Genomic DNA, 230,686 nt, shown 5'->3' on the forward strand with positions numbered 1-230,686 from the left:
TCAGGCGCCGGCCATCCATTTCGCCAGACCGTGCCGCCCGCTGACGCCAAGCTTGGCCGTCGCGCGTTTGAGGTAGGTCTCGACGGAGCTGTTCTTCACCCGAAGCCGCTCGGCCAGTTGCGGCACGGTGCCGCCGGTCAGCAGGCCCAGGCAGACTTCCTTTTCCCGCACCGACAGGTTGATTTCGCTGAGGGTCAGGCGCTCCTCGAACACCTGCTGCAACGGCGCCTGGTCCTGATCGGCCACGGGCGGTCGCGGGTGTCGGGCGATGGTCTGCCGGCTGAGCTGGGCGTGGCGCTCGATCAGCGGCAGCAGGGTGTCGGACAGGCTCTTGAGGAACGACAGCTCCGGCAGGGAAAACACCCGTTGCGTTTGCGGACGGTAGAACGAAATGACGCAGCGGCGGTTGGAGTTGCGCGACACCAGATTGCATTGATGGACACCCAAATGCGGGTGGCGGTGCTGGAGCGAGGCTTTGAGCTGGATCAGCAGCGAGTCGTTCATCTCGATCATTTTCTGCAGCAACGGATGGTCGTCCGGCCGCTGCAGGGGATCCGGGGGCGGGAACGTCTGCGGCTGGCCGGCACTGCCCAGCGCCTTGACCTCGACCACGCTGGCCTGGCGCTCGTCCAGCGTCCATTCGCTCAGGTCGACCCGGTTGACCGGCACCAGGGTATCGACCAACTGGAACAGGTTGGTGGCGAACCGTTCGTCGCCGGTGCTGGCGATCAGTTCACCCAGTTGCCAGTAGAAATGCGGGTTTTCCGTGTTGCGGATACTGCCGGTCAGATTCATATCTTTGTCATCCTTGTCGTCACGCCTTTACCGAATCGTCTGCCGTGCACACGCCCCTGCAAGTCCCGTTTCTCCTTGAGCCGGGATTTAAGCCTATGGGTTTGTCTTGCGTCTGTAAGGGAAAGCGGGGACACAAATTGCCATCTTTTCTGAATTGGTGCGCCCACGTTTCCTACGCGAAATCGGCCCCGAAAATCGCCCCGGTGACTGAACGGTTAATCACGGGGGCAGTAAATCGGGGGAGTCGGCGAGATTGACCGGCAGAGCGGGATCCAGAGCGGGCCGCAGGTATGGCAATTGTCCTACAAGACTTTCAGCCATTCCTTTCGGAACGTGAGGCGAGGTAGCTGAGTCCTCCTCGCTGCCCGGCGTGAACGGCAGACGCGGCGCCCGGCCCGGGTGTCCGGGTTTCACGTGTCATGCCGGTTCCGGGGCCGATGCTTGAATACCGGCACAATCACATGAGAAGGATCTTATGAACTCATTTGCTGCCGATGCGGCGGACGGACTGTCCGCGACCGCCGAAACCTTTGCGCTGACCGCCGCCCAGAGTGACATCTGGCTCGATCAACTGCGTCAGGGCGATTCGCCGCTGTACAACATCGGCGGCTATGTCGACCTGAGCGGCCCGCTGGAGCCTGAGCTGATGCAGGCGGCGCTCGAACGCCTGGTGGCCCGCCACGACGCCGTGCGCACCGTGCTGCTGCCGGGGGCGGGCGAGCAGGGCATGCCGCTGCAGCGCTTTGCGCGGTCGCTGCCGGCGCCGATGCCGCTGCATGACTTCTCCAGCCATCCCGACCCTGAAGCGGCGGCGCGGGCGTTGATCCAGGAACGCATCGAGCAGCCCTTCACGCTGGACGGCGGGCCGCTGTTCCGCTTCCTGCTGATACGGCTCGACCGTCAGCGGCACTGGCTGTCGATCCTGGCCCACCACCTGATCACCGACGGCTGGGGGTTCGGCGAGATGCTCAAGTCGCTGGACGAGATCTACAACGCACTGGCAAGCGGCGACCAGCCACCCCGGGAGGCGCCGTCCTACGTCGACTTCATCCTTGATGATGCGCGCTACCACGGCAGTGCGCGGTACGAGCAAGACCGTGCCTATTGGCTGGACAAGTACCGCCACGTGCCCGAGCGCCTGTTGCTGCCCCGTCATCAAGAACGCCACGGGCCGGCCGCGGCGCCGAGCCGGATCTTTTCCCAGCCGTTCCCGGTCAGCCTGCACGAGCGCATGAAACAGGTGGCGCGGGAATTCGGCGCGTCGGCCTTCCATGTGCTGCTGGCGGCGATGCACGTCTATTTCAGCCGCACCGCCCAGCGCGACGAATGGGTGGTGGGGGTGCCGCTGCTCAACCGCTCCGGCGCCCGCTTCAAGTCCACCCTCGGCCTGTTCACCCAGGTCAGCGCGGTGCGCATGGGCTTCGGCCGCGAGCTGTCGTTCAGTCAGTTGATCGTGGCGATCCGCGATGAGCTGAAACAGGACTTCCGCCATCAGCGCTTTCCCCTCAGCGAAATGAACCGGGCGCTGGGCCTGCTGCGTGAGGACCGCTCGCAGCTGTTCGAGCTGACGGTCTCCTATGAGCAGGACATCCACGAGTACCGCTACGGCGAGGCCCGAGGGGAGGTGGTCAAGGTCTCGAACCACGAGGAAGGCACGCCGCTGTCGGTTCATTTGCTCAGCAACCGCAGCAACGAAAAGGACAGCCTGTACCTGGTGTACAACGAAGCCTATTTCGATGCCGACGACATCAAGGCCCTGGCCGAGCGCCTGCTGTGGGTGCTGGAGCAAGGGCTGGAGGACGCCGGCCTGGCGGTGGCCGATTTCAGCCTGGGCACCCCGGCCGAAGCGGCGTTGCTGCAGCGCTGGAACAATACCCGCACCGACTTCCGGCAGGGCCAGCCCGTGCACCGGCGCTTCGAGGCGCAGGCGGCGCAGCGCCCGCAGGCCCTGGCGGCCATCCATGAAGGCAGGCCGATGACCTACGCCGATCTCGACGGGCAGGCCAATGGCTTGGCGCACCACTTGATCGGCCTCGGCGTGCGTCCCGACGACCGGGTGGCGGTGGTGGCCCGGCGCGGGCTGGACACCCTGGTGGGCCTGTTGGCCATCCTCAAGGCGGGCGCCGGGTATGTGCCGGTGGATCCGGCGCACCCGGCCGAACGCTTGCGCTACCTGCTGGAGGACAGCGCCCCCGTGGCGGTGCTGACCCAGAGCGATCTGCGCGAACGCCTGCCGAGCGGGGCCGTGCCGGTGATCGAACTCGACCGGCGCCGCTGGCCGATGAATCCGGCCAGGCCCGAGGTGCCGGCGCTCACCGACCGGCACCTGGCCTACGTGATCTACACCTCCGGCTCCACCGGCCTGCCCAAGGGCGTGATGGTCGAGCACCGCACGCTGTCGAACCTGATCGACTGGCATTGCGAGGCCTTCGGCGTGCGCGCCGGCAGCCATGCGTCGAGCCTGGCCGGGTTCGGTTTCGATGCCATGGCCTGGGAGGTCTGGCCGGCGCTGTGCGTGGGCGCGACCCTGCACCTGGCTCCGGTGCAGGAGGAGGGCGAAGACATCGATGCGCTGCTGGCCTGGTGGCGCGCGCAACCTTTGGATGTGAGTTTCCTGCCGACGCCGGTCGCCGAATATGCGTTCAGCCGCCAGCTCGGCCACCCGACCTTGCGCACGCTGCTGATCGGCGGCGACCGCCTGCGCCGGTTCGACCGCGAGCAGACGTTCGAGGTGATCAACAACTACGGCCCGACCGAAGCCACGGTGGTCGCCACCTCCGGGCGGGTCGTGGCGGGGCAGGCGCTGCACATCGGCAAACCGATCGCCAACGGCACCGTGCACGTGCTCGACGAACAGCAGCGCCCGGTGCCGGTCGGCGTCGCCGGAGAACTGTATGTCGGCGGCGCGGGCGTCGCCCGTGGCTACCTGAACCGGCCCGAACTCACGGCCGAACGTTTCCTCGACAACCCGTTCGCCGACGGGCGGATGTACCGCACCGGCGACCTCGCCCGCTGGCGCAACGACGGCACCCTCGAATACCTGGGGCGCAACGACGATCAGGTCAAGTTGCGCGGCGTGCGCATCGAGCCCGGCGAGATCGAGGCGGCGCTGCTCAGCCACGACGCCGTGCGCGAGGCCGTGGTGCAGGTGCGCGACGGCCAGTTGCTGGCCTGGTTCACCGAGGGCCGGGCGCTGGACATCCGCGAGCTGCACGAACACCTCAAGGCCCGTCTGCCGGGCACGCTGCTGCCGGGGGCCTATGTGCGTCTGGAGGCGCTGCCGCTGACCGCCAACGGCAAGCTGGACCGCAAGGCCTTGCCGGACCCGGGGCCGGAGGCCCAGGTTCGCCGTGAATACGAAGCGCCGTCGGGCGAGGTGGAAACCTTGCTCGCGCAGCTGTGGGCCGAGGTGCTGCAAGTGGAGCGGGTGGGGCGCCACGACCACTTCTTCGAATTGGGCGGGCACTCGCTGTTGGCGGTGGGGCTGATCGAACGCATGCGCCAGGCCGGCCTGAGCAGCGACGTACGCGTGCTGTTCGGCCAACCGACCCTGGCGGCCCTGGCCGCGGCGGTGGGCAGCGGCCGCGAGGTCGAGGTGCCGCCCAACCGCATTGAGCCTGGCTGCACGCACCTCACGCCGGACCTGCTGACGCTGGTGCGGCTGGACCAGGCGGCCCTCGACAGGATCGTCGCCACGGTGCCGGGCGGCGCGGCCAACGTGCAGGACATCTACCCGCTGGCGCCGTTGCAGGAAGGCATCCTCTATCACCACATCACGGCGCAGCAGGGCGATCCGTACCTGCTGCAATCGTGGCTGGCGTTCGATGACGCTGAACGCCTCGACGCCTTCGCGCAGGCGCTGCGCCGGGTCATGGCGCGCCACGACATCCTGCGCACGGCGGTGCTTTGGGAAGGGCTGGACGCTGCGGTGCAGGTGGTGTGGCGCAGCGCTGAGCTGCCGGTGGAGGAAGTGTTCACGGATCCGGCACAGGGCGACGTCCTGGCGCAGTTGCACGAGCGCTTCGATGCCCGCCGTTACCGTCTCGACATCAGCCAGGCGCCCTTGGTCCGCCTGGTCTACGCACAGGATCCGGCCCATGGGCGGATCGTCGCGACCCTGCTGTTCCATCACCTGGCCATGGACCACATCGCGCTGGAGGTGATGCGCGAAGAAATGCAGGCCAGCCTGCTGGGCCTGAGCGAGCCTACGGCGCCGGCGGTGCCGTACCGCAACTATGTGGCCCAGACCCGGTTGGGCGTCAGCGAGGAAGAGCACGAAGCGTTCTTCCGCGAGATGCTCGGCGACATCGACGAGCCGACGCTGCCCTTCGGATTGCAGAACGTGCAGGGCGACGGACGCGGCATCGAAGAGGCCCGGCGGCCGTTGCCGGCGGACTTGGACCTTCGCCTGCGCGCGCAGGCCCGGCAACTGGGCGTGAGCGTGGCGAGCCTGCTGCACCTGACGTGGGCGCGGGTGTTGGCGGCGACCTCCGGGCAGGAGCGGGTGGTGTTCGGCACCGTGCTGATGGGCCGGATGCAGGGCGGCGAGGGCGCCGACCGGGCGCTGGGGGTGTTCATCAACTCGCTGCCGTTGCGGGTGGACGTGGACCTGGGCGTGCGCGCCGCCGTGCAGGCGACCCATGCCCGGCTGACGGCGCTGCTGGGGCATGAGCATGCGTCGCTGGCGCTGGCCCAGCGCTGCAGCGGGGTGGCGTCGCCGTCGCCGCTGTTCAGTGCGCTGCTCAACTACCGGCACACGGACGAGCGCACGCAAGACGCGTCTGCCGTTCAGGCGTGGCAGGGCATCGAGACCCTGGCCAACGAAGAGCGCACCAACTACCCGATGACCCTCAGCGTCGATGACCTGGGCGACGGCATGCGCTTGACCACCCGTGCCGTGGCGGGCATCGGCGCGCAGCGGATCGGCGGTTACGTGCAGACCGCATTGACGGCGCTGGTCGAGGCCCTGGAGCAGAGCCCGCAACTGGCCGTGAACCGACTGTCGGTGTTGCCGCCGGCAGAGCTCGAGCAACTGCTGGTCGGGCTCAATGCCACGGAAGTGGATTGTCCGCTCGAACAGCCCGCCCATGTCCTGTTCGAGGCGCAGGTGCGGCGCAAACCAGAGGCCGTCGCGTTGCAGTTCGAAGGGCAGTCACTCACCTACCGCGAGCTCAACGAACGGGCCAACCGCCTCGCCCATCACCTGCGCGGGCAGGGCGTGCAGCCGGACGCGCGGGTGGCGATCTGCGTCGAGCGCAGCCTGGAACTGGTGATCGGCCTGCTCGCCATTCTCAAGGCCGGCGGCGCCTACGTGCCGCTGGATCCGGACTACCCGCTGGAGCGCCTGCACTACATGCTGCAGGACAGCGAACCGGTGGCGCTGCTGGTGCACGGGGCAACCCGGCAACTGCTCGGCGAGCCCGGCGTGCCGCTGATCGAGATCGACCGCGGCGACTGGCAGGACGCGCCGGCCGGCGACCTGGCGGTGCCGGGCCTGAGTGCGTCGAACCTGGCGTACATGATCTACACCTCTGGCTCCACCGGTACGCCGAAGGGGGTGATGGTCGAGCACCGCAGTCTGTGCAACATGGTGCACTGGGGCTCGCGGATCAGCCCGCCGACGGAGCAGGGCGCGCTGTTGCAGAAGGCGCCGTTCAGCTTCGACAGTTCGGTGTGGGAGATCTTCTGGCCGCTGTGCGCAGGCCTGCGCCTGGTGCTGGCGCGGCCCGACGGCAACCGCGATTCGGCCTATGTGACGCAGGCGATCCGCGAGCAGGGCATCACCGTGGTCAAGTTCGTGCCGGCGTTGCTGCAGCAGTTCATCGAACAGGACGACGTCAGCCAGTGCACCCGCCTCACCGACGTGCTCAACGGCGGCGGGGAACTGACCGCCGCGCTGGCCCGCGCCGTGCGCCGACGCCTGCCGTGGGTACGCCTGCACAACGTATACGGCCCGACCGAAACCACGGTGGACAGCACCGGCTGGACACTGGAGCCCCACGAGCCGCTGCCGGAGGGCGCGATCCCCATCGGCAAGGCCTTGAGCAACACCCGTCTGTACGTCCTCGATGCCCACGACCAACCGGTGCCGATGGGCGTCAGCGGCCAGTTGCACATCGGCGGCGTCGGCGTTGCGCGGGGCTACCTGGGGCTTGCGCAGATGCAGGCCGAGCGCTTCATCGACAGCCCGTTCGTGCCGGGGGACCGGCTCTACCGCACCGGCGACCTGGTGCGCTACCGCGCAGACGGCCAACTGGAATTCCTCGGGCGCAACGACTTCCAGATCAAGCTGCGCGGCCTGCGTCTGGAACCGGGCGAGATCGAGGCGCGGCTGACCGAACACCCGGCGGTGCGCGAAGCGGTGGTGACGGTGCGCGACGAGCGGCTGGTGGCGTACTTCACCGTGCGCGAGGGTTTCGCGGCGCCGGCCATCGAGGCCTTGCGCGCCCATGTGCTGGAGCGTCTGCCCGAGTTCATGGCGCCGGGGGCCTATGTGAGGCTGGACGCCTTGCCCCTGACCCCCAACGACAAGGTCGACCGCAAGGCCTTGCCCGCACCGGGGGCGGAAGCGGTGCTCAGCCGCCGCTACGAAGCGCCGCAGGGCGAGGTGGAGATCCGCCTGGCGCAGATCTGGGCCGAGGTGCTCGGGTTGGAGCAGGTCGGGCGCGACGACCACTTCTTCGAGCTCGGCGGCCATTCGCTGCTGGCGGTGAGCCTGGTGGCGCGCATGCGCCAGGCCGGGCTGCACGTGGACGCGCGCACGCTGTTCAGCCAGCCGACACTGGCGGCCCTGGCGGCGCACACCCAAGGCCAGGCCCGGCAGGTGGACATCCCGCAGACCACCATCCCGGTGCTCGACCGCAAACGGCGGCTCTGACCTGAACCAGTGGCAAGGGAGCCCTTGGTGAGGAACCGGTGGTGAGCGCAACTGTGGCGAGGGAGCTTGCTCCCGCTGGGGCGCGCAGCGGCCCTTTCTGTGCGTCTTGAGCGCGCAGGGGCCTGCTTCGCCGTCCAGCGGGAGCGAGCTCCCTCGCCACAGGGGATTGTCCCCGCTTCCCATGTCAGCCCCACGGGGCCCGATGTTTTAGCTTTTCCAGGCTGTGCGCAGCGGGCACGGACTCGATGCTGCGCGCTTCTTTTCCCGAAATTACAGCAGGTTACCTCATGCAATTCAGTGAACTGATGGCTGTTATCTCCACCCATGCGATCCGCCTTCAACAGGACGATGAAGATCTGGTCATTCTGGGCAACGACGACGCGCTGGACGATGCGTTGTGGGACAGCCTCGCCGAACACAAGGCGCAATTGCTGGAGCTGGTCGCCCGCCACGGCGGCGACTGGCAGAGCCCGGCGCTGCGCATCACCCCGGACATGCTGCCGCTGGCGAAACTGGATCAGGACACCCTCGACCGCCTCGTCGCCGCCGTGCCGGGCGGGGCGGCCAACGTGCAGGACATCTACCCGCTGGCGCCGTTGCAGCAGGGCCTGCTCTACCTGCACCTGTCGGCGGCCGAGGGCGATCCCTACGTGTCCCAGGCGCGGTTCACCTTTGACGGCCGCGAGCGGCTGGAGGCGTTCGCCGACGCGTTGCGTTGGGTGATCGGCCGCCACGACATCCTGCGCACCTCCTTCGTCTGGGAGCGCCTGGACGAACCGCTGCAAGTGGTGTGGCGCGAGGCGCCGCTGGTCTGCGAAGAAGTCCCGCTTGACGGCCACGGGGACGTGCTGACGCAACTGCTGGCGCGGCACGACCCGCGGCATTTTCGCCTCGACCTGCGACAGGCGCCGCTGCTGCGGCTGGCGTTCGCCGAAGATCCGGCCAACGGCCGGGTGGTGGCCCTGCTGCTGTTCCACCACATGATCATGGATCACGTCGCCCTCGACGTGGTGCGCCGGGAAATCCAGGCGCACCTGCTCGGCCGCGGCGAAGAGGTTGCGGCGGCGGTGCCGTTTCGCAACCACCTGGCCAAGGCCCGTCTGGAGGCGGACGAGGCGGCGCAGGAGGCCTTCTTCCGCGACATGCTCGCCGACATCGACGAGCCGACGCTGCCGGGCGGCCTGCACGACGTGCAAGGTGACGGCCAGGGCATCGAAGAGGCCTGGCGCATGCTCGACGGCGGCTTGAGCCTGCGCCTGCGCGGGCAGGCGCGGCAACTGGGGGTGAGCGTGGCGAGCCTGACGCACCTGGCGCTGGCGCGGGTGCTGGGGCAGTTGTCCGGGCGCACGGCGGTGGTGTTCGGCACCGTGTTGCTGGGGCGGATGGAGGCGGGCGACGGTGTCGAACAGGCCCTGGGCATGTTCATCAATACCTTGCCGCTGCGGGTGGATGTCGGCGACGGCAGCGTGCGCGACGGCGTGCTGGCGACCCACCGGCGCCTGACCGCGCTGCTCGCCCATGAGCAGGCCCCACTGGCGCTGGCCCAGCGTTGCAGCGCCGTGGCGGTGCCGACGCCGCTGTTCAGCGCCATGCTCAACTACCGCCACAGCAGCGCCGAAGAGGTGGCCGAGGTGATCGACCTGGCGCCGGGCGTGCAGGTGCTGGGCGCCCGCGAGCGCACCAACTACCCGCTGACCGTCAACATCGACGATCTGGGTTTGGACCTGCGCATCACCGCGCTGGCCGACGAGGCCCTGGGCGCCGAGCGCATCGCCGGCTACCTGCACACGGCGCTGGAGAGCCTGGCCGATGCCTTGCAGGAGCGCCCGCAGGCGCCGCTGCACAGCCTGAACATCCTGCCGGCCGCCGAGCGCGAATACCTGCTGCACGGCGTCAACGCGCCGTTGCGCACGTTCCCCGACACGCCCCTGATCCACCAGCAGTTCGAAGCCCACGCGCAGGGCCGGCCCCAGGCCGTGGCGCTGCTGTCCGAAGGCAAGACCTACAGCTACGGCGGGCTCAACCGCCAGGCCAACCGGGTGGCCCACCGTCTGCTGGCCATGGGCATCCGCCCGGACGACCGGGTGGCGATCTGCGTCGAACGCGGCCCGCAGATGATCGTCGGCCTGTTGGCGGTGCTCAAGGCCGGCGCCGGTTATGTGCCCATCGATCCCGCCTATCCGCTGGAGCGGATCGCCTTCACCCTCAAAGACAGCGCGCCCATGGCGGTGCTGATGCAGGCCGGGACACGGGACCGGCTGGGGGCAACCACGGCGCCGAGGGTCGACCTCGACGACCACGACCTGCAGGCCGAACCGGACTTCGACCCGCAGATCCCGGAGCTGACGCCGGCGCACCTGGCCTACGTGATCTACACCTCCGGCTCCACCGGCCAGCCCAAAGGGGTGATGGTCGAGCACCGCAACGTGGCCCGGCTGTTTTCGGCGACCCACGACTGGTTCCAGTTCAACCCGAAGGACGTCTGGGCGCTGTTCCATTCCTTTGCCTTCGACTTTTCGGTGTGGGAGATCTGGGGCGCGCTGGCGTTCGGCGGGCAGTTGCTGGTGGTGCCGCAGCGCATCAGCCGTTCGCCGGACGAGTGCTACGCGCTGTTGTGCCGCACCGGCGTCACCGTGCTCAACCAGACGCCCAGCGCGTTCCGCCAGCTGATCGCGGCCCAGGGCCGCAGCCCGTTGCAGCATTCCCTGCGCGAGGTGATCTTCGGCGGCGAGGCGCTGGAGCCCGGCTCGCTCAAGCCCTGGTACGCGCGGGTCGGCAACGCCGGCACCCGGCTGGTGAACATGTACGGCATCACCGAGACCACGGTGCACGTGACCTATCGACCGCTGGAGGCGGGGGACGCCCGATCGGTCGGCGCCAGCCCGATCGGCGTGCGCATCCCCGACCTGCAACTGTATGTGCTCGACGCCCGCGGCGAACCGCTGCCGGTGGGTGTGGCCGGTGAGCTGTACGTCGGCGGCGCCGGGGTGGCCCGCGGCTACCTGAACCGCGCGACCCTCACGGCCGAACGCTTCATCGCCGACCCCTTCAGCCACCGCGCCGAGGCCCGCCTGTACAAGACCGGCGACCTGGCGCGCCGGGCGGCGGACGGCAGCCTCGAATACCTGGGACGCAACGACGACCAGGTGAAGATCCGCGGTTTCCGCATCGAACTGGGCGAGATCGAAGCGCGCCTGGCCGAGTGCGAAGGGGTGCGCGAAGCGGTGGTGATCGCCCGCGAAGACAACCCCGGCGAGCCACGCCTGGTGGCGTACTGGCTGGCCGAAGAGGGCTTTGAGCCGAGCGCGGCGCAACTGCGCGACCGCCTGCTGCTGTCGCTGGCCGACTACATGGTGCCGAGCGCGTTCGTGCGGCTCGACGCCTTCCCGCTGACCGCCAACGGCAAACTGGACCGCAAGGCGCTGCCGCAGCCCGACGGCGATGCCTTCGCCCGTCGTGGCTTCGAAGCGCCGGTCGGCGAAACGGAGACCCGCATCGCCGCGATCTGGCAGGCGGTGCTGGGGCTGGACTCGGTCGGCCGGCATGACAACTTCTTCGAGCTGGGCGGCCATTCATTGCTGGCGGTCAAGCTGATCGAACGCATGCGCCAGCAGGACCTGCACTGCGACGTGCGCGTGCTGTTCGGCCAGCCGAGCGTGGCCGCGCTGGCGGCGACCCTGGGCGCGGCGCAGACGGTCAGCGTGCCGGCCAACCGCATCGAACCTGGCTGCACCCGCATCACCCCGGACCTGCTGCCGCTGGCCACGCTGGACCAGGCGGCCATCGACCGCATCGTCGAGACCGTGCCCGGCGGCGTCGCCAACGTGCAGGACATCTATGCCCTGGCCCCGTTGCAGGCCGGGATTCTCTACCACCACCTGGCCACCGTCGAGGGCGACCCGTACGTGCTCCAGGCGCAGTTCGCCTTCGATACGCTGACCCAGGTCAAGGCGTTCGTGCGGGCCTTGAACAGCGTCATCGCCCGTCACGACATCCTGCGCACCAGCGTGGTCCGCGAAGGCCTCGAGGAGCCGGTGCAAGTGGTCTGGCGCGAGGCGCCGCTGGCGTTGGAGCGGGTCGATGTCGATCCGCTGGAAGGCGATGTCCTGCGCCAGATGCAGGCGCGCTTCGATCCGCGCCGCTATCGCCTGGATCTCGAGCACGCGCCGCTGATGCGTTTCGCCTACACCCAGGACCCGCAACGCAACCGCTGGGTCGGCATCTTGCTGCTGCATCACATCGTGCTCGACCACACCGCCCTGGAGGTGCTGGTGGCGGAGATGGGCGACGCCCTCAACGACCGCGCCGCCCAAGGGCCGGCGGCGGTGCAGTACCGCAACTACGTGGCGCAGGCCCGGCTTGGCGCGGGGGCCGAGGCCCATGAGGCGTTCTTCCGCGAGATGCTCGGCGACATCGAGGAGCCGACCGTGGCGTTCGGCCTGCATGACGTGCTCGGCGACGGCAGCACCGTCATCGAAAGCGAGATGGCCCTGGACGACAGCCTCGTCGGACGTCTGCGCGGACAGGCCCGACGGCTCGGCATCAGCCTGGCGAGCCTGGTGCACCAGGGCTGGGGCCAGGTGCTGGCGCAGATGTCCGGCCGCGACGACGTGGTGTTCGGCACCGTGCTGCTTGGGCGGATGCAGGGCGGCGAGGGCGCCGACCGGGCGCTGGGCATGTTCATCAACACCTTGCCGCTGCGGGTCGGCGCCGGGTCGGTGCCGGTGGAAGAGGGCGTGCGCGCCACCCATCAACGGCTGGCGCAGCTGCTCGGCCATGAACAGGCCTCGCTGGCCCAGGCCCTGCGTTGCAGCGGCGTGCCTGGCTCGTCGCCGCTGTTCAGCACCTTGCTCAACTACCGTCACAGCGCGCCGCAGGCGCCGGCGCTGGACTGGGACGGCATCCACGTCCTCAGCTCCCGCGAGCGCAGCAACTACCCGCTGGCGGTCAACGTCGACGACTTCGGCCAAGGGCTGCGCCTGACGGTGCAGGCCGTGCCGCGGGTGGATGGGGCGCGGGTCTGCCACTTGCTGCAGACGGCCCTGCTGGGGCTGGCCGACGCACTGGAGCACGACCCGGCCAGGCCGCTGCATCAGGTGTCGGTGCTGTCGCCGGGCGAACGCCAGCGGCTGCTGGTGGGCTTCAACCTGACCGGCCGCGAATACCCGTGCAGGCAGACCGTCCACCGCCTGTTCGAAGCCCAGGCCGCGCTGCGTCAGGACGCGCTGGCGGCGGTGCAGGGCGATGCGCAGTTGAGCTACCGCGAGCTCAACCAGCGCGCCAACCGGCTCGCCCACTACCTGATCGAACTGGGCGTGCAGCCGGGCCACAGCGTGGCGACGCTGCTGCCCCGCTCGCTGGACCTGTTGGTGGCGCAACTGGCGATCGGCAAATGCGCGGCGGTGTACGTGCCGCTGGACATCAACGCCCCGGCCGAGCGCCAGGCGTTCATGGCGCAGGACAGCCGGGCCGTCATGCTGCTGACCCGCACCGACGAGGCCGCCGAATACGCCCCGTGGCGCCTCGACCTCGACACCCTGGCGCTGGACCATCACCCGGTGCACAACCCGGAGCTGCGCCAGTCGTCCGAATCGGTGGCGTACATCATGTACACCTCCGGCTCCACCGGCACCCCCAAAGGCGTGCTGGTGCCGCACCGCGCTGTCGCGCGGCTGGTGATCAACAACGGCTATGCCGATTTCAATGCCGAAGACCGGGTGGCGTTCGCCTCCAACCCGGCGTTCGACGCCAGCACCATGGACGTCTGGGGCGCGCTGCTCAACGGCGGCCAGGTGGTGGTGATCGACCACCGTACCTTGCTTGATCCGCAGGCGTTCGGCCGGGCGCTGACGGCGTCCGGCGTGACGGTGCTGTTCGTCACCACCGCGCTGTTCAACCAGTACGTGCAACTGATCCCGCAGGCGCTCAAAGGCTTGCGCATCCTGCTGTGCGGCGGCGAGCGCGGCGATCCGGCAGCGTTCCGCCGTCTGCGGGCCGAGGCGCCGGACCTGCGCATCGTGCATTGCTACGGGCCGACCGAAACCACCACTTACGCGACCACCTTCGAGGTACGCGACGTGGCGGCGGACGCCGAGAGCGTGTCCATCGGCGGGCCGATCTCCAACACCCAGGTGTACGTGCTCGACGCCCGGCAACAGCCGGTGCCTTGCGGTGCGACCGGTGAGCTGTACATCGGCGGGGACGGCGTGGCGCTGGGTTACCTGAACCGGCCGGACCTGACCGCCGAGAAATTCCTCAAGGATCCGTTCAGCAACCGGCCCGGTGCGTTGCTCTACCGCACCGGCGACCTCGCACGCTGGATGGCGCCGGGTCAACTGGAGTGCCTGGGGCGCAACGACGACCAGGTGAAGGTGCGCGGCTTCCGCATCGAACTGGGCGAAATCGAGACCCGGCTCGCCGCCTGCGCCGGCGTCAGCGAAGCCGTGGTGCGGGTGCGCGAGGCCGAACCTGGCGACAAGCGCCTGGTGGCCTGGTTCACCGCGCACGACAACGATTCGCCGCCGACCGCCGCCGAGCTGAGCGCCGCCCTGCAAGGCCACCTGCCGGACTACATGATCCCGTCCGCCTTCGTGCGGGTGGACGCCTGGCCGCTGACCGCCAACGGCAAGCTGGACCGCAAGGCCTTGCCGGCGCCGGACCGGGCGGCGCTGATCAGCCGTGGTTTCGAAGCGCCGCAGGGGGAGGTCGAAACCGCCCTGGCGCAGATCTGGGCGAGCTTGCTCAAGGTCGAGCGCGTCGGTCGGCACGACCATTTCTTTGAACTGGGCGGCCACTCGCTGCTGGCGGTCAGCCTGATCGAACGCATGCGCCGGATCGGCCTGAGCACCGACGTGCGCGCCCTGTTCAGCCAGCCGACCCTGGCGGCGCTGGCCGCCTCCGTCGGCAGCGGACGCGAGATCGACGTGCCGGCCAACCGCATTCCCGACGGCTGCACGCACATCTCCCCGGACATGCTCACACTGACCGACCTGGATCAGGCCGCCATCGACCGCATCGTCGCCACGGTGCCGTTCGGCGCCGCCAACGTCCAGGACATCTACCCGCTGGCGCCGCTGCAAGAGGGCATCCTGTATCACCACCTCAGCGCCGAAGAGGGCGACCCGTACCTGCTGCAATCGCGCATGGCCTTCGACAGCGTCGAGCGCCTGCATGCCTTCGCCGCCACGTTGCAGAAGGTCATCGCCCGTCACGACATCCTGCGCACCAGCGTGGTCTGGGAAGGCTTGCCGAGCCCGCAGCAAGTGGTCTGGCGCCATGCCGACCTGGCGTTGCAGCACGTGGCGCTGGCGCCTGCGGACGGCGACATCCTCCAACAGCTGCACCAACGCTTCGACGCCCGCCGTCACCGCTTCGACCTGAGCCGCGCGCCGCTGCTGCGCATGGTCTACGCCGAGGATCCGGCGCAGCGACGGGTGGTGGCGATCGTGCTGTTCCATCACTTGATCCTCGACCACACCGCCATGGAGGTGGTGGGCCAGGAAATGCGCGCGTTCATGTTCGGCCGCGCCGACGCACTGGCCGCGCCGACGCCGTACCGCAACTATGTGGCACAGGCGCGGTTGGGCGCGGGCCAACAGGAACATGAGGCGTTCTTCCGCGACATGCTCGGCGACATCGACGAGCCGACGCTGCCCTTCGGCCTGCACGACGTGCAGGGCGACGGACGCGACATCGAGGAAGCCCAGAAACCGCTGGACGACGGCCTGAGCCTTCGCCTGCGCGGTCAGGCACGGCAACTGGGCGTCAGCGCCGCGAGCCTGATGCACCTGGCCTGGGCGCAAGTCGTGGGCGTGCTGGCCAATCGGCGCGACGTGGTGTTCGGCACCGTGCTGATGGGCCGGATGCAAGGCGGCGAGGGCGCCGACCGGACGCTGGGGGTGTTCATCAACACCTTGCCGTTGCGGGTCGATGTCGGCCAAGGCGTGCGCGACGGGGTCAAGGCCGTGCATGCCCGGCTCACCGCGCTGCTCGGCCATGAGCATGCCTCGCTGGCCCTGGCCCAGCGTTGCAGCGGCGTGCCGGGCTCGTCGCCGCTGTTCAGCGCACTGCTCAACTACCGTTACAGCGCGGCCGAACACCAGGCCCGTGACGGCGAAGGGATCTGGGAGGGCGTGCAGCTGCTGGGCGGCGAAGAGCGCAGCAACTACCCGCTGACCCTGAGCGTCGATGACCGGGGCGAAGGGTTCGCCCTCGCGGTGCTGGCGGCGGGCGGGATCGGCGCGCAGCGCATCTGCGCCTACATGCACACGGCGCTGGAGCGCCTGGTCGAAGCGCTGGAACAGTCGCCGGAGGTGGCGCTGAACCGTCTGCCGATCCTCTCGACCGACGAGCAGGCGAGCCTGCTGGAAGGCTTCAACCCGCCGGTGACGGCCTATCCCCGGGGCGCGACGATCCATGCCCTGGTGGAGGCCCAGGCCGAGCGCAACCCGCAGGCGCCTGCGGTCATCCAGGGCGCGGAACAACTGACCTACGCTCAGCTCAACCGCCGCGCCAACCGCCTGGCCCATCACCTGCTCGGCCTCGGCGTGCGGCCGGACGACCGCATCGCGATCTGCGTGAACCGCAGCCCGGACATGCTGGTGGGGCTGCTGGCGATCCTCAAGGCCGGCGCCGGTTATGTGCCGGTGGATCCGGCGTACCCGGCCGAGCGCATCGCCTACCTGTTGCAGGACAGCGCCCCGGTGGCGGTGCTGGCGCAGACATCGACCCTGCACCTGACCGGCGCACTGCCGGTGGTGAACCTGGACGCCGGTGACTGGCAAGTGCAGCCGGACCGCAATCCGCAGGTGCCGACCCTGACCCCGGCGCACCTGGCCTACGTGATCTACACCTCAGGCTCCACCGGCCAGCCCAAGGGCGTGATGGTCGAGCACTCGACCCTGGAGAACCTCGTGCACTGGCACGCCGAAGCCTTCGACCTGCACGCCGGCAGCCACACCGCCAGCGTCGCCGGGTTCGGCTTCGACGCCATGGCCTGGGAAGTCTGGCCGGCGCTGTGCATGGGCGCGACCCTGCACCTGCCGCCGGCCGCGGTCGGCAACGAGCACCTGGACGAACTGCTCGACTGGTGGCGCGCGCAGCCGTTGCAGGTGAGCTTTCTGCCGACGCCGGTGGCCGAGTACGCCTTCAGCCGCGAACTGCAGCACCCGACCTTGCGCACCTTGCTGATCGGCGGCGACCGGCTGCGTCAGTTCAACCGCGAGCAGACTTTCGCGGTGGTCAACAACTACGGCCCGACCGAAGCCACGGTGGTCGCCACCTCCGGGCCGGTCGAGGCGGGCGGCGCGTTGCACATCGGCAAGCCGATGGCCAACGCCCGGATCTACCTGCTGGATGAGCAGCAGCGTCCGGTGCCGGTCGGCGTGGCCGGCGAGCTGTACGTGGCCGGCGCCGGGGTGGCGCGGGGTTACCTGAACCGGGCGCCACTGACGGCCGAACGGTTCCTCGACGACCCGTTCAGCGATGAGCCCCAGGCGCGCATGTACCGCACCGGCGACCTCGCGCGCTGGCGGCCCGACGGCAATATCGAGTACCTGGGCCGCAACGACGATCAGGTGAAACTGCGCGGCGTGCGGGTCGAGCTGGGCGAAATCGAAGCGGCGCTGGCCCGCCATCCGGCGGTGCAGGAGGCCGTGGCGCTGGTGCGCGACGGGCAATTGCTGGCGTGGTTCACCGCCCAGGCAGCGGTCGGCATCGACGAGCTGCGCAGCCATCTGCACAGCCTGTTGCCGCAGGCGCTGGTGCCGGCGGCCTACGTGCGGCTCGACGCCTTGCCGCTGACCGCCAACGGCAAACTGGACCGCAGGGCCTTGCCCGAGCCGGGGCCGGACGCCTGGCTGAGCCGTGGCTACGAAGCGCCGCAGGGCCCGGTCGAGACCGCGCTGGCGCAGATCTGGGCGGACGTGCTGAAAGTGGAGCAGGTCGGCCGCCACGACCACTTCTTCGAACTGGGCGGGCATTCGCTGCTGGCGGTGAGCCTGATCGAGCGCATGCGTCAGATCGGCCTGAGCACCGATGTGCGCGTGCTGTTCAGCCAGCCGACCCTGGCGGCGCTGGCCGCTGCGGTGGGCAGCGGGCGCGAAGTGGACGTGCCGCCCAACCGCATTGCGGACGGTTGCACCCGCATCACTCCGGACCTTCTGACCCTGATCGAACTGGATCAGGACAGCATCGACCGGGTGGTGGCCACGGTGCCGGGCGGTGCGGCCAACGTGCAGGACATTTACCCGCTGGCGCCGTTGCAGGAGGGGATTCTCTACCACCACCTGAGCGCCGTGGAGGGCGACCCGTACCTGCTGCAATCGCGGTTGGCGTTCGACAGCCCGGCGCGGCTGGCGACCTTCGCCGCGGCGCTCGATCAAGTCATCGCACGGCACGACATCCTGCGCACCGGCGTGGTCTGGCAGGGGCTGGCGACGCCGGTGCAGGTGGTCTGGCGCCATGCCGCGCTGTCGCTCGAAGCGGTGACGGTGGATCCGGCGCAGGGGGACGTGGCCGGGCAGTTGCAGGCGCGGTTCGATGCGCGGCAGGTGCGGCTGGACATCAGTCAGGCGCCGATGATGCGGCTGGTGCATGTGCAGGATCCGGCCAACGGCCGGGTGGTGGCCACGCTGCTGTTCCACCACATCAAAATGGACCACACGGCCATGGACACGGTGCGCCAGGAAATCCAGGCCATCATGCAGGGCGACGACCGCGTGCCCGTGGCTTCGGTGCCGTATCGCAACTATGTGGCCCAGACCCGTTTAGGCACCCGCGAGCAGGAGCACGAAGCGTTCTTCCGTGACCTGCTCGGCGATGTCGACGAGCCGACGCTGCCGTTTGGCTTGCTGGATGTGCAGGGGGGCGGGCATGACCTCGAAGAGGTCCGCCAGATGTTGCCTTCGGCGCTGTCCCTGCGTCTGCGCAGCCAGGCGCGACTCGCGGGGGTGAGCGCGGCCAGCCTGTTCCACCTGGCGTGGGCACGGGTGCTGGGCGCCGCGTCCGGCCAGGATCGGGTGGTGTTCGGTACCGTGCTGCTGGGCCGGATGCAGGCCGGCGCTGGCGCCGACCGTGCGCTGGGGATGTTCATCAATACCCTGCCGTTGCGGGTGGATCTGGGCGAGACCGGCGTGCGCATCGGCGTCAAGACAACCCATGAACGGCTGACGGCGCTGTTGGGGCATGAGCATGCCTCGTTGGCCCTGGCCCAGCGTTGCAGCGGCGTGCCGGTGCCGTCACCGTTGTTCAGCGCGATCCTCAACTACCGTCACAGCGAAAACGACGAGCCGCAACAGGCGGTGCGCCAGGCTTGGGAGGGCATCGAGACCCTCGCCAGTGAAGGGCGCACCAACTATCCGTTGTCGCTGAATGCCGATGACCTGGGCCGCGACTTCAGAATCACGGCGATGGCCCCGGTTCGCATCGGCGCCGCGAAGGTGTGCGGCTACATGCAACAGGCGCTGACGGCGCTGGTCGACGCCTTGGAGCAGTCACCGCAGCAACCGTTGAACCGGCTGGCGGTGCTGCCGGACGAGGAGCGCCGCCAGGTGCTGCACGGCCTCAACGCCGCCGAGATCGGCCACGACCTGGAGCAGACCGTCCACGCGCTGTTCGAGGCCCGGGCGCAACGTTCGCCGCTGGCCGTGGCGGTGCAGTGCGGCGGGCAGCGCCTGAGCTACGCCGAGCTGGACGGGCAGGCCAACCGCCTGGCCCGTCACCTGCAAGGCCTGGGCGTCGGGCCGGACTCGCGTGTGGCGATCTGCGTCGAGCGCGGGCCGGACATGGTGGTCGGGCTGCTGGCGATCCTCAAGGCCGGCGGTGCCTATGTGCCGCTGGATCCGGGCTACCCGGCCGAGCGCCTGGCCTACATGCTCAAGGACAGCGCAGCGGTGGCCGTGCTGATGCACGGCGCCACCCGCGCCCTGCTGGAGGGCACCGGGGTGGCGCAGATCGACCTCGACCGCTGCACCTGGCAGGCCAACCCGGACACGGCCCCGCCGGTGTCGGGCCTGAGCCCGTCGAACCTGGCCTACGTGATCTACACCTCCGGCACCACCGGGCGGCCGAAAGGCGTGATGGTCGAACACCGCAGCCTGGTCAACCTGGTGCGCTGGAGCGCCCGGCACTGCCCGCAGGCGGCGGACGGCGCCCTGTTGCAGAAGACGCCGTACAGTTTCGACGCGTCGGTGTGGGAGCTTTTCTGGCCGCTGACCGCCGGCCTGCGGCTGGTGCTGGCCGGTCCGGACGACCACCGCGACCCGGCCGAACTCGTGCGTCTGGTCATCGAGCAGCGCATCAGCGTGATCCAGTTCGTGCCGGCGCTGCTGCAGCAATTCATCGAGCTTGAGCAGGCCGGCCAGTGCACCCGTCTCACCGATGTGTTCTGCGGCGGCGGGGAACTGACCGCCGCGCTGGTGCGCAAGGTGCGCGAGCGTCTGCCGCAAGTGCGGCTGCACAACGTCTACGGCCCGACCGAAGCCACGGTGGATGCGACGGTGTGGACGCTGGATCCGTCCGCTGCGGTTGCGCAGCACGCGCCGCCCATCGGCCGCGCCGTGGACAACACGCTGCTGTACGTCCTGGATTCCGGGCAACAGCCGGTGCCGCTGGGTGTGGCGGGCGAGCTGTACATCGGCGGGGTGCAGGTGGCCCGGGGTTACATGGGCCGATCGGACCTGACCGGCGAGCGTTTCCTCAAGGATCCGTTCAGCGGCCGGCCGGGCGCCCGGATGTACCGCACCGGCGACATCGTCCGGTACGGGGCCGACGGCCAGCTTGAGTACCTGGGGCGCAACGACGATCAAGTGAAACTGCGCGGGCTGCGCATCGAACCGGGCGAAATCCAGGCGTGCCTGGAGCAGGCCGACGGCGTGCGCGAGGCGGTGGTGCTGATCCGCGAAGAGGCGTCCGCAGACAAGCGGCTGGTGGCCTACTGCACCGGCGAGCGGCAAGACGCCGCGAGCCTGCGCAGCCATCTGCTGGCGCGTTTGCCGGACTACATGGTGCCGACCGCGTTCGTGCACCTGGAGGCGTTGCCGCTGAGCCCCAACGGCAAGCTTGACCGCCGGGCGCTGCCGGCACCGGACGAGTCCTCGGTCATCACCCGCGAATACGAAGCCCCGCAGGGTGAAACGGAAATCATCCTCGCGCGGCTGTGGGCCGAACTGCTCAAGGTGGAGCGGATCGGCCGGCACGACCATTTCTTCGAATTGGGCGGGCACTCGCTGCTGGCGGTCAGTCTGATCGGCCGGTTGCGACAAGAAGGCATGGAAGCCGACGTCAGGGCGCTGTTCGAACACCCGACCCTGGCCGGTTACGCGGCAACTACGGAAAGAATGGAGATCGTTCTGTGAACCTGATCGAACTGTTGGCGACACTCAAAGCGAAAGACATCCAATTGGCGGTCACGGACGACCAACTGCGGGTGCAAGGCAACAAACAGGCCCTGAGCGATCCGGCGGTGCTGGCGCTGCTGCGTGAGCACAAAGCTGCGCTGATCGAACTGATCAAGGCCGGCGGTTATGCGGCCGCCAAGCACGGCCAGGTGGAGGTGCCGGCCAACGGCATCGTCCCCGGCACCACCCGCATCACCCCGGTGATGGTCACCCTGGCGGAACTGAGCCAGGACACCCTCGACCACCTCGTCGCCGAGGTACCGGGCGGCGCCGAAAACGTGCAGGACATCTACCCCCTGGCGCCGCTGCAGGAGGGCATCCTGTTTCACCACGCCAGCGGCGGCGAAGGCGACCCTTACGTGATGCAGGCGCAATTCGCGTTCACCGACATGCAGCGTTTCCAGGCGTTCGCCCAGGCCTTGCAGACCGTGATCAACCGCCATGACATCCTGCGTACCGCCGTGGTCTGGGAAGGCCTGGATGCGCCGCTGCAAGTGGTGTGGCGCCGGGCGCACCTGCCGCTGGAAGAGTTCGTGCCGCAGGACGGCGAAGCCGACGCGCTGGCGCAACTGAACGCGCATTTCGACCCGCGGCACTTCCGCCTGGACGTCAGCCGGGCGCCGATGCTGCGTCTGGCCTATGCCAAAGACCCCGCCGGGCAACGCATCATCGCCACGCTGCTGTACCACCACATGGCGATGGACCACTCGGCGCTGGAGGTGGTGAGCCACGAGATGCGCGAGTGCCTCTCGGGGCAGGGCGCACGGCTGGGGCGGCCGGTGCCGTTTCGCAACTACGTGGCCCAGGCGCGGCTGGGCATCAGCGAAGCGGAACATGAGGCGTTCTTTCGCGACATGCTCGGCGACATCGACGAACCGACGCTGCCGTTCGGCTTGCAGGACGTGCAGGGCGACGGTCAAGGCATCGCCGAGCTGGGCATGCCGGTGGAGGCGGAGCTGGGGCAGCGCCTGCGCACGCAGGCGCGGCAACTCGGCGTGAGTGCGGCGAGCCTGTTCCACCTGGCTTGGGCGCAGGTGCTGGCCACGCTCACCGGCAAGCCGTCGGTGGTGTTCGGCACGGTGTTGATGGGGCGTCTGCAAGGCGCCGAAGCCATTGACCGGGCCCTGGGGATCTTCATCAACACGCTGCCGGTGCGGCTGGACATCGACGGGCAGGGCGTGCGCGCCGCCGTCCAGGCGACCCACGTGCGCCTCACCACCCTGATGCGCCACGAACACGCGCCGTTGGCGCTGGCCCAGCGGTGCAGCCAGGTGGCCGCGCCGACGCCATTGTTCAGCGCGTTGTTCAACTACCGCCACAGCCATGGCGCAGCGGCTGCGCACGCTCAGGCGCAGACGGCCTGGGAAGGCATCACCAACCTGCATGCCGAGGAACGCAGCAACTATCCGCTGACGCTCAGCGTCGACGATTTCGGCGACGCCTTCCGCCTGACGCTGCTGGCCTCCACGCAGCTCGATCCGCAGCGGGTCTGCGGTTACATGCATTGCGCCGTGGAAGGCCTTGTCCAGGCATTGGAGCAGACGCCGGATCTACCCGTCCATGAACTGTCGGTGCTGCCAACGGCCGAGCGTGAGCAAGTGCTGTTCGGCTTCAACGCCACCGCCGCCGACTATCCGCAAGGCCTCACCACCCCGCAACGCTTCGAGGCCCAGGCCGAACAACGGCCCGACGCCGTGGCCGCCGCGTTCCTCGGCGAGCAACTGACCTACGCCGACCTCAACCGTCGGGCCAACGCCCTGGCCCGGCACCTGACCGGGCTGGGCGTGCACCCTGACGACCGCGTGGCCATCGTCGCCCGCCGTGGGCTGGACACCCTGGTCGGCCTGGTGGCGATCCTCAAGGCCGGCGCCGGCTACGTGCCGGTGGATCCGGCGCACCCGGCCGAGCGCCTGGAGTACCTGCTCGGCGACAGCGCCCCGGTGGCCGTGCTGACCCAGAGCGGTTTGCGCCCACGCCTGCCGGCGCTGGACGTGCCGGTGCTCGACCTCGACCTCGCGCAATGGCCGGCGGACGACGCCGGCAACCCGCAGGTGCCGGGCCTCACCCCGGAACACCTGGCCTACGTGATCTACACCTCCGGCTCCACCGGCCTGCCGAAAGGCGTGATGGTCGAGCACAAGACGCTGGGCAACCTGATCGACTGGCACTGCGCGGCGTTCGACCTGTGCGCCGGGCGCCACACCTCGAGCCTGGCCGGGTTCGGTTTCGACGCCATGGCCTGGGAGGTCTGGCCGGCGCTGTGCGCAGGGGCGACCCTGCACCTGGCGCCGGTCCATGAGGGCACCGAGGACATCGACGCGCTGCTCGGCTGGTGGCGCGAGCAGCCGCTGGACGTGAGCTTCCTGCCGACCCCGGTGGCCGAGTACGCCTTCGGCCAGAATATCGGGCACCCGACCCTGCGCACGCTGCTGATCGGCGGCGACCGCCTGCGCCAGTTCGGCCGCAGCCAGACCTTCGACGTGGTCAACAACTACGGCCCGACCGAGGCCACGGTGGTCGCCACCTCGGGCCTGATCGAGGCGGGGCAGACCTTGCACATCGGCCGCCCGGTGGCCAACGCCACGGTGTACCTGCTGGACGAGCAGCAGCGCCCGGTGCCGATCGGCGTGACCGGCGAACTGTACGTCGGCGGCGCCGGCGTCGCCCGGGGCTACCTCAACCGGCCGGAACTGACCGAAGAACGCTTCCTGCAAGACCCGTTCAACCCCGGCCGCATGTACCGCACCGGCGACCTGGCGCGCTGGCGCGAAGACGGGGCCATCGAGTACCTGGGCCGCAACGACGACCAGGTGAAGATCCGCGGCGTGCGCATCGAACTGGGCGAGATCGAGAACCGCCTCAACCACCTGCCGGGCATCCAGGAGGCGGTGCTGCTGGCCCGCGAGGACGAGCCCGGCCAGGTGCGGCTGGTGGCGTACTTCACCGCGCAGAGCGGGGTCGAGCCGCTGGAGGTCGGCGAACTGCGTGCGCACCTGCTGACCCAGTTGCCGGAATACATGGTGCCGTCCGCGTTCGTCCGGCTCGACGTCTTGCCGCTGACCGCCAACGGCAAGCTCGACCGCAGGGCCCTGCCGAAACCTGAGCGCAGCGCGCTGTTCACCCGCGAGTACGAGGCGCCGCAGGGCGAGCTGGAACAAGCGCTGGCGCAGGTGTGGGCCGAGGTGCTGCAAGTGGAAAGGGTGGGGCGCCGCGACCACTTCTTCGAACTGGGCGGGCACTCGCTGCTGGCGATGCGCATGGTGTCCCAGGTGCGCCAGCGCCTGGGCGTCGAGCTGGCGTTGGGCGACCTGTTCGCCAACGCCGAACTGGCGGCGGTGGCCGAGGTGCTGTCCCGTTCGGGCCGCAGCACCTTGCCGGGCATCGTGCCGGCGCCGCGCGACCAGGCGCTGCCGCTGTCGTTCGCCCAGCAGCGGCTGTGGTTCCTGTCGCAGATGGAAGGGGCCAACACCGCCTACAACATCCCGATTGCCTTGCGCCTGCGTGGGCGCCTCGACGCAGACGCACTGCAACGCTCGCTGGCGCGGATTGTCGCCCGTCACGAAACCCTGCGCAGCCGCTTCGCCCAGTTCAATGACGAGGCCCAGGTGCTGATCGCCCCGGTGGACAGCGGCTTGCCGTTGCAGGCTGAAGACCTGCGCCGGCACCCGCAGGCCGAAGCCGCGTTGCTGGCGTTGATCGAGGGCGAAGCGTCGGCCCCGTTCGACCTGGAGGACGATCCGCTGATCCGCGGACGGCTGGTGCGCATGGCCGACGATCACCACGTCTTGCTGCTGACCTTGCACCACATCGTCACCGACGGCTGGTCCATGGGCGTGCTGACCCGCGAGCTGATGGCGCTGTACCAGGCCTTCAGCCACGGCGAGCCCGATCCGCTGCCGCCGCTGGCCTTGCAGTACACCGACTACGCCGTGTGGCAGCGCCGCTGGCTCAGCGGCGAAGTGCTGCAACGCCAGAGCGACTACTGGCGCCAGACCCTGAGCGGTGCGCCGGCCTTGCTCGCGCTGCCCACCGACCGGCCGCGCCCGGTGCAGCAGGACTATGCCGGCCGCCAGATCGAAATCACTCTGGATGAACGCCTGACCGCCGGCCTCAACGCGTTGTGCCAGCGCCACGGCGTGACCCTGTACATGGCCCTGACGGGCGCGTGGGCGATGCTGATGGCGCGCCTGTCCGGCCAGACGGACGTGGTGATCGGCTCGCCGGTGGCCAACCGTGGCCGGGCCGAGATCGAAGGCCTGATCGGCATGTTCGTCAACACCCTGGCGCTGCGCATCGACACCTCGGGCGAGCTGAGCGCCGAGGCGCTGCTGGCCCAGGTCAAGGCCCGCACGCTGGAAGCCCAGGCCCACCAGGACCTGCCGTTCGAGCAAGTGGTGGACATCGTCAAGCCGCAACGCAGCCTGGCCCACAGCCCGCTGTTCCAGACCCTGTTCAGCTGGGAAAGCCGTCAAGGCGAACGCCTGATCCTGGACGACCTGGCGCTCGAAGGCGTCGCCGAGCCCAGCCATTTCGCCAAGTTCGACCTGTCGCTGACCCTGCGTGAGGCGCAAGGCGAGCTTCGCGGCACGCTGGAGTACGCCACGGCGTTGTTCGACGAAGCGACGGTCGTGCGTTACTTCGGTTACCTGCAGCGGCTGCTGCAAGCGATGGCCAGCGATGACCACGCGGTGCTGGAGCAGGTGCCGATGCTCGCGGAAGACGAGCGGCAGGCGCTGCTGTTCGATCTCAACGCCACCGACGTCGACTACGACCTGCAACAGACGATCCATGGCCTGTTCGAGGCCCAGGCCTTGCGCACGCCGCAGGCCGTGGCGGTCAAGAGCGGCGACCGCTCCCTGGGCTACGCCGAGCTTAACCGCCAGGCCAACCGCCTGGCCCGTCACCTGCGTGGCTTGGGCGTGGGCCCCGATGCACGGGTGGGGATCTGCGTCGAGCGCAGCCCGGAGATGGTGGTGGGCTTGCTGGCGATCCTCAAGGCCGGCGGCGGCTACGTGCCGCTGGATCCGGCGTACCCGGCGGAACGCCTGGCCTACATGCTGGCCGACAGCGCGCCGCTGGCGGTGCTGGTGCACGGCGCGACCCGCAGTGTGCTCGGCGAATCCGCCGCACAGGTGGTCGACCTGGACCGGTCGGTCTGGGAATCGCAACCGCAAGACAACCTGCCGGCGCAGGGCCTGACCCCGCAGCACATGGCCTACGTGATCTACACCTCCGGCTCCACCGGCCAGCCCAAGGGCGTGATCAACGAGCACTCCGGTGTGGTCAACCGCCTGCTGTGGATGCAGGACGCTTACCGCCTGAGCGCCGAAGACACGGTGCTGCAAAAGACCCCGTTCAGCTTCGACGTGTCGGTGTGGGAGTTTTTCTGGCCGCTGATGACCGGGGCGCGGCTGGTCATGGCCCGGCCCGAGGGCCACAAGGATCCGCAGTACCTGAGCGACATCATCGCGGCGGAGCGCGTCACCACGCTGCACTTCGTGCCGTCGATGCTCGATGTGTTCCTCGCCCATGGCGACACCGCCCGCTGCGCCGGCCTGCGTCAGGTGATGTGCAGCGGCGAGGCGCTGCCGGGCAGCCTGGTGCGGCGCTTCAAGCAACAGTTGCCGGGCATCGGCCTGCACAACCTGTACGGCCCGACCGAAGCGGCGGTGGACGTCACCGCGTGGGACTGCGCGGGGCCCCTCGAGACCACGCCGGACAACACCCCCATCGGCAAACCGATCGCCAACACCCGGATGTACATCCTCGACGGGCAACGGCAACCGGTGCCGCTGGGCGTGGTCGGCGAGCTGTACATCGGCGGCGTGCAGGTGGCGCGGGGTTACCTCAACCGTGCGCAGCTCAGCGCCGAGCGGTTCCTGGAGGATCCGTTCCGGCCGCAGGGGCGGATGTACCGCACCGGCGACGTCGCCCGCTGGCTGGCCGACGGCAACATCGAATACCTGGGCCGCAACGACGACCAGGTGAAGATCCGCGGCCTGCGCATCGAGCTGGGCGAGATCCAGTCGCGCCTGACCGCCCTGGACGGCGTGCAGGAAGCGGCGGTGCTGGCCCGCGAGGACGTGCCGGGGGACAAGCGGCTGGTGGCGTACTACACCGGCGCACAACAGTCGGTGGAGGACCTGCGCACACGGCTGCTCGAACACCTGCCGGATTACATGGTGCCGGCGCTGTTCGTGCACCTGGCCGTCTGGCCGCTGAGCCCCAACGGCAAGCTTGACCGCAAGGCGCTGCCGGCGCCGGATCAGGCTGCGGCGAGCGTGCGCAAGTACGAGGCTCCGGTCGGCGAGACGGAAATCACCCTCGCGCAATTGTGGTCCGAGCTGCTCAACGTCGAGCGGGTCGGGCGTCACGACCATTTCTTTGAACTGGGCGGGCACTCGCTGCTGGCGGTCAATCTGGTCGCCCGCATGCGTCGCGCCGGCCTGACGGCGGACGTGCGCGTGCTGTTCAACCAGCCGACCCTCGCCGCCCTGGCGGCCGCCGTCGGCGGGGCGCCGGAAGCCGAAGTGCCGGCCAACCGCATCGCGCCGGACTGTCGGCGGATCACCCCTGAGCTGCTGCCGCTGGTTGCGCTCGACCAGGCCGATATCGACCGCATCGTCGCCGGCATCCCTGGCGGCGCGGCCAACGTGCAGGACCTCTACCCGCTGGCGCCGCTGCAGGCCGGGATCCTGTTCCATCACCTGACGGCCACCGAGGGCGATCCGTACGTGCTGCAGGCGCAGTTCGCCTTCGCCGACGAGCAGCGTCTGAACGTGTTCGCCGAGGCCTTGCAGCATGTGATCGACCGTCACGACATCCTGCGCACGTCGTTCTTCTACGAAGGGCTGGACGAGCCGGTGCAGGTGGTCTGGCGCCAGGCGTCGCTGGTGAGCGAAACGCTGGATCTTGCGGCCGGGGCGGGGGACGCGCTGACGCAACTGCGCGCGCGGTTCGATGTCCGGCATTACCGCATGGCCGTGGATCAGGCACCGCTGCTGCGCCTGGTGCACGCCTGGGACGCGGACAACCGGCGCGTGGTGGCGCTGCTGCTGTTCCATCACCTGGTGATGGACCACGTGGCGCTTGAGGTGCTGCAGCACGAGATGCAAGCCGTGTTGCTCGGTCACGAACAGCGCTTGGCGGAACCGGTGCCGTACCGCAACCATGTGGCCCGCACGCGTTCGGGCCTCGACGACCGGGCGCACGAGGCGTTCTTCCGGGCGATGCTCGGCGATGTCGAGGAAGCGACCGTGCCCTATGGCCGCCATGTCGCGCAGGGCGGCGAGACGGCGCGGGCGCACCTGACGCTGGACAATCCGCTCAGCCGCACGCTGCGGCGCCAGGCCCGGCGCCTGGGCATCAGCGTCGCCAGCCTGATGCACCTGGCCTGGGCCCAGGTGCTGGGGCAACTGGCGGGCCGCGACGACGTGGTGTTCGGCACCGTCCTGCTCGGCCGCCTGCACGGCGGCGAGGGCGTCGAGCGCTCGCCGGGGGTGTTCATCAATACCTTGCCGCTGCGCATCGGCCTGACCGGGCAAACCGTGAAGGCCGCCGCGCTGGCCGTCCAGCAACGTTTGAACCAACTGCTTGAGCATGAGCACGTGCAACTGGCGCTGGTGCAGCATTGCAGCGCCATGGCGCCGGGCACGCCGCTGTTCGGCACGTTGCTCAATTACCGCCACAGCGCAGCGCAAGGTTCGGCCTCGGCCGAAACGGAGCACGCCTGGAAGGGCATGCGATTGCTGGAGGCCGAGGAACACACCAACTATCCCGTGACCCTCAGCGTCGATGACTTGGGCGAGGACTTCAGCCTGACGGCGTTGACCGGGGCGGGGATCGAGGCCCGGCGGATCTGCGGATACATGCACGGCGCGCTGGAGCGTCTGGCGCTTGCGTTGGAGCAGTCTGCAGACCTGCCGATCAATCAACTGACGATCCTGACGGCGGCGGAAAGCAAGCAAGTGCTGCACGGCTTCAACGCCACCGCCGCCGACTATCCGCAAGGCCTCACCACCCCGCAACGCTTCGAGGCCCAGGCCGAACAGCGGCCCGACGCCGTGGCCGCCGCGTTCCTCGGCGAGCAGCTGACCTACGCCGACCTCAACCGCCGGGCCAACGCCCTGGCCCGGCACCTGACCGGGCTGGGCGTGCGCCCCGACGACCGCGTGGCCATCGTCGCCCGCCGCGGGCTGGACACCCTGGTCGGCCTGGTGGCGATCCTCAAGGCCGGCGCCGGCTACGTGCCGGTGGATCCGGCGCACCCGGCCGAGCGCCTGGAGTACCTGCTCGGCGACAGCGCCCCGGTGGCCGTGCTGACCCAGAGCGGTTTGCGCCCACGCCTGCCGGCGCTGGACGTGCCGGTGCTCGACCTCGACCTCGCGCAATGGCCGGCGGGCGACGCCGGCAACCCGCAGGTGCCGGGCTTCACCCCGGAACACTTGGCCTACGTGATCTACACCTCCGGCTCCACCGGCCTGCCGAAAGGCGTGATGGTCGAGCACAAGACGCTGGGCAACCTGATCGACTGGCACTGCGCGGCGTTCGACCTGTGCGCCGGGCGCCACACCTCGAGCCTGGCCGGGTTCGGTTTCGACGCCATGGCCTGGGAGGTCTGGCCGGCGCTGTGCGCAGGGGCGACCCTGCACCTGGCGCCGGTCCACGACGGCGCCGAGGACATCGACGCGCTGCTCGGCTGGTGGCGCGAGCAGCCGCTGGACGTCAGCTTCCTGCCGACCCCGGTGGCCGAGTACGCCTTCGGCCAGAACATCGGTCACCCGACCCTGCGCACGCTGCTGATCGGCGGCGACCGCCTGCGCCAGTTCGGCCGCAGCCAGACCTTCGACGTGGTCAACAACTACGGCCCGACCGAGGCCACGGTGGTCGCCACCTCGGGCCTGATCGAGGCGGGGCAGACCTTGCACATCGGCCGCCCGGTGGCCAACGCCACGGTGTACCTGCTGGACGAGCAGCAGCGCCCGGTGCCGATCGGCGTGGCCGGCGAACTGTACGTCGGCGGCGCCGGCGTCGCCCGGGGCTACCTCAACCGGCCGGAGCTGACCGAAGAACGCTTCCTGCAAGACCCGTTCAACCCCGGCCGCATGTACCGCACCGGCGACCTGGCGCGCTGGCGCGAAGACGGGGCCATCGAGTACCTGGGCCGCAACGACGACCAGGTGAAGATCCGCGGCGTGCGCATCGAACTGGGCGAGATCGAGAACCGCCTCAACCACCTGCCGGGCATCCAGGAGGCGGTGCTGCTGGCCCGCGAGGACGAGCCCGGCCAGGTGCGGCTGGTGGCGTACTTCACCGCGCAGAGCGGGGTCGAGCCGCTGGAGGTCGGCGAACTGCGTGCGCACCTGCTGACCCAGTTGCCGGAATACATGGTGCCGTCGGCGTTCGTCCGGCTCGACGCCTTGCCGCTGACCGCCAACGGCAAGCTCGACCGCAGGGCCCTGCCGAAACCTGAGCGCAGCGCGCTGTTCACCCGCGAGTACGAGGCGCCGCAGGGCGAGCTGGAACAAGCGCTGGCGCAGGTGTGGGCCGAGGTGCTGCAAGTGGAAAGGGTGGGGCGCCGCGACCACTTCTTCGAACTGGGCGGGCACTCGCTGCTGGCGATGCGCATGGTGTCCCAGGTGCGCCAGCGCCTGGGCGTCGAGCTGGTGTTGGGCGACCTGTTCGCCAACGCCGAACTGGCGGCGGTGGTCGAGGTGCTGTCCCGTTCGGGCCGCAGCACCTTGCCGGACATCGTGCCGGCGCCGCGCGACCAGGCGCTGCCGCTGTCGTTCGCCCAGCAGCGGCTGTGGTTCCTGTCGCAAATGGAAGGGGCCAACACCGCCTACAACATCCCGATTGCCTTGCGCCTGCGCGGGCGCCTCGACGGAGAGGCTCTGCAACGCTCGCTGGCGCGGATTGTCGCCCGTCACGAAACCCTGCGCAGCCGCTTTACCGCAGTGAACGACGAGGCGCAGGTACTGATCGCAGCGGACAGCGAAGGTCTGGCGCTGCCGACCGTGGACTTGCGCAACGCTCCGCCAGAGGCCTTGCAAACGCTGATCGGCCGTGAGGCCTCTGCACCGTTCGATCTGCAGACGGGCCCGTTGATCCGTGGGCAGTTTGTGCAGTTGGCGGATGACCATCATGTGCTGCTGGTGACCGTGCACCACATCGTCGCTGACGGCTGGTCCATGGGCGTGCTGACCCGCGAGCTGACGGCGCTGTACCAGGCCTTCAGCCATGGCGGGCCCGATCCTTTGCCGCCGCTGGCCTTGCAGTACACCGACTACGCCGTGTGGCAGCGCCGCTGGCTCAGCGGCGAAGTGCTGCAACGCCAGAGCGACTACTGGCAGCAGGCATTGGCCGGTGCGCCAACACTGCTTTCGCTGCCCACCGACCGTCCGCGTCCGGCCCGTCAGGCGTATGCCGGCGGCAGCGTCGAGGTGATCCTCGACGCGCCCCTGAGCGCCGGGCTCAAGGCCTTGAGCCAACGTCACGGCGTGACCCTGTACATGGTGATGATGAGCGCCTGGGCGATGCTGCTCGGTCGGCTGTCCGGCCAGACGGACGTGGTGATCGGCTCGCCGGTGGCCAACCGTGGCCGGGCCGAGATCGAAGGGCTGATCGGCATGTTCGTCAACACCTTGGCCCTGCGCATCGACACTTCGGGCGAGGTGAGCGCCGATGCGCTGCTGGCCCAGGTCAAGGCCCGCACGCTGGAAGCCCAGGCCCACCAGGACCTGCCGTTCGAGCAAGTGGTGGACATCGTCAAGCCGGAGCGCAGCCTGGCCCACAGCCCGTTGTTCCAGACCCTGCTCGGCTGGGACAGCAGCGTGGCGCCGGACCTGGCGCTGGGCGAGTTGACGCTGGAAGGCCTGGCCGGTCAGAACCCGGTCGCCAAGTTTGACCTGTCGCTGACCTTGGGCGAGGCCCGGGGCTCGATCTGCGGTTCGCTCGAATACGCCACGGCGCTGTTCGACGAGGCGACCGTGCAGCGCTTTGTCGGCTACTTCCGACAACTGCTGCGGGCCATGGCCGGCAACGATCAGGCGATCCTTGAGCGGGTGGAGATCCTGTCTGAGGACGAACGACGGACACTGCTGGCCGACTTCAACGCCACCGATGCAGCCGTCGCGGCGGATGAGACCGTTCATGGCCGCTTCGAGGCGCAGGCATTGCGCACACCGCATGCGGTGGCCGTGCAGAGCGGTGATCAGGCGTTGAGCTACGCCGAGCTGAACCGCCAGGCCAACCGTCTGGCCCGCCACTTGCGCGGGTTGGGCGTGGGCCCGGATGCGCGGGTGGGGATCTGCGTCGAGCGCAGCCCCGAGCTGCTGGTCGGCCTGCTGGCGATCCTCAAGGCCGGCGGCGCCTATGTGCCGCTGGATCCGGCGTACCCGGCGGAACGCCTGGCCTACATGCTGGCGGACAGCGCGCCGGCGGCGGTGCTGGTGCACGGTGCGACCCGCACGCTGCTCGGGGACGTCGCCGCACCGGTGGTCGATCTGGACAAGGCGGATTGGCAATCGCAGCCTTCGGACAACCTGCCGGCCGAAGGCCTGACCCCGCAACACCTGGCCTACGTGATCTACACCTCTGGCACCACCGGCACGCCGAAAGGCGTGATGGTCGAGCACCGCAGCCTGAGCAACCTGCTGCACTGGAGCGCGCAGCTGTGTCCGCAGGGCGAAGGCCATGCGCTGCTGCAGAAGACTCCGTTCAGCTTCGACGCCTCGGTCTGGGAGCTGTTCTGGCCGCTGACCGCCGGGATGCGTCTGGTGCTGGCCAGCCCCGACGGGCACCGCGATCCGGCGTACCTGGTGCAGGTGATCCGCGAGCAACGGGTCGGCGTGGTGCAGTTCGTGCCGGTGCTGCTGCAGCAGTTCCTCGACGTGGAACAGGTCGGTCAGTGCGCCAGCCTCACCGACATCGTCTGCGGGGGCGGCGAGCTGACCGAAGCGTTGGTGCGCAGCGTGCGCGAGCGCTTGCCGCAGGTGCGGCTGCACAACGTCTACGGCCCGACCGAGGCCACGGTGGACAGCACGGTGTGGACGCTGGAGCCCGGCGCCGCGCTGCCGGAAGGCGCACCGCCGATCGGCAAACCGGTCAGCAACACCCGCGTCTACCTTCTCGATGCCCATGGCCAACCGGTGCCGCGCGGTTCGGTCGGCGAACTGTGCATCGGCGGCGTGCAGGTCGCCCGGGGCTACTTCAACCGTGCGGACCTGACGGCGGAACGTTTCCTCAAGGATCCGTTCAGCGAGCGGGACGACGCACGGATCTACCGCTCCGGCGACCTGGCCCGTCATCGGGCCGACGGCACCATCGAGTACCTGGGCCGCAACGACGACCAGGTGAAGATCCGTGGCCTGCGCATCGAGCTCGGCGAAATCCAGGCCTGCCTGCTGCAAGCCGAAGGCGTGCGCGAGGCGGTGGTGCTGGCCCGTGAAGACGCGCCGGGGGATGTGCGGCTGGTCGCGTACTACACCGCCCGCGAACACGCGCCTGCCATCGAGAGCCTGCATGCGCACCTGCACGCCCGGCTGCCGGCCTACATGGTGCCGTCGGCCTGGGTGCGGCTCGACGCCTGGCCGTTGAGCCCCAACGGCAAGGTCGACCGCAGCGCGCTGCCGGCGCCGGACCAGGCGTCGGTGATCGTGCGCGAGTACGAAGCCCCGGTCGGCGAGGTGGAAGTCACCCTCGCGCGGTTGTGGTCCGAACTGCTCAACGTCGAGCGGGTGGGGCGCCACGACCACTTCTTCGAACTGGGCGGCCACTCGCTGCTGGCGGTCAACCTGGCGGCGCGCATGCGCCGTGCCGGGCTGGCGGTGGATGTGCATGCGCTGTTCAGTCAGCCGACCCTCGCCGCACTGGCCGCCGCCGTGAGCCGCGCGCCGGAGGTCGAGGTGCCGGCCAACCGCATCGCACCGGACTGCCGGCGGATCACCCCTGAGCTGCTGCCGCTGGTTGCGCTGGACCAGGCCGCCATTGACCGCATCGTCGCCAGCATTCCGGGCGGTGCGGCCAACGTGCAGGACCTCTACCCGCTGGCGCCGTTGCAGGCCGGGATCCTGTTCCATCACCTGTCGGCGACCCAGGGCGATCCGTACGTGCTGCAGGCGCAGTTCGCGTTTGCCGACGAGCAGCGCCTGAATACGTTCGTCGAGGCCTTGCAACGGGTGATCGAGCGTCACGACATCCTGCGCACGTCGCTGTTCCACGACGGGCTGGACGAACCGGTGCAGGTGGTCTGGCGCCGGGCGCCGCTGGTGAGCGAGGCGCTGACGCTGGACATCGGCGGCGGTGACGCGCTGGAGCAACTGCGCGCCCGCTTCGATGTCGGGCACTACCGCATGGCCGTCGATCAGGCGCCGCTGATGCGGGTGGTGCATGCCTGGGACGCGGACAACCGGCGCGTGGTGGCGTTGCTGCTGTTCCATCACCTGGTGATGGACCATGTGGCGCTTGAAGTGCTGCAGCACGAGATGAACGCCGTGCTGCTCGACCAGGTGGAGCAACTGCCGGCGCCGGTGCCGTACCGCAACCATGTGGCCCAGACCCGTCTGGGGGTGGGCGAGCAGGAGCACGTGGCGTTCTTCAGCGAAATGCTCGGCGATGTCGACGAGCCGACCGTGCCGTTCGGCCAGGGCACGGCAGACGACCTCTGCACCGGCCATTCGCAACAGTTGCTGGACCGCGACCTAAGCCGCCGGGTCAGAACCCAGGCCAGGCAACTGGGCGTCAGCGCCGCGAGCCTGATGCACCTGGCGTGGGCCCAAGTGCTGGGGCAACTGTCGGGCCGCGACGACGTGGTGTTCGGCACGGTCCTGCTGGGGCGGCTGAACGGCGGCGAAGGGGTCGAGCGGGCGCTGGGGGTGTTCATCAACACCCTGCCGCTGCGGGTCGACATGAGCGGGCAGACCGTGAAGGGCGGGGTGTTGGCCGTCCATGAGAGGCTCAATCGCCTGTTGCGCCACGAACAAGCGTCATTGGCGCTGGCGCAGCGGTGCAGCGGCATCGCTTCCGGGGCGCCGCTGTTCAATGCGTTGCTCAATTACCGTCACAGCGGTGCGGCGCTCGCGCCGTCCGCCGAAGCCGGTGCCGCGTGGGAAGGCATGCAACTGCTCAATGCCGAGGAGCACAGCAGCTACCGCCTGAGCCTGAGCGTCGATGACCTGGGCGAGGACTTCAGCCTGACGGCCCTGACGGCTGCCGGGATCGAAGCCGAGCGGATCTGCCGGTACATGCTCCAGGCGGTGGGCAACCTGGTGCAGGCGCTGGAACAGACGCCGCAACTGCAACTGGGCCGGCTTTCGATCCTGCCGGACGCCGAGCGCACGCGCTTGCTGTCGGAGTTCAACGACACGTTCCGCAAATACCCGGCGGCCCTGACCGTACACCGCTTGTTCGAGTGGCAGGTCGAGGAACACCCGCACGCCGTGGCGGCGGTTCACGGCGCGGCGTCGGTGACTTACGCCGAGCTGAACCGGCGGGCCAACCGCCTGGCCCACCACCTGATCGAGCAGGGCGTGGAGCCGGGCGACAACGTGGCGCTCCTGCTTCCGCGTTCGCTCGACCTGCTGGCGGCGCAACTGGCGATCAGCAAATGCGCGGCGGCCTATGTGCCGCTGGACATCAACGCCCCGGCCGAACGCCAGGCGTTCATGGTGCAAGACTGCGAAGCGATGCTGCTGTTGACCTTCAGCGGTGAGGAGGCCGACCACCCGGTGCACCGGATCGACCTGGACACCCTGGCGCTCGACGGGCAACCGACGCACGACCCGAACCTGCCGCAGTCGTCCGAGTCGCTGGCGTACATCATGTACACCTCCGGCTCCACCGGCGCGCCGAAAGGCGTGATGGTGCCGCACCGGGCCATCGGCCGGTTGGCGATCAACAACGGCTACGCCGACTTCAACCCGCAGGACCGGGTGGCGTTCGCCTCCAACCCGGCGTTTGACGCCAGCACCATGGACGTCTGGGGTGCGCTGCTCAACGGCGGCCGGGTGGTGGTGATCGACCACCGCACGCTGCTCGATCCGACGCTGTTCGGCCGTGAGCTGGCCGCCAGCGGGGTGACGGTGCTGTTCGTCACCACCGCGCTGTTCAACCAGTACGTGCAACTGATCCCGCGGGCACTCAAGGGCCTGCGCATCCTGCTGTGCGGCGGCGAGCGCGGCGACCCGGCGGCGTTCCGTCGCCTGCGGGCCGAGGCGCCGGACCTGCGCATCGTGCATTGCTACGGCCCGACCGAAACCACCACCTACGCGACGACCTTCGAGGTGCAGGAGGTGGCGACCGACGCCGAGAGCGTGTCCATCGGCGGCCCGATCTCCAACACCCAGGTGTACGTCCTCGATGCGCGGCAGCAGCCGGTGCCTTTCGGCGTGACCGGCGAGCTGTACATCGGCGGGCAGGGCGTGGCGATGGGTTACCTGAACCGGCCCGACCTGACGGCCGAGAAGTTCCTCAAGGATCCGTTCTGCGACCACCCGGGCGCCTTGCTCTACCGCACCGGCGACCTCGCGCGCTGGATCGCGCCGGGCCAACTGGAATGCCTGGGGCGCAACGACGATCAGGTGAAGGTGCGCGGCTTCCGCATCGAGCTGGGGGAAATCGAAAACCGTCTGCTCGGTTGCGCCGGGCTCAAGGAAGCGGTGGTGCTGGCCCGTCGTGACGGCCAGGAACCGCTGCGGCTGGTGGCGTACTACTCGGCCGATGACGAGTCCGTGGACAGCGCCGGCCTGCGTGCGCAGTTGCAGGCGCGGCTGCCGGACTACATGGTGCCGTCGGCCTGGGTGCGTCTCGACGCCTTGCCGCTGAACAACAACGGCAAGGTCGACCGCAAGGCCTTGCCGGCCCCCGAACAGGACGCGCTGCTGACCCGCGCCTACGAGGCGCCGGCCACGGCGCTGGAACAGACCCTGGCGCAGGTGTGGGCCGAGGTGCTGCAAGTGGAGCGGGTGGGGCGCCACGACCACTTCTTCGAACTGGGCGGGCATTCGCTGCTGGCGATGCGCATGGTGTCCCAGGTGCGCCAGCGGCTGGGCGTGGAACTGGCGTTGGGCGACTTGTTCGCCAACGCCGAACTCGCCGCGGTGGCAGAAGTGCTGTCCCGTTCGGGCCGCAGCACATTGCCGGACATCGTGCCGGCGCCGCGTGACCAGGCGCTGCCGCTGTCGTTCGCCCAGCAGCGGCTGTGGTTCCTGGCGCAGATGGAAGGGGGCAACACGGCCTACAACGTCCCGGCTGCCCTGCGCCTGCGCGGGCGGCTCGACGAAGGGGCCCTGCAACGGGCGCTCACCCGGATCGTCGCCCGCCACGAGACGCTGCGCAGCCGCTTCGCGGCCGTCAACGACGGGCCTCAAGTGCTGATCATGCCGGACGACAGCGGCCTGGTGCTGCAGGTCGAGGACCTGCGGCACGTCGAGCGGCCTGAACACGTTCTGCAGGTGCGGATCGAGAGAGAGGCGCGCGAGCCGTTCAACCTGCAGGACGATCCGTTGATCCGCGGACGGCTGCTGCGCATGGCGGACGATCACCATGTGCTGCTGTTGACGATGCACCACATCATCTCCGACGGCTGGTCCATGGGGGTGCTGACCCGCGAACTGACGGCGCTGTACCAGGCCTTCAGCCGGGGCGCGGCCGACCCGTTGCCGCCGCTGGCGCTGCAATACAGCGATTACGCGGTGTGGCAACGGCGTTGGCTCAGCGGCGAGGTGCTGCAGCGCCAGAGCGACTACTGGCAGCAAGCCCTGGCCGGTGCGCCGACCCTGCTGACCCTGCCCACCGACCGACCGCGCCCGGCCCGTCAGGACCATGCCGGCGGCAGTGTGGAGGTCTGGCTCGACGCCGGGTTGAGCGCCGGGCTCAAGGCGCTGTGCCAGCGCCACGGCGTGACGCCGTACATGGCGATGATGGCCACCTGGGCAGTGCTGATGACCCGGCTTTCGGGCCAGTCCGAGGTGGTGGTGGGGTCGCCGGTGGCCAACCGCATCCGGGCCGAGATCGAAGGCCTGATAGGCATGTTCGTCAACACCCTGGCGCTGCGCATCGACACCTCCGGCGGCCTGAGCGGCGCTGCGCTGCTGGCGCGGGTCAAGGCGTGCACGCTGGAGGCCCAGGCCCATCAGGACCTGCCGTTCGAGCAGGTGGTGGAGATCAGCCGGCCGGTGCGCAGCCTGTCGCACAGCCCGCTGTTCCAGACCTTGCTGGGCTGGGACAGCAGCGTGGCGCCGGCCTTGGCGCTGGGCGGGCTGACCCTCGAAGGCATTGCCGAGCCGAGCCGCTTCGTGAAGTTCGACCTGTCGATGCGGCTGGGCGAGACGCCGGACGGCGTCCGCGGTTCGTTGACCTACGCCACGGCGCTGTTCGACGAAGCGACGGTGCAACGCTTTGTCGGCTACTTCAAGCGGCTGTTGCAGGCCATGGTCGAGAATGACCAGGCCGTGCTGGATCGGGTGGACCTGTTGGCGCCGCAGGAACGGCAGCGCGTGCTGGGCGAATTCAACGCCACCGAAACCGCTTATGACCTGGAGCAGACCGTCCATGAGCTGTTCCAGGCGCAGGTGTCGCGCGCGCCGGATGCGGTGGCGGTCGCGGCGGGGCCGCAGCGGCTGACCTACGCCGAGCTCAATGCGCAGGCCAACCGCCTCGCTCATCACCTGCGCAGCCAAGGCGTGCAGCCGGATGCGCGGGTGGCGATCTGCGTCGAGCGCGGGCTGGACCTGGTGGTGGGCCTGCTGGCCATCCTCAAGGCCGGCGGCGCCTATGTGCCGCTGGATCCGGCGTACCCGGCGGATCGTCTGGCCTACATGCTCAAGGACAGCGCGCCTGTCGCCGTGCTGGTGCACCAGGCCACCCGGCCGCTGTTCGACGGGGCCGACAGCCTGCTGATCGACTTCGACCGCTGCACCTGGCAGGACGCCCCGGCCCATGACGTTCCGGTGCCGGGCCTGAGCGCCGGCCACCTGGCCTACATGATCTACACCTCTGGCTCCACCGGTACGCCGAAGGGGGTCATGCTGCAACACCGGGGCCTGTGCAACCTGGTGCACTGGGGCTCGCGGATCTGCCCGCCGACGGCGTCCGCCGCGCTGCTGCAAAAGGCACCGTTCAGTTTCGACGGTTCGGTGTGGGAGTTCTTCTGGCCCCTCACCAGCGGTGTGCGGCTGGAGCTCGCGCGGCCCGACGGCCACCGGGATCCGGCCTATCTGGCGCAGGTGATCCGTGAGCGGCAGATCACCGTGGTCAAGTTCGTGCCGGCGCTGCTGCAGCAGTTCCTCGAACTGGAGGAGGCCGGCCGGTGCACCTGCCTCACCGACGTGTTCTGCGGCGGCGGGGAGCTGACCGCCGCGCTGGCCCGTGCGGTGCGCCAGCGCCTGCCGTGGGTGCGCTTGCACAACGTCTACGGGCCGACCGAGGCGACGGTCGACAGCACGGCCTGGACGCTGGAGCCGGAGCAGCCGGTGCCGGATTCGGAGCTGCCGATCGGCAAGGCCATCTGCAACACCCGCCTGTATGTCCTCGATGCCAACGACTTGCCGGTGCCGACGGGTGTCAGCGGTCAGCTGCACATCGGCGGGGTGGGGGTCGCGCGGGGCTACATGAACCTGCCGCAGCTGCAGGCCGAACGGTTCATCGACAGCCCGTTCGTGGCCGGCGACCGCCTGTACCGCACGGGGGACCTGGTGCGCTACCGCACCGACGGCAACCTGGAGTTCCTGGGGCGCAACGACTTCCAGGTCAAGCTGCACGGCCTGCGTCTTGAGCTGGGCGAAATCGAAGCGCGGCTGATCGAACACCCGGCGCTGCGAACGGCAGTGGTGCTGAAGCGCGACGAGCGGCTGGTGGCCTATTTCACCCTGCGCACCGGCAGCGAAATGCCCACCGCAGAGGCGCTGCGGGCGCACATCACGCAGCGGCTGCCGGAGTACATGGCACCGGGGGCCTTTGTGCCGCTGGACGCCTTGCCGCTGTCGCCCAACGGCAAGGTCGACCGCCAGGCCCTGCCGGCGCCGGATGCCGACGTGCTGCGCGACCGTCCTTACGTCGCGCCGGAGGGCGAGACCGAACAGGCGGTGGCGCAGATCTGGGCCGAGCTGCTCGACATCGGCCGGGTCGGCCGCCACGACAACTTCTTCGAACTGGGCGGTCATTCGCTGCTGGCGATCCGTCTGATCAATCAGATGAAACGGGCCGGCCTGGAAGTGACGTTGGCCGAGCTGTTCCAGTCCCCGACCGTCGAAGCGGTGTGCGCGCGGCTTGCCGGGCGCGAGGCGGGCGAGCAACAGCCGGACGGCCTGATCGTGGTGCGTCCCGGCGACCGGGGCACGCCGCTGTTCCTGGTGCACGAGTTCAGCGGCCGGGAGATGTACTTCCCGGCGCTGGCCTTGCACATCGGCGGCGACTTCCCGGTCTACGGCCTGCCCGGCGTCACCCTGGGCCAACCGCAGCTGCGCACGCTGGAGTGCATGGCGGCGAGGATGATCGGCATCATGCGCTCGGTTCAGCCCCATGGGCCGTACCGCCTGGCCGGTTGGTCGTTCGGCGGGCTGCTGTCGTACGAAATCGCCCAGCAATTGATCGGCATGGACGAGCCGGTGGCCTTTGTCGGCCTGATCGACACCTACGCACCGCACCCCGCCCACCAGGACAAGTCGCGCTGGACCGGCGAACACCTGGACAAGCACCAGTTGCTGCAACACTGCCGGGCGTTCTCCCTGGACCGCGGGGAGGAGGGCGAAGCGGCGCTCGCGCAAGTGGCGTTGCTGGAGGCCGAGATCGAACGGCTCGACTTCAATGAGCTGTTCGCGCGCTGCCGCGATCAGCAGTTGCCGGACCCTGAGCTTTCGGCGGCCGGGGTCACCGATGCCTGGCACTACTTCGACCGTGAGGCGGCCCATGGGCAGGCGCTGGCGCATTACCGGGTCAGCCCGGCCAGCCAGACCGTGCACCTGTTCCGGGCGCAGGACTTGATGCCCGGCCAGGAACAGCCCGACCCGCTGCGCGGCTGGGGCGGACATGTGCCGCAAAACCTGCTGCGCTGCATCGACGTGCCCGGCGATCACCGCACCCTGATGAAACCGCCCCTCGTCCAGGCGATGGGGCATGCCCTCACTCAGGCGCTGGAGGCGGCGGCCGCGCCGGAACCGGCCAGCTATCAGCCGTTGCTCACTGTCCAGAGCGGCCATCCCGGTCACGCGCCGATCTTCTGCGTGCCGGGGGCGGGGGACAACGTCATCGGTTTCGTCCACCTCACCGAGGCGCTGGGGCCGGAGTGGCCGATCTTCGGTCTCCAGCCCCGTGGCCTGGACGGCGTGACGGTGCCGCACAGCCGGGTCGAGGCGGCCGCCGCGTTCTATGTGCAGGCCCTCGGGCAGTTGTACCCGCAGGGGCCGGTGCACCTGATCGGCCACTCGTTCGGCGGCTGGGTGGCGTACGCCATGGCGGCGCTGTTGCAGGCCCAGGGGCGTGAGGTGGCGTCCCTGAGCCTGATCGACAGCGAATCCCCCGGCGGCAACGGCGTGGCGGGCAAGCCGTACACCGCCACGGCGGCGTTGCAGCGGCTGATCGAGTCGCTGCAGCTGGCCAGCGGCAAGTCCCTGGGCATCGACCCGCCGGCCTTCGCCGAGGCCGACGGCGACACCCAGATGCGCCTGTTGCATGCGGGCATGGTGCGCGCCGCAATCCTGTCCGAGCGTTCCTCGCCCCAGGCCATGGACGGCCCGGTGCGCACCTTCGCCACGGCGCTGCGCACGGTCTACCGGCCGGCGCTGGCCTACACCGGGCCGGTGCGCCTGGCGCTGGTGGACGACCCGACGCTGGACGCGGCGGGCAACCAGCGCGAGCAGGCGGCGATGGTCGAGGGCTGGCGGCGGCAGACCACGGACCTGGCGGTGTGGTACGGGCCGGGCAACCACTTCACGATCCTCAAGGCGCCCAACGTCTTCAGTCTCGCGGCGTGGTGGCATGACGGGCTGACCGTGCCGGCGGGGCAGGTGCTGTCCTGAGCGGTGTTTCTCCAACCGGGCCCGGTCACCGACCGGGCCCAATCCTGAACGGAATTGTGGTCATTTATGGAACAGTCGAAGTTGCGCAAAGTCGGTCTGGCAGTGGCGCTGACGCTGGTGGCCGGGCTGGTGTTCTACACGGTGCAGGCACCGGCCGAGGCGCCGCAGTACCTGACCGCCACGGTGGAACGCGGTGACATTGAAAACGCGGTGCTGGCCACCGGTCTGCTGGAGGGCATCCGCCAGGTGGACGTCGGCGCCCAGGTCTCGGGGCAACTGAAGTCGCTCAAGGTCAAGGTCGGCGACAAGGTGAAGAAGGGCCAGTGGCTGGCGGAGATCGATCCGCTGGTGCTGCAGAACACCCTGCGCCAGGCCCTCGTCGACGAAGAGAACCTGCAGGCCCAGCGCCGGGCGACCCAGGCCCAGCTCAAGCAGACCAAGGCGATCTACGAGCGCTACCGGGATCTGCAGGACGACGCGTCGATCTCGCGGCAGGACTTCGAGACCGCGCAGTCGAACTACGAAGTGCAGGCGGCCAACCTGCTGGCGCTGGAGGCGCAGATCAAGAGCGCGCACATCCAGATCGACACCGCCAAGGTCAACCTGGCCTACACCCGGATCGTCGCGCCCATCGACGGCGACGTGGTGGGCATCGTCACCCAGGAAGGCCAGACCGTGATCGCCAGCCAGTTGGCGCCGGTGCTGCTGAAACTGGCGGATCTGGACACCATGACGGTCAAGGCCCAGGTGTCGGAGGCCGACGTCATTCACATCGCGCCGGGGCAGGAGGTGTACTTCACCATCCTCGGCGAGGACAAGCGCTATTACGGCAAGCTGCGCGGCACCGAGCCTGCGCCGCAGAACTTCCTCGAAACCCCGCCGGCCGGCACGCCGAAGCAGAGCACGGCGGTGTTCTACAACGCCCTGTTCGACGTGCCCAACCCCGACCACCGCCTGCGCATCGCCATGACCGCCCAGGTACGGGTGGTGCTCGACACCGCCAAGTCGGTGCTGACCGTGCCGGTGGCGGCGCTGGGGCCGCGCAACGCCGACGGCAGCTTCCCGGTGCGGGTGCTGGACGCCAAGGGCCATGCCCAGGCGCGCAACGTGCAGACCGGCATCAACAACAACGTCAAGGTGCAGATCAACCAGGGCCTGACCGAAGGCGACCGGGTGGTGATCGGCGATCCGGTGACCCGCACGGCAGGGGCGTGAGCATGACCGAACCGTTGCTGCAACTGAGCGGCATCCGCCGCAGCTTCACCGCCGGCGACCGTGAGTTCCTGGCGCTGAACGACATCAGCCTGACCATCGAGGCCGGGGAAATGGTCGCGATCATCGGCGCCTCGGGCTCCGGCAAATCGACCCTGATGAACCTGCTCGGCTGCCTCGACTACGCCACCGCCGGCAGCTACAAGATCAACGGCCAGGAAACCCGCGACCTGGACAACCAGGCCCTGGCCGAACTGCGCCGCGACCATTTCGGCTTCATCTTCCAGCGCTACCACCTGCTGCCGCACCTGAGCGCGGTGCACAACGTCGAGATGCCGGCGATCTACGCCGGCACCCCGGAACCGCAACGCCACGCCCGGGCCAAGGAACTGCTGGCGCGGCTGGGGCTGGACGGCCATCTCACCCACCGGCCCAGCCAGCTCTCCGGCGGCCAGCAGCAGCGGGTGAGCATCGCCCGGGCGTTGATGAACGGCGGCGAAGTGATCCTCGCCGACGAACCCACCGGCGCCCTCGACACCGCCAGCGGCAAGGAAGTGATGCGCATCCTGCTTGAGCTGCACGCCGCCGGGCACACGGTGATCCTGGTGACCCACGACCCGAAGGTCGCGGCCAACGCCGAGCGGATCATCGAAGTCAGCGACGGCGAGATCCTCAGCGACCGGCGCAACGAACGTGCCCCCGATGCGCTGCCCAACGACACCGCCGCCGCGCCCAGGCCCAACGCCACAAGGCGCCTGGTGGCGAGCCTGGGGCTGTTCAAGGAAGCGTTCAACATGGCCTGGGTCGCGCTGGTCTCGCACCGCATGCGCACGTTGCTGACCATGCTCGGCATCGTCATCGGCATCACCTCGGTGGTGTCGATCTCGGCCATCGGCGAGGGCGCCAAGCGCTACGTGCTCAACGACATCCAGGCCATCGGCAGCAACACCATCGACATCTACCCCGGCGCCAGTTTCGGCGACAGCCGCTCAGGCGCCATCGAAACCCTGGTGCCCGCCGACGTGACCGCGCTGAACGGCTTGTACTACGTCGACAGCGCCACTCCGGTGGTGGGGCGCAACCAGTTGCTGCGCTACCGCAACATCGACGTCGATGCCCAAGTCAACGGCGTCAGCCACCAGTACTTCCAGGTGCGCGGGATCAAGATGGAGGCGGGCATCCCGTTCAGCGACAGCGATGCCCGGCGCCAGGCGCAGATGGTGGTGATCGACTACAACACCCGCCACCGGCTGTTCGGCGAAGGCGTCGATCCGCTGGGGCAGGTGATCCTGATCGGCAACCTGCCGTGCACGGTGATCGGCGTGGCGGCGGAGAACCGCAACCTGTTCGCCAGCAAGACCCTCAACGTGTGGGTGCCGTACGAAACCGCCGCCGGGCGCCTGCTGGGCCAGCGTTACCTGGACAGCATCAGCGTGCGCATCAAGGACGGCCAGCCGAGCAAAGTGGTGGAAGACAACGTCACCAAACTGATGCTGCAGCGCCACGGCACCAAGGACTTCTTCACCAACAACCTCGACAGCGTCATGCAGACCGTGGAGAAGACCAGCCGCTCGCTGGCCTTGCTGCTGTCGCTGATCGCGGTGATTTCCCTGGTGGTGGGCGGCATCGGCGTGATGAACATCATGCTGGTGTCGGTCACCGAGCGCACCCGCGAGATCGGCATCCGCATGGCCGTCGGCGCCCGGCAGTCGGACATCCGCCAGCAGTTTTTGGTGGAGGCGGTGATGGTCTGCCTGCTCGGCGGCGCCGTCGGCATCGCCTTGAGCTACGCCATCGGTCACCTGTTCTCGGTGTTCATCAAGGAATGGGAAATGGTGTTCTCGCCGCTGGCGGTGCTCACCGCCGTGGTGTGTTCGAGCCTGATCGGCATCGTTTTCGGCTTCGTCCCGGCGCGCAACGCGTCCAGGCTCGACCCGATCGAGGCGCTGGCCCGGGACTGAGCGGGCGCCCATGAAAAAACCGCCCTCCGTTGCCGGGGGGCGGTTGGGCGATGGTCAGCGATCCTTCCAGGCGATCCAGCCCTTGAAGGTGAACCCCGCGTAGAACAGCTCGGTGCCGTGAAAGCCGGCTTCCTTGAGCAGCGCTTCATCCGCTTCGGGCGACAGCACCGGCAGTTGCGCGGCAATGGCGCTGATCGCGCGTTCGGCGTCGGCCGCCGGCACGCCGGAGTCCACGGCGTAGGCGGCATAGCGCTTGAGCCAGCGGGCCTTGTCGGCCGGGGCTTGGGGGAAGCTGTGATGGGCGACGATCAGCGGCGCGCCGGGGGCCAGTCGCCGATGGATCTCGCGCAGGGTGCGCAAGCGTTCTTCGGCCGGGATGAAATGCAGGGTGAGCAGGCAGGTGGCGGCGTCGAACGGGCCGGGTGGAGCGCTGTCGATGTAGCCTTCGTGCAAAAGCGCCCGGTCGGCGAGCGGGCCCAGGGTGGCCTGCGCCAGTTTGAGCATCTCGGCGGACGGGTCGACGCCGACGAACCGCCACAGGGGCTGGCGGTCGGCGAACTTCTTCAGCTCAAGGCCACCGCCGGCGCCGAGCACCAGAACGTTTGCGGCACCGGGCAGGTGTTCAGCCAGCAGCAGCGTGGCCATGCGTTGCAGGGATTCGAAGCCGGGCACCAGGCGCACCGGTCCTTCGGCGTAACGGGCAACGGCTTCGGGGTCTGAAAACCACGTCATGACAGCTCCGGTCGACAGGGGAAACCCCTGACCCTACCGGGCTGCCGTGACGCTGGCAATCCTGCGTGTCACGCGGCGTCGGTGGCGCGCTCCTCCGGCGAGTACATCCAGCGCATCAGCGAGTGCCGGCCGCTGATGCCCAGCTTGATCGCGGCGCGCTTGAGGTAGCTCTCCACGGTGTTGACCTTCAGTTGCAGCTGCTCGGCCAGCTCCGGCGCCGTGCGCCCGGCGAGCAGGCCGACGCACACCTCCGTTTCGCGGTTGGACAGGCGCAGGCCCAGGAGCCGCACGCGGTCGTGGAAGCGTTGGCGCAGGGTGTCCAGGCCTTGCTGCACGATTTCAGGCGAAGGTTGCAGGTGTTCGGCGGGTGGCTGCAGGGCCGTGATGTGTTTCTCCACCATCGGCAGCAGCACCGGCGAGATGTCCTGCAACAGGCTGCGCTCCTGGGCGGAGAAGCGCTGCGACGGGCAGCGGTACACCGAGATCACGTAGCGGTAGCCGTCCTTGCGCCGGGTCAGGTGCAGCTGCGACGCGTCGGAGATGGTGGCCGGCCCGCATTCCGCCGCCCGGTCGGCCGGTGCGACCGTGCTCAGCTCGGAAAACACCGTCTCGGCCAGCAGGGCGGGGTTCTTCACCGCTTCCGGCTCGTTGCGGGCCGCCGAACGGCCCACCGGCTCCACGCGCATCTGCCGGATGTGCATGGCATCCACCGCCAGTTGCGTGCGGATCAGGTCATGCAGCATCCGCGGAAAGTGGCGGCTGCCGGTGCTGGCGATGACCTTGCCGATGTGGGGGAACAGATGTGAGTTCATATGGTTCATCCATGAGTGGCTATGGGGTACTCGTTTCCGACACACCGGATGCCAACTCCGTGGCCGGTGACTGCGCGTCGGAAATTGGATCCTATCCTAATACAACGATTCAGCGACGGTTTAATGAAGGGGCTATTAGCTAATAACCGCGCAAGGTTCGCCGGTCATTCGCGCACGGGGATGGACAGCGTCGCCCGCAGGCCGCGATCAGGCAGGTTGGCCAGTTCGATCCGCCCGCCCAGGCGGGTGGCGATGGCGTTGACGATGGTCAGGCCCAATCCGGCGCCCTGGGCGTTTCCGCGGCTGTAGAACCGTTCGAACAGGCGTTCGCGATCCGCCTCGTCGATCCCCGGCCCTTGATCCTCGACGCTCAGGTGACAGAAACCGTCGAACCGGGCCAGCCCCACGGTGATCACGCCGTTTTCCGGCGAGAAATTGGCCGCGTTGGTGATCAGGTTGCTCAGGGCGATATCGATGGCGGCCGCATCGGCCCGCACCCGGAACGGCCGGTCATCGGCGTCGAAGGCCAGTTCCAGGTGCTTGCTCAGCAGCCAGGGGGTGAGTTGCACCAGGGTGTTGCGCACGGTTTCGTTCAGGTCGATGCGCTGCAGGGCCGGTGCATTGGCCTTGGGGTCTAGGCGGGCCATGGTCAGCAACTGGTTGACCAGTCGGCTGGTGCGGTCGACGCCGGCGATCAGGAACGCCAGGGACTCGCGCCGCTCCTGTTCGGTGCCGGCCTCCAGCAGGTTTTGCGCGTGCACGCGCAACACTGCCAATGGCGTGCGCATCTCATGGGCGGCATCGGCGATGAACCGACGTTCGCGGCCCAGCACTTCCTGAAGCTGCGCGAGCATCCGGTTCAGGGCGGCCTGCATCGGTTCCAGCTCGCTGGGCAACGGCGTCAGCCGCAACGGTTCGAAGGAGCCGCTGTCGCGGGCGCGCAGGGTGGCGGCCATGTTCGCCAACGGCTTGAGGCCCCAACCGATGGCCAGCCAGATCATCGCGGCCAGGACCAGGCTGCCGATCACATTCGGCCACAGGGTGTGGCGGACGATGCGGTCGACCAGGTCGGCGCGCACGTCGCCGCGCTCGCCCACCCAGATGCGTAAACCGTTTTGCTGGTCTTCCAGGACGAAGGCCCTCCAGTGCTGCTCCTTCAGGTCTGCCACGTCGCTGAAGCCGGGAGCGCTCGGCGGCGCGGTGAACGACGGCGCGCTGGCGGTGTGCACCAGCACCTCGCCCTTGCTGTTCCACACCTGAAAGGCCAGCTTGCGTTCGTAAGGATGGCCGTCGCCCCGCGGTACCGCTTCCGCCAGCGCCGCGTTGAAGGCGCGGTAGAGGTCGGTCTGTTCGCGCTCCGCCAACGGCATGCGCATCACGCCTTGCAGCAGGCGGGCGTTCTGCGCCAGTTGCGCGTCGTAGATCTCGGCGATCTCGTGGTTGCTGTCGTGCAGGTTGAACACGCTGAGCACCGCCAGCCCGAAGAGCATCAGGCCGATGATGAGCGTCAGGGTGCGGCGCCGGATCGAGGTCAACGGCGCTCCTCCACCAGGTAGCCGACGCCGCGGATGGTGCGGATCAGGTCGGTGGAGAATTTTTTGCGCAGGTGGTGGATGTGCACTTCCAGGGTGTTGCTTTCGGCTTCCTCGCTCCAGCCGTAGAGCAACTGTGTGAGGTGATCGCGGGTCATCACCCGGCCCGGCGGCGACAGCAGTTCGTGCAGCAGTTGGTACTCCTTGGGCGTGAGCACCACCGGCTCGCCCTGGTAGGTGACTTGCTGGGTGCCGGGATTGAGACTGATGCCGGCATGTTCGATCAGCATCTGCGCCCGTCCGGCGCTGCGCCGAAGCAGGGCGCGCAGGCGAGCCTTGAGCTCGGCCAGGTCGAAGGGCTTGACCAGGTAGTCGTCGGCGCCGGCGTCCAGCCCGGCGATCCGGTCTTCGGTGGCGTCGCGGGCGGTGAGGATCAGCACCGGCAGCGTCGAGCCGCCGCCGCGCAGGCGGCGCAGCACCTCCAGACCGTCCATGCGCGGCAGGCCCAGGTCCAGCACCGCCAGGTCAAAGGTTTCGCTGAGCAAGGCGTGCAGGGCGCTGCTGCCGTCCTTGATCCAGTCGACCGTGTAGCCTTCGCGCCCCAGCGCCTGGTGGATGCCCTCGCCGAGGGCCGCGTCGTCTTCGATCAGCAGTAGGCGCACACCGGTTCCTCAGTCGAGTTTCTTGTTGATGTCCGCCAGCAGCGCGGCGATCTCTTTGCGGCGGCCGCTGTCCGCGCTCTCCCGGCCGGGGCGGGGCGCCGCCTGCTGGGCCTTGAGCAGTGCGGCCCTGGCTTCAGCGTAGCGTTTCTGACGGTAGAGGTGATCGCCCCAAAAGTACAGGCTGTCGATGCCGTCGGGGTTGAGCTGCAAGGCTTGCTTGAGCAGTTGTTCGGCCTTGTCACTGTCGCCGAAGCCGATCGGCCAGCCCGGCACCCGGTCGTACAGCGCGGCGAGGCTGGTGTAGGCCGAGCCTTGCAGTGCCTTGGGGTTCAGGGTCAGGGACTTCTCCAGGTCGGCCTTGGCGTCCTTGGCCTTGCCCAAGGCGCCGAGTCCACCCTGGGCGCCGGCCCAACTGCTGGTGACGATGCCTTTCCAGATCCAGGCCTCGGCGACGGTGGGGCGTTCGGCGGTGAAGGCCGTTGCCTGGGCGGCCAGTTGTTCGAACTCGGCGGCGCGCTGCTTCTCCGGTGTCTCGTATTGGATGTGCGCCCAGCCCTGCTGAATGGCGTTCAGGCGTTGCTGGTCGGCGGCGTCCAGTGCCCAGGCGCTTTGGCCGAGCGTGCCCAGCAACAGACAGGCGATGAGTCTTTTCATGGTTTTGGCGCCTCGTTCCGGTTCTTGTCGCTCAGATGTCGGATCAACGGCAAGTGCTTGCGCAGGCCGCGGTCCACCAGATTGGGCAGCAGGCTGTTCAGGCGCACGAAAAAGCGCTCGGGCCACCCCAGGTAGAGGTCGCGGCGGTCGCCGGCGATGGCGTGGATCACGGCTGACGCGACGGCTTGCGGTGCATCGACGTTGGCCTTGAGCGCATTGTTCAAGGCTTGCGCGGCGGCGCTGTTCATCGACGTGCGGGTGGCGCGCGGTGCGACATAGAGGACGTTGACCCGGGTGTCCGCCAGCTCGCGGCGTAACGCTTCGGAGAAGCCGCGCAAGGCGAACTTGGTGGCGCAGTAGCTGGCGTAGCCGGGATAGCCGATCGAGCCGTAGGTCGAACCGACGTTGACCACCATGGCGCTCTCGGCCTGCTTGAGCAGCGGCACCAAGAGTTTGGTCAGGCAGATCGGCGCCGTGACGTTCACCGCCATCATCGCGTTGATCTCGCTGTCATCGAGCTGCTCCAGCATGGCGAAGTGATTGACCCCGGCGGCGTTGATCAGCAGGTTGACGCCGCCGATGGCTTCGGCGGCGACCAGCACCTTGCGGCGGTCGCCCAGGAACGTCAGGTCGGCGGCAACCCAGGACAGCGTATCGGGGTAGCGCTGGAGCAATGGTGCCAGGGCCTCGTGGTGGCGGGCGACGGCCAGCACCCGGGCACCGGCCCGGCACAGGGCGTCGGCGATGGCCAGGCCGATGCCGCCGCTGGCGCCGGTCAGCACCACGCGGGCTTCACGCAGTTGCATGATCGGCCTCCTCACCGCGGGGCAAGCCGCGGAACATGTCGGCGTAGAGCCGGTAGACGACAGTCGAGGCGTGGATCACCGCTGCCTGGTCGGCCGGATCGTCCAGCCGGTTCATCAGCCGGCGGTAGGTCTGCATGTGCTCGACGTCGAGCGAGCCGTGGGAACTGAGGTAGCTGAACGCCGTCTCCGGCAGCGCCAGGCGTTCGCGGATGCTGCCCGCCGCATGGGTCGCCAGGGCGATGCTGGTGCCTTCCAGCACGTTGACCATGCCGAACAGGCCCACCGGGTTGCCCCGGGCGATCAGGTCGTAGAGGAAGCTGACCATCAGCTCGATGGGCAGCGACGGCTGCCCGTCGCGCACCGCATCGCGGTCGCCGCCGCACGCGGCGATGTCATCGAGCACCCATTGCTCGTGGCCGTACTCGTCTTCGATGTATTCGCACACCGCCTTGCGCAGCCATTCCAGGCGTGCCGGCAGGCGCGCGCCGCACGCCATCATCAGCGGCACGGTGTGGCGGACGTGGTAATAGGCCTGGGCGAGGAACGCCCGATAGCTCTCCAGGGTGACCTGGCCTTGCAGCGCGTCGACGATGACCGGCAGGTTGAACAGCGCGTGGCGTTCCTGCTGCGTGGCTTCTTGCAGGGTGTCGAAAAAACTCATGATGCGGAGTCCTCGGAAAGGGCAGGTTCGGTGAGCAGGCCGCGGTACTGCGCGACGATCGCGTCGCGGCGCGGGCGGCCGTTGGCGGTGAGCAGGCCGTTGGCCGGTGTGAAGGGTTGTGTCAGGCGCGTCCAGCGGTGCACCTGGGCGTAGTCGGGCAACGCCTCGTTGGCGGCGGCGACGGCGGCCGCCAACTGCGCATCCGTGCAATCCGGGCGGTGCGGCCAGAGCAGGGCATGGTTGTGCGCCAAGGCCTCGCCGTACACGAAGGCCTGGGCGATGTGCTGGCGCTGGGTCAGCTCAGACTCGACCCACTCCGGATTGACGTTGCGGCCGAAACTGGTGATGAACTGATGCTTCTTGCGGCCCTTGAGGTAGAGAAAACCTTCGGGGTCGAACTCGCCGAGGTCGCCGCTGGGCCACCACTCGCCGCTGTGCGGCGGTTCGCCCAGGTAGCCGAGCAGGGTCGAGCCCTTGATCAGCACCTCGCCGTCCTCGGCCAGCCGCACCTCGACGTGGGGCAGGGGCTGGCCGACGCTGCCCGGCCGCCGTGCGCCGGGCCGGTTGAGGCAAACCACCGAAGCGCACTCGGACAGGCCGTAGCCTTCGTAGACCGGCAGGCCGACCCGTTGCGCCCGGTGCAGCAGGTCCTGGGAGACCCGCGCGCCGCCGACCGCGGCAAAGCGCAGCGATTGCGGATTGAAGGCTTTCTGTTCGGCGGCGCCGACCAGCAGCAACAGCAACTGCGGCACCAGGATCAGGCTCTCGGGCGCCCGGCCGGCCAGGCAGCCGAGCAACGCCGACAGGTCGACGCCGCTGGCGCCGCGGATGCCCAGGGTCTGCTGGCTCGGCAGGCTCAGCGTCGCCCCGGCGTACAGTGCGGCGTAGCTGCCCAGGTTCTCCAGCAGGATCGCCAGCGGCAGTAACGTCAGGTGATGGCGCGGTAGCGTGAGGGCGCTGGCTTGTTCCAGCTCCCGCGCCACCCGCAGCAGGCTGTCGGCGCTCAGGCACACGCCTTTGGGGGTGCCGGACGTGCCGGACGTGAATGTGAGCTTGGCGGTGCGGGCGGGCAGGCGGCCGGGGCCTTCGAACGAGCGGCGCCAGAACTCGCCGTTCTTCGTGTAACCGGCGGCGGTCAGCTCAGCGGCCAGTTCCGGCTCGGCGATCACCCGTTCGGCCTGGCTTTGCGCCAGGCAATGGGCCCTTTGCGTCGGGCTGAAAAACGGCGGCAGGGTCACGCAGGCCAGGCCTTCGAACAGGACCGCCAAGTCCCAGAGCATCGCCTCGACCCCGTTGTCCAGCGCCAGGGCGACGACCTTCACCTGTTCGTCGCGCAGGCGCTGCTGGCGGTACAGCACTTCGGCGTACAGCGTCGTGTAGTTGATTTTCTGGGTGTCGCCCCACAGCGCCAGGCTGTTGTCGTTGCGCCCGGCGTGGGCGCGCAGGGTTTCCTGGAATCGTTGCCGTTCAAGCGACATGGCAGGCTCCTTCGACAGAGGTCGGCAATCCCAGCCGGCTGAACAGTCCGATGTTGCGCAAATGGATGAAGCCGGCGCGGATGTTGCCGACGTGCACCCAGGGCTTGCTTTCGTAGTAGCTGCCCCACTGGTGGCGATCGTCGCCCAGGCGCTGCGGGTCGGCGGCGCACAGCGTCACCGGTTTGAGCCCGAGGCGGTGGAAGCTGTTGACCAGGCCCACGTTGCCGGTGAAGGTCACCCATTCCAGGCCGCCCATGGCCAACAGGTACGTGATGGCGATGATGCTCATGCGGGCGCTGCCGGTGTCGCTGGCGGCGAGGTTGCCGACTTCGACGATGGCGGTGCGCTCCACCGCCCGGTCGGCCGCCGCGCTGATCAATGGCTCGATCGGTTCGTCCAGGTAACGTTCAAGGAACAGCGGCTCAAGGTTCGCACGGCGCACGCCGGCGACGGCGCACAGGTCGCCGGCGCCGTCATGCATGCCGAACAGCTGCGGCATGAAGTGACGGATGTCGGCGCCGTGGACCTTGCGGAATCGATGTTGGATGAACGTTTCGAATATGGCCCGCTCAGGGTCGCCGGGCAGGGCGCCCGACAGGCGCATCTGCGCTGTCGCGTCCTGGCCGAAGTGCAGTGGCAAGGGGATGTTCCAGTCGGAGCCGGGCATGGGGCAGGCGCCTCCCTCAATGGGTTCGGGGGAAGTATCCGAACCATTTCTTAACGAAGTCTGAAGGTGAAAAGACCGGGAGGAGGACGGGCATCTTCAGGTTGGCTTAAGACTTCGCGGGCAGGGTGTCGCCGTCGGTTCGCCGGCAATCGGATCGAGTCGCTCACACAATCAGGAGGTCCCTCATGGCCCGCGACACCGGCGTCAACCGTTACGGAAAACTGTCGATCACCTTGCACTGGCTCATGCTGGCGCTGTTCGTCGGGGTATACGCTTGCATCGAACTCAAAGGCTTCATGCCCCGCGGCAGTGCAGCGCGGGGGGGGCTGATGGGGCTGCATGGCGCATTCGGCGCCAGCATCTTCGTCTTGGTGTGGTTGCGCCTGTTCGGACGCCTGACCCCGCGTCCGCCGATCACCCCGGCGCCGCCGGCCTGGCAGACCGGCGTGTCGCACCTCATGCACCTGGCGCTGTACGTGCTGATGATCGCCACCCCGGTGTTGGCGTGGCTGATGCTCGCCGCCGGCGACAAGCCTTTTCCCTATTTCGGTTTTCACCTTCCGGCGCCCGTGGCCGTCGACCCGGACCTGGCCAAGCAGCTAAAGCATTGGCATGAGCTGCTGGGCAGCGCCGGCTACTGGCTGATCGGTCTGCATGCGGCGGCCGGCCTGTTCCACCACTATTGGGTGGGCGACGACACCCTCGACCGCATGCTCGGCGGGCGTGACCGCACCTGATTTGCCGGGACCTCGGGCTCAGGCGGTCTGCGGAGCGATCACCTGATCTGGCTCAGCGTCGGCGTCGGTGGATCCCGAATGGCGTCCGATTGACGCAAGTCAAGCAAGGGCAGGGGAGGTGGGGCAATCTGAAGGCCTTCGGTTGTCTTGCGGGTATCACCCATCTGAAGGGAGATTGGTATGAGTCAGTATCAAAGGTTGCTATTGATCACTAATCCGCTCCTGCGCCAGTCGTCGGGGCTGAACCATGCTGCAGCACTGGCCAAGGCCAGTGGCGCCGGCCTCCACATCCTGGCGCTGATGCCGTCGCTCAAGGGCCTGTCTGTGCTCGAAGAGGGCAACCGCGCGCAAGCGCGTGAGCGTTTCCTTCAGGAGCACCGGCAGATGTTCGACGCGCAGGTGGACAACCTGCGCAGTCGCCAGATCGAGGTGACGTCGCAGGTGGTCTGGGCGCAGGACCTGGAGCGCGACATTCTCCAGCACGTCGCCGAGTACCGGCCCGACCTGCTGATCAAGGAAATCGAACAGGTATCGCCCTTCAAGCGAGCGTTTTTCACGCCGTTGGACTGGCACCTGCTGCGCCACTGCCCCGTGCCGGTCTACCTGGTGGGCGGCAACGGCTACGTGCTGCCGCGCAAAGTGGTCGCGGCGGTCGAGGTCACGGACAGCGAGTCCGCCGACAGCGATCTGAACGAGCGGATCATCCGTCAGGCCAACGCCCTGGCCATCCAGTGCGACGCCGAGCTGCACCTGGTGAGCGCCTGCGACCTGTCGGCGGCCTACCTGGCGGACATGGGCGGCTTGCCCCTGGCCCATCTCACCCGAGCCATGCGCGATGACATGCAAAAGGCATTTCTGCATCTGGCCGGGCGATTCGGCGTGCCGTCCGAGTACCGTCACTTCATCGACGGGCACCCGGTCAACGTGCTGAGCGGATTCGCCGAAGAACGGCATGCCGATGTCATCGTGATGGGCAGGGTGCAGCCCAGCGGCCTGAGCAAACTGCTGGGCAGCACCACCGAGCACATTCTCTACCAGGTGCCTTGCTGCGTCCTGGCGGTGTGACTGCGCAGCGCCAGCCACGGGCCTCTCATCGGCCTGTAGGCTGGCTTCAACGGCCACTGCATGTCGGTGCGCGCCGTTTCGGCGTGGCCGACAGGATGGGGCGGGGCGCTGGCCGCTGCGAGGGTGTTTAAGCCGTCTTGTTTAAAGACACCCACGGTTACTTCCCCAAGGCTACGACGCCTTGCGCCGTTGCCTACGCCTGCGTCAGAATCCGCCGGCTTGTGCGTCTGGGGGGCGGGTCTTATCGTTTTCGGGTCACTGAAGAGCAGTGATCGGGTTTGGTAGCCCGGCTTACCTGTCGCATCGCAAAAGCCGTATGCAGGGACTTTTCGTCCTCTGTTTTATGGTGGCCATGCGTAGGGCGTTTTCGGACGCGCCGGGTATCCAGGTGACCGGTCTACCAACCTGCGTATGGCCACCACCCTTCGTTTGGTAGCGAAGCTGATGGCTCCATTTTTCACTCTGGAGATTCATCTATGTTCAAGCCAACACCGAATCCACCCGTCACCGATCCGGCATCCCCCTACGAATCCATCGATTCGCGAAAACTCAACGAAGCCGCCGAACGCGCCCTCGACCACTACCTCAACCCTCCGTCCCCCCTGTTGGGCCACCGTCAGGCGCCCGAGCCGATGTACCTGGCCAACCCGGTCTACGACACCGAATCCCTGTTGGCCAACGCCAGCGAATCCCTCGGCTCGGCCGGCGCCATGCTCAACAACTTCGCCGCCGTGCTGGAGCCCATCCACCGCAAGACCGCCGTCGGCATCGCGCAACTGGTGATGCTGGGGGAGGTGGCGGTGAATCAGGCGTTGGATAACGTCGAGCCCAAGACGTAAGGGCCAAACCTCTGCGGCGGGCCGATGAGGGCTGGCCGCTGAGCGGACGACTCGCCGAGGGCGCGCGTCCTCCCTTCGCGGGAGTGGGGCTGCGCCCCGGTTGCTTTCGGCGGCCAGATCAGGATAACTGTGGCGCTGAACTGCCTTGAGGGGGATACGCGATGTTCGATCCGGCATCTATCGTGACGTACGTGGCCGTGGTGATCGGCCTGTTCTTGATTCCCGGCCCCGCCGTGCTGTTGGTCATCACGCGCACCCTCCAGGGCGGACGCAAAGTGGGGATCGCCACCGGGCTGGGCGTCGCCTCCGGCGACCTGGTTCATACGCTGAGCGCGGCACTGGGGCTGTCGGCCATTCTCATGACGTCGGCGCTGGCCTTCAACGTGGTGAAGATCGTCGGCGCCTGCTACCTGATCTACCTGGGCGTGTGCGCCTTTCTGGCCAAGCCGGGCGCTGCCGCACAGGCAAAACTTCCCGCCGTGACCCCGGGGCAGGCCTATTTCCAGGCCGTCGGCGCCGAAGTGCTGAACCCGAAAACCGCGATTTTCTTCCTCGCGTTCCTGCCGCAGTTCATTCACCCGGAATCGGGTTCGTCGTTGAGCCAGTTCGCCGTGTTGGGCCTGATCTTTTCAGGGCTCAGCGCGATCTACACCAGCCTGATTTCCGTCAGCATCCGCCCGTTGGGCCGGTGCATCAAAGGCCTTTCGAAGTTGCGGCGCTGGGAAGGGAAAATCATCGGGACGCTGTTTGTCGGGCTGGGGGTCAAGATCGCCTTGCAGCAACGCTAGCGCAGCGAACCGCCCCAAACGGTCAAACTGGCGCGGCGCCGTCCTGCGCAGCATCGGCCGCTGCCGGACTGGCCTCGGCCGCCATCTTCAACCGGTCCGCCTTGCAGATGTACTTGGGCTTGCTCTTGGGCGCCAGTTTGGCGCTGGCCTTTTTCGCGTGGGCCTTGAGCAGTTGATTGATCTTTTTGCGACGGTTCATTTTTCCACTCTCTTCAGACGACGGCTGCTTCGCACAACCGCGCGGCCATTTCATCAAATCGCCCGGCAACCTTCAAATGCGATTGCGTCCGGTCGCCGCAAAGGCTTGTCGTTGACGGGCCGGTTTTGTCGGGTGCAGCCCCAAAAGATCTTGCTCTATACAGATTGCGACATCGCCGGTAGCGATGCATCGATCACCATCTGTTCGAACTGACGGGTCAGCTTCTGAAACCTCGGAGCATCGCAGGCCGAGCAAAGGAAAGGCATTCTCCGCCCCGTGAACATGGCCGTCGGGCCATTGCACGTCGCGCAACCGATATGTGTTGTGACGTAGGCCTTCAGAGGTTCGAGTAGTTGCCCGTTCAGCCGGCTGGCGAGAAAGGCGACCTGAGTGCGATCAAACTGATTGGTCAAGCTCAAATGGCGAAGGTGGGTGCAGCGGGCAAGGCCAGTGATATCGTCGTCGCAAAGCTTCAGGTTCGCCAGCGACAGCTTGGTGAGTTTGGGAAGGCGTAACAGCGGTTCGAGGGTGTCTAGGTGCAGCGGTGTCGATCCGCCCCACAAGGTGCCGGTCAGGCGCAGTTCAGTCAGTTCGCTCAAGGCTTCGATCCCGTCGAGCCGATGCAGTCCCACGCACTCTTCGACGGTGAGGTGCGTCAGGCCTTTCATTTGGAAGACAGGCTCCAGCGATTCAATTTTCTTCGCCCGTTCCAACTTCAATCGGCGCGTGTTTTTTAACCCGGCGATTCCCTCAAGTGATGTCAGCTTCAGGAGGTGGAGTTGAAGTTCGACGGCGTTGCAATGGGACAGCACGATGGGCCATGTTTTGTCTGAAACGTTGTAAAGCTTCAGCTCATCGGCTTGCGCAAGCTCTTGTTCGGAGAACGGCTGATCCAGTCTCAACATCATGTTTTACGTTCTCCGCAGTCGGTCCGTGAGGCGAGGTATCAGGCGGGGAGGCTATCGGCCGCAAGCGCACCTGTCCAGCGAGCGCACAGGGTCGGTTGCTGGCACGGGCGCGGCGGGTGATGTTTGCGCCTTGTCGTTGTTCGGAGTCACCGTTAACCTGCGCGCTTTTTCACTCAGGGAACGAACAGATGCGAGAGCGCAAGGCAGCCCGGTTATTGGTCATCAATCCTGCTCTGGAGGTTCTGCTGTTCAAGTTCTGCCACCATGACGATGCCTTGGCCGGCACCAGCCACTGGGCAACGCCGGGCGGCGGCCTGGAGGAGGGCGAGACGTTTCACGCCGCGGCCATCCGTGAGCTGCGCGAGGAAACAGGCATTCACGTCAACGAAGTGGCCGGCCCCGTGGCGGAGCGCAGGGTGTCGCTGCTGTTGCCGAGCGGGGAGCCTGTGTTGGCGGTGGAGCAATACTTTGTCGTGCATGTTCCGGACAACGGCCTCTGCCGTTCGGAATGGACCGAGCATGAGAAGAAGGTCATGGCTGAGCCTCGTTGGTGGTCGGCCCGGGAACTGAGAAACACGCAGGAAACGGTCTGGCCGGAGAATCTGGTGCAGATGTTGGCGGAAGCGAGTTCAGGCTTCGAAAACCGATCCGTTACCTCCATTTGATCGCAGCTTTGCGGCGCTCGCTGCCAGTCGTGATGGGCTGGCCTCGGTCAGACGCGTTCCAGGATGAATCGCTGCGTTCGCATCGCTTGGCCATCAACGGCTCCTGCCGTTGATGGCTGCGATTGACCCGTTTCAAAAGTGTTTTGTGCAGAACCTAAAACTTATGGGGCGATGGGGTCGACAGTGATTTTGAACTGATTAACACATGCCAGGTTATCCGAGAAGAAAGTCACCTCCGTCGTTCCACCTCCGACAACATCACATTTCTGGATATTGACCGTAGATAGGTCAGGCCCGCCCATCCACCAGTTATTGCTGCTGCTTTTATGCCCTTGAGCAATTAACACATTCTTGCAAATCACTGTCTTGCTATTGGCGCCAATAGTGAAATCCCCTTTTACTGCAAAATTCAGTTTGTCGGGATATGTACTGGTGCTTAGGCAAGCGAGCGTTCCTCCGCCCCCTACTTGCTGCCTGAACCAATCGGCTACTTCGGTCGAACCGCTCCGGCCAGCCTTGACGACTACCTTGCCCTCGTTGGGCCTGGAAATACTTGATGTAACGCCACTATAGGGCTGTCCGTTCGTGATTTTATAAGCGGTTGCGCGAAACTCGAAGCTTGTCAGGCCGGGGATTGAGAACAACACCTCATTATCATGCTCTGTTGCTGCATAGGCTGCTGATCCAGACAAAAGCAGGGCAATCAACGTGGTCTTAACAAAAGCTGACTTGATCATTTAGTTTTCTCCATGTGCAAGACAGTAGAACCACTCGTTGATGTTTCTATCGTCATTGCCAATGGAGCAGAATTGCCATGCAAATGTGTTTCATACGGCCCTGATGGCGCGGGAACGTATTGGTTGTTGCGCAGTAGAGGTAAGTTTTGGATTGCTTGATGCATCATGATTCTGTCCTTGAAGTTCATGCGTTATTGATCCGTACCGCTCGTTGACGATAGACGCGGACTGTTGGCGTTGCAAAAAATATCCATGGCGATGTCATTTTTTTACAAAGCGCCAATTGTTAGTTTGAGAAGAAATAAGCAAGCCAAGAAGGATTTGCGGTATCCCTTACTCGTCGCAGGAACCCAACGGCTCAACAATTACATGAGTTGTTTCAGCCACTAGGGTCTGTGTGAAAAGTCTTGAGACGAAGGTCAGGCAAGGCGAAAACAGCCGAGGAAGCGGAGTTTACGGGTTGTAAATGAGCATTCCGAGGCTGTTTTCAACGCAGCATCACCGAGTATCAAGGCTTTTCACACTGGGCCTAGACCGGTGCGGGCGCTGTGACGCCACCCATTAGAGGAATGGGCAAGCAAAACTGACCGTTTCCCCGCATCCGGATGCAGTGGATCGACAGGGTTCCACGCTACCTGGCTTTTGAAATGACGCCAGTCATGTACTCATGCAAATCGCGAAAGTCATTCACGCTCCAGGCATGGGGCGCAATCTTTACGCCGTTCTCCCGCAGGGTCTTTGGGATCAAGTCTCCGTTGGGGCGAAGAATGACCGATGACACGATCACGCCCGGATACTCGTTGAGCCGTTTCTTGAAGGCAGGAGTCGTCAGGTCCGGTGTCGGAGGATTGCTTCGCTTGGCCAACGGCCCGGTGCCTTTGATGTCCGGTCCATGGCACACGGCGCATCGCTGGGCATAGAGGTTCTTGCCGTTGAGGGTGTCGGCGAGGGAAGGGGTGGTTTGGAAGAGTGTTGAACTTGCCAGCAGCGCGATGAGCGTTCTTTTCATTTTCATCTATCGAGAGTGATGGGGATGCGTTGGCGCAGTCGCTGTCACGTTTACTGGCGGATCATTGAGATCGCAATCCGTTGCATGAGGACGTCCTGTCGCACAGAGCCTGGGGATTGTGCAGGGTCTTGAAGTGGAGTTGAAGACCGTGAACGCGCAATGGCTATAACCGCCGGCTCGCTCATGTTGACTCGGTCTAAAAAGTCCAAAAGCCGCCAAGTACGCTTGCACTAGAGTGTTTGGGACGCTGGGCATCGTTGTGCGTTTTTCAGGGAGTTGAGGCGGGATCCGCCGGCATTTTCAGGGAGAGATTCGAGTCATGCCATTCGTTATGACCGACCCGATCGACCAAGGCAACGGCCCGTTTTGCGGGGCAGCCTGTGCCGTGTATGTGCTGCACTGGCTGAGGGATTTGGGTTTGACCGAAGGCGTGGCGGACGGGGTCAGCGCCGATGTGGACGCGGAAGTCACGCACGCAATGACCTATACCCGTACGGTCGATTGCACTAACTTCCTGGGCAGCACCCCCGCCAACATCGCCACCTACCTGAAAACGCATGAGCCCACCGTCAGCATTTATGCACCGACGGAGATCATCACCAATTGGTCCGTGCGCCCCTGGTACGCCGGGCTGCGCATGGGGCTGCAGACGTGCAGCAGCGTCAACTGGTCGTGCGGCTGCACCTGCGCGATGCCGGGCGGCGTGCTGGGTGATGACTATCTGATCATCAGCCTGATCAGCAAATCGTGGACGGTGCCTTTCTTCAGCTTCGATTTCTACAACGGCCACTTCGTCGTGCGCATCAGCGATACCCAGTTGATGGATCCCAATGGCTATATCCGGGACACTGCCACGTATCTGTCGGGCGGGTATCTGAGCCGTGGGTGGGCATCCGTGGGGCTTGATCTGCATATCTATAAAAATCGGGTGACGGCAACCACACCGCTCCTTGTTTGACCTTGCTCTCAGGCCCCATTACGTGTCCGGGGCTAAGCGACCGACCGCGCGCGCCGCGTCAAAACGGCCAAGGCCACCGCCACGATGAAGAGCGCCGGCACGTCACCCGCCAGGTGCCCCATTTGCTCAGGCTGGGTGACTGCCTGAACGGTCATGATGCCTGCGTGCACGGCGCTGGACCACACGGTGAACCCGATCAGGCTCAGGTGGGCCAACGGATCACGCGCGGCCAGGATCAAGAACACGCCGAGCGTGGCGTAGAGGCCGACGATCATCAGCGGGTAGTCCGAGTGACCGGTGTGCCAGGCCCAGCCGGACGGCCAGAACACCATGAGCGGGTAGAGGGCGAGGCAGGCGAGGCCAGCCAGAACCAACACGATGCGTAAGTACCTGAGGCAATCGACTGCGGTCATGGCGGGCTCCTCTTTGGGCCTGACGCTCAATTGACTCCAAGCATAGTCCACCTCACCTTCGCGAAAACCGCTCCATCAACCCCGGATAATCCCCCACCTCCGGAAACCCCTCAAAGCTGACAGACGCCCCCGTGCCCGTCCACGGCAACTTCTCCGACACCCACGTCTCCATGAACGGCGCATAGTCCTGCGGCTTGTCCAGCAGGCTGCTGCGCACACCGACAAACGCTTCGTTCTGCGCAGGACGGGTGAACAGCCAGGTCAGGCAGTGCGGACAGAAGTAATGGCGGGTCGGGCCGTGGAGGCCGCCGATGACCGGGGTGCCTTGGGTGACGGCAAAGCGTTCGGCGGGGAACAGGGCGGTCAGGGAGAACGCGCTGGCGGACATTTTCTGGCAGCCGGTGCAATGGCAGGCGCTGGTCATGACCGGTCGGCCTGATGCCTGGAACGTCACTTGCCCGCACCGGCAACTGCCGGTGGCGCAGGGGGTCGGGTCGGTCATGGGCATGTCTCCTTTTTTCAGGGGTTGGAGGCCGGTTGGCCGGCAGTGCTCAACGCGGCGGCGAACGCTTCGGGTGTCGGGCTTTCGGGCCAGGCAGGGATCCCGGCGGGCAGGTTCAGCCATGGCTGTTTGTGCTGGATCCAGATGTGCGCCACCGGGCTCAGGGCGGCGCGTTCATGGAGCGTGCCGGCACGCAGCACCCACAGGCCCGGCGCGGCTGAGGTGGTGTTGTAGATCCGCGTGTGGCAGGTCGCGCACAGGTGATGGCGTGAGCGCACGCCTTGGTCTTCGTAGGCGTATTCGGTGAGGGGGCCTTCGAGGGTGAAGGCGTCGGCGGGCAGCAAGGCGTGCAGCGCAAAGCTGCTGCCGCTCCAGGCCTGGCAGTGTTGGCAGTGGCAGGCGTAGACCGCGAGTGGCAGGTCGGTTGTGGAGCGGTAAGTGACGGCGCCGCAGCGGCATCCACCGGCAAGTGTCATGGATCAGGTCTCGTGTCAGTGCGATTTGAGGGGTCGGGTACAGCATGCGCGAGTTTAGGATTGATTAGAATTGATCAAACTTGCCCAGCCGCTCATAGGAAATGTATGAACGCCCCTCAGCTCCAATGGGAAACCCAGCGCGTCTTCCTGGCCGTCCTGCGCACCGGCAGCCTGTCCGCCGCCGCCCGTGCGCTGGGCATCGCCCAGGCCACCGCGCGGCGGCGCATCGATGCGCTGGAACAGAGCGTGGGGATGAGCCTGTTCGTCCGTTCGCCGGCGGGGCTGATGCCCACCGACACCGCCCGCGAACTGATCGGCCATGCCGAATCCATGGCGATGGCGGCCGAGGCCTTTACCCGCGCCGCGTCCGCGCAGGCCAGCGTGCCGGGCGGCACGGTGCGGGTCACCAGCAGCCAGTTGCTCGGCGTGGAAGTGCTGCCGCCCATGCTGCGCGAGATCCGCACGGCCCAGCCGCAATTGACGGTTGAACTCAGCGTGTCGAACCGCCTGGAAGACCTGGCCCTGCAGGAGGCCGATGTGGCGGTGCGCATCCGGCGCCCGACGGAGGCGGCCGTCGTCGCCCGCCATGTGGGGGACTTGCGCATCGGTCTGTACGCCACGGCGGAGCTGCTCGGGCAAAAGGGCGCGCCCCGCAGCGCGGACGCGTTGAGCGAATACCCGTTGATCGGCCCCGACCGCAACCTGACGGAAGCGGCGTTTCTGCAGCAGCAGGGCTTTCTCTGCGCCCCGGCGCACACGGTGTTGCGCACGGACAATCACCTGGCCCAGTTTGCGGCGCTCAGGGCCGGGCTGGGCATCGGCGTCTGTTCCAGCCAGTTGGCGCGACGGCACGGGCTGGTGCGGGTGTTGCCGCAGTCGGTGGATTTTCGGGTGGACATCTGGATGGCCATGCACCACGACCTGCGGCGGGTTCGCCGCATCGCGCTGGTGTTCGATGCGTTGGCGCAGTCGATGTCACGTTTTCTGGCGGATCACTGACCGGCGGCCTGCCTGGTGTTCTGCACCGGCAGTTGCGGTTTTGTTTCGGCACTGGTCATGTCGACGATTTTTACCGTGTAGACCTCGGTCAGGAAAAAGTAAAAAAACACGATGGAGATGATAAGAACCGCCAGTCCGACGACCGAAGACGTGACCTTGATCTTGCTGGCCTCGATTTCAATCGTGGACTCGCCCCCCAGGTCCTTGATGCTGGACGCGCGCCACAGTTGCACGCCCGAAAAGATGATGCCTGAGATGACAACCGTGACCACCAGCCAAAGCAGTCGCTCAGACGCTGAACGTTGCCACCTGAACTGATCGATGTAGATGTCCGTCTTGTCCGACAGGTAGCTGTAGTACTTCTTTGTGTATTCGACCTGTGCCTTGTTGGCTTCCGTGTCGCGAATGGCCAGTTCTTTACGCAGATCGATGATTTCGTCCCTCATTTTCTTGATGATGGTTTGCTCGGTCGTCGGCGCTGTCGCCGGTACTGCGACGGGGTCCTCCGCGCTCACGGCGCCGCTCGGCAGAACAATGGCCAAGGTAAGCAACAAGAACGTCAGGGCCTTGTTCCGCATGCTGCTCTCCTTGCTCAGTTGCAGTCGCTTTGGTCGGTGCCGATCGGGCAGTTGCCGCTGTTCATGGGCGAATAGGATTGGTCGTCACAGACGCCATTGTGCGCTTGGGCGCAAGTATTCCCTACCTGGACGGGGGCTAGTTCATCAGGCGGGGTGGGGGCGGGTGCCTGCGATGAACATTCCGTGGTGCAGCCATTGGCGTCGCATACCTGTGTGCAGTCCTCTGCCAGCGCCAGGTCGCCAAGAAACATACTGACACTGCCCGAAAGTATTAATGCGTAAATACTCGTTTTCATCGGCATGTACTCATTGGAAGTTGTGCCTTGAGCAAGCGCGTGAATATTGTCTGTGAACGTCAGCGAGGGGGGGCGGTTGACGTGAGTCTAGTGGAACTTCAACAAATTTCTGGGGCGTGGCAAAAAAGGCGTTTAATCGTTATGCCCCCAACGTTCGGAGCCGACGCAGGTCTCTATGCGCACCTGCGTCGGGTTATGGCAACGGACGCGGTCGCTCCTATCGCAATGGCACATAAACATCCGTCTGCCACTGCGCCTGCGGCACGTCCGTCCCCACGCTCAAATACTCGAAATACAACGGCGCATCACGCAGTTCCTCACCGCTGCCCGGCAGCCAGTCGCGGTAGACCGGGTAGATGGTTTCGCCCACGTGATCGGTGGCGCCCACGTGCCGCACCACCGCGCAGCGGCCGGCGGGGATGACGAGTTCGCGCACGCCGATGTCGTTCGGCGCCACGGCTTCGTGGATTTCGCCGCAGATGTCGAAGCGGAAATCTTCCGGCGCAATGGTGTCGGGGTTGCCGTAGGGGATGCCGAAGGTGCGGCTCGACGCCACCGGCGACTGGCCGCTCTGCTGGCGCCACTGGATGAAGCGCTGCACGCTTGCGTTGAGCTGGCTTGGCGCGCCGCGGTGTTCGAGGGCGGCGACGCGGATCCGGGGGCATTCGACGATGTTGACTTGCATGGCGATGTTCCTTGAAAAGTGAGGGATGGCGAAGACCGCGTGCCAGTGCTTCCAGTCCGGCGCCTTGGCGAAGGCGGCGGGCGAGTTGCCGAACGCCCGCCGGAACGCCCTGGAAAACGCTTCGGGGCTTTCGAACCCGGCGTCGAACGCGGCCTCCAGCACCGTGTGGCCGGGACGGGCGGTCAGGTTGTGCGCGGCCCGGCGCAGGCGCATCAGTTGCACATAGCGCGAGACAGGCACACCGGTGAACGCCGAGAACTGCCGGTGGAAGTGGAACTCGGAGAAGTTCGCCACCCGGCTCAGCGCCTTCACCGACAAGTCGCCTTCGAGGTTGGCGTCGATGTAGGCGAGCACGGCGTTGAAGCGTTTCGTGTAGGCGGTCAGGGTCGGCGTGTCTGCCACGGGCAAGGCTCCTGGGTTGCGGTCGGCCCTAGCATCGGCGAGGGCGGGGCTCGTGCGCCTAGCCGCGTTTGCTCAACGCGGGGTTCCGTCCGGCGACCGAATGACATTCGCACAAGACTTCCGGCGCAAAAGCCGGATAATGGCGGCCAATTCGTACAGCCCGCTATTCTGGTAACCCCGCATGGAAATCAAGGTCAACTTTCTCGACAACCTTCGGCTTGAAGCCAAGTTCGACGACTTCACGGTGATCGCCGATCAGCCCATCCGCTACAAGGGCGACGGTTCGGCCCCGGGGCCGTTCGACTACTTCCTGGCGTCGTCGGCGTTGTGCGCGGCCTACTTCGTGAAGCTGTATTGCGAGACCCGCAATATTCCCACCGAAAACATCCGCCTGTCGCAGAACAACATCGTTGACCCGGAGAACCGCTACAACCAGATCTTCAAGATCCAGGTCGAGCTGCCGGCGGACATCAGCGCCAAGGACCGTCAGGGCATCCTGCGCTCCATCGACCGCTGCACCGTGAAGAAGGTGGTGCAGACCGGCCCCGAATTCGTGATCGAGGAAGTGGAAAACCTCGACGCCGACGCCCAGGCGCTGCTGATGCCGAGTGCGGGCTCGGGCGAGGGCACGTACATCATGGGCAAGGACCTGCCGCTGGAGCAGACCATCGCCAACATGTCGGGCATTCTGGCCGACCTCGGCATGAAGATCGAGATCGCCTCGTGGCGCAACATCGTGCCCAACGTGTGGTCGCTGCACATCCGCGACGCGCAGTCGCCGATGTGCTTCACCAACGGCAAGGGCGCGACCAAGGAAGGCGCGCTGGCCTCGGCGCTGGGCGAGTTCATCGAGCGGCTCAACTGCAACTTCTTCTACAACGACCAGTTCTGGGGCGAAGAGATCGCCAATGCGCCGTTCGTGCATTACCCGGACGAGCGCTGGTTCAAGCCGGGTCCGAAAGACGAGCTGCCGAGCGAGATCCTCGACGATTATTGCCTGGAGTTCTACAACCCGGATGGCGAGCTGCGCGGCTCGCACCTGTACGACACCAACTCCGGCAACACCCAGCGCGGCATCTGCTCGCTGCCGTTCGTGCGCCAGTCCGACGGCGAAACGGTGTACTTCCCGTCCAACCTGATCGAAAACCTGTACCTGAGCAACGGCATGAGCGCCGGCAACACCCTGGTGGAGGCGCAGGTGCAGTGTCTGTCGGAGATCTTCGAACGGGCGGTGAAACGCGAAATCCTGGAGAACGAACTGGCGCTGCCGGACGTGCCGCAAGAGGTGCTGGCCAAGTACCCCGGCATCGTCGCGGGCATCGAAGGGCTTGAGGCCCAGGGCTTCCCGGTGCTGGTGAAGGATGCGTCGCTGGGCGGCGAGTTCCCGGTGATGTGCGTCACCCTGATGAACCCGCGCACCGGCGGCGTGTTCGCCTCGTTCGGCGCCCACCCGAGCTTCGAGGTGGCGCTGGAGCGCAGCTTGACCGAACTGCTGCAGGGCCGCAGCTTCGAAGGCCTGAACGACCTGCCGGCGCCGACCTTCGAAAGCCATGCGCTGACCGAGCCGAACAACTTCGTCGAGCACTTCATCGACTCCAGCGGCGTGGTGTCGTGGCGCTTCTTCAGCGCCAGGGCCGATCACGAATTCGTCGAGTGGGACTTCTCCGGCCACGGCGAAGACTCCAACGCCCAGGAAGCCGCGACGTTGTTCGGCATCCTCGAAGACCTGGGCAAAGAGGTGTACATGGCGGTGTACGACCACCTCGGCGCACAAGCCTGCCGGATCCTGGTGCCGGACTACTCGGAGATCTACCCGGTGGAGGACCTGATCTGGGACAACACCAACAAGGCCCTGCTGTTCCGCGAAGACATCCTCAACCTGCACAGCCTCGACAACCGCAGCCTGCGGGTGCTGGGCAAGCGTCTGGACAACAGCGAGCTGGACGACTACACCGACATCACCACCCTGATCGGCATCGAGTTCGACGACAACACGGTGTGGGGCCAGTTGACGATCCTGGAGCTCAAGCTGCTGATCCACCTGGCCTTGCAGCGTTTCGAGCAGGCCAAGGAACTGGTGGAAGCCTTCCTGCAGTACAACGACAACACCGTCGAGCGCGGGCTGTTCTACCAGGCGCTGAACGCGGTGCTGGAAGTGCATCTGGACGACGAGCTGGAACTGGCCGACTACGAGACCAACCTGCGCCGGATGTTCGGCAACGAGCGGATGGACGCGGTGATCGGCTCGGTGGACGGCAGCGTGCGTTTCTATGGCTTGACGCCGACGAGCATGAAGCTCGAAGGGCTCGACCGCCACCTGCGGCTGATCGACAGCTACAAGAAGCTGCACGCGGCCCGGGCGGCGGTGGCGGGCGTGTCTCGCTGACCGCGGCCACAAAAAAAGCACCTTCGGGTGCTTTTTTTGTGGGTGAGTGTTTCAGTCTTGCCCGTGGTGGCGGCGGGTCTTTCCGACGACGCTTTGGATATCGAAGTCGCCCGTAACGCGCACGGTCTGGTCATTTTTGTCCATGAAGTCTGCCGCCAACGTGCCCTGGGCATGTCCGCTTGCCGGAAGCGAGGTGAGGGTGAGGGTGCCGGCCACCGCCGGGAAAATGCCCTCGAGCGACCTGAAGTAGCTGACCCGGACATCCGGATTGTTCTTCAGTTCATGAGTGCCGGTGTTCACGTGTTCCTTGATGATCAGCGCGATGTTGGATTTCGACGGCGGCAGCTCCGTAGCTTTCTCCATGCGGCCCACGACTTCCCAGTAACGGGAAGGATCGATCGGCGGCTCCTTGAGCTCGATGCTCACTTCATCGGCGCGGAAATCACCCCAAGCGCTGGTGGCCGTGAACGTGCCGCGACCGGTTGCATCGCCGACGCCGTCGGTGATGCCCGTCAGGTCGAAACTGCCTTCGCTGATGTTGATGAGGGTCTCGCCGAGCTTCGCCTGGAACTGAAAACTGCCTTTCATCCGCTGCGCTTGGGCGTCAAAGCTGAGGAGCATGACGCCCGAACGCGAGTTCAGAATGTCTGCGTGCGATGCTGAAAACCGGCTATAGGTGCCGCGTCCTTGCTCTGGCGATACGGGGTCGGCCACCAATGTGAGCGTCACCGGCTCACCGGTGTCCGCGATGCTCTTGGGCACCCGGAAATCAAGGTAGTGGTAGTCGCCATTGGGCATGTCCTGGCGGGCCTGCAAGTGATACCAGTCGCCGACCAGACGCAGGGCAAAATCGTTGTCGCCGACAAAGGTTTCGTTCCAGTAGCTGATTGACGCTTTCATCGAATTGTTCATTGCCGCGCTCCCTGGCTTTCGGGCCGGTGGTGTCCACTGTTGGGTCAGTGAGCCGGTAACGTAGCAACAGAACGGCAAGCGGATAACTGTCAGAGTTGACAGGTGTGCCGTCCCTGAGACGGGCAGCCGGTCAGGGGGCGCCCGCCGAACACCAGCGGTTGCGGCCTTGCTGCTTGGCCTGGTACAGGCAGGTGTCCGCGGCCTTGAGCAAGGTGGCAGGCATGACGTCGTCGGTGACCGGATGAGCGGTGGCGATCCCGGCGCTGGCGGTGACGTAGCCCAGCGGATGCCCGCTGTGCGCAAGCTGCAGCGAGCGGATGGCCTGCAGGATCTGCCCGGCCACCTCGGCGGCCCCGGCGCCGTCGGTGTTGGGCAGGAGCACGGTGAACTCTTCGCCGCCGTAACGCACGGCCAGGTCGCCGGGGCGTTTCACCGCCTGCCGGATCGCCTGCCCGACGGCGTGCAGGCAATCGTCGCCGGCGGCGTGGCCGTAGCGGTCGTTGTAGCGCTTGAAGTGGTCGACATCGAGCATGATCAGCGACAGCGCCGAGCCCTGGCGGCGGGCCAGGCGGATCTCGTCGGCCAGCGCCGCGTCCAGCCGGCGGCGGTTGCCCAGGCCGGTGAGGCTGTCGGTCAGCGCCATGTCGCGCATGGTCTGGTGGGCTTGGCGGATCTCGCGCTCCATGGCCATGCGCTGGCGCAACTGGTTCAGCACGATGAGCCCGAACGTGGACAGCACCAGAATCAGGAACACCAGCACCAGGCCGTTCTTGAGCAGGTCCCGGCGCCAGGGCGCGATGATCGAGTCCCGGGACAGGCCGGCCTCCACCACCAACGGGTAGGTGGTCAGGGCACGGTAGCCGTACAGGCGCTCGGTGTCGTCGACCACGGCCTTGATCTGCGCCGTGCCGGTGTTGGCGCTGGGCAGGTAAGTCTTGAAGATCTCGCTGCCGGCCAGGCTCTTGCCCACCACCTGGGCGATGAACGGGCGCCGCACGAGGATGGTGCCGTCGCGCAGGGCCAGCACCAGCGCACCCTTGTCGTCGATCCGGAAGTCGCCGTAGTAGTCGACGAAATAGCTGACTTTCACCGTCCCCAGCAGCACGCCGGCGAACGAGCCGTCGGGGTTGTTCAGGCGACGCGAGATGGGAATGATCAGGTCGTGAGTGGAGCGGCTTTCCACCACCTGGCCGATGCGCACCTGCCGGTCCTCGTGGGTGCGGTGGTACTGGAAGTAGTCGCGGTCAGCGTTGTTGGCCATCTCCGGCGTGACCTCTTTGTCGGTCACGATCCATTGCCCGTCCGGGCCGTAGATGAACAGGCCGTGCAGCTGCGGCATGATTTTCGACTGCTGCACCAAGAGGTTGTGGATGCGCTTGACGTCCATGTTCTGCAGGCCGTCGCCCTCGACCCGTTCGCACAGCCCGGCGGTGAGCACGTCGACCTGGCGGATGGTGTCTTCGGCGTGCTGGGCGGTGGCCCGGGCCAGGTTGGTCACCGAGTCGCGGGCAGAGGCGAACGCCGCCCGGTAGTCGCGCCAGGTGCGCCAGCTCTCGACCGCCACAAAGGCAATGACCACCACCAGCATGAAGCTGACGGTCAGGCGCAGGGTCGATCCGGCTTTGGCGTGGCGGGAAGGGGGCGGTGTGGCGTGGTCTGTTGTCAGCTCTGGCCGGTCGCGTCCGAGCATCAACATCTCCTTGGGGCATTCTGGACATAGTGCAGGCGGCCATTATGACAAGGATCGGCGCCAAGGTCGGGCCGCTCTTGCGGTTGTCGGTGGATTGTCTTGTTTGAGTTGACGGTGAAACGCGTTTCAGCCGATTTATCACCTGACGGTGACTCATTAATCTGTGCCCATCTTGAACGCAACGCACTTCAACAATGAAAAAGGAGATCCACCCATGACCGCATTCACCTACAACCGCCTCAACAAAGACGACGCCATCGTACTGCTGGTGGATCATCAGACCGGCCTGATTTCGCTGGTGCAGGACTTCTCGCCGAACGAGTTCAAGAACAACGTGCTGGCCCTGGCTGACCTGGCCAGGTTCTTCGACCTGCCGACCGTGCTCACCACCAGCTTCGAGCAGGGCCCCAACGGCCCGCTGGTGCCGGAACTCAAAGAGATGTTCCCCGACGCGCCGTACATCGCCCGTCCTGGCCAGATCAACGCCTGGGACAACGAAGACTTCGTCAAGGCAATCAAGGCCACCGGCCGCAAGCAGATCATCATCGCCGGCGTGGTGACCGATGTGTGCGTGGCGTTCCCGACCCTGTCGGCGCTGGCCGAAGGCTTTGAAGTGTTCGTGGTGACCGATGCCTCCGGCACCTTCAACACCACGGTGCAGCAAGCGGCCTGGGCCCGCATGTCGGCGGCCGGCGCGCAACTGATGAACTGGTTCTCGGTGGCTTGCGAGCTGCACCGCGACTGGCGCAACGACATCGAAGGGCTGGGCAACCTGCTGTCCCAGCGCATCCCGAACTACCGCAACCTGATGAACAGCTACGCGGCGCTGTCGGCGCGTCAGGGTTGATCGAATTCGACCACTGAAACAAAAGGCCTGCTTGTGAAAGCAGGCCTTTTGTCGTTTCAGAACCGGCTCAACCGGTACGGCGCCAGATCCGGCAGTTGCCCGCCCTGAGCCGTCAGCGGTGACGCCATCCGCGCCACCAGTTCCGCCGTCACCGCCGCCTGGGTCAGGCCCAGGTGTTGGTGGCCGAACGCGAGCAGCACTTTGCCGTCGCAGGCCCGGTCGATGACCGGCAATGAGTCCGGCAGCGAGGGGCGAAAGCCCATCCAGGGGGTGGCGGCGTCGGCATTCAGCGGGGTGCGGAACAGGCCGTCGCTCAAGCGGTGCAACTGCCAGGCGCGGGCCATGGTCGGCGGGCGCGCAAGGCCTGCGAACTCGACGGTGCCGGCCAGCCGCAAGCCTTCGGCCATCGGCGTCATGATGAACTTGCGCTCCAGCGAGGTCACCGGGAAGGGCAGGCGCTCGTGTTCCTGCGGCAGCATCAGGTGGTAGCCGCGTTCGGTGTCCAGCGGCACCCGTTGACCGGTCAATGCAGCGGTGAGCGGTGCCGAGTGGGCGCCGCAGGCGATCAGCACGCGGCGGGCGTGCAGCGCTCCGGCGTCGGTCGTCAGCGCGACGCCCTGGCCGTTCAACCGGCCGCCTTGCACTTGCCGCGTCAGGAACTGCACGCCGCTGGATGCCGCGGCATCGACCAGTTCGCGCACGACCCGGTAAGGGTCGAGAAAGTGTCCGGTGGCGGGAAAGAACAGCCCGCCCTGAATGTGCGGGCTGAGCTGCGGCGCGACGTCCTGCACCGCACCGGCCTGCCAAAAGTCCACCGGCACCTGTTGCTGGCGCATGCGTGCCTGAAGCGCCTCGATGGCCGCACGGGACTCGGGCCGTTCGAACACCAGCAGCGAGCCGTCCACCTTCAGCAGGTCGGGCCGCCGGATGTCACCGAGCAGCCGGTGCCAGGCCCCGAGCGAGTGTTCATTGAGCGTGCGCAAACCCGCCACGGTGTGGCGAAACGGCGCCGGGCGCAGGTTCAGCAGCAGGCGGGTGAACCAGGGCAGGGCCCGGGGCAGGTATTTCCAGTCCAGGCGCAGCGGCCCCATGGGATCCATGAGCATGGCCGGCAGGCGCTTGAGGATCGACAGGTCGGCGATCGGGAACACTTGCTCGGTCGCCAGGTGCCCGGCGTTGCCGAACGAGGCGCCGTGGCCGGGGGCCTGCCGGTCGATCACCACCACCCGCAGGCCTTGCCGCGCCAGGCGCAGCGCACAGGCCACGCCGATGATGCCGGCGCCGACCACGGCGATGTCGTGCGTGTCGTCGGTCATGGCCTAGGCTTCCCTTTGACCGTCGATCAGCCGGCGCAGACCCAGCGGATTGGCCTGGCGCAGCGCTTGCGGCAACAGCGCGTCCGGGAAGTCCTGGTAGCAGACCGGGCGCAGGAAACGCTGGATCGCCGCCGTGCCCACCGACGTGCTGCGCGGGTCGGAGGTGGCCGGGAACGGGCCGCCGTGCACCATCGCGTCGCAGACTTCGACGCCGGTGGGCCAGCCGTTGACCAGCAAGCGTCCGGCCTTGCGCTCCAACGTCGGCAGCAGGGCGCGGGCCTGTTCCAGATCGCCGTCGTCCAGGTGCAGGGTGGCGGTGAGTTGGCCTTCCAGGTGCTCGGTGACCTGGCGGATTTCGTCGAAATCCTCGCATTGCACGACCAGCGAAGCGGCGCCGAACGCTTCGGCCTGCAAGCGGCGGTCGGCGAGGAAGTCGACGGCGTCGGTCACGAACAGGTGCGCCTGACACTGGTTCGGCCCGGTGGCACGCTGGCCGACGGCGGCGATGCGGGCCAGGGCGTTTTCGGCCAGGGCGTTCACGCTGGACTCAAACGCACTGAAGATGCCCGGCGTGAGCATGGTCTGGGCTGCGCTGTGTTGCAGGTGCTCGGCGGCGTCGGCCACGAAGGCGTCCAGCGCCGGCCCCTTGAAGGCGATCACCAGGCCGGGGTTGGTGCAGAACTGGCCGGCGCCCAAGGTCAGTGACGCGACGAAACCCCGGGCCAGGGCCTCACCCCGGTTGCGCAGCGCCACCGGGAACAGCAGCACCGGGTTGATCGAACTCATTTCCGCGTACACCGGGATCGGTTCCGGGCGCGCCTGGGCGGCCTGGCACAGGGCGAGCCCGCCGCTGCGCGAGCCGGTGAAGCCGACGGCCTTGATGCGCGGGTCGCTGACCAGCGCGATGCCGACCTCACGGCCTGAGCCGTAGAGCAGCGAAAACACCCCCTCCGGCAATCCGCAGGCCTTCACCGCACGGGCCACGGCGCGGCCGACCAGTTCGCTGGTGCCGGGGTGGGCGCCGTGGGCCTTGACGACCACCGGGCAGCCCGCCGCCAGCGCCGATGCGGTGTCCCCGCCGGCCACGGAGAACGCCAGCGGGAAATTGCTCGCGCCGAACACCGCCACCGGGCCCACCGGCACCTGGCGCTGGCGCAGGTCGGCGCGGGGCAGGGGCTGGCGTTGCGGTTGCGCGGGGTCGATGCGCACGTCCAGCCATTCGCCGGCCCGCACCGTGCGGGCGAACAGGCGCAATTGGTGGCAGGTGCGGCCGCGTTCGCCCAGCAGGCGCGGGCGCGGCAGGCCGGTTTCGGCCATGGCGCGGTCGATCAGCGCGTCGCCGAGCGCTTCGATCTCCTGGGCGATGGTGTCGAGAAATCCGGCGCGCTGTTCAACGGATGTTTCGCGGTACGGATCGAACGCGGCCTCGGCCAAGGCGCAGGTCTGTCCGACCTGCCCGGCGTCGCCGCCGAAGTAGGCCGGCTCCAGCGCGGCGTCGGTGGCCGGGTCGATCCCTCGGATCGCCTCGCGGTGGCCGGTGATGGCGTGTTGGCCGATCAGCAGTTTGCCCGTCAGGGTCATGGCATGTTCCTGGTCAAGAGAATGAGACCCGCCGCAGCTGCCTGCGGCGGGTGGGCGTGCAGTGCAGGTCAGGCGAGGTTCTGCTCCGCCGACCAGTTTTCGTACCAGTGGCGGAACAGCGCGTACTGGTTTTCCGCGTAGCGGCGCTGGGCGTCGGTGAGCGCGTCGGTCTCGTTGAAGTGCAGGGTGTATGCCTTGTCGCCGTTGAGCACCATCAGGTGTTTGTAATACAGCACCAGGTCGGTGCCCTCGTCGAAGGACGACAGCACCGCCAGCGCCGACTCCAGCTCACGGGCCTGGCGGCGGGCCTTGGCGTCGCCCTTGGCCGCTTGCTTGCTCAGGGCCACCAGTTGCAGCACTTCGCGGGGCAGGGCGTTGCCGATGCCGGTGATGGCGCCGGTGGCGTTGCAGTTGACGAAGCCGTGCACCACCTGGGTGTCGACGCCGACCATGAGGGTCACGTCGTCATCCTTCGAGGTGATGTGTTCGGCGGCGTAGCGCAGGTCGGCGGCACCGCCGAACTCCTTGAAGCCGATCAGGTTCGGGTGCTCGCGGCGCAGTTCGAAGAACAGGTCGGCGCGGGTGGCGAAGCCGTAGTAGGGGCTGTTGTAGATCACCGCCGGCAGGTTCGGCGCGGCGTTGAGGATGGCGGCGAAGTGGGCCTTCTGCGCGGTCGCCGAGGCGCCCCGGGACAGCACGCGGGGAATCACCATCAGGCCCTGGGCGCCGACTTTGGCGGCGTGGGCAGCGTGGGACACGGCTTCGCGGGTGTTCACCGCACCGGTGCCGACGATGGTCGGGATGCCGGCGGCCACCAGGCGCGCCACGCCTTCCTGACGCTCGGCTTCGGTCAGCAGCGGCCAGTCGCCCATGGAGCCGCAGTACACGACCGCGCTCATGCCGATGTCGATCAGCTCGCGCCCCTTGGCCACCAGCGCGTCGAAGTCCGGTTTGCGCTGCGGGGTGCACGGGGTCATCAGGGCGGGCATGCAGCCGGTGAAAATGTTGTCGCTCATGGTCGTTCTCCAGGGTTCAGTGATTCGGGTCGGGTTGAAAAGCGGCGCGGCGGCTCAGATGCCCCACGCGAACGGATCGTTTTCGTCGATCAGCAGGGTGCTGTCGGCGGTCATGTGGGCGCGGCCGGTGATGGCGGGGCGGATGCGTTCGCCTTCCCACTCGTAGCGGCCCTCGAAGCGGCTGCCGGTGACGCTCGCCTGCACCCAGCGCTGGCCGGGCTCGAGCTTGCCGTCGGCGGCCAGGCACGCCAGCTTGGCGCTGGTGCCGGTGCCGCAGGGCGAGCGGTCGTAGGCCTTGCCGGGGCACATGACGAAGTTGCGGCTGTCGGCCTGGGCGTCGGCGGCGAACAGTTCGACATGGTCGATCAGCGCGCCGTCCTCGCCGTGGATGCCCTGGGCCTCGAGGGCCTTGAGCATCGCCCAGGTGAACTCGGTGAGGGCTTCGGCGTTGTCCAGGGTCAGCGTCTGCCCGTGCTCGGAGACGAGGAAGAACCAGTTGCCGCCCCAGGCGATGTCGCCGAAGAAACGGCCGTGGCCCGGCACGTCCACGGGCACCTGCTGGCGGTGGCGGTAGGCGGGCACGTTGTACAGGGTCACCGCGCCGTCCTCGTGCAGGAACGCGCTGACCGGGCCCACCGGCGTGTCGATCTTGTGCACGCCGGGCGCGATCAGGCCCAGGTGCTCAAGCGATGCGACCAGGCCGATGGTGCCGTGGCCGCACATGCCCAGGTAACCGGCGTTGTTGAAGAAGATCACGCCGCAGGTGGCGTCCGGCGACACCGGTTCGCAGTACAGAGCGCCGACCAGCACGTCGTTGCCGCGGGGCTCCAGCAGGCAGGCGCGGCGCCATTGGTCGTGATGCTGGCGCAGGGCGTCGCGCTTTTCGGCCATGGTGCGGCCGGGCAGTTCGGGGAAGCCTTTCATCACCAGGCGCGTGGGTTCGCCGCCGGTGTGCGAATCGATGACGTGTACTCGTTTCATGGACGTGTCCCGTTGAGTGGTTTCAGTAGGCGGCGGCAGTGCGCGGCTTGGCGGTGGCGTGGTCGCAGGCGGCTTCGCTTTCGTCGTCCTCGGACTCCAGTTGCAGCAGGTGCGCCGGCACGCCGGTCGCCGCGCCCCAGTAGTAGATGCCGGTGGCGCAGGCGGCCACGACGAGGGTGTCGAACGGGTGGGCGAGCAGGCCCAGGCCGCCGAAGGTGCCGAGTTTCGACAGCACCAGGGTCACGGCGTAGAACGCGATCAGCCACGCCGAGGAGCGCACTTGCCGCGCCAGGCTCAGGTGGGCGGTGGGCACGAACCGGCCGCACAGCAGGTACACGACGAACATCAGGATCTGCAGGCCGAGCAGCCAGGACACGGTGCTCCAGCCCGACCAGTAGACGATCAGCGCAGCGATGATGAACGACACCGGTCCCAGCACGCCCATGCGCTTGACCCGGAACGGGCGCGGCAGGTCCGGCGCGTTGCGGCGCAGCGCCGCCACGGACACCGGCGCCACGGCATAGCTGAGCACCAGGGCGGCGGACACCACGTTGATCAGCGCTTCCCACGACGGGAACGGCAACGTCCAGAACACCGACAGGCCGAAGGTCAGCCACAGGGCCGGGCGCGGGATCCCGGACTGGGCGTCGATGCGGGTGAAGACCTTGAAGAAGGTGCCGGTCTGCGCCCAGCCGTAGATCACCCGAGGGGTGGCGTTCATGTAGATGTTGCCGCAGCCGCTGGGAGAAATCACCGCGTCGGCCACCACCAGATAGGCCAGCCAGCCCACGCCCAGCGCCAGGGCGATGTCGCGGTAGGGCAGGGCGAATGCCTTGGTCACGCCGGCCCAGCCGTTGGCGAGCATTTCGGTGGGCACGCCACCCAGGAACGCCACTTGCAGCAGCACGTAGATGGCCGTGGACAGCAGCACCGACAGGATCAGCGCGATCGGAATGGTGCGCTGCGGATTCTTCACCTCGCTGGCCACCGAAATGATCGGCGTCAGGCCGAGGTAGGCGAAGATGATCCCGCCGGCGGACACCGCCATCTCCACGCCGGACAGGCCGAACGGCGCGAAGCCCTGGACCTGGAAGTTCTCTGGCTTGAAGAAGGTGAACAGCACGCCGATCACCAGCAGCGGCACGATGAACTTGAACACGCTCACCAGGTTGTTGGCCTTGGCGAAGGTCTTCACGCTGCGGTAGTTGAGCAGGAAGAACACGCAGAGCAGGCCGAACTGCACCAGCCAGCCCAGCAGCGTCGGGTCGCTGCTGCCGGTCTTGGTCAGGCCGGGGAACCAGGCCGCCGCGTATTGCCGCGACGCCACCACTTCGATCGCCACCAGGCTGGAGAAGGCGATCAGGGTGATGAAGCCCATCAGGTAGCCGAGCAGCGGCCCGTGGGAATACACCGGGTAACGCACCACGCCGCCGGCCCGGGGCAGGGCCGCGCCGAGTTCGCAGTAGACGATGCCCAGCAGCAACACGGCGAACCCGCCCAGCAGCCAGGAGAAGATCCCCGCCGGCCCGGCGATGGCGGACACGTGGCTGGCCGCGAACAGCCAGCCCGAACCGAAGATCGCGCCGAGCCCGATGAAGGTGAGGTCGATCAATGAGAGTTGTTTCTTGAACTTGCCTTGGCCTGACATGGCATCGCCTTCTTGTGAGTTATTGGATAGGCAGTCGTGACGTCATTGGAACGGCCAAACAATGAACCCATCGGCCGCGGCGCGATTGATGTTTTGCGCGGGCGCCGATGACGAAATCGGCACAGTCGAGATCCGGCGCGCGGGCCCTCGACACGCCGTCGGCGTTGCTGCACTCTGCACCCGGACTGCATGCACCCGGACCGCATGCACCCGGACCGCATCGGGCCGGGCCATCCGGCGGAGGGAGAGACTCACCATGCACAACGCATTCGCGATCCTGTGCCAGGGCGAAGACGCGCACCGGCCCCGCACGCTCCAGGAGCTGCTGGCGGGGGTGGGGCTGCTGTTGCCGATGCTGGATGCGATCCCCAACGCGGCGATCTTCATCAAGGACGTCGAGGCGCGGTACGTCCTGGCCAACCGCACGCTGGTGCAGCGTTGCGGGTTGAAGGACCTGAAGCCGCTGTTGGGCAAGACCAGCGCGCAGGTGTTTCCGGCGCAGCTGGGGCCGGGCTATACCGAGCAGGACCGGCGGGTGCTGGAGGAAGGTTTTGTGCTGGAGGATCAGCTTGAGCTGCACCTGTACGGCAGCCGCGAGCCGGGCTGGTGCCTGACCCACAAGCGGCCGCTGTACAACCGCGACGGCGAAATCATCGGGCTGGCGGGCATTTCCGTGGACCTGCAGTCCGCCAGCGAAACCCACCCGGCGTTCCAGCGGCTGGCGGCGGTGGACGAGCACATCCGCGCCCATTTCAACCGGCGGGTCACCCTGGGCGAACTGACCCGCATCGCCGGCATTTCAGTGGCGCAGCTGGAGCGCTACTGCAAGCGGGTGTTCCACCTGACGCCCCGGCAGATGATCCAGAAAGTGCGGCTTGAGCATGCGAACCGGCTGCTGCACACCGACCTGCCGATCACCGAGGTCGCGCTGCAATGCGGCTACACCGACCACAGCGCGTTCACCCGGCAGTTCAAGGCCTCGACCGGGTTCACGCCGCGCCAGTACCGGCAGGCGACCGCGCCGTGAGGGGCGCAACAGTGCGTTTTCGCCAAGGCCTGCTAGCGTTGAAGCTTCATCGCCAATCAGCCGACAGGAACGGATGCCATGAGCCAGCGAACAACCTTGTGTCTTGTGAACGTGAGCGGGCAGGACATCGCGGCCATGCAGGTCAGCGGCGCCAGCGGCTTCGAAAAGGGCAACGATCCCTCGGGGTTCATCCACGGCCCGTTGGCCAACCAGGATTCGGCCACAGGCTACGTCGAGCTGATTGCCGCCCCGGCGAACTTCACCGTCGGGCTGACCTTCGCCGACGGCACCACCCTGAGCTTCACGGACGACCAGCAAAGCGCGAAGTCCAGGCACATCGGCGTGATCCCCCATACCGGCACGGCGCAGGGGCTGGAGGTGTGGCGCAGCACCGGAGGCGATGTGGGCAACAGTTCCCACGGCACCAACGGCCTCTATATCCGGACGGTGGCGGTGCCCGACCATTCCGGCTGGATGGGCGCGCTGCAGACGCGCAAGCCCGGCATCCTGCTCAACGACGTGACGATGCCCGGCAGCCACGACGCGGGCATGTACGTGACCCACGACTATCCGTTGGGGGGCGGCGGCGACTGGGCCAAGACCCAGAGCCTGACCACCCTGCAGCAGCTTCAGGCCGGTTCGCGCTATTTCGATCTGCGGATCTGCTGGCGCGACGGCCACCTGTCGACCTATCACGGCGAAACCGGCTACGGCGCCTACGGGGCGCTACTGAGCGACATCCTCTCGGATGTGCAGACCTTTCTCGCCGGCCCCAAAGGCAACGAGGAAGTGGTCATCCTCAAGTTCTCCCACACCTACACGGATACGATCGGCAGCATCATCGACGTGGTGAAGACCCAGTCGATGCGCCTGATGCTCCCGAAACAGGGCTCGGGAACCAATCTCGCGCAGACGCCGTTGAGCATGATGAAAGGCAAGATCGTCATGGTGTTCGGCAGCGAGTTCGAGGGGGAGTGGGATCAGGCGCAGGGGATCTGGCCGTACTTCGACACGGCGGAAAACCCATCGTCGGTCATCGGCCGGGATCTGACGGTCTATGACCACTACGCCGACCAGACCGATTACCCGACCATGGCCGGTGACCAGACGACCAAGCTCGGCAAGTACGGCGGCTGGGGCGACAGCTATCTGTTCCTGCTGTCGTGGACGTTGACCGGCGGCACGCAGGTGCGCGACATCGAAGTGCTGGCCGGCATGGCCAACCCGTGGTTGCCGCAGGTGCTGGCCGACAAGACCGTCAGGCAAGGCCGGCGCCCGAACATCGTTTACCTCGACTTCATCGACCCTTGGCTGTGCGGCGTGATCATCGGGCTGAACGAGCAGGTGCTGATCCGTCGCTACAACTATGCGTCGGCAGGCGGCATCGGCGATTGCCTGGGGATGTGCCCGCCCTCGGGGGGCTGGCAGTTTCCCGTTCCGCTGTTCTACGCGCCGACGGTGGCCGCTGCCGGCAATGTGCCGGTCTACCAGTACCGGGCGCAGGATCCCGAGCGTTACTGCTACACCCTGGACAGCGATTTCCCGTTCGGCACCCGCGAGCAGGCGCCGTTCTTCGGGCTCGTCGCCGGGCAGCCGGGCAGTGCGCCGCTGTACCAGTACATCAAGCCGTTCACCGACAAGCACGGCAAGCCGCAGACCGCCTATGGCTACGGCCTGACGACGACACCCCCGGCCGGCTGGAGCAACAGCGGCGTGGCGTTCGACGTATTGCCGTATCGTTGAGGCGCTTCGGCGGGGGCGGTGAGCGGGTGGCCTGCTGGGTGTTGGCGGGGTCGGCAACGGCGGGCATCTGGCTTACACTGGCCGCCGTTTTTCCTTCCACCGACAAGAGATAGCCATGGCCAACGCGGACATCACCTTCATCCCCGATCCCGATGCGGACTCCATTTCCTCCGACGTCGCCGGCTTCGGCGGCCTGCTGGTCTCCACCCAGATCCCGACCCGCGCCGACGGCAGCCTGGAACTGGGCGACATCACCCTGCAAAGCGAATGCACCCTGCAAGCGCTGAAAGTGGCGCTGGAAAAGGCCGGCAGCTCGATGGGCCGGGTGCTGCACCTGACCATCTACCTCACCGACATGGCCGACCGCGCGGCGTTCAACGAAGTCTACAAACGCTTCTTCGCCAAACCGTGGCCGGTGCGCGCCGCCGTCGGCGTGGCCTCCCTGGCCGTGGACGGCATGCGCGTGGAAGTCACCGCCATGGCCGCGAAGGCCTGACCCATCGCCAGCAGGCTGGCTCCCACGGTGGATCCCGGGTGCCCACCAGATCCCTGCCCACCACAAAACCCTGTAGGAGCTTGCCTGCAAGCGATGAGGCCAGCACTGCCGGCATCTGTGGTGCCTGACCCACCGCCATCGCCAGCAGGCTGGCTCCCACAGTGGATCCCGGGTGCTCACAAGGTTCCAGCCCAGCACAAAACCTGTGGGAGCTGCGGTGCGACGATTCGACTTGCCAGCGATGAGGCCATCCCTACCGGCATCTCTGTTGCCTGACCCACCGCCATCGGGCAGCGCACGCGTGCCGCCCGGCCGATTCGCAGCTACAATGCGCGCCTCAACCGTGTCAGCCTGATTAAAAAAACTATGTCCTTGCCCAAGCATCACCTGGAACTGCTCAGCCCTGCCCGCGATGTGGCCATCGCCCGCGAGGCCATCCTGCACGGCGCCGATGCCGTCTACATCGGCGGCCCGAGCTTCGGTGCGCGCCACAACGCCTGCAACGAGGTGAGCGAGATCGCTGAGCTGGTGAAGTTCGCCCGCCGCTACCACGCGCGGATCTTCACCACCCTCAACACCATCCTGCACGACAACGAGCTGGAGCCGGCGCGCAAGCTGATCCACCAGTTGTACGACGCCGGCGTCGATGCGCTGATCGTCCAGGACCTGGGGGTGATGGAACTGGACATTCCGCCGATCGAGCTGCACGCCAGCACCCAGACCGACATCCGCACCCTGGCGCGGGCCAGGTTCCTCGATCAGGCCGGCTTCTCCCAACTGGTGCTGGCCCGTGAACTGAACCTCAAGGAAATCCGCGCCATCGCCGACGAGACCGACGCGGCCATCGAGTTCTTCATCCACGGCGCGCTGTGCGTGGCGTTCTCCGGGCAGTGCAACATCTCCCACGCGCAGACCGGCCGCAGCGCCAACCGCGGCGATTGCTCCCAGGCCTGCCGCCTGCCGTACACCCTCAAGGACGAGAAGGGCGGCGTGATCGCCTACGAAAAGCACCTGCTGTCCATGAAGGACAACAACCAGAGCGCCAACATCCGCGCCCTGGTCGAGGCCGGCGTGCGTTCGTTCAAGATCGAAGGGCGCTACAAGGACATGGGCTACGTGAAGAACATCACCGCCTATTACCGCCAGCGCCTGGACGCCGTGCTCGAAGACCGCCCGGACCTGGCCCGCGCCTCCAGCGGCCGCACCGCGCACTTCTTCGTGCCGGATCCGGAAAAGACCTTCCACCGCGGCAGCACCGACTACTTCGTCAGCGAGCGCAAGATCGACATCGGCGCGTTCGACTCGCCGACCTTCACCGGGTTGGCGGTGGGCACCGTGGAGAAAGTCGGCAAGCGTGACCTGCAAGTGGTCACCCACGAGCCGCTGTCCAACGGCGACGGCCTCAACGTGCTGATCAAGCGCGAAGTGGTGGGCTTTCGCGCCAACATCGCCGAGCCAAAAGGCGAGTTCGACGAAGACGGCGAGAAGCGCTACCGCTACCGCGTCGAGCCCAACGAAATGCCCGAAGGCATGTACAAGCTGCGGCCGAACCATCCGCTCAACCGCAACCTCGACCACAACTGGCAGCAGGCCTTGCTCAAGACCTCCGCCGAGCGCCGGGTCGGCGTGTCGTGGGCGGCGCGCCTGCGCGAGGAGCGTCTGGAACTGACCGTCACCAGCGAGGAGGGCGTCAGCGCCAGCGTGGCCCTGGACGGCCCGTTCGGCCTGGCCAACAAGCCGGAGCAGGCGCTGGAGCAACTGCACGACCTGCTCGGCCAACTGGGCACCACCCAGTACCACGCCACCGCCGTCGAGCTGGACGCGCCGCAGGCGTTCTTCATCCCGAACTCGCAGCTCAAGGCCCTGCGCCGCGAAGTGATCGACGCGCTGACCGAGGCGCGGATCGCCGCCCATCCGCGTGGCGGGCGCAAGGCCGAAACCACGCCGCCGCCGGTGTACCCGGAGTCGCACCTGTCGTTCCTGGCCAACGTCTACAACCAGAAGGCCCGCGACTTCTACCACCGCCATGGGGTCAAGCTGATCGATGCGGCCTACGAGGCCCACGAAGAGCCGGGCGAAGTGCCGGTGATGATCACCAAGCACTGCCTGCGGTTCTCCTTCAACCTGTGCCCGAAACAGGCCAAGGGCGTGACCGGCGTGCGCACCAAGGTGGCGCCGATGCAACTGATCCACGGCGATGAGGTGCTGACCCTCAAGTTCGACTGCAAGCCGTGCGAGATGCACGTGATCGGCAAGATGAAAGGCCACATCCTCGACCTGCCGCAGCCGGGCAGCGTGGTCGGCCACATCAGCCCCGAAGACCTGCTCAAGACCATCCCCCGCGCCCCGCACTGACCGGGCGCCGCGCCGGCTGCTTTCGGGCAAGGCCGGCTGAGGGCCTCAATGGCCGGCGACGTCCTCCACGGCGTCGTCGGTTGTCGGGCCGTCCCACATCAATCGCGGGTCGAAGCTCATCGCCGAGAGCATGGTGAACACCACCACCAGCCCGAAGAACAGGATGCCGGGCCGCGGCTCGATGTCCCCCAGGGCCTGGAACTTCACCAGCGCCGCCACCAGCGCCACCACCAGCACATCGAGCATCGACCAATAGCCGATCAGTTCGACGAAGCGGTACAGCTTCGAACGCTCCCGCCGCGCGCCGGCGCTGTTGCGCTGCACGCTGACCAGCAGCAGCGACAGGGCGACGAACTTGATCCCCGGCACCGCGATGCTGGCGATGAAGATGATCAGGGCGATGTCCCAGGCGCCGTGCTCCCAGAACTCGATGACCCCGCTCATGATCGTGCTGTCGGCGCCGTTGCCCAGCAGGGTGGTGTTCATCACCGGCAGCAGGTTGGCCGGCACGTAGAAGGCCAGGGCCGCGAACAGGTACGCCCAGGTGCGCGCCAGCGAGTTGGTCTTGCGCCGGTGCAGCGGGGCGTCGCAGCGCGGGCAGGTGTGCGGTTCGCCGGTCATGTCGCAGGCCAGGCCGCAGCTGTGGCACAGGCACAGGTTGAGTTCGGCGGCGGTCGGCGGTCGGTTCATGGCAGCTCCCACAGGTCGCGCACGTCGCGCCCGGCGATGCGGATCAGCAACAGGCTCAGCACGGCGAGGGCGAACAGGCCGATGCCCGGCAGCACGTCCAGCATGCCCGCCAGCTTGAACACCGCCACCATCGCGCCGAGCAGGCACACCTCCAGCATGCTCCAGGGGCGCAGGGTCTCCAGCCAGCGCATGCACAGCTTGAAGCCCGGCGCCCGGTGCGCGCCGAGGGCGAAGCTCAGCACCCAGACCAGCAGCACCAACTGGAACGCCGGGGCGATGATGATCGCGATCGCCGCGACCATGGCCATGAAGGTGATCGGCCCCTGGCTCAGGGCGAGCACCGAGTCCCACAGCGTCGCGCTGTTCTTCAGGCCCTTCATGCTGATGCTCATCACCGGGTAGAAATTGGCGAACAGCCACAGCATGGCGGCGGTGAAGCTCAGGGCCAGGCGCTGCTGCACGTTCATCCCGCTGTAGCGCTGGAGCACGCCGCCGCAGCGCACGCAGAGGGTCTTCTGGTGCTTGGCGAGCGTGGCCTTGCGGTACACGCCATCGCAGTGCTCGCAGATGATCAGGTCGGTGCTGGCCATGGGCGCGCTCGACGGAAAACGGGGAAGGGGAGACTCATTGAATATAGAAGGGCGGGGGCAATCGGCAAGCGCAAAAAAGCGGCCCGGACATTCCGGGCCGCTGGTTGGCGAGCGGTCAAAGGCGGTCGGCGTCGACGATTGCTTTGGCGAACGCCTGCGGGTTTTCCTGGGGCAGGTTGTGGCCGATGCCGCCGTCGATCAGGCGGAACTGGTACTTGCCGGTGAAGCGCTTGGCGTAGTCCTCCGGGGCCGGGTGCGGCGCGCCGTTGGCGTCGCCTTCCAGGGTGATGGTCGGCACGCCGATGGACGGTGCGGTGGCGAGTTTCTGCTCCAGCGCCTCGTAGCGGCGCTCGCCCTGCACCAGGCCCAGGCGCCAGCGGTAGTTGAACACGGTGATGGCGACGTGGTCGGGGTTCTCCAGCGCCTTGGCGCTGCGGTCGAAGGTGGCATCGTCGAAGGCCCATTTCGGCGAGGCGGTCTGCCAGATCAGCTTGGCGAAGTCGTGGGTGTTCTTCGCGTAGCCGGCGGCGCCGCGGTCGGTGGCGAAGTAGAACTGATACCACCATTGCAGCTCGGCCTTGGGCGGCAGCGGGTTCTTGCCGGCGGCCTGGTTGCCGATCAGGTAGCCGCTGACCGACACCAGCGCCTTCACACGCTCCGGCCACAGCGCCGAGACGATGTCCGCCGAACGCGCGCCCCAGTCGTAGCCGCCGAGCACGGCTTGCTTGATCTTCAGGGCGTCCATGAAGTCGATGACGTCGCTGGCCAGGGCGGCGGGCTGGCCGTTGCGCGGGGTCTGTCGGGACAGGAAGCGGGTGTCGCCGTAGCCGCGGGCGTAGGGCATCAGCACGCGGTAGCCCTTGGCCGCCAGCAGCGGTGCGACGTCGTCGTAGCTGTGGATGTCGTAGGGCCAGCCGTGCAGCAGGATCACCACCGGGCCGTCGGCCGGGCCGGTTTCGGCGTAGGCCACGTCCAGCAGGCCGGCCTTGACGTGCTTGAGCGGGCCGAACGGCAGGTCGGCCTTCACGCTGGCGGCGGCAGGCTGGGCTGCGTCAGGCGTGGCGGCCTGGGCCACGCCGAACGCGCCGAACTGCATCAGCGCGGCGGCAAGCACCGACAGTCCCAGCAGACGGCGGCTGGTGGCGGAAGAGGTGGCGTGCAGGGCTGGCTTCATGGGAACTCTCCTTGGCATGGGATGGGCGAGGGGTTCCGGCTGAACCCTTCAAGCTTGGGATCCAGTAAAGCGCAGGGACGTATCCGGGCTGTTTCCGGTTGCGTTGCCAGATGCCGGGGGATGTATCCCGAAGGCCTTCGTACACACTGAGATACAAACCCGCTGCAGTGGGAACCAGACCTGTGGTGTGCAGGGATGCTGCGGACAGCCGGGATCCGTTGTAGGAGCCAGCCTGCTGGCGATGGCGGCGGGTCAGGCAACAGAGATGTTGGCTGTGCTGGCCTCATCGCTGGCAAGCCAGCTCCCACAGATTTTGTGGTGTGCAGGGATGCTGCGGGCCGCCGGGATCCGTTGTAGGAGCCAGCCTGCTGGCGATGGCGGTGGGTCAGGCAACAACGATGTCGGCAATGCCGGCCTCATCGCTGGCAAGCCAGCTCCCACAGGTATCTCTGGTGCCCGCAGAATCTATGTGCACCACAAAACCCTGTGGGAGCTGGCTTGCCAGCGATGGGTGTGGGTCAGGCAACAGAGATGTCGGCTGAACCGGCCTCATCGCTTGCAGGCAAGCTCCTACAGGTTTTGTGGTGTGCAGGGATGCTGCGGGCAGCCGGGATCCCTTGTAGGAGCCAGCCTGCTGGCGATGGCGGTGTCTCAGGCGGAAGGCGGGGGTTTCGCCAACTCGATCCCCTCGGCCCCCAGGCGCTTGAGGATCTCGAACAGCAGGTCGCTCTTGGTGGTGCCGACGATTCGGGGGCTGGCGACGTAGCCGGTCACGGTCAAGGTGATGCCGTCGGGCGAGAGTTTGCTGAAGCGCACGAACGGCGCCGGTTTTTCCAGGAGGGTCTCGTGTTCGCGGTAGGTGTCGAGCAGCAGGTTCTTCACCTGCTCCGGGTCGATGTCCAGCGGGAACATCAGCTCCAGGGTCGCCACGCCCTGGGCGCTGCCGCCGAGGGTGACGTTGCGCAGGTTCTGCGAGATCAGTTGCGAGTTGGGCACGATCACGATCGAACGGTCGCTCAACTGGATCTCCGTGGCGCGCACATTGATGCGGCGGATATCGCCCTCCACCCCGCTGATGCTGATCAGGTCGCCGACCTTCACCGGCCGCTCCGTCAGCAGGATCAGCCCCGACACGAAATTCTTGACGATCTCCTGCAGGCCGAAGCCGATGCCCACCGACAGGGCGCTGACGATCCACGCCAGGTTCGTCCATTGCACCCCCAACGACGACAGCGTCAGCAGGATCACGAACGCATAGCCGATGTTGGAGAACAGCGTGCTGAGCGACGCGCACATGCCCGGATCCATGTCGGTCTTGGGCAGGAACTCATTGTCGAGCCAGCGGCGCAGGGCGCGGATCAGGTAGATGCCGATCATCAGCGCCAGCACCGCATTGAGCAGATGCCCCGGCACGATGTTGAGCTTGCGCAGGCCGGCGCCGCCGAGGATCGCCACCACGTTGCTGATCAGCTGCCCCAGCGTGGTGCCGATGCCGCCGACGAACAGGGTGATCACCGTCAGCAGCAACAGCGCGGCGCGGCCGAAGCCGGCCAGCAAAATCGACAACTGGTCCAGGCGCCGGTCGCTCATGCCCAGCAAGTGCTTGAGCGCCTTGCCGCTGGCGTGGCGGGGCGAGAACAGGAACTCGCAGCCGTCCTTGAACAGCTGCATCAGCAGGTAGAAACCGGTCAGGACGATGTAGCTCCAGAGCAACTCGTAGATCACGAAGCGGGCCAGCGACACATAACCGGTGAGCAGGGCGATCAGCGACACCACCATCGACAGGCAGGCGACCGCGTAAACCACCCCCGCCAACGTGCTGATCTCCGCCGAGGGGCCGTTGGCCGCCATCAGCGCGTTGCGCACCTGGCCGGTGCGCACCAGCATCGTCACGATGATCGCCATCACCAACAGGGCGACCACCCCGCGGATGCCCATCACCAGTTGGCTGCTCATGCCCGCAGCGGTACACAGCTGCGACAGCGTCACCAGCGCCAGCAGCGTCCCGGCCAGCAGCCGCGCAAACGGCTTGAGCGCGCTCGCCACCGGGTCGGCGATGTCCGGCAGGCGCCACGACGGGTGCTCGGTGGACAGCAGCGCCCGGCTCAGGCCCGTGATCATCACGCAGGCGTACACGGTCTTCTCGAACTCGGTGGAAAAGCTTGCCAGCATCGGCGTCAGCGGCTCGTTGCGGGTGCAGGCGTAGTACAGCAATTGCAGGGCCACGCCGGTGGTGAACAGGGTGGCGATGGCCGACGCGCAGGCCAGCGAGCTGCGGCGCAGGCGGCCCTCGGGCATGCGGTGGATGCAGAACTGCGTCATCTGCCGCTCGGCGAGCCGCCGCCCCAGCGTCCAGAACAGCAGGGCCAGCAGCACCAGCACGCAGGTGTAGAAACGCTGGCCGGGCTTCCACACCTCGGCGCCGGTCTCCTTCACCTGAGCGATGAATTCGCCCAGGCGCTGGCGGTCGTCCGCCGACGGTTCGAGCATCGGCGCCCAGAAGTCCGGGTTGAGGATGCTCAGCGTGCCCAGGGTCAGTTCGCTTTCCAACAGGTTGCGGCGGATGCCGGCGATCTGGTTGATCAGGTCGGTGGCGCTTTGCTTGAGGGTGGCCAGGTTCTTCAGGGCCGTGTCCACTTTGGCTTTCTGCGCCGTGAGCGTGGCCCGCTGCGCCGCGATGTCGGCCTGCTCCGGCGCCACGCCTTCGGCCGGCGTGGCGCCGAGCACGCCCAATTGCACCGTCAGTTGCGCCTGTTGCGGCAGCAGCGCGGCGGACAGCCGGTCGATGTCCAGGATGTAATCCTGCACCCGGTCCTGGGGCGCTTCGAGCTGGTTGTAGTTGCTGGCCGAGGAAATCTCTTGCTTGAGGCCGTCGAGCCGTTGCTGCAACGCCTGCAAATCCTCCGCCGTCACCCCCGGCAGCGGCGCGGCGCCGGCATCGGCGGCCTGCGCCACGTCCTCGGCCGACACGCCGACGGCCATCGGGCCGAACAGCACCAGGGCGACGAACAGCAATGACTTCAAGGCGTTGCGCATGAGAAGGCCCGATTCCGGTTGATCACACAGTCTATGAGGTTAGGTGATCGAGCCCGGCGCCGATGAAAAGTTTCACGGTGCCCGGGGCCTGTCCGTGATGGGCACCCGGCTCACCCGGACACACTGTGACGCCTGAACATCGCGTCGGGGCCGTGGGCGCGATTGTTCGATCCGGCGAGGCTGCACCGACCTCAACGCTTGCTGAACGCCAACCGTGCCGCAAACAGCACAAAGATCATCCCGGTGGTGCGGTCCATCCAGCGGATCACGCTTTCCCGGCGCAGAAACCCCGACAACGGCTGCGTCGCGCCGATCAGCACCATCGACCACACCAGCCCCAGCACCACATGGATGCTCACCAGCCCGAACGTCCACGCCACCAGCGGCTGCCCCTGGGGAATGAACTGCGGCAGAAACGACACATAGAAAATCCCGACCTTGGGGTTGAGCACATTGCCCAGCATGCCCTTGAGGAACCAGTTGCCCCCGGCCTTGCCGTTGGCCTCGGCGGGCGCCAGCGAACGGCGAGGGCGCAGCAGCATGTTCACCCCGAGCCACGCCAGGTACGCCGCGCCGCAATACTTCAGCAGGTTGTAGCCCAGCTCCGACACCGCAATCAGCGCCCCCAACCCGAACGCCACCGCCGCGCCCCACACCAGGCACCCGGCATTGACCCCCAACGCCGCCCGAAACGCCTGCCGCTTGCCCTCCACCGTAGCGGTGCGCAACACCAACGCCGTGTCGAGCCCGGGAGTGAGGGTCAACAGCGTGGCGGCAAACGTGAAGGCGAGAAGATTGTCGGCGATGGACATGACGGCACAGGCTCCGGGGGAAGGTGCGGGCACGTTAGCCTGTTCACGCCGGCGGATCCAGCAACGACACCAACCGCGCCTCCAGCGAAGCGCCGTCCATCTCCAGCAACACCAACGTCACCGGCAACCTGAACCGCCGCGGCCCGGCACTGCCGGGGTTGATGTACAAGCGCCCGTCGCGCCGCTCGATCAAGGGTTTGTGGGAATGGCCGGTGATGACAAGTGAAATGGCCGGGTCTAGATCGGCGGGGACGTCGGCGATGTTGTGAACCAAAAGGGTGGGGTGGCCGTGCAAGTCGAAGGTGAGCAGGTCGGGCAGATCCTGCGCCCAGGGGCTGTTCACGTCGTTGTTGCCGCGCACGGCGTGGACGGGGGCGATGGCGGCGAGTTGGGTGAGGATGTCCGGGTTGCCGATGTCGCCGGCGTGGATGATGAGGGAACAGCCTTGGATCGCGGCCAGGGCTTCGGGGCGGAGGAGGTTGTGGGTGTCGGAGAGGATGGCGGTGGGCATGGGGGGATCCGGGGGATGGTTTCGGCCAGAGGTAATCACTCAGAATGGCAGCTATCGGCCAAAAGCGGTCGTTCTGGATTGGCAGGAAGTGGCTGATTGCGCCCACTGAGACAGCTATATCCAAACAAATAGCCAACCGTTTTTGCGAACCCGTGTATTGCTGGCGATCAGTGAGTCCGATCGGCTGCTCCATCAAAGGAGCTAGCTTATCGGTAGTGGCGAAAAGCTACACGTCAACTATCTTCTCGAACGGCACCTCGACCGTTACGGAGAGCAGGGATGGCTGATGTAGCGAATGAAGCAATCGGGATCAACGACTTTGAAAAGTGGTTGAATGAACGGAGTGGTTGGCTTCAGGCAGCCGCCAAGCGGCTTATCGACAACAAACGTTTGCCAAATGAGGTCGAAATTGCAGAGCTGGTTCGGCTCACCAAAGTGGAGGCTGCGAAGCAGGGTGACCCTGGGTTCCTGAAGGTAGCTCCTGGTGCATTTTCGGCTGGGGCGGTTCAACGGGTGGTGCGGGTCGAAGAGTTAACCCAAGTTTTCGGGGTTAATGCGATTAAGCCTGGTGCATCTTTACCATTTGGAACGGGCAGTTTGACTGTCATCTACGGGCAAAATGGTTCGGGGAAAAGTGGTTTTGCTCGTCTGCTCAAACAGCTTTGTGGATCTCGTTCACGGGACGAAATCCGCCCGAACGTATTTAGCGATGAAGAGCACGCTTGTAGTGCTCAATGCCGAATCACGATTGATGGCATTTCCCGAGATATTAATTGGCATGCTGGTGCCGAGCCCCATGCAATGCTCAAGTACGCCCAAGTATTTGATTCGAAGGCCGCAAGTCAATACATGGGGCGCACTGAGTCGAGCTATGAACCGAGCAGCATGCGGTTCATCTCCATGCTCATTCAGATATCGGGCATGGTTTCTGATGAGCTGGGGCGGGAGAAGGGAAGGCTCGTTAGTGCCCTGCCACAGTTCCCAGGTGATCTCTCAGATACTGCCGAGAAGACTTGGTTCTCCTCTCTCAAAGCTTCCGTTTCTGCTGAGAAGGTGGAGGCGTATTGCCGGTATGGAAAAGATTTGGATGACGAGCGGGTCAAGGCTGAGGCTCTACTCGCAGAAAAAGATATCGCGGGTCGCTTGGTTGCAATTGGCAAGGAAAGTGTTGCCATCGAAAGCATCAAGCAGGCGATGAAACTTTTGAAAGAAGGCCTCGCGGACGATAAGGCTGATGAGCTGTCGAAGGCGAAAGTATCGGCGGTTGCAGCGCGAAAGGCGGCCAACGAAGTTGCGCAGCAGGCATTCGCGAATGCTCCCCTTCAAGGTGTGGGTGAAGCGGCCTGGAAGCTCATGTGGGAGCAGGCGCGCGCCTATTCCATTGCTCATGCATATCATGGTCACGAATTTCCCGTTACTTCAGACGGTGCGCACTGCGTGCTCTGTCAGCAAGAGCTTACGGCTGACGGCGCCACTCGGCTCAAAAGCTTCGAGGCTTTCGTCACCGCTGGTCTCGAGACTGCGGCGAAAACTGCGGAGGCCACCAGTACGGCATTGATCGCGAAGGTAATTCAGGTGCCTTCGATTGAAGACTGGATTGCGCGCCTGGCTCAATTGCAATTCGACGAGGCCACGGCCCGTGCTTGGTATGAGTCGTTAAAGTCTAGGCGGGCACTGTTTGTGGAGTGTGCTGCCGTTGGAGATATTTCTGCGTTCGATTGGGCTCCTATCGATCAGGCACTGGAAAAACGAGCTGCCGATTTACTTGCTGAAAAGACCAACCTCACCCAGCTGCAGCAGGATGGGCAGCGGCAGCAGGTCGAGAAACGAGTGAAACAACTCAAGGCGCTTCAGTGGCTGTCACAGAACAAGCCGGCGATTCTCGCGGAGCGTGAGCGGCTAGTAGCTGTAGATCTGCTAGATAGAGCAACTAAGTTAACGGCCACCAATTCGTTGACAACCAAGCGTACCGAGCTTGGACGTACGGAGCTTGATGCTGGATATCAGGCCCGCTTTGATGAGGAGTTGAAATCCCTTGGTGGACGACGGTTGCCAGTTGTGCCGCAGAGCAGGGCTCAAGGAAAAGGAGTTATCACATTTGGGCTCGCCCTTGTTGGTGCTCGGGCTGGCTTCACTCCTGATGTCGTACTCAGTGAAGGCGAAACCCGTATTGTTGCACTGGCAGCATTCCTGGCCGACACAACCGGTTCAAACCAGCTTGCCCCCTTCATTTTTGATGACCCGATTTCGTCTTTAGATCAGGATTTCGAGGAAAGGGTTGTTACCCGGCTTGTCGAGTTGGCGAAGACTCGACAGGTCATCATCTTCACTCACCGCCTCTCCTTGATTGCACTTGTCGAGGCTGTAATAAAAAAACACGGTGAGAATCCGGCTAACGAGAAAATTACCCACACCGTGCAGTCGCTTCGACGTCTGGATAAGGTTTCGGGAATTCTGGCGCAACACAATCTGCGGGATGCCAAGCCCGACAAGGCGCTTAATGCGATTAGAGATCACGTCATCCCCAGGCTCAAAAATCATCAGGCCGATGCCGACGCAGACGGTTATGACCTCACCGTGAAGAGCGCCTGCAGTGATTTTCGGATCATCTTAGAACGAACAGTGGAACTCATCCTCTTGAATGACGTAGTTATTCGTTTCAGACGGGACGTAATGACTAAAGGAAAGCTAAGAGGCGTTGCTAAGGTAATGGCAGAGGACTGCGATTTTATCGACCGGTTAATGACCAGGTATTCAGTGTACGAACACTCGCAGTCAGATGAGCTGCCTCAGGTTCCGGTCGAACTCGATGAGTTCGAGCGAGATGTCTTGGAACTCATTGCATGGATGGACGAATTCAAAGCTCGAGCCAATTGATGTCAAATGACGAGCAGCCTTCAGTGAATGGGTCGCTTGCGAGGGCTCGTGCGGTTAGCGTAAAAAAGGGGACGGATCTATTATCAAAAAATAGATCCGTCCCCTTTTCGGTTCGTCTCGCACCTCAGAGGTCAAACTCACAGATTCTCTAGATCAACATATAATCTTTGGTGCCGATTTTATTTGCGATTTTCACGATGCGGTGAGGTTGCCTGAGCAAATTTCCCGCTGAAACTGCGGCTTCCTCCGAAACATGAACGCTAAAAGGCTCGAACTCATCTTCTAGGAAGAGCCCCCAGCACACCTGCCATCCCGGCGCATCCAAACTCGGTGCAAATGGTTGGACCTCGTATGCCCTACCAAGGTCAACCGCATACCCCCTGCCGGGAAGATCCCCCTCGGCTCGAATCGAACGGCTAACGATACCAACAACGTCTCCTGCCCGATTGAACACCGGGCCTCCGCTCATGCCCGGCGGCCAGTCAGTCTCCACCTCAATAACCGGACTAGGGTTGGCTGTCCCAACCCCATTCAGATGCACATCGACAATACGTCCATATGCGCCGTACATCCCTTCCGACAAAAGCATTTTTTGAGAGTCAGCCGAGAGCTCAGAAAAGTCTAACTCTGGGTACCCGACAGCAAGCAATATATCCCCGACTCGCGGTCGCCATCCGTTGATACACACGCTGACTGTCTGGGGAGGGCGTACTTGCGAACCAAGTGGAGAGGTCTGCATGACTGCTAGGTCCACGGCAACTTTACGCTCCTGGCTCCCTCTTAAAGCACCTATGGGGTCATCAGAATCCATCATGACTTTTTGATACCCGGTTACAGGTACGAAACAGTCGTTGGGAATGGCGACTGAGCCAATCACGATTGCATGCATGCTCAGAAGCAAAACCGGTCGGCTCGTTCCGTTTTCTCCAGAGAAATCGATGACGTGATGGGCTGTAAGGAATGTGCCAAACTGATCAATGTTGAATGCAGTGCCAAACCCAAAGAGCTGTCCATTTGTGTCTTGCCGGAATACGGGTACTACGGCATTTCTCAACCCGAAGGGATCTTGGATTCTGAACGGATGAAAAGGTCGTTCTGGGTCGGGGGCAAGGGGGGAGCCCCATTGTGACGACTCAGTCATTTCACAGGTGGCAATCTCAAACGGTACGAGTTCTTCCATGGCCGCTCCTAAACACGATCCTGCCCTTACCTCTGCTCTTCTAAGCATGGTTCGCGGTCAGCTTGAATCAAGAGTAAGCGGCGGCGTAGATGTGAAGCAAGTGGCTAGTTTTGACTTCGGTAACCTTACTTATTCCTGAAATACACTGGGACGAGCACATCCGTTTAGCACTTCCTAAATTCTTGCCCTAGGCATACCGGGATAAATACCCTCATCCACCATACACCTAGCACGAAAGGCAGATACTGGCCGAAAGCAGCCAATCATGACGGCTCTCGACCAAATTCCGCTACGACTAACATTCACACATCAGCCGCAGAGCCACACACCTACTTCGGCTCAACGTTATCCAACGCCTGATTCACCGCCACTTCCCCCAACATCACCAACTGCGCAATGCCAATGGCCGTCTTGCGATGCATCGGCTCCAGCACCGCCGCAAAGTTGTTGAGCATCGCGCTCGCCGAACCGAGGGATTCGCTGGCGTTGGCCAGCAGGGATTCGGTGTCGTAGACCGGGTTGGCCAGGTACATGGGTTCGGGTTCCTGGCGGGTGCCCATGATGTTGGGTGGGGGATTGAGGTAGTGGTCGAGGGCGCGTTCGGCGGCTTCGTTGAGTTTTCGGGACTCGGGGGATTCGTAAGGGGATGCCGGGTCGGTGACTGGCGGGTTTGGTGTTGGTTTGATCATGGTGAAACTCCCTTGTGTCGTCATAAGGAGCCATCACCCCCTCGCTACCAAACGATGGGTGGCGGCCATGCACAGGTTGGTAGACCGGGACACAAGGAGACCGGCGCGCCCGAAGACGCCCTGTGCATGACCACCATAAAACCGAGACGATAGAACGCCGCGCTAGTGAGCTGTGCACCTTGTGTTGATCTCGGGCTACCAAACCCGATCACCGTTTTTCGATGACCCGGAAACAGTAAAACCCGCACCCTAGACGCACAAGCCGGCGGATTCTGGCGCAGGCGTAGGTAACGGCGCAAGGCGTTGTAGCCTTGGGGAAGTAACGGCGGGTGTCTTTAAACGCCACCCCAAAAGCTTAAACAACGGCCTGTTTTTCCGTGCGAGCACCTGGAGTTGAGCGGGCGATGTCTATCTAGGCATTTGCTCGGTCAGCAACCTGGAAGGAATGAGCAACGTATTGGTGTAATACGCTTCGTACCCATAGGCGGTGATACGCACTTTGCAGGGGATTGCAGCTTGCGACGCCAGCAGGGGCCTGATGGCGTCATAGTCATTCAGGTCGCGTTGGGTTCCGTTCGGCTGGGTGTAGTAGAAGACGAGCTCGGAAGAAAACATGTGATGGGGTTGGGGCTCGCTGACCGCGGTCACCCGTCCTTCGGCTCGGATGTCGATGGTGTGTTCCGATGAGAAGTCCAAGTCCCGATTGAGGGAGCAAATCAGGGTAGGGGAGAGTTGGTTGGACTTTTCGTAGTCATTGAAAGCGTTTTGCAGATCCACCGTGGAGGAAAAGCGCGCCGTGAGCAGATGGCTGGCACCACGTTCAAAAGACGTTAACGTGAGGTCGGCCGGTGGGATGTTCGCCGTTTTCGTGCACCCGGCGCAGAGAAGTATCGTGAAGCCTATGACGCTGCGGAGCTGACTCACTGAGTTTTACCGTCCTTGGAATTTCGTCGCGAAGGGTGCCGCAAGTCGCGGTCGCCTTCAACCGGTTCAGAATCGGTGGTGCGGCCATCGGACAGAGCCTACTCATTTGCCTTCGGATCAAACATTTTGCCCGCAGCGATGCGGGCAGAATGCGAGGTGGATGAGCGTTGGAAGCGATCAAAACGGTGGGTTGCATCCGTTGGCCTCCGCCACTTGCTCAGTAGTGTCCTTACGGCGTGGTTCAAGGTTCCATGGGGTCTTGTCGCGAGCGATGACGTAATGGCAGACCAGTTGCCGGCGCATCCCACCACCGTCGTTGTTCTTCCACCTGGCATCATCGCCAAACTTTTTCTGCAACTCCGCCATCACAAAATTAGTTTGCTCCGGCGTGGCATTCTTACCGTATTGCGTAGGGATGACTGACAGACTCCATTCGTTCTGGCCACTGCCGGGATCAAATCTTTCGATCCAAACTGCTGATTGAATGTATTCGATGGCAGGCGTTATCGAGCACTGTTGATCACTCGGTACATAAACAAATGAAGCGTCCTCTGCACGTGTTTGAGGCAACGTCATCTGGATAATCGGTAGGCAGTCTCCAGTGCTGTTCAAATAGTCTTTCTGATCAAACTGCGCATCTTTTAAGCCACCTGACAAGTAAAACAATGCCTGAACAGGCTGCTTCTTGGGTTGGGTGCCGTCCCACGTGGCGAGTCTCAGCTCGTTTTGTTGCACAAATGTATCTGAATCCAGAGTCATTGCCTGAATAAACGCTTCAAAAGACTGAGTGGCTTTTTCGTTAGCGCTGTCTCGAACGTTAAAACCACATTGGTTAACGTTGCTCAGGCCGTCTTGTCTGTGCTTAGCCAACCATTGTTCAGCCGTCAGTATTCCCTGTTCATGACAAATGCGACTGTCGGCCGTTTGTTTGGTACTGGGGCCGCAACCTTGTTGTTCCGGGCGGGTAAAAGAGCCAGCATCTTCAGGAAATGCACACAACACTCGAGCAGGTATTTTGTCAGGTGGAGTGAGAAGCGGTGGATAGATAATATTCCCGTTATCTTCGTCGCGTACCAATCTTCTAAATTTGGAGTCAGAACGCAAATAGGAGTATGACCACCCTCCACTGGCCATCGATGTCGGACTTGGCTCCCAAAACTTGTAGGCCGTAGACGGGATCGTTGCTCTGAAAGTGATTCCGTTGCAAGTAAAGCCAGGTGCAGAAAGTTGAGTGCAATACATGCGGGTATCAAGATAACGCGCACGTAAATCAGCCGCGACTCTTTTCCCCACCGCATCACCTGCCGCATCCGCAAAAGCCAGGCCCGCCCATACACTTGAGCACACTGCGCCCACACAAAGAACACCACTCATTACTTTGGAAGTCATGACAGTTCCTCTCATTATCAATTTGAAATATTAACCGCCAGCTTTTCCAGTTGAGTAAACGACAACCTCAGGATCAGGGCGGACAAATTCGAAAATTTGGCTTAGATGGGATTGCAACCTGTGGCAACAGCTTTTTCATGCGTGGTATCTGGCCTGAACGGTTCCATATTCCATTCGTTTTTGGTTCGGAATGTTGTAATCAGGCACACTAACTGGCGACGCATGCCGCCCCCATCTAACTCACGCCACTGGGGATCCGAGCCGTATTTCGTCGTCAACTCGGCGTAAAAAGAATCCGTTTGAGCAGCATTGATCATCCTGCCGCAATCGGTTGGGATTACTGACAATGACCAGCGCTCGGCTTGTGCACCCGGGTCGTAACGTTTTACCCAAACGGCGGAGTCGATGTATTGATTGCACGTCACATCCTCCAGACGTGCCTGGTCCGCTGGAAGATACTTGAAGGTGGCCTCTTGTGAAGGGTCCTGCGGCAAGGTCATTTTAATCACAGGAATGAAACGGCCATTGGCGGTGTAATAAGCCAACTGGTCTTTCTGGGCAGTTACTTTTCCGCTATCGGTTGCTTCACCTGTGATTGTGTTTGTGCCGAGATAAAACACTGCCTCTACCGGCACGTTGCGCCCATTCCCTTGAGGCCAGGAAGCAATCCTCACTTCATTGTTGCTTAGGCCCACGGTTCCATAATGCTCGTTGCTCGCATAATCGTTGGCACGTATGAACTCCATGAAAATCGGAGCACCTTGAGGTTCATTTGCGGGCCTTAAATCAAAACCACATTGCCGATGATGGGATTGTGCGTTGGCCCTATACGCATCAACCCAAGCGTCCGCTGTACGTATGGATTGCACCTGGCAACTGTTTTCAACCTCTGCGGTTGTGAAGGCATCACCACACCCATTATCGTCGCGCACATGTGAACCCGCATCTACCGGAAATGCACACAGTACATCCGGTTTCAGCATGTCCTCGGGGGTATTGAATTTCGGTAGCAATATATACCCATGTTGATGGTCAGAGGCCAGTTGACGAAACTTCACATCTTTACGTAAAAAAGAAAAAGCCTGCGCGTATTTTGAAGCGGGGCCAGGATTCCAGAACCTGTAAGCTTCGGAGTAGACAGTTCCGCGAATCAATACGCCACTGCATAATATCGCCGGACGACCGTTGGAGCCGCAGTTCTGCACAGTGCTGTTATAACGATCATTCAGATGTCGCTCGACCATCGCGCCAACTTGATCAGGCGTCATGTAGTCGGCATAGGCGTATCCATAAGCGGTAGAAGTACTGATGCACACTAATAAACTGCACAGACGATTCATTTCGTTCTCCTGGTGTCGATTAAAAAGCAAGAGATAATTCAATGAAAACGCCTCGGCCTGAATTCGTCCACTGTCAAAAATGACAGTGCAAAATACTCATTCCTCATTAGAAACTATTTTTTTATACCGCAAAGCCCAAACCATTCGTCTAAGTCGGCAAACCTTACAGCTATAAAAAGTTATTCAGTGAACAGGAAAAAGTCTGGGTTCTGTCTGTAAAAAGACGTCGCTGATGCCACTTCATCGGCTCGGATGTCGATGGTGTGTTCCGATGAAAAGTCCAGATTCCGATTGAGAGAGAAAATTAGGGTAGGGGAGCGTTGGGTGGCTCATTCACCTTGGCGGTACAGGCTCACCTTGGAATCCCCAAACCCGCCCTCATAACATCGCCTACACCCACACCCCGAGAGGACAGACCATGACCCGTCAAACCGAAACCGCCATTCTCGCCGGCGGCTGCTTCTGGGGCATGCAGGATCTGCTGCGGCGCTATCCCGGCGTGCTGCACACCCGCGTCGGCTACACCGGCGGCGAGGTGCCGAACGCCACGTACCGTAATCACGGCAACCACGCCGAAGGCATCGAGATCGTCTTCGATCCTGCGGTGATCAGCTACCGCCAGATCCTCGAATTTTTCTTCCAGATCCACGACCCCACCACGCCCAACCGTCAGGGCAACGACCGGGGGCCGAGCTACCGTTCGGCGATCTATTACCTGAACGAACAGCAACGGGACGTCGCCGAGGACACCGCCGCCGATGTCGATGCGTCGGGCCTGTGGCCGGGGCGGGTGGTCACCGAGATCGAACCGGCGGGGCCGTTCTGGGAGGCGGAGCCGGAGCATCAGGATTACCTGGAGCGCATTCCGAACGGCTACACCTGCCATTTCATCCGGCCGAACTGGAAGTTGCCGAAGCGGGGTTGAGTGGTGGGCGGCTGACTTCATAGCCAACAGGCATCTGTCACAGGTGAGTGACGCTGAAGGCTGGCGGGCAGGATCGGCGCTAATGTCCGCTTTTTGCCCGAAGAAATGAGGTTGTGGGATGGGCCTCGATAGCGAAAGGCCCATCTACACCGCGTCGGCAGGCTTAGGTGTGTGCCGCCATTCGCTCAGATTGCGTAATAGATGGTTTTGGCAACGTCATGCGTAGGCTTTCGCGGTATTGTTCCGCCGGCGCCTCGTGGGTGACTTCAACCACGGCATCATAGTTTTCTCGAATGACCGACTCGATCTCAGCAATGTCGGCGCGGAAGAACTCTTTGCGTCCGTTGACCTTGTTGAGGCGTCCTGTCGCGAAGTGTTCGTGCAGTTTTGCTTCAAGTGCGGGGGCGTTGTTGGAGAAGACCATCGCATGCACGTCGAACCAGAACGGCACCGAGGCGTCACCCAGTTCATCAACTCGATCCATGGGTTCCAGGCGGCGCGTCATGCCGATCTTGTAGATCCCTTCCCCGAATGCCCCAATGTTTGAGATGACATACACATAGCCGGCTTTCGCATTCTGTTCTCGGTAATCGATCAGCTTTTCTGCGCTATCCAGCTCGGCTCGACTTGCTTCAACTTCGGCCAGCTTCGCCAGCAGGGCGGTGCGCTCTTCTTCTGACTCCACTTTGTCCAGGCGAGTCTGGAGGTCACGCATGGCGGCCGTAAAATGTTTGCGTTCCTTGGCGAGCTTCTCCCTGGCCGCACGAATTTCTTGTTCCAGCTTCTGCTGTTCGCGCAGTTCCTCCCGGGCGCGTTTAGCTTCTTCCTTTTCCTCCTGCTTCTTGATCTGAAACTCGTGGGCGAGGTGCAACTCATCGAGCTTGAGGTTCAGATACGTGCGCGACACTTCCACACTCATGATCTTGCCAAGGCGATTGCAGGCTTCGAACGATTTAAGGATTCGTTTCTCGCCCAGTTCGACGTTGTCGAATTTCACGTTGTCCACGCAGACATCGGCTTCGTTGTTGAATGAACGAATCACCAGCTTGATCATGTCATTCACAAGCTTGCGGCCTTGGGCCACGCTGTTGTTGACAGTCCAGTCCATGTTGCCGGTCGCTGCTTGCCCCATCTTGATCAACGTCTTTTGTTGATCCCGGACACGCTCCAGGCGGGCTTTGTACTCCTGGCTGGTGACTAGCTTGAACTTGGGTTGGTAGAGCGCAAAGCTTTCCAGGAGTAGCGTCTCTTCCCACACGAGTATCTGCGCCTGCAAGTCAGCGGAGCGTTGCGCGAGTGCTGCCGTCTCCCGTTCTGCACGCTGAGTTTCTTCGCGGACGGTCGCCAGCTTCTGTTTCTCCTGATCGATCAGCCTCTGAACATCCAGGAGATCCATGGCGCCGATTTCTGCGGTGAGTGCCTGCAACTGCGCGTACTGCGCTTGGAGGCTTGTAAGCTGGGCATTCAAATCATCCGCGCGTTGTCGGTGGGCGGGACCTTTCCAGTAGTCGCTAAAAGACATGCGTTTCTTCCTTGTTCGTGAATCAAATGGTCGCTCGGTTCTAATTCAACTCGGATGCCCTCACAGTGCAAAGCATGGGTGAGGGCAAAGCAAACAATCCCTGATCATCACTCTCTTGCTTGAGTGACGAAAGGATTCTCCCGGAATCATCGGATTTGCTCCAGGTGATTCAAGTGTTGTTGCAGGAGGCGCGGCAAAGAAGGCTGTGCGTGTCGGTGTGGTTGAGAAGGACGCCGGCGCGAAGGCGAACGGACAGCCTAAACCCCCGGCAACTCCACCCGAGCCACCAACCCCGTCCCCGGCCGGTTGCGCAGCGTCAGGTCCCCCCCTTGCTCCCGCACAATCGCCCGCGCCGACGACAGCCCCAGTCCGACGCCGCCGGTGTCGCGGTTGCGCGAGGTCTCCAGGCGCACGAACGGGTCGAACACCCGTTCCAGCGCGTCTTCGGGGATGCCCGGGCCTTCGTCGCTGACCTCGATGCAGATCGCGTGCGGGCCGACGCTCAGGGCGATGCGCGGGCGCCGGGCGTACTTTTCTGCGTTCTCCAGCAGGTTGACGATCACCCGTTTGATGCCCAGCGGGCGGCCGTCGTACACCAGGCGGGCGGGGCCGCTGAAGTCGATGTCGAGGCCCTGGTCGCGGTAGTCGTCGACGATGGTCTGCAGCAGTTCCGAGAGGTCGAACGCGGTCGGCGCTTCCGGGCGGGTGTCTTCGCGGAAGAAGGTGAGCGCGGCGTTGATCATCGACTGCATTTCTTCGATGTCGCGCACCAGTTTGTCCTGTTGGCTGAGGTCATCCATGAATTCGCTGCGCAGGCGCATGCGGGTCAGCGGGGCGCGCAGGTCGTGGGAGATCGCCGCGAGCATGTGGGTGCGCTCGCCGATGAAGTGCTGGATCTGCGCCTGCATGGTGTTGAAGGCGATGATCGCCTGGCGGATCTCTTCCGGGCCTTCGGCCTTGATCGGCGGCGCGTGCAGGTTGCGGCCGAAGTGCCGGGCGGCGCTGGCGAAGCGTTGCAGCGGCCGCGCCAGTTGGCGGGTGGCGACCCAGGCGACCAGCACGGTGGCGATCAAACCGAGCAGGATGACGATCGCGATGCGGGTGCGGATCTCCAGGCCCCAGCTGCGCTCCGGCGGCGTGAACGACAGCCAGCTGCCGTCGGCCAGTTGCAGGAGGGCGACGTAACGGCCTTCGGCGCTGCCGGCCGGCCAGTCGTCGGGGTTGTAGGTCTCGATCGTGCGTCCGGTGCCCAGCAAGGTCTGCAGCACGGCCTCTCGGCCTGCCGAGGCGTCGTCGTTCACTTTGATCTGGATGCCGCCCCCCGGCAGGCCGAAGTCGGCGCGTTGGGGCTTCCAGACCACATTGAGCAGCGGGCTGCTGGCGGCGTGGGCCAGTTGCGGCCGCAGCGGGGCGGGCGCGGCGTCGAGCACGCGCACGGTCATGGCGATCTGCTCCAGCAGGCCGGTGCGTTCGATGGGCGGGCGCGCCCAGATGCCCGCCACCTGGACGAACAGGGCGTTGAGGGCCAGCGAGGCGACCATGGCCGCAACGATGGTCAGCGCGATGCGCCGGCTCAGGGTGTCGCGCTGCAGCAGTCGGCGGATCATGGGCGGGTGACCTTGGCGGAGAACATGTAGCCGCCGTTGCGCACGGTGCGGATCAGGTCCGGGCGTTTGCTGTCGGGCTCGATCTTGCGCCGCAACCGGCTGACCTGCACGTCGATGCTGCGGTCGTAGACGTCGTGGCCCTGGCCGTGGGTCATGTCGATCAGTTGCTCGCGGGTGAGGATGCGCTGCGGGTGTTCGAGGAACAGCACCAGCAGGTCGAACTCGCCGCCGGACAGCGGGATCATCACGTTGTCGGGGGAGCGCAGTTCGCGGCAGGTGATGTCCAGGCGCCAACCGGCGAAGCCGATCACCGGCCGCGTGGGTTCGCCGGCCTGGTCGGGCCGTTCGCCGGTGCGCCGCTGCACCGAACGCAGCCGGGCGAGCAGTTCCCGCGGGGCGAAGGGTTTGGTCACGTAGTCGTCGGCGCCCAGCTCCAGGCCGACGACCCGATCGCTGAGCTCGCCCATGGCCGTGAGCATGATGATCGGGATGCCCAGTTGCGTGTGCACCTTCTGGCACAGGCTCAGGCCGCCTTCGCCGGGCAGCATCAGGTCGAGGATGATCGTGTCCGGCCGCTGTCGGGCAATCGCCGCCCACATGGCCTGGCCGTCGGCGGCCACGTCCACCTCGTAGCCGTGCTGGACGAAGAACTTCTTCAGCAAGGACAGGATTTCCACATCGTCGTCGACGATCAGCAGTCTGCTCACGTTCACGGGGTTCCCTGGCGGCCCAAAAAGAGGTGCGACTCTAAAACCATTCGGGTGTGCGGGTCATATATTTCAATCGAGCAACATTTCTGCGGCCGGGACATCAAGCGGACATTCTCTGGCAAAACCCCTCGTGCACTCTGCTCGCCATTCCAAACGAGGGGGCTTTATGACGATTCCGAAAAGCACATGCATTGCCGTCCGGCACACCGCGCAGCGCCCGCTGGTGCTGAGGCAGCGCACCACGGTGCCCAAGCACGACAAGCCGATCCTGTTTCAGGAGTCGTGCCTGGGCTTGAGCGACGATCAGAGCAAAATCGTGCTGCGCCGCTATTTCGAGCGTTACAGCCCGTCCGGCACCGAGTGGGTGGAGTACGCGCACACTATCCCGACGGCCGACCTCATCCACTGGATCATGATCCATGGCCAGTTGCGCGTCGAAGGCTCGGAAGACACCTCGCCTGCCCAAGCCTCCGCCTGACGGACACCCAGGAATTGCACGGATGAAAAACAGATATTCGGTATCGCTGCTGTTCGTCGCCACCCTGAGCCTGTCTGCGTGCAGCAGTAAAAAGGTCGAACCGGCCACGAATGCGGGTTTTCTGCGCGACTACAGCGTTTTGAAGGAACACAGCACGCCTTCCGGGCAGACCGCCCTGAGCTGGGTCAGCCCGGCCTTGAAGCGGGGCCGGTACAAGCAGGTGTACATCGCGCCGAGCCGGTTCTACCCGGACGTCGCGCCGACCGAACGCATCCCCCAGGGCACGCTGTACACCGTGACCGCCTACTACGACGCCGCGCTGCGGTACGAGCTGGGCAAAGTCGTGCAACTGTCGTCGAAACCTGGCCCGGACACCTTGACGGTCCGCCCCGCGATCACCCGCGTCGCCGCCAGCACCCAGAGCCTGCGTTATTACGAATGGCTGCCGGTGACGCTGGTGGCCGCCGGGGTCAGCACCGCCGCCGGCATCCGAGACCAGGACAGCGAAATCACCACGGAAGTCTCCTTCGAGGACGGCGCGACCGGCGAGGTCGTCGCCCAGGTGATGCGCAAAGGCACCGGCATACCGCTGGACGACGACAAGCAAGTGATGACGGCGGCCAACGTCAAGTCGGTGCTGGATGGGTGGGCCAGTGATTTGCGGGAGTCTTATGTGAAGGGGTATCGGTGAGGTTCGTCAACGTCGGCGTTCTGTGACGTTGCTGGTTTCTTCAGATCCGGATCGAGTGATAGCATGTGGCCTTCATGGAGGTGAGGCCTGGCGACCGGCTGCCCATGCGAGCCGGCCGTCAACGGTGACGTTGCCGGCGTTTCTTCAATACAGGGATTTACGACGTGAAAAACATTGCCGCACCGCTGCTTGCATCGTTTCTGGCCTTGCAGGGCTGTGCAGAGATGCCGGACTACTCGAACGCAAACGCCGGCGAAACGGTCGATGAAGCGCGCTACACCGTGCTGGAAACCGAAACCTACGCGGGAAGGCCTCAGCGCCAATTTCTGGATCTTCAGCCGGACCTGAACATCATCAGGGTCAACGACGAGAAAGTGGGGAACATTCCGTTCTCCACCTACTACTACAAGAATGACTCCCCCCAGCGTGCGGTGTTGAAACCCGGCAAGTACACGGTCCAACTGGAATACCACTTGCCCAGGAAGTTCTTGTTCACGAACCTCGAGTTCGAGGGCAAGCCTGGCCAGAAGATCATTGCCCGCTCCAAATACGTAGGGCTGGATCGGCTGCAGATCTGGCTGGAGGATGTCGCGACGGGTGAAGTGGTGAGCAAGGGGATGCACTGACCGGCGTTCTTGAGCCCGAGTTGAAGGCGTTGGTTTGGTGCATCAAGTTTCGGTACATCCGTGACAGGTACACAGACAACAAAAAGCCCGGCTGATGAAGCCGGGCTTTTTGTTGTGCGCGTTGCGTATCGGTGATGGTCATCCGTGCTGAAAGGCTGGTGGTCGATCCGTCCTGTCGCTGTTTGGGCAGGGGAGAGGCCGGCTCCGGTCGTCACTGCGATTGCCGACCGTACTGGGGGGCAAGTTGCGCTGGGTGTTCGGATGAGGTGGAGCGGAGGAGGAACCGCATGTAGTCTGCGTGCTGGTTAACTGAATTCGGGACTGTATCGATGTTCTTTGGAAACGGCCGTAAACCTCTTCTGGATTTTTTGCGCAATATGACGCCGCAGATTCTCTTCTTGGCGATTGCGTTGGTGGCTGGCAGCAAACTGAACCTGGATAAGTTTGATCTGAGCTTCGATGGGGTGAGGCGAACACTGCCGTTCGCCATGTGTTTGTTCGTGTTCTTCGCATCCACCCTGGCAAATCTCACAACCTTTTTGGAGGAGTCCCTTGTCGCGGTTCAAAAAAATGGATCGGTTCGCTCCCTTGAGCTCGATGGCGTTCAAGGAGTGCGACGGATTTGGTTGCTGCTTGTCGATGCATGGTCAAGGCACAAACTCTCAGTCTTCAGGATGGTTCTCGTCATGGTCGTTGCTGAGACGGCCATGGTGGCAGTCTTTTTGATGGGGATTCAAAGTGCGGCGGTTAGCCCGTTTCTCAGTAAGTGAGCATTTCAAAGTTTTTCTTGGGTTTAAGTTTGGGAGAATTTCAAATGGGAAGTGAGGGGGCTCTTTGTTGAGCTGAATCGGTGCCTTTAAGCGCCAATCAAAAATGCTCAAACACAGGGCGTGTTTCGGCCTCGTTGTACTACTTATGCAGGTTTGGCCCCGAACAACCGCATAGCCAGCCCAAACCGAGTCCTCTATCTTGCACCCTCCATTGGAATTCACTCACAAGGAAGACACAGTGAAAGCATTCGTAGCCGTGGCCCTGTTGGCCGTTCTCGCCGGTTGTGCGTCGAAGGGGAAAAGCGACGCAGAGATCTACACCGAAGCCGCCAAGGCCCATGTCGCGACGCTGCCTGCCGGGCAGGGCAAGTTCAGTTTCCCCAGCACCAAGATCCTCAGCCACGGGCTGATCGGCGACAACCTGGCGATTGCCGCAGGCGGCGGCGCCAACGCGGCGCAGCTCAAGCAGGCGTTGTTGATGGCCAAGGTCGGAGGCGACAGCGGCTTTTTGATCATCGGGGCGGCGACTTCGCTGGACGTGGCCGTGATCAAGAACGCGGTCGATGAACTCGACCTGAAGGGCCTGCGCATCTACTACGCGGGCGGAGAATCCCAGAAGGATGACGTGCGCAGCGCCGTTGAAAAGGCCCAGGCGCAGTTTCAGTACATCAGTGTGCAGTGACAGGTACACAGACAACAAAAAGCCCGGCTGATGAAGCCGGGCTTTTTGTTGTGCGCGTTGATCAAACCCATGGATTCAGACTGCCCGACGTTCGGCCAGACGGTCTGCGCCTCCTTCGGCGATGGCGTCACTGAACAGCGGGTCGGTCTCGGTGGCGGCGACCGCATCGCTGAACAGCGGGTCGGTCTCGGTGGCGGCGACCGCATCGCTGAACAGCGGGTCGGTCTCGGTGGCAGCGACCGCATCACTGAACAGCGGATCGGTTTCAGTCGCGGCAAAGGCGTTCAGGGCGAAGAGCGAGAAGGCGATGCCGAGGAGGGTTTGGCGTTTCATGGTGATCTGCTCCGGTGTAGTGGTTGGGTATGGCGCCGATCCTACGCTCCGGGGCAGATAAGAGAATTTCATTGAGTTAATGGTTGTTATTGATGTGGTCAATCATTCAGTCGCTGAACGCCCCCCCCTGATTCACCCCCATTCCAGCAACAGTGTTTGTCCAATCCCCCGATTTTTACCCCGCCCGCCACCCCTTAGCATCGTCCCCAATCCGTGAATGAACACGGTTCCCCCAGAGACGGTGAACATCATGAACCTCAAGAAAATGGCGTGGGTTGTGCTCCTCGGCGGTTTCGGCGCGCAGGCGTTTGCGGCCACGGCGGACGCCGAAAATATCCCGGTGGAGACCTACAGCTCCGCGTCGCAACTGGACATCGAACATGTGATTTCCATCACCGAACCCGCCAACGAGTGCGCCCCGGTGCCGGTGCGGATGACGTATGAGGACTCCCACGGCGAGCGGCATGTCTTGCAGTATCAGGTGATGGGTTCGGGCTGCTCCAACGGTTGAGTCCGGTGCACGGGATGGAGGGTCGACACTCCATGTCCGCTGCGTTCAAAGGGCCTTTGCGCCGACGATGTCTTCATCCGATGCCAGCAGTTGCGGTATCGCGGTCTTGAGAAATTCCACCCAGGTCTTGATCTTCGCATCGACGAACTTGCGCGACGGGTAGATCGCGAACAGGTTCAACTCCTCCAGCCGGTAATCCGGCAGCACCCGCACCAATGTCCCCGCCCGCAGGCCGTCCACGGCCGATGCGATCGGCTGTATGCCGATGCCCATGCCTTTTCTGATCGCGATGCTCATGCCGTCGGCGGTGTTGATGTGGAAGGGCGACAGGGGAATGGTGATGGTTTGCGTGCCTTCGGGCCCTTCGAATGTCCAGTTCTCCACCGGCATCACCGTGTTGACGATGCGCAGGCACTCGTGCGCGCTGAGTTCGCCTGGGGTGGCGGGTTTGCCGTGTTTGGCCACGTAGCCGGGGGCGGCGCAGAGGATGCTGTAGGTGATGCCCAGGCGCTGGGCGACGAAGCCGGAGTCGGGCAGGTCGCGGGCCAGGACGATGGACATGTCGTAGCCTTCTTCGAGCAGGTCCGGGACGCGGTTGGTCAGGGTCAGGTCGAACATCACCGTGGGGTGGATTTCGCGGTAGCGGGCGATGGCGTCGATCACGTAGTGGTTGCCGATGGCGGACATGGCGTGGATCTTCAGGCGGCCGACGGGCAGGGTCTGGGCGGTGCCGGCCTCTTCGTCGGCTTCGCGCACGTCGTCGACGATCTTTTCGCAGCGTTGCAGGTAGCGCGCGCCGGCCTCGGTGAGCGCCAGGCGCCGGGTGGTGCGGTTGATCAGGCGCGTGTGCAGGCGAGCTTCGAGGGCGGACACGGCCTTGGAGACGTTGGTCGTGGTGGTGTCCAGCAGTTCGGCGGCGGCGGTGAAGCTGCCGCTTTGGGCCACGGCGATGAAGCAGCGCATGCTTTGGAATACGTCCATCGGGGTCGTCTCGGGTAGGGTGCGGGCATTATAGGGGCGGCGCAGGCGCTTTTTGTGGTGAGGGAGCCAGCGCCCTCACCACAGGGGCAAATCAGCGTTTGTGGGTTTGGGGGATGAAGCCCGGGACACCGGTTTCGACCACGGAGTTGAAGCGGATCCGCGTGGCGATGTCGTCCTTGATCTCCTGCATCGCCCGCACCGGCAGGGTGTCGATGTCGATGTTTTCCTGAATGTGCCCCGGCGTCGCCGATGTGGTGAGGAACGCGGTGCCGCGCTGCACCGCCCAGGCCAGCGCCACTTGGGCCGGGGTTTTCCCGACGCGCCGGGCGATGCCGGTGAGGACCGCGTCGTCCAGCACGTTGGGCGTCATACCGTGGCCCAGCGGGGCGAAGGCCAGCAGGATAATGCCGTGGGCCTTGCAGAAGTCGAGCATCTCCCATTCCGGCAGGTAGGGGTGGGATTCGATCTGCACCACGGCGGGTTTGATCCGAGCGGCGGCGACGATCTCCTTCAGCGCCTCCAGGGTGATGTCCGACAGGCCGATGGACTTGCAGCGGCCTTCATCCACCAGGCTTTCCAGCGCCCGCCAGGTGTCGATCAGGCGCACCTCGCCATCGTAGAGGACATGACCGAACACATCGCGCGGGTCCTGGTCGTCGCCAGCCTTGAAGGCGAACGGCGTGTGGATCAGGTAGCAGTCGATGTAGTCGGTGCCCAGCCGCTGGCAGCTGGCCTCGAAGGCCGGTTTGACCCGCTCGGGGCGGTGGTTGGTGTTCCACAGTTTGGTGGTGATGAACATGTCTTCGCGGCGCACGGTGTCGGCGGCGAACATCTGCCGGAAGGCCTCGCCGATCTGGGCTTCGTTGCGGTAGCGCTCGGCGCAGTCGAAGTGGCGAAAGCCGGTTTCCAGCGCGCATTTGACCGCGTCGGTGGTGGTGCTCAGGTCGCGGAACAGGGTGCCGAACCCCACGGCGGGCATCGCGCCTGCGCCGTTGTTGAGCGGCAGGCGGGTGTCGCGCAGGGTGTCGTGGAAGGCTTCGTAGGTCATGGCGTTTCTCCGGGAGCGGGCGTCAAAGGGTGGTCGGGGCCGGGCGGCTGGCGAGGCGTTGGTCGTGGGCGCCGATGGCGTTGCCGCCGAGGGCCACGAACAGACGCACGGCGTCGAGGTACTGCGAGGTCTTCACCTGGACCTGCCCCAGCAGCGCCTGCTGATAGGCGCGTTCGGCCTCCAGCACTTGCAACAGGCTGTTCTCGCCCTGGGCGTAGGCCTGCCGGTTGAGGCGCAGGCTGGTGTCGGCAGCGCGCAGGGCGTCGCTTTGGGCCTGGTCCTGCTCGGCGCTGTGGTTGATCGATTGCAGAGTGTCCGCCACTTGTCCGAAGGACTGGATCACCGTCTGCTGATAGCGGGCGAGGGCGGCGTTGTAGCCCTCGACGGCGGCCTGGCGTTCCGCCTCCAGGGTGCCGCCGTTGAAGATCGGCGCGGTCAGCCCGGTGGCGAAGCCCCACAGTGCCGCGCCGCCGTTGCCCGAGGCGGCCTGGGCCAGCGAGGCCGACAGTTCGACGTGCGGATAGAGGTTGGCCGTCGCCACGCCGACCGCCGCGCTGGCGATGTGCAGCTCGGATTCGGCTTGCAGGATGTCCGGGCGGGTGCGGGCCGTCTCCGACGGCAGGTTGACCGGGATGTTCGACGGCAGGGCGAATTCGTCGAGGGTGAAGTCCGGCGCGGTCCAGTCCGCCGGGCCTTTGCCGGCCAGCATCGACAGCGCATGCCGCGCCGCGTCCCGTTGCTGGGCCAGGGGCGGCAGCAAGGTGCGGTCCTGGGCCAGGCGGGTTTCGGCCAGCGACACGTCGATCTGGGTGCTGACGCCGCTCTGCTGCGCCTTGCGCACCAGGTCGAGGTTCTTCGCGTCGTTGGCCAGCAGGGTTTGCACCGCGCCGATCTGCGCGTTGGCCGAGGCCAGCAGCAAGGCCTGGCTGGCGACGTCGCCGGTCAGGGTGAGGTAGGCGGCTTCGTAGCGGTGCCTTTGCAGGTCGGTCGTGGCTTGCTGCGCCTCGACCTGACGCTTGTTGCCGCCGAACACGTCCAGGTCGAACGCGACCCGTGGACCGATGGCATAGAAGTTCGACACGCTGGGCTGCGTGCCGTTGTGGGTGCGCTGGCGCCCGGCGGTGGCGGCGAAATCCACCTGCGGGTACAGCGCGCCCTCAGCGGCGGCCACCGACGAGGCGGCCTGGCGCAGGGTAACGTCGGCAGCCGCGAGTTCGAGGTTGCCGTCGATGGCGCGGCGCATCACTTGATCGAGCTTGGGCGAGCGCAGCGCGGCCCACCAGTCGCCGTTGAGGCGTTTGCCCATGTCGAAGCGCTGCTCGGCCTGCGGGTCGTAACGTAATGCTGCGAGGCGGTGGCGGCGGGCCGCTGGAAGTCGGGCCCGACGGTGCAGGCCGACAACGACACCAGCAGGGCCAGTGCGCTGAAGGCGGCGGGGATCGCAGACGGGGTGAAGCGTGCAGAAGTGTTCATTGTCCAGACTCCACGAAAATCAGTTGGCCGAAACGGGTTTGCGCAGGAACAGCACCAGCGGGCTCACCACCAGCATCGCCACCAGCAGGATCTTGAATTGGCCCATCACGGCGATGAACGCCGCCTGGTGGGTGGCCAGGTGATTGAGGCCTTCGAGCGCCGGCAGCGAGGTCGGCAGGGTCGTGCGGTAGGGCGTCAGTTGGCTGACCAGCGCCGAATGCACCGCCTGGGTGTTGTTGAAGAAAAAGATCTGCACCATCGCCACGCCCAGGGTGCTGCCGTAGACGCGGATCAGGTTGAACAGGCCGGTGGCCTCGGGGCGCAGCTTCGGTTCGAGCGTGCTGAAGGCGACCTTGCTCAGGGCCGGCATCAGGATCCCCAGGCCGACGCCCTGGATGAACCCGTTCACCGCCACGGGCGTCCAGTCCATCAGCGGCGAATAGCCGAGCATCAGCCAGTTGGCGTAGGCCACCAGGGCAATGCCTGCGGCAATCAGCCAGCAGGCGTCGACCCAGGCCGGCGCACGGGTCGCCAGCAGGAACGCACCGACCAGGCCGATGCCGCGCGGCACGGTCAGCAGGCCCGTGGTGTCCGGCGGGTAGCCGAGGATCTCGTCGAGCATCGGCGAGGTCAGGGCCATGGTCGACAGCAGCACGAAGCCGAAGGCGAAGAAGATCGCCGTCGACAGCAGGAAGTTGCGGTCGGCGAACAGGGCCTTGTTGAAGAAATGCGCCTTGGCCGTCAGCACGTGCACGGCGAACAGGTAGAACCCGAGGGCGCAGGCCAGTGCTTCGGTCCAGATTTCCGGCGAGTCGAACCAGTCCAGCCGTTCGCCGCGGTCCAGGAGCATCTGCAGGCCGATCATGCCGAGGGTGAAGGCGCCGTAGCCGAAGAAGTCGAACGAGGGGCGCTGTTCGGCCTTCTTCTCGGCCAGCAACAGGGTGACCGCCAGGAAGATGTACGCCACCAGCGGCAGGCTGAGGTAGAACATCGGCCGCCAGTCGAAGTGCTCGCAGATCCAGCCGCCCAGGCTCGGCCCGCTGGCGATGCCGAGCAGCACCAGCGCGGTCCATTTCGGCCCGAAGGCGGGGCGGCGTTCGGCGGGCAGCGTCTCTAGGGCGATGCCCATCGACAACGGCGCCAGCACCCCGGCGGCGAGGCCTTGCAGGATGCGCGCGGCGATGAACGCCAGCGGCGTTTCGGCCAGGGTGGCGAGCCACAGGCCGAGGGCGAACGCCAGCAAGGCCGTCTGATAGACACGCTTGAGCCCGAAGCGCCCGGCCAGCCACTGTGCCACCGGCGTGGTGACGGCGCTGGCGGCCAGGTAAGCGGTGAAGATCCAGCCGGCCTGGTCGTCGGTCATTGACACGCTGCCCTGGATCAGGCGCAGCGCGGCGTTGGGCAATGGCAGGTTGGCCGATTGCAGGTAGGTCGCGAGCAGGGCGACAAACCGCAGCGCTCGCGCATCGGCCGTCGTGGATGCGGTGGCGGCGTTCATCACGCGTCACCTGCGCCGAGCAGCGATTTGAACGGATACCACCACGGCGTGCGGTGCCCGGTGTCGACGGTGACCGTGGCGCTGGTGCCGGAGAACAGCGGCAGGGCCGGGTCGGCGTCGTCCAGTTCCAGGCGCACCGGAATCCGCTGCACCACCTTCACCCAGTTGCCGGTGGCGTTCTCCGCCGGCAGCAGGGCGAAGTCCGCGCCGGCGCCGGGGCTCATGCTGATGACATGGGCCTGGAACGCGCGATCCGGGTAGGTATCGAGGGTGATGGTGGCGCGCTGGCCGGGCCGCATGTGGGTCAGCTGCGTCTCGCGGAAGTTGGCCTCGACCCAGACCTCCCGGTCGGAGATCAAGGCGAACGCCGCCGCACCGTTATTGACGTAGTTGCCCACCTGCAAGTCGTCGACCTTGGCGACGATGCCGTCCTCGGGCGCCGTGACCGTCGCATAGGACAGGTACAGCTGCGCTTCGTCGAGCTGGGCCCGGGCCTCGCGCACCGTCGGGTGGCTGTCGGGGGCGATGTCCGGGTTGCCGTTGAGGGCGATGACGGTGCTGGCGATCTGTTGCTCGATGGACGCGATGCGCTGGCGCGACACCTTCAAGTCAGTCTCGGCGCGCTCGTACAGGGCCCGAGAGACGAACTCGGTGGCGATCAGGGCCTTCTTGCGGGCGAATTCCTTTTGGTCGAAGTCCGCCGACTCCTTGGCCGATTGCAGTTGCGCCTGCTGTTCGCGGTAGCTGGCCTTGAGGCCGTCGATGCGCAGGCGGGCGTTGCTGAGTTGGGCTTCGGCCCGGTCGACGGCGATCTGCAAGGGTTTGGGGTCGATGCGAAACAGCACCTGGCCCTTGTGCACGGACTGGTTGTCGTTGACGGCGATCTCGATGACCTGCCCGGACACCCGCGCATTGATCGAGGCCTTGGCCACGCGGGCGTAGGCGTTGTCGGTGGACACGAACGGTTCGCCAGCCCGGTAGTGGCTGTAGCCGATCACGGCGAAGAGGGCGGGCAGGCCGGCCATCAGCCACGGTCGCAGCTTCTGCTTGAGGGGCTTTCTCGGCGGCGCGTCGTTCAGGCGCGGGCCTGGGTGTTCGTGGGCCGGTGCGGCGGTGAGATCCAGTTGCTGTGTCATGATCGATACACCCTTGTCCGGGACATCGGGCCGACCGGTGCGCATTCGCCCGCGGCCCTGACGTGATTGGTTGCTGTGAGTCATCAAGTCCATGGGCGGCGGGAGGATCGCTCCACCGCTGTTTCGTCGTCGCTGCACCCGGTTCGAGCGCTGTTACAACAAACCCTGCCAACCAAGGAATTTCTGGTTCCTTGTTTTTGTGCGATGGTGTAAGAATATGAGCGAGAAATCTTCCCTGCAAGGAATTTATACGAGATGGCACAAAATAAACCGACAGCAGGAAAAGGCCGCGGCCGTCCGCGTGCCTACGATCCGCAAACGGCGCTGCAACAGGCCCTGGGCGTGTTCTGGAACACCGGCTATTCCGCCGCCTCGCTGGACAGCATCGCCAGCGCCGCCGGCATGAACCGCCCCAGCCTGTACGCTGCGTTCGGCGACAAGCACGCGCTGTACATCAAGGCGCTCGATCAGTATTGGGACACGGCGCACGCCGCCATGCAGGAAGCGCTGAACGACAGCAGCCTGACCCTGGAGCAGGCGCTGACGCGGTTCTACGAAGGGCAGTTGTCGATCTACTTTTCCGGCGACGGCGCGCCGCGAGGCTGCTTCGCAATCGGCACGGCGACCACCGAGGCGGTGGAGGATCCGGAGATCCGCGAGGTGCTGTCGCGGCGCCTCAGCCAGCTGGATGCGGACCTGGAGCAGCGCCTGCGCCGGGCCGTCGAGTCCGGCGAGCTGAAGGCCAGCGTGGATGCGGCGGCGTTGGCCCTGCTCGCGTCGTCGCTGCTGCACAGCATTTCGATCCGGGCACGGGCGGGCAAGTCACGTCAGGAGCTGACCGAACAGGCCCAAGGCGCCGTGCGGGTGATCTGTGGGTGAGGGTGGCCATGGACGGGCTTGAGGACATTCTGGCGCCGGGGCTGTCCGTGGTGTTCTGCGGGATCAATCCCGGTTTGCTCGCTGCGGCCCAGGGGCACCATTTTGCGGGGCGGGGCAACCGTTTCTGGCGCACCCTGCACCTGGCCGGGTTCACGCCCGACGAGCTGCGCCCGGAGCAGGACCGCTCGATCCTGTTGCACGGCTGCGGGTTGACGGCGGTGGTGGAGCGGCCGACGGCGAGGGCGGATCAGTTGGCCGCCCAAGAGTTCAGCGCAGCGGCAGCGGCGTTCGAAGGCAAGATCCTGCGCTACGCGCCGCGTGTCGTGGCGTTCCTGGGTAAGGTGGCCTATGCCGGGCTGACCGGCCAGAAGACGGAGGCGTGGGGGCTTCAGGCGCAGGTGTTCGGCAACGCGGCGGTGTGGATCCTGCCCAATCCCAGCGGACGCAACCGGGCGTTTTCACAGGAACAGCTGGTGGCGGCTTATCGCCCGCTGCGCGAGGCGCTCGGTCAGCGCTCCTGAAGCCAGGTGTTCACCACCCGCCGGTCCAGCTCTTCCCAGTCCGCCATGCCCAGCACCCGCGTGGTGTTCAGCCCGCGCAGGTAGCCGCGCAGCTGATTGGCCACCGCCTTGACGCGCTCCGGCTCGGTCGCCTCGCCCAGGGCGGTCTCGTACTCCACCAGGTAGTCGGCCACGCGGTCGCGGAATTCGGGCAGGACGGTGTCGCGGATCAGGTCAAAGGTTCGCACTCGGGGGTTCCTCACGGGTTGTTCTGATTGTGGTCGCACGGCTGCCAGTCTGCACGGCGGGCAACTATTGGTTCAAGTAATAGTGACCATCAAGAAACGCAAGTTCTGCTTTGCGGCCGATGGGCGGAAAATCGCCTCCATCGAAACGCAGCTCAAGGAATTTGCGCGATGAAGACTCTGACCCGACTGGCTATGGTCGCCCTGATGATGGGCGGGGTGGCCGCGACCGCACCGGCCAACGCAGACGACGCCCGGTCGTGCCATTTTCTGCCTGTCGCCGCCAGCTCCGCAGGCTTGCAGCATTCCCAGACCGTCGGCGTGCTGTACAGCGAAAACACCCTGGAGAACCTGCAATACCTCGAGCGCTACCACGATGTGGCGGTGAACGGCGCCAAAGGTGCGCTGGATGCGCGGATCCGCGACGCCTTCGTCAGCAGCTCCGACCCGGAACTGGCCATCGACTGGCTGATGAGCTCGCTGCAACAGCAGTTTCTCTCGGTGACGGTCTACGACAGCCTCGATGCGCTGGTGCAGGCCCACCCGGACGTGGTGGTGATGCTCGACACCCACAACCGTCTGCTGACCCAACGCAACAATCAGGTCGAGGCGCGTTTCGCCGCACGGTTCTACGACGCCGACCTGCAATACATCGGCAAGGCCGAAGGCGCCGTGGAGAAACAGATGCCGTCGGTGTGGGTGCACAACAAGGCGGCGCCTGAGATCGCCGCGCAGATCGCCCGGCAGCGCGACCTGCAACTGAACGCCCTGCGGCAGTTCGACGATTCGCTCAAGGCCCTGGTGGCCGCCGGCTGATCCGGCCCCGAAAAACACAACGGCAACGACGGCGCCCGTGACGCCGGACGTTGCCGACGAACCGAACCTTTGTTTTCAGGATGTGATCCATGCGTGCTTTTTTCTTCTCCGTTTTCGCCTTGTCCGTCGCGACGCTCGCCGGCTGCGCCAGCGCACCGAACGACCCGAGCCTGACCTTGCAGACCCGCAAGACGCCCGCCGAGTACGCCGATTGCGTCGTGCCGAAACTGCAGGGCCGGGCGCTGAACCCGAGCGTGTCGCAGACCCAGCGCAGCTACCGCATCGTGGTGCCGAGCAAGGTCGCCGCCGACAACGTGCTGGAGGCCTACAAGTCCGGCAGCGGCGGCAAGGTGTTTGTCTACGAGCGCCACTTGCTGGCCTCCAACTTCACGCCGTCGAGTTTCGAACGCGCCGCCCAGGACTGCCTCTGACCCGCAATACCCGCTTGCTCTGAACGCTCCTTTGGTTGGCCGCAACCAACCAAATTCCCTTGCCCCGCTCTGCGGGGCTTTTTTTTGCGCGCGCGGCCGGGCCGGCGTCTACAGTTCCCGGACGTCAACCGGAGAGGGCAGCCATGAACACGGAAAACACCGGATCAGCCTCCGCGCTCATCGACCAACGGATCGCCGAGCTGGCCGACTGGCGCGGCGAAACGCTGGCGCACGTCCGCGCGCTCATCCATCAGGCCGTGCCCAACGTCGTAGAGGAATGGAAGTGGCGGGGCGTGCCGGTGTGGTCCTGCGGCGGCATCCTCTGCACCGGGGAAACCTACAAGAGCGCCGTGAAACTGACCTTCGCCAAGGGCGCCGCGCTGGACGATCCCGCCGGGCTGTTCAACGCCAGCCTGGAGGGCAACACCCGGCGGGCCATCGATGTGCATGAGGGCGAACGCCTGGACGAGGCGGCGTTCAAGGCGTTGATCCTGTCCGCCGTGGCCCTGAACGGTTCGAAGAAAAGGGCCTGAAGCACGGACGGATCGCGCAGGATCCGGACAGATCGCGCAGGGATTTGCGGCGAGCGGTGTTTTGTCATATTGAGCAACATTTGATTGCAGATAGTGGCCAGCCCAACGGTTTTCCATGAGGCTGCACTGTGTTCCGACGTCTTCTGTGTTCGCTGTCCGTTTTGAGTGTGTCCATCGCCGCCGCCCAGGGCGCTGCCCTCGATACGCCTCGCCTGCAAGGCATCGACAACTTCCGTGACATCGCCGGCACCACCGACGCGTATGCCACGGCCCACGACGGCACGATGCGGGCCGGGGTGTTCTACCGTTCCAACGCGTTGACCCCGGTGGGGTCGGACCTGGCGACCCTCAACGGCCTGGGCATCACGGCCATCTACGACCTGCGCACCCCCAGCGAAATCGCCGCCACGCCGGACACCCTCATCAGCGGCGCCCGTTACAGCAACATCGACATCATCGGCAGCGCCACTTCGGGCGCGAACATCACCACGGTGTCGTTCCACAGCGCCGCCGAGGCGGTCGCGATGATGCAGCAGACCAACCGTGCGTTCGTCAGCGACGCCGGCATGCGCAGCCAGTTCAGCCGCTTGTTCAACGAACTGGCCAGCGCCGACGGCGCCGCGCTGTTCCACTGCACCGCCGGCAAGGACCGCACCGGCTGGACCGCGGCCGTGCTGCAGAGCATCGCCGGGGTCGACAGCGCCACGATCATGAGCAATTACCTGGCGACCAACGACTACACCGCCGCCCGGGTGGCGAAGACCCTGGCGATGATGCCGGCGAGCATGGCGACGATCTATGCGCCGCTGCTGGGCGTCGAGGCCAGTTACCTGCAAGCGGGGCTGGATCAGGTGACGGCCCAGTACGGCAGCATGGACAACTACCTCAAGCAGGGGCTCGGGCTGTCCCAGGAAACGATCTACGTGCTGCGCGGCAAGATGGTCGAGTACAACAGCCTGCCCGGTGAGGCGGGGCTGGCCGGCAATGCCGGCGCCGGGGCGCAGTTTCTGCGGCAGTTGCAGGGCTCGGCGTTGTCGGGCACCTACAGCGCCTACAACTATTACCTGCAATCGGCCATCGACGCGGGCAGCCTCGGCGGAGTCGAGTCCACCGTCGGCGGGCAGGTGCATGCCGACGCGGCCAGTTACCTGTTGCGCCAGGGCGCGATGATCGACCGGGCGGCCGCGCCTTATGCCAGCGGGACGGATCTGAAGGTCGGTCAATATCGGTTGTGGACGACGGCGCTGGCGGGGTATCTGGGCACCGACGGCTCGTCCCATGCGGCCAGCAGCAACGAACATAGCCAGGGCACGATGGTCGGGGTGACCCGGCGCTTCACCGAACAGCTCAGCGGCCATGCCGGTTTCGGCTACAGCAAGGGCAGCGTCGGCGGGGCCGGTGGGGAGGCGGACACCGACCTGACGTTTTTCTCGGTGGGTGCGCGCTTTGCGCCGGACGGGTTGGAGCGGGGGCTGTTCGTCGATGCCAACGCCAAGGCCGGCTGGCTCGATTACGACAGCAAGCGCGATCTGGGCGGCGGCCTGGGCACGGCCAAGGGCGACAGCCACGGCAACCTGTCAGGCGTGACGCTGGCGCTCGGGTATCGCTTGCCGTCGGGCGGGGTGACCCTTGAGCCGAGCCTTGGCGTGCGGGTCAGCCATCTGGACCTGTCGGGCTTCAAGGAGAAGGGCAGTGAGCTGGCCCTCGACGTGGACGGCATCCAGGAAACCCGCCGCAGCGCCGTGGCCAATCTCGACGTGGCGTTCGCGCAGGTGCCGATGGGCGAGTGGCGACTGGTGCCGGGCGTGCAGGTGGGATACGAGCATGTGCTGGGCGATCATTCGGTCGACAGCCAAGGGCACCTGCTGGGCCTGGACGTCGATCAGCGCGCCGCCTACGACAACCGCGACGCGTTCACCGGCGGCGTCAACCTCACCGCCAGCCTCGGTGCCCTGAGCCTGGGCGCCGAACTCGGCGCCAGCGGCGGCGGTGACAGCCACGGCTTCGGCGGCGGGCTCAAGGCCAGTTACCTCTTCTGAAGCTTGTCTTCCTGTAGGCGCTTGCCTGCAAGCGATGAGGCCGGTTCAGCCGACATCTCTGTTGCCTGACCCGCCGCCATCGCCAGCAGGCTGGCTCCTACAAGGGATGCCGGCTGTCCGCAGCATCCCTGCGCACCACAAAACCTGTAGGAGCTTGCCTGCAAGCGATGAGGCCATTACAGCCGACATCTCTGTTGCCTGACCCGCCACCATCGCCAGCAGGCTGGCTCCTACAAGGGATCCCGGCTGTCCGCAGCATCCCTGCACACCACAAAACCTGTAGGAGCTTGCCTGCAAGCGATGAGGCCATCACAGCCGACATTTCTGTTGCCTGACCCGCCGCCATCGCCAGCAGGCTGGCTCCTACAAGGGATCCCGGCTGTCCGCAGCATCCCTGCACACCCCAAAACCTGTGGGAGCTGGCTTGCCAGCGATGAGGCCATCACAGCCGACATCTCTGTTGCCTGACCCACCGTCGTCGCTGGCAAGTCGAGTCGTCGCACCGCAGCTCCCACAGGTATCTCAGGTGTTTGCGGGATCCAGGCACACCACAAAACCTGTAGGCGCTTGCCTGCAAGCGATGAGGCCGGCACTGTCGACATCGTCATCACCAGCAGGCCGTCGCCTACAGGCGCAGGCCTTTACGCAACGCCGCCGGGCTCACGCCATAGGCCTGCTGAAAGTACTGGCTAAACCTACCCACATTGCTGAAACCCAACCGCAACGCCACGTCGGTCACCGACGGCGCGCCGCTGCGGGCCAGGATTTCGTGTGCATGTTCAAGCCGCACCCGGCGTTGATAGGCGACGATGGACATCCCCGCAAACCGTCGGAACCCGTCCTGCAAGGCGCGCAGGCTGACGTTGCTCAGCCGCGCCAGTTCTGCGCCGCTGACCGGATCACCGGGATGGGCCTGAAGGTAGTCGATGGCCAGCCGCACATGCCGAGGCGCAATCGATGGCTCAGGACGGCGCAGGGCCTGGGTGAAGTTGTGGGGCCAGGCGTCCAGCACCGCATCCACCAGCATGTCCCGCAGGCGCGACGGCATCAGCGTGCCGGCGTTGAGCAACAGATCGAACTCGGCCCCCGTGGCCAGGTCGATCAGCGCCCGGATGCCCTGGAAGGCCGGGCTGTCCAGCGCCACCACCGGTTCGAAGCGCAGCCTTTGCGTCACTGGGCGGCCCAGCAGCGTCGCCAGCCGCTCGGTCAGCGCCGCCCGGCTGACCGACAGGCCATGCTGGGCATGGTTGTCGATGAAACGCATCGAACACAGCTCCGCCTTGTCGATGGCCAACCCGGTGCGGGCAACCCCCACCGATTCGGTGCGGTGGCTGAACAGGATCTTGCCCGCCGTGGGCAGGACGAAGGTGATTTCATCGAACGGCTCGGGAAACGCCACCGAAAAATCGCCCCGGTAATGCATGCGCCGGAAGCTCACGCCGTCGTGGCGGCCGTAGACGCCGCCGATGATGATGTCCTTGGGCGGCGGCGGGGTGTCGGCATAGCGGTTGCCGAACATTCGGGAGAAGACTGCGCCGAACTCGTCGCAGGTCATGTCGCTGGATCGCAGGATGATGTGCTGTCGCGTCGTGCTTGAGAACACCTGGGGGTCGCCTTGGCCGGGGAAGGATGCGTGGATCGAAAAAGCGCACACACGCGAGGCTCTGTGTGAAAAGCCTTGATACTCGGTGATGCTGCGTTGAAAACAGCCTGACCTTCGTCTCAAGACTTTTCACACACACGCTAGCAGCCCGGCATGACAACCCCGTGAACGGCGCCGCCGTCGCGACGGGCCCGATGGCTGTCGCGACGCAGCCGGGCGACCGTCAGCTCAACGTCCCCGGCGCGATCCCCAGCAACCCGGACAAGGTGTTGACGATGGCCTGCTGGCGGGCCCGGTCGGCCTGGTGCTGCGCTTCGGCGGCGGCCACGTCGGCGTCGCAGTGCGGGCACAGGGTCTCGTAGGCGTGGATGTATTGCAGGCAGTGCCTGCACAGCGCCAGTTGCTCGGGGATGCGGCCTTCCTCCGGGGATTTCTGCCCTTGGTTGAGCCAGGCCAGCTTGACCACCTGGCCGCTGTCGCTGACGCTGCTGACTCGCTCGCCGGTGTCGATGCGTTCGGTGATCAGGTCGAAGCGCCCGACGGCGAACGACTGCGGCGCGGCGTCCTGCAGTTTGACGATGCGCTCGCGCAGCCCGCGCTTCTGCAGCTCCAGGGTGCGGTAGTGGCAGTAGGGGTTGTTGCCGGGCTTGCCCAGCAGCGAGTGCGACGTCCAGGTGCAGCCGCCCCGGCACACGTCGTTGTAGTAGCAGGTGCGGCAGTGGCCCCACAGGTCGTCGACCGAGCGCAGGCGGCCGAAGTGGATGCCCTCGCTGTAGTGCCAGATGTCGTGCAGGCTCATGTCGCGCACGTTACCCCCGGAGAAGCCCACCGTCGCCAGGGACGGGCAGCCCTTGACCGTGCCGTCGGCCTCCAGCGCAAGCACGGTCTGGCCGGCGGCGCAGCCGCTCCAGTGCACGCGTTCGTCGCCGAAGCCGCGCCACAGGTGCTCGTAAGGGCCGTAGTAGCCGATGTTGTTGCCGACGTTCATCAACAGGCCGCGGTCCAGGCCTTCGCGGTAGAGCCGGGCGAGCAGCGGCATCACTTCCAGCAACTGGTAGGGCTGCAGCAGCAGTTCCGGATGATCGACCGCGTTGCCCATGGCCACGGTCAGCTGGATCTGCCAGTGGGTGGCGCCCAGGCCGATGATGGTGTCCATCAGTTCCGGCAGGTCGGGCAGGGTGGCGGCGCCGATCTGGGTGTTGACGCTCACCGCCAGCCCCGACGCTTTCGCCCGGCGCAGGGTGTCCACGGCCTTGTCGAACGAGCCGGGCACGTTGCGCACCGCGTCGTGCAGCGGGGCGAGGCCGTCGAGCGACACGCCCACGCCGTTGAGGCCGGCGTCCACCGCCGCCTGCATCTTGGCCGGCGTCAGGTTGCGGCCGCCGGTCTGGATGGCGCAGTACATGCCGTGGTCATGGATGGCCTGGATCAGTTGCGTCCAGTCCTTGCGCAGGTAGGCTTCGCCGCCGATCAGGGTGATCTCGCGGGTGCCGAGGGCGGCCAGAGCGTCGATCACGTCCAGGCATTCGCGGGTGCTCAGCTCGCCGGTGCGCCGGTGGCCGGCGCGGGAGCCGCAATGCAGGCACTTGAGGTCGCAGGCCAGGGTGATTTCCCAGACCACATGGACCGGCACGTAGCGTTTGAGGTCGGACTCGCTCAGGTAGCGGGCAGGGCGGGTGTCTGTCATGGCAGGTCCTTGCGCACGGTCGCGTGCGCGACGCGGAGGGAGGGCGACAGAAAACCGGCGAGGCCGTCGGGGCCCCGCCGGGGAGCGGCGGCTAGCGCGCTTCCAGTCGGGTGATCTCCGCGTTCAGTTGCTCGAGGGCACTGCGCAGCGCGCCTTCGTGGGCCACTTGCTGTTCAGCCTGCTGCACCACGGTCTTGAGTTGCGCCACGTCGCCGCCGGCCTGGGCCTGCTGCACGGCCACGGCGTACAGCGGGATGTGCGGATGCGGCACCGGCTTGACCTCGACGGTGGGCGCCTGATGCATCGCAACGTGCCTCACCGCATTCCACTGGCCATCGTAATCGTAGCGGTAGTCGGCGAAGCCGCTGGCCCAGTCGTCGCCCAACAGGCCCTTGAGGTGGAAGGTCTGGGCGATCTGGCTGAGCGGGCCGCTGGGGCTGCCGGCGAGGTCGAGGATGATGTGGTGCTCGGCCGAAGGCGCCAGCTTGAGCTGACTGTAGTTGCCCCAGACCCGGGCGTGGAAATTGACCGGCGGCCAGGTGCTCTGAAAGACGCTGGCGACGCCGCTGACTTTCTTGGAGACGGTGTTGACGACAAGATCCAGGGTCAGGACCGGTGCGCCCAGCAAATCGTTTCTGACGATGAGGCGGGTATGGAAAAGTCCGATCGACATGATGCTGCTCCCTAAAGTGAATGACGGTTCCGGTGGCCGATCAGCGGCTCAGCAACTGGCTGAGTTCTTTCTTGGCGGATTCCAGCGCGATGCGCAGCTGCGGCAATTGTTCCAGTTGCTGCTTGCCGAGCCTGGCCAGGCTTTTCATCTGGGCCAGGTCGCCGGAGGCGATGGCGCTCTGGATCGGCGCGGCGTACAGCGGCATGATCGGGCGGTACGGCTCGATCACAGGGCCCGGCTCGAACGGCGGCAGCACGTGGGACGGCACCGGCTGCAGGTGCGCCGGCACGTTGTTGACTTCAACCCATTGGGTGCCGTTGAGGTATTGGTAGTTGGCGACGCCTTCCTTCCAGTCGGTGCCGACCACCAGGTGCACCCTGAAGTTGACGATGGAGTTGCAGCCCGGTCCGCCGTGGTTGCCCTGGGCGGTGATGAGGATTTTGCTGACCCCAGGCTTCATGACGGTCAGGTAGGTGTACTCGCCCCAGACATCGGAGTGCACGTCGAGGGGCGGATTGGTCGCCTGGGTGACGGCGGCGGTGCCGGTGACTTCCTGCTGCGGCGTGGAGACCAGCAGGTTGAGCGCCAGGCTTTGCGCGCCGGGCTGGCCCGTGCCGATCCGGTAGCACACCGGGAACAGGCCGACGTTGTGTTGCGAAACAGAACCAGACATGGTGATTGCCTCCATTGCAATGCGGGTGATGGCCTTAGGGTCTTTCCAGACGGGACACTTCCCGGGCCAGGTTTTCGTACGCGGTTTTAAGCTCCTTGGCTTCAGGCTTCGTTGAATCGCGCTGCTTCAACAAACTCTTCATTTTCTGCAGGTTGCCGTCCGTGATCGCGCTCTGGATGGCGACCCCGTAAGGGGGAATGATGTGAGACTTCGAGTCGCTCATGCCGAAGGTTTCCTTATGGGTGTGCACAACGTCCCCTGTCGCGCAGGGGGCCTTTCCTGGCGGTCAGGCCGAACGCCTGCGCAAGAAAGGCTTCAGTGAGCTTTCCTGGCGGCGCGGGCCGGTCCGTCCGGATCCGATCAAAGGGCAGACGCGGGCGTGCGGGGCACGGCCGGCGCCTCAGGGGCAGGCGGCGTCAGCCGAAGCCGTCGGGGCTGGCCTGCGGGGCAAGGGGGTAGGGGAGCCGCAACGGCAAGGGGGTGGAACGCGCCTGTACGTCGGTCATCTTTCTGTCCTTGATAGAAAGCCACGAAACACAGGGATCGTTCGATAGGTCCACGGGCGTGCGCGTACTTGCGCAGGCAGAAACATCCCTGATTTTCCATCCGTTGCCGCACTTGGCGTACGTCCGGGGGACGCTCGCCGGCGTGCTGGCATATCGCTGGCCACGCAACCCTAGATCCGATTCGGCGGGCCTGCCAGAAAAAGCGCCGAACGGTAGTGACCGGCGGGTCACGTTGGCTGGCCAACGGAGCCACCGAGGTCGCAGGCGGGGTCTCAACAGGTTGATTTTCAAAAAGGAAAAGGGACGCCGGCGCTGACGTCCCACCCCGTGGAACCAATCGAAATAACGCCGTCCTGGTTCAGGCGATTTCCGTTGTGCTCACACCGGCGGAAGGGGGCGCATCCCCCGCATCGGGTCATCCAGCAGGCTGAACTGCTCCACCAGAAAATCGATCAGCTTGCGCAGCGACGGCAGCATGCCCTGACGGGTGGCGAACACCGCGTAGATCATTTCCGTGCGCGGCGTCCAGTCCGGCAGCACCACGGCCAGTTGTCCGCGTTCGATGAAATCGTGCACCAGCGACATCGGCATCTGCGCCACGCCGATGCTGTCGATGGCCGCGCAGCGCAGCATCGGCAGGCCCTTGGTGATCAGTTGCGGGCGGTGCGGGAGGGTGAGCTCCGCGCCGTCCTGGTGGAACAGCGTCCAGCTGTAGTCGCGCTGCGGGCTGCCGTGGTGGACGCTGGGGAAACGCGCCAGGTCCTGCGGGCCTTGTGGCTCGCCCAGGCGCGAGAGCAGCGCCGGGCTGGCCACCAGGCATTGCGGCCGCTGCGACAGCACCCGGCTGACCAGGTCCGAATCCTGAAGGGGCGGCGGGCGCACCCGCAGGGCCAGGTCGACACCCTCGGCGACCACGTCCACCTGACGGTCGCAGGCGTCCAGGTGCACTTCCACCCGTGGGTGTTCGGCCATGAAGCGGGTGATGAGGGCGCCGACGCATTCTTCCAGCAGCGTGGTCGGGCAGGTGACGCGCAGCACGCCGCCGGGTTCGGCGTGGGTCAGGGCCACGGCGGCCTCGGCGGCTTCCGCTTCCTTGAGCATGGCGCGGCAACGGGCGTAGTAGGTCTGGCCCAGTTCCGTCACCGTGAAGTGGCGGCTGTTGCGGGTGATCAGGCGCACGCCCAGGCGCTCTTCCAGCAGCGCGATGCGCCGGCTCAGGTTGGACTTGGGAATACCCAGGGCCCGCGCCGTCGGGGCGAAGCCGCCGTGGTCCACCACCATTACGAAATACTGCAGGTCATTGAGGTCCAGCACGGGGGACATTCGCTTGGCCGAGGGATGCCCACTATACAAGCGCAAAGGTTCGCCGTGTGGGTCGCAGCGGACCGTTTTTCGCCTCTGGCGGGCGTGCCGGCCGAGCCGCAGGATGGGCGGCTTTGGGAAGCCGGCCTTGAACAAACTCAACGAGATGCAAGCGTTCGTCACGGTGGCGGACACCGGCAGCATGTCCGAAGCCGCCCGGCAGTTGGGGGCCGCCAAGTCCATGGTCAGCCAACGCATGGCGCAGTTGGAGAAACGCCTGGGCAGCACGCTGCTGGAACGCGGGCGCCAGGCCCGGCTGACCGAATCCGGCGAGGTGTTCTACCGCTATTGCCAACGGATCCTGGCGCAAGTCGACGAGGCCGAAGAGGCGGTGCAGGCGTTCGGCGCCAGCGTCAGCGGCACCCTGCGGCTGGCGGCGCCGATGGCCTTCAGCGTGCGCTACCTGGCGCCGGTGCTGGCGGATTTTGCCGCGCGCTATCCGCAGCTGCGGCTGGATGTCGAGGTCGACGACCGCCGGGTCAACCTGCACGAGGAACGCTACGACGCGGCGATCCGCATCGGCGAGCTGCCGGACTCCTCGCTGGTGGCCAAGACCATCACCGCCAACCGCCACATCATCTGCGCCAGCCCCGCGTACCTGGCCGCCCACGGCACGCCGCAGACCCCGCAGGCGCTGGCCCGGCATTTCGCGATCCACTACGTGAACCGCGAGCCCCACGGCATGTGGACGCTGCCGGTGGACACCGGGCTGGAGTCGTTCCGGGTGCGCGGCCGGATGCGCACCAACAGCGGCCATCAACTGATGGAGGCGGCGAGGGCGGGGTTGGGTCTGACGATCTTGCCGACCTTTCTTGCCGCGCCCGACATCGTCTCCGGCGAGCTGGTGGAAGTGCTGGCGCCCCATGCGCCGCGCGGCGGCAGCATCTCCCTGGTCTATCGGCGATCCCAACGGGCGTCGGCCAAGTTGCAGGCTTTGGCGGGTTTTCTCGGCGAGCGGATCGGCAATCCGCCGCCGTGGGAGCGGATGCTGGCGGATCACGCCGCCCGCCGCTGAACCGTTCGGGAAAAGCGAAACCGCGAATCGCTTTTCTGCGGCTTATGGGCCTGCGGGGCCTTCCCTAAGCTGGCGGGCGACAGGCGCGCTTCGACGCCTGACAGGGAAGAAACGCAATGAACGATACCCTTGATAATCCTGCCCGCCGCACCGTGCTGGCCGGTGGCGTCGTGGCGGCGGCCACGCTGGCGGCGGGCGGTCTGGCCCAGGCGCTGGAGCCTGCTGACAACCCCAAGGCCGATGCGCGCGCAGCGGTCGATGTGATCATCGTCGGCGCCGGTTCGGCCGGCGCGGTGCTGGCGCGGCGCCTGAGCGAAAACGGCCAGCGTCGGGTGCTGTTGCTGGAGGCGGGGCACAGCTATGCGCCGGACCGTTATCCCGCGACCGTGGCCAGCAGCGACATCGTCGGCGCCAACGGCAACCGCGAGTTCGAGTGGGGCTACACGGCCCGGCCGGGCTATGTCGGTCACCCCATCGGCGCCCTGCGCGGCAAAGTGCTGGGCGGCAGCTCGGCGATCAACGGCGCGGTGGCGATCCGCGCCCGCCGCGAGGATTTCCGGCGCTGGAACCTGCCGGGCTGGAGCTTCGATGAGCTGTTGCCGGCGTTCAAGAAACTGGAACGCCACAGCGGCGGCGCCAGCGCGATCCACGGCCATGACGGGCCGTTGCCGGTGCGTCAGCTGTCCACCGTCGACGTCACGCCGATGCAGAAGGCGTTCATCTACGCGACGGTCGCCAACGGCTACCGGATGGTCGATGACTTCGACGGCGCCCAGGCCAACGGCGTCGGTCCGTACCCGATGAACATCGTCGACGGTGTGCGGGTCAACACCGGCATGGCCTACCTCACCGACGAGGTGCGGGCCCGCAGGAACCTGCAGATCCGCGCCGACAGCCTGGTGGACAAAGTGCTGTTCGAGGGGACGCGGGCGACCGGCGTGCAACTGGCCAACGGCGAGCGCCTGCTGGCGGGTGAAGTGATCCTGTCGGCGGGCACCTACGGCAGCGCGGCGATTCTGCTGCGCTCCGGCATCGGCCCCGGCGACGACCTGCGCGCCCTGCAGATCCCCCAGGTGGCCGAGCTGCCGGTGGGGCAGCGGCTGGTGGACCACCCGTTCTACTACAACGCCTATGCCGCCAAACCGGACCTGATCGGCCGCCAGTCGCCGGCCATCGGCGCCAAGCTGTGGACCCACAGCCGCAGCGCCACCCCCGGCGAGCTGGATCTGCACATCACCGCCACCCACCTGTTCCCCCATGAGCAGAGCCCGACCCAGGTCGGCTTCGTGCTCGCGGTGGCCCTGACCCGGCCGCTGTCGCGGGGCCGGCTGACACTGGCCAGCCGCGACCCGTTCGCCGCGCCGGACATCGACCTGAACTTCCTCGCCGAGCCCGCCGACCGCCGGCGCCTGCTGGACGGCATCCGCCTGGCGCGGCGGATCGGCGCCACCGCGCCGTTGGCCGGGCTGATCCATGCCGAGCTCAACCCGGGGCCGGGCAACGATTCCGACGAAGCCTTGCTGGCCAGCGTCCGCGCCACCCTCGACACCTATCACCACCCGACCTCCACCGCGCCCATGGGCCGGCCGGGGGACGCCCATGCGGTGGTCGACCTGCAAGCGCGGGTGATCGGCACCCAGGGGCTGCGGGTGGTCGATGCGTCGATCTTCCCTGACGTGCCTTCGGTCGCCACCAACGTGACCGTGATCGCCACCGCCGAACACATCGCGGGCCTCTACGCCTGATCCCAAGAAGCTATTCCCAAGAAGCTATCCCAAGGAACCTTACCCATGAACAACACCCCGGTCTTGAACTGGATCGACGGCCTCTGGCTGGACTCCGGCGTTCACCACGACTCCCTCGACCCGGCCACCGGCGAGCGCATCGGCCGCTACGCCGAAGGCGGCCTGGCCGAAGCGCAACTGGGCATCGCGGCGGCCCGCCGGACCTTGCGTGACACCCCGTGGAAGGACGACCGCGCCTGGCGTGCCCGCGCCTTGCTGGAACTGGCGGACGCCTTCGAGCGCCACGCCGAAGCGCTGATCGACACGTTGGCGCTGGAGAACGGCAAGATCCGTCCCGAGGCCGGCTTCGAGGTCGCGATGGTGCCGTCCAAGCTGCGCTACTACGCGGGCCTGGCCCGCACCGAATACGGCCGCGCCGCCGAGCCGAAACCAGGGCGGATCTCGCTGGTGCTGCGCCAGGCGGTGGGCGTGGCGGGGATCATCGTGCCGTGGAACTCCCCGGTGGTGCTGATGATCCGCTCGCTCGCCCCGGCGCTGGCCGCCGGCTGCACCGCCGTGGTCAAGATGCCGGGGCAAACGGCCCAGACCAACGCGCGGGTGGCGAAGATCCTCAGCGAAGCGCCGTCGTTGCCCCGTGGCGCGGTGAACCTGTTCAGCGAACAGGGCGCGGCCGGATCGATCCACCTGGTGGAGTCCCCCGACGTGCCGGTGATCAGCTTCACCGGCAGCACCGGCACCGGCCGGGCGATCTCGGCCGCCGGGGCCCGGCACCTCAAACGCTTCGGCCTGGAACTGGGCGGCAAGACACCGATGGTAGTGTTCGACGATGCCGACCTTGAGACCGTCGTGCCGGTGCTGGTCAAGGCCCTGACCGTGTTCGCGGGGCAGTTCTGCATGACCGGTTCGCGCCTGCTGGTGCAGCGGGGCATCGCCACGACGCTGAGCGAACGCCTGGCCGAGCGCCTGAGCGCGGTGCGGGTCGGGCCGTCGGCGGATCCGGCCAGCGACATGGGGCCGTTGATCGACAAGGCCAACGTGCAGCGGGTCGACCGGGCGGTGGAGGAGGCGATCGCCGCCGGGGCGCAGGTGATCGTGCGCGGCGGCCCGGTCACCGAGGGGCCGCTGGCCCGGGGCGCGTTCTACCGGCCGACGCTGCTGCGGGTCAGCGATCCGGACCTGGCCATCGTCCGGCAGGAAACCTTCGGCCCGGTGCTGACCTTGCAAGTGTTCGACAGTGAGGCCGAGGCCATCGAATTGGCCAACCGCAGCGAGTTCGGCCTGGCGGCCAGCGTCTGGACCCGGGACGGCGACCGTTCCCTGCGGGTGGCCCGTGAACTGGAGGCCGGCACCGTGTGGGTCAACGACTGGGCGGTGGTCTACGACGAGTTCGAGGAGGGCGGCTTCAAGCAATCGGGGCAGGGGCGGCTGAACGGTGTGGCGGCGCTGGACGACTTCGTCGAGTACAAGCACATCGCGCTCAACCCTGGCCGGCGCGAGGCGTGAAGCCGATGCGAGCCACCCGACCCGTTGTTGTCGCGCTGCTGGCGGGGGCGTTGGCCGCGTCCCCGGCCTTTGCCGCCGACCTGCCTTCGTCCGCCACCAGGAGCGATACCGTGTCCCGGGACCCACTCTATGACGCCTTGCTTGATGCGTTGCAGGCCACCTTCGGCCATCACCCCGGCTTTCGCGCGACCCACGCCAAAGGCGTGCTGGTGACCGGCACCTTCGTCGCTTCGGCGGCTGCGGCGGCCCTGAGCCGCGCCGAACATTGGCAGGGCCAGGCCGTGCCGGTGGTGCTGCGGTTCTCCAACTTCAGCGGCGTGCCGGCGACGGCGGACGGCGACCCGCTGGCCAGTCCACGGGGGCTGGCGGTGCGCTTGCGCCTTTCGGACGGGGCGTTCACGGACATCGTGACCCACTCGTTCGACGGCTTCCCGGTGGCCACGCCCGAAGACTTCCTGGGGTTCTTGCAGGGCATCGCCGCCAACGTCGCCGCCCCGGCGGATCCGGCACCGCTGCAAGCCTTTCTGGCGGGTCACCCGAGGGCCCGGCAGTTTCTGGAGGCGCCCAAGCCTGCGCCGTCGAGTTTCGTCGGCATCGACTACTTCGGCGTCAACGCGCTGGTGTTCAGCGACCGTCAGGGCAAGGAGCAGGCCATTCGTTATCGCATCGAGCCGCTGGCGCCGGAGCCGACCCTGAGCGATGCCGAAGCCGCCGCGAGACCGGCGGACTACTTGCAGGAGGAACTGGCGGCGCGGCTGGCCAGGGGACCGGTGATCCTGCGCCTGATCGCGCAATTGGCGGCGCCGGGGGACGCAGTGGCCGACGGTTCGCTGCCCTGGCCCAGGAGCCGCCGCGAAGTCGAGCTGGGCCGTTTCACCCTCGATGCGCTGCTGCCCGCCGGGGAGCAGCAAACGGCCCAGCAGCGCCTGGACTTCAGCCCCGGACGCTTGACCGACGGCATTGCGGCCAGCGCCGACCCGATGATCGCGGCGCGCGACCGGATCTACCGGCGCGCCGTGCTGCGCCGGCAGCAGCCATGAGCGTCGAGGCGGTGCGCTGGAAGCAATGGCTGCTGTCGTGGCTGATCGTGTGGCCGCTGTCGGTGTCCATGCCCTGGGCGCTGGCGGCGGTGTTGGAACTGGGCGGTCTGCAGGTGCCGGGCTGGCTGTTCAAGGCCATCGTCGCCGGGTTGATCTCCTTCAACATGGTCTATTGGCTGGTGCCGCGCAGCAACCGGCTGATGGCCCGCTGGCTGCTGCGCTAGGCGCCGGTTCAGGCGTGGTGGATGTCGCGGTCCTTGGTTTCCGGCATGAAGAAGATGCCGAGGACGGCGGTCATCACCGCGATCACGATCGGGTACCACAGGCCGTAGTAGATGTCGCCCGTGGCCGCGACCATGGCGAACGCCACCGTCGGCAGGAAACCGCCGAACCAGCCGTTGCCGATGTGGTACGGCAGCGACATCGAGGTGTAGCGGATCCGCGCCGGGAACAGCTCCACCAGCCACGCGGCGATGGGGCCGTAGACCATGGTCACGTAGATCACCAGGACCGTCAGCAGGAGCAGCACCATCGGGTAGTTGGTTTTGGCCGGATCGGCCTTCTCCGGGTAGCCGGCCTCCTTGAGCGCGGCGCCGAGGCTGGCGGCGAAGGCGTCGTTCCGGGTCTTGAAGTCGGCGGCGGGCAGGTTGCCGCCTTCGAAGCTCTGGATGACCTTGTCGCCGATCTTCACCTGGGCCACGGTGCCCGGCTCGGCCTTGGCGTTGCTGTACGGAATGGCCCGCTTGGCCAGCACGGTCTTGGCCAGGTCGCAGGAACTGGTGAAGCGTGCCTTGCCCACCGGGTCGAACTGGAACGAGCACTGGGCCGGGTCGGCGACCACCGTGACCGGGTTCTTCGCCTGGGCGGCGAAGACGTCCGGGTTACCGTACTGGGTCAGCGCGTGGAAGATCGGGAAGTAGGTCAGCGCCGCCAGGATGCAGCCGGCCATGATGATGCCCTTGCGGCCGATGCGGTCGGACAGGCTGCCGAAGATCACGAAGAACGGCGTGCCGATCAGCAGCGAGCCGGCGATCAGCAGGTTGGCGGTCTGCGGGTCGATCTTGAGGGTCTGCAACAGGAAGAACAGCGCGTAGAACTGTCCGGTGTACCAGACCACCGCTTGCCCGGCGGTGCCGCCGAGCAGGGACATGATCACCACCTTGAGGTTTTCCCAGCGGGCGAAGGATTCGGTCAGCGGCGCCTTCGACGCCTTGCCTTCGGCCTTCATCTTCTGGAACACCGGCGACTCGCTCAGTTGCAGGCGGATGTACACCGAAATGATCAGCAGCAGGATCGACAGCAGGAACGGGATCCGCCAGCCCCACGCCTCGAAGGCTTCGGTGCCCAGCGCGGTGCGGCAGGCGAGGATCACCAGCAGCGACAGGAACAGGCCCAGGGTCGCGGTGGTCTGGATCCACGAGGTGAAGAAGCCGCGCTTGCCCTGCGGCGCGTGCTCGGCCACGTAGGTGGCGGCGCCGCCGTACTCGCCGCCCAGCGCCAGGCCTTGCAGCAGGCGCAGGCTGATCAGGATGATCGGCGCCGCCACGCCGATGGAGGCGTAGCCCGGCAGTAGGCCCACCACCGCCGTGGAGACGCCCATGATCACGATGGTGATCAGGAACGTGTGCTTGCGGCCGATCATGTCGCCGAGCCGGCCGAACACGATGGCGCCGAAGGGGCGCACGGCGAAACCGGCGGCGAAGGCCAGCAGGGCGAAGATGAACGCGGTGGTCTCGTTGACGCCGGCGAAGAAGTGCTTGGCGATGATCGCGGCCAGCGAGCCGTAGAGGTAAAAGTCGTACCACTCGAACACCGTGCCCAGGGACGAAGCGAAGATGACCTTGCGCTCCTCCTTGGTGATGCCCTGACGCGTTGTGCTGCTGTCGTCGATTGCCGCCATGGGTCTTCTCCGTCGTGCTTTTTTGTTGTCAGGCCGGAGCACCTCTTCAACGTTTTCGTACCCGGGCCCTGGGGCTTGAATCGGATAAGCGCTTGCAAGTTGCGTAGACAGATGGAAAGCCTCGCCTCGCGGCGAGGTTTCCTTGAGCATAATCAGCTTCGCGCAGATATCCACTCGCCATCCTGGCAAGGCGCGGCGGGGCGCGGCCGGGCGGTTACGCCTTGACCCAGCGCTGGCGGCTCCAGGCGCTCAGCGAGTCGACGGCGAACACCAACGCGAGCATCGCCAGGATCACCGTGCTGGCCTGGGCTTCCTGGAACAGGCTGAGGCTCACGTACAGCATCTGCCCCAGGCCGCCGGCGCCGACGAAGCCCAGCACGCTGGCCATGCGGATGTTGTTTTCCCAGCGGTACAGGCAATAGGCGATCAGCTGCGGCGCCAGGTTCGGCAGGGTGCCGTAGCAGAACGCGAGCACCGGGTTGGCGCCTTGCCGGCGCAGGGCTTCGGCGGGCTGCGGCGGGGTGTTTTCCAGCGCTTCGGCGAACAGCCGGCCCAGCACGCCGGTGGTGTGCAGGGCGAGGGCGAGGGTGCCGGCGTTCGGGCCGAGGCCGGCGGCCAGCACCATCAGCGCCGCCCAGACCAGCTCGGGGATCGCCCGCAGGGCATTGAGCAGCAGGCGCGCGACGCTCTGCGCCGGCCAGCCGAAACGCCCGGCGGCGGGCAGCGCCAGCACTAGCCCCAGGCCGGCGGCGAGCAGGGTGCCCAGGGCCGACATGGCGAGGGTCTCCAGCGCACCGTGGAAGATCGCGGACAGGTAACCGACGCTCACGTCGGGGCTGAGGAAACGCTGCACATAGGCGCCCATCTGTTTCAGGCTGGCGGCGCTGCCGAGTTCCGCCAGGTCCAGTTCCAGATAGGCGAACGACGCGACCACCGCCCACCCGATGGCCATGACCAGCAACGCGTTGACCAGGCGCTTCATGCCAGCCTCCCGCGCAGCAGGCGGCTCAGCTGGTCGGCGCCCAGCACCAGCAGCAGGAACGTCAGCAGCATGCTGGCGACTTCGCCGCCGGCGAACATGCGGATCGACAGGTCGATCTGCTGGCCCAACCCGCCGGCGCCGACGAAGCCCATCACCACCGAGGCGCGGATCGCGCATTCCCAGCGGTAGACCGTGTACGACAGCAGCTCCGACGCCACGTTGGGCAGGATGCCGTAGGCGAACGCACCCAGGCGGCCGCTGCCGGCCTGCATGAGGGCGTGGGCCGGGCGCTGGTCGGTGGACTCGAAGATTTCCGCGTAGACCTTGCCGAGCATCCCGGCGTAGGTGATCGCGATGGCCAGCACGCCCGCCGCCGGCCCGAGCCCGACGGCCCGCACGAACAGCAGGGCCCAGACGATCTCCGGCACGCTGCGCAGGAAGATCAGCAGGCCGCGCACCGGCCAGCGCAACAGGCGCCCCCAACGCCCCGGACGCCCGCCGCGGGAAGCGGCGGACAGCGACAGGGCACGGCTGGCCAGCAGGCTGGCGGGTGCGGCCAACAGCAACGCGAGCGTCATGCCGGCGGTGGCGATGGCCAGGGTCTGCAGGGTGGCCTTGATCAGCAGTTGCATGAATGCGTCGTCGTGGGCCGGCGGCCAGAAACCGGCCACGAACCGGCCCATCTCGCTTTGGCTGTCGGCGCGCAGCAGCACGCCGGGATCCAGTTCGCTGAGCTGCACGCCCGGCCACAGCAGTGCGACGGCCAGCAGCGTCAGCAACAGGCGCGGCCAGGCGGCGGGGTCACGGGAATCGGTGCTCAGCATCGGGGAATCTGCACGGTCAGCGGCGGCACGACCGTCGGCGGGGATTGCAGTTGCTCATTGGCGTAGAGCGCGTCGAGCCGGTCACGGTCCACCTCGGCGGCGGGGCAGTCGAACAGGATCCGGCCTTCGCGCAGGCCGATGATCCGCGGGAAGTGCGCCAGCGCCAGCTCCACCGCGTGCAGGCTCGCCACCAGCGTGACCCGGTGCTCGCGGGCATGGCGCGAAAGCACCGACAGGGTGTGCCCGGCCAGCACCGGGTCCATCGCCGACACCGGCTCGTCGGCCAGCAGCACCTCCGGCGCCTGGTACAGCACCCGGGCGATGCCGACCCGTTGCAGTTGGCCGCCAGACAGTTGCTGGCATTGGCTGAACAGCTTGTCGCCCAGATCCAGTTTCGCCAGCGCCGCCCGGGCGCCGGCCACGTCCAGCGGACGCAGCAGGCTGACCAGGCTGCGGGCCAGGCTCCACTGGCCGAGCTTGCCCGCCAGCACCGCCGTCACCACCCGTTGCCGGGGCGGCAGGGGGGGCGCCTGATGCACCAGGCCGATGCGCGCGCGCAGGCGCTGGCGCTGGCCGGCGGACAGCTGCCAGGCGCGCTCGCCGAGCACGTCGAGTTCGCCGCCGCTGGGCTGCACGGCGGTGGCCAGCACGTTGAGCAGGCTCGACTTGCCGGCCCCGGACGGGCCGATGATCGCCACCTGCTCGCCGGCGCCGATATGCAGATCCACGCCTTGCAGCGCGTGGACGCCGTTGCCGTGGTGCAGGCGTCCCTGGGTCAGGCGCAGGGTCATTTCAGCAGTTCGGCGGCGCGGGCGGCTTCCTCGATGCCTTTGTAGTTCTCCGGGCCGGTCTCGATGAAACGGCTGGCGGCCTGCAGGTCGAGGATCTTCTTCTGCTCGGGGTTGGCCGGGTCGAGGGCGAGGAAGGCTTTCTTGATCTTCGCCGCCAAAGCCGGGTCGAGGGTGCCGCGCACGGTCCAGTTGTAGTCGAAGTAGGCCGGGGTGGTGGCGAAGACCTTCACCTTGGCGGTGTCGACCTTGCCGGCGTCCACCAGCTTCTGCCAGACGCTGGCGTTCAGCACGCCGGCATCGACCTTGCCGGCCTGCACCCAGGCGACGGTGGCGTCGTGGGCGCCGGAGTAGCCGACGCGGCTGAAGTAGGTTTCAGGCTTGATGCCGTCCTTGAGCATGAAATAGCGCGGCATCAGGCTGCCGGAGGTGGACGACACGGAACCGAAGGCGAAGGTCTTGCCCTTGAGGTCGGTCAGGCTCTTGACGTTGGGGTCGGCGGTGATGAACTTGCTGGTGAACTGCGCATCCTGCTCGCGCTGCACCAGCGGGATCACCGGGGTGGTGGCGTCGGTCTTCAGGCGGGCCTGGACGAAGGTGAAACCGCCGAGCCAGGCCATGTCGAGGCGGTCGGTGGCCAGGGCCTCGACCACCGCCGGGTAGTCCGCCACGGGGACGAACTTCACTTCCATGCCCAATTGCTGTTCCAGGTACTTGCCCAGCGGCTCGAACTTGCGCAGCAGTTCGGTGGGGGCTTCATCGGGGATCGCGCTGACCCTGAGCACCTCGGCGGCGTTCGCCAGCAGGGTGGAAAAGGACAGGGCCAGGCCGGCGGTCAGTGCCAGGGTACGTTTGAGCATGGAATTCTCCGTTTCATGAGCGTCGCAATCGAAGCGCCCGCCGTGAAGCGGGCGCAACGTCAGGTTAGACGAAACGGCGGTGTTATACGCGCTCGCGCCGGCGAAGGCGAGCCTGTCGGCGCTTGGGTCGTGCCTGTGGCCGCCGGCGGCGGGCGGTCCGGCTCAGAACGCGTAGGGAATGCTGATCTTGGCCCAGAGCATTTCGCCCTCGGGGCGGTTTTCCACGTCGAACTCCTTGGCCCAGCGGATCTCCGCGCTGGCGTACTTGAGGAAGGTGAAGTACAGCGCCGGGCCAATGGCGAACACTTTGCCGCGCACGCCGTCGTTCACGTCCTCGCCGGCGAACTGCACGGTGTGGCCGAACTGCTTGTCGTCGGTGGTCTGCTTGAGGAAATAGCCGTTGACGCCCAGGCGCAGGTTGTCGGTGACGCGGTAGCTGGCCGAATAATCGAAATGGAAGATCTGCCCGGACTTGTAGTCGGTGTCCTTGTTCTTTTCGTTGAAGCTGTAGGTGGTCTTCATCGACAGCTCGGTGCGCTCGGTCGGCAGCCAGGTGAACGAGAACAGCGGCTTGTAGGTCCAGAAGTTGTTGCTGGTGTTGGCCAGGCGTTCGGCGTCGTATTCGCCGGTGGGGGCGGTGATCTCCACGGCGGCGCCGAGGGTGAGGTTCTTGCCCATGTCCCACAGGATGATCGGGGCGAACGTGGTGTCGCCCATGCTTTCGCGGGTGTCGCTGAGGCCGAACGCCGCCACTTCCTGCTTCAGCCACGGCTGGGCGACGTAACCGGCCAGGCGCCCGCCGAGCACGCGCACCGGGCTCAGGTAATCGAGGCGCGGCACCACGGCGGTGGACTCGATCTCGACGTTCGGCACCTTGCCGCCCAGGGAGCTGATGTTGAGCTTGGTCGCCTTGTAGTGGTTGTAGTAGAGGTTGAACGCGACCATGTTTTGCGGAAGGTTGTCGACGTCCAGCGGCAGGACGAAGAAGCCGTCGGTGCCGGGGCCGATGTTGTCGACGCCGGACTCGGTGGCCAGGGCGGGCAAGGGGAGTGCGCCGACCGTCAGCATCAGGGCCAACGGGAAGGGACGTGTCGCGCGGTTCGGGCTCATGGTTGTCCTCGTTATTATTGTGATGGGGACGCGGTGCGGCCGCACGGGGCGGGCGCCGGCAGCCTAGGATCAAGCCTTTGGCGCACGCCGGGGCAGGGTATTGGCGGACACGCAGGGGGGCATCTGCGGACAGACCGCGGGCCGTGTGCTAACTTCCTGTGACATAACCGGTTACAAAAATAACAATTCAGCACGATCCGGAATGTCCAGCCCCATGAACGTAAAAGTCCAAGACCCCACCTACGAACTGGCGCTGGTGTCGCCGTTCCTGCTGCAGACCCTGGCCGAGGTCGCGCAGCTCAAGGGCGTCCAGCCTGAATCCCTGTGCCGTGGGCTGGGCTTCACCCTCGAAGACCTGCAGGACCCGGCGCAGCGCATCTCCTACCGCCAGGCCGTGGCCATGATCCAGCGTGCGCTCAAGGCCTTGCCCAACCAGGGGCTGGGCCTGTGGGTCGGGGCGCAGAACGTGCTGGGCACGCTGGGCCTGCTGGGCCATGTGCTGTCGCTGTGCAAGACCCTGCGCGATGCGTTCGACCTGGGCATCCGCCATCAGCACACCTCCGGCGGGATCGTGGTGTCCAGCGTGGACGTGTCGGCGCAGCAGGTGTCCGTCAACGCCGAGTGCCGCCTGCCGTTCGCCGAGGTGCAGATGTTTGCGGTGGAGGAGTTCTTCGCCAGCCTGCTGGTCTACGGGCGGGCCTTGGTGGGCGAGGACTTCAAGGCCATCGCGGTGGAGTTCGTCCACGCCGCGCCGGACTACCTCGACGAATACCGGCGCCTGCTGGGGCCGGACGTGCGCTTCGGCTGCCTGCACAACCGCATGCTGCTCGACGTGCGCTGGCTGGACGTGAACCTGCCCAACCACCACTCGTTGGCTTTGCGTCAGGCGGTCAAGCTGCTGGAGCTGGAAGCGGCGCAGGTGCACCAGAAACTGGATCTGATCCAGGCCGTGGAGCGGGCGATCGCGCGGGACCTGAGCCGGGGCAGCCACATCGAGAAGATCGCCGGCGACCTGAACATGAGCAGCCGCACCCTGCGCCGGCGCCTGACCGAGCACGCGCTGACCTTCGAAGCGCTGCTGGAGCAAGTGCGCCAGGCTCGCACCATGAGCCTTTTGGCCAACCCGCAGATGCCCATCGAACGCATCACCGAGGAAGTCGGCTACAGCGACGTGCGCAGCTTCCGCCGGGCGTTCAAGCGCTGGACGGGGATGAGCCCCAGCGCGTGGCGCCATGACGGCGGCGGCCACGAATAACCTCTGTTCCGAACCCACACAAATCCTCCGGCTACAGTTAAACTCCGCGCTCTTTCCCAAGGAGTTCACATGAGTCACTACCAGCCGGGCATCCTCGCCACCCCCGTTCCGCCGCAGGCACGCCACCTGTTTTTCGCCCTCGAATCGCTCGAAGCGCTGCCTCAGGCGATCGACAACCTGCTGAACCTGGTGGACGGCAAATCGGCGGTGGTCGGTTTCGGCGAGTCCCTGGCCAAGGCGCTCAAGGTGGACATCGACGGCCTGCGCAGCTTCCCGGCGCTGACCGGCGTGGGCGTGGAGAACCCGTCGACCCAGCATGCGCTGTGGGTCTGGCTGCACGGCACCGACCGTGGCGAACTGCTCAACCGCAGCACTCAATTCGAGGCGGCGCTGGCCCCGGCCCTGCGCCTGGTGCAGAAGCAGGAAGCCTTCCGCCACATGGGCGGCCACGACCTCACCGGTTACGAGGACGGCACCGAAAACCCCCACGACGAGGCCGCCGTGGCCGCCGCGCTGGTGAGCGAGGGTGCGCAGGGCCTGGTCGGCGGCAGCTTCGCCGCGATCCAGCAGTGGCAGCATGACCTCAAGGGGTTCCACGCGCTGTCCGCCGAAGACAAGGACAACATCATGGGCCGTCGCCTGAGCGACAACGAAGAGATCGACGACGCGCCGGTCTCCGCCCACGTCAAACGCACCGCCCAGGAAAGCTTCGCGCCCGAAGCGTTCGTGGTGCGCCGTTCGATGCCGTGGATCGAAGGCGACCGCGCCGGCCTGATGTTCCTCGCGTTCGGCTTCTCCCTCGACGCCTTCGAAGCGCAACTGCGGCGCATGAGCGGCCTGGAGGACGGCATCACCGACGGCCTGTACCGCATCAGCCGGCCGATCACCGGCGGCTACTACTGGTGCCCGCCGCTCCAGGACGGCCGCCTCGACCTGCGCGCCCTGCGCATCGGCTGAGGCCCGGGCATGGACGTGGTGCGGTGGGGCATGATCGGCTGCGGCAGCGTCACTGAACGCAAGAGTGGTCCGGCGCTGCGCAAGGCGCCCGGTTCAGCGTTGGTGGCGGTGATGGGGCGGCGGCTCGACGCCGTCAGCGACTACGCCGCCCGCCACGGCGTCGGGCGGTTCTACACCGACGCCGACGCCCTGATCAACGACCCCGACGTGGACGCGGTGTACATCGCCACGCCCCCCGACAGCCATCACGCCTACAGCCTCAAGGTCGCCGCCGCCGGCAAGCATTGCTGCGTGGAAAAGCCCATGGCGCTCAACGCCGGGCAGAGCCGCGAGATGCACCAGGCGTTCGCCGACGCCGGCCGGCACCTGTTCGTGTCCTATTACCGCCGTTCCCTGCCGCGTTTCCGGCAGGTGCGGCAATGGCTGGACGAAGGCCGGATCGGCGAGGTCCGGCTGCTGAGCTGGACGCTGACCAAGGCCCCGTCGAAGACCGACCTTGAGGGTGGCGACAACTGGCGCACCGACCCGGCGGTGGCCGGCGGCGGCTACTTCGCCGACCTGGCCAGCCATGGCCTGGATCTGTTCCAGTACCTGCTCGGCGACATCGTCGACGTGGCCGGCTTCACCGCACGCCAGGCCGGGCTGTACGCGGCCGAGGACGCAGTCGGCGCCAGTTGGCGGTTCGCCGGCGGCGCCCTGGGCATGGGCTGCTGGAGCTTTGCCGCGGACCGGCGCGAGGACCGGGTCGAGATCGTCGGCAGCCGCGGGCGGATCGGTTTCTCGGTGTTCGATGAGCAACCGGTCGAACTGCACGCCGATGAACACGTCAGCCTGCACATCCCCCATCACGAACACATCCAGTGGCATCACGTCCTGGGCATGAACGCCCACATCCGTGGCCAGACGCAGCACCCGGCGGTGGCCGCCGAGGCCCTGAAGACCGATTGGGTGATGGACCGGATCCTCAAGCGCGGGTGACGCCCTGCGGCGTCTGGATTGACGCCATCGCCAGCAGGCTGGCTCCCACAAGGGATCTCGGTCGGCTGCAAGGTTGGCGATCACTGCAGAACAATGTGGGAGCCAGCCTGCTGGCGATGACGTCAGTGAGAGCACCGCAGGGCAAGACAGGCGCTCCCGCAGCCCCGCATCTAAGGTTATGCCCAAACAATATTTCTCAAGCCTGACACCGCTTCCCTAAGATCACGTCATAACTCGTTATGACAAGTGATCGCCGATGACCGACAACCTCCTTTCCCTGGGCAGCGTCCCGTTGCACACCCAACTGCGCGATGTGCTGCGCACGCGCATCCTCGACGGCCAATACCCGCAAGACAGCCAGATGCCCTCCGAAAGCGAGCTGGGTGCGATGTTCAAGGTCAGCCGCATCACCGTGCGCCAGGCGCTGGGCGATCTGCAGAAGGAAGGGCTGATCTTCAAGATCCACGGCAAAGGCACGTTCGTCGCCAAGCCCAAGACCTTCCAGAACGTCAGCACCCTGCAGGGCCTGGCCGAATCCATGACCGGCCGCGGCTACGAGGTGATCAACCGTCTGCGCAGCTTCCGGTTCATCGCCGCCGACGCGCGCATCGCCGAACGCCTGCAAGTGGCCGAAGGCGACACCGTGGCGCAGGTCAAGCGCGTGCGGCTGATCAACCGCGAGCCGGTCTCGCTGGAGATCACCTACCTGCCCAGGCACCTGGGCGAGCGCCTGGAGAAGGCCGACCTGGTGACCCGCGACATCTTCCTGATCCTGGAGAACGACTGCGGCCTGGCGCTGGGGCATGCGGACCTTGCCATCGACGCGGTGCTGGCCGACGACGACCTGACCCAGGCCCTGGGCGTCGAGGCCGGTTCGCCGATCATGCGCATCGAGCGCCTGACCCATGATGCCGACGGCCAGCCTCTGGATTTCGAACACCTTTACTACCGCGGCGATGCGTTCCAGTACCGCCTGCGGATCGACCGGCAAAAAGGGGAGCGCACATGACGCAGGATTCGACGGCAGGCACCACGATCGAACAGGAATACGACATCGTCGTGATCGGCGGCGGCACCGCCGGCCCGATGGCGGCGATCAAGGCCAAGGAGCACAACCGCGACCTGCGCGTGCTGCTGGTGGACAAGGCCAACGTCAAGCGCAGCGGCGCGATCAGCATGGGCATGGACGGCCTGAACAACGCGGTCATTCCCGGCCATTCGACGCCTGAGCAGTACACCAAGGAAATCACCGTCGCCAACGACGGCATCGTCAACCAGGCGGCGGTGTACGCCTACGCCACCCACAGCTTCCAGACCATCGAGCAGCTCGACCGCTGGGGCGTGAAGTTCGAGAAGGACGAAACCGGCGACTACGCCGTGAAGAAAGTCCACCACATGGGCGCCTACGTGCTGCCGATGCCGGAAGGGCACGACATCAAGAAAGTCCTCTACCGCCAACTGAAGCGGGCGCGGGTGAGCATCACCAACCGCCTGGTCTGCACCCGTCTGCTGACGGACGAGGAGGGCACGGTCAACGGCGTGATGGGCTTCGACTGCCGCACCGCCGACTTCCATGTGATCAAGGCCAAAGCGGTGATCCTGGCCTGCGGCGCCGCCGGGCGCCTCGGCCTGCCGTCCTCCGGCTACCTGATGGGCACCTACGAGAACCCGACCAACGCCGGCGACGGCTATGCCATGGCCTACCACGCCGGAGCCGAACTGGCGAACCTGGAATGCTTCCAGATCAACCCGTTGATCAAGGACTACAACGGCCCGGCCTGCGCCTACGTCACCGGCCCCTTGGGCGGCTACACCGCCAACAACAAGGGCGAGCGCTTCATCGAATGCGACTACTGGAGCGGGCAGATGATGCGCGAGTTCCACCAGGAGCTGGAGAGCGGTAACGGTCCGGTGTTCCTCAAGCTCGATCACCTGGCGGAGGAAACCATCCAGGACATCGAACAGATCCTGCACAGCAACGAACGCCCCAGCCGCGGCCAGTTCCACGCCAACCGCGGCACCGACTACCGCACGCAGATGGTCGAGATGCACATCTCGGAAATCGGCTTCTGCAGCGGCCACTCGGCGTCCGGGGTGTGGGTCAACGAGCGGGCCGAGACCTCGGTCAAGGGCCTGTATTCGGCCGGTGACATGGCGGCGGTGCCGCACAACTACATGCTCGGCGCGTTCACCTACGGCGGGTTCGCCGGGCAGAACGCGGCGCAGTTCGTGGAAGGGCGCGGGTTCACCGCACTGGATGCCGAACAGGTCGAGCGGGAGCGGGCGCGGGTGTTCGCGCCGCTTGCGCGCGAGCACGGCCTGCCGCCGGCCCAGGTCGAGTACAAGCTGCGGCGCTTCGTCAACGACTACCTGCAACCGCCGAAGGTGACCAAGAAGATGGAGATCGGCCTGCAACGCTTCGGCGACATCGAGCGCGACCTCGACCGGCTCAAGGCCCACAACGCCCACGAACTGATGCGCGCCATGGAAGTGAGCGTGATCCGCGACTGCGCCGAAATGGCCGCCCGCGCCTCGCTGTTCCGCGCCGAAAGCCGCTGGGGCCTGTACCACTACCGGGTCGACCACCCCGAGCGCAACGACCGCGAATGGTTCTGCCATTGCCACCTGAAGAAAGGCGAGGACGGGCGCATGACCAGCTTCAAGAAGCCCGTCGAGCCTTACATCATTCCCCTGGACGCCGTTGAAATGCAGGCCTACGACCGCCTGCGGGTCGGCGCCGCCTGAACCTCACCCAGAGAGAGCCCCGACCATGGCCCATCAAGCCCAGGACATCTTCTTCCGCTCCAACGCCCCCGTCACCGTGGACGAAGACAAATGCATCGCCGACAAGGGCTGCACCGTGTGCGTCGACGTCTGCCCGATGGATCTGCTGGCGATCAACCCGGCCACGCAGAAGGCCTACATGGCCTTCGACGAGTGCTGGTACTGCATGCCCTGCGAAAAGGACTGCCCGACCGGGGCGGTGAAAGTGGAGATTCCGTATTTGCTGCGCTGATCCGTGACCTGCGGCGCGCTCACTGACGCCACCGACAACGCAAGACGCCATCCGGCCACCCCCGGACGCTTGGAACAAGAACATCCCCGCGTTTCCCACCGCCCACCGACAGCGGCGCAAACGCACCGTCCGAACCCAAGCGGTGGTGAGCCCATGACCTCTTTTTTTGCTGTGACCGACAACGCCGACATCCTCGCCCTGCAACCGCGCCTGACCGCCGAGGATCCGGGCGTGCGCCGCATTGCCCTGATCGACCTGGCCGACCTCGAAGAGCCGGACGGCCTGCTCTGGCTGGTGGAGCGGCTGACGGACGATTCCGCCGAAGACGTGCGCGCCGAGGCGGCGCGCTTGCTGGAGGCCTGGGAAGACGCGCCGGTGGTCGAGGCCTTGTGCCAGGCGCTGACCGACCCGTCGCCGGCGGTGCGGGTCGCCGCCGCGCAAAGCCTGAGCCTGCTCAAGAGCGAAGCCGCAGGCCGGGTGATCCTGCCGTGGACGGCGCACGCCGAAACCGGCGTGCGCACGTCGGCCTGGCGGGCCCTGCGAGAACTGCGCCTGGCCCAAGCGGCGCCGGCAGCCGTGGCGGCGCTCGACGACGCCGATGCGGGCGTGCGTCGCGAAGCGGTGGGGGTGCTCGGCTGGCTCAAACAACTTGATGCCTTGCCGGCGCTGGCGCGGCTTGCCAGCGCCGACCCGGACAGCGAAGTGCGCCGCGCCGCCACCGGCGCCCTTGGGCTGGCGTCCGGCGCCGACGTGCTGCCGGCCCTGCAACGGGCCTTGCAGGACTCGGCCTGGCCCGTGCGCGAAGAAGCCGCCACGACCCTGGGCAAGGTCGGCCACCCCGACGCCGGCCCGGCCCTGATCCAGGCCCTGAACGACGACTACTGGCAAGTGCGCCTGCGCGCCGCCCGCAGCCTCGGTCGCCTGCGCTGTGTCGCCGCGTTGGATGCGTTGATCGAGACCCTGGGCCACCGCATCAGCAACCTGCGCAAAGAGGCGGCGCTGGCCCTGGGCGAACTCAATGACCGTGGCGCGGTGGCCGCGTTGCAGGCCGCCCAGGACGACGGCGACCCGGAAGTGCGCAAGGCCGTGCGCATCGCGTTGAGTCAGTTGCAATGAGCCCGCTGGCCATCGGCAATGCCTCGGCCGGGCAGACATTGCGCTTGAACTGGCCGGACGGGCGCGAACAGCGCCTGGGGCACGTTGAGTTGCGCCGTCGCTGTCCGTGCTCGCAGTGCCGGGCGTTGCGCCTGCGGGGCATGACGCCGCAGGTCGATGACCGAGTCCGGATCATCGAACTCAACCCCCAGGGCTACGGCCTGCAACTGGTGTTCAGCGACGGCCACCGGCGGGGGATCTACCCTTGGCAGTACCTGCAGCAACTGCCTTGATCCTGCGGCGTCAGGTCACTGCGCAGCCGTCATCGCCGGCCGGCAGCCGCGGAAGATGTCCAGCCCCGGCTGGTACAGCGAGGTCTTGACCTCGAACAGCCCCAGCACCGAGTGGAACAGGTTGTCGTGGCTCAGGTCCGGCTGGCCGCTTTTGCCTTGCAGGCAGCCACGGTCGATGCCCAGTTGCGCCAGGGTATTGTTGCCGAACCACATCACCATCGGCACATGGGTCTGGGCCTCGGGGGCCAGGGCGTAAGGCGCGGCGTGCAGGTACAGGCCGTTCTCGCCCAGGGATTCGCCGTGGTCGGAGACGTACAGCATCGAGGTGTCGAGGGTGTCCTGGTTGCGCTTGAGCAGCTCGATCACCTTGGCCAGGAAGTGGTCGGTGTACAGGATCGTGTTGTCGTACACGTTCACCAGTTCCTCGCGGCTGCAACTGCCCAATTGGTTGGTGTGGCAGATCGGCTTGAAGCGTTCCTGCTCCTTCGGGTAGCGATCGTAGTATTCGGGGCCGTGGCTGCCGTCGGCGTGCAGGACGATGATCGCGTGGCCCTTGAGGCTGTCGATGTAGCCCTGCAGGTCCGCCAGCAACGCCTCGTCGAGGCAGTTGTTGCCGTCGCAGAACGGCCCCGGCTGGTTCTTGGCGATGTCGCGGTGCGGCACCCGCAGACAGGTGCCCTTGCAGTCGCTGTTGTTGTCCAGCCACAGCACCTGCACGCCGGCGCGCTGGAGGATGTCGAGCAGGCCTTCGTAGGTCTTGCCTTTCTTGTCGCTGTAGTCCTCGCGGGGGAACATCGAGAACATGCACGGCACCGACACCGCCGTGGACGTGCCGCAGGAGTGCACCTGGGTGAAGTTGAGGATGTCCAGCTTGCTCAGCTCGGGGTTGGTCTCGCGTTCGTAGCCGTTGAGCGAGAAATGGTCGGCCCGGGCGGTTTCGCCGACCACGAACACCATCAGCGACTTCTTCTCGCGGGCGGTGGCCTTGGCGCTCATCACCGCGTCTTCGCCGACGGCCTGCACCACGAAGTGCTTTTTGATCCCCAGTCGCTGCTTGGCGTACTTGCTGATCGCGTAGATGTAGTTGGTCGGGTTGATGAAGTGGGTGAGCTTGTCTTCCTCGCGAAAGATCGGCGCGTAGGTCGAGTAGAACGCGCCCACCGACGCGCCGATCACCAGCACGCAGGCCACCATCACCAGCACCTTGTTCAGCAGCCCGCGAAAGAACGGCCGGTACGCCACCGGCCAGCGCCAGATCAGCGCCGCCGGCACCACGCCGAGCAGCAGCACATAGGCCAGCAGCTTGCCGCTGAACAGCGCGGAGGCTTCCGCCGGGTTGGTCTCGAACACGTTCTGGATCATCACCGTGTCGATGGTGATGCCGTATTCGTTCATGAAATAGGCGGCGCAAGCCGAGAGCAGGGCGACCAGGGTCAGCGCCGGCTTCAGCGTCCAGCGGAACGACACCAGGGTCAGCAGCAGGGTGATGGCGGCCCACAGGAACACGCCGAAGGAGGCGAAGAACGCCAGCTTGTGCGCCCCTTGCAAGGTGATCAACGTGCCCAGCGCCTTCCATGTCGCCAGGTTGTACAGCGCCACCAGCGCCAGGGAAAACAGTAGCACCAGACGGGTGGGGGTGATGGACGGTAAACGCAGTCCTTTGCCTGCAGCCATTGGGGTTTTTCCTCTACTCGGATAGAAAGCACACGCGGTTCGCGTGCAACTGTAGAAGATCATTGGTCAAAATTTCGTAAACATCCTGTAACAAACCTTCGGTGAGGGGCAGGGTTCATGCACAAGGACGATGGGTGACCAGGATCCCTGTGGGCACAGAACTGCGGCCGCTGCTGAATTCTGTGGGAGCCAGCCTGCTGGCGATGGCGGTGTACATGGATCCTGCGGACATAGCGAGACCTGTGGGAGCCGGCTTGCCGGCGATGGCGGTGGGTCAGTCACCGCAGATTTCGGCAGTGCCGACGCCATCGCTTGCAGGCAAGCTCCTACAGGTTTTGGCCTGACTGGCGGTCGTTGCCAGAAAATCCCAGGTGGAGTACAAATGTACTCCATGACAAACCTGACTCCCCGCCGTACCGCCATCCTGACCTTCATCCGCGAACGCATCGCCGAACACGGTCAGCCCCCGAGCCTCGCTGAAATCAGCGAGGCTTTTGGTTTCGCCTCCCGCAGCGTGGCGCGCAAGCATGTGCTGGCGCTCACCGAGGCCGGGTTCATCGAGGTCAATCCGCATCAGGCCCGGGGCATCCGCCTGCTCAATCAGCCGCCGCGTCCGGAACTGCTGGACGTGCCGGTGTTGGGCCGGGTGGCGGCGGGCGCGCCGATCGGTGCCGACGCCGAGGTCCACAACCGGCTGATGCTCGACCCGGCGCTGTTCGCCCGCGCGCCGGACTACCTGCTGCGGGTGCAGGGCGACTCGATGATCGAGGACGGCATCCTCGACGGCGACCTGGTGGGCGTGCGGCGCAATCCCGAGGCGCTCAACGGCCAGATCGTGGTGGCGCGGCTGGACGGCGAAGTCACCATCAAGCGTTTCGAGCGGGTCGGCGATGAAGTCCGCCTGCTGCCGCGCAACCCCGCGTACCGGCCCATCGTGGTGCGGGCCGACCAGGACCTGGCCATCGAAGGGGTGTTCTGCGGCCTGGTGAGGCAAGGCTGATGGGCGCCGTCGTTGCGTTGGACACGCTGTTCAATGGCGGCCAGGTCTGGAAGGGCCGACCTGCGGCCCCGGCCGCCAGCCCGCAGCCCACCGGCCATCCTGCGCTGGACGCGGCACTGCCCGGCGGCGGCTGGCCGGAGTCGGCGTTGAGCGAAATCCTGTTGACCGGCCCCGGCGTCGGCGAACTGCAACTGGTGTGGCCGACCCTGGCGCGGCTGTCGGCGGCGGGCGAGCGCATCGTGCTGGTGGCGCCGCCGTTCGTGCCGTACCCCCAGGCCTGGGCCAACGCCGGCGTCGATCTGCGCCAGTTGTCGGTGATCCGGGCCAGCGAGCGCGATGCCTTGTGGGCGGCGGAGCAATGCCTGCGTTCGGGCAGTTGCGGCGCGGTGCTGTGCTGGCCGCACAAGGCCGATGACCGTGCGCTGCGGCGCTTGCAGGTGGCGGCGGAAACCGGCCAGACCCTGGCGTTTGCCTGGCGCCCGTTGAGCGAGGCGGCCAACCCGTCGCCGGCGGCGCTGCGGATCGCCGTCGACGCCCGGCCGGCGCAGCTGCGGGTGCTCAAGTGCCGCGGCGGGCTGGCCCGCACGGCGCCAATCGCCTTTGCCGTGGGGCATTGAGGCCGCCATGCGCTGGGTCTGCATCCTGTTTCCGCAATTGGCGCTCGACGCGGTGCTGCGTCAACGCCCCGATCCCGACCAACCGTTGGCGCTGCTCAGCGGCCCGGCCCAGCGCCGGGTGCTGCAGGCCGTGAACGACGCGGCCAGGGCCCAGGGCCTGCGCCCCGGTCAGTCGATGACCGCCGCCCAGGCCCTGACCCGGGATTTCGCCAGCGCCGAGTACGACATGGCCGAGGTCGAACACTGGCAATGCTTTCTCGCCGCCTGGGCCTACCGCTTCAGCGCGCAGGTCAGCGTGCATTACCCGCGCACCGTGGTGTTCGAGATCGAGTCCAGCCTCGGCCTGTTCGGCTCCTGGGCACAGTTCGAGGCGTTGCTGCGCTCGGAGCTGACGGCGCTGGGGTTTCGCCACCGCATCGTCGCTGCGCCCAACCCGGCGGCGGCGCGGGTGCTGGCCAACGTCGGCGACGGTCTGGTGGTGCCCGACGGCGAAGCCTTGCGCCATCATCTGGGGCGGCTGCCCGTCGACCGGGTCGGGCTGGCGCCGAACGTGGCCACGGCGCTGGAGCGCATGGGCCTGCGCCACCTCGGCCAGGTGCAGGCCTTGCCGCGTCAGGCGTTGGCCCGGCGTTTCGAGGCGCAGGTGCTCAAGCACCTGGACACCCTGTTCGGCGCACGGCCGCTGGCGCTGGCGTTCTACCAGCCGCCGGACCGCTTCGACGTGCGCATCGAGCTCAATTTCGACGTGCAGTCCCATCAGGCGCTGCTGTTCCCGTTGCGCCGCCTGACCGCCGACCTGGCGGCGTTCCTCTGTGGCCGCGACAGCGGCGTGCAACGGTTCGACCTGCACCTTGAGCATGCCGGCCTGCCGGACACGCTGATCAAGGTCGGCCTGCTCAGCGCCGAGCGCGATCCGGCGATGCTGTTCGAGCTGGCCCGCGGGCGCCTGGAGCAGGTGCAGGTCGAGGCGCCGGTGCGCGGGTTTCGCCTGTGCGCCGAAGACCTGCCCGACTTCGTGCCCCAGCATCAGGAGCTGTTCGACGAACGTCCCCAGCAGACCTTGCCCTGGGAACAACTGCGCGAACGCCTGCGCGCCCGGCTGGGGGACGACGCGGTGCAGGGCCTGCGTTTCCAGGCCGACCACCGTCCCGAATGCGCGTGGCAAACCGGGGTCGACAAGCTGCCCTGCGCGCCGCTGCCGGGCGTGCACCGTCCGGGCTGGCTGCTGGACGAGCCGCAGGCGGTGCCCGAGGGCGCGGCGCGGATCCTCATGGGCCCGGAGCGCATCGAATCCGGCTGGTGGGACGGTGACGACGTGCGCCGCGACTACTACCTGATCCAGAACCGCGCCGGGCAGCAGGGCTGGGCCTACCGGGCGGTGGGCGAGGGCGGTCCGCTGTGGCTGCAGGGCTGGTTCGCATGAACGACGGCTATGCCGAACTGCACTGCCTGTCGAACTTCAGTTTCCAGCGCGGTGCCTCCAGTGCGCTGGAGCTGTTCCAACGGGCGAAGCAGCAGGGCTACCAGGCCCTGGCGATCACCGACGAATGCACCCTGGCCGGGATCGTCCGGGCCTGGCAGGCGGCCAAGGCCGTGGAGCTGCCGCTGATCATCGGCAGCGAGGTGCGCATCGACCAAGGCCCGAAACTGGTGCTGCTGGTGGAAACCCTCGAAGGCTATCAGGCCCTGTGCGGCCTGATCACCCGTGCCCGGCGGCGTACGCAGAAAGGCTGCTATCGGGTGCTGCGCGAGGACTTCAGCCAGCCGCTGCCGGGGTTGCAGGCGCTGTGGGTGCCGGACGCCACCGATGACGTCGAAGAAGGCCGTTGGCTGCGCCAGGCCTTCGGCGAGCGCCTGTGGCTGGCGGTGCAGCTGCATTGCGGGCAGGACGACCGCCAACGGCTGGCGGCGTTGCTGGAACTGGCCGACGGGTTGGGCATCCCGGCGCTGGCCAGCGGCGATGTGCACATGCACGCCCGTGGCCGCCGGGCGTTGCAGGACACCATGACCGCGATCCGCCACCACGTCCCGGTGGCCGAGGCCGGGCTGCGCCTGCACCCCAACGGCGAGCGGCACCTGCGCAGCCTCGACGCGCTGCGCGGGCTGTATCCGCCGGCCCTGCTGCAGGCCGCCGTGGACCTGGCCCGGCGCTGCACCTTCGACCTGGGGCAGTTGCAGTACCGATACCCGCAAGAGCTGGTGCCTGACGGGCACACCGGCCGTTCCTGGCTGCGGCACCTGACCAAGGGCGGCATCGCCTGGCGCTGGGAAAAAGGGGCGCCCTTCAAGGTGCTGAGGCAGATCAACAAGGAACTGAAGCTGATCGCCGAGCTGGGCTACGAAAGCTATTTCCTCACTGTCCACGACGTCGTGAAGTTCGCCCGCGAGCAGCGCATCCTCTGCCAGGGCCGTGGCTCGGCGGCCAACTCGGCGGTGTGCTTCGCCTTGGGCATCACCGAGATCGACCCGGACCGCACCACGCTGCTGTTTGAGCGTTTCATGTCCAAGGAGCGCAATGAACCGCCGGACATCGACGTGGATTTCGAGCACGAACGCCGCGAAGAAGTCCTGCAGTACGTGTTCCGCCGCTACGGCCGCGGCCGCGCCGCGTTGACGGCGGTGGTCAGCACCTACCACGCGGCCGGCGCCGTGCGCGACGTGGCCAAGGCCCTGGGCCTGCCGCCGGATCAGATCAACGCGCTGGCCGACTGCTGCGGCCACTGGAGCGACGACGTGCCGCCGGTCGAGCGTTTGCGCGAAGGCGGGTTCGACCCGGACAGCCCGGTGCTGCGCCGGGTGCTGAGCCTGACCGGGCAACTGATCGGCTTCCCCCGGCACCTGTCGCAGCATCCCGGCGGGTTCGTGATCTCCCAGGAGCCGCTGGACACCCTGGTGCCGGTGGAGAACGCCGCCATGGCCGACCGCACGGTCATCCAGTGGGACAAGGACGACCTCGACGCGGTCGGGTTGCTCAAGGTCGACATCCTCGCCCTCGGCATGCTCAGCGCGATCCGCCGCTGCTTCGACCTGCTGGGCCGCCACCGCAACAGGGATCTGAGCCTGGCGACGATTCCGGCCGACGACCGGCCGACCTACGACATGATCAGCCGCGCCGACACCATCGGCGTGTTCCAGATCGAGTCGCGGGCGCAGATGTCGATGCTGCCCCGGTTGCGGCCGCAGAACTTCTACGACCTGGTGATCGAGGTGGCCATCGTCCGTCCGGGGCCGATCCAGGGCGGGATGGTGCATCCGTACCTGCGTCGTCGGAACAATGAGGAAAAGACCACCTATCCGTCACCGGAACTGGAGGCGGTGCTCAAGCGTACCCTCGGCGTGCCGCTGTTTCAGGAGCAGGTGATGCAGATCGCCATCGTCGCGGCGGACTACAGCCCCGGCGAGGCCGACCAGCTGCGCCGTTCCATGGCCGCGTGGAAGCGTCACGGCGGGCTGGAGCCGCACAAGGAGCGGCTGGCTGCCGGCATGAAGAAGAACGGCTACTCGCCGGAGTTCGCCGCGCAGATCTTCGAACAGATCAAGGGCTTCGGCAGCTACGGGTTTCCCGAATCCCACGCCGCCAGCTTCGCCTTGCTCACCTATGCCAGTTGCTGGCTCAAGTGCCACGAACCGGCGGCGTTCGCCTGTGCGCTGATCAACAGTTGGCCGATGGGGTTCTACAGCCCGGACCAGATCCTTCAGGACGCCCGCCGGCACCATTTGCAGATCCGCCCGGTGGACGTGCGCGCCAGCGACTGGGATTGCGGCCTGGAACCCATGGCCGGCGGGCAGCCTGCCATCCGCATGGGGTTGCGCATGGTCAAGGGCTTTCGCGAGGAGGATGCCCGACGCATTGAGGCGGCGCGGGAGCGGGGCGCGTTTGCCGATGTCACCGACCTGGGCGCACGGGCAGGGCTCGACAGCCGGGCCTTGGCGTTGCTGGCGGACTGCGGGGCGCTGCGCGGGCTGGCGGGCGACCGCCACCGGGCGCGTTGGGAAGTGGCCGGGGTGCAGGCGCAGCTTGGGCTGTTCGCCGGGTTGCCGGGGCAGGAAGAGCCTGAGGTCGTGTTGCCCAGGCCCAGCGTCGGCGAAGACCTGCACGCCGACTACGCCACCCTCGGCACCACCCTGGGGCCGCATCCGCTGGCGTTGCTGCGCGAGGAGCTGAGGGCGCGGCGGTGCCGCAGTTCGCGGGAATTGCAGGAGGTCGAGCACGGCCGTCCGGTCAGCATCGCCGGGCTGGTGACCGGACGCCAACGGCCGGGCACCGCCAGCGGCGTGACCTTCGTCACCCTCGAGGACGAGTTCGGCAACGTCAACGTGGTGGTCTGGCGCGACCTGGCCGACCGCCAGCGCCGGGTGTTGGTGGGCTCGCAACTGCTCAAGGTCGATGGCCGCTGGGAGCGCGAAGGCGAAGTGCGCCACCTGATCGCCGGACGGCTGAGCGACCTGAGCCCGCTGCTCAACGGCATCCGCGTGCAGAGCCGCGACTTCCACTGACCCCGCCCAAAAAACTGTGGGAGCTGCGGTGCCCGCAAAATTCAGGTTCACCACAAAACCTGTAGGCGCTTGCCTGCAAGCGATGAGGCCGGCAGCCGACATCTGTGGAGCCTGACCCGCTGCCATCGCCAGCAGGCTGGCTCCTACAGGGGATCCCCGGTGCCCGCAAAATTCAGGTTCACCACAAAACCTGTAGGCGCTTGCCTGCAAGCGATGAGGCCGGCAGCCGACATCTGTGGAGCCTGACCCGCTGCCATCGCCAGCAGGCTGGCTCCTACAGGGGATCCCCGGTGCCCGCAAAATTCAGGTTCACCACAAAACCTGTAGGCGCTTGCCTGCAAGCGATGAGGCCGGCAGCCGACATCTGTGGAGCCTGACCCGCTGCCATCGCCAGCAGGCTGGCTCCTACAGGGGATCCCCGGTGCCCGCAAAATTCAGGTTCACCACAAAACCTGTAGGCGCTTGCCTGCAAGCGATGAGGCCGGCAGCCGACATCTGTGGAGCCTGACCCGCCGCCATCGCCAGCAAGCGGCCTCCCGCCGGGGATGGCGGCAGTCAGTCGGCCGAAGGCCAAAGCCGCTCGCCGCCCCCCGGCGCTTCGGTCCAGGCCTGCAGCGAGCGGGTCGGCAGGTCGAAATAGTCGCGGGTGCGGGCGTAGCCGTGGCCGCCCATGCGACCGATGGCGTCCAGGCCCAGTTGGTCGATGTACAGGGTCTTGGGGTCGATCAGTTCGTCGCGCACGTGGGCCATCAGCACTTCGCCCAGGATGATTTCCCGGGACTGGCCGATGGACAGCGCCATCATCCGCCGGCATTCCAGCGCCACCGGCGCTTCGCCGATGCGCGGGCATTTGACCGTGGTGCCGGCGATGGCGGTCAGGCCGGCGGCGGTCAGTTCGTCGAAGCCCGGCGCGAAGGGCACGGCACAGACGTTCATGGCTTCCACCAGGGCATCGCTGACGATGTTGACGGTGAACTCCTGATTCAACTGGATATTGCGGGTGGTGTCCTTGGGGCTTTGGTCCTGATAGTTCTCGACGCCCAGGGCCAGGATCGGCGGATCCGCCGACAGCGCATTGAAGAAGCTGAACGGCGCGGCGTTGACCCGGCCTTCGCCGTCCACGGTGGTGACCAGCGCAATCGGCCGGGGCACCACGCTGCCGATGAGGATCTTGTACTTTTCCCGTGGGCTGAGTCGGCTGAAGTCGAAGCTGTGCATGGCAGAAGTCTCTAAGGAAGGGGATCGATGGCGCTCAAGGGCGCGTCGGCGCTGTAGTCGTCGGCGAACGGGATGGCCGGGCGGAACAGGGTTTTCCAGTCCGGTCGGCCAAAGGCCCGGTCGCTGTGGCTGCGCATCAGTCTTTCGTATTGGCGCTGGGCCTGGCGTTGCAGGGACGGGTAGTCCACGCCGCTGACCTGGCCGTCGCGCATCACGCAGCGGCCGTCGATGTAGCTGGCGATGCAGTCGTCGCCGCGTCCGGCCAGCAGCAGGTTTTTCAGCGGGTCGAACAGCGGCCCCAGGTGCATCCCGCGCAGGCTGAACACGGTGATGTCGGCCTTGGCGCCCGGCGCGAGCCGGCCGAGGTCGTCGCGGCCCAGCGCCTTGGCGCCGCCGAGGGTGGCGGCGTTGTACAGGTCCAGGCCGCAGGTCAGCGAGGGGCCGCCCTCCATCAGCCGGGCGATGTTCAGGCCGTGGCGCATGTTCGACAGCAAGTCCGCCGGCCAGGTGTCGGTGCCGAGGGCGAAGTTGATGCCTCGGGCCCGATGGCGCCCGAACGAGTCCAGCGCTTCGCCGTCCCGGGCGAACACCAGCGGGCAATGCACCAGGCTCGCGCCGCCGTCGATCAGCCGTTGCAGATCGTCGTCGCCACGGGTGTAGAGGCCATGGGGCAGCAGGCTGCGCGGGGTCAGCAGGTCGAGCCGCTGCAGCCAGCCCAGCGGCGAGGTGCCGTGCAGGCGTTCGACCATCGCCACCTCGCCGGGCGCCTGGCAGCAGTGCAGGCGCACCGGTGCGTTCAGCTCGCGGCTCAGTGCGGCGGTGCGTTGCAGCAATGCCAGGGTGCAGGTCTGGATGCGGTCGGGCAGCAGGGCGCTGCGGATCAACCCGTCATGGGCGCCGTCGAAATCCTTGAAGAACCGCTCGGCGTCGTCGAGCCCGGCCAGGCCCCGGGCTTCGTCCCAGTGATGGGCGAGGGTGCCGTCGGCGCGCCAGTAACTCATGCCGCTCATGTAGCAGGGGCCCAGGTAGGTGCGCAGGCCCAGTTCGGCGGCGACGCCGGCGACCGCCGCGAACTCGTCGTAGCGTTCCGCCCATTCGCGGTAGTACATCGAGGTGATCGGCATCGCCGTGGTGATGCCGTTGCGGATCAGTTGGGTGAAGGCGTAGCGGTGCTTGAAGACCTCTTCGTCGGCGCTGAACGACTCCCGCGGGCCGGCCGCCAGGTAGTCCGCCGACCACATGCGGCCCATGGCGCGCTCGTCGCCGTTGTCGAGGGTCAGCACCGTGGAGTCAAGGTCGCCGAGAGCGTCGAGGTCGATGAAGCCGGGGCCGATCAGGGCATTGCCGTAATCGGTCCAGCCGTCCACCGGTCCCGGATAGCCGCGCCCGACGAACACGATGCGCGAGCCTTCGAACACCACTTCGCCGTCGCGCCACAGTACATGCCGCGTGCCGTCGAAACCGACCACGCAAGCGGCCTTCAGGCCCATGCGCTTCACAAGCGGCTGCCCAGCAGGCGGCCGCCGTCGGCGATCAGTTCGCCGCCCCGGTAGACCTGCCGCACAGGCCGCGCCACCACCGCCTCGCCGAGGGTCTCCACCGGCATCAGCAGAAAGTCCGCCGCCCGGCCGATGCCGAAGCCATGCCCTTCGACGCCCAGGGCGCGGGCCCCGTTGCCCGTGGCTGCGTCGAACGCCGCCGCCAGTTCCTCGTCCTTGTTCAGGTCGAACCGGAACGCCAGCAGCATCGCCCGTTCCAGCATGTCGCCGTTGCCCATCGGCGACCACGCGTCGCGGATGCCGTCCGAACCCAGGCACACGTTGACCCCGGCCTCGCGCAGGGCCAGGAACGGCGGCACCGGGCAATCGGCCGGCGCCGAGCTCATCAGCGAAATCCCCAGCGCCGCCAGCCGTTCGGCCACCGGCCGGACCTGGCTCCACGGCAGCATGCCCAGGCAATAGGCGTGGCTGATCATCACCCGGCCCTGTAGGCCGAAACGTTCAGTGTGGTCGGCGATCCGGGCGATCTGCCACAGGCCCAGCTCGCCCTTGTCGTGCAGGTGAATGTCGACGCCGCGCCCGAATTCGGCGGCCAGCGCAAACACGAAGTCCAGCTGCGCGATGGGGTCGTTGTCGATGCCGCAGGGGTCGAGGCCGCCGACGGTCTCCACGCCCAGGGCCATGGCCTCGCGCATCAGGTCGGCGGTGCCGGGGCGGCTGATCAGGCCGGTCTGCGGGAACACCACCAGTTGCAGGTCGATCAGGTCGTTGTAGCGTTCGCGCAATTGCAGCATGGCTTCAACATGGCGCAGGCCGAATTCCGGGTCGATGTCGACGTGGCAGCGCATCGTCAGCGAGCCGCGGGCGATGCAGTTCTCCAGCAGGGCCCCGGCGCGTTCGGCGATCGGCGCTTTCACTTCGCGCAACACGCGGCGCTCGTTGGCGATGTAGTCCTTGAGCGTCGGGCCGGCGCTGTTCGGGCGCCAGGGCTGGCCGTACAGGGTTTTGTCGAGGTGGACGTGGCTTTCCACCAATGGGGCGGTGAGCAGCCGGTTCTGGCCGTCGATGTCGGTGACGGCCAATGGAGCATTGGAGGCCGGGCGGCGTTGGGTGAATTTGCCGTTTTCGATCAGCAGGTCTTCGGCGGGGGCGCCGTAGGGGCGGATGTTTCTGAGCCAGCGGGGGTGCGACATTTCATACCTCTGTTTCTTTGTTGTCCGGGCAGGCCTCATCGCTGGCAAGCCAGCTCCCACAGGGATGTGGACAGTTCACAAAATCCGGAAACACTCTGGAACCTGTGGGAGTCGGGGTGCGACGATGCGACTTGCCAACGATGGCCGCGATACGGTCTTCAGCCTTTGAGCTTGGACCAGATCCGGTCCTGCAGCTCCCGCGCCTTGTTGCTGCATTCCTTTTCCGGGCGCAGCCGCGAGGCGTATTCCTCGGGCATGTTGATCGCGTCCATGACTTTCCATTTCGCGTCCAGCAACTGATCGCTCTGGATGCCGTTGGCGTAGGCGATGGCGTTGGACACGGCAGCGGCGTTCTCGGGTTTCATCATCCAGTCGATGAAGATCTTCGCGTTGCCCGGGTGCGGCGCGCTCCTGGGCACGGCGAAGTTGTCCTGGAACATCGCCAGGCCTTCGCGGGGGTAGACGTAGCGGATGGTGCTCTTCTGCAAGGTGGCGCGGGCGGTGGAGCCGTTCCAGTTCTGCATCATGATCACTTCGCCGGAGGCCATGCGGTCGACGGTGTTGTCGGAGCTGTACATCTTCAGGAACGGTTTCTGCTTCTGCAGCAGCTCCAGGATGCGCTTGGCGTCCTGCGGGTTTTCCGTGCACTCGTCGACGTTCAGGTAATGGCTGGCGGCGTTGATCACGCTGCTGGAAGTGTCGAGGGCGGCGAGCTGGCCTTGCAGTTCCTTGCGCGGTTCGAAGAACTCCTTCCACGAGTCGTCCAGTTTGCCGCCCGGCACCCGCGCGCTGTCGTAGGAGAACCCGGTGGTGCCCCACAGGTACGGCGCCGAGTATTTGCGGCCGGGGTCGAAGCTCGGGTCGCGGAACGGCCCTTTGACGTACTGGAAGTTGCTCAGGCCCGGTGCGTCGATCTCCAGCAGCAGGTTCTGCTGGATCAGCGTCTGCATGATCGACTGCGACGGTACGATCACGTCGTACGCCGCGCCGCCGGCCTGCAATTTGGCCAGCAGGGTTTCGTTGCTGTCGTAGCCGTCCATGGTGACCTTGATGCCGGTCTCCTTCTCGAACTTGGCCAGCAGATCCACCGGGTAGTAGTCGGTCCAGTTGTAGAAGAACAGTTCCTTGGGCTCGGCGGCGTGGGCGCCGAACGCGGTGAGACAACTCAGGGCCAGACCGGATACCGCCAGACGCATGCCTTTGGTTTTCATGAGAGCGCTCCAGGTTTTCTTCATTGTTGTTTGCCGCGCTGGCCCAGCCAGAAGGCCAGCACCACCAGCACGATGGAAATCACCAGCATCAGGGTCGAGATCGCGTTGATCTCCGGGGTCACGCCGGCCTTGATCGCCGAGAAGATGTACACCGGCAGCGTGGTGGAGCCGGGGCCTGCGACGAAGAAGGTCATGATGAAATCGTCGAGGCTGACCACGAACGCCAGCACCGCGCCGGACAGCACCGCCGGCCACAGCAGCGGCAGGGTCACCCGGCGGAATACCTGCCAGGGGTTGGCGTACAGGTCGTTCGCTGCCTCCAGCAAGCTCCGGTCCAGGTCGTTGAGCCGCGCGCGGATCGGCAAGTACGCGAACGGAATGCAGAAGCCGATGTGCGCCACGATCACCGTCAGCAGGCCGAGCTTGATCCCCAGCGACATGAACAGCAGCAGGGTCGCCACGGCGGTGACGATCTCCGGCAGGATCAGCGGCAGGTTGATTCCGCCCTCGACCATCTTCTGCCCGTAGAACGGCCGGCAGGTGGCCAGCGCCGCCAGCAGCGCGGTGGCCGTGGCGCACACCGTGGCGATGGCCGCGACGATCACCGAGTTCAGCGCTGCCGTCTGGATCGACGGGTTGGCCAGGATCCGCCCGTACCAGGCGAACGAGAACTCGGTCCACACGGTCGCCGAGCGGTTGGCGTTGAAGCTGTAGACGATCAGCACCAGGATCGGCAGGTACAGGTAGGCCAGGATCAGCAGGCTGATTTCCCGGGTGGCGGGCAGTTTCTTCAGGTGCAGGGCGATCATGGGCGGGCTCCCCGGTGGAGGTTCTTGGCCGCGTTGCGGCTGTAGAGGGCGTACAGCACCAGCGACAGCAACAGGATCCCCAGCAGCAGGAACGACAGCGAGCTGCCCAGGGGCCAGTTGCGTGCGGTGCCGAACTGCTGCTGGATCAGGTTGCCGATCATCAGCGTCTTGCCGCCGCCCAGGATCGCCGGGGTGATGAACGCCCCCAGGCTCGGCACGAACACCAGCAGGGCGCCGGCGATCACGCCGGGCATCGACAGCGGCAGGATGATCCGGCGCAGCGCGTGCCAGCGGTTGGCGCCCAGGTCGTAGGCGGCCTCCACCAGGCGCCAGTCGAGTTTCTCCAGGGTCGAGTAGATCGGCAGGATCATGAACGGCAGGAAGCTGTAGACCAGCCCGACGCTGACCGCGAAGTCGTTGTAGAGCAGGGTGATGCCGCCGGCCTGGGGGAACAGCGCGTTGAGGCTCTGGGCGACCCAGCCCTGTTCGCGCAGGATGATCAGCCAGGCGTAGTTGCGGATCAGCAGGTTGGTCCAGAACGGAATGGTGATGAGCAACACCATCAGGTTGCGCCGGCGCGGGGTCAGGCTCGACATCCACAGCGCCACCGGAAAGCCGAACAGGAAGCACAGCACCGTGGTGCCGCCGGCCTGGAACACCGACCGCAGCAGGGCCTGGGCGTACACCCAGTTCAGTTCGAGCCCGCCGTCGAAGCCTTCCTGGAAAAACAGCTGCACATAGCTTTGCAGTTGCCAGTCGGCCTGCCAGTCGACGCCGCCGTAGAGGTTGCGCGGCAACAGGCTGATGTAGCCCATGATCCCCAGCGGAATGGCGATCAGGGCGAGCAGGGTCAACACCACCGGGCTGAGCAGCAGCGCGCGGTTGAGGGTCGGGGAAGTGCTGCTGACGCTCATCTCAGGCCTCCATCAGCAGGCAGGCCTGGGGCGGCAGGTGCACCGCCACGCGCTCGCCGACGCCGCGGCCCTGGTGCAGGCCTTCGTTGTTCTCGCGCAGCATGACCTTGATGTCGTTGTTCAGCCGGCACTGGTACAGCGTGGCGGTGCCGACGTACAGCACCGCCTCGATCACCCCGCCCAGGTGATGGGGCTCGTGCGGTGCGACCAGCCGCGAACGCTCCGGGCGGAACGCCAGGTGCATGCTGGCGCTGTCGACGCCTTGCGGCAGGCAGGGGATCTCCACCGGCATGCCGTCGGGCACGAACAGGTTCTCGTTGCGCTCGCCGCGCTTGAGGCGGCCGGGGAGGAAGTTGATGTCGCCGATGAACTGGGCGACGAAACGGTGCTGCGGGCGTTCGTAGATGTCGGTGGGCGTGCCGATCTGCAGGATCTTGCCGGCAGACATCACCGCGATGCGGTCGGACAGGGTCAGGGCCTCTTCCTGGTCGTGGGTGACGAAGATGAAGGTGATCCCGGCCTCTTGCTGCACACGCTTGAGCTCGACCTGCATTTCCTTGCGCAGCTTCAGGTCCAGCGCCGACAGCGGCTCGTCCAGCAGCAGGACTTTCGGCTTGGGCGCCAGGGCCCGGGCCAGGGCCACGCGCTGCTGCTGGCCGCCGGACAGCTGCGCCGGCTTGCGCCCGGCCAGGTGCTGCATCTGCACCAGCGCGAGCATCTCTTCGACGCGGCCGGGGATCTGCTTGCGTTCAAGGCCCTGCATCTCGAGGCCGAAGGCGATATTCTGCGCAACACTCATGTGCGGAAACAACGCGTAGCTCTGGAACACCGTGTTGACCCGGCGCTTGAACGGCGGCAGGTCGTTGACCGGCTCGCCCGCCAGGCGGATCTGGCCTTCGCTGACGTGCTCGAACCCGGCGATGGTGCGCAGCAGGGTGGTCTTGCCGCAGCCGGACGGGCCCAGAAGGGTGAAGAATTCGTTGTCGGCGATGTTCACCGACACATTGTCGAGGGCCGGCGCCAGGCCGGGGTCGTCGGAGTACCGCTTGGAAACGTTGCGCACTTCAATTGCTATTGGTTGACCCATAATGGTGCAATCCTCTAATTATTGTATGCAATATCTGAATGCAATTTAGAAATACCCGGATTAATCTGGCTGTGCAACCCCCTTTTTCCGCGGCTGCGCTTTTTGGCAAGCAGCGCCGACGGACCGTTGCCGGCACTGAAGGAGCTTTGCAATGACCGAGAAAAAACCGGAAACCTTGGTCGACCGCGTCTACCAAGGGGTTTACGAGGCGATCAGCAAGCGCTCGCTGCGCCCCGGCATGAAGCTGGGCGAGGCGTCGCTGGCCGAACTGTTCAATGTCAGCCGCACGTCGGTTCGTGCGGCGCTCAAGCAACTGGAGGCCGACGGCCTGGTCACCACCGAGCCCAATAAAGGTGCGTCGGTGTCGCTGCCCAGCGACGAAGAGATCCGTTCCCTGTTCGAAACCCGGCGTCTGGTGGAGATCGGCATCGTCACCGAACTGTGCCGGCGCAAGGACACGGCGGCGATGCAGGACCTGCGCGACCACCTGCTGCTGGAGGACGAGGCCCACCAGGCCGGCGACCACGAGCGGCTGATCCACCTGCTGGGCGAGTTCCACATCAAACTGGCCCGCAGCCTGAACAACCCGGTGCTGCTGGACTGGTTCCAGAAACTGATCTCCCGCGCCTCGCTGTACGCCGCCGCCCTGGACGACGACAGCCACGAAGCCTGCCGCGACGATGAGCACCTGCGGCTGATCGAGTACATCGAGGCCGGCAACCAGAGCGCCGCCGTCGAACTGACCTGCATGCACCTCAACGGCATCCAGAAGGCGATCCTCGACGTGGCGGCCAGAATCAAGACCGGCTATCACCCGCTCAAGCACTTGATCGAAGTCTGAAGGCCGGGGCGGGGGAAATCGGCTATACCTCTTATGCAACCCTTTGCGGCGCGGGAGGTTCGAAACACACGGGCGTGGCGTCACCGGGCGTTGCGATTGATCGGACTCACCACAGAGCGTTGAATCGGGCGATGCAGTTTCTATCCGACAACCATGGATGCGATGGCTGGAACGGTGAAATGGCCGGGCGCATCCGCGCATTTGACTGGAGCCTGACCGGTCTGGGCTCCCTCGACACCTGGCCGGCCAGCCTGTGCAGCACGGTGCGGCTGATGCTCGCCTCGCCGTTGCCGATGGTCATGCTCTGGGGCCGCGACGGCTACATGATCTACAACGACGCCTATTCGCGGTTCGCCGGCGGACGCCACCCGTACCTGCTGGGGACGCCGGTGGAGATGGGCTGGCCGGAGGTCGCCGACTTCAACCGCCACGTGGTCGATACGTGCCTGGCCGGCGGCACCCTGGAGTACCGCAACAAGGTCCTGGTGCTGTTGCGCGACGGCGTACCCGAAGACGTCTGGCTCGACCTCTACTACAGCCCCGTGGCCGACGACCGGGGCGCGCCGGCGGGGGTGATGGCGATGGTGGTGGAGACCACCGAACTGGTGCTGTCCGAGCGCCTGCGCCAGGCCGCCGAGGACGCCTACCGCGCCGACAACGAGCGGGTGCGCCTGGCGCTCAACGCCGGGGCGCTGCTGGGCTCCTTCGTGTGGGACGTGAAGAACGACGTGCTGTCGGCCGACGAGCGTTTTGCCCGCACCTTCTCCTATCCGGCGGACCAGGACCTGACCAACCTGCCGCAGCACATCGCCGAAGCCCACATCCATCCCGACGACCGTGGCTGGGTCGCCGAATGCGTCGAGCAGGCGGTGCTCTCCGGCGAACCCTACAACGCCGAGTACCGGGTATTGCGCGCCGACGGCAGCTTCCTGTGGGTGCTGGCCAGCGGCGGCTGCGAATTCAACGAACGGGGCGAGGCCTTTCGCTTCCCCGGCGTGCTGATCGATATCCATGAGCGCAAGACCGCCGAAGAATCCTTGCTCAAGTTCACCCGCAACCTCGAGCAGCGGGTGGCCGACGAAGTCGGGGCGCGGCTGGCGGCCGAGGAGCAGTTGCGCCAGTCGCAGAAGCTGGAGGCCATCGGCGGGCTGACCGGCGGCGTGGCCCACGACTTCAACAACCTGCTGCAAGTGATCGCCGGCAACCTCAACCTGCTGGCCCGGCACGAGCGCGACAACCCCAACGTGCAGCGCCGGGTCAACGCTTCGCTGGCGGCGGTGGACCGCGGCGCCAAGCTGTCCTCGCAACTGCTGGCGTTCGCCCGGCGCCAGCCGCTGACGCCGGCGGTGTGCAACCTGGCGGACATCTTCGACGGCCTCGGCGAACTGCTGCAGCGGGCGCTGGGCGAGACCATCCGCATCGACGTGCGCCTGCCGCACAAGCCCTGGCGGATCAACGTCGACCGCAACCAGCTGGAAAACGCCGTGCTCAACCTGGCGATCAACGCCCGGGACGCCATGAAGGGCGAGGGCACCATCACCCTGAGCGCGGACAACCTCACCCTCGACCAGTCGTTCTGCGCCGGCAAGGGCATCCTGCCGGGGGATTTCGTGCGGATGTCGGTGGGCGACAGCGGCGTGGGGATCGCTCCGAACATGCTGGAGCAGGTGTTCGAGCCTTTCTTCACCACCAAGGCCGACGGCCAGGGCACAGGGCTCGGGCTGAGCATGGTGTTCGGGTTCGTCAAGCAGAGCGGCGGCCATGTCGAGATCGACAGCCGGGTGGGCGAGGGCACGCGGGTGCAGTTGTTTTTCCCGCGCAGCCTGCAGCCGCTGCGGGACGAATCGTCGGGCGCCGGCCGCCGGCAGCAGGGCGGCCACGAGACCCTGTTGGTGGTCGAGGACAATGACGCGGTGCGCGGCTCCACCGTGGAGCTGCTGCGCGAGGAAGGCTACCGGGTGCTGACCGCCGGCAACGGCGACGCGGCGATGCAGTTGCTGCTCGACGGCGCCTCGGTGCAGTTGATCTTCACCGACGTGGTCATGCCCGGCCTGATCAAGAGCGCCGAACTGGCCGCCTGGGCCAAGGTGCAGTCGCCGCCGGTGGCGGTGCTGTTCACCTCCGGCTACACCCGCGACATCATCTCGCGCAACCACCAGCTCAGCCCCGACACCCACCTGCTCGGCAAGCCCTACAGCCCCCAGGCGCTGCTGCGGATGATCCGCACGGTGCTCAGCGCCTGAGGCCCGGCAGGGCGGCGGTCACTTGCTCGGGTGCTTGGCCTGCAGATCCTTGGCGCGGGCCAGGTGCTTCTCCAGGGCCGGCAGCATCTTCTGGGCGAAGGCCTTGAGTTCCGGGCCGCCCTTGACCTTGTCGTCGGTCACGGTGTTGGCTTCCTTCTTGAACAGCTCGATGGCCTCTTCGTGGGCCTTCACTTGATTGTTGGCGTAGGCCGCGTCGAAGGATTCGTCGCGCAGTTCGAGGATCTTTTCCTTGGCCTGCTTGACCAGGGTGGTGTCGTCGGGCACTTCGATGCCGTTGGCCTTGGCGATGGTGGCCAGCTCATCGTTGGCGTTGCCGTGGTCGGTGATCATCATCGTCGCGAATTCCTTGATGTCCGCCGAGGCGCTCTTCTCCAGGGCCAGGCGGCTGGCTTCGATTTCAGCGATGCCGCCGGCGGCGGCGTTGTCGACGAAGGTGTTGGAGGTGGCGGCGAAGGCGCTGCCCATGCCGGTGCTCAAGGCGACGGCCAGGGCCAGGTGACGCAGGTTGAATCCGTCCATTGGTCATTCTCCACGCGTTGGTTGTGAGCGTTATCCAGTGGAGGGAGATGCGCCGGCAAAGGTTTGGTCCGGTTGGCGCCAGGACGACGAACGGTCGTTTGCCGCCTGGCCGGCAGTCGACAGAACCCCCAACCGAGGCCATCCTGATAGCTGGCGAACGCATAGGGCGCGTTGGCCGCGATCAATTGACGGAGGTGTTCCATGCCGGTTCCCCATGACCTGTTTCAGGATTTGAAGATTTCCAAGGAAGAGATCCAGCAACGACGCACCCAGGATCCGTTACTGGATTCATTGATCAACAAGTATTCCCAGGCGGACGCGGACGTGGTCAAGGCCGAGACCGCCACCTCGGATGCCCCCAGCGATGACGCCTTGAAGAAGCTCAAGGAGAAGCGCCTGCTGGTCAAGGACAAGATCGTCCAGCAGTTGCAGCGATAAGCGCGCACGATCCGCCGACCACCGGCGGCGGATCGGCCGGAACGTTGAACCCGCCCGGTACCTCGAATGTTCAGAGCCCGCATGCAGCGGCTCCCGGCGAGGTGCCCCATGAACCGTCCCACCCCCTCCAGCGACCAGTTCCCCAGCGAAGAGCAGGGAACCTACGACCCCGTGCCGACCCACCCTGAGCCCAACAGCCCGGCGCACACCTACCGGCATCCTCAGCGGGAGCCGGCGACGGATGAGACCGAACCGGACAAGCCTGATCCCCCCGGCGCCTGACCGGCCGCCATCGCCAGCAGGCTGGCTCCTGCAGGGTTTGTGGTGCATCTGGATCTTGGGGACACCCGCGATACCTGTGGGAGCTGCGGTGCGACGATTCGACTTGCCAGCGATGAGGCCGGTGAACCCGGCACACATCCCAAGCCTTACTTCAGGGCCGCCCCCAACGGCATCCGCGTCATGTGCGAGGCCTTCAGCGAGCCGAAATACAGCCAGTCGCCGTACTCCCGCGCCGTGGTGATCGGTGAGTAGTTGCCGGCGCTGGCGTCCTGCAGGTTGGCGATGACCTTGCCGTCCAGGTCCAGCCCCAGCACGAACGCGCGTTTCTCCAGGGGCTTGGGCAGCACGGTCAGCGCCCGGACGATCACCTTGCGCACGAACGGATGCCCGGCGGTGCGGTCCAGCAGCGGGTTGCGCGGCGCGTACAGCGCCACCCAGAAGCGGTCGCGGCCGTTGAAGGCGAGGTTGTCCGGCAACCCCGGCAGGTTGTCGATGAACAGGTCGTGGGTGCCGGCGTTGGGGCCGGTCAGCCAATAGCGGCTGATGCGGTAGGCGCCGGTTTCGTTGACCAGCACATAGGCGTCGTCCGGCCCCAGGGTGACGCCGTTGGCGAACTCCAGCCGGTCCAGGAGGACGCTGGTCTTGCCGGTCTGGAAGTCATAGCGCAGCAGGCGCCCGTCGCCGCCGTGCTCGATGATCGCCTCGCCGTCGTGGCCGTAGCCCCAGCGGCTGGAGGCATCGCTGAAGTAGGCGTAGTGCCCGGACTTGTCGATGGCCACGTCGTCGGTGAAGCCGAAGGGCAAGCCGTTGGCCTCGGTGGTCAGCGCCACCAGCCGGCCCTGGGCGTCGAGGGACAGCAAGCCCTTGACCGCGTCGGCGATCACCAGCAGGCCGTTGGGATGCCGCGCAAGCCCCAAGGGACGGCCACCCGTGTCGGTGAGCACTTTGCGCTGATGGCCGTCGAGGCTGGTGCGGATCACGCGGCCGTCGTGCAGGCCGGTGATCAGCTTGTCGTCCTCCAGCAGCAGCGCCTCCGGCCCTTCGATGCCGCTCGGGCCGACCTGGCGCAAACCGCGCAGGCGCTGGTTGTCGGCGTAGGGGCCGTCGGTCATCGACGGTGCCGGCGGCGGTGTCCAGGCCACGGGTTCGACGCGGGTCGGCATCAGCAGCAAGAACGCCAGCACGAAGAAGACCAGCAGCAGGATCAGATGGCGCAGCTTCACGCGTCGGCTCCTGTGCGGGCCAGGTGCTGTGCGGCGCGGTCGCGCAGGGCCAGCATCGAGGCGGCGGACTCGCGCTCGATGCGCCGCTTGAGCAGCAAAAGGTTGGCCAGGCGCATGCCCATCCCGTCGAACCGATAGTCCAGCGTACGCACGAACCGCGTGCGCCCCCCGACGTCCGCACACTCATAAACCAGCGACAACGACAGGCCATGGTCGCCCCGCGCCCGAGCGCACCAGCGCCGTCCCGGCAGATACTCGTCCACTTCCCAGACCAGATGGCCGTCGCGCCCGCCGGCGCGGATGTCTTCCTCGAACCGTGCGCCGGCGTGCAAGGGGCCGGCGGGGCCGTGAATCTTTAGGGACGAAGGGTGCCATTGCGGCCAACGGCTGACGTCGGCGGCGTAGGCGAGCACGGCGTAAGGCTCACCGTCGATGTCGATCCGGTGCTGCTGGCGGGTCATGGGCGTCCTCGGTTCGTTCGTGTGGGCGGGTTCCGGCTCCCAGTACAGGGTGCCGAACAGGTAATCCATCAGTGGCAGGACGATGTTGAAGTTGCGTTCCTGCATGCGTTCGCGGCGGTGATGCAGCTCATGCAGGCGGTGCATCTGGCGGATCCACGGCAGGCGGGCCAAGGGGTGGCGCGGCGGCAGGTGCTCGCAGGCATGGAACACCTCGTAGGTCAGGTAGCCCAGCACCATGCAGCCGCCGAACAGCCCGGCCACGTTGGCGTTGACCTGCGCGAACAGCCACCACAGCGGCAGGGCCACCAGCAGCGTGTGCACCACGATCAGCCAGGCCGGAAACAGGATCACCCGCCAGTCGCGGGCGCTGTCCCAGGTCATGTGGCCGGGGGTGAAGAAACTGTGGTGGTCGCCGGCGTGGCGGGCGTAGAACATTTTCGCGAAGCTTTTCTTGTGGTGCCCCAGGTGCCGGTGCACCACGTACACGCCGAAGTTGAAGAACAGCAGGGTCATTGGCACCGTCAGCCATTCCAGGGGCTGCACCTGCCGCACGCCGCTCCAGAACGCGCCGATGGCCAGCACGCCGAACAGCAGCACGAACGCGCCGTGCAGCCACGGGTTGTACAGCGGATGGATCGCCGCCCGGTAGCGGCTGCGGAATGCTTCGGTGGTTTGCCTCACTGCGGTCACCTGCGGATATTGTTGTTGTATCCGGCAGATTAGCTGATCCCTGAGCCTGCGCAGGCTCGGGGCCGAGGTCACAAGTGACAGGCTCCGGTACGCAGCGCCTTGGGCCTCAACTCAGCGGGTTCCAGCGCTGCGACCAGTCGTCGTCGGTCTTGATCACGGCGCGCAGCAGGTCGAAGGCGTGCTGCAAGGTGGCCGAGTCGCGGTCGCGGGAGTAGACGAGGTAGGTCGGATAGCCGAATTCCGGGGCCTTGGTCACGGCCTCCAGCGCGCCGCTTTCCAGGTAGGTGCGCACCACCCGCGTGCGGAAGTAACCGCTGCCGCCGTTCTCCAGGATGTACTGCAACGCCAGCGGGCCGAGGTTGAAGCTCAGGGCGGCCTTGGCCTTTTCCGGCAGGGCGGCGTCGTGCTGGCGGCGGAAATCCGGGCCCCAGTCGATGTACACGTAAGGGGCGGGGCGGTCGGGGGTGTGTACCAGGATGAGCTTTTCTTCCAGCACTTGCTCGACCTGCAGGCCCGGCCAGTATTCCGGCTGGTAGACGAGCGCGGCGTCGAGCACGCCGAGTTCGAGCTGGCGCAGCAGGTTTTCGCCGTCGCGGATCTCCATGCGCAGGGCATGGCTTTGGATGTGCTCGCGCAGTTCGGCGGCCCAGCTGAGCATCAGCGGGTTGCACAGGCTGACCTCGCCGCCGATGTGCAGCACGTTGTCGTAGCCTTCGGGCAGCGGCAGGTCGCGGCGGGCGGCCTCCCAGGTCTGCACCAGTTGGTTGGCGTACACCACGAACGCCTCGCCGTTGGGCGTCAGGCGCGCGCCGGCGCGGTTGCGCACGAACAGGGTGCTGCCCAACTGGCTTTCGAGCTTCTGCACGCGGGCGGTGATGGCCGTCTGCGTGACGAACAGCTTCTCCGCCGCCGCGGCGAGGCTGCCGTGGCGGACGATTTCCAGGAAGGTACGGGCGAGGTCGATGTCCATGGGCGGGCCGGCGTCTGAGGTGCCGGCATGATAAGCCGCAGTACTTGTGGGGGCCAGCTTGCTGGCGATGGGGGTGGGGCAGTCACCACAGGTTTTGTGGTGTGCCTGGATCTTGCGGACACACGGAGTCCCCTGTAGGAGCCAGCCTGCTGGCGATTGGCGGCAGTGCCGGCCTCATCGCTGGCAAGCCAGCTCCCACAGGTTTTGTGGTGTGTCTGGATCTTGCGGACACCCGGAGCCCTCTGTAGGAGCCAGCCTGCTGGCGATTGGCGGCAGTGCCGGCCTCATCGCTTGCAGGCAAGCTCCTACAGGTTTTGTGGTGTGCCTGGATCTTGCGGACACCCGGAGTCCCCTGTAGGAGCCAGCCTGCTGGCGATTGGCGGCAGTGCCGGCCTCATCGCTTGCAGGCAAGCTCCTACAGGTTTTGTGGTGTGCCTGGATCTTGCGGACACCCGGAGTCTCCTGTAGGAGCCAGCCTGCTGGCGATTGGCGGCAGTGCCGGCCTCATCGCTTGCAGGCAAGCTCCTACAGGTTTTGTGGTGTGCCTGGATCTTGCGGACACCCGGAGTCCCCTGTAGGAGCCAGCCTGCTGGCGATTGGCGGCAGTGCCGGCCTCATCGCTTGCAGGCAAGCTCCTACAGGTTTTGTGGTGTGTCTGGATCTTGCGGACACCCGCGATACCTGTGGGAGCTGCGGTGCGACGGCTCGACCTGCCAGCGATGGGGCCCGTGCGGTCAGCCGGCCAGTTCGGCCTCGCGTACCCGCGCCCAGTCCTCCACCAGCCGGGCCGGGGTGCAGCAGGTCTTGCGCTTGAGCACGAAGTTGCGGCATTTCTCGGCGAACTGGTTGCGGTTGTACAGCATGTCCTCCTGCATCTCTTGCAGCTCGGCCTCGCGGCAGCGGCGGATCAGTTCATGGTCGGTGCGCAGTTTGCGCTCGCGCACAGCCGCATAGGTCGGGTCGGTCAGTGCGCCGTGGGCCCGTTGCAGCAGCCACAGGCCGAACTCGTCCGGGCAGCGCGGGCCGATCTCCTGCACCATGCCCAGTTGCCGGGCCTGGAAGGCGCTGACCGGCAGGCAGGCCTGGGTCAGTTGCTCGGCCATGGCCGGGCCGACGGCGCGGGGCAGGCTGTAGGTCCAGTACTCCGAGCCGTACAGGCCCATGCTTTTGTAGTGCGGGTTGAGCACGATGTCGGCGCGGGCGAACACGATGTCGGCGGCCAGCGCGAGCATCACGCCGCCGGCGCCGGCATTGCCGGTCACGCCGCTGACCACCAGTTGCCGCGCATCGAGCAGTTCGGCGCAGACGTCGTCGATGGCCTGGATGTTCGCCCAGGCTTCGGCCCCCGGATCCTGCGCCGCCTGGATCACGTTCAGGTGCACGCCGTTGGAGAAACTGCCGCGACCGCCCTTGATCAGCAGCACCTGGGTGTCGCGGGACTTGGCCCAGCGCAGCGCCCGGACCATGCGCCCACACTGTTCGGTGCTCATGGCGCCGTTGTAGAACTCGAACGTCAGTTCACCGACCTTGCCGGACTCGCGGTAGCGGATCGGCTGGTAGGCCTCGTCGCTGAACGGCGCGTCGGCGATCGACCAGTCGAGCACCGGCACCTTCGCCAGTTGCCCGGCCAGCACATGCCGGGCCGGCCGCTTGAAGGTTTCCTCGCCCGGTTGCGGCTTGAGCCGCAGCGAGCCGATCCACAGGCTCTGGTCGCCGGTGGCCACCAACACGGCGTCGTCATGCACCGCGAGGATTTCGCCGGGGCGGCCGGTGCGGCTGTCCAGGTGGGCGTCGTACACGTAGTACTGCCCGCCGGCCAGGCTGGCCAGCACGCCGGGCTGACCGTCGGCGGCATCGATGCAACGCTTGATGAACCGCGCGCAGTCGTGCCAGCTGAACGTGCGGTCGTCTTGTTTCATGTTCGGTTGCAGGCTGCCGCGCACCTTGGGGTCGTTGTAGTCCAGCGGCACCGGTTCGAACCCGGCGATGAACTTCTCCACCACCTCGCGGATGCAGCGGATCGCCGCATCGCTGACCCGGCCGTTGTACAGCTCGGACTTGCGCAGGCCCGCCGGCAGGTTGAATTCGCAGGTGGCCCAGACGGGACCGGCGTCCATTTCCTCCACCGCTTGCAGGGCGGTGACGCCCCAGGTCGGCAGCTCATGGGTGATGGCCCAGTCCAGGGCGCTGGCGCCGCGGTCGCCGACGATGCCGGGGTGGATGATCACCACGGGGCGTTGCGCATCGCTCCACAGCGACTGTGGCACGCGGTCTTTCAGGAACGGGCAGATCACCAGGTCCGCGCCGCTGTTTTCGATCTGTTCGCACACGGACGCTTCGTCGGTGAACAGCACCACGCTCGGCGAATGGCCGGCCTGGCGCAGTTCCAGCCAGGCCCGTTGGGTCAGGCCGTTGAACGCCGACGACAGCAGAATGATGTTGAGTGATCGCATGGTTGCTCTTCCTTGAATGGGTCGGCCGCGGGCTCCCGATGAGCCGTCCGTGGCTGTCGATGGAGGCGCAAGGTTAGAGATTGGCGCGGCGGGCACCAGTGACTGAAGTCAACGTTCTGTGAGGGGAGATTTCCGTGGCGACGAACTGCCTTATTCTCAATGGTTTTAGGATGCTGATTTTTTATTACTTCAAATGTCTCAGGCGCTATTGCACAGTCGCTCCCCTGATCACCGCCGGACGATGCCGGCAGAACCAAGGATTTTCGCAGCGGGTGGAGCCCGTTTCAGGGAGCAAGGCATGGGTGGCAGTCTCAACCCGCATCACCAGGCCGTGGGCCGGATGTTCCAACAGGATTACCGCTGGCTGTGCACGGCGGTGGGCCGCACCCTCGGTTGCCCGCACAGTGCGCAGGACATCGCGTCGGAAACCTTCCTGCGGGTGCTGGCGCTGCCCGACCCGCTGGCCATCCGCGAGCCCCGCGCACTGCTGACCACCATCGCCAGGCGCCTGGTGTACGAAGGCTGGCGCCGGCAGGATCTGGAGCGCGCCTACCTGCAAAGCCTGGCGCAGGCGCCGGAGCCGGTGCACCCGTCGCCGGAGGAGCGGGCGCTGGTGATCGAGGCGCTGCTGGCGGTGGACCGTTTGCTCAACGGCCTCTCCGCCAAGGCCAAGGCGGCGTTTCTCTACCATCAGCTCGACGGCCTGACCTACAGCCAGATCGGCGAACGGCTGGGCGTGTCCACCAGCCGCGTGCAGCAGTACATGGTCGAGGCGTTCAAGCGCTGCTATCAGGCGATGCAGGCATGAGGCCGGACGAAACCCTGATCGATGAGGCCGCGCAGTGGATGGCGCTGCTGCAATCGGGCGACGTGAGCCTGCAAGAGCGCACCGCCTTCGAGGCCTGGCGTGCGGCCGATCCCCGGCACGGGCAGATCATCGAACAAATGGGCGGCGGCCTGAACCTGCTGCGCAACCCCAACCTGCGCGGCATGCCCCGCGACAGCCTGCTGCACAGCCTCAACGCGCCCTCCAGCCGCCGACGGTTCGTCAGCGGCAGCCTGAGCCTGCTGGGTGTTGCGCTGCTGGCCGGGCTACTGGGCCGGCGCTACGGCTGGCTGCCCGAGGCCGGGGAGCTGGCCACCGGCACCGGCGAGCGGCGCGGGTTCACCCTCGCCGACGGCAGCGCACTGACCCTCAATGCCCGCAGCCGCGCGGTACCGCGGTTCGACACCGCCGAGCGCCTGCTGGTCCTGCGCAGCGGTGAGCTGCTGGTGGATGTGGCCGCCCGCCAGCCCCGGCCCTTTGTGGTCGAGACCGAACATGGCCGCCTGCGCGCCCTGGGGACGACGTTCATGGTGCAGCGCACCGATGAGGCGACGCGCCTGGTGATGCTGCATTCCCAGGTCGAAGTGGTCACCGCCGGCGGCGTCCGGCAGGTGGTGGAGGCGGGCGAGAGCCTGCTGTTCAACGACCGGGAAATCCTCGCCCTGGAACGCAGCAAGGGTTGCGAAACCGCCTGGCTGCAAGGCCGGCTGGAAGTGCGCGACCGACCGTTGAGCGAGGTCATCGACAGCCTGCGCCGCTACCGGCGCGGCGTCCTGAGCCTGAGCCCGGACGTGGCCGGGTTGCGCCTCAGCGGCCTGTATCCGCTGGACGACAGCGAGCGCACCCTGCAATTGCTCGAACGTTCCCTGCCGATCCGCGTGACCTGGCACAACCCGTATTGGGTCAGCATCGACGCGCGGTTATAGCGCCATAACTTCCCGGTCTACCCAGCCCCTATAAAAACCGCCGGCCCGCTGCTCATTCCCTGCAGATGCCTTCAACAGGGAAGCCCTTCGATGTACTCATTCAAACAACAATTGCCTCGACTGACGCTGGCCGCCGCCTTGGCGATGGGGATCGCGCCGTCGCCGGCCGTGTCCGCGGAGGCGACCGCCCAGGTGTTCACCTTCGACATCGCCGCCGGCCCGCTCGATGAGGTGCTGCTGGACATCTCGCGCCAATCCGGCGTGCCGATCTCCTTCAGCCAGAACCTGGTGCAGGGCAAGCGCAGCGGCGTCGTGCGCGGTGCGTTGGGCGGCCGTCAGGCGGTGGAGAAAGCGCTGCAGGGCAGCGGCCTGCAAGTGGAGCAGAGCGCGCAGGGGCTGACGGTGCGGGAGGCCGACGCGCCGGTCGCCGCGCCGGTCAAGGCGGTCTCTGCGGCGCCTGCCGCCAGCGCCGACTACCGCCTGGAGAAGGTCACGGTCACCGGCTCGCGGATCGCCCGGGCACAATCCGACGGCGCTACGCCGGTCAACGTCATTACCCACCAAGAGATGGAAGCGCGGGGCTACAAGAACGTCTACGACGCCCTGGCGACCCAGACGCAAAACACCGGCATGACCCAGGGCGAGGATTACGGCAATACCTGGCAACCGGCGGCCAGCGCCCTCAACCTGCGGGGCCTGGGGCCCAACCACACGCTGGTGCTGATCAACGGCCGGCGGGTGGCCGACTACCCGACGCCGTACGACGGCAAGGTCAACTTCACCAACCTTGCGAACATTCCGTCGGCGGTGATCGAACGCATTGAGATCCTCAGCAGCGGCGCTTCGGCGATCTACGGTTCCGATGCGATCGCCGGGGTGGTGAACATCATCCTCAAGGACAAGATCGACGGCGTCGACGTCAACCTCAAGGGCGGCACCAGCGAGCGCGGCGGCGGCGACAACCAGCGCCTGCAGATCAGCGGCGGCGGCAGATGGGGCGACTTCGACGGGCTGTTCGGCCTCGAACTGACGAACCGCGACCCGATCTGGGCCGACGACCGCGGCTTCATGCAGAGCGGCCCGCTGACGGATGTCGGCTACCGGCGCGACCTGGGCAGCGGCCGTTATCTGGGGCCGGGCTGCGGCGCCTATCAGGGCGTGTTCGACAACAAGCTGCTCAACAACGCCGGCCGTTGCCGCACCGACCAGATGTACAACGACTACTGGACGATCCAGACCCAGAAGGAAAACTACGACGGCTACACCCGCGGCACCTGGCATTTCAGCGACAGCGGCCAGGTGTTCGCCGATCTGATGTACGGCCTCGACCACATCCAGAACAACACCCGGGGCCCGACCTTCACCTCGCCGGATTTCATCAACCAAAACACCGGCAACCTGGAGCGTTGGTTCCGGCGCTTCGGCGAGGAGGAAATCGGCGGGCGCACCAGCAACAACAGCAAATGGCGCGACACGTCCTGGACCGGCACCTTGGGGCTGTCGGACAAGATCGCCGACACCGGCTGGCGCTACGACCTGGCGGCCAACCGTTCCGAATACAAGAGCGTGCGCACCACCCGTTACACGCCGCGCGCGTCGATCCAGGACTTCTACCTGGGCCCGCAACTGGGCACCCAGGGCGGCTACCCGGTGTTCGCGCCGGACGCCTCGCGGCTCGACCGGCCGCTGACGCCCCAGGAATGGGAGCAGTTTCGCGGCAACCTGACCCAGAGCAGCAAGTCGGTGTCGACCAGCTACAACGCCTCGGTCAACGGCGAGCTGTTCGACCTGCCCGCCGGCCCCGTGGGGTTCGCCGGCGTGCTGGAGGCGGGCAAGCAGGAATACCGCATCGACCCGGACGACAGCCTCAACGACGGCAGCTTCTACAACACCACCCCGAGCCAGAGTTCCGGCGGCTCGCGCAAGCGCTATGCGGCGGGCGGCGAGTTCAGCATCCCGGTCACCGACACCGTGCTGGCGACGGCGGCAGGGCGTTGGGACCAATACAAGTTCAGCGGCCGCACCGAGCAGCAGAAGACCTACAACCTGGGCCTTGAGTGGCGCCCGGTCACCAGCCTGTTGCTGCGCGGCAGCTACGGCACCAGTTTCCGTGCGCCGGACCTGAACTACATCTACCAGTCCGACAGCAACGGCTATTACCCGGCGCAGATCGACTACTACGGGTGCAGCCAGGGCGTGGAGGGCGCCTGCGACCGCGGGCGGGTCGACTATACCCAGAGCGGCACGGCGGACCTTGAGTCCGAGCGCGGCAAGTCGTGGACCTACGGGTTCGTCTGGTCGCCGTCGCGCAACTTCGATTTCTCCACGGACTTCTGGCGGGTGGAGATTGACGACCTGCTGACCACGGTGGACGAGAACCGTCTGTTGCAGGAAGAGAACGAATGCCGCAACGGCACCCAGGACATCAACTCGGCCAACTGCCAGTCGACGCTGGCGCGCATCGACCGCAATCCGGGTAACGCGGCCGTCGACCCCAACCAGTTGCAGCGGGTGAGGGTGAACGCGATCAACGCCGCCAGCGAACGGGTCAGCGGCCTGGACTTCAAGAGCAACATCCGCTGGGGCGCGGGGCAGTACGGCGCGTTCAGCTCGGCGCTGGGCTACACCCTGGTGCTGTCGCACTACTACAAGGAATCGGACGAAGCCCCGACCCAGGACTGGCGCACCTCGCGCACCAACTACGACTGGCGCAGCAAGGTCAACGCCAGCCTGACCTGGGACTACCAGAAAGCCACGGCGACGCTGATGGGCATCCGCTACGGCTCGGTCACCAACGGCGCGGGCGACGGCCGCCTTTCGCCCTGGACCGTGTTCAACGCCAGCGCCCGCTACCGGCTCAACGACCGGGCGAGCGTGGGGCTGACCGTGAACAACCTGCTCAACCAGGTCAAGCACGACGACTCGGCGGGCTGGCCGTACTACCCCACCGGCAACTACGACCCGTACGGGCGGCAGTGGTGGCTGGATGTGAGCTATCACTTCGGCAGTTGACGGTGGTGGGGCAGGTGCCGGTGATGTCGCCAGTGCCGGCCTCATCGCTTGCAGGCAAGCGCCTACAGGTTTTGTGGTGTGCCTGGATCTTGCGGGCACCCGGAGTCCCCTGTGGGAGCCAGCCTGCTGGCGATTGGCGGCGGTGCCGGCCTCATCGCTTGCAGGCAAGCTCCTACAGGTTTTGTGGTGTGCCTGGATCTTGCGGGCACCCGGAGTCCCCTGTAGGAGCCAGCTTGCTGGCGATTGGCGGCAGTGCCGGCCTCATCGCTTGCAGGCAAGCGCCTACAGGTTTTGTGGTGTGCCTGGATCTTGCGGGCACCCGGAGTCCCCTGTAGGAGCCAGCCTGCTGGCGATTGGCGGCAGTGCAGGCGCCATCGAAACCGGCATAACCTCATCACCCATCGGTCTAACCCGTCCCCTATAAAACCCCGCCGCCCATCACACATCCCTGCATAAACCAAAACGCAGGGATGGCTGTTCATGATCCAGTTTTCACCCGTCAAATCCCCCTTGAGCCTGGCCTTGCTGCTGGCGGTCCAAACATTGCCGGCGGTGGCCGCCGACAGTGCGGAGTCCGCACCAACACCGGTACTGCAACGGGTCGAAGTCACCGGCACGGCGATCCGCCGGGTCGATGCCGAAACCGCTGTGCCGGTCACGGTGCTGCGGGCCGAAACGCTGCGCGAGCAGGGCGTCACCACCACCGAAGAGCTGGTCAACCGCATCTCCGCCAACCAGTCCTCCGTCGGCGGCGGGCGTTCGGTGGGCTCCAGCAGCGGCGGGGCGTCCTATGCGGACTTGCGCGGCATCGGCCCGAACAAGACGCTGGTGCTGCTCAACGGCCGGCGCCTGAGCAACAACGCCACCAGTTCGATCAACGGCTCCGGCGTGGATCTCAACACGATCCCGTTCGCCGCCATCGACCGGGTCGAAGTGCTGCGCGACGGCGCGTCGGCGCTGTACGGCACCGACGCCATCGGCGGGGTGATCAACTTCATCACCAAGAGCAGCCTCACCGAAGGCCAGATCAGCACCAGCTACGACACCCCCACACACGCCGGCGGCGGCGAGAGCCGCAACGTCAGCGGCAGCTGGGGTTTCGGCGACCTGCAGGAGGACCGCTTCAACGTCTTCGGCGTGGTGAGCCACGACAAGCAGGAGCGCCTGGCCGCCAAGGACCGCAGCTACACCTACAACTACCAGCCTGGCCGGGGCCTGGATTACACCTCCGGCACCGCCTCGCCGGCCAACTGGAGCCAGGGCAGCAACGCCACCAACCCGTTGGCCGGTTCCGGCTGCAACGCGCCGGGGCTGCTGGCGCGCAACGGCATCTGCCGCCAAAGCCTGTGGAGCTACCTGGACCTGGTGCCGGAGACCGAGAAGACCTCGGCCTTCGCCAAGGCCACCGGCAAGCTGGCGGACGAGCACAACGTCAGCCTCGAATATTTCTGGGCGCGCAACGAGAACCGCACGCAGATCGGCCCCGGCACCCTGATGGGCAACCAGGTCAACCCCGGCACCGCGTTCTATCCGGGCAACGGCATCACGCCGGGGCCCACAGGCTTCGCCCTCGACCCGACCCAGGCGGTGGACGTCAACTGGCGCGAGACCGCCGTCGGCGCCCGCCGGCACGAAGACGACAACACCGGCCAGCGTCTGCTGCTGAGCTTCGACGGCAGTCTGGCGGGCTGGGACTACAACCTCGGCGCCTCCTACAACCAGAACAAAGTGGTCAACACCATCCGCAGCGGCTACGTGAACGACCGCGCCGTGAGCCAGGGCATCGCCGACGGCGTGATCAACCCGTTCGGCCCGCAGACCGCCGCCGGTGCCGCGCTGCTGGCGGCCAACGCGGTGGACGGCGACTACGGCACCGCCGTGGGCCGGGTGAAGGCCCTCGACGGGCGGGTCAGCCGCGAGATCGGCGACTGGTTCGGCGCCGGCCCTTCGGCGCTGGCCCTGGGCGGCGAGTACCGCAAGGAAGATTTCCACCAGGACTTCGCCCCGTTCGCCGGCGACGTGCAGAGCCTGGGCGTGGACCCGAACGGCAGCGTGGCGGGCGACCGCAGCGTTTCGGCGCAGTACGCCGAGATCAACGTGCCGGTGCTCGACAGCCTGGAACTGTCCGCCGCCGTGCGCCACGACAAGTACAGCGACTTCGGCAGCACCACCAACCCCAAGTATTCGTTCCGTTTCCAGCCGTTCAAGGAACTGGTGGTGCGCGGCGCCTACAGCGAAGGGTTCCGCGCGCCGTCGCTGTATGAGTTGTACAACCCGACCTTCACCTCGTTCACCAACGCCAACTACAACGACCCGCGCCTGTGCGCCGGCGGCACGCCGAGCAACGGCGGGATCGCCAACCGCGACTGCGCCCAGCAGTTCTTCCGCACCTCCGGCGGCAACACCGAGCTGAACCCGGAAACCGCGCGCAACGTCACCCTGGGCTTCGTCTACCAGCCGTTCGACCGCCTGACCACCGGGCTGGACTTCTGGTGGATCGACATCGCCAACCAGATCGCCGAGTTCCCGGAATCGGCCGTGTTCGAGAACCCGGAACTGTACCCGGACCGTTTGATCCGCAAGCCCGACGGCTCCATCGACCATGTCGTCACGGGCCTGGCCAACCTCGGCAAGATCAAGACCAACGGCGTCGACGTCAGCTTCGACTACCGCCTGCCCAGCACCCCGTTCGGCGAGTTCGGCATCGGGCTGCAAGGCACCTACGTCAGCCGCTACGACTACCAGCAGCAGCTCAAGGGCGACTACATCGACAAGCTCGGCGACTTTCGCGGCGGCGATTTCGCCTCGGCCGGCGCCGTGGCCCGTTGGCGCCACAGCCTGACCGGCACGTGGAACCACGGCCCGTTCGGCGCCAGCCTGACCAACCGCTACACCAGCGGCTACCACGATTCGGACCGCGAGGCCCACGACTACGTCGGCTCGTACAACGTCTGGGACCTGGCCGGCACCTACACCTGGCGCAAGACCCTGGGCGTGACCCTCGGGGTGAAGAACCTGTTCGACCGCGAACCGCCGTTCAGCAACCAGACCTACACGTTCCAGAGCGGGTACGACCCCAAGTACGGTGACCCGTTCGGCCGCACGCTGTACACGCGGCTCAGCTACAGGTTTTGAGAATGACAGGAGAAGGCGGGTTTTAGTGACGATTCGTTCTAAGGCCTGCCCTATAAAAAATGCCTGCCTGTTGCACATCACAGGCAGGCGGGATGTGCGGTGACTGTTCCGGCCCTGTCGCGGGCAAGCCCGCTCCCGCAGTGTTTTGTGGTGACCAAAGATTCAGTCTTCACCCGATACCTGTGGGAGCGGGCTTGCCCGCGATGCGGCCGGGACAGCCGACCCGCCGACAAGGATCTGCCCATGCTTTACAGACACCGCATCCTGGCGCTCGGCCTGCTGCTGAGCCCCGCGACCTGGGCCGCCCCGCAGCACGCCCTCACGGTCTACGGCGAACCGCCCAAGTACGCACCGGACTTCCAGCACCTGGCCTATGCCAACCCCGACGCGCCCAAGGGCGGCTCGTTGCGCCGCTCTTCGCTGGAGAGCGGCCCGTTCGACCACTTGGTGCCCTATGTCGACAAGGGCACCGGCGTCGCCGACGTCGACGGCTGGCTGTACGCGCCGCTGGCCTACCGCAGCAAGGACGAACCCTACAGCGTCTACGGCCTGGTGGCGCAGCGCATGGAGCTGGACGCCGACCGGCGCTGGCTGCGCTTTTACCTGAACCCCAAGGCCCGCTTCGACGACGGCAGCCCGATCACCGCCGAGGACGTGCGCTACACCTACGAGCTGTTCACTACCCAGGGCAGCCTCAAGTATCGCCAGCAGTTTCGCGATGTCGCCGAGGTGGTGGTCGAGTCCCCGACCCAGGTGCGGTTCGTGTTCCGCAACAACGAAAGCCGCACCTTGCCGCTGGACCTGGCGACGTTGCCGGTGCTGCCGGAGCACTGGTGGCGCACCCGCGACTTCGCCGACGGCGGCGGTTTCGAGATCCCCCCGGGCAGCGGCCCGTACCGGATCGGTGCGGTGGATGCCGGACGCAGCGTGACGTTCGAACGGGTCAAGGACTGGTGGGGCCAGGACTTGCCGATCACCCGTGGCCTCTACAATTTCGACCGGCTGAACGTGGAATTCTTTGCCGACACCGACGTGTCGCGCCAGGTGCTCAAGGCCGGCGGCTTCGATTACAACCGCGAGTTCTCGGCCACCAGTTACACCATCGGCTACGCCGGCGCCGCGCTGGATCAGGGCCGACTGTTGCGCGAACACCTGGCGCCGGGCGCCGCCCAAGGCACGCAGGGTTTTGTGTTCAACCTGCAGAAGCCGGTGTTCCAGGACCGCCGGGTGCGCCAGGCCATCGCCATGCTCTGGGACTTCGAATGGAGCAACCGGCAGATGATGCGCAGCCTGTACCTGCGCCAGCGCAGTTTCTTTTCCCACAGCGCGTTGTCGGCCACGGAACTGCCGGACGCCGAAGAGCTGAAGATACTTGAGCCCTGGCGCGGCAAGATCCCCGACGAGGTCTTCACCCAGGTGTTCCAGGCCCCGCGCACCGACGGCAGCGGCAACGTCCGCGCCCAGCAGTTGCAGGCCCTGAAACTGCTGGAGGCCGCCGGCTGGACACCCCGTGGCGATCAACTGGTGAACGCCGCCGGCGAGCCGCTGCGCTTCACCTTCCTCAATGGCCAGAAGGGCTTCGAGCGGCTGCTGCTGCCGTTCAAGCGCAACCTGGCGCAGATCGGCATCGGCTTCGACATCCGCCAGGTGGACACCGCGCAATACACCAACCGCGTGCGCAACCGCGACTACGACATGATCGTCGCCGGCTACCCGGTGAGCCAGGCGCCGGGCCGGGAGATGTTCAACTATTTCGGTTCCGACGGCGCCGACGATCCCGGCTCCAACAACTACATGGTGTTGCGTGACCCGGCGGTGGACGCGCTGCTTGAAGGCGTGGTGCAGGCCGACAGCCGCGCCAGCCTGCTGCGCCATGCCCATGCGCTGGACCGGGTGCTGCAGTGGGGCTACTACTGGATCCCCAACTATTACCCGCCGGGGATCTCCACGGTGTGGTGGAACCGTTTCGGCCGCCCGGCGGTGGCGCCGCTGTACGACGCCGGCCTCGACACCTGGTGGGAAATCAGCCCGACCGCGCTGACCGCCGCGCAAATGCAGCAACAGCAAAAGGAGTACGCCCATGTGGGGTTATAGCCTGCGGCGCCTGCTGCTGATCGTGCCGACCTTGCTGGCGATCCTGTTGGTCAACTTCGTCATCGTGCAGGCCGCGCCCGGCGGCCCGGTGGAGCAGGCCATCGCCCGCTTGCAGGGGATCGGCGCAGGCAACGCGGTGGGGGGCGGCCACGTGGAGACCGTCGGCGGCGAGTCCCGCGCCACCCGTGGGCTCGACCCGAAGCTGGTGGCCGACATCGAGCGCCAGTACGGCTTCGACAAGCCCGCCGGCGAGCGCCTGTGGCTGATGCTCAAAAGCTATGCGCAGCTGGATTTCGGCAAGAGCTTCTTCCGTGGCGCGACGGTGACCGAACTGATCCGGCAAAAGCTGCCGGTGACCCTGTCGCTGGGCCTGTGGGCGACACTGATCAGCTACCTGGTGTCGATCCCGCTGGGCATCCGCAAGGCCGTGCGCAACGGCTCGGCGTTCGACACCTGGAGCAGCGTGGCGATCATCGTCGGTTACGCGATGCCGGGGTTCCTGTTCGCCCTGCTGCTGATCGTGGTGTTCGCCGGCGGCACGGCGCTGGACTGGTTCCCGGTGCGCGGCCTGGTTTCGGACAACTTCGCCGGGCTGACGCCGTGGGGCAAAGTCGCCGACTACTTCTGGCACCTGGTGCTGCCGGTGACGGCGCTGGTGATCGGCGGGTTCGCCACATTGACGATCCTGACCAAGAACAGCTTCCTCAACGAGATCTCGCGGCTGTACGTGGTCACCGCGCGCGCCAAGGGCCTGAGCGAGCGCCAGGTGCTGTACGGCCATGTGTTTCGCAACGCGATGCTGCTGGTGGTGGCCGGGTTGCCCCAGGCGCTGGTGACGGTGTTCTTCGGCGGCTCGCTGCTGATCGAAGTGATCTTCTCCCTCGACGGGCTCGGGCGCCTGAGCTACGAGGCGGCGGTGTCCAGGGACTATCCGGTGGTGTTCGGTTCGCTGTTCATCTTCACCCTGTTCGGCCTGCTGATAAAACTGGCGGGCGACCTGTGCTACACGCTGGTCGATCCGCGCATCGACTTCAACGCGAGGGTCGCCTGATGCTGACGCTATCTCCCATCGGACAGCGCCGCTGGGCGCGGTTCAAGGCCCACCGGCGCGGCTGGTGGTCGCTGTGGCTGTTTCTGGCGCTGTTCGGCCTGAGCCTGGGCGGCGAGCTGATCGCCAACGACAAGCCGCTGGCCGTGTCGTTTCAGGGGCGGTGGTTCTTCCCCGCGTTCGAGCGCTACACCGAGCGGGATTTCGGCGGCGAGCTGCCGTTCCAGCCCGACTACCGCAGCGCCCAGGTGCGCGGCCTGATCGAGGGGCAGGGCGGGCGGCTGTGGTTTGCGCCGATCCCGTTCGGCTTCGACACGGTCAACTACGACCTCACGGAACCTGCGCCGAGCCCGCCGACCACGGACAACTGGCTGGGCACCGACGACCAGGCGCGGGACGTGCTCGCCCGGGTGATCTTCGGCACGCGGGTGTCGCTGCTGTTCGCGTTGGCGCTGACGGCGGCGAGCGCGCTGATCGGTATCGCCGCCGGCGCCCTGCAGGGCTACTACGGCGGTTGGACCGACCTGTTCGGGCAGCGGCTGCTGGAGGTCTGGTCGGGGCTGCCGGTGCTGTACCTGCTGATCATCCTGTCCGGGTTCGTCGAGCCGAACTTCTGGTGGCTGCTGGGCATCATGGCGCTGTTCTCCTGGCTCAGCCTGGTGGACGTGGTGCGCGCCGAGTTCCTGCGCAGCCGGGGGCTGGAATACGTGAAGGCGGCGCGGGCGCTGGGCGTGGGCGACGGCCAGGTGATGCTGCGGCACATCCTGCCCAACGCCATGAGCGCGACCCTGACCTACCTGCCGTTCATCCTCACCGGGGCCGTCTCGACCTTGTCGGCGCTGGATTTCCTCGGCTTCGGCATGCCCGCCGGCAGCGCGTCGCTGGGCGAGCTGATCGGCCAGGGCAAGCAGAACCTGCAAGCGCCGTGGCTCGGCCTGACGGCGTTCTTCGCGTTGGCCCTGATCCTGTCGCTGCTGGTGTTCATCGGCGAGGCCTGCCGCGATGCGTTCGACCCGCGATCATGAATCAAGGAGCTGACATGGGTGACAACCTGATTGAAATGCGCGGCCTGCGGGTGGCGTTCAACGGCCATGAGGTGGTGCACGGCATCGACCTCGACATCCGTCCAGGGGAGTGCCTGGCGCTGGTGGGCGAATCCGGCTCCGGCAAGTCGGTGACCGCCCACAGCATCCTGCAATTGCTGGATCCTTCTGCCACGCAGGTGCGCGGCAGCATCCGCTACCAAGGCGAGGAACTGCTCGGCGTTCATGAGCGCTATCTGCGCCAGTTGCGCGGCAACCGCATCGCCATGATCTTCCAGGAGCCGATGAGCTCGCTCAACCCGCTGCACACCGTCGAGCGGCAACTGGGCGAAAGCCTGGCGCTGCACAAGGGGCTGGCGGGGGCGGCGGCGCGGCGGCGGATCGTGGAATTGCTGGAGCTGGTGGGCATCCAGCATCCGCGTGAGCGCTTGAAGGCCTATCCGCACCAACTGTCCGGCGGGCAGCGGCAACGGGTGATGATCGCCATGGCGCTGGCCTGCGAGCCCCAGTTGCTGATCGCCGACGAGCCGACCACCGCGCTGGACGTCACCGTGCAGCGCAAGATTCTCTTGCTGCTCAAGACGCTGCAAAAGCGGTTGGGCATGGCGCTGCTGATCATCAGCCACGACCTGAACCTGGTGCGCAACCTGGCCCAACGGGTGGCGGTGATGCGCAGCGGCGTGATCGTCGAGCAGGCGGCGTGCGAGCAACTGTTCCGGGCGCCGCAGCATCCCTACAGCGTCGAACTGCTCAACGCCGAGCCCGGTGGCGCGGCGTTGTGCCGGGAGTCGACGGAGAACCTGCTACAAGTGCGCGGCCTGAACGTGCGCTTCAGGCTCGGGGGCGGCTGGCTGCGGCCCGCGTCGTACCTGCATGCGGTCAACGGCATCGACCTGCACCTGCAACGGGGCAAGACCCTGGGCATCGTCGGCGAGTCCGGCTCGGGCAAGTCCACCCTCGGCCAGGCGATCCTGCGGCTGATCGACGCCGAGGGCAGCATCCGTTTCGAGGGCGAGGCCCTGGAGGCCCTGAGCGGCAAACGGCTGCGGCCGCTGCGCAAGCGCCTGCAAGCGGTGTTTCAGGATCCGTTCGGCAGCCTAAGCCCGCGCCTGTGCGTGGCGCAGATCATCGCCGAGGGCCTGTTGGTGCACACCGCCATGAATGCGCAGGAACGCGAGCAGGCGGTGATCGAGGTGCTGCGGGAGGTCGGCCTGGATCCGGCCGTGCGCCACCGTTATCCCCACGAGTTCTCCGGCGGGCAGCGCCAGCGCATCGCGATCGCCAGGGCGCTGGTGCTCAAGCCGGACCTGATCCTGCTGGACGAACCGACCTCGGCGCTGGACCGCACGGTGCAGAAACAGATCGTCGCGCTGCTGCGCCGCTTGCAGGAGGAACACGGGCTGACCTACCTGTTCATCAGCCACGACCTGGCGGTGGTGCGGGCGCTGGCCCATGACCTGATCGTGATGAAGGACGGCGAGGTGGTGGAGCGGGGGGAGACCGCCGAGCTGTTCCGTTCGGCGCGGCACGCGTATACGCGGGAGTTGCTGGCGGCGTCGTTTGCAGGCGGTCCGGCACACTGAAACGCCGTTTTTCCCGTGCCCGAAAACACGAATCCCGCCACAAGGGCGGGATTCGTCGGTCGCTCGGGATCAGGGAAACCGAAGCTTACGCCGGGAACAGCTCGGACAGTTTCATCGACAGCATCATGTCGCCTTCGACGCGCAGTTTGCCGCCCATGAAGGCCTGCATGCCGTCGGTCTCGCCGGAAACGATGCCTTTGAGGGTGTCGCTGTCCAGCACCAGGGTGCAGTTGGCGTCGGCGTTTTCGCCTTCCTGGATTTCGCAGGTGCCATCCTTGACGATCAGCGCGTAGTGCTTGTCTTCGTCAGTGATGTTGAAACCGAAGACCAGGTCCAGACCGGCGGCAGCGGCTGGGTTGAACTTGGCTTTCATTGCTTCGACAGCTTTTGCTACATCGCTCATGGTGTGTTCCTTGATCAAGTGATTTCAGTGACCGCGCAGGTCACAACGAACCGGCGCTCATCGGAAGGTGATGAGGTCCGGAGCCTTCAACAGTTGCAGGTGCGCATGGTTGTTGAAGGAAGCCAACGCCACCTCTCGACCGCGGAACTTCAGCTGGTTGAGCGAGGTGTTGACGATTTGCCAGTTCAACTCAAAGGCCTGTTTGGCAGGCATTTGCGTAATGAGGTGGAGCAGGGCGGTGATGGTGCCGCCGGAGGTGAAGACGGCGATCTTCTGCGTGCTGTCCGCCTGCTCGAGGATCCGCTGCAGGCCCGCCTGCACCCGGTCGACGAACGCCAGCCAGCTTTCCAGGCCCGGCGTGTCGTAGGTGCCGGTCAGCCAGCGTTCGATGATCAGCGCGAAGATGCGCTGGAACTCGCCGCGGTTCTGTGCGGCGTTGCGCAGGATGTCCAGGGCCTCGGGCTCTTCCGGCAGCATGGCCGGAAGCAGGGCGCGGATCACCGCGTCGGCGTCGAACTCATTGAAGGCGGAGTCGATTTCCAGTGTCGGCACCGGCAGGCCGACAGCGGCGAACTGTTCCAGCGCGCTGTTGGCCGTGTGCTGCTGGCGACGCAGGTCGCCGGACAGGCAGCGGTCGAAACTGACGCCCAGCCCGGCGAGGTGCCGACCGAGGATTTCTGCCTGGCGCACACCGGTCGGCGACAGGACGTCATAGTCGTCTGCGCCGAAGGAGGCCTGGCCATGTCGAATCAGATAGATGCTGCCCACGTCCGCTGTCATCCCGGCACGTTGAAGGTTGTGGCGAGGTTATGAGGATGATCGGGTGCTGTCAATGAAAAAACATACGCTTGTTTGAAATGCCCGTTACAGCCCTGTTGCCAGAGGTTTCACCGCTGGCTGTCAGGGCGGTGCATGGGTATGCTGAAGCCATCCCGCGCGCGCCCGTTTGAAGCCGCGCCTTGTTTTAAGGAGCCTCCGTGGAGTTTTTCACCGAATACGCCAGCTTCCTGGCCAAGACCGTGACCCTGGTGGTCGCCATTCTGGTGGTGCTGGCCAGTTTCGCCGCATTGCGCAGCAAAGGGCGGCGCAAGTCCGCCGGCCAATTGCAGGTCAGCAAGCTCAATGATTTCTACAAAGGGTTGCGCGAGCGACTGGAACAGAGCCTGCTCGACAAGGACCAGCTCAAGGCCCTGCGCAAGGGCCAGGCCAAGGCAGAGAAGAAGCAGAAGAAGCAGCACGAGACCAAGCCGCGGGTGTTCGTGCTCGACTTCGACGGTGACATCAAGGCATCGGCCACCGAGAGCCTGCGTCACGAAATCACCGCGTTGCTGACCCTGGCCTCGCCCAAGGACGAAGTGGTGCTGCGCCTGGAGAGCGGCGGCGGCATGGTGCACAGCTACGGGCTGGCGTCGTCGCAACTGGCACGCATCCGCGAGGCCGGCATTCCGCTGACGGTGTGCATCGACAAGGTCGCCGCCAGCGGCGGCTACATGATGGCGTGCATCGGCCAGAAGGTGATCAGCGCGCCGTTCGCGATCCTCGGCTCCATCGGTGTGGTCGCGCAGTTGCCCAACGTCAACCGCCTGCTGAAGAAGCACGACATCGACTACGAGGTGCTGACCGCCGGCGAGTACAAGCGCACGCTGACGGTGTTCGGCGAAAACACCGAGAAGGGCCGGGAGAAGTTCCAGCAGGACCTGGACATCACCCATCAGCTGTTCAAGAACTTCGTGGCCCGTTACCGCCCGCAACTGGCCATCGATGAAGTGGCCACCGGCGAGATCTGGCTGGGCATGGCCGCGCTGGACAAGCAACTGGTGGACGAACTCAAGACCAGCGACGAATACCTGGCCGAGCGGGCCAAGCAATCCGAGCTGTATCACCTGCACTACGCCGAACGCAAAAGCCTGCAGGAACGCATCGGCATGGCGGCCAGCGGTTCGGTGGACCGTGTGCTGCTGAACTGGTGGGGCCGTTTGACCCAGCAGCGTTTCTGGTAAAACCGTCAGGCGCCTTGTCTGCATCGTTGCGGGCAGGGCGCTTGGCACATTCAAGTGTTGAATGTGCGGTGCATATCTATTTCAAAGTTCCATATTGTTGTTGTCTGCCTCGGTTCAATGATCAGGTATTCCCGCTTTTTTCATGAATGTCCAAACCTTAAGCTGTTTTTTCAAAATGGCATGAAAGGTTGTTCTACATGGACGTTGAAGAGACTCAAACTACCCCTCCGCAGATATCCCCTGCTCAGCAAGGCGTATTCTTCGAACTGCTGAAGAAGCAGATACCGGCCTGGATGCTGGAATCATCGCAAGAGTCCAGGGCAGCGTTGTATGCAAGTCTGAAATCCGGCTTTCGCTCCCGATTCGCAGTGCTTGAAGAATTGCGCGCCTTCAAGTCCCCGGAACGTTTTTGTGCACCGCTGCTGGCCAAGGCGTTGTCGGCAAAGCTGGTCGAGCCTGTACAGGTTGAAGGCATCATTTTCCAACATGTTCGCTCTACTTCGAGTCTGCTTGGGCTGAGAAAGAAACTGGTGCTGCCAATCGACCGCGATCTGTTGGGGGCCGCCTGCGAAAACTTCGAACTCAGCGAAACTCGCGCAGAAAACTATCATGAAAGTTCATTGATATATGTCCCGGAACGAATCACCGGACACACCCACAGGATTCTCCCGATCCGCCCCCATGAGTTTGCGCAACTTTGCCGTGTGCTGGATCTGGGCAAAAGCTATCAGGCCCATGTGTCTGAGTTCTTCGGAGACAAGGCGCAACATGGCAGGCTGCGAAAGAAGGCGGTGGATTGCCTGAAAGACCGGTTTGAGGTTGAGCGGCATCTTGCGTATATGCAAAGGCATATAGGAAAGGATGTCTATGAGATGTTGAAGTCCGTCGTCGAGCGCAAGCCGTCGATCACTTTGGGCAAGAACACGTTGGGCTATCAACAGCTCAACATGCTCGACACGACACTCAATGGTCCGATGTTCATCGGGCCCGTCAGCGAGCATGTGGATGATGACTACCGGTGCGTTGTGTACATGCCGGGAGATCCATCGCACCCATTGAAGGAATATGCCTCGTTCTCCCTGTTCGAGGTGGAGTTGAGCCGTCGCTTGAAGTCACCCGCCTTCCGCCAATTCTTCATGCGCTTCATCAAACTGGAGGATCGGGCCAGGTTTCTTGAAAAACTGGATAAAGGCCTTGCAGTAAAGGTCTTCCGTTGGAACAGCAGTTTCGTGCAGGTCGATGGGCGTGACCTGGACGCCGAAAGCGATGACGACCTGTTTCTGGCGATCTATCGACAGCATGCCGAGCAAGTGCTGGCCGATGCCCGCTTGCTCGTGGTTCCGACCGACGACGAAGATGAGAAGAGCCGGCTGGCGAGGCTCGAAACCTACAAGGCCATTGGCCTCAACGCATTGGTGTTCATGGGGACATTCGTTCCGATGGTGGGCGAGGTTCTGTTCGCCGTCGCCGGCATCCAGCTGCTGGCGACAGTCTATGAAGGGGTTTCCCATTGGGCCGCCGGGGAACAGGAACAGGCGGCGGACTGCCTGTTCGATACCATCGAGAACCTGATCTTGATGACGGCACTGGGTACGGCCGCCAAGGGGGGAAGCAGCCTCTTCAAAGTCGTGAGGCAGAGCGATTTCGTCTCGCGATTGCGCAAGGTGCCGATTTCGCCCGACGGTATGCGCTTGTGGAAGCCCGACCTTACGCCCTATCGCGCAAAGCAAAGCCTTCCCCAAGGACTTGAGGCGAGCGGGCAAGGGCTTGTCACGTTTGGCCGCAAGCAGTATTTGAACATCGGTGCGGATCACTTTGCGGTCGAGCCCAGGTCAGGCACGAATGTCTGGGACGTGCTCCCGCAGCAGTCCGAACGATATCTGCCTGTACTCGAAACCAACGGTGCCGGTGCCTGGCGGCACGACGCCGAGCTGTTCCAGGACTGGAGTCCGCTGACCTTGTTCCGGCGCCTCGGTTACCGCGCAGAAAATGTGCCGGATGCCCAGGCCTCGCAGATTCTGGCTGTCACCGGCGTGGAGGCGCCTCAACTGCGCCGCGTGTTTGCCGAGCGCCGCAAGCCGATGGCGACATTGGTGGACACGGTCAGGCGATTTCGCGCCGACATTGCCGTCAATCGGTTCATCGAGCAGATGGGCAAACCGACATCTGCCCCGGCTGCCGATGCTGACCTGCAACTGTTCCTGCTGACATCTTCCGCCGACTGGCCCAGAGACACGGTCGTGAGTGTTGTCGACACTCTCGGCAACGAAACCAAGCGCTACGGCCCGACGACGGCGGCGCAGCAACTGAGGCTCGGTCAAGAGCTTTTGCGTAAGGGAACGTTTTACCCATCGCTCTTGGCGGGCCTCAAGACCCCGCAACGGCATCGGCTGCTGGGCATCACCTCCCAAGACCCGGCCAGCCAGACTGCAGCGCTCGTGGAAATGCTCGCCAACGATGCCGAACGCCTGCGGCTGAAGTTGTTTGAGCGGCTGGATGTGCGCACCGACATCAGCAGCGAGCCGCTGACGGCTCCGGTGAGGGTGGCGTTCCCCGGATTGCCGGGTGCGGTCGCCGATGAGTTGGCTCTCAATGCCGACGCCAGTGAATGGCAACAGCTCGAAGCCGGCAAGCTGCCGTTGCGCATCGGTGAGGAGGCACGGCGATACTCGCAAGTGGTGAGCCTGAATCGCGCCTATGAGGGGCTCTATCTTGACGCCCCGCGCGACTTGAACACGGATCTGGTCGTGCTCGACACGTTGGCCGGTCTGCCCGGCTGGCCACAGGATGTGTTCATCGAAATCACGCAGCAGGGGCGGTCTTCCGGCGACAAGGCCCGGACAGGCCCGGTCGGCGCCCGGCACAACGTGCTGCTCAAGGCGTTCGGGTCGCATTACCGGGCGGTCGATGGCAATGGAAAGTTGCTGGCAGGGTCGTCCTCGAACACCCGCGCGCATTTTTTCCAGACGTTGTGGCAGAGCCTGCCTGTCCACGCAAGGAAAGCGCTGGGTGTCGAGAAGGATGATTCGGCCGTGGACTTGCGCCGGAAAATCACCGCGTCAGCCCTGCAACGGCGTGATGATATCGCCCGTTTGGTGGCCGGGCAGTCGTGGCGTGCAGGTTACCGTTCGCCCATGGGATTGGCGGATCCTCGCGGTGAGCCTGTGGTGGAGTTCAAGCAATCGGCCCCCGTTTCCCGGATCGCTGAAGTGGCAGCGCTGCGCCAGCGGGCCCGTGAACTGTACCCCTTGCATTCGCTCGCGCGGATCGAGAGTTTTCTGATGACATTGGGCGACGACGAGGTGTTGGCGACTCGCGCTCTCGAAGCGCTCAGGCTGCAATACCTGACGATGCGCAATACCCTGGAGCAATGGATAAACAGCCAAACCCACTACCAGAAAGCGGACGGCACCCGACACACGGTTCCCAGGCGCAGCAAAGCCCTGGCCGCGCAGGCCATTTTGCGGGCATGGCGCAAAGAGTCGGGAACCGTCGGGCATCCCTCTGAAATCCTCGACAGCCTGACCTTCGATGCGCAGCCGTTGGGGGCGCTGCCGACAATCATCGGAGACTTCAGGCACATCGGCGCACTGGAAATGAACAATGTCGGGGACAGCGCGGGACTGAATGCGTTTCTGAAGAACTTCCCGAACCTGCACGGGCTGAGTCTCACCGGAAACGGCCTGGCCCGGGTGCCCTCGGCGATCGATGACATGCCGCGCCTGACCCACCTGGACCTGAGTGACAACCAGATCGCCCTGACGGCAGAGGCAGCGGCCGCATTGGCTGCCAAGGACCATCTGCAATCGTTGAACCTGAGCTTCAACCCAGGCCTCGGGCGGCTGCCGTCCTTTGCGTCGATGCGCAATCTACGACACCTGGCCCTGCGCGGCATCGGAGTCGACGCATGGCCGGCGGGCCTTGATGAACATCCGGTGCTTCGCACCCTCGACCTGCGCGACAACCGAATAAAAGTGCTGGCGGACGCGATCTTCAAGGCGCGTACGGAGCTGAACCACGGCACCAATGTCGACGGCAATCCGCTGTCGGCCAAGACGCTGGAGGACATTGTCCGCTATCAGCAAGCCACCGGTCTCAATCTTGGCGTGATCACCGTCGACTACGCCCATCCGCCCGTCGACCTGCTGCCTGACAGTGTTCCCGGAGCCCATTGGGCGAGCGGGCTGGCGCAGGAAGACATTGCGCCGATGCAGGCCGCCTGGGCCTCGTTGTCGGCCTACCCGCGTTCCCGGGACTTCTTCCTGGTGCTCGATCAGATGCGCAGTTCGGCCGATGACGTGCGTCAACATTCGAACCTGGCCGCTCGTGTCTGGAACCTGCTGCGGGCGGCTGCGGAGGATGACGGCTTGCGCAGCGAACTGTTTCGCATGGCACGGATCGGCCGGGTCAGCGCCGATGAGACCGGCGATGTATTCAATGATCTGGAGATCAGGGTGCTGTGCTATCGCGCCATGAGGGCGGCACGTACGGGCGAACGGTCGCTGGAGGGCGAACTGGTGCGGTTGCTGCGGGGCCTGTTTCGCCTGCAAGAACTGCAGAAGCAGGCTCAGATCGAGATCGGTAGTCGCCTGCGCGACAGCACCCTTAGCCGCCGGCAGGCGTTGGAACTGAGCCTGATCTATCGGGTCAGGCTGGCGCATCGCCTGGAGCTGTTGGCCCAGCCAGGTGCGATCGACACCGCGTTCGACGTCGACGTGACCGAGCAGCAGTTGAACAGGGCTTACGCAGCAGTGGTCAAGGCGGAGAACTCACCCGCGCTGCTCGATCTGATCAATGCCCAGCCTTTCTGGAGTCAATACCTGCATTCGACCCATCAAGGGTTGTTCCTCGGTGTGCAGGAACGCACAGCCCAAGCGTTTGCCGAACTTGAGACGCAAAACGATCTGTCGCGTGCGACCGCGACGCAGAGGATGATGGCGATCATGGACAATTTCCGAAATGAAAACCGCAGCCTGTACCAACGACTGACGCAAGAGGCGTTGGACCGGCATCCGGGCCTGGCGGTGCCTGAACCGGAGACGGCCGGGCGTTGAGGGACGCTCTGACCCTCGGCGACGCCTGAACGAACCGTGGCCCTGCCACGGTTTTTTTTGCCCGGCGATTCTTGGCGACAGGGGGAAAAATCCATTCGGTGCCGCTGATCGTTCCTACTTTCAAATCACGTCCATCAGGTTACGTTGCGCTATCTCCAGCACCGCAAAGGATTGCATTGCGACCATGACCGACAAAAACGACGACGCCCTGATCCTTCACCACCCGGACATGCGCTCGGCGCTGAACGCCACAGTGGCATCGGCGCTGCCCCTGACGCCGGAGGCCTTCGGCATCGCTCGGATCCGCTCCCGGTGGGGCGCCGACATCGATCCGCAGACTGCCCGGTTGGTCACGCTCGACTACGACCGTGACTCGGACCTGGGCAAGAACGGGGTGCATCACGGCAAGGTGACGCGCTCGCGTACCCTCGTCCGGGCCTTGCTGGACAACTATCAGACTGTCGCGGACGGGAGGTTCGGCGAGAGTCTTTTTGGCTTGTACACCCCGCCGGACATCGGCCCGACCGTCGTCGTCCAGGACGACGATCCGGGTGACGGCACGCCTGTACAGGGTTTGCTGCACAACTATGAAGGCCTCTACCGCCAGACGTCACCCCAGGTCTACGGCCCTTCCACGCAATTGCCCATCCGTGCGGCGGACTTCAAGCGGTGGGTCTGGACCCTGGAGCTGCGCTCGCTTTACCAGGCTTACCTGGACAGTGCCTGGCCTTCTGACGAGACCCTGTTGGCCGACACCCCCTATCCCTTGAGAACGTCCGTGAAAGCGGCCTTCATCATGAGCGCCTTTCTGCAGCACGGCGAGCGCAGCCTGAGCCGTGACGGGTTGGCGCTGGCATTGCGCAGCGCCGGGCTGGCGCCGGATGTGCAATGGAAGGATCTGGCCTTTGCCCAATTGCAGGCCGCTACCCGAGTGCAGGAAGGCATCGAGGTCGGCCGTCTGGCCCTTTACCGTTACACGGCCAAAGACATCTGGTACTTCCATGACCGTGCCAGCCGACGGGTGCTTCTGCACATTCCCGGCAATTCGTCGCCGTTGCACGAGTTCACGGACACCAGCCGGTTGCGCCAATGGCTCGCAGCGCAAGGCAGGAGCGAAGGGGGACGGCGGGCACTGGCTGCGCATTTTGCCGCGCAGGACATCGAGGACGGGCTGTTCCACGCCGGTGTCCTGACCGCGTTGGACGGCATGGGACTGTATCCGAAGGAACACTGGCTGGGCCGCACGGCGGGATTCTTCAACAATGACGGCTATTGGAACCCCGACGACTATGTCGTGCTGCAGCCAGTCGAAGGGCGGTGCGATCCGTTCGCCCAGTGGGTGCTGACCATGAAACAGGACGCGCTGGCCAGTGCCGACGGCATCCGCGACGACGTTCAGGTCAATCGCGATGAGTTCAGCGCGGTGGTCGAGCCGATCGTGCGATGGGTCAACCGTTTTGCGCCGCTGGCCTTGTTCGTGCCGGGCGGCGAGGGTGTGCTGGCGCTGGCGGGGCTGATCGATGCGGGCTACGGCCTCGATGCCGCCGTCAACGGCGGTTCGGCGCAGGCGCAGTCCGAAGGGCTGACGCGTACAGTGTTCGGCCTGCTGAACGCGTTGCCGGTGGCCGGGGAGCTCGCGGCGGTGAAAAGCGAAGCACGGGCCTGGCGGGCGTCGGAGGAGGGGGCGCCGGCCCTGCTGCCGGCCGGCGAGATGGCCGGCGATGCGCTGGAGCCTGCCGCCGCGCGCCTGGCTGCGTTGCGCGGACTGGGCGAGCCTGTCGCCTCCTTCACCGATGAGGCGCTGGCGCAGATCGAACGGGTCGTCGGCTGGAGCGATGAAGAACGGCAACTGACCGGCGACGGTTCGACAACGTTTCCTTTGCTGGCGGACGCCATCGACCGGTTCAGGCTTGAGCAGGCAATTGATCCGGCGCTGGATCCCGCCGTTCGCACGGAGCGGTTCAACAGCCGTTACCTGGCCCTTCAGCATTCCGGGAACGAATGGGTGCGGTTGTTTCAGGAGCAGTATCCGGGGTTACCCAAATCAGCCATCGAACAGCTGTTCAAGCGCGCGGATCTCGATGCCGGGCGTGCCTTTGATCCGAGCGAAGCCCGGCGAGCGCTCCGGGCGCTGGACGGCAAGGCCCGCCAGTACCAGGCCCATGCCCGTCTGGATCAGGCCTATGCGGGGCTGTACCTGCGCGCCATGAACAATTCGGACACGGACCGGCTCGCGCTGCACACCCTGAGGCATTTGCCGGGCTGGCCATCGGGGGTGGCCGTGCAGGTACTGGACAGCTCGATCAGCGGTCGCGTGCTGGAGCGAGCCGGGATGCCGGTCGCTCACGACATCCGCCGGTTGATCAAGGTGGGCAGTCGTTACCGCAGCGGTGACAGTGCACCGGATGAGGCCGGCGACCTGTACGGGGCCTTGTCCGCCGTGCTGACGGAGCAGGAGCGCTCGTCGCTGGGTGTGGCGGTGCCGGATCCAGCCGGTGCCTTGCGCCTGAAGCTTGGCGAGCATGCGTTGCCCCGCAACGAACTGCACAGGGGCCTGGAACGAGCGGACTCGGGCCTGACGTTCGAGTCCGGGGGCCGGCTGGCGGGGGGAGGATTCCCCCCGACCCTGGAAGGACAGGGCTTGACGGTCGAGGTGGATCGCTTGCAGGTCAAGGAGCTCTATCCCGAGTTCGACAATGCACAGGCGGATGCCTGGTTGCTTCAGGCCGGCCCGCAGGTACAGTCGACGCTGGCGGCGTTGCGCCTGGAGCTGGATCAACTGAACCTCGACCTGAATGAGTGGATCGGGCTGTCGGCGACCGACATCGATGACGTGGACATCGATTTTCTGGATCCGGCCGACGCCGAGGCGGCGCAGATGACGCCGGCGCAATTGGCCGAGCACAACCACAACCTGCTGGAGGACGCCATCGGCCACGAACATGCAATGCGCAGAGAACTTTCCCAGGAGTTGCTGGCCATCTGGCAGAAGCGGCCTCCCAGGATCAATCGTGTCGCGGCCGGTGAGCAGAGGGAGGTGTACCGTCTCGATCTGGATTTCGAGGACTATTTCCGCCTGCCGGTCACCCGGGTCCGCTTTGAGGAGGTGTTCGAGCTGTCGATGCGTGGATTACACGTGGTGGAGCGGGAAAGCCTTGACGCATTCCTTGAGAGTTTCCCGAACCTGCGCACCTTGAACCTGGAAAGCGTGGACACGCGTCGCCTGAACGACAACGACGTGCTGGAGGGGGCGCTACTGCCTTCGATCCTGAAGATGCGCCATCTGACCCGGCTGAACCTGCGTTCGACCTTCCTGGAGCTCAAGGAGTCCACGGCATCGCAGTTTCGGGAACTGACGCGCCTGCAAGAGCTCGACCTGAGCGACAACCCGCTCTTGGAGGCGCCGGTGGTGCTGGGCATGGACGAGCTGCGTGTCCTGAACCTGAGGAACACCGCGATCACCCGCTGCCCCGTCGGACTCCCGGAGCAGCCCGGCATGACCCTGCTGAACCTGGCCGACAACCGGATCGTGCGAGTGCCGCCGGCGGTGTTCAACCAGGCCATTTCGCGCCAGCGGGTCATGCTGTGGGGCAATCCCTTGTCCGATGAGGGCTCGCTGGAAAGGGTCGTCGAACATCGGCGGCGCACCGGCATCAACCTGTGGCTCGCTCCGGCCCGGGAGGATGACGGCGTAGAGCCCTGGCTGCGGGAAGGCAACGGGGCATTGAGTCAGGCACGACGGTCGGTGTGGGCGAGCGTGGGCGCGAAACCGTCCGGCCCGACCCTGTTGCGCAGGGTGAACGGTTTGAGCCTGACGGCGGACTTTCGAGTGGCCTACCGGGAGCTTCAGGCGCGCGTCTGGTTGTTCTTGGTGCAGGCCGATGCCAGCGACGAACTGTGGGGTTTCTTGACCAACGGGTTGGAGAGCGCATCAGGCGACGCCGAGAACCCGTTCGTTGCGTTCGAGGAGTTGGAGAACCGGGTGCGGTTCTACAGGGACTGGGTGGCGTTGGGGCGGCCTGTGCCGATGACCGGTTGAGCCGGTCGTGCGTCGTTGTCCTGCCCGCTCAGGCCAAGCGGGCAGGACGGTCGTTCAGCGGCGACGGAACAGCGGCAGCGGTTCGTCGGTGGCGGCCTGGTAGGTCACCGAGAAGTCCTTGAGGCTTTCCAGTGCTTCGTACGGATCCTTGTCGGCACGCAGCGCGTAGGCGTCGAAGCCGCAGCGGCGCATGTAGAACAGCTGGTCGCGCAGCACGTCGCCGATCGCCCGCAGTTCGCCCTTGAAGCCGTAGCGGTCACGCAGCAGGCGGGCGTTGGAGTAGTTGCGCCCGTCGGTGAAGGCCGGGAAGTTCAGGGCGATGACCTGGAACTGCCCCACGTCGTCGCCGATCTCCTCGGCTTCTTCGTCGGCGTCCAGCCAGACGCCCAGGCCGCCGTCGCGGGCCTTGAGCGCATGGGCGTGGTCGCGCCACAGGGCCAGCGGCACGATCAGGTCGTCGCAGTTGGAGATGCCGTCGAGGGTCGAGTCCTTGGGCAGCAGGTGCCAGGTTTCGTCGATGACCTCGTTGTTCTTAATGATTCGCTGCATAGACGCGTTCCTTGAAGAGGTCGATGCCGATACGCTGGTAGGTGTCGATGAAGCGCTCGTCTTCGGTGCGCTGCTCCACGTACACGTCGATCAGCTTGGAGATCACGTCGGGCATGTCTTCCTGGGCGAAGGACGGGCCGAGGATCTTGCCCAGGCTGGCGTCGCGGCTGGCGCTGCCGCCGAGGGACACCTGGTAGAACTCTTCGCCTTTCTTGTCCACCCCGAGGATGCCGATGTGGCCGACGTGGTGGTGGCCGCAGGCGTTCATGCAGCCGGAGATGTTCAGGTCCAGCTCGCCGATGTCGAACAGGTAGTCCAGGTCGTCGAAGCGGCGCTGGATCGATTCGGCGATCGGGATCGACTTGGCGTTGGCCAGGGAGCAGAAGTCGCCGCCAGGGCAGCAGATGATGTCGGTCAGCAGGCCGATGTTCGGCGTGGCGAACCCTTGCTCGCGCAGCTCGCCCCACAGGGTGAACAGTTGGTTCTGCTCGACGTCGGCCAGGATGATGTTCTGCTCGTGGGAGGTGCGCAGCTGGCCGTAGCTGTAGCGCTCGGCCAGGTCGGCGACGGCGTCGAGCTGCTTGTCGGTGATGTCGCCCGGCGCGATGCCGGTCGGTTTCAGCGACAGGGTCACGGCCACGTAGCCCGGCTTCTTGTGGGCCAGGGTGTTGCGGGTGCGCCAGCGGGCGAAGCCCGGGTGCTCCTTGTCGAGCGCGGCCAGTTCGGCGGCCTGGTTGTCCAGGGCCTTGTAGTCCGGATCGACGAAGTGTTTGGCGACGCGGTGCACTTCGGCTTCGGTCAGGGTGGTCTGGCCGCCGCGCAGGTGCTGCATTTCGGCTTCGACCTTCTCGGCGAAGACCTCAGGGGTCAGCGCCTTGACGAGGATCTTGATCCGCGCCTTGTATTTGTTGTCGCGACGGCCGTAGCGGTTGTAGACCCGCAGGATGGCGTCGAGGTAGCTCAGCAGGTCCTGCCACGGCAGGAACTCGTTGATGAACGCCCCGACCACCGGGGTACGGCCCAGGCCGCCGCCCACCAGCACGCGGAAGCCCAGTTCGCCGGCGGCGTTGTGCACCGGCTCAAGGCCGATGTCGTGGACTTCGATGGCGGCGCGGTCGGAGGTCGAACCGTTGACGGCGATCTTGAACTTGCGCGGCAGATAGGCGAATTCCGGGTGGAACGTGGTCCACTGACGGACGATCTCGCACCACGGGCGCGGGTCGATCAGTTCGTCGAAGGCGACACCGGCGAACTGGTCGGTGGTGACGTTGCGCAGGCAGTTGCCGCTGGTCTGGATCGCGTGCATCTGCACGGTGGCCAGCTCGGCGAGGATGTCCGGGATGTCTTCCACCGCCGGCCAGTTGAACTGCACGTTCTGGCGGGTGCTGATGTGGGCGTAGCCCTTGTCGTAGTCGCGGGCGATCTTGGCCATCATGCGCACCTGACGCGAGGTCAACTGGCCGTAAGGCACCGCCACCCGCAGCATCGGGGCGAAACGCTGGATGTACAGGCCGTTCTGCAGGCGCAGCGGCCGGAATTCCTCTTCGCTCAGCTCACCTGCCAGATAGCGTCGGGTCTGATCACGGAACTGCTTGACGCGGTCCTCGATGATCCGCTGATCGTATTCGTCGTATACGTACATATAAGTCCTGTTCTCAGGCTTGGGCCACTCGGAAAACGCTGCTTTTATTTGCTTGCTTGAGACCGAGGGATGCTCTGCAATTCTGCGCGCACGGCCGCGCACTCCCAACGGAGCCGGGGCAATATACCCGTTTGCGTTTATGCGCAAAAGTGATGTTTGAGTATATGTAAAGAACGAAATCGCCTAACGGAACCGGGTATCCGCTAACCCACATTTGTCGTACGGACAATCATCGTCTTAACTGTGGTCGAGTCTTCTGCAATCACCGACAAAACCGACAAGAGGCGATGCAATGAGCAACCCAACCAAAGCAAGGAAGAGCGACAGCACCGTTGATGCCTGGGCCATTCTGTTCCTGATCATTCTGGTCGTGGGCACGGCGGTGTTCTGGGTCAGTCATCAATAAGCGACCCGTCCGGGCCCGGTACCGACGGTTGTCGGACAAATTGCAGGATCAAGCGCCAGTGGCCGGTTGATCGAAGGCTATAATGCGCGGCCGTTTTTCCTATGGGCCCGGATGTTTCATGTTGAAGATTCTCCACCTCAGCCTGCTGCTGTTCGGCGCGGTTTTCGGATCCTGCGCGCGGGCGGAGTCGGTGCTGTTCCTCAATCCGGGCACGGAGCAGGAAGCCTTCTGGGTCAGCTATTCGCAGTTCATGCAGGCCGCCGCCCGGGATCTGGGCATCGACCTTGAGATCGTCTATTCCCAACGCCGCCCCGAACAGACCCTGGCCCAGGCCCGGCTGGCGCTGCAGGGCACCCGCCGCCCGGACTACCTGGTGTTCGCCAACGAGCAATACGTGGCGCCGCAGATCCTGCGCATGGCCCACGACAGCGGCGTGAAGCTGTTCATGGTCAACGCCGCCTTGACCCCCAACCAGCAAAGCCTGGTGGGCGAGCGCGCCGACCGGATCGGCAGCCTGGTGCCCAACGACGAGGAGGGCGGCTACCTGATGATGAACGAGCTGATCCGCCTGCACCCGGCGGTGGCGCCCAGTGAGGAGATCGAACTGCTGGCGTTCTCCGGGCTCAAGATCACGCCGTCGGCGCAATTGCGCGAAAGGGGCATGCAGCGGGCGCTGGCCGAGCATCCTCAGGTACGCCTGCGCCAACTGGTCTACAGCGGCTGGACACGCCAGCGCGCCTACGAGCAGGCCAGGCAGTTGCTCGCCCGTTACCCGAAGGTGTCGTTGGTGTGGTCGGCCAACGACGAAATGGCGTTCGGGGCGATGCAGGCCTTCACCGAAGCGGGCAGGGTGCCGGGCAGGGACGTGCTGTTCAGTGCGGTCAACACTTCGCCGGCGGCCTTGCAGGCGTTGCTCGACGGTCGTCTGAGCGCGTTGCTCGGCGGGCATTTCACCCTGGGCGGCTGGGCGCTGGTGGAATTGCACGACCATGCCCAGGGCGTGGACCTGGACCGCTACGGCGGGCGCGACCGGCAGATCCCGCTGATGCAGTTGATCGACAAGGCCCAGGCCCGGCAGATGCTGGCCATGGGCAATTCTCCGAACTACGGCGTGCCGTTCCGCAAGCTGTCGGCCAAGGGGCGGCCGGCATCCTACCGTTACCCGTTCAGCCTGCAGACACTGATGCACTGACGCGCGTCAGACGCCCGCCAGATGCACCACCAGCTTGACGATGGCGAACAGCGTCAGCGCGAACAGCGCCGTGAAGGCAATGCCGAGGATCACGAAGTGGCTGGGCTTGCCGTGGGTGAAGTCCCGGGCGCGGTTCTTCCCGCTCTGCACCCCGAACGCAGCGGCCATGACGCTGTGCACCATCTGCCAGAAGGTCGGCGGCTTGTTGTCGACTGGATCGTCCATAAATCCCCCGTCTGTGTGTTTGCCCATTGAGCTTAGCCAATCCTGCTCCCGTTGCCCGGCGCTGCGCGCTGAAAAGTCCCTTAACGCATTCATCGGCGGTCCGATAACCGGCTACCGCAAAACCGCTGTTGCCGGATGATGTGCTTGTGCTCCCGTTTCCTGGAGCCGAACCATGTACAGCCCATCCCCGTCCGACCCGCAGTCCCTCCCGCAGCGGCCTGTCACGCGCAGCCTGCACGCGCCGTTGCTGGAACAGTCCGTGCCCGATTGGCTCATGCAGGCCACCCCGCAGCAGTTCGCTGCGCTGAGAGAGGCCGATGCGCCGCTGCCGACCTGGTACGGCAAGGCCACCAAGCAACGGCGCAAGGCGTTCGATGACAGCCTGGCGGCACACTGGCGGGCGCAGAGCCAGCTCGGCAAGGCCATGGCCGGCCTGCAGGACATTCACGATTTCGCCAGGCCGCTGTTGACCAAACACTTGAAAGACCGGTTCAACGTGGATCTGGATGTCGACAAGACGTTCCTGCGTTTGACCCTGCCGGTGGAGACAGCGATCTTTTCTGTGGAGAAGGGCTTTTTTGAAGCGTCCGTCAGGACATTGCTGCAGGCCGCGCTGCACAACTTCGAAGCGGCCGAGTGCGAGCCGGACGCATTTCACCGCTCGTCCGGTTTTTTTGTCGCAAGCGGGAAGGGCCGGCGTCGTGTGCGCACAGGGCTGACAGTGCCTCAGTTCGTTCAGGCGTGTCGAACACTGGACATCGGTGCGCGATATCAGGAACACCTCAAGCGCGTGTTGTCCCCGGAGCACCCAGCGGCGCAGCAAGCGCTCCGTCGGCATTTCTGCGCGGTGCAACAGACCGCGTTGCGCGCGGCGGCCGAGCGGGCCTGGCTGCAGAACGATATCGGGCCTGAGGACCTGGCGTTGATCTTGTGGCTGGTCCACGCAGGCCCACGCCCTGCGTTGGGCGACAAGAAGGTCTGGCTGTTCGACTTGAGCCTGATGAGAGTGCGGCTGACCGGATGCATGGTCTTCGTGATCGGCGAAGCGGGCGAGGCGATGGAGGAGTGGCTGGTTTTCATCCCCGACGACCCCTGGCACCCCTTGAAGCGGTACAACGCCCGGACGATGAGCGGCATGCTGAAGCAGCGTTTCATCGAGCATGCGCCGGCCGATGGATCCCCGTCGGCCTATCAAGCGTTCTTCAGCCGTTTTGTGCCGTACGCCGAACGCGGGCATTACTTCAGCCAGTTCCGCAAAGACGCTCCGGGCACCGGTCCCGGCAACCTTTGGGCTGCGATCGGCGACTTCACCGACTCGTCTTTGCGCAACCTGCTGTTCACGCATGTGCCGCCTGCTCCGGCCGTGGCACAAGTGCCCGATCCGGATCCCTTTCTCGCGCTGGACATCCGTCATCCGAAGGGGCCGCCCTCGGGCAGCGGTGAGGGCGGCCTCTGGGGTTACCTGTTCGAACGCCACCGCGAGCAACTGATCGAAGACGCGCGCGGCTACGCCGTGCCTTCGGCTGACATTGACGCCCGGGTGCGCGAGGAGCGTTTCGCCAGACTGTTCGGCATCGGCATGCTGACCCTCAACGCGGTCTCGATGTTTGTGCCGGTGCTGGGGGAGGTGATGATGGGGGCGATGGCTTGCCAATTGCTGGAGGAGTCCATCGAAGGCGTCGTTGAATGGAGCGAAGGCGACCGTCGGGCCGCCAAGGCGCATGTGCTGGATGTCGCACAGAACCTGGTGCTGGCGGGGGCCTTGGCAGGAACGGGCAAGGTGCTTTCCGGCCTGGGGAGGGTGGCGCCGGAGCCGCTGATCGAAGACCTGCATCCGGTGACACTGCCCAATGGCGGCAGACGCCTGATCAGGGCCGGTCTCGCTGGCTATGAAGCACCTGTCGAGGTTCAGGGCAAGCCCGATGTTCAAGGACGCTACGACGTTGACGGCAAGTCATACGTGCGCATCGACGGCCATGTGTACGAACAGTTCTACGACCGTGCCATCGAACGCTGGCGGGTCAGGCATCCTCGTGAGCCACAGGCCTGGTCGCCGGTGTTGATCCACAACGGCGCCGGCGCCTGGCGTCACGAACTGGAAAACCCCTTGACGTGGGACCGGCGCACGCTGTTGCGGCGCATGGGCCCGATCGGCGATGCCTATCCGGATGAGCAGTTGCAAAGGATCGCGGACATCAGCGGCGTCAGCGACAACGCTTTGCGCAAGATGCACATGGACGAACGGGCTCCGGTGGCGGAATTGGCCGATGCGATGCGTCTGTTTGACATCGACCGTGATGTTGCGCAGGTGATCGATCAGGTGCACCTCGGGCACGGCATCGATGAGCGTTACCTGCACACCCTGGATCTGTTGACCCGTTCGCCCCACTGGCCCGCCGGCAGGCGGCTTACGGTGTTTGCGGATCTTGAGAGGACAGGGATTGCCGTTACGTACGGCGCCAAGCGTGCAATGGCTGGCGCAGCGCCGGGGAGGTCGATCCGGGTGAGTCGCCAGAACATCCTGGACGGTGAACTGCCTTGGCGCATCCTTGCCGAACTGGACGAGTCCGAAATCACCGGGCTGCTGGGCGTCGAGGCCGCGCAAGAACGGGTCTGGCGTCCGCAGAGGTTGCGTGACCGCTTCGCCGCCAGTCTGCGCACATGCAGGCTTGAGCTGTTCGATCGGCTCCGTCGGCGTACGGGCTCGAAGGATCCCGCGGTAAAGGCGTTGCGGCGGTCCTGGCCAAGACTCGGCGATGCTGCGGCGCAAGAAGTGCTGGAGGAGGCTGACAGCGATGCCGTCGCCACCTTCAAGGCAAAGGGACAGGCGCAGGACGGCATGCAGGCGTCGGCGCGTTGGCATTCACGGCGTGGCCGCCTGACCCGGGCGCTGGCCGGGCTGCACATGGACAACATGACGACGTCCGATACCCGGCGCCTGGTTCTGCATGCTTTGGGGCGGATGCCGCAGTGGCCCGATACCGTGCGCCTGGAGATCCATGACGGGCAGTTCGGAGGGCGGCTGATCGACAGCCTCGGCGGTGAATCGGCCCGATTGCGCAGTCATGTGGTGAAAAAGGGGCCTGCCTATGAGGCCGTCGACGGGCAGGGCCGGCTTCTGGCGCAACCTTTCGATTCGTACGGCGACTTTTTCGCAGCGGTGGCTCAGGCCTTGCCCGCCGAGGTTCTGAACGCGCTCGGTTTGCCGCGGGTGCGGCCAGGCGTCGGGTTGCGGCGTGCGGTCGGCAACTACGTCCTCGGGCACCTCGAAGACTGTGCGCAGGCACTGGCAAGGCGTGGCGCGCAGGGCCGCTGGTTCAAGCCTGCGCAGCGGGTCGGTCGATACCGGGTGGGTTACCGCGCCAGCGGCGAGGGGGCGATAGGCAATGCCGGCATGGCGAACGGGTTGGCGATCCGGTTGCGCTTCCTTTATCCGGACATGACCTTCTCGCGGGCCAATGGCGTCCTTCTCGAGAGGATCCGGTCGGGTCAGAGCGATGCACAGATTTTGCAATGGCTCGAAGACCTTCGCGGCCAATGGACGGCGCTCAAGCAAGGTCTGGAACACTGGATCGACCGGGGCGAGGCCCGGGCGCTACGCCGTTCGCAGGCCAGGGCCCTGGAAGATAGCTGGCGTTCGGCGCCGTTCGCCGAAGAGAACCCGGCCTATGCACGGCTCGACCTACAATTCGACGGCGCGCTGCCGGAGCTGTCAACGGTGTTCTCCCACGTGGTGGAGCTGCGTTTGCGTCCCGTGGCGGATGCTGACAGGTCGATCCGACAGTTCCTGCTGAACTTTCCGATGCTGGAGCGCCTCGACCTGTCAGGCGTTCAAATGCATCGGCTGGATGTCTCCGGTATGGCGCACCTGCGACAGCTGACGCTCGACGGTTCGCGCCTTCTTCAGGCATGGCCGCAGGGGGCGGAGAACCTGGAGTCCGTGAGCGGGATCGACCTGAGCAACAGACCGGTCGGCGAACTGCCGCCGCGCTTTTTTCAGCGCGATGACTTGCTGCTCAACACCAACCTCAGCGGCGCGGGGTTGACCGCGCACGGGCGACGGTTGCTGCAAGACGCGCACCGGCGCTGCGAACTCGCTCTCGGCTTGCCCGAGCGCACGCTTGAGCGGTTCTTCCTGGAGGCCGTCCCCGACGCGTCGGCGCAGCCCCTTGAGAACGGCACGCTGCTCGCCGGCAGGTTGTTGCCGTGGCCGGCTCCGTTGCCGGCCGTCGAGGGTGTGCCGTCCTTCGTCGCACGCCTGCGCAGGATCGATGCCGCCTTGAGCGAGGACGACGCGGCGCTGTGGGTTCAGCGATTGCGCGATGGCGCCTCGGACGAACAGATCGGCCAGACCCTGAGTCAATGGGAGCGGGAGTTCGAATCGCTGACGCGCGAGCTCAACGGCTGGATATTTTCCCGGCGCACCGGTGACCGGCTGCAGCGGGGACGGTGGACCGCTTCGGCGGGACGCGGCGACGCCGCCAGGGCGATGGTCGAGTGCTGGAAAAAGGGGCTGGCCGATGGCGGCTCATGGTTGGATCTCTCAGATTGTCGGGGGCTGGGGGTGTTGCCGAGGCTTCCTGTCGGCTTCGCCCATGTCCAGGTCTTGCATCTGCGGGAAATCGGACTGAACGAGGCGGATCTGCAGCGGTTTCTTCCGTCCTTCACGGGTGTGCGCGTGCTTGAGCTGGGGCTCAATGAGCTGCGTGGCCTGCCGTCGGCCATTGCCGATATGCCGGGGCTGACCTCGTTGGGGCTGTCCGGCAATCGCCTGGACGATTTTCCGGCGCTGATCCATCGCCTGGGCGCTGCGCACCGACTGACGGCACTCCGGTTGAGCTACAACCGTTTCCCGTCGGCGGACGGCGACGGCCTGCAAGCCTTTCAAGGGCTCAGGGAGCTGGATTTGAGCCACAACCATCTTCGGCGCTTCGACGCGCGGCTGCCCGACTCGTTGCGCAACTTGCAGCTCAACGGCAACGACTTGCGGCACTGGCCCGATGCGGTGATGGCTGCACCGCAGCTTGAGGCACTGAACCTGGTGGGCAACCCGATCCGGGAGATTCCCGCAGGGGTGTTCGACGGCAGCCATGACCGGCTGTTGGCAGGGGCGCGCATCTACGGTGTCGCGCGCCCGCTTTCGATCGACAGCCTGCTGCGCATTCAGGCTTACATGGCGCGAACCGGCGCTTCCGGCGCGCTCGGGATTTCCCGTGAGCGGCTGGAGGAGTGGATCGCCGATCTGGAGCAGGCGTCGGACGTGTCCTCAGACGACAGTCTCAGCCTGGAGGAGTGAGAGGCGCCGGGGTAAAAGCACGCCCGGCCCCTTGTGCCGTTTGCAGACACAAGGGGCCTGGCGCCCGACTCAGTCGTCGTAACCCAGGTTCGGCGCCAGCCAGCGCTCGGTGACGCTCAGTTCCTGGCCCTTGCGCGAGGTGTAGCTCTGCACCTGGTCCTTGTCGACCTTGCCCACGGCGAAGTACTGCGCCTGCGGGTGGGCGAAGTACCAGCCGCTGACCGCCGCCGCCGGGAACATCGCGTAGTGCTCGGTGAGGAACACGCCGCTGCGGCCAGCGCGCATCTCGCTGGACTCGGGGTCGAGCAGGGCGAACAGCGTGGCTTTCTCTGTGTGGTCCGGGCAGGCCGGGTAGCCCGGCGCCGGACGGATGCCGGAGTACTGCTCCTTGATCAGCGCCTCGTTGTCCAGGGCTTCGTCCTTGGCGTAGCCCCAGTGCTCCTTGCGCACCTGTTCGTGGAGCCATTCGGCGCAGGCCTCGGCCAGGCGGTCGGCCAGGGCCTTGACCATGATCGAGTTGTAGTCGTCGCCGGCGTCCTGGTAGGCCTTGGCCACTTCCTCGGCGCCGATGCCGGCGGTGGTGATGAAACCGCCCACGTAGTCGGTGACTTCGCTGTCCTTCGGCGCGACGAAGTCGGCCAGGGAGAAGTTCGGCTTGCCGTCGGTCTTGATCGTCTGCTGGCGCAGGTGGTGCAGGCGGGCCAGGGGCTTGCCGTCGTCGCCGTACAGCTCGATATCGTCGTCATGCACCTGGTTGGCCGGCCAGAAGCCGAACACCGCGCGGGCGCTGATCAGCTTCTCGTCGATCAGTTTGCCCAGCATCTCCCGGGCGTCCTTGTACAGCACGGTGGCGGCTTCGCCGACCACTTCGTCCTCGAGGATGCGCGGGAACTTGCCGGCCAGGTCCCAGGAGATGAAGAACGGCGTCCAGTCGATGTACTCGGCCAGCACGTTCAGGTCGATGTTATCCAGCACCCGGGTACCGGTGAAGGTCGGCTTGACCGGCGCGTAGGCGGCCCAGTCGAACTGCGGCTTCTTGGCGATGGCGGCCGCGTAGCTCAGGCGTTCGGTGCGGGCGCTGCGGTTGGCGGTGCGCTCGCGCACGTCGACGTATTCGGCGCGGGTCTTCTCGACGAAGCCGGCCTTCAGCTCCTTGGACAGCAGCTGGGTGGCGACGCCCACCGCGCGGGAGGCGTCGGTGACGTACACCACGGCATCGTTGCTGTACTTGGGCTCGATCTTCACGGCGGTGTGGGCCTTGGAGGTGGTCGCGCCACCGATCATCAGCGGCAGGTGGAAATCCTGGCGCTGCATCTCGCGGGCCACGTGCACCATTTCGTCCAGCGACGGGGTGATCAGGCCGGACAGGCCGATGATGTCGCACTTCTCGTCGCGGGCCACCTGGAGGATCTTCTCCGCCGGCACCATCACGCCCAGGTCGACGATGTCGTAGCCGTTGCAGCCCAGCACCACGCCGACGATGTTCTTGCCGATGTCGTGCACGTCGCCTTTCACGGTGGCCATCAGGATCTTGCCCTTGGCCTCCGGCTTGTCGCCTTTTTCCAGTTCGATGAACGGGATCAGGTGGGCCACGGCCTGTTTCATCACGCGGGCGGACTTCACCACCTGCGGCAGGAACATCTTGCCGGCGCCGAACAGGTCGCCGACGATGTTCATGCCCGCCATCAGAGGGCCTTCGATGACCTCGATCGGACGGGCGAACGACAGCCGCGACTCCTCAGTGTCTTCGACGATGTGGGTGGTGATGCCCTTGACCAGCGCATGCTCCAGACGCTTGTTGACGTCCCAGCTGCGCCACTCTTCGGTTTCGGCTTCCTTGACGCTGCCGTCGCCCTTGAACTTGTCGGCGATGGCGAGCAGGGCGTCGGTGGCGTCGCCGTTGCGGTTGAGGATCACGTCCTCGACGGCGTCGCGCAGCTCCTGCGGGATCTGGTCGTAGATCTCCAGCTGGCCGGCGTTGACGATGCCCATGGTCAGGCCCGCGCGGATCGCGTACAGCAGGAACACCGAGTGGATGGCCTCGCGCACCGGGTTGTTGCCGCGGAACGAGAACGACACGTTGGACACGCCGCCGGAGCTCAGGGCGTACGGCAGCTCATCGCGGATGTAGGCGCAGGCGTTGATGAAATCGACGGCGTAGTTGTTGTGCTCTTCGATGCCGGTGGCGACGGCGAAGATGTTCGGGTCGAAGATGATGTCTTCCGGCGGGAAGCCGACTTCGTTGACCAGGATGTCGTAGGAGCGCTTGCAGATTTCCTTCTTGCGCGCCTCGGTGTCGGCCTGGCCGACCTCGTCGAACGCCATCACCACCACGGCGGCGCCGTAGCGCTTGCACAGCTTGGCGTGGTGGATGAACTGCTCGACGCCTTCTTTCATGCTGATCGAGTTGACGATGCCCTTGCCCTGGATGCACTTGAGGCCGGCTTCGATCACGTCCCACTTGGAGGAGTCGATCATGATCGGGACGCGGGAGATGTCCGGCTCGCCGGCGATGAGATTGAGGAAGGTCACCATGGCCTTCTTCGAATCGAGCATGCCCTCGTCCATGTTGATGTCGATCACCTGGGCGCCGGCCTCGACCTGCTGCAGGGCGACTTCCAGGGCTTCGGTGTAGTTGTCCTCGCGGATCAGGCGGGCGAACTTGGCGGAACCGGTGATATTGGTGCGCTCGCCGACGTTGACGAACAGCGAGCTGCGGTCGATGGTGAACGGCTCCAGGCCCGACAGGCGGCAGGCCTTGGGGATGTCCGGGATCTGCCGCGGCGCGTAGCCGGCCACGGCCTTGGCGATCGCTTCGATATGCCCCGGCGTGGTGCCGCAGCAGCCGCCGACGATATTGAGGAAGCCGCTCTGGGCGAATTCTTCGATGACTTTGGCGGTGTCCGCCGGCAGTTCGTCGTACTCGCCGAACTCGTTCGGCAGGCCGGCGTTCGGGTGCGCCGAGACGTGGGTGCTGGCCTTGTCCGACAGCTCTTCCAGGTACGGGCGCAGCTCGCGGGCGCCGAGGGCGCAGTTCAGGCCGACGGAAATCGGCTTGGCGTGGGCCACGGAGTTCCAGAACGCTTCGGTGGTCTGGCCCGACAGGGTGCGGCCGGAGGCGTCGGTGATGGTGCCGGAGATCATGATCGGCAATTCGAGGCCGAGTTCCTCGAACACCCCTTGCACGGCGAAGATCGCGGCCTTGGCGTTGAGGGTGTCGAAGATGGTCTCGATCAGGATCAGGTCGGCGCCGCCCTCGATCAGGCCTTTGGTGGCCTCGGTGTAGTTCTCCACCAGTTCGTCGAAGGTGACGTTGCGGTAGCCGGGGTTGTTCACGTCGGGCGACAGCGAGCAGGTGCGGCTGGTCGGGCCGAGGACGCCGGCGACGAAGCGCGGCTTGTCCGGGTTCTCCAGGGTTTTCGCGTCGGCCACCTTGCGGGCCAGGCGGGCGCCTTCTACGTTGAGTTCGTAGACCAGCTCTTCCATGCCGTAGTCGGCCATGGAAATCCGGGTGGCGTTGAAGGTGTTGGTCTCCAGGATGTCGGCGCCGGCATCCAGGTAGGCCTTTTCGATGCCGCCGATCACGTCCGGGCGGGTCAGCACCAGCAGGTCGTTGTTGCCCTTGACGTCGCTCGGCCAGTCGGCGAAGCGTTTGCCGCGGTAATCCTGCTCTTCGAGCTTGTAGCTCTGGATCATCGTGCCCATGCCGCCGTCAAGTATCAGGATGCGCTCTTTGAGTGCTTGCTTGAGGGCCTGGAGGCGGACGCTGCGATCGGACATTGGGACTACTCGAAAAGACCATGACGAAGGGCCGGAATCATAACAAACCTGCGCGGATTTAGAGCATGTGGCGCATTTGCATGAATATCGCTCATGTTGGGGCGGGCGTACCGGCGGTAGAATCGCGCGGTTTTCTTCAGGATCGGAATCAGGGATATGTTGAACCGCGTCATCGGCACCGTGTTGCTGCTTTTAAGCTTTGGCGCGGGGGCGCAGGGGACGGCCATTTCCTACACCCGCGACATCCAGCCGATCTTCACCGAGAAGTGCGTGGCCTGCCACGCCTGCTACGACTCCGCCTGCCAGCTGAACCTGGGCAGCGGCGAGGGGGCGGCCCGCGGCGCCAGCAAGATGCCGGTCTACGACGGCGAACGCACTCAGGCCGCGCCGACCACCCGGCTGTTCTACGACGCCTTCGGCAAACGGCAATGGCAGGAGAAGGGCTTCTATTCGGTGCTCGACGCCCAGGGCAGCCAGGCCGCGCTGATGGCGCGCATGCTCGAGCTGGGCCACAAGACGCCGCTGCAACCCAATGCCAAGCTGCCCGAAGACATCGTGCTCGGATTGCAGCGCGAGAACCTCTGCGCCATGCCCGCCGAATTCGACGGCTATGCCCAAAGCCATCCGAATGAAGGCATGCCGCTGGCCGTGACCGGCCTGACCCAGCAGCAATACCAGACGTTGCAGCGCTGGCTGGCGTCCGGTGCGCCCATCGACGAGCAAGGGCTGGCCCCCAGCGCCAAGGAGGCGATGCAGATCGTGCAGTGGGAAAACCTGCTCAACACCCCCGGCGCCCGGCAGAGCCTGGTGGGGCGGTGGTTGTTCGAACACTGGTTCCTGGCGCACATCTACTTCAAGGACGGCGAGCCGGGGCACTTCTTCCAGTGGGTGCGTTCGCGCACGCCCACCGGCCAGCCGATCGACCTGATCAACACCCGCCGCCCCAACGACGATCCGGGCACCCAGGTGTACTACCGCCTGTGGCCGGTGCAGGGGGTGATCGTGCACAAGACCCACATCACCTATCCGCTGAGCGCGGCCAAGCTGGCCCGGGTCAAGAGCCTGTTCTACAACGGCAAGTGGCAGGTGCACGCCTTGCCGGGCTACGGGCCCCAGAGCCGGGCCAACCCGTTCGCCACCTTCGAGGCGATCCCGGCCCAGGCGCGCTACCAGTTCATGCTCGACAACGCCGAATACTTCGTGCGCACCTTCATCCGCGGGCCGGTGTGCCGCGGGCAGATCGCGACCGACGTGATCCGCGACAACTTCTGGGCGCTGTTCCAGGCTCCGGAGCACGACCTGTACATCACCGACCCTAACTACCGCGGCCAGGCCACGCCGTTGCTGGCCATGCCTGGGCAGAACGACGATGTCGGCAGCGTGCTGAGCCTGTGGCACGACTACCGCAACAAGCGCAACCAGTACGAAGCCCTGCGCCGCGACAGCTACGCCGAGCTGCCTGCGCCGAGCTGGTCCACGCTGTGGGCCGGCAACGACAACGCGCTGCTGAGCATTTTCCGCCACTTCGACAGCGCCTCGGTCACCAAGGGCCTGATCGGCGAAGTGCCGCAGACGATGTGGCTGTTCGACTTCCCGCTGCTGGAACGCACCTATTACCAGTTGGCGGTCAACTTCGATGTGTTCGGCAACGTCTCCCATCAGGCGCAGACGCGCCTGTACTTCGACCTGATCCGCAACGGCGCCGAGCAGAACTTCCTGCGCCTGATGCCCGCCGACTCCCGTGAGGGCTACCTGGACGATTGGTATCAGAGCAGCGGCCAGTTCAAGATGTGGCTCGACTACGAGGCCATCGATGACGACAAGCCGACCGCGCTGAAACTCGACGCCAAGGATCCGAAACGCGATTTCGCCCGCCAGTTGCTGGCCCGCTACGGTGACCTGAACGCCCGTCCCGACCCGATCAACCGCTGCGAGGACGCCTATTGCTCGCGGCCGAACATCGACCCGGCCCTGCAGAACGCCGAGCAGGCCCTGAGCCGCCTGACATCGCGGCCGGCCGCCGGGCTCAAGGTGATCGACCAGTTGCCGGAAGCGACATTGCTGCGCGTCGAGACCGCCAGCGGCAAGCGCGAGGTCTACAGCCTGCTGCGCAACCGCGCCCACAGCAACGTGGCGTTCCTGCTCGGCGAGTCGCTGCGCTACCAGCCGGGGCTCGACACCCTGACGATCTACCCGGGCGTGCTCACCAGCTATCCGAACTTCATGTTCAACCTGCCGGCGAACCAGGTGCCGGCGTTCGTCGATGCGATGGAAAGCGCGAAGGATCAGGAACAGTTCGAGAAAATCGTCGAACGTTGGGGCATCCGCCGCAGCCATCCGCAGTTCTGGTTCTATTTCCATGACCTGAGCCGCTACATCCACGATACGGATCCCGTGGAAGAGGGCGTGCTGGACATGAACCGTTACGAGAACCTCTGAAGCGGCGGTGCCACAACCCGCCCTGCGGGAGCCAGTGACGGCTCCCGCAGGGCGGGGCGGCCACCCGGCGATTTGCGAACTATTCCTACGTAAATACTAGGACTTTGTCCCGGGCGCCGATTGGCGTAAACTCCGCCCAAGCCTGCGAGGAGTTTCCATGACCGCTATCACCATCACCGACGCCGCCCACGATTATCTGGCTGATCTGCTTTCCAAGCAGAACACCCCGGGCATCGGCATCCGCATCTTCATCACCCAGCCTGGCACCCAGTACGCCGAAACCTGCATCGCCTATTGCAAGCCGGGCGAAGAAAAGCCTGAAGACAAGGCACTGGGGCTCAAGAACTTCACCGCGTACATCGATTCGTTCAGCGAAGCGTTCCTCGAGGACGCCGTCGTCGACTACGCCACCGACCGCATGGGCGGTCAGCTGACCATCAAGGCGCCGAACGCCAAGGTGCCGATGGTCAACGAAGACAGCCCGATCAACGAGCGCATCAACTACTACCTGCAAACCGAGATCAACCCGGGGCTGGCCAGCCACGGCGGCCAGGTCAGCCTGATCGACGTGGTCGACGACGGCATCGCCGTGCTGCAGTTCGGCGGCGGCTGCCAGGGCTGCGGCCAGGCGGACGTGACCTTGAAGGAAGGCATCGAGCGCACCCTGCTCGAGCGCATTCCGGAGCTCAAGGGCGTTCGCGACGTGACCGACCACACGCAGAAAGAAAACGCCTACTACTGAGGCGTTCACTGCGGACACAAAAAACGGCGCCCCGTGAGCGCCGTTTTTTCATGGGTGAGCATCGCTGGCGCCATCGCCAGCAGGCTGGCCGCTACGGGCGGTACAAATGCGCATGCCCCGCACGGTACAGCGATGACTCGCTGAAATGGTCGCTGCCCAGCACCCGTCCCACCAGAATCAGCGCCGTGCGCCGAAAGCCCTTGGCGGCCACCTTCGCGGCAATGTCCTCCAGCGTCCCCACCACCCGGTCCTGATCCGGCCAGCTCGCCCGGTGGATGACCGCGATCGGGCAATCTGCGCCGTAGTGCGGCAGCAGTTCGCCGACGATCCTCTCCAGATGATTGACCCCCAGATGAATGGCCATGGTCGCGCCGTGCTGCGCCAGGCTGCCGAGCGCTTCTTTGGCGGGCATCGCGGTCTTGTCCGCGTAGCGGGTCAGGATCACGGTCTGCGACACGTCCGGCAGGGTCAGTTCGGCTTCCAGCAGCGCAGCGCATGCCGCGGTGGCGGTCACGCCGGGGATGATCTCGAAGGCGATGCCCAGCTCCCGCAGGCAGCGGATCTGTTCGCCGATGGCACCGTACAGGCTCGGGTCGCCGGAATGCACGCGGGCGACGTCCTGGCCGTTGGCGTGGGCGGTCTTGATCAGGTCGATGATCTGTTCCAGGTGCAGTTCGGCGCTGTTGACCACGGTGTCGGCCCGGTGTCCCTCCAGCACCGCCGCCGGCACCAGCGAGCCTGCGTAGATGATCACCGGGCAGCTGCGGATCAGCCGTTGGCCTTTGACGGTGATCAATTCGGGATCGCCGGGGCCGGCGCCGATGAAGTAGACGGTCATTGTTCCATCCTGAAAAAAGGGGCGGTGCAGGGCGTCACGAGCGTCGCGCATGAACGTTGCTCATGATCGAAAGCGGGGATTATCGGGAATTCAGGCCGCGCCGGCCAATGCCAATGTGGCCTGGGCGTACTTTTGCCGGGGAATCAGCAGCTTTGCCGGCGCCTGGATCCATTGTTCGGCCAGCGCCAGGGCGGCGCTTTCCGCCACGCCGTAGCAGCCGGTGCGCTCGAAGGCGATCTGCGACTGGTGGCTGAGGCGCGGCCGGTAGCCGGCCAGTTCCGCGCTGCTGAAATACAGCAAGGGCAGCGCCAGTTGCGCGGCCAGTTCCCGCAAGCCGGGCTCGTCGCGTTTGAGGTCGATGCTGGCGAGCGCCTTGACCGCCGCCAGTTCGATGCGATGGGCCTGCAGGGCCTGGTCGAGCAGGGCCCGCAGGGTGGCGGCCGGGCAGCCGCGCTGGCAGCCCAGGCCGACCACCAGGGCCGGCGCTGCGCCGTCAGCGGTCATGCGTGGCGTTGGCCTTCGCCGTTGCGGCGGAACAGCCACGCGCTGATCAGGCCCAGGGCCAGCCAGAACGCGACGTTGGTCAGCTGCGAGGCGATCTTGAACTGCGCTTCCAGCGCCTGCGGTGCCAGCATCGAGTGCACTTCCGGTTGCGGTGCGCCGATCACGTGGGGCACGGCGAGGATGGCCGCGCCGAGGATCTTCATCAGCCAGTTGCGGCTGAAGGCGATCAGGGCCAGGCCCACGGCGGTGGACGCTGCGGTGCCGATCCACCAGGTCTGCCGCGAGGCCAGGTCGGCGGCGGCGGTGCCGGGCAGTTCGGGCGGCAGGCCGAGGGTCGGCGCCAGCACGAAGGTGGCGTAGCCGGCCAGGCCCCAGAGCAGGCCTTGTGCGGTCCTGGTCGGTGTGCGCAGGGTGTAGAGGCCGGCCAGCATCAGGGCGAAGCCCACGGCCACCACCAGGTTGCCGCCGGTGGTCGACAGCACGCGCTGCCAGCCGTCTTCCGGCTCCCAGGCTTCGGCGTCGTGGGTGTGGGCCGGGGTGCCGGCGGCGTGTTCGTGGACTTCGGCCGCAGGTTCAGCCTTCTCGTAGGTCTCGGCCTGCAGAATCAGCGGGGAGACCCAGAAGCTTTGCAGCAGGGTGAGCAGCAGGGCGGCCAGCAGGCCGGTGAACCCGGCGGTCCGGGCAATGCGCTTGATCATGTCGGCAGGTCTCAGTGGCACGGGAACGCGGCGCTGTGGCGGGTATCGTGGGCGGCGTTGTGCACCGCTTCGATGTGCGAGAACCCGGCGAAGTAGACGAGGCAGGCCCCCAGGATCGACGCGCAGACGGCGGCGGTCAGGCGTTGGCTCAGGGTGGTGGTGCCGGCGGAGCTCTTGTCAGTGCTGCCGGTGCTGGTGATGATCGACATGGCGCTTCCCTCTGTGGTGTCAGCGGGTGAATAGAGCGCATGGAAACCCTGCGGGACGGGCACGCAGGGTTCGAACAGCGCCCGCCCACCGCGGGTTTGTTATGTTCAGCGGCGCAGGTGCGCGCTGTGCGTTGCGGGCCGGTCTCCGGGCTCGCGAGGGGTTGGCGTCGGCCGACCTGCAAGCGTCACCTTCCCATGCCGCAGGCACAGTGGATCTGACGCTTCGCTCGCTTACCGTTGCGGGGGCAGCACCGGACTGACATGGCCTTGAAGTAAAGCACATGATTCACCGGTTTCCCGTTTCACCCTGTGAAGGGCACCCGTAACAAGTTGTGTAGGAGAGCATGGGCACACGATCCGAGTCAATCGACGGCTAACGCACGGCCAGCAGAACGTAGGCGCCCAGCGCGATCAGAAACGCGTAGTAGGACTTCATGCGCGTCAGGCCCAGCAGCCAGGCCAACGCCACAGGGCCGATCCACAGGTGCGCCGACGGCTGCTGGCCGGCCAGCGGTTGCAGCGAACCGGCCAGCAGGCTGATCAGCATCGCCACGGAGGTGTATTTGCCCAACCGGTCGATGAACGCCCGGGCCCCGCCGGACAAGCGTTCGACATCCACCGCCAGCGGCAGCAACCGGCAAGTGGCGGACACCAGCGCGCAAATCAGCACGTACAGCCAGAACACACTAGGCTCGGTCATAGGCGTAACTCGTCAGGACGGTCACCGCGAGCACCGCCATCAGGCTGATATCCCCCAACCACAGCAGGCTGGCCGCGGCGGCGAGTCCGGCGATCCACTGTGCGTGCAGGCTGTGCCGGTCGCGGGCCATCTTGCCCAGCGAAGCGCTGATGAAAATGGCGATCACCACGCTGACATGCTCCATCAGCCCGTTGTCGGCCAGGCTGGCGAAGCCGTAGCCGGCGGCGGTGCCGAGCAGGGCGGCGGCGTACAGCGCAAAGCACACGGTGTTGGCGTAGGGGCGGCTGACCGGCCCTTGTTCCTTGCGGATCGACATCAGGGTGAAGGCCGCGTTGGCCATCACCGCCAAGGCCGGGACAAACGATTTGACGGAGCCCTTGAAGCTGGACTTGAGGCTCAGGGTGAACACCAGAAAACGCAAGTTGATGCTCAACGCCGAGACCAGCACGCCGAATGCGTTGAGCAGGTGCGCCGGCGTCTCCAGCAGCGTCAGTTGCAGCGGCGAGGCCATCACCGTGCCGCTGAACACCACCATCGACGGCAGATCCAGGCCGTGGCGGCGGCCGAGCATGCCGATCAGGGTGAAGGTCAACAGCAGCGAGAACACGAACGGCAACGCATCGCGCAGGCCGGTCGTGATCTCGCTGTGGGCGGCCGGTTCGGCCAGCGCGGACTCAACCGGCATGGGCGCTTTGCCGTGCGCCGGCCAACAGGTCTTCGACACCGTCCTTGTAGGCCAGCGCCTTCTCCAGGTAGTACTCGGTGGAGAAGCGCGGGATGAACTCCTCGACCACGGCCACGCCGCGGTAGCCGTTGACGGCGAAGCGGTTGAGCACATCGCTCAGGCGCAGGTTGCCTTCACCGATGGGCAGGTGCTGGTGGTGGGTGTCGTTGAGGTCGGCGATGTGCAGGTGACGGGTCACCGGGGCCAGCTCGGCGATGGCCTGGAACAGGCTTTCGCCGTAGGGCATCAGCGAGCACAGGTGCGTCACGTCGATGGTCACGAAGCAGCCGGTCTCGCGGTGGAAGCGCAAGTGCTCGCCGACGCTGAACACCGGGAACTTCGGCCGCTGGCCGCCCATGTTCTCCAGGCACAGGTCGATGCCCCGGGTGTCGACGCGCTGTTTGACCTCGTTGATCGCCACGATCAGGTTGTCCAGCAGTTCGGTGTTTTCCAACTGGTCCTTGTAGCCCGGATGGAACGTCACGCTGGTGGCGCCGGCCTGGCGCGAGAAGTCCACGGCGGCGCTCAGGCAGTCCACCGCCTGGCCCCGTTCGACCGGATCGGGCGAGCACAGGTTGTACTGGCGGCCCCACCAGCCGGCGTGCACCGTCAGGGTGATGCCGTTCTGCTCGGTGAAGGCGCGGACCTGCCGCGCCAGTTCGCTGCGTTCCTCGACGCCGAGCGACCAGAACACGGTCTCGGCGTCTTCGCCGATCTCGAACTCCACGGCCTTGAAATGCCTGGACAGGTCGGTGATCGACCCGAGGATGTCCGCCGGGTTGTCGTACACGTTGGTGGAAAAGGAGATCAGCGGAAAGTTCGGGCTGATCGGGCCGTCGATGTGGAACAGGGTCTCTTGGGTGCTCATTGCGCCAGTCCTTGGGTGGTGAAACGAGGATGGGAGATCGCGGCGCCGAAGACGTTCGGGTCGTCTTCGGCGGCGCAGGCCAGCAGCACGTAGCCGTGCCGGTCGGCGGAACGGCGGATGGGCCGGCCGAACTTGCCCTGGTCGAGCGTCGCGCGCAGGGCGAAGGGGTGCCGCAGCAGTTGGTCGCGCAGGCGTTCGGGGTCGGTCGTGCCGTCGGTCTCGATGTAACGGATCGCCATTTGCACGAACGCCTGCTCGGGGGCCGGCAGGTCGGTGCCGGTCATCGCCGCCAGGGTGCTGGCCGCCAGGTGCACGCCGGTGGTTTTCCAGACCATCTCCCAGATCTGGTCGCCGCCGAAACGGGTCTGGGTCTCGATGAAATGCAGGCGCGCTCCGTCGAGCTTGACCTCGGTGTGCGCCGGCCCCCAGCGGTTGCCCATGCGTTCGAGCAGCCACAGCACCGCGTCTTCGATCAGCGTGCGGCTGGCCTCGTCCAGGGCGGCCGGAAAGTCATGGCCGGTCTCGACATAGCCCGGCGCGCCGCTGGTGTGCTTGCGGGTGATGCCGAGGATCCGGTGGCGGCCGTCGAGGCTCAGGGATTCCACGCTGTATTCGTCGCCGCCGGCGAACGCTTCGATCAGGTTGCGGCCTTGCAGCGGCAGGGCGTCGACGTCTTCGGACCGGTTGACCGCGTAGACCCCTTGGCTGCCTGAACCGCTGACGGGTTTGACGATCGACGGGCCGTGGCGTTCGACGAAAGCGCGTACGGCCTCGGCGCTGTCCGCCGCCGCGCTGTGCAGTTCATAGGGGCTGCCTTGCAGGAGCCGGCGGAACAGCAGCTTGTCGCGGCTGACCTCGACGCTGCGCACGCTGTTGTGGGGGATGCCCAGCCGTTCCCCTAGTTGCGAGGCCGGCAGCAGGCCCAGTTCGGAGAACGACACCACGGCGTCGAACGGCCGCTGACGGTGCAGGCGTTCGACCGTGTCGCCGTAGCCGGCCAGGTCCGCGATGTCGGGCGTCAGCACCAGCGCCGCGTGTTCGCGTTGATAGTCCGACAACTGGTCGGGTTGCTGCACCAGGGTGAAGTGGAAGCGGTGCGCGGTGTCCCAGTCCAGCCCTGAATCCCGCCCGCCGATCAGCAGGATGCGTTTGGCCGGTTCGGGGTCGGTGCGCTCGCCGTAGACGTCGATGTCCGTGACCGCCAGCAGCGATTCGCGCAGCCGGGCGGTGTCGGGCTGGCGGAACTCGACGTACAGGTAGTTCTGGAACCCGTTGCTGGCCGGGCCGATGGCGTCGCCCGGCGCGGCGTAGGCGTACCATCGCTGGAAGCCCGGCACGCTGCGCAGGCACCGGGCGTGATGGAGGCCGTCGTAGGTGCGATGGGTGCGGGCGAAGGGCGTGGCGATCCCGAACGGCTGCGGGACGTCGCAGGCAGGCGGCAGCGCTTCGCCGAACAGGGCGCGGTGATAGCAGACATCCAGCGGCAGTTGCCACGCCTGGCGGATCACGTGGATCCGGCTGCCGCCGGGCCGCGCGCCGACCTCCAGCACCCTTGGCCCGCGTGCGGTGAGGATGAACTCGACATGGGCGAACGTGCCCTTGAGGCCGAGGGCCTGCACGGCGTCGTGGGCCAAACGGTGGCAACGCGCTTTGAGCGACGCATCCGGTTCGATGGTCGAAGGCGTGTAGCGGGCGAAATGGTGGAAGTCGTCCCGGCCGATGTCGACCCCGGCGATCACATCGACGATGGGAAAGCTGCTGATGTTGCCGTCAGGACCGATGGCGCAATCGATGGAATGGTTGGAGCCGTGCAGGTATTCCTCCAGCAGCAGCTGGTCGGTCTCCCGCTGTTTGCCGGCGACGTAGCGTTGCAGCGCCGGCCATTCGCGGCGGCTGTAGTCCAGCAGTTCCTGGCGGTCGCGGATGCAGCGCACGAACAGGCTGCTGTACAGGTTCGAAGGCTTCAGGACGAACGGGTAGGGCAGCGCATCGGGTGCGGCGAGCAGTTCGTCGATGCCCGTTTCGCGGGAGATCACCTGCAGGTCAGGGTTGGCCGACGCCTGGAAGCGCTGGCGCTGCAGCACCTTGTCCAGCGTGTGCTCGACGTTGCGGTGCAGGTGCGCCAGGGCCGGCACCGCCGCGCACAGGCGGCCCGTGACGGCGACATAGCCTTCTCGGAAGTTCAGCACACTGGTGAAGCCGTGCTCATCGAGCAGGCGTTGGGTCAGGTCGATCAGTTCCGGGGTCAGGCCTTTGGAAAAGTCGTAACGGGCTACCGGCGGCACCTTGGCCGCGTCGGCGATCTTGCTGGTGGCGCGGCTGTCGGCGATCAGCAGCGGCGTGATGCCTGCGGCGATCAGGCCTTCGTATTCGCCGTCGCGGATGTTGCCGACAATCAGGCAAGCGGCTGCGCTCATCGGCAGGACTCCTCGTCGAAACTGTAGTGAACCCGGTTCAACCGGTGACAGATGTGGGCCAGGCGGATGCGGTCGGCGGCGTTGACGCTGTCCGTCAGCACGTTGCGGATGATGTGGGCGAGGGCGTCCAGGTCTTCGCCGGCGATCCCCAGGCGGGTGATTTCCTGTACGCCGAAACGCAGGCAGTCGCGTCCGTCGATGCGCTTGTTGTTGACCCGTATCCCCAGTTCGTTGAGCTGCTGCGCCGCGTGCTGGCTGAAGGCGCCTTCGAGCAGCAGCATATGGGTGTCGGTGGCGTGCGCCGTCCAGCCCGGCAGCCCGGCCAGCGCAGCGTGCAACTGGCGGGCGTTGGCGCACATGCGTTCGGCGTAGGCCTGGCCGTGGCGCTCCATCTCCATCAGGGTGACGAACAGTTGCAGCAGGCCGGGCAGGTTGGGGGAGGACACCAGCGCACCCCCGACGTTGTGTTCGATCTGCCGGGCCAGGTCGGCGCGTCGGCAGACGATCAGCGCCCGGTGCGGGCCCGGCAGGGATTTGTGGGTGTTGCCCTGGAGGATGTCCGCGCCTTCATCGAGCGGGTTGGGGTAGGCCTGGCCGGCGATCAGCCCCAGCGTGTGGGAGGCGTCGCAGATGATCAGCGTGCGGTCGAGGCCGCGCCGGTTGAGCAGCTTGCGCAGCGGCCTGACGGCGATCGCCCGGGTGGTGAGGCCGTGGTCGAGCAGCACGGCGGCCGGCGGTTGCCCGAGTGCCTGAAGTTGCGCATCGAAGGCGTCGAGATCGATCTGGCCGTCCGTGCCGAGCCCGAAAAACACGCTCTGCCGGCCGATCTTCTGCACCAGCGGCCCGGTGGCGAAATGGCCGCCGCTCTCGGGCGCCAGGGACATGACGATGTCCCCCGGCACGCTCAGCGCCGCCAGCACGCTCAAGGTGCAATGGACGCCGGACAGCACGCGGTACTCGACGAACTCGGCGTTGAACATCGTCTGCGCGGCCCGGGTCGCGAGCGCCTTCAGCGTTTCGACCTCCGGAAAGTGCTCGACCTGCATCCCGCCGAACTCGGCGGCGTAGCGCTGGCCGGCGATCGGCCGGACGTTGAACAGGTAACGGTCGTAATGGCGGTTTTGCCCCAATGCCCGGGCCGTGTCGGACAGCACATTTTCATTGGCGGTCAGGGACACTGTCGAAGTTCGGCGCGCCAATGCCTCTTCGAACTGTTCGATAATGAAACTGTGCGCGCTGGGCGCGACGGAGGGCACTGCATAAGTTGAATGGTTCATTAGTAATCCGCCAGGTCGAAGTCGATGATCAACATGTCGCGAGTGCTGCGATTTGAACTAATGCCTAACTTCTGCAGTGGGGAAACTTCATGCAGAAGTATTCGGTCATTCAATACGACGGTTTCCAGGTAGTTCGTCAAAGTTGCGCTGAAAACATTGTCGCCGTTTTCATTGAATATCCGGCTTTCGCCGCCGATGACGTGCTGGCGCTGGATCAGGTGCTGAAAGACGAAATCGTGGCCGTCGCGGTGACGGCCTTCGGGGGTGGCCTGGCCGTCGCGGGATTCGTCGCACAGGATGCGGAACTGATGGCAGGTCACCAGCCAGTCGCGGTGGCCGACCGCCAGGTCCATCAGCGCCAGGTCCGCCGCCAGCAGGCTGCGCAGCACGGGCGATGCGGTGAAGGCCGGCTCGCTGTGCGCATAGGTGCGCTGGACGCCGCCCAGCAGCGGGTTATGGGCCTGGGCCTGGAAGAAATGGCAGTCGTCGAGGGGCGTCCAGTGGCGTTCCCGCTGGCGGTACTCGAACTTGCAGATGCGCCGCTCGCGGCGGCCGTTCTCTGCGTTCAGGTAGGTGTCCGGCGGCAGGTTGTCCCAGGTGCGGTCGAAGGCGCGGCACGCTTCGCGGCCCAAAGACGCCACCTGCGCCGCCGGAAAAACGGCGCTGTCGGCGTAATGGTCGTTGCGCAGCCGCTCGGACAGTTCGAACAGCACGGCACTGCCCGGATGCCCGATGGCGCTACCGGCGCTCATGGCGCAGGCACGCAGGCGGGTTTCAGAGGAATAGACAGGCGCGGACACTGACGATAATCAGGCATGCAAGAATTCCTTTCTTATGTAATACATATTCCTTATGTGGCTTCATGGTTCATTTCCTGTTTTGAATTATCAATTCTGTTTTTGTAAAGATATGTAATTCTGCTGTTCGGACGCTCTAGTCCGAGGGAAAGCGGGGTGTAGGAAAAGTTTCTGTTTTGTGAACTTGTAGGAAATAACTTACGTTGAACTTTTCAAATGAGAAAAGGTCGCGACCAATATATGAATAAATGAAGTCCATATAACGATAATGCACCAGACATTGACCCGCCTGCCGACCATGCGTAGCCTTGCGCTTTCGAGGTTCTTCGGCGGCTGCCGAAGCTAAGAAGGGAACGCGGTCCAAGCCGCGGCTGCCCCCGCAACTGTGAACGGTGTTGTTCGCTGCCATGCCACTGCAAGCCTGCTTCAACAGGCCCGCGGGAAGGCGCAGCGGATGCCAGGCCCCGAGGCCGGCGCGCCGTCAGCCAGGAGACCTGCCTCGACACAGATTCTCACTACAACCGGGCGGGGTGATCCGGTGGCGAACGCTCCCGGCGCGCAAGTGCGTCGCCGGCTCTCGTCCCGCATGCCCGCCACCTCGCCAAAGGGCATCCGATGAAAACACTGGCCAAACTCCCCGTCACCATCGTCACCGGCTTCCTCGGCTCGGGCAAGACCACCCTGCTGCGGCACATGCTCGACAACGCCCAGGGCCGCCGCATCGCGGTGATCGTCAACGAGTTCGGCGAACTGGGCATCGACGGCGAAATCCTCAAGCAGTGCACCATCGGCTGCACCGAAGAAGAGGCCACCGGCCGCGTCTACGAACTGGCCAACGGCTGCCTGTGCTGCACGGTGCAGGAAGAGTTCTTCCCGGTGATGCGCGAGCTGGTGGCCCGTCGCGGCGACCTCGACCACATCCTGATCGAAACCTCCGGCCTGGCGCTGCCCAAGCCGCTGGTGCAGGCCTTCCAGTGGCCGGAAATCCGCAACGCCTGCACCGTCGACGCGGTGATCACCGTGGTCGACAGCCCGGCCGTGGCCGCCGGCACCTTCGCCGCGTTCCCGGACCAGGTCGACGCCCAGCGCAAGCTCGACCCGAACCTGGACCACGAATCGCCGCTGCACGAGCTGTTCGCCGACCAACTGGCCAGCGCCGACCTGGTCATCCTCAACAAGGCCGACCAGGCCAGCGCCGAAGACCTGGCCCGCGTGCGCCTGGAAGTCGCCGAAGAGCTGCCGCCGGCGGTCAAGATCGTCGAAGCCAGCAACGGCCGCCTGCCGCTGGACGTGCTGATCGGCCTGGGCGCCGGCTCCGAGGAGCACATCGACGGTCGCCACAGCCATCACGATCATCACCATGACGGCGATGACCACGACGACCACGATCACGACGCCTTCGATTCGATTTCCATCGAACTGCCGCAAGCCGACGAAAGCCTGCTGCTCGATGCCCTGACCCAACTGGTGGTTCAGCACGGCATCCTGCGGGTCAAGGGCTTCGCGGCGATCCCGAACAAGCCGATGCGTCTGCTGATCCAGGGCGTGGGCACCCGTTTCGACAAGCACTTCGACCGCCAGTGGGGCGCAGACGAGGCGCGCATCACCCGTCTGGTGCTGATCGGCCAGAAACTGGACGCCGCCCGGCTCGAAGCGCAACTGCGCGCCGCGCTCAGCGTGTAAGCCATGCACCTGCTCAGGACCCAGCCCGGCGGTTTCGTGTCGGATGACAACATTGCCGACCTTGGACAGACCCCCGCCGAGCTGGTGATCCTGTGCAGCGGCGATTCCAGCCTGGCGCTGCTCGCCGAAGCCGCACAGCAGCTGCCGGACGACTATCCGAGCCTGCGCCTGGCCAACCCGATGCAGGTGCAGAACCATGCCTCGGTCGATCTGTACGTCGACGAAGTGCTGCGCCACGCCAAAGTCATTCTGATTTCGCTGCACGGCGGCATCGCCTATTGGCGCTACGGCGTCGAGCGCCTGGTGGAACTGGCCGGGCGCGGGGTGCAGGTGATCCTGGTGCCGGGCGACGACCGGCCCGACCCGGAGCTCAGCGGCCTGAGCACCGTCGGCGCGGAGGACCGCGACCGGCTCTGGCAATTCCTGCGCCAGGGCGGCCTGGGCAATGCGCTGGACTTCTTCCGTTGCCTGGCCAACCGCTGGCTGGATCGCCCCTACGCCTGGGGCGAGCCGCAGGCGCTGCCGCGCACGGCGATCTATCACCCGCACAAAAGCACCGCCGCCCTGGGCGACTGGCAGGCCGATTGGCAAGCCGGCCGGCCGGTGGCGGCGGTGCTGTTTTACCGCTCGCATTTGCAGGCGGCCAACACCGCGTTCATCGATGTGTTCTGCCAGCGCTTGCAGGCGGCTGGGCTCAACCCGTTGCCCATCGCGGTGGCGAGCCTCAAGGAGCCCGGCTGCCTGACGGTGGTCGAGGACTGGCTGGACGAAACCGAAACCGGCGTGATCCTCAACACCACCGGGTTCGCCCAGTCGAGCCCGGAAGCGCCGCACCTGCGGCCGTTCCGCCGCGACATCCCGGTGATCCAGGCCATCTGCGCCCAGGACAACGAGCCCGGCTGGCGCGCCAGCGAGCAGGGCCTGGGCCCGCGGGATCTGGCGATGCACATCGCCTTGCCTGAGCTGGACGGGCGGATCATCAGCCGGCCGATCAGCTTCAAGGATCTGGCCTGGCGCAGCGAGCGCAGCCAGTCGGACGTCGTCTGCTATCGGGCGCAACCGGAGCGCATGGATTTCGTCGCCGAACTGGCGCGGCGCTGGGCTGACCTGGCCCGTGTGCCGAACCGCGAAAAGCGCGTGGCCCTGATCCTGGCCAACTACCCGACCCGGGACGGGCGCATCGGCAACGGCGTCGGCCTGGATACCCCGGCGGCGGCCCTGAACATCCTCCGGGCGCTTCACCAGAGCGGCTATCCGTTGCCCGCCGAACTCCCGGCCAGCGGCACCGACTTGATCCGCCGGTTGCTCGGCGGCGGCGTTAGCAACGACCTGGACACCCTCGACCAGCGTCCTTGCGCGCAAAGCCTGGATATGGACGAATACCTGGCGATGTTCGACGCCTTGCCCGACGCCAACCGCGCAGCGGTGCTGGAGCGCTGGGGCACGCCGCAGCAAGACCCGATGTGCCGTGACAATCGCATGATGGTCGCGGGCCTGCGCTTTGGCCTGACCTTTGTCGGCATCCAGCCGGCGCGGGGCTATCAGGTGGATCCGAGCGCGGTGTACCACGACCCGGACCTGGTGCCGCCCCACGGCTATCTCGCGTTCTATTTCTGGCTGCGCCGCACCTACGGCGCCCACGCACTGATCCACGTCGGCAAGCACGGCAACCTCGAATGGCTGCCGGGCAAAGGCGTGGGACTGTCCGACCAGTGCTGGCCGGACGCATTGCTCGGGCCATTGCCGAACATCTATCCGTTCATCGTCAACGACCCGGGCGAGGGCGCCCAGGCCAAGCGCCGCACGCAGGCGGTGATCATCGACCACCTGATGCCGCCGCTGACCCGCGCCGAAACCTACGGCCCGCTGCGCAACCTGGAGTTGCTGGCGGACGAGTACTACGAAGCGCAACTGCTCGACCCGCGCCGCGCCCGCGAACTGCAGCGCGACATCCTGCAACTGGTGCGCGAGACGCAGATCGACCGCGAACTGCAACTGGACGCCGCGCTCGACAGCGATGCGGATGCGGCGGTGTGGCTGCCGCGTCTGGACACCTACCTGTGCGACCTGAAGGAATCGCAGATCCGCGACGGCCTGCACGTGTTCGGCGAGTCGCCCACCGGACCGCTGCGCACCGATACGTTGCTGGCCTTGCTGCGCATCCCGCGGGGCGACGGCAAGGGCGCGCAGTCGAGCCTGCTGCGGGCGTTGGCCAAAGCGTTCGGGCTGGGTTTCGACCCGTTGGACTGCGCGCTGGCCGAGCCGTGGGCCGGGCCGCGTCCGGATGAACTGCAAGCGGTCAGCGACGAGGCTTGGCGCACCTGCGGCGACACCCGCGAACGCCTGGAGCTGTTCGCCGCCCAATTGATCGCCTCGACGACGCCGTCTCCCTGTGGGGGCGGGTTTGCCCGCGACAGCGGCGTACCGGTCGAACGCAATGTTGAAGGCTCAACCGATTCACCTCCAAAGGAACCTCGGTGGGCGCCGGTCAATGAGATCCTGACGAGTCTTCGCGAGGTCATCGCCCCGCGCCTGGACGCCTGCGGCCCTGCGGAGATGCGTGGCCTGCTCGATGCCCTGGACGGCCGCTTCGTGCCCGCCGGCCCCAGCGGCGCGCCGAGCCGCGGCCGCCTCGATGTGCTGCCCACCGGGCGCAACTTCTATTCGGTGGACGTGCGCAACCTGCCGACCACCACCGCGTGGCGCATCGGCTTCCAGTCCGCCAGCCTGATCCTTGAACGGCATCTGCAGGACCACGGCGACCACCTGCGCCAGATCGGCCTGTCAGTGTGGGGCACGGCAACCATGCGCACCGGCGGCGACGACATCGCCCAGGCCATGGCGCTGATGGGCGTGCGCCCGGTGTGGGCCACCGGCAGCCAGCGGGTGGACGATTTCGAGATCCTGCCGCTGAGCCTGCTCGACCGGCCCCGGGTCGACGTGACGCTGCGGGTGTCCGGGTTCTTCCGCGATGCCTTCGCCAACCTGATCCGCCTGTTCGACGCCGCCGTGCAGGCGGTGGCCGAACTCGACGAACCGGACGACCTCAACCCGCTGGCCGCCAAGGTGCGCGCCGAACGTGAAGCGCTGGTGCAGTCGGGGCTGGACGAAGAGGCCGCCCGGCGCCAGGCCGGCTGGCGGATCTTCGGCGCCAAGCCCGGCGCCTATGGCGCGGGCGTGCAGGGCGCCATCGATGCGCGGCTGTGGCAGACCCGCGAGGATCTGGCCGAGGTCTACCTGAACTGGGGGGCCTACGCCTACGGCGGGTCCGACGAAGGCACCGCCGCCCGGGAGCGGTTCGCCCGGCGCCTGAGCCAGGTGCAGGCGGTGCTGCACAACCAGGACAACCGCGAGCACGACCTGCTCGACTCCAACGACTACTACCAGTTCCAGGGCGGCATGCTCGCGGCGGTGGAGAGCCTGCGCGGCGAGGCAGCGGCCAGCTATCACGGCGATCACAGCCAGCCGGACCTGCCGAAGATCCGCACGCTCAAGGAGGAGCTCAACCGGGTGATCCGTTCCCGGGCGGCCAATCCGAAATGGATCGACGGGGTCAAGCGCCACGGCTATAAAGGCGCGTTCGAACTGGCGGCGACCGTGGACAACCTGTTCGCTTTCGATGCCACCACGCAGCTGATCGACGACCATCAGTACGCCTTGCTCGCCGACGCCTATCTGCTGGATCCTTCGACCCGCGAGTTCGTGCGTGAGCACAACCCCCATGCCCTGCGGGACATGACCGAGCGGATGCTGGAAGCGCAGCAGCGGGGGATGTGGCAGGATCCGGGCGCGTACCGCGAGGCGCTGGAGAACCTGTTGCTGGACATAGAAGAAGAGACCTGACCCATACCCCTGTAGGAGCGAGCCTGCTCGCGATAGCCTTCCCCAGTACCTCTTGGGATGCCTGCTCCACCGCGATCGCGAGCAGGCTCGCTCCTACAGTTGCCCCGGGCCCGACCTGATTGAGTACCGATAGATGACCGACACCTTCCATTTCCCCCTGTCCGCCGTGGTCGGCGCCGATGACCTGAAACTGGCCCTGTGCCTGACCGCCATCGACCCGAAGATCGGCGGCGTGCTGATCGAAGGCCCGCGGGGCATGGCCAAATCCACCCTGGCCCGGGGGCTGGCGGACCTGCTCAACGGCGGTCAGTTCGTCACCTTGCCGCTGGGCGCCACCGAAGAGCGGCTGGTGGGCACGCTGGACCTGGACGCCGCCCTGAGCGACGGCCGCGCGCAGTTTTCGCCGGGCGTGCTGGCCAAGGCCGACGGCGGCGTGCTGTATGTCGATGAAGTGAACCTGTTGCCCGACCATCTGGTGGACCTGCTGCTCGACGTGGCCGCCAGCGGCACCAACCTGATCGAGCGCGACGGCATCTCCCACCGCCACTCGGCGAAGTTCGTCCTGATCGGCACCATGAACCCGGAAGAGGGCGAACTGCGGCCGCAACTGCTGGACCGCTTCGGCCTCAACGTCGCCTTGGGCGGCCACACGGCTCCGGCCGAGCGCGGGCAGATCATCCGTCGCCGGCTCGACTTCGACAGCGACCCGGAAGGCTTCTGCGCGCACTGGGAAGGCGAGCAGCAAGCCCTGCGCGAGCGTTGCCGCAGCGCCCGCGACAGGCTTGCGGACATTGCGCTGGACGATGACGCTTTGGCGCAGATCACCGAACGTTGCTTCGCCGCCGGCGTCGATGGCTTGCGGGCGGATCTGGTCTGGCTGCGGGCGGCACGGGCCCATGCGGCCTGGCGGGGCGCCGGCGCGATCGAAGGGCAGGACATCGACGCGGTGGCCGAATTCGCCTTGCGCCATCGCCGCCGCAAACACCCTTCGGCCCCTGCGCAGGCAGCGGCGCAGTCTGCGGCCAACAGCCAGGCCGACAGCCGCGAAGGGCAGGGCCAATGGGGCGAAATGCCCGCGCCGGCGCAAGCCACCGGCACCCGCCGCGAAGTGCCGCACTGGCCAAAAAAGCCCTAGGCATTCGCCCCCGGTCCGACGCGGGGGCGAATGCCAGACCCCGCGCCGGACGGCTGGACAACGGCAGGCAAGGTCGGCGCCACGCCGCCCGCAGCGGTTCGGTGAACTGGCCGGGCACCTTGCTCAACGGCCGGCCCCGGTGCCGGGCGGACCTGTTGTTGCAGATGCGCACCCGCACGCCCCATGAACTGTGGCTGGTGATCGTCGATGCGTCCGGCTCGACCCGTCGCCATCAGGCCCTGAGCGATGCCAAAGGCCTGCTCGCCCAGGTGTTCGACGACGCCTACCGGCAGCGCGCGCGCCTGGCCTTGCTCACCGCCAGCGGCGCAGCGCCGACGTGGCAGGTGCAAGGGCTCAAGTCCGGTAGTGGCCTGCGGGCCTGGCTCGATGCCCTGGGGGCCGGGGGCGGCACGCCGCTGCTGGCGGCGCTCGCAGAGGCCGGGCAATGGCTGACGGCACGGCGCAAGCGTTTCCCGGCGGAGCGGCAACGGCTGCTGGTGGTGACGGACGGGCGGCTGAAGGATCCGGGAGGGCTGTCGGCGCTGGCATGCCCGGGCTTGCTGATCGACATCGAACGCGGACCGATCCGCCTGGGCCGGGCCCGGCAACTGGCGACGGCGCTGGACGCCGAATACCGGCATATCGATGAGCTGCCCCTGAACTGACTCACCGCCATCGTTGGCAAGTCGAATCGTCGCACCGCAGCTCCCACAGGGTTTGTGGTGTATCTGGATCTTGGGGACACCCGCGATACTTGTGGGAGCTGGCTTGCCAGCGATGAGGCCGGCACTGCCGACATCCCTGTTGCCTGATCCACCGCCATCGCCAGCAGGCTGGCTCCTACAAGGGATCCCGGCTGTCCGCAGCATCCCTGCACACCACAAAACCTGTAGGAGCTTGCCTGCAAGCGATGAGGCCGGCACAGTCAGCATCGCTTTCGCCTGATCCACCGCGTCAAACCCACCGCGCTGCTCTATGCTCCACCCCAGCCCATCACAAGGAGTGAACCATGCGCGTATTGGTCGCCAACCCCCAGGACGATTTCCGCGTCAAGGCCTACGCCGGCACCAACGGCGTGCTGCTCGCCATGGACGTCGCCGAGCCCCGGCGCAAGGGCCTGCTCGGCTTCGCCATCGAGAAGCAGCAGGGCGACAAGCCGTGGCTGTTCCTGTTCAACAGCCTGACCTTTCCCGGCAAGGCGCACACCCGGCCGGAGTTCCACGCCACCCCCAGCGACCTGGCGCCTTTGCAGAAATTTCGCTGGGCCGACTACGCCGTGAACCCCGGCATGACGATCCATTACCGCGTGCACCTGGCCTACGGCACGCCGGACGCCCCGAAGCTTGGGGAATCGCTGGAGCTGACCATCCGCTCCGACGACGGTCACCCGGCCAACCAGAGCGTGATCTTCAACCGCGCCGTCGCGGCCAGCCAGGCCTTCCAGCGCAAATTCCCCGACCTCGATGCGCAGATCAGCGCCAACCGCAACCTGCCCATCGAGGCCTGGCCCGACGCGGCGCGCCAATGGCTGGAGAACGGCCTGCTCGGGCGCCTGCAAGGCTTCATCCAGCGCGCCACCGACGGCCAGTGGGCGCTGGACATCGCGATCTACGAGTACCAACTGCAAGCCATCATCGACACGGTGAACGCCGCGTTCGACCGCGGGGTGCAGGTGCGGGTGCTGTACCACGCCCGGCCCGACGACGAAGACACCACGATCAACGAAGCGAGCCTGGCGCACCTGCCGCAGGCCAGCAAGCGCGGGCGGGTCACCCACAACATCTTCCACGACAAGTTCATCGTCTTGAGCCGCCTCGATGCCGGCGGCGCGCGCCAGCCGCAGGCGGTGCTGTGCGGCAGCACCAACTTCACCGCCAACGGCGTCTACCGCCAGGCCAACGTGGTGCATGTGCTGGACGATCCGGCCATCGCCGCCAGCTACCTGCGCACCTTCGAAGAGGTCTGGACGACGCCCGCCGATGTCGGCGCCACCCGCGACTGGATCACCGACGTCAATCCGATGGATCCGGCCCGGCCGCTGTTCGCCGGGTTTTCGCCGCGCACCGGCGGCGCCGACCTGCGCGAGTTCGTCGACATCATCAATGCGGCGAAAAGGGACGTGCTGTTCGTCACCGCGTTCGATTTGCCCGACGCCATCCTCAACGCCTTGCTCGGCCAGCCCCACGACGACATCCTGCGCTACGGCCTGCAGAACACCGCGAGCCGGATCACCGGCTTCCATGCCGACCGCACCGCCGAGTTCGCCGCCACCGCGCTGCTCAACACGGGCCTTGAAGGCTGGCTGCGGGAAAACATGAAAGGCCAGAAGGGCAACCTGCTGGTGCACACCAAAGCGGTGGTCACCGACTTCACCACGGACGCCCCGACCATCATCAGCGGCAGCCACAACCTCAGTACCTCGGCCAGCAACGGCAACGACGAAAACTTCCTGATCATCCGCGGCGACACTGACCTGGCGGATCGCTACGGCCTGGAACTGCTGCGCTTCTACGAGCATTACCGCTTCCGCTATTTCGCCAAGAAACTGGACCTCAAGCAGGTGCAGCCGCTGGCGGCGGACGACAGCTGGACGAATGACTATTACGTCGACGGGGATTTGCGGCAGTTGTCGCGGTTGCGGTTTTCCGGGCGGTAGCAGGCCGTAGAGAGAAGT

160 protein-coding genes, 1 pseudogene and 2 riboswitches are annotated in these 230,686 nt (G+C 66.0%); of the genes and pseudogenes, 73 read left to right on the forward strand and 88 right to left on the reverse strand.

All coding sequences use genetic code 11. From position 1 onward, the window contains the following. Positions 1 to 795, reverse strand: coding sequence for a helix-turn-helix transcriptional regulator (locus tag KVG96_RS08570; protein WP_217891613.1), 795 nt, complete (start codon positions 793 to 795; stop codon positions 1 to 3). Between the two features lie 475 nt (positions 796 to 1,270). Here KVG96_RS08570 and KVG96_RS08575 point away from each other — a divergent pair, with 475 nt between their 5' ends. The 5 genes from KVG96_RS08575 to KVG96_RS08595 all read left to right on the forward strand — a co-directional run bounded on the left by KVG96_RS08575 (position 1,271) and on the right by KVG96_RS08595 (position 45,256). Beyond that, positions 1,271 to 7,672 carry a non-ribosomal peptide synthetase gene (locus KVG96_RS08575; protein ID WP_217891614.1) on the forward strand — a complete coding sequence of 2,134 codons (6,402 nt, stop codon included), beginning with the start codon at positions 1,271 to 1,273 and terminating at the stop codon, positions 7,670 to 7,672. 287 nt (positions 7,673 to 7,959) lie between these two features. After that, positions 7,960 to 21,027, forward strand: a complete 13,068-nt coding sequence (locus KVG96_RS08580) for a non-ribosomal peptide synthetase (protein ID WP_217891615.1) — start codon at positions 7,960 to 7,962, stop codon at positions 21,025 to 21,027. Next, on the forward strand, positions 21,024 to 42,083 hold the full coding sequence (locus KVG96_RS08585; protein ID WP_217891616.1) for a non-ribosomal peptide synthase/polyketide synthase: 21,060 nt from the start codon (positions 21,024 to 21,026) through the stop codon (positions 42,081 to 42,083). Before KVG96_RS08580 ends, KVG96_RS08585 begins: the two co-directional genes overlap by 4 nt. Positions 42,084 to 42,149: 66 nt before the next feature. After that, complete coding sequence (macA, locus tag KVG96_RS08590; RefSeq protein WP_217891617.1) at positions 42,150 to 43,298, forward strand: macrolide transporter subunit MacA; 1,149 nt, start codon at positions 42,150 to 42,152, stop codon at positions 43,296 to 43,298. Between the two features lie 2 nt (positions 43,299 to 43,300). Then, positions 43,301 to 45,256 (forward strand): MacB family efflux pump subunit, encoded by a 1,956-nt coding sequence (locus tag KVG96_RS08595; RefSeq protein ID WP_217891618.1) that lies wholly within the window; start codon positions 43,301 to 43,303, stop codon positions 45,254 to 45,256. 54 nt (positions 45,257 to 45,310) lie between these two features. Here the strand turns inward: KVG96_RS08595 and KVG96_RS08600 are convergent, their stop codons facing one another. From KVG96_RS08600 to KVG96_RS08640, 9 genes are all read right to left on the reverse strand, one after another. Next, a complete protein-coding gene (locus KVG96_RS08600) occupies positions 45,311 to 45,988 on the reverse strand; it encodes a class I SAM-dependent methyltransferase (RefSeq protein ID WP_217891619.1) in 678 nt (225 codons plus the stop codon). A 68-nt stretch (positions 45,989 to 46,056) separates the two neighbouring features. Next, positions 46,057 to 46,800 (reverse strand): helix-turn-helix transcriptional regulator, encoded by a 744-nt coding sequence (locus tag KVG96_RS08605; protein ID WP_217891620.1) that lies wholly within the window; start codon positions 46,798 to 46,800, stop codon positions 46,057 to 46,059. A 164-nt stretch (positions 46,801 to 46,964) separates the two neighbouring features. After that, positions 46,965 to 48,335 carry an ATP-binding protein gene (locus KVG96_RS08610; RefSeq protein ID WP_217891621.1) on the reverse strand — a complete coding sequence of 457 codons (1,371 nt, stop codon included), beginning with the start codon at positions 48,333 to 48,335 and terminating at the stop codon, positions 46,965 to 46,967. Then, positions 48,332 to 48,994 (reverse strand): response regulator, encoded by a 663-nt coding sequence (locus tag KVG96_RS08615; RefSeq protein WP_217891622.1) that lies wholly within the window; start codon positions 48,992 to 48,994, stop codon positions 48,332 to 48,334. Before KVG96_RS08615 ends, KVG96_RS08610 begins: the two co-directional genes overlap by 4 nt. A 9-nt stretch (positions 48,995 to 49,003) precedes the next feature. After that, the gene (locus KVG96_RS08620) at positions 49,004 to 49,648 is read right to left on the reverse strand and encodes a tetratricopeptide repeat protein (RefSeq protein WP_217891623.1); all 645 of its coding nucleotides are present in this window, start codon (positions 49,646 to 49,648) and stop codon (positions 49,004 to 49,006) included. Beyond that, positions 49,645 to 50,454, reverse strand: coding sequence for an SDR family oxidoreductase (locus KVG96_RS08625; protein WP_217891624.1), 810 nt, complete (start codon positions 50,452 to 50,454; stop codon positions 49,645 to 49,647). Before KVG96_RS08625 ends, KVG96_RS08620 begins: the two co-directional genes overlap by 4 nt. After that, positions 50,441 to 51,115: an iron-containing redox enzyme family protein gene (locus KVG96_RS08630; RefSeq protein WP_217891625.1), complete on the reverse strand. Its 675-nt coding sequence runs from the start codon at positions 51,113 to 51,115 to the stop codon at positions 50,441 to 50,443. The genes KVG96_RS08625 and KVG96_RS08630 overlap by 14 nt, the downstream gene beginning before the upstream one ends. Then, positions 51,112 to 52,593 (reverse strand): AMP-binding protein, encoded by a 1,482-nt coding sequence (locus tag KVG96_RS08635; protein WP_217891626.1) that lies wholly within the window; start codon positions 52,591 to 52,593, stop codon positions 51,112 to 51,114. Before KVG96_RS08635 ends, KVG96_RS08630 begins: the two co-directional genes overlap by 4 nt. Next, the gene (locus tag KVG96_RS08640; RefSeq protein WP_217891627.1) at positions 52,583 to 53,260 is read right to left on the reverse strand and encodes a thermostable hemolysin; all 678 of its coding nucleotides are present in this window, start codon (positions 53,258 to 53,260) and stop codon (positions 52,583 to 52,585) included. The genes KVG96_RS08635 and KVG96_RS08640 overlap by 11 nt, the downstream gene beginning before the upstream one ends. A gap of 185 nt (positions 53,261 to 53,445) precedes the next feature. Here KVG96_RS08640 and KVG96_RS08645 point away from each other — a divergent pair, with 185 nt between their 5' ends. The 4 genes from KVG96_RS08645 (at position 53,446) to KVG96_RS08660 (ending at position 56,689) form a co-directional block, all read left to right on the forward strand. Then, a complete protein-coding gene (locus KVG96_RS08645) occupies positions 53,446 to 53,997 on the forward strand; it encodes a cytochrome b (protein WP_217891628.1) in 552 nt (183 codons plus the stop codon). A gap of 180 nt (positions 53,998 to 54,177) precedes the next feature. After that, positions 54,178 to 55,062: a universal stress protein gene (locus KVG96_RS08650; protein ID WP_217891629.1), complete on the forward strand. Its 885-nt coding sequence runs from the start codon at positions 54,178 to 54,180 to the stop codon at positions 55,060 to 55,062. Positions 55,063 to 55,538: 476 nt separating this feature from the next. After that, positions 55,539 to 55,901: a DUF6124 family protein gene (locus KVG96_RS08655; protein ID WP_217891630.1), complete on the forward strand. Its 363-nt coding sequence runs from the start codon at positions 55,539 to 55,541 to the stop codon at positions 55,899 to 55,901. A gap of 161 nt (positions 55,902 to 56,062) precedes the next feature. Further along, complete coding sequence (locus KVG96_RS08660) at positions 56,063 to 56,689, forward strand: LysE family translocator (RefSeq protein WP_217891631.1); 627 nt, start codon at positions 56,063 to 56,065, stop codon at positions 56,687 to 56,689. 22 nt (positions 56,690 to 56,711) lie between these two features. Here the strand turns inward: KVG96_RS08660 and KVG96_RS08665 are convergent, their stop codons facing one another. Together KVG96_RS08665 and KVG96_RS08670 are read right to left on the reverse strand one after the other, a co-directional pair. Then, the gene (locus KVG96_RS08665; RefSeq protein ID WP_217891632.1) at positions 56,712 to 56,888 is read right to left on the reverse strand and encodes a DUF2986 domain-containing protein; all 177 of its coding nucleotides are present in this window, start codon (positions 56,886 to 56,888) and stop codon (positions 56,712 to 56,714) included. A 155-nt stretch (positions 56,889 to 57,043) separates the two neighbouring features. Further along, positions 57,044 to 57,796 carry a leucine-rich repeat domain-containing protein gene (locus KVG96_RS08670; RefSeq protein WP_217891633.1) on the reverse strand — a complete coding sequence of 251 codons (753 nt, stop codon included), beginning with the start codon at positions 57,794 to 57,796 and terminating at the stop codon, positions 57,044 to 57,046. A gap of 188 nt (positions 57,797 to 57,984) precedes the next feature. Here KVG96_RS08670 and KVG96_RS08675 point away from each other — a divergent pair, with 188 nt between their 5' ends. Further along, positions 57,985 to 58,461 (forward strand): NUDIX hydrolase, encoded by a 477-nt coding sequence (locus KVG96_RS08675; protein ID WP_217891634.1) that lies wholly within the window; start codon positions 57,985 to 57,987, stop codon positions 58,459 to 58,461. A gap of 161 nt (positions 58,462 to 58,622) precedes the next feature. Here KVG96_RS08675 and KVG96_RS08680 read toward each other — a convergent pair whose 3' ends face one another. Beyond that, positions 58,623 to 59,198: a hypothetical protein gene (locus KVG96_RS08680; RefSeq protein WP_217891635.1), complete on the reverse strand. Its 576-nt coding sequence runs from the start codon at positions 59,196 to 59,198 to the stop codon at positions 58,623 to 58,625. 631 nt (positions 59,199 to 59,829) lie between these two features. After that, positions 59,830 to 60,207, reverse strand: coding sequence for a c-type cytochrome (locus KVG96_RS08685; protein ID WP_217891636.1), 378 nt, complete (start codon positions 60,205 to 60,207; stop codon positions 59,830 to 59,832). Positions 60,208 to 60,526: 319 nt separating this feature from the next. Here KVG96_RS08685 and KVG96_RS08690 point away from each other — a divergent pair, with 319 nt between their 5' ends. Then, on the forward strand, positions 60,527 to 61,165 hold the full coding sequence (locus tag KVG96_RS08690; protein ID WP_217891637.1) for a hypothetical protein: 639 nt from the start codon (positions 60,527 to 60,529) through the stop codon (positions 61,163 to 61,165). 32 nt (positions 61,166 to 61,197) lie between these two features. On the opposite strand, the gene KVG96_RS08695 is transcribed toward KVG96_RS08690, so the two are convergent. The 3 genes from KVG96_RS08695 to KVG96_RS08705 are packed head-to-tail and all read right to left on the reverse strand — an operon-like array spanning position 61,198 to position 62,556. After that, a complete protein-coding gene (locus KVG96_RS08695) occupies positions 61,198 to 61,578 on the reverse strand; it encodes a DUF6632 domain-containing protein (protein ID WP_217891638.1) in 381 nt (126 codons plus the stop codon). Between the two features lie 52 nt (positions 61,579 to 61,630). Continuing rightward, positions 61,631 to 62,080 (reverse strand): GFA family protein, encoded by a 450-nt coding sequence (locus KVG96_RS08700; protein ID WP_217891639.1) that lies wholly within the window; start codon positions 62,078 to 62,080, stop codon positions 61,631 to 61,633. Positions 62,081 to 62,097: 17 nt separating this feature from the next. Then, positions 62,098 to 62,556: a GFA family protein gene (locus KVG96_RS08705; RefSeq protein WP_217891640.1), complete on the reverse strand. Its 459-nt coding sequence runs from the start codon at positions 62,554 to 62,556 to the stop codon at positions 62,098 to 62,100. A gap of 105 nt (positions 62,557 to 62,661) precedes the next feature. On the opposite strand from KVG96_RS08705, the gene KVG96_RS08710 reads away from it, so the two are divergent. Continuing rightward, the gene (locus KVG96_RS08710) at positions 62,662 to 63,555 is read left to right on the forward strand and encodes a LysR family transcriptional regulator (protein WP_217891641.1); all 894 of its coding nucleotides are present in this window, start codon (positions 62,662 to 62,664) and stop codon (positions 63,553 to 63,555) included. On the opposite strand, the gene KVG96_RS08715 is transcribed toward KVG96_RS08710, so the two are convergent. Together KVG96_RS08715 and KVG96_RS08720 are read right to left on the reverse strand one after the other, a co-directional pair. Further along, positions 63,549 to 64,133, reverse strand: coding sequence for a hypothetical protein (locus tag KVG96_RS08715; protein ID WP_217891642.1), 585 nt, complete (start codon positions 64,131 to 64,133; stop codon positions 63,549 to 63,551). The genes KVG96_RS08710 and KVG96_RS08715 overlap by 7 nt on opposite strands. Before the next feature lie 513 nt (positions 64,134 to 64,646). Beyond that, entirely contained in the window at positions 64,647 to 65,516 is an 870-nt protein-coding gene (locus KVG96_RS08720; protein WP_217891643.1) for an AraC family transcriptional regulator, read from the reverse strand. Positions 65,517 to 65,697: 181 nt separating this feature from the next. Here KVG96_RS08720 and KVG96_RS08725 point away from each other — a divergent pair, with 181 nt between their 5' ends. After that, entirely contained in the window at positions 65,698 to 67,902 is a 2,205-nt protein-coding gene (locus KVG96_RS08725) for an OsmC domain/YcaO domain-containing protein (RefSeq protein WP_217891644.1), read from the forward strand. A 51-nt stretch (positions 67,903 to 67,953) separates the two neighbouring features. On the opposite strand, the gene KVG96_RS08730 is transcribed toward KVG96_RS08725, so the two are convergent. Continuing rightward, positions 67,954 to 68,814, reverse strand: a complete 861-nt coding sequence (locus KVG96_RS08730) for a hypothetical protein (protein ID WP_217891645.1) — start codon at positions 68,812 to 68,814, stop codon at positions 67,954 to 67,956. A gap of 130 nt (positions 68,815 to 68,944) precedes the next feature. Further along, positions 68,945 to 70,504 (reverse strand): sensor domain-containing diguanylate cyclase, encoded by a 1,560-nt coding sequence (locus tag KVG96_RS08735; protein ID WP_217891646.1) that lies wholly within the window; start codon positions 70,502 to 70,504, stop codon positions 68,945 to 68,947. A 214-nt stretch (positions 70,505 to 70,718) separates the two neighbouring features. Between KVG96_RS08735 and ycaC the strand changes: the two genes are divergently transcribed. Then, the gene (gene ycaC, locus KVG96_RS08740; RefSeq protein ID WP_217891647.1) at positions 70,719 to 71,351 is read left to right on the forward strand and encodes an isochorismate family cysteine hydrolase YcaC; all 633 of its coding nucleotides are present in this window, start codon (positions 70,719 to 70,721) and stop codon (positions 71,349 to 71,351) included. Between the two features lie 56 nt (positions 71,352 to 71,407). On the opposite strand, the gene KVG96_RS08745 is transcribed toward ycaC, so the two are convergent. The 5 genes from KVG96_RS08745 to KVG96_RS08765 form a co-directional block, all read right to left on the reverse strand. After that, a complete protein-coding gene (locus tag KVG96_RS08745) occupies positions 71,408 to 72,667 on the reverse strand; it encodes an NAD(P)/FAD-dependent oxidoreductase (protein WP_217891648.1) in 1,260 nt (419 codons plus the stop codon). Positions 72,668 to 72,670: 3 nt separating this feature from the next. Further along, positions 72,671 to 74,248 carry an aldehyde dehydrogenase (NADP(+)) gene (locus KVG96_RS08750; protein WP_217891649.1) on the reverse strand — a complete coding sequence of 526 codons (1,578 nt, stop codon included), beginning with the start codon at positions 74,246 to 74,248 and terminating at the stop codon, positions 72,671 to 72,673. A gap of 68 nt (positions 74,249 to 74,316) precedes the next feature. Then, positions 74,317 to 75,264, reverse strand: a complete 948-nt coding sequence (locus tag KVG96_RS08755) for a dihydrodipicolinate synthase family protein (RefSeq protein WP_217891650.1) — start codon at positions 75,262 to 75,264, stop codon at positions 74,317 to 74,319. Between the two features lie 54 nt (positions 75,265 to 75,318). After that, a complete protein-coding gene (locus KVG96_RS08760) occupies positions 75,319 to 76,245 on the reverse strand; it encodes a 4-hydroxyproline epimerase (RefSeq protein WP_217891651.1) in 927 nt (308 codons plus the stop codon). A gap of 22 nt (positions 76,246 to 76,267) precedes the next feature. Continuing rightward, positions 76,268 to 77,893, reverse strand: coding sequence for an APC family permease (locus tag KVG96_RS08765; RefSeq protein WP_217891652.1), 1,626 nt, complete (start codon positions 77,891 to 77,893; stop codon positions 76,268 to 76,270). A 256-nt stretch (positions 77,894 to 78,149) separates the two neighbouring features. Here KVG96_RS08765 and KVG96_RS08770 point away from each other — a divergent pair, with 256 nt between their 5' ends. From KVG96_RS08770 to KVG96_RS08785, 4 genes are all read left to right on the forward strand, one after another. Continuing rightward, positions 78,150 to 78,920, forward strand: coding sequence for an AraC family transcriptional regulator (locus KVG96_RS08770; RefSeq protein ID WP_217891653.1), 771 nt, complete (start codon positions 78,150 to 78,152; stop codon positions 78,918 to 78,920). Positions 78,921 to 78,998: 78 nt separating this feature from the next. Beyond that, on the forward strand, positions 78,999 to 80,663 hold the full coding sequence (locus KVG96_RS08775) for a PI-PLC domain-containing protein (RefSeq protein WP_217891654.1): 1,665 nt from the start codon (positions 78,999 to 79,001) through the stop codon (positions 80,661 to 80,663). A gap of 115 nt (positions 80,664 to 80,778) precedes the next feature. Further along, positions 80,779 to 81,159, forward strand: coding sequence for a RidA family protein (locus KVG96_RS08780; RefSeq protein ID WP_217891655.1), 381 nt, complete (start codon positions 80,779 to 80,781; stop codon positions 81,157 to 81,159). A 366-nt stretch (positions 81,160 to 81,525) separates the two neighbouring features. Then, positions 81,526 to 83,514, forward strand: a complete 1,989-nt coding sequence (locus tag KVG96_RS08785) for a peptidase U32 family protein (protein ID WP_217891656.1) — start codon at positions 81,526 to 81,528, stop codon at positions 83,512 to 83,514. Between the two features lie 45 nt (positions 83,515 to 83,559). Here KVG96_RS08785 and KVG96_RS08790 read toward each other — a convergent pair whose 3' ends face one another. The 6 genes from KVG96_RS08790 to KVG96_RS08815 all read right to left on the reverse strand — a co-directional run bounded on the left by KVG96_RS08790 (position 83,560) and on the right by KVG96_RS08815 (position 90,327). After that, positions 83,560 to 84,204, reverse strand: coding sequence for a paraquat-inducible protein A (locus KVG96_RS08790; RefSeq protein WP_217891657.1), 645 nt, complete (start codon positions 84,202 to 84,204; stop codon positions 83,560 to 83,562). After that, the gene (locus tag KVG96_RS08795; protein WP_217891658.1) at positions 84,201 to 84,794 is read right to left on the reverse strand and encodes a paraquat-inducible protein A; all 594 of its coding nucleotides are present in this window, start codon (positions 84,792 to 84,794) and stop codon (positions 84,201 to 84,203) included. The genes KVG96_RS08790 and KVG96_RS08795 overlap by 4 nt, the downstream gene beginning before the upstream one ends. Before the next feature lie 115 nt (positions 84,795 to 84,909). Continuing rightward, positions 84,910 to 85,968, reverse strand: coding sequence for an alpha/beta fold hydrolase (locus KVG96_RS08800; protein ID WP_217891659.1), 1,059 nt, complete (start codon positions 85,966 to 85,968; stop codon positions 84,910 to 84,912). A 651-nt stretch (positions 85,969 to 86,619) separates the two neighbouring features. Beyond that, the gene (locus KVG96_RS08805) at positions 86,620 to 89,004 is read right to left on the reverse strand and encodes a DUF3772 domain-containing protein (protein WP_217891660.1); all 2,385 of its coding nucleotides are present in this window, start codon (positions 89,002 to 89,004) and stop codon (positions 86,620 to 86,622) included. A gap of 191 nt (positions 89,005 to 89,195) precedes the next feature. Then, positions 89,196 to 89,816 carry a LysE family translocator gene (locus KVG96_RS08810; RefSeq protein WP_217891661.1) on the reverse strand — a complete coding sequence of 207 codons (621 nt, stop codon included), beginning with the start codon at positions 89,814 to 89,816 and terminating at the stop codon, positions 89,196 to 89,198. A 43-nt stretch (positions 89,817 to 89,859) separates the two neighbouring features. Continuing rightward, positions 89,860 to 90,327 (reverse strand): metallophosphoesterase family protein, encoded by a 468-nt coding sequence (locus KVG96_RS08815; protein ID WP_217891662.1) that lies wholly within the window; start codon positions 90,325 to 90,327, stop codon positions 89,860 to 89,862. Positions 90,328 to 90,606: 279 nt separating this feature from the next. On the opposite strand from KVG96_RS08815, the gene KVG96_RS08820 reads away from it, so the two are divergent. Further along, on the forward strand, positions 90,607 to 93,204 hold the full coding sequence (locus KVG96_RS08820; RefSeq protein WP_217891663.1) for an AAA family ATPase: 2,598 nt from the start codon (positions 90,607 to 90,609) through the stop codon (positions 93,202 to 93,204). A gap of 148 nt (positions 93,205 to 93,352) precedes the next feature. Here KVG96_RS08820 and KVG96_RS08825 read toward each other — a convergent pair whose 3' ends face one another. The 5 genes from KVG96_RS08825 to KVG96_RS08845 all read right to left on the reverse strand — a co-directional run bounded on the left by KVG96_RS08825 (position 93,353) and on the right by KVG96_RS08845 (position 98,726). After that, positions 93,353 to 94,384, reverse strand: coding sequence for a S1 family peptidase (locus KVG96_RS08825; RefSeq protein ID WP_217891664.1), 1,032 nt, complete (start codon positions 94,382 to 94,384; stop codon positions 93,353 to 93,355). Positions 94,385 to 94,713: 329 nt separating this feature from the next. Then, positions 94,714 to 95,073: a DUF6124 family protein gene (locus KVG96_RS08830; RefSeq protein WP_217891665.1), complete on the reverse strand. Its 360-nt coding sequence runs from the start codon at positions 95,071 to 95,073 to the stop codon at positions 94,714 to 94,716. A 408-nt stretch (positions 95,074 to 95,481) separates the two neighbouring features. After that, positions 95,482 to 95,997 carry a hypothetical protein gene (locus KVG96_RS08835; RefSeq protein WP_217891666.1) on the reverse strand — a complete coding sequence of 172 codons (516 nt, stop codon included), beginning with the start codon at positions 95,995 to 95,997 and terminating at the stop codon, positions 95,482 to 95,484. A 177-nt stretch (positions 95,998 to 96,174) separates the two neighbouring features. After that, complete coding sequence (locus KVG96_RS08840) at positions 96,175 to 97,386, reverse strand: DUF2599 domain-containing protein (protein ID WP_217891667.1); 1,212 nt, start codon at positions 97,384 to 97,386, stop codon at positions 96,175 to 96,177. Positions 97,387 to 97,487: 101 nt separating this feature from the next. After that, positions 97,488 to 98,726: a DUF2599 domain-containing protein gene (locus KVG96_RS08845; protein WP_217891668.1), complete on the reverse strand. Its 1,239-nt coding sequence runs from the start codon at positions 98,724 to 98,726 to the stop codon at positions 97,488 to 97,490. A 418-nt stretch (positions 98,727 to 99,144) separates the two neighbouring features. On the opposite strand from KVG96_RS08845, the gene msrA reads away from it, so the two are divergent. Continuing rightward, positions 99,145 to 99,651 (forward strand): peptide-methionine (S)-S-oxide reductase MsrA, encoded by a 507-nt coding sequence (gene msrA / locus KVG96_RS08850; protein ID WP_085639222.1) that lies wholly within the window; start codon positions 99,145 to 99,147, stop codon positions 99,649 to 99,651. Positions 99,652 to 99,814: 163 nt separating this feature from the next. On the opposite strand, the gene KVG96_RS08855 is transcribed toward msrA, so the two are convergent. From KVG96_RS08855 to KVG96_RS08865, 3 genes are all read right to left on the reverse strand, one after another. Further along, positions 99,815 to 101,173 (reverse strand): SNIPE associated domain-containing protein, encoded by a 1,359-nt coding sequence (locus KVG96_RS08855; protein ID WP_217891669.1) that lies wholly within the window; start codon positions 101,171 to 101,173, stop codon positions 99,815 to 99,817. A 257-nt stretch (positions 101,174 to 101,430) separates the two neighbouring features. Continuing rightward, a complete protein-coding gene (locus KVG96_RS08860; protein ID WP_217891670.1) occupies positions 101,431 to 102,780 on the reverse strand; it encodes an ATP-binding protein in 1,350 nt (449 codons plus the stop codon). Continuing rightward, on the reverse strand, positions 102,777 to 103,487 hold the full coding sequence (locus KVG96_RS08865) for a response regulator (protein WP_217891671.1): 711 nt from the start codon (positions 103,485 to 103,487) through the stop codon (positions 102,777 to 102,779). Before KVG96_RS08865 ends, KVG96_RS08860 begins: the two co-directional genes overlap by 4 nt. A 169-nt stretch (positions 103,488 to 103,656) precedes the next feature. Between KVG96_RS08865 and KVG96_RS08870 the strand changes: the two genes are divergently transcribed. The 5 genes from KVG96_RS08870 to KVG96_RS08890 all read left to right on the forward strand — a co-directional run bounded on the left by KVG96_RS08870 (position 103,657) and on the right by KVG96_RS08890 (position 106,737). Then, on the forward strand, positions 103,657 to 103,968 hold the full coding sequence (locus KVG96_RS08870; RefSeq protein WP_217891672.1) for a hypothetical protein: 312 nt from the start codon (positions 103,657 to 103,659) through the stop codon (positions 103,966 to 103,968). Positions 103,969 to 103,990: 22 nt separating this feature from the next. Then, positions 103,991 to 104,659 (forward strand): DUF3313 domain-containing protein, encoded by a 669-nt coding sequence (locus tag KVG96_RS08875; protein ID WP_217891673.1) that lies wholly within the window; start codon positions 103,991 to 103,993, stop codon positions 104,657 to 104,659. A gap of 164 nt (positions 104,660 to 104,823) precedes the next feature. Next, a complete protein-coding gene (locus KVG96_RS08880) occupies positions 104,824 to 105,285 on the forward strand; it encodes a hypothetical protein (RefSeq protein WP_217891674.1) in 462 nt (153 codons plus the stop codon). Positions 105,286 to 105,614: 329 nt separating this feature from the next. Further along, positions 105,615 to 106,055, forward strand: coding sequence for a hypothetical protein (locus KVG96_RS08885; protein WP_217891675.1), 441 nt, complete (start codon positions 105,615 to 105,617; stop codon positions 106,053 to 106,055). Positions 106,056 to 106,293: 238 nt separating this feature from the next. Next, positions 106,294 to 106,737, forward strand: a complete 444-nt coding sequence (locus tag KVG96_RS08890) for a hypothetical protein (RefSeq protein ID WP_217891676.1) — start codon at positions 106,294 to 106,296, stop codon at positions 106,735 to 106,737. 75 nt (positions 106,738 to 106,812) lie between these two features. Here KVG96_RS08890 and KVG96_RS08895 read toward each other — a convergent pair whose 3' ends face one another. After that, complete coding sequence (locus KVG96_RS08895) at positions 106,813 to 107,070, reverse strand: hypothetical protein (protein ID WP_085585662.1); 258 nt, start codon at positions 107,068 to 107,070, stop codon at positions 106,813 to 106,815. Positions 107,071 to 107,320: 250 nt separating this feature from the next. On the opposite strand from KVG96_RS08895, the gene KVG96_RS08900 reads away from it, so the two are divergent. Beyond that, positions 107,321 to 107,581, forward strand: coding sequence for a DUF2790 domain-containing protein (locus tag KVG96_RS08900; RefSeq protein ID WP_217891677.1), 261 nt, complete (start codon positions 107,321 to 107,323; stop codon positions 107,579 to 107,581). Positions 107,582 to 107,626: 45 nt separating this feature from the next. On the opposite strand, the gene KVG96_RS08905 is transcribed toward KVG96_RS08900, so the two are convergent. The 5 genes and pseudogenes from KVG96_RS08905 to KVG96_RS08925 form a co-directional block, all read right to left on the reverse strand. Continuing rightward, entirely contained in the window at positions 107,627 to 108,562 is a 936-nt protein-coding gene (locus KVG96_RS08905) for a LysR family transcriptional regulator (RefSeq protein ID WP_217891678.1), read from the reverse strand. A 91-nt stretch (positions 108,563 to 108,653) separates the two neighbouring features. Beyond that, positions 108,654 to 109,610 carry an aldo/keto reductase gene (locus KVG96_RS08910; RefSeq protein WP_217891679.1) on the reverse strand — a complete coding sequence of 319 codons (957 nt, stop codon included), beginning with the start codon at positions 109,608 to 109,610 and terminating at the stop codon, positions 108,654 to 108,656. A 22-nt stretch (positions 109,611 to 109,632) separates the two neighbouring features. After that, positions 109,633 to 111,083, reverse strand: a pseudogene (locus KVG96_RS08915) (efflux transporter outer membrane subunit). 19 nt (positions 111,084 to 111,102) lie between these two features. Beyond that, complete coding sequence (locus tag KVG96_RS08920; protein ID WP_217891680.1) at positions 111,103 to 112,581, reverse strand: DHA2 family efflux MFS transporter permease subunit; 1,479 nt, start codon at positions 112,579 to 112,581, stop codon at positions 111,103 to 111,105. Further along, positions 112,581 to 113,717: an HlyD family secretion protein gene (locus tag KVG96_RS08925; protein WP_217891681.1), complete on the reverse strand. Its 1,137-nt coding sequence runs from the start codon at positions 113,715 to 113,717 to the stop codon at positions 112,581 to 112,583. Before KVG96_RS08925 ends, KVG96_RS08920 begins: the two co-directional genes overlap by 1 nt. A gap of 255 nt (positions 113,718 to 113,972) precedes the next feature. Here KVG96_RS08925 and KVG96_RS08930 point away from each other — a divergent pair, with 255 nt between their 5' ends. Further along, positions 113,973 to 114,596, forward strand: coding sequence for a TetR/AcrR family transcriptional regulator (locus KVG96_RS08930; RefSeq protein ID WP_217891682.1), 624 nt, complete (start codon positions 113,973 to 113,975; stop codon positions 114,594 to 114,596). 8 nt (positions 114,597 to 114,604) lie between these two features. Next, positions 114,605 to 115,117 carry a G/U mismatch-specific DNA glycosylase gene (gene mug, locus KVG96_RS08935; protein WP_217891683.1) on the forward strand — a complete coding sequence of 171 codons (513 nt, stop codon included), beginning with the start codon at positions 114,605 to 114,607 and terminating at the stop codon, positions 115,115 to 115,117. On the opposite strand, the gene KVG96_RS08940 is transcribed toward mug, so the two are convergent. Further along, positions 115,105 to 115,344: a hypothetical protein gene (locus tag KVG96_RS08940; RefSeq protein WP_217891684.1), complete on the reverse strand. Its 240-nt coding sequence runs from the start codon at positions 115,342 to 115,344 to the stop codon at positions 115,105 to 115,107. The two genes, mug and KVG96_RS08940, sit on opposite strands and share 13 nt — an antisense overlap. 168 nt (positions 115,345 to 115,512) lie before the next feature. Between KVG96_RS08940 and KVG96_RS08945 the strand changes: the two genes are divergently transcribed. From KVG96_RS08945 to KVG96_RS08960, 4 genes are all read left to right on the forward strand, one after another. Next, positions 115,513 to 116,157, forward strand: a complete 645-nt coding sequence (locus tag KVG96_RS08945; protein ID WP_217891685.1) for an ATPase — start codon at positions 115,513 to 115,515, stop codon at positions 116,155 to 116,157. 89 nt (positions 116,158 to 116,246) lie between these two features. Further along, the gene (locus KVG96_RS08950) at positions 116,247 to 116,588 is read left to right on the forward strand and encodes a hypothetical protein (RefSeq protein WP_217891686.1); all 342 of its coding nucleotides are present in this window, start codon (positions 116,247 to 116,249) and stop codon (positions 116,586 to 116,588) included. 143 nt (positions 116,589 to 116,731) lie between these two features. Beyond that, positions 116,732 to 117,121, forward strand: coding sequence for a DUF1801 domain-containing protein (locus KVG96_RS08955; RefSeq protein ID WP_217891687.1), 390 nt, complete (start codon positions 116,732 to 116,734; stop codon positions 117,119 to 117,121). 128 nt (positions 117,122 to 117,249) lie between these two features. Continuing rightward, positions 117,250 to 119,160, forward strand: coding sequence for a tyrosine-protein phosphatase (locus KVG96_RS08960; protein WP_217891688.1), 1,911 nt, complete (start codon positions 117,250 to 117,252; stop codon positions 119,158 to 119,160). Between the two features lie 625 nt (positions 119,161 to 119,785). Here KVG96_RS08960 and KVG96_RS08965 read toward each other — a convergent pair. From KVG96_RS08965 to KVG96_RS08990, 6 genes are all read right to left on the reverse strand, one after another. Then, positions 119,786 to 120,715 (reverse strand): helix-turn-helix transcriptional regulator, encoded by a 930-nt coding sequence (locus tag KVG96_RS08965; RefSeq protein WP_225927232.1) that lies wholly within the window; start codon positions 120,713 to 120,715, stop codon positions 119,786 to 119,788. A gap of 271 nt (positions 120,716 to 120,986) precedes the next feature. Beyond that, positions 120,987 to 122,450, reverse strand: a complete 1,464-nt coding sequence (locus KVG96_RS08970; RefSeq protein ID WP_217891690.1) for a GDL motif peptide-associated radical SAM/SPASM maturase — start codon at positions 122,448 to 122,450, stop codon at positions 120,987 to 120,989. Positions 122,451 to 122,541: 91 nt separating this feature from the next. After that, complete coding sequence (locus KVG96_RS08975; RefSeq protein ID WP_217891691.1) at positions 122,542 to 123,123, reverse strand: DUF1842 domain-containing protein; 582 nt, start codon at positions 123,121 to 123,123, stop codon at positions 122,542 to 122,544. Positions 123,124 to 123,163: 40 nt separating this feature from the next. Next, positions 123,164 to 123,796: a DUF1842 domain-containing protein gene (locus KVG96_RS08980; RefSeq protein ID WP_217891692.1), complete on the reverse strand. Its 633-nt coding sequence runs from the start codon at positions 123,794 to 123,796 to the stop codon at positions 123,164 to 123,166. 34 nt (positions 123,797 to 123,830) lie between these two features. After that, a complete protein-coding gene (locus KVG96_RS08985) occupies positions 123,831 to 124,019 on the reverse strand; it encodes a DUF1843 domain-containing protein (protein WP_217891693.1) in 189 nt (62 codons plus the stop codon). Between the two features lie 661 nt (positions 124,020 to 124,680). After that, a complete protein-coding gene (locus KVG96_RS08990; protein WP_217891694.1) occupies positions 124,681 to 125,625 on the reverse strand; it encodes a LysR substrate-binding domain-containing protein in 945 nt (314 codons plus the stop codon). Between the two features lie 127 nt (positions 125,626 to 125,752). On the opposite strand from KVG96_RS08990, the gene KVG96_RS08995 reads away from it, so the two are divergent. From KVG96_RS08995 to KVG96_RS09015, 5 genes are all read left to right on the forward strand, one after another. Next, a complete protein-coding gene (locus KVG96_RS08995) occupies positions 125,753 to 126,679 on the forward strand; it encodes a LysR family transcriptional regulator (protein WP_217891695.1) in 927 nt (308 codons plus the stop codon). Positions 126,680 to 126,795: 116 nt separating this feature from the next. Continuing rightward, positions 126,796 to 128,424, forward strand: coding sequence for a GMC family oxidoreductase (locus tag KVG96_RS09000; protein ID WP_217891696.1), 1,629 nt, complete (start codon positions 126,796 to 126,798; stop codon positions 128,422 to 128,424). A 45-nt stretch (positions 128,425 to 128,469) separates the two neighbouring features. Beyond that, on the forward strand, positions 128,470 to 129,927 hold the full coding sequence (locus KVG96_RS09005; protein ID WP_217891697.1) for an aldehyde dehydrogenase family protein: 1,458 nt from the start codon (positions 128,470 to 128,472) through the stop codon (positions 129,925 to 129,927). Between the two features lie 110 nt (positions 129,928 to 130,037). Next, the gene (locus KVG96_RS09010) at positions 130,038 to 130,967 is read left to right on the forward strand and encodes a catalase family peroxidase (protein ID WP_367617476.1); all 930 of its coding nucleotides are present in this window, start codon (positions 130,038 to 130,040) and stop codon (positions 130,965 to 130,967) included. Continuing rightward, a complete protein-coding gene (locus KVG96_RS09015) occupies positions 130,964 to 131,191 on the forward strand; it encodes a putative antibiotic biosynthesis monooxygenase (RefSeq protein WP_217891699.1) in 228 nt (75 codons plus the stop codon). The genes KVG96_RS09010 and KVG96_RS09015 overlap by 4 nt, the downstream gene beginning before the upstream one ends. 8 nt (positions 131,192 to 131,199) lie before the next feature. Here KVG96_RS09015 and KVG96_RS09020 read toward each other — a convergent pair whose 3' ends face one another. The 6 genes from KVG96_RS09020 to KVG96_RS09045 form a co-directional block, all read right to left on the reverse strand. Continuing rightward, on the reverse strand, positions 131,200 to 132,867 hold the full coding sequence (locus tag KVG96_RS09020) for an MFS transporter (RefSeq protein ID WP_217891700.1): 1,668 nt from the start codon (positions 132,865 to 132,867) through the stop codon (positions 131,200 to 131,202). Positions 132,868 to 133,081: 214 nt separating this feature from the next. Further along, positions 133,082 to 133,849 (reverse strand): phosphonate ABC transporter, permease protein PhnE, encoded by a 768-nt coding sequence (gene phnE, locus KVG96_RS09025; protein WP_217891701.1) that lies wholly within the window; start codon positions 133,847 to 133,849, stop codon positions 133,082 to 133,084. Beyond that, the gene (locus KVG96_RS09030) at positions 133,846 to 134,673 is read right to left on the reverse strand and encodes a PhnE/PtxC family ABC transporter permease (protein WP_217891702.1); all 828 of its coding nucleotides are present in this window, start codon (positions 134,671 to 134,673) and stop codon (positions 133,846 to 133,848) included. The genes phnE and KVG96_RS09030 overlap by 4 nt, the downstream gene beginning before the upstream one ends. After that, positions 134,667 to 135,464: a phosphonate ABC transporter ATP-binding protein gene (locus KVG96_RS09035; RefSeq protein WP_217891703.1), complete on the reverse strand. Its 798-nt coding sequence runs from the start codon at positions 135,462 to 135,464 to the stop codon at positions 134,667 to 134,669. Before KVG96_RS09035 ends, KVG96_RS09030 begins: the two co-directional genes overlap by 7 nt. Beyond that, positions 135,461 to 136,321 (reverse strand): putative selenate ABC transporter substrate-binding protein, encoded by an 861-nt coding sequence (locus tag KVG96_RS09040; protein ID WP_217891704.1) that lies wholly within the window; start codon positions 136,319 to 136,321, stop codon positions 135,461 to 135,463. The genes KVG96_RS09035 and KVG96_RS09040 overlap by 4 nt, the downstream gene beginning before the upstream one ends. 162 nt (positions 136,322 to 136,483) lie before the next feature. After that, on the reverse strand, positions 136,484 to 137,431 hold the full coding sequence (locus KVG96_RS09045) for a SphA family protein (RefSeq protein WP_217891705.1): 948 nt from the start codon (positions 137,429 to 137,431) through the stop codon (positions 136,484 to 136,486). Positions 137,432 to 137,645: 214 nt separating this feature from the next. Here KVG96_RS09045 and KVG96_RS09050 point away from each other — a divergent pair, with 214 nt between their 5' ends. The 8 genes from KVG96_RS09050 to KVG96_RS09085 all read left to right on the forward strand — a co-directional run bounded on the left by KVG96_RS09050 (position 137,646) and on the right by KVG96_RS09085 (position 145,025). Beyond that, entirely contained in the window at positions 137,646 to 138,686 is a 1,041-nt protein-coding gene (locus tag KVG96_RS09050) for an AraC family transcriptional regulator (protein WP_217891706.1), read from the forward strand. Between the two features lie 69 nt (positions 138,687 to 138,755). Then, on the forward strand, positions 138,756 to 139,643 hold the full coding sequence (locus KVG96_RS09055; protein ID WP_217891707.1) for a Dyp-type peroxidase: 888 nt from the start codon (positions 138,756 to 138,758) through the stop codon (positions 139,641 to 139,643). Positions 139,644 to 139,652: 9 nt separating this feature from the next. After that, positions 139,653 to 140,621, forward strand: a complete 969-nt coding sequence (locus KVG96_RS09060) for a Gfo/Idh/MocA family protein (protein WP_217891708.1) — start codon at positions 139,653 to 139,655, stop codon at positions 140,619 to 140,621. A gap of 256 nt (positions 140,622 to 140,877) precedes the next feature. After that, the gene (locus tag KVG96_RS09065) at positions 140,878 to 141,630 is read left to right on the forward strand and encodes a GntR family transcriptional regulator (protein ID WP_217891709.1); all 753 of its coding nucleotides are present in this window, start codon (positions 140,878 to 140,880) and stop codon (positions 141,628 to 141,630) included. Next, a complete protein-coding gene (locus KVG96_RS09070) occupies positions 141,627 to 143,366 on the forward strand; it encodes a fumarate reductase/succinate dehydrogenase flavoprotein subunit (RefSeq protein WP_217891710.1) in 1,740 nt (579 codons plus the stop codon). Before KVG96_RS09065 ends, KVG96_RS09070 begins: the two co-directional genes overlap by 4 nt. Before the next feature lie 25 nt (positions 143,367 to 143,391). Then, a complete protein-coding gene (locus KVG96_RS09075; RefSeq protein WP_085585730.1) occupies positions 143,392 to 143,637 on the forward strand; it encodes a 4Fe-4S dicluster domain-containing protein in 246 nt (81 codons plus the stop codon). A gap of 153 nt (positions 143,638 to 143,790) precedes the next feature. Beyond that, positions 143,791 to 144,753: a HEAT repeat domain-containing protein gene (locus tag KVG96_RS09080; RefSeq protein ID WP_217891711.1), complete on the forward strand. Its 963-nt coding sequence runs from the start codon at positions 143,791 to 143,793 to the stop codon at positions 144,751 to 144,753. Beyond that, positions 144,750 to 145,025: a DUF971 domain-containing protein gene (locus KVG96_RS09085; RefSeq protein WP_217891712.1), complete on the forward strand. Its 276-nt coding sequence runs from the start codon at positions 144,750 to 144,752 to the stop codon at positions 145,023 to 145,025. Before KVG96_RS09080 ends, KVG96_RS09085 begins: the two co-directional genes overlap by 4 nt. 15 nt (positions 145,026 to 145,040) lie before the next feature. Here KVG96_RS09085 and KVG96_RS09090 read toward each other — a convergent pair whose 3' ends face one another. After that, positions 145,041 to 146,699, reverse strand: a complete 1,659-nt coding sequence (locus KVG96_RS09090; protein WP_217891713.1) for a phosphoethanolamine transferase — start codon at positions 146,697 to 146,699, stop codon at positions 145,041 to 145,043. Between the two features lie 382 nt (positions 146,700 to 147,081). Here KVG96_RS09090 and lexA point away from each other — a divergent pair, with 382 nt between their 5' ends. From lexA to KVG96_RS09110, 4 genes are read left to right on the forward strand one after another with little or no spacing between them, the layout of a single operon-like run. Continuing rightward, on the forward strand, positions 147,082 to 147,699 hold the full coding sequence (gene lexA / locus KVG96_RS09095) for a transcriptional repressor LexA (protein ID WP_217891714.1): 618 nt from the start codon (positions 147,082 to 147,084) through the stop codon (positions 147,697 to 147,699). After that, positions 147,699 to 148,316: a translesion DNA synthesis-associated protein ImuA gene (imuA, locus tag KVG96_RS09100; RefSeq protein ID WP_217891715.1), complete on the forward strand. Its 618-nt coding sequence runs from the start codon at positions 147,699 to 147,701 to the stop codon at positions 148,314 to 148,316. Before lexA ends, imuA begins: the two co-directional genes overlap by 1 nt. Positions 148,317 to 148,323: 7 nt before the next feature. Then, on the forward strand, positions 148,324 to 149,739 hold the full coding sequence (locus tag KVG96_RS09105; protein ID WP_217891716.1) for a Y-family DNA polymerase: 1,416 nt from the start codon (positions 148,324 to 148,326) through the stop codon (positions 149,737 to 149,739). Then, positions 149,736 to 152,813, forward strand: coding sequence for an error-prone DNA polymerase (locus KVG96_RS09110; protein ID WP_217891717.1), 3,078 nt, complete (start codon positions 149,736 to 149,738; stop codon positions 152,811 to 152,813). Before KVG96_RS09105 ends, KVG96_RS09110 begins: the two co-directional genes overlap by 4 nt. Positions 152,814 to 153,368: 555 nt before the next feature. On the opposite strand, the gene KVG96_RS09115 is transcribed toward KVG96_RS09110, so the two are convergent. The 7 genes from KVG96_RS09115 to KVG96_RS09145 form a co-directional block, all read right to left on the reverse strand. Beyond that, positions 153,369 to 154,031 (reverse strand): flavin reductase family protein, encoded by a 663-nt coding sequence (locus KVG96_RS09115; RefSeq protein ID WP_217891718.1) that lies wholly within the window; start codon positions 154,029 to 154,031, stop codon positions 153,369 to 153,371. Between the two features lie 11 nt (positions 154,032 to 154,042). Continuing rightward, a complete protein-coding gene (locus KVG96_RS09120; protein ID WP_217891719.1) occupies positions 154,043 to 155,530 on the reverse strand; it encodes an amidohydrolase family protein in 1,488 nt (495 codons plus the stop codon). Next, on the reverse strand, positions 155,527 to 156,723 hold the full coding sequence (locus KVG96_RS09125) for an amidohydrolase family protein (RefSeq protein WP_217891720.1): 1,197 nt from the start codon (positions 156,721 to 156,723) through the stop codon (positions 155,527 to 155,529). The genes KVG96_RS09120 and KVG96_RS09125 overlap by 4 nt, the downstream gene beginning before the upstream one ends. 158 nt (positions 156,724 to 156,881) lie before the next feature. Continuing rightward, on the reverse strand, positions 156,882 to 157,934 hold the full coding sequence (locus KVG96_RS09130; protein WP_217891721.1) for an extracellular solute-binding protein: 1,053 nt from the start codon (positions 157,932 to 157,934) through the stop codon (positions 156,882 to 156,884). Between the two features lie 20 nt (positions 157,935 to 157,954). After that, positions 157,955 to 158,743, reverse strand: a complete 789-nt coding sequence (locus KVG96_RS09135) for an ABC transporter permease (RefSeq protein ID WP_217891722.1) — start codon at positions 158,741 to 158,743, stop codon at positions 157,955 to 157,957. Beyond that, a complete protein-coding gene (locus KVG96_RS09140) occupies positions 158,740 to 159,657 on the reverse strand; it encodes an ABC transporter permease (protein WP_217891723.1) in 918 nt (305 codons plus the stop codon). Before KVG96_RS09140 ends, KVG96_RS09135 begins: the two co-directional genes overlap by 4 nt. 1 nt (position 159,658) lies before the next feature. Then, entirely contained in the window at positions 159,659 to 160,744 is a 1,086-nt protein-coding gene (locus tag KVG96_RS09145) for an ABC transporter ATP-binding protein (protein ID WP_217891724.1), read from the reverse strand. Positions 160,745 to 160,895: 151 nt separating this feature from the next. Between KVG96_RS09145 and KVG96_RS09150 the strand changes: the two genes are divergently transcribed. Together KVG96_RS09150 and KVG96_RS09155 are read left to right on the forward strand one after the other, a co-directional pair. Continuing rightward, positions 160,896 to 161,585 carry a GntR family transcriptional regulator gene (locus KVG96_RS09150; RefSeq protein WP_085585760.1) on the forward strand — a complete coding sequence of 230 codons (690 nt, stop codon included), beginning with the start codon at positions 160,896 to 160,898 and terminating at the stop codon, positions 161,583 to 161,585. Between the two features lie 131 nt (positions 161,586 to 161,716). After that, positions 161,717 to 163,828 carry a hybrid sensor histidine kinase/response regulator gene (locus KVG96_RS09155; protein WP_217891725.1) on the forward strand — a complete coding sequence of 704 codons (2,112 nt, stop codon included), beginning with the start codon at positions 161,717 to 161,719 and terminating at the stop codon, positions 163,826 to 163,828. 18 nt (positions 163,829 to 163,846) lie between these two features. Here KVG96_RS09155 and KVG96_RS09160 read toward each other — a convergent pair whose 3' ends face one another. Continuing rightward, a complete protein-coding gene (locus KVG96_RS09160) occupies positions 163,847 to 164,368 on the reverse strand; it encodes a DUF4142 domain-containing protein (protein WP_217891726.1) in 522 nt (173 codons plus the stop codon). 201 nt (positions 164,369 to 164,569) lie between these two features. Here KVG96_RS09160 and KVG96_RS09165 point away from each other — a divergent pair, with 201 nt between their 5' ends. Both KVG96_RS09165 and KVG96_RS09170 read left to right on the forward strand, forming a co-directional pair. Then, entirely contained in the window at positions 164,570 to 164,806 is a 237-nt protein-coding gene (locus KVG96_RS09165) for a DUF465 domain-containing protein (protein ID WP_217891727.1), read from the forward strand. Positions 164,807 to 164,914: 108 nt separating this feature from the next. Next, the gene (locus tag KVG96_RS09170) at positions 164,915 to 165,088 is read left to right on the forward strand and encodes a hypothetical protein (RefSeq protein WP_217891728.1); all 174 of its coding nucleotides are present in this window, start codon (positions 164,915 to 164,917) and stop codon (positions 165,086 to 165,088) included. A 146-nt stretch (positions 165,089 to 165,234) separates the two neighbouring features. Here KVG96_RS09170 and KVG96_RS09175 read toward each other — a convergent pair whose 3' ends face one another. The 4 genes from KVG96_RS09175 to KVG96_RS09190 form a co-directional block, all read right to left on the reverse strand. Then, positions 165,235 to 166,311, reverse strand: coding sequence for an SMP-30/gluconolactonase/LRE family protein (locus KVG96_RS09175; protein ID WP_217891729.1), 1,077 nt, complete (start codon positions 166,309 to 166,311; stop codon positions 165,235 to 165,237). Continuing rightward, positions 166,308 to 167,453 (reverse strand): sterol desaturase/SRPBCC family protein, encoded by a 1,146-nt coding sequence (locus KVG96_RS09180; RefSeq protein WP_217891730.1) that lies wholly within the window; start codon positions 167,451 to 167,453, stop codon positions 166,308 to 166,310. The genes KVG96_RS09175 and KVG96_RS09180 overlap by 4 nt, the downstream gene beginning before the upstream one ends. Positions 167,454 to 167,568: 115 nt before the next feature. Beyond that, positions 167,569 to 168,432: a LysR family transcriptional regulator gene (locus KVG96_RS09185; protein WP_217891731.1), complete on the reverse strand. Its 864-nt coding sequence runs from the start codon at positions 168,430 to 168,432 to the stop codon at positions 167,569 to 167,571. 734 nt (positions 168,433 to 169,166) lie between these two features. Beyond that, a complete protein-coding gene (locus tag KVG96_RS09190) occupies positions 169,167 to 170,885 on the reverse strand; it encodes a hydrogenase maturation protein (protein ID WP_217891732.1) in 1,719 nt (572 codons plus the stop codon). 298 nt (positions 170,886 to 171,183) lie between these two features. On the opposite strand from KVG96_RS09190, the gene KVG96_RS09195 reads away from it, so the two are divergent. The 8 genes from KVG96_RS09195 (at position 171,184) to KVG96_RS09230 (ending at position 184,552) form a co-directional block, all read left to right on the forward strand. Further along, entirely contained in the window at positions 171,184 to 171,693 is a 510-nt protein-coding gene (locus KVG96_RS09195) for a sigma-70 family RNA polymerase sigma factor (RefSeq protein WP_217891733.1), read from the forward strand. Further along, complete coding sequence (locus KVG96_RS09200; RefSeq protein WP_217891734.1) at positions 171,690 to 172,637, forward strand: FecR domain-containing protein; 948 nt, start codon at positions 171,690 to 171,692, stop codon at positions 172,635 to 172,637. The genes KVG96_RS09195 and KVG96_RS09200 overlap by 4 nt, the downstream gene beginning before the upstream one ends. Before the next feature lie 90 nt (positions 172,638 to 172,727). Continuing rightward, positions 172,728 to 175,649 (forward strand): TonB-dependent receptor, encoded by a 2,922-nt coding sequence (locus tag KVG96_RS09205; protein ID WP_217891735.1) that lies wholly within the window; start codon positions 172,728 to 172,730, stop codon positions 175,647 to 175,649. 480 nt (positions 175,650 to 176,129) lie between these two features. Then, a complete protein-coding gene (locus KVG96_RS09210) occupies positions 176,130 to 178,784 on the forward strand; it encodes a TonB-dependent receptor (RefSeq protein WP_217891736.1) in 2,655 nt (884 codons plus the stop codon). Between the two features lie 243 nt (positions 178,785 to 179,027). Continuing rightward, positions 179,028 to 180,878 (forward strand): extracellular solute-binding protein, encoded by a 1,851-nt coding sequence (locus tag KVG96_RS09215; protein WP_217891737.1) that lies wholly within the window; start codon positions 179,028 to 179,030, stop codon positions 180,876 to 180,878. After that, the gene (locus KVG96_RS09220) at positions 180,865 to 181,929 is read left to right on the forward strand and encodes a microcin C ABC transporter permease YejB (protein ID WP_217891738.1); all 1,065 of its coding nucleotides are present in this window, start codon (positions 180,865 to 180,867) and stop codon (positions 181,927 to 181,929) included. Before KVG96_RS09215 ends, KVG96_RS09220 begins: the two co-directional genes overlap by 14 nt. Beyond that, on the forward strand, positions 181,929 to 182,951 hold the full coding sequence (locus KVG96_RS09225; RefSeq protein ID WP_217891739.1) for an ABC transporter permease: 1,023 nt from the start codon (positions 181,929 to 181,931) through the stop codon (positions 182,949 to 182,951). Before KVG96_RS09220 ends, KVG96_RS09225 begins: the two co-directional genes overlap by 1 nt. Positions 182,952 to 182,965: 14 nt before the next feature. Then, the gene (locus tag KVG96_RS09230) at positions 182,966 to 184,552 is read left to right on the forward strand and encodes an ABC transporter ATP-binding protein (protein ID WP_217891740.1); all 1,587 of its coding nucleotides are present in this window, start codon (positions 182,966 to 182,968) and stop codon (positions 184,550 to 184,552) included. A gap of 85 nt (positions 184,553 to 184,637) precedes the next feature. On the opposite strand, the gene KVG96_RS09235 is transcribed toward KVG96_RS09230, so the two are convergent. Further along, complete coding sequence (locus KVG96_RS09235; protein WP_045198572.1) at positions 184,638 to 184,955, reverse strand: SCP2 sterol-binding domain-containing protein; 318 nt, start codon at positions 184,953 to 184,955, stop codon at positions 184,638 to 184,640. A 57-nt stretch (positions 184,956 to 185,012) separates the two neighbouring features. Then, positions 185,013 to 185,723 (reverse strand): histidine phosphatase family protein, encoded by a 711-nt coding sequence (locus KVG96_RS09240; RefSeq protein ID WP_217891741.1) that lies wholly within the window; start codon positions 185,721 to 185,723, stop codon positions 185,013 to 185,015. Between the two features lie 209 nt (positions 185,724 to 185,932). On the opposite strand from KVG96_RS09240, the gene sohB reads away from it, so the two are divergent. The 3 genes from sohB to KVG96_RS09255 all read left to right on the forward strand — a co-directional run bounded on the left by sohB (position 185,933) and on the right by KVG96_RS09255 (position 196,048). Next, on the forward strand, positions 185,933 to 186,955 hold the full coding sequence (gene sohB, locus KVG96_RS09245) for a protease SohB (protein ID WP_217891742.1): 1,023 nt from the start codon (positions 185,933 to 185,935) through the stop codon (positions 186,953 to 186,955). Positions 186,956 to 187,152: 197 nt separating this feature from the next. Then, complete coding sequence (locus KVG96_RS09250; protein ID WP_217891743.1) at positions 187,153 to 192,009, forward strand: dermonecrotic toxin domain-containing protein; 4,857 nt, start codon at positions 187,153 to 187,155, stop codon at positions 192,007 to 192,009. Positions 192,010 to 192,193: 184 nt separating this feature from the next. Continuing rightward, the gene (locus KVG96_RS09255; protein WP_225927234.1) at positions 192,194 to 196,048 is read left to right on the forward strand and encodes a leucine-rich repeat domain-containing protein; all 3,855 of its coding nucleotides are present in this window, start codon (positions 192,194 to 192,196) and stop codon (positions 196,046 to 196,048) included. Positions 196,049 to 196,102: 54 nt separating this feature from the next. Here KVG96_RS09255 and KVG96_RS09260 read toward each other — a convergent pair whose 3' ends face one another. After that, complete coding sequence (locus tag KVG96_RS09260) at positions 196,103 to 196,597, reverse strand: DUF934 domain-containing protein (RefSeq protein ID WP_217891744.1); 495 nt, start codon at positions 196,595 to 196,597, stop codon at positions 196,103 to 196,105. Further along, a complete protein-coding gene (locus KVG96_RS09265) occupies positions 196,581 to 198,239 on the reverse strand; it encodes a nitrite/sulfite reductase (protein WP_217891745.1) in 1,659 nt (552 codons plus the stop codon). Before KVG96_RS09265 ends, KVG96_RS09260 begins: the two co-directional genes overlap by 17 nt. A 524-nt stretch (positions 198,240 to 198,763) precedes the next feature. On the opposite strand from KVG96_RS09265, the gene KVG96_RS09270 reads away from it, so the two are divergent. Beyond that, a complete protein-coding gene (locus KVG96_RS09270) occupies positions 198,764 to 199,837 on the forward strand; it encodes an ABC transporter substrate-binding protein (protein WP_217891746.1) in 1,074 nt (357 codons plus the stop codon). Positions 199,838 to 199,843: 6 nt separating this feature from the next. Here the strand turns inward: KVG96_RS09270 and KVG96_RS09275 are convergent, their stop codons facing one another. Then, positions 199,844 to 200,062 (reverse strand): DUF2970 domain-containing protein, encoded by a 219-nt coding sequence (locus KVG96_RS09275; protein WP_085586170.1) that lies wholly within the window; start codon positions 200,060 to 200,062, stop codon positions 199,844 to 199,846. 172 nt (positions 200,063 to 200,234) lie between these two features. Here KVG96_RS09275 and KVG96_RS09280 point away from each other — a divergent pair, with 172 nt between their 5' ends. Further along, the gene (locus KVG96_RS09280; RefSeq protein ID WP_217891747.1) at positions 200,235 to 205,358 is read left to right on the forward strand and encodes a leucine-rich repeat domain-containing protein; all 5,124 of its coding nucleotides are present in this window, start codon (positions 200,235 to 200,237) and stop codon (positions 205,356 to 205,358) included. A gap of 69 nt (positions 205,359 to 205,427) precedes the next feature. On the opposite strand, the gene metH is transcribed toward KVG96_RS09280, so the two are convergent. Next, a complete protein-coding gene (gene metH, locus KVG96_RS09285) occupies positions 205,428 to 209,138 on the reverse strand; it encodes a methionine synthase (RefSeq protein WP_217891748.1) in 3,711 nt (1,236 codons plus the stop codon). Between the two features lie 156 nt (positions 209,139 to 209,294). Here metH and KVG96_RS09290 point away from each other — a divergent pair, with 156 nt between their 5' ends. Beyond that, a complete protein-coding gene (locus KVG96_RS09290) occupies positions 209,295 to 211,577 on the forward strand; it encodes a fatty acid cis/trans isomerase (RefSeq protein WP_217891749.1) in 2,283 nt (760 codons plus the stop codon). Positions 211,578 to 211,734: 157 nt separating this feature from the next. Further along, the gene (nfuA, locus tag KVG96_RS09295) at positions 211,735 to 212,319 is read left to right on the forward strand and encodes a Fe-S biogenesis protein NfuA (protein ID WP_217891750.1); all 585 of its coding nucleotides are present in this window, start codon (positions 211,735 to 211,737) and stop codon (positions 212,317 to 212,319) included. 91 nt (positions 212,320 to 212,410) lie between these two features. Here nfuA and cobM read toward each other — a convergent pair whose 3' ends face one another. The 10 genes from cobM to KVG96_RS09345 all read right to left on the reverse strand — a co-directional run bounded on the left by cobM (position 212,411) and on the right by KVG96_RS09345 (position 221,306). Next, positions 212,411 to 213,157, reverse strand: a complete 747-nt coding sequence (gene cobM / locus KVG96_RS09300) for a precorrin-4 C(11)-methyltransferase (protein ID WP_217891751.1) — start codon at positions 213,155 to 213,157, stop codon at positions 212,411 to 212,413. 90 nt (positions 213,158 to 213,247) lie between these two features. Continuing rightward, positions 213,248 to 213,661: a cobalamin biosynthesis protein gene (locus tag KVG96_RS09305; RefSeq protein WP_217891752.1), complete on the reverse strand. Its 414-nt coding sequence runs from the start codon at positions 213,659 to 213,661 to the stop codon at positions 213,248 to 213,250. After that, entirely contained in the window at positions 213,658 to 214,359 is a 702-nt protein-coding gene (locus KVG96_RS09310) for a CbtA family protein (RefSeq protein WP_217891753.1), read from the reverse strand. Before KVG96_RS09310 ends, KVG96_RS09305 begins: the two co-directional genes overlap by 4 nt. Positions 214,360 to 214,370: 11 nt before the next feature. Beyond that, on the reverse strand, positions 214,371 to 214,568 hold the full coding sequence (locus tag KVG96_RS09315) for a CbtB domain-containing protein (RefSeq protein WP_085586156.1): 198 nt from the start codon (positions 214,566 to 214,568) through the stop codon (positions 214,371 to 214,373). Positions 214,569 to 214,687: 119 nt separating this feature from the next. Next, positions 214,688 to 214,907: riboswitch (cobalamin riboswitch) on the reverse strand. 34 nt (positions 214,908 to 214,941) lie between these two features. Continuing rightward, positions 214,942 to 215,268, reverse strand: a complete 327-nt coding sequence (locus KVG96_RS09320; protein WP_217891754.1) for an AzlD domain-containing protein — start codon at positions 215,266 to 215,268, stop codon at positions 214,942 to 214,944. Continuing rightward, positions 215,255 to 215,953 carry an AzlC family ABC transporter permease gene (locus tag KVG96_RS09325; RefSeq protein ID WP_217891755.1) on the reverse strand — a complete coding sequence of 233 codons (699 nt, stop codon included), beginning with the start codon at positions 215,951 to 215,953 and terminating at the stop codon, positions 215,255 to 215,257. Before KVG96_RS09325 ends, KVG96_RS09320 begins: the two co-directional genes overlap by 14 nt. Continuing rightward, positions 215,943 to 216,860, reverse strand: a complete 918-nt coding sequence (locus KVG96_RS09330) for a sugar phosphate isomerase/epimerase family protein (protein WP_217891756.1) — start codon at positions 216,858 to 216,860, stop codon at positions 215,943 to 215,945. Before KVG96_RS09330 ends, KVG96_RS09325 begins: the two co-directional genes overlap by 11 nt. Further along, complete coding sequence (locus tag KVG96_RS09335; protein ID WP_217891757.1) at positions 216,857 to 219,277, reverse strand: ATP-grasp domain-containing protein; 2,421 nt, start codon at positions 219,275 to 219,277, stop codon at positions 216,857 to 216,859. Before KVG96_RS09335 ends, KVG96_RS09330 begins: the two co-directional genes overlap by 4 nt. Then, positions 219,274 to 220,554: a PLP-dependent aminotransferase family protein gene (locus KVG96_RS09340; RefSeq protein WP_217891758.1), complete on the reverse strand. Its 1,281-nt coding sequence runs from the start codon at positions 220,552 to 220,554 to the stop codon at positions 219,274 to 219,276. The genes KVG96_RS09335 and KVG96_RS09340 overlap by 4 nt, the downstream gene beginning before the upstream one ends. Further along, positions 220,554 to 221,306: a 2OG-Fe dioxygenase family protein gene (locus KVG96_RS09345; RefSeq protein WP_217891759.1), complete on the reverse strand. Its 753-nt coding sequence runs from the start codon at positions 221,304 to 221,306 to the stop codon at positions 220,554 to 220,556. The genes KVG96_RS09340 and KVG96_RS09345 overlap by 1 nt, the downstream gene beginning before the upstream one ends. Before the next feature lie 347 nt (positions 221,307 to 221,653). Then, positions 221,654 to 221,867: riboswitch (cobalamin riboswitch) on the forward strand. Positions 221,868 to 221,966: 99 nt separating this feature from the next. Here KVG96_RS09345 and cobW point away from each other — a divergent pair. From cobW to KVG96_RS09370, 5 genes are all read left to right on the forward strand, one after another. Then, complete coding sequence (gene cobW / locus KVG96_RS09350; RefSeq protein WP_217891760.1) at positions 221,967 to 223,034, forward strand: cobalamin biosynthesis protein CobW; 1,068 nt, start codon at positions 221,967 to 221,969, stop codon at positions 223,032 to 223,034. A 3-nt stretch (positions 223,035 to 223,037) separates the two neighbouring features. Further along, entirely contained in the window at positions 223,038 to 226,877 is a 3,840-nt protein-coding gene (gene cobN, locus KVG96_RS09355) for a cobaltochelatase subunit CobN (protein ID WP_217891761.1), read from the forward strand. A gap of 133 nt (positions 226,878 to 227,010) precedes the next feature. Further along, a complete protein-coding gene (locus KVG96_RS09360; protein WP_217891762.1) occupies positions 227,011 to 228,012 on the forward strand; it encodes a magnesium chelatase ATPase subunit I in 1,002 nt (333 codons plus the stop codon). Next, a complete protein-coding gene (locus KVG96_RS09365; protein ID WP_217891763.1) occupies positions 227,937 to 228,677 on the forward strand; it encodes a vWA domain-containing protein in 741 nt (246 codons plus the stop codon). Before KVG96_RS09360 ends, KVG96_RS09365 begins: the two co-directional genes overlap by 76 nt. Before the next feature lie 344 nt (positions 228,678 to 229,021). Next, on the forward strand, positions 229,022 to 230,668 hold the full coding sequence (locus KVG96_RS09370) for a phospholipase D-like domain-containing protein (RefSeq protein WP_217891764.1): 1,647 nt from the start codon (positions 229,022 to 229,024) through the stop codon (positions 230,666 to 230,668). Positions 230,669 to 230,686 lie beyond the last annotated feature (18 nt).

Origin of the sequence: Pseudomonas ekonensis (assembly GCF_019145435.1) — a bacterium.
In the GTDB taxonomy this organism is placed as follows: domain Bacteria; phylum Pseudomonadota; class Gammaproteobacteria; order Pseudomonadales; family Pseudomonadaceae; genus Aquipseudomonas; species Aquipseudomonas ekonensis.

What these genes read in the sequence shown, in the direction of transcription:
- KVG96_RS08570 (WP_217891613.1), bottom strand. Translation starts at nt 795, where the DNA reads ATGAATCTGACCGGCAGTATCCGCAACACGGAAAACCCGCATTTCTAC.
- KVG96_RS08575 (WP_217891614.1), top strand. Translation starts at nt 1,271, where the DNA reads ATGAACTCATTTGCTGCCGATGCGGCGGACGGACTGTCCGCGACCGCC.
- KVG96_RS08580 (WP_217891615.1), top strand. Translation starts at nt 7,960, where the DNA reads ATGCAATTCAGTGAACTGATGGCTGTTATCTCCACCCATGCGATCCGC.
- macA (WP_217891617.1), top strand. Translation starts at nt 42,150, where the DNA reads ATGGAACAGTCGAAGTTGCGCAAAGTCGGTCTGGCAGTGGCGCTGACG.
- KVG96_RS08595 (WP_217891618.1), top strand. Translation starts at nt 43,301, where the DNA reads ATGACCGAACCGTTGCTGCAACTGAGCGGCATCCGCCGCAGCTTCACC.
- KVG96_RS08600 (WP_217891619.1), bottom strand. Translation starts at nt 45,988, where the DNA reads ATGACGTGGTTTTCAGACCCCGAAGCCGTTGCCCGTTACGCCGAAGGA.
- KVG96_RS08605 (WP_217891620.1), bottom strand. Translation starts at nt 46,800, where the DNA reads ATGAACTCACATCTGTTCCCCCACATCGGCAAGGTCATCGCCAGCACC.
- KVG96_RS08620 (WP_217891623.1), bottom strand. Translation starts at nt 49,648, where the DNA reads ATGAAAAGACTCATCGCCTGTCTGTTGCTGGGCACGCTCGGCCAAAGC.
- KVG96_RS08625 (WP_217891624.1), bottom strand. Translation starts at nt 50,454, where the DNA reads ATGCAACTGCGTGAAGCCCGCGTGGTGCTGACCGGCGCCAGCGGCGGC.
- KVG96_RS08630 (WP_217891625.1), bottom strand. Translation starts at nt 51,115, where the DNA reads ATGAGTTTTTTCGACACCCTGCAAGAAGCCACGCAGCAGGAACGCCAC.
- KVG96_RS08635 (WP_217891626.1), bottom strand. Translation starts at nt 52,593, where the DNA reads ATGTCGCTTGAACGGCAACGATTCCAGGAAACCCTGCGCGCCCACGCC.
- KVG96_RS08640 (WP_217891627.1), bottom strand. Translation starts at nt 53,260, where the DNA reads ATGCCCGGCTCCGACTGGAACATCCCCTTGCCACTGCACTTCGGCCAG.
- KVG96_RS08645 (WP_217891628.1), top strand. Translation starts at nt 53,446, where the DNA reads ATGGCCCGCGACACCGGCGTCAACCGTTACGGAAAACTGTCGATCACC.
- KVG96_RS08650 (WP_217891629.1), top strand. Translation starts at nt 54,178, where the DNA reads ATGAGTCAGTATCAAAGGTTGCTATTGATCACTAATCCGCTCCTGCGC.
- KVG96_RS08655 (WP_217891630.1), top strand. Translation starts at nt 55,539, where the DNA reads ATGTTCAAGCCAACACCGAATCCACCCGTCACCGATCCGGCATCCCCC.
- KVG96_RS08660 (WP_217891631.1), top strand. Translation starts at nt 56,063, where the DNA reads ATGTTCGATCCGGCATCTATCGTGACGTACGTGGCCGTGGTGATCGGC.
- KVG96_RS08665 (WP_217891632.1), bottom strand. Translation starts at nt 56,888, where the DNA reads ATGAACCGTCGCAAAAAGATCAATCAACTGCTCAAGGCCCACGCGAAA.
- KVG96_RS08670 (WP_217891633.1), bottom strand. Translation starts at nt 57,796, where the DNA reads ATGATGTTGAGACTGGATCAGCCGTTCTCCGAACAAGAGCTTGCGCAA.
- KVG96_RS08675 (WP_217891634.1), top strand. Translation starts at nt 57,985, where the DNA reads ATGCGAGAGCGCAAGGCAGCCCGGTTATTGGTCATCAATCCTGCTCTG.
- KVG96_RS08680 (WP_217891635.1), bottom strand. Translation starts at nt 59,198, where the DNA reads ATGATCAAGTCAGCTTTTGTTAAGACCACGTTGATTGCCCTGCTTTTG.
- KVG96_RS08685 (WP_217891636.1), bottom strand. Translation starts at nt 60,207, where the DNA reads ATGAAAAGAACGCTCATCGCGCTGCTGGCAAGTTCAACACTCTTCCAA.
- KVG96_RS08690 (WP_217891637.1), top strand. Translation starts at nt 60,527, where the DNA reads ATGCCATTCGTTATGACCGACCCGATCGACCAAGGCAACGGCCCGTTT.
- KVG96_RS08695 (WP_217891638.1), bottom strand. Translation starts at nt 61,578, where the DNA reads ATGACCGCAGTCGATTGCCTCAGGTACTTACGCATCGTGTTGGTTCTG.
- KVG96_RS08700 (WP_217891639.1), bottom strand. Translation starts at nt 62,080, where the DNA reads ATGACCGACCCGACCCCCTGCGCCACCGGCAGTTGCCGGTGCGGGCAA.
- KVG96_RS08705 (WP_217891640.1), bottom strand. Translation starts at nt 62,556, where the DNA reads ATGACACTTGCCGGTGGATGCCGCTGCGGCGCCGTCACTTACCGCTCC.
- KVG96_RS08710 (WP_217891641.1), top strand. Translation starts at nt 62,662, where the DNA reads ATGAACGCCCCTCAGCTCCAATGGGAAACCCAGCGCGTCTTCCTGGCC.
- KVG96_RS08715 (WP_217891642.1), bottom strand. Translation starts at nt 64,133, where the DNA reads ATGCGGAACAAGGCCCTGACGTTCTTGTTGCTTACCTTGGCCATTGTT.
- KVG96_RS08725 (WP_217891644.1), top strand. Translation starts at nt 65,698, where the DNA reads ATGGAAATCAAGGTCAACTTTCTCGACAACCTTCGGCTTGAAGCCAAG.
- KVG96_RS08730 (WP_217891645.1), bottom strand. Translation starts at nt 68,814, where the DNA reads ATGAACAATTCGATGAAAGCGTCAATCAGCTACTGGAACGAAACCTTT.
- KVG96_RS08735 (WP_217891646.1), bottom strand. Translation starts at nt 70,504, where the DNA reads ATGCTCGGACGCGACCGGCCAGAGCTGACAACAGACCACGCCACACCG.
- ycaC (WP_217891647.1), top strand. Translation starts at nt 70,719, where the DNA reads ATGACCGCATTCACCTACAACCGCCTCAACAAAGACGACGCCATCGTA.
- KVG96_RS08745 (WP_217891648.1), bottom strand. Translation starts at nt 72,667, where the DNA reads ATGACCGACGACACGCACGACATCGCCGTGGTCGGCGCCGGCATCATC.
- KVG96_RS08750 (WP_217891649.1), bottom strand. Translation starts at nt 74,248, where the DNA reads ATGACCCTGACGGGCAAACTGCTGATCGGCCAACACGCCATCACCGGC.
- KVG96_RS08755 (WP_217891650.1), bottom strand. Translation starts at nt 75,264, where the DNA reads ATGAGCGACAACATTTTCACCGGCTGCATGCCCGCCCTGATGACCCCG.
- KVG96_RS08760 (WP_217891651.1), bottom strand. Translation starts at nt 76,245, where the DNA reads ATGAAACGAGTACACGTCATCGATTCGCACACCGGCGGCGAACCCACG.
- KVG96_RS08765 (WP_217891652.1), bottom strand. Translation starts at nt 77,893, where the DNA reads ATGTCAGGCCAAGGCAAGTTCAAGAAACAACTCTCATTGATCGACCTC.
- KVG96_RS08770 (WP_217891653.1), top strand. Translation starts at nt 78,150, where the DNA reads ATGCACAACGCATTCGCGATCCTGTGCCAGGGCGAAGACGCGCACCGG.
- KVG96_RS08775 (WP_217891654.1), top strand. Translation starts at nt 78,999, where the DNA reads ATGAGCCAGCGAACAACCTTGTGTCTTGTGAACGTGAGCGGGCAGGAC.
- KVG96_RS08780 (WP_217891655.1), top strand. Translation starts at nt 80,779, where the DNA reads ATGGCCAACGCGGACATCACCTTCATCCCCGATCCCGATGCGGACTCC.
- KVG96_RS08785 (WP_217891656.1), top strand. Translation starts at nt 81,526, where the DNA reads ATGTCCTTGCCCAAGCATCACCTGGAACTGCTCAGCCCTGCCCGCGAT.
- KVG96_RS08790 (WP_217891657.1), bottom strand. Translation starts at nt 84,204, where the DNA reads ATGAACCGACCGCCGACCGCCGCCGAACTCAACCTGTGCCTGTGCCAC.
- KVG96_RS08795 (WP_217891658.1), bottom strand. Translation starts at nt 84,794, where the DNA reads ATGGCCAGCACCGACCTGATCATCTGCGAGCACTGCGATGGCGTGTAC.
- KVG96_RS08800 (WP_217891659.1), bottom strand. Translation starts at nt 85,968, where the DNA reads ATGAAGCCAGCCCTGCACGCCACCTCTTCCGCCACCAGCCGCCGTCTG.
- KVG96_RS08805 (WP_217891660.1), bottom strand. Translation starts at nt 89,004, where the DNA reads ATGCGCAACGCCTTGAAGTCATTGCTGTTCGTCGCCCTGGTGCTGTTC.
- KVG96_RS08810 (WP_217891661.1), bottom strand. Translation starts at nt 89,816, where the DNA reads ATGTCCATCGCCGACAATCTTCTCGCCTTCACGTTTGCCGCCACGCTG.
- KVG96_RS08815 (WP_217891662.1), bottom strand. Translation starts at nt 90,327, where the DNA reads ATGCCCACCGCCATCCTCTCCGACACCCACAACCTCCTCCGCCCCGAA.
- KVG96_RS08820 (WP_217891663.1), top strand. Translation starts at nt 90,607, where the DNA reads ATGGCTGATGTAGCGAATGAAGCAATCGGGATCAACGACTTTGAAAAG.
- KVG96_RS08825 (WP_217891664.1), bottom strand. Translation starts at nt 94,384, where the DNA reads ATGGAAGAACTCGTACCGTTTGAGATTGCCACCTGTGAAATGACTGAG.
- KVG96_RS08830 (WP_217891665.1), bottom strand. Translation starts at nt 95,073, where the DNA reads ATGATCAAACCAACACCAAACCCGCCAGTCACCGACCCGGCATCCCCT.
- KVG96_RS08840 (WP_217891667.1), bottom strand. Translation starts at nt 97,386, where the DNA reads ATGACTTCCAAAGTAATGAGTGGTGTTCTTTGTGTGGGCGCAGTGTGC.
- KVG96_RS08845 (WP_217891668.1), bottom strand. Translation starts at nt 98,726, where the DNA reads ATGAATCGTCTGTGCAGTTTATTAGTGTGCATCAGTACTTCTACCGCT.
- msrA (WP_085639222.1), top strand. Translation starts at nt 99,145, where the DNA reads ATGACCCGTCAAACCGAAACCGCCATTCTCGCCGGCGGCTGCTTCTGG.
- KVG96_RS08855 (WP_217891669.1), bottom strand. Translation starts at nt 101,173, where the DNA reads ATGTCTTTTAGCGACTACTGGAAAGGTCCCGCCCACCGACAACGCGCG.
- KVG96_RS08860 (WP_217891670.1), bottom strand. Translation starts at nt 102,780, where the DNA reads ATGATCCGCCGACTGCTGCAGCGCGACACCCTGAGCCGGCGCATCGCG.
- KVG96_RS08870 (WP_217891672.1), top strand. Translation starts at nt 103,657, where the DNA reads ATGACGATTCCGAAAAGCACATGCATTGCCGTCCGGCACACCGCGCAG.
- KVG96_RS08875 (WP_217891673.1), top strand. Translation starts at nt 103,991, where the DNA reads ATGAAAAACAGATATTCGGTATCGCTGCTGTTCGTCGCCACCCTGAGC.
- KVG96_RS08885 (WP_217891675.1), top strand. Translation starts at nt 105,615, where the DNA reads ATGTTCTTTGGAAACGGCCGTAAACCTCTTCTGGATTTTTTGCGCAAT.
- KVG96_RS08895 (WP_085585662.1), bottom strand. Translation starts at nt 107,070, where the DNA reads ATGAAACGCCAAACCCTCCTCGGCATCGCCTTCTCGCTCTTCGCCCTG.
- KVG96_RS08900 (WP_217891677.1), top strand. Translation starts at nt 107,321, where the DNA reads ATGAACCTCAAGAAAATGGCGTGGGTTGTGCTCCTCGGCGGTTTCGGC.
- KVG96_RS08905 (WP_217891678.1), bottom strand. Translation starts at nt 108,562, where the DNA reads ATGGACGTATTCCAAAGCATGCGCTGCTTCATCGCCGTGGCCCAAAGC.
- KVG96_RS08910 (WP_217891679.1), bottom strand. Translation starts at nt 109,610, where the DNA reads ATGACCTACGAAGCCTTCCACGACACCCTGCGCGACACCCGCCTGCCG.
- KVG96_RS08920 (WP_217891680.1), bottom strand. Translation starts at nt 112,581, where the DNA reads ATGAACGCCGCCACCGCATCCACGACGGCCGATGCGCGAGCGCTGCGG.
- KVG96_RS08925 (WP_217891681.1), bottom strand. Translation starts at nt 113,717, where the DNA reads ATGACACAGCAACTGGATCTCACCGCCGCACCGGCCCACGAACACCCA.
- KVG96_RS08930 (WP_217891682.1), top strand. Translation starts at nt 113,973, where the DNA reads ATGGCACAAAATAAACCGACAGCAGGAAAAGGCCGCGGCCGTCCGCGT.
- mug (WP_217891683.1), top strand. Translation starts at nt 114,605, where the DNA reads ATGGACGGGCTTGAGGACATTCTGGCGCCGGGGCTGTCCGTGGTGTTC.
- KVG96_RS08945 (WP_217891685.1), top strand. Translation starts at nt 115,513, where the DNA reads ATGAAGACTCTGACCCGACTGGCTATGGTCGCCCTGATGATGGGCGGG.
- KVG96_RS08950 (WP_217891686.1), top strand. Translation starts at nt 116,247, where the DNA reads ATGCGTGCTTTTTTCTTCTCCGTTTTCGCCTTGTCCGTCGCGACGCTC.
- KVG96_RS08955 (WP_217891687.1), top strand. Translation starts at nt 116,732, where the DNA reads ATGAACACGGAAAACACCGGATCAGCCTCCGCGCTCATCGACCAACGG.
- KVG96_RS08965 (WP_225927232.1), bottom strand. Translation starts at nt 120,715, where the DNA reads ATGACCTGCGACGAGTTCGGCGCAGTCTTCTCCCGAATGTTCGGCAAC.
- KVG96_RS08970 (WP_217891690.1), bottom strand. Translation starts at nt 122,450, where the DNA reads ATGACAGACACCCGCCCTGCCCGCTACCTGAGCGAGTCCGACCTCAAA.
- KVG96_RS08975 (WP_217891691.1), bottom strand. Translation starts at nt 123,123, where the DNA reads ATGTCGATCGGACTTTTCCATACCCGCCTCATCGTCAGAAACGATTTG.
- KVG96_RS08980 (WP_217891692.1), bottom strand. Translation starts at nt 123,796, where the DNA reads ATGTCTGGTTCTGTTTCGCAACACAACGTCGGCCTGTTCCCGGTGTGC.
- KVG96_RS08985 (WP_217891693.1), bottom strand. Translation starts at nt 124,019, where the DNA reads ATGAGCGACTCGAAGTCTCACATCATTCCCCCTTACGGGGTCGCCATC.
- KVG96_RS08990 (WP_217891694.1), bottom strand. Translation starts at nt 125,625, where the DNA reads ATGTCCCCCGTGCTGGACCTCAATGACCTGCAGTATTTCGTAATGGTG.
- KVG96_RS09000 (WP_217891696.1), top strand. Translation starts at nt 126,796, where the DNA reads ATGAACGATACCCTTGATAATCCTGCCCGCCGCACCGTGCTGGCCGGT.
- KVG96_RS09005 (WP_217891697.1), top strand. Translation starts at nt 128,470, where the DNA reads ATGAACAACACCCCGGTCTTGAACTGGATCGACGGCCTCTGGCTGGAC.
- KVG96_RS09015 (WP_217891699.1), top strand. Translation starts at nt 130,964, where the DNA reads ATGAGCGTCGAGGCGGTGCGCTGGAAGCAATGGCTGCTGTCGTGGCTG.
- KVG96_RS09020 (WP_217891700.1), bottom strand. Translation starts at nt 132,867, where the DNA reads ATGGCGGCAATCGACGACAGCAGCACAACGCGTCAGGGCATCACCAAG.
- phnE (WP_217891701.1), bottom strand. Translation starts at nt 133,849, where the DNA reads ATGAAGCGCCTGGTCAACGCGTTGCTGGTCATGGCCATCGGGTGGGCG.
- KVG96_RS09030 (WP_217891702.1), bottom strand. Translation starts at nt 134,673, where the DNA reads ATGCTGAGCACCGATTCCCGTGACCCCGCCGCCTGGCCGCGCCTGTTG.
- KVG96_RS09035 (WP_217891703.1), bottom strand. Translation starts at nt 135,464, where the DNA reads ATGACCCTGCGCCTGACCCAGGGACGCCTGCACCACGGCAACGGCGTC.
- KVG96_RS09040 (WP_217891704.1), bottom strand. Translation starts at nt 136,321, where the DNA reads ATGCTCAAACGTACCCTGGCACTGACCGCCGGCCTGGCCCTGTCCTTT.
- KVG96_RS09045 (WP_217891705.1), bottom strand. Translation starts at nt 137,431, where the DNA reads ATGAGCCCGAACCGCGCGACACGTCCCTTCCCGTTGGCCCTGATGCTG.
- KVG96_RS09050 (WP_217891706.1), top strand. Translation starts at nt 137,646, where the DNA reads ATGAACGTAAAAGTCCAAGACCCCACCTACGAACTGGCGCTGGTGTCG.
- KVG96_RS09055 (WP_217891707.1), top strand. Translation starts at nt 138,756, where the DNA reads ATGAGTCACTACCAGCCGGGCATCCTCGCCACCCCCGTTCCGCCGCAG.
- KVG96_RS09060 (WP_217891708.1), top strand. Translation starts at nt 139,653, where the DNA reads ATGGACGTGGTGCGGTGGGGCATGATCGGCTGCGGCAGCGTCACTGAA.
- KVG96_RS09065 (WP_217891709.1), top strand. Translation starts at nt 140,878, where the DNA reads ATGACCGACAACCTCCTTTCCCTGGGCAGCGTCCCGTTGCACACCCAA.
- KVG96_RS09070 (WP_217891710.1), top strand. Translation starts at nt 141,627, where the DNA reads ATGACGCAGGATTCGACGGCAGGCACCACGATCGAACAGGAATACGAC.
- KVG96_RS09075 (WP_085585730.1), top strand. Translation starts at nt 143,392, where the DNA reads ATGGCCCATCAAGCCCAGGACATCTTCTTCCGCTCCAACGCCCCCGTC.
- KVG96_RS09080 (WP_217891711.1), top strand. Translation starts at nt 143,791, where the DNA reads ATGACCTCTTTTTTTGCTGTGACCGACAACGCCGACATCCTCGCCCTG.
- KVG96_RS09085 (WP_217891712.1), top strand. Translation starts at nt 144,750, where the DNA reads ATGAGCCCGCTGGCCATCGGCAATGCCTCGGCCGGGCAGACATTGCGC.
- KVG96_RS09090 (WP_217891713.1), bottom strand. Translation starts at nt 146,699, where the DNA reads ATGGCTGCAGGCAAAGGACTGCGTTTACCGTCCATCACCCCCACCCGT.
- lexA (WP_217891714.1), top strand. Translation starts at nt 147,082, where the DNA reads ATGTACTCCATGACAAACCTGACTCCCCGCCGTACCGCCATCCTGACC.
- imuA (WP_217891715.1), top strand. Translation starts at nt 147,699, where the DNA reads ATGGGCGCCGTCGTTGCGTTGGACACGCTGTTCAATGGCGGCCAGGTC.
- KVG96_RS09105 (WP_217891716.1), top strand. Translation starts at nt 148,324, where the DNA reads ATGCGCTGGGTCTGCATCCTGTTTCCGCAATTGGCGCTCGACGCGGTG.
- KVG96_RS09110 (WP_217891717.1), top strand. Translation starts at nt 149,736, where the DNA reads ATGAACGACGGCTATGCCGAACTGCACTGCCTGTCGAACTTCAGTTTC.
- KVG96_RS09115 (WP_217891718.1), bottom strand. Translation starts at nt 154,031, where the DNA reads ATGCACAGCTTCGACTTCAGCCGACTCAGCCCACGGGAAAAGTACAAG.
- KVG96_RS09125 (WP_217891720.1), bottom strand. Translation starts at nt 156,723, where the DNA reads ATGTCGCACCCCCGCTGGCTCAGAAACATCCGCCCCTACGGCGCCCCC.
- KVG96_RS09130 (WP_217891721.1), bottom strand. Translation starts at nt 157,934, where the DNA reads ATGAAAACCAAAGGCATGCGTCTGGCGGTATCCGGTCTGGCCCTGAGT.
- KVG96_RS09135 (WP_217891722.1), bottom strand. Translation starts at nt 158,743, where the DNA reads ATGATCGCCCTGCACCTGAAGAAACTGCCCGCCACCCGGGAAATCAGC.
- KVG96_RS09140 (WP_217891723.1), bottom strand. Translation starts at nt 159,657, where the DNA reads ATGAGCGTCAGCAGCACTTCCCCGACCCTCAACCGCGCGCTGCTGCTC.
- KVG96_RS09145 (WP_217891724.1), bottom strand. Translation starts at nt 160,744, where the DNA reads ATGGGTCAACCAATAGCAATTGAAGTGCGCAACGTTTCCAAGCGGTAC.
- KVG96_RS09150 (WP_085585760.1), top strand. Translation starts at nt 160,896, where the DNA reads ATGACCGAGAAAAAACCGGAAACCTTGGTCGACCGCGTCTACCAAGGG.
- KVG96_RS09155 (WP_217891725.1), top strand. Translation starts at nt 161,717, where the DNA reads ATGCAGTTTCTATCCGACAACCATGGATGCGATGGCTGGAACGGTGAA.
- KVG96_RS09160 (WP_217891726.1), bottom strand. Translation starts at nt 164,368, where the DNA reads ATGGACGGATTCAACCTGCGTCACCTGGCCCTGGCCGTCGCCTTGAGC.
- KVG96_RS09165 (WP_217891727.1), top strand. Translation starts at nt 164,570, where the DNA reads ATGCCGGTTCCCCATGACCTGTTTCAGGATTTGAAGATTTCCAAGGAA.
- KVG96_RS09170 (WP_217891728.1), top strand. Translation starts at nt 164,915, where the DNA reads ATGAACCGTCCCACCCCCTCCAGCGACCAGTTCCCCAGCGAAGAGCAG.
- KVG96_RS09185 (WP_217891731.1), bottom strand. Translation starts at nt 168,432, where the DNA reads ATGGACATCGACCTCGCCCGTACCTTCCTGGAAATCGTCCGCCACGGC.
- KVG96_RS09190 (WP_217891732.1), bottom strand. Translation starts at nt 170,885, where the DNA reads ATGCGATCACTCAACATCATTCTGCTGTCGTCGGCGTTCAACGGCCTG.
- KVG96_RS09195 (WP_217891733.1), top strand. Translation starts at nt 171,184, where the DNA reads ATGGGTGGCAGTCTCAACCCGCATCACCAGGCCGTGGGCCGGATGTTC.
- KVG96_RS09200 (WP_217891734.1), top strand. Translation starts at nt 171,690, where the DNA reads ATGAGGCCGGACGAAACCCTGATCGATGAGGCCGCGCAGTGGATGGCG.
- KVG96_RS09205 (WP_217891735.1), top strand. Translation starts at nt 172,728, where the DNA reads ATGTACTCATTCAAACAACAATTGCCTCGACTGACGCTGGCCGCCGCC.
- KVG96_RS09210 (WP_217891736.1), top strand. Translation starts at nt 176,130, where the DNA reads ATGATCCAGTTTTCACCCGTCAAATCCCCCTTGAGCCTGGCCTTGCTG.
- KVG96_RS09215 (WP_217891737.1), top strand. Translation starts at nt 179,028, where the DNA reads ATGCTTTACAGACACCGCATCCTGGCGCTCGGCCTGCTGCTGAGCCCC.
- KVG96_RS09220 (WP_217891738.1), top strand. Translation starts at nt 180,865, where the DNA reads ATGTGGGGTTATAGCCTGCGGCGCCTGCTGCTGATCGTGCCGACCTTG.
- KVG96_RS09225 (WP_217891739.1), top strand. Translation starts at nt 181,929, where the DNA reads ATGCTGACGCTATCTCCCATCGGACAGCGCCGCTGGGCGCGGTTCAAG.
- KVG96_RS09230 (WP_217891740.1), top strand. Translation starts at nt 182,966, where the DNA reads ATGGGTGACAACCTGATTGAAATGCGCGGCCTGCGGGTGGCGTTCAAC.
- KVG96_RS09235 (WP_045198572.1), bottom strand. Translation starts at nt 184,955, where the DNA reads ATGAGCGATGTAGCAAAAGCTGTCGAAGCAATGAAAGCCAAGTTCAAC.
- KVG96_RS09250 (WP_217891743.1), top strand. Translation starts at nt 187,153, where the DNA reads ATGGACGTTGAAGAGACTCAAACTACCCCTCCGCAGATATCCCCTGCT.
- KVG96_RS09255 (WP_225927234.1), top strand. Translation starts at nt 192,194, where the DNA reads ATGACCGACAAAAACGACGACGCCCTGATCCTTCACCACCCGGACATG.
- KVG96_RS09260 (WP_217891744.1), bottom strand. Translation starts at nt 196,597, where the DNA reads ATGCAGCGAATCATTAAGAACAACGAGGTCATCGACGAAACCTGGCAC.
- KVG96_RS09265 (WP_217891745.1), bottom strand. Translation starts at nt 198,239, where the DNA reads ATGTACGTATACGACGAATACGATCAGCGGATCATCGAGGACCGCGTC.
- KVG96_RS09270 (WP_217891746.1), top strand. Translation starts at nt 198,764, where the DNA reads ATGTTGAAGATTCTCCACCTCAGCCTGCTGCTGTTCGGCGCGGTTTTC.
- KVG96_RS09275 (WP_085586170.1), bottom strand. Translation starts at nt 200,062, where the DNA reads ATGGACGATCCAGTCGACAACAAGCCGCCGACCTTCTGGCAGATGGTG.
- KVG96_RS09280 (WP_217891747.1), top strand. Translation starts at nt 200,235, where the DNA reads ATGTACAGCCCATCCCCGTCCGACCCGCAGTCCCTCCCGCAGCGGCCT.
- metH (WP_217891748.1), bottom strand. Translation starts at nt 209,138, where the DNA reads ATGTCCGATCGCAGCGTCCGCCTCCAGGCCCTCAAGCAAGCACTCAAA.
- KVG96_RS09290 (WP_217891749.1), top strand. Translation starts at nt 209,295, where the DNA reads ATGTTGAACCGCGTCATCGGCACCGTGTTGCTGCTTTTAAGCTTTGGC.
- nfuA (WP_217891750.1), top strand. Translation starts at nt 211,735, where the DNA reads ATGACCGCTATCACCATCACCGACGCCGCCCACGATTATCTGGCTGAT.
- cobM (WP_217891751.1), bottom strand. Translation starts at nt 213,157, where the DNA reads ATGACCGTCTACTTCATCGGCGCCGGCCCCGGCGATCCCGAATTGATC.
- KVG96_RS09305 (WP_217891752.1), bottom strand. Translation starts at nt 213,661, where the DNA reads ATGACCGCTGACGGCGCAGCGCCGGCCCTGGTGGTCGGCCTGGGCTGC.
- KVG96_RS09310 (WP_217891753.1), bottom strand. Translation starts at nt 214,359, where the DNA reads ATGATCAAGCGCATTGCCCGGACCGCCGGGTTCACCGGCCTGCTGGCC.
- KVG96_RS09315 (WP_085586156.1), bottom strand. Translation starts at nt 214,568, where the DNA reads ATGTCGATCATCACCAGCACCGGCAGCACTGACAAGAGCTCCGCCGGC.
- KVG96_RS09320 (WP_217891754.1), bottom strand. Translation starts at nt 215,268, where the DNA reads ATGACCGAGCCTAGTGTGTTCTGGCTGTACGTGCTGATTTGCGCGCTG.
- KVG96_RS09325 (WP_217891755.1), bottom strand. Translation starts at nt 215,953, where the DNA reads ATGCCGGTTGAGTCCGCGCTGGCCGAACCGGCCGCCCACAGCGAGATC.
- KVG96_RS09330 (WP_217891756.1), bottom strand. Translation starts at nt 216,860, where the DNA reads ATGAGCACCCAAGAGACCCTGTTCCACATCGACGGCCCGATCAGCCCG.
- KVG96_RS09335 (WP_217891757.1), bottom strand. Translation starts at nt 219,277, where the DNA reads ATGAGCGCAGCCGCTTGCCTGATTGTCGGCAACATCCGCGACGGCGAA.
- KVG96_RS09340 (WP_217891758.1), bottom strand. Translation starts at nt 220,554, where the DNA reads ATGAACCATTCAACTTATGCAGTGCCCTCCGTCGCGCCCAGCGCGCAC.
- KVG96_RS09345 (WP_217891759.1), bottom strand. Translation starts at nt 221,306, where the DNA reads ATGAGCGCCGGTAGCGCCATCGGGCATCCGGGCAGTGCCGTGCTGTTC.
- cobW (WP_217891760.1), top strand. Translation starts at nt 221,967, where the DNA reads ATGAAAACACTGGCCAAACTCCCCGTCACCATCGTCACCGGCTTCCTC.
- cobN (WP_217891761.1), top strand. Translation starts at nt 223,038, where the DNA reads ATGCACCTGCTCAGGACCCAGCCCGGCGGTTTCGTGTCGGATGACAAC.
- KVG96_RS09360 (WP_217891762.1), top strand. Translation starts at nt 227,011, where the DNA reads ATGACCGACACCTTCCATTTCCCCCTGTCCGCCGTGGTCGGCGCCGAT.
- KVG96_RS09365 (WP_217891763.1), top strand. Translation starts at nt 227,937, where the DNA reads ATGGGGCGAAATGCCCGCGCCGGCGCAAGCCACCGGCACCCGCCGCGA.
- KVG96_RS09370 (WP_217891764.1), top strand. Translation starts at nt 229,022, where the DNA reads ATGCGCGTATTGGTCGCCAACCCCCAGGACGATTTCCGCGTCAAGGCC.